Annotated in this window: 222 protein-coding genes, 1 tRNA gene and 4 pseudogenes; 83 read left to right on the top strand and 144 right to left on the bottom strand. The window is 57.1% G+C overall.

Translation table 11 applies throughout. The features are described from left to right. Window positions 1-23: 23 nt before the first annotated feature. Window positions 24-725, top strand: coding sequence for an SDR family NAD(P)-dependent oxidoreductase (locus tag AC2FFA_RS04015; protein WP_496850098.1), 702 nt, complete (start codon window positions 24-26; stop codon window positions 723-725). Between the two features lie 30 nt (window positions 726-755). Here AC2FFA_RS04015 and AC2FFA_RS04010 read toward each other — a convergent pair whose 3' ends face one another. The 10 genes from AC2FFA_RS04010 to yajC form a co-directional block, all read right to left on the bottom strand. Then, a complete protein-coding gene (locus tag AC2FFA_RS04010; protein WP_496850096.1) occupies window positions 756-1295 on the bottom strand; it encodes a DsbE family thiol:disulfide interchange protein in 540 nt (179 codons plus the stop codon). After that, on the bottom strand, window positions 1288-1446 hold the full coding sequence (gene ccmD / locus AC2FFA_RS04005) for a heme exporter protein CcmD (protein WP_205511904.1): 159 nt from the start codon (window positions 1444-1446) through the stop codon (window positions 1288-1290). The genes AC2FFA_RS04010 and ccmD overlap by 8 nt, the downstream gene beginning before the upstream one ends. Then, a complete protein-coding gene (locus AC2FFA_RS04000) occupies window positions 1443-2216 on the bottom strand; it encodes a heme ABC transporter permease (RefSeq protein ID WP_117868581.1) in 774 nt (257 codons plus the stop codon). The genes ccmD and AC2FFA_RS04000 overlap by 4 nt, the downstream gene beginning before the upstream one ends. Before the next feature lie 61 nt (window positions 2217-2277). Then, the gene (gene ccmB / locus AC2FFA_RS03995) at window positions 2278-2934 is read right to left on the bottom strand and encodes a heme exporter protein CcmB (RefSeq protein ID WP_496850093.1); all 657 of its coding nucleotides are present in this window, start codon (window positions 2932-2934) and stop codon (window positions 2278-2280) included. Further along, window positions 2931-3545 (bottom strand): heme ABC exporter ATP-binding protein CcmA, encoded by a 615-nt coding sequence (ccmA, locus tag AC2FFA_RS03990; RefSeq protein WP_496850091.1) that lies wholly within the window; start codon window positions 3543-3545, stop codon window positions 2931-2933. Before ccmA ends, ccmB begins: the two co-directional genes overlap by 4 nt. Window positions 3546-3688: 143 nt before the next feature. Further along, a complete protein-coding gene (locus tag AC2FFA_RS03985) occupies window positions 3689-4042 on the bottom strand; it encodes an Mth938-like domain-containing protein (RefSeq protein ID WP_496850089.1) in 354 nt (117 codons plus the stop codon). A 12-nt stretch (window positions 4043-4054) separates the two neighbouring features. Next, window positions 4055-4807, bottom strand: coding sequence for a sulfite exporter TauE/SafE family protein (locus tag AC2FFA_RS03980; protein ID WP_299894140.1), 753 nt, complete (start codon window positions 4805-4807; stop codon window positions 4055-4057). Continuing rightward, window positions 4800-5768, bottom strand: coding sequence for a protein translocase subunit SecF (secF, locus tag AC2FFA_RS03975; RefSeq protein ID WP_117868576.1), 969 nt, complete (start codon window positions 5766-5768; stop codon window positions 4800-4802). Before secF ends, AC2FFA_RS03980 begins: the two co-directional genes overlap by 8 nt. A gap of 1 nt (window position 5769) precedes the next feature. Then, window positions 5770-7431, bottom strand: a complete 1662-nt coding sequence (gene secD, locus AC2FFA_RS03970; protein WP_299894144.1) for a protein translocase subunit SecD — start codon at window positions 7429-7431, stop codon at window positions 5770-5772. Window positions 7432-7464: 33 nt separating this feature from the next. Continuing rightward, entirely contained in the window at window positions 7465-7752 is a 288-nt protein-coding gene (gene yajC, locus AC2FFA_RS03965; protein WP_117868574.1) for a preprotein translocase subunit YajC, read from the bottom strand. A 201-nt stretch (window positions 7753-7953) separates the two neighbouring features. On the opposite strand from yajC, the gene AC2FFA_RS03960 reads away from it, so the two are divergent. Together AC2FFA_RS03960 and serS are read left to right on the top strand one after the other, a co-directional pair. After that, window positions 7954-9618: a mechanosensitive ion channel family protein gene (locus AC2FFA_RS03960; RefSeq protein ID WP_496850085.1), complete on the top strand. Its 1665-nt coding sequence runs from the start codon at window positions 7954-7956 to the stop codon at window positions 9616-9618. A gap of 72 nt (window positions 9619-9690) precedes the next feature. Then, complete coding sequence (gene serS / locus AC2FFA_RS03955; protein ID WP_496850083.1) at window positions 9691-10983, top strand: serine--tRNA ligase; 1293 nt, start codon at window positions 9691-9693, stop codon at window positions 10981-10983. Window positions 10984-11040: 57 nt separating this feature from the next. Here the strand turns inward: serS and AC2FFA_RS03950 are convergent, their stop codons facing one another. Together AC2FFA_RS03950 and AC2FFA_RS03945 are read right to left on the bottom strand one after the other, a co-directional pair. Then, entirely contained in the window at window positions 11041-11661 is a 621-nt protein-coding gene (locus AC2FFA_RS03950; RefSeq protein WP_496850081.1) for a helix-hairpin-helix domain-containing protein, read from the bottom strand. A gap of 93 nt (window positions 11662-11754) precedes the next feature. Continuing rightward, on the bottom strand, window positions 11755-12738 hold the full coding sequence (locus AC2FFA_RS03945; RefSeq protein ID WP_117872665.1) for a fatty acid desaturase: 984 nt from the start codon (window positions 12736-12738) through the stop codon (window positions 11755-11757). Window positions 12739-13186: 448 nt separating this feature from the next. Here AC2FFA_RS03945 and AC2FFA_RS03940 point away from each other — a divergent pair, with 448 nt between their 5' ends. From AC2FFA_RS03940 to AC2FFA_RS03930, 3 genes are read left to right on the top strand one after another with little or no spacing between them, the layout of a single operon-like run. Next, window positions 13187-13579 (top strand): hypothetical protein, encoded by a 393-nt coding sequence (locus AC2FFA_RS03940; RefSeq protein WP_496850079.1) that lies wholly within the window; start codon window positions 13187-13189, stop codon window positions 13577-13579. Next, a complete protein-coding gene (locus AC2FFA_RS03935) occupies window positions 13576-14007 on the top strand; it encodes a hypothetical protein (protein WP_496850077.1) in 432 nt (143 codons plus the stop codon). The genes AC2FFA_RS03940 and AC2FFA_RS03935 overlap by 4 nt, the downstream gene beginning before the upstream one ends. Next, a complete protein-coding gene (locus AC2FFA_RS03930) occupies window positions 14000-14470 on the top strand; it encodes a hypothetical protein (protein WP_496671465.1) in 471 nt (156 codons plus the stop codon). The genes AC2FFA_RS03935 and AC2FFA_RS03930 overlap by 8 nt, the downstream gene beginning before the upstream one ends. A gap of 24 nt (window positions 14471-14494) precedes the next feature. Here the strand turns inward: AC2FFA_RS03930 and der are convergent, their stop codons facing one another. Genes der through AC2FFA_RS03915 form a run of 3 tightly spaced genes read right to left on the bottom strand, consistent with a single transcriptional unit; the run spans window position 14495 to window position 18048 of the window. Continuing rightward, window positions 14495-15958: a ribosome biogenesis GTPase Der gene (gene der / locus AC2FFA_RS03925; protein ID WP_496850075.1), complete on the bottom strand. Its 1464-nt coding sequence runs from the start codon at window positions 15956-15958 to the stop codon at window positions 14495-14497. A 49-nt stretch (window positions 15959-16007) separates the two neighbouring features. Next, the gene (locus AC2FFA_RS03920; protein ID WP_496850073.1) at window positions 16008-17330 is read right to left on the bottom strand and encodes a PQQ-like beta-propeller repeat protein; all 1323 of its coding nucleotides are present in this window, start codon (window positions 17328-17330) and stop codon (window positions 16008-16010) included. 46 nt (window positions 17331-17376) lie between these two features. Next, a complete protein-coding gene (locus AC2FFA_RS03915; RefSeq protein WP_299894231.1) occupies window positions 17377-18048 on the bottom strand; it encodes a hypothetical protein in 672 nt (223 codons plus the stop codon). Window positions 18049-18274: 226 nt separating this feature from the next. Here AC2FFA_RS03915 and AC2FFA_RS03910 point away from each other — a divergent pair, with 226 nt between their 5' ends. Then, window positions 18275-19501 carry an efflux RND transporter periplasmic adaptor subunit gene (locus AC2FFA_RS03910; protein ID WP_496850071.1) on the top strand — a complete coding sequence of 409 codons (1227 nt, stop codon included), beginning with the start codon at window positions 18275-18277 and terminating at the stop codon, window positions 19499-19501. Further along, entirely contained in the window at window positions 19498-23286 is a 3789-nt protein-coding gene (locus AC2FFA_RS03905) for an efflux RND transporter permease subunit (RefSeq protein WP_496850069.1), read from the top strand. Before AC2FFA_RS03910 ends, AC2FFA_RS03905 begins: the two co-directional genes overlap by 4 nt. A 44-nt stretch (window positions 23287-23330) precedes the next feature. Here AC2FFA_RS03905 and AC2FFA_RS03900 read toward each other — a convergent pair whose 3' ends face one another. From AC2FFA_RS03900 to AC2FFA_RS03890, 3 genes are all read right to left on the bottom strand, one after another. Continuing rightward, a complete protein-coding gene (locus AC2FFA_RS03900; protein WP_496681116.1) occupies window positions 23331-23717 on the bottom strand; it encodes a DUF2147 domain-containing protein in 387 nt (128 codons plus the stop codon). A gap of 68 nt (window positions 23718-23785) precedes the next feature. Next, window positions 23786-25591: an ABCB family ABC transporter ATP-binding protein/permease gene (locus tag AC2FFA_RS03895; RefSeq protein ID WP_496850374.1), complete on the bottom strand. Its 1806-nt coding sequence runs from the start codon at window positions 25589-25591 to the stop codon at window positions 23786-23788. Window positions 25592-25665: 74 nt separating this feature from the next. After that, a complete protein-coding gene (locus tag AC2FFA_RS03890; protein WP_496850067.1) occupies window positions 25666-27045 on the bottom strand; it encodes a LysM peptidoglycan-binding domain-containing protein in 1380 nt (459 codons plus the stop codon). A gap of 127 nt (window positions 27046-27172) precedes the next feature. Between AC2FFA_RS03890 and AC2FFA_RS03885 the strand changes: the two genes are divergently transcribed. After that, the gene (locus tag AC2FFA_RS03885) at window positions 27173-27724 is read left to right on the top strand and encodes an LOG family protein (protein ID WP_117868559.1); all 552 of its coding nucleotides are present in this window, start codon (window positions 27173-27175) and stop codon (window positions 27722-27724) included. Between the two features lie 43 nt (window positions 27725-27767). On the opposite strand, the gene AC2FFA_RS03880 is transcribed toward AC2FFA_RS03885, so the two are convergent. From AC2FFA_RS03880 to AC2FFA_RS03870, 3 genes are all read right to left on the bottom strand, one after another. Further along, entirely contained in the window at window positions 27768-28229 is a 462-nt protein-coding gene (locus AC2FFA_RS03880) for a baeRF12 domain-containing protein (protein ID WP_299894264.1), read from the bottom strand. Between the two features lie 219 nt (window positions 28230-28448). Further along, a complete protein-coding gene (locus AC2FFA_RS03875) occupies window positions 28449-29327 on the bottom strand; it encodes a metallophosphoesterase (protein ID WP_496850065.1) in 879 nt (292 codons plus the stop codon). 4 nt (window positions 29328-29331) lie between these two features. Further along, entirely contained in the window at window positions 29332-29931 is a 600-nt protein-coding gene (locus tag AC2FFA_RS03870) for a superoxide dismutase (RefSeq protein WP_496850063.1), read from the bottom strand. A gap of 100 nt (window positions 29932-30031) precedes the next feature. Here AC2FFA_RS03870 and AC2FFA_RS03865 point away from each other — a divergent pair, with 100 nt between their 5' ends. Beyond that, window positions 30032-30793: an FkbM family methyltransferase gene (locus AC2FFA_RS03865; protein WP_496850062.1), complete on the top strand. Its 762-nt coding sequence runs from the start codon at window positions 30032-30034 to the stop codon at window positions 30791-30793. A 63-nt stretch (window positions 30794-30856) separates the two neighbouring features. Beyond that, window positions 30857-31288, top strand: a complete 432-nt coding sequence (locus AC2FFA_RS03860) for a hypothetical protein (RefSeq protein WP_496850060.1) — start codon at window positions 30857-30859, stop codon at window positions 31286-31288. A gap of 39 nt (window positions 31289-31327) precedes the next feature. Here the strand turns inward: AC2FFA_RS03860 and AC2FFA_RS03855 are convergent, their stop codons facing one another. From AC2FFA_RS03855 to AC2FFA_RS03840, 4 genes are all read right to left on the bottom strand, one after another. Then, the gene (locus AC2FFA_RS03855; protein ID WP_117868553.1) at window positions 31328-31894 is read right to left on the bottom strand and encodes a sarcosine oxidase subunit gamma; all 567 of its coding nucleotides are present in this window, start codon (window positions 31892-31894) and stop codon (window positions 31328-31330) included. Continuing rightward, window positions 31887-34901 carry a sarcosine oxidase subunit alpha family protein gene (locus AC2FFA_RS03850; RefSeq protein WP_496850058.1) on the bottom strand — a complete coding sequence of 1005 codons (3015 nt, stop codon included), beginning with the start codon at window positions 34899-34901 and terminating at the stop codon, window positions 31887-31889. The genes AC2FFA_RS03855 and AC2FFA_RS03850 overlap by 8 nt, the downstream gene beginning before the upstream one ends. A gap of 67 nt (window positions 34902-34968) precedes the next feature. Continuing rightward, the gene (locus AC2FFA_RS03845) at window positions 34969-35298 is read right to left on the bottom strand and encodes a sarcosine oxidase subunit delta (RefSeq protein WP_117868552.1); all 330 of its coding nucleotides are present in this window, start codon (window positions 35296-35298) and stop codon (window positions 34969-34971) included. 75 nt (window positions 35299-35373) lie between these two features. After that, window positions 35374-36618: a sarcosine oxidase subunit beta family protein gene (locus AC2FFA_RS03840; protein ID WP_496850056.1), complete on the bottom strand. Its 1245-nt coding sequence runs from the start codon at window positions 36616-36618 to the stop codon at window positions 35374-35376. 176 nt (window positions 36619-36794) lie between these two features. Here AC2FFA_RS03840 and ccmI point away from each other — a divergent pair, with 176 nt between their 5' ends. From ccmI to AC2FFA_RS03825, 3 genes are read left to right on the top strand one after another with little or no spacing between them, the layout of a single operon-like run. Beyond that, the gene (ccmI, locus tag AC2FFA_RS03835) at window positions 36795-38015 is read left to right on the top strand and encodes a c-type cytochrome biogenesis protein CcmI (protein WP_496850054.1); all 1221 of its coding nucleotides are present in this window, start codon (window positions 36795-36797) and stop codon (window positions 38013-38015) included. Continuing rightward, the gene (gene ruvX / locus AC2FFA_RS03830) at window positions 38012-38476 is read left to right on the top strand and encodes a Holliday junction resolvase RuvX (RefSeq protein ID WP_117868550.1); all 465 of its coding nucleotides are present in this window, start codon (window positions 38012-38014) and stop codon (window positions 38474-38476) included. The genes ccmI and ruvX overlap by 4 nt, the downstream gene beginning before the upstream one ends. 17 nt (window positions 38477-38493) lie before the next feature. Then, window positions 38494-38727 (top strand): DUF1289 domain-containing protein, encoded by a 234-nt coding sequence (locus AC2FFA_RS03825; RefSeq protein ID WP_117868549.1) that lies wholly within the window; start codon window positions 38494-38496, stop codon window positions 38725-38727. A 640-nt stretch (window positions 38728-39367) separates the two neighbouring features. Here the strand turns inward: AC2FFA_RS03825 and AC2FFA_RS03820 are convergent. From AC2FFA_RS03820 to AC2FFA_RS03800, 5 genes are all read right to left on the bottom strand, one after another. Then, on the bottom strand, window positions 39368-40096 hold the full coding sequence (locus tag AC2FFA_RS03820; RefSeq protein ID WP_117868547.1) for a SpoIIAA family protein: 729 nt from the start codon (window positions 40094-40096) through the stop codon (window positions 39368-39370). Window positions 40097-40132: 36 nt separating this feature from the next. Beyond that, window positions 40133-40915, bottom strand: coding sequence for a hypothetical protein (locus AC2FFA_RS03815; protein WP_496850051.1), 783 nt, complete (start codon window positions 40913-40915; stop codon window positions 40133-40135). Further along, window positions 40912-41736: a sulfite exporter TauE/SafE family protein gene (locus tag AC2FFA_RS03810; RefSeq protein WP_299894303.1), complete on the bottom strand. Its 825-nt coding sequence runs from the start codon at window positions 41734-41736 to the stop codon at window positions 40912-40914. Before AC2FFA_RS03810 ends, AC2FFA_RS03815 begins: the two co-directional genes overlap by 4 nt. A gap of 15 nt (window positions 41737-41751) precedes the next feature. Next, on the bottom strand, window positions 41752-42747 hold the full coding sequence (dusA, locus tag AC2FFA_RS03805) for a tRNA dihydrouridine(20/20a) synthase DusA (RefSeq protein ID WP_496850049.1): 996 nt from the start codon (window positions 42745-42747) through the stop codon (window positions 41752-41754). Window positions 42748-42885: 138 nt separating this feature from the next. Next, window positions 42886-43488, bottom strand: a complete 603-nt coding sequence (locus AC2FFA_RS03800) for a TetR/AcrR family transcriptional regulator (protein WP_299635928.1) — start codon at window positions 43486-43488, stop codon at window positions 42886-42888. A 141-nt stretch (window positions 43489-43629) separates the two neighbouring features. Here AC2FFA_RS03800 and AC2FFA_RS03795 point away from each other — a divergent pair, with 141 nt between their 5' ends. The 7 genes from AC2FFA_RS03795 to AC2FFA_RS03765 all read left to right on the top strand — a co-directional run bounded on the left by AC2FFA_RS03795 (window position 43630) and on the right by AC2FFA_RS03765 (window position 52474). Further along, entirely contained in the window at window positions 43630-44094 is a 465-nt protein-coding gene (locus AC2FFA_RS03795) for a (2Fe-2S)-binding protein (RefSeq protein ID WP_117868543.1), read from the top strand. 3 nt (window positions 44095-44097) lie between these two features. Further along, complete coding sequence (locus AC2FFA_RS03790) at window positions 44098-46284, top strand: xanthine dehydrogenase family protein molybdopterin-binding subunit (protein WP_496850047.1); 2187 nt, start codon at window positions 44098-44100, stop codon at window positions 46282-46284. 133 nt (window positions 46285-46417) lie between these two features. Further along, on the top strand, window positions 46418-47737 hold the full coding sequence (locus tag AC2FFA_RS03785; RefSeq protein WP_496850045.1) for a glutamine synthetase family protein: 1320 nt from the start codon (window positions 46418-46420) through the stop codon (window positions 47735-47737). Window positions 47738-47795: 58 nt separating this feature from the next. After that, a complete protein-coding gene (locus tag AC2FFA_RS03780; protein ID WP_496850043.1) occupies window positions 47796-48476 on the top strand; it encodes a type 1 glutamine amidotransferase in 681 nt (226 codons plus the stop codon). Beyond that, window positions 48476-49834: a glutamine synthetase family protein gene (locus tag AC2FFA_RS03775; RefSeq protein WP_117868539.1), complete on the top strand. Its 1359-nt coding sequence runs from the start codon at window positions 48476-48478 to the stop codon at window positions 49832-49834. Before AC2FFA_RS03780 ends, AC2FFA_RS03775 begins: the two co-directional genes overlap by 1 nt. 8 nt (window positions 49835-49842) lie before the next feature. Then, entirely contained in the window at window positions 49843-51147 is a 1305-nt protein-coding gene (locus AC2FFA_RS03770; protein WP_496850041.1) for an NAD(P)/FAD-dependent oxidoreductase, read from the top strand. Between the two features lie 112 nt (window positions 51148-51259). After that, window positions 51260-52474 carry a DegT/DnrJ/EryC1/StrS family aminotransferase gene (locus tag AC2FFA_RS03765; RefSeq protein ID WP_496850039.1) on the top strand — a complete coding sequence of 405 codons (1215 nt, stop codon included), beginning with the start codon at window positions 51260-51262 and terminating at the stop codon, window positions 52472-52474. A gap of 64 nt (window positions 52475-52538) precedes the next feature. Here the strand turns inward: AC2FFA_RS03765 and phaR are convergent, their stop codons facing one another. The 3 genes from phaR to AC2FFA_RS03750 all read right to left on the bottom strand — a co-directional run bounded on the left by phaR (window position 52539) and on the right by AC2FFA_RS03750 (window position 55606). Next, window positions 52539-53090 (bottom strand): polyhydroxyalkanoate synthesis repressor PhaR, encoded by a 552-nt coding sequence (phaR, locus tag AC2FFA_RS03760; protein WP_117868533.1) that lies wholly within the window; start codon window positions 53088-53090, stop codon window positions 52539-52541. A gap of 135 nt (window positions 53091-53225) precedes the next feature. Continuing rightward, window positions 53226-53672 carry a phasin family protein gene (locus tag AC2FFA_RS03755; RefSeq protein ID WP_117868532.1) on the bottom strand — a complete coding sequence of 149 codons (447 nt, stop codon included), beginning with the start codon at window positions 53670-53672 and terminating at the stop codon, window positions 53226-53228. Window positions 53673-53803: 131 nt separating this feature from the next. Beyond that, window positions 53804-55606 (bottom strand): PHA/PHB synthase family protein, encoded by a 1803-nt coding sequence (locus AC2FFA_RS03750; protein ID WP_496850037.1) that lies wholly within the window; start codon window positions 55604-55606, stop codon window positions 53804-53806. Between the two features lie 110 nt (window positions 55607-55716). Here AC2FFA_RS03750 and phaZ point away from each other — a divergent pair, with 110 nt between their 5' ends. Further along, window positions 55717-56988 carry a polyhydroxyalkanoate depolymerase gene (phaZ, locus tag AC2FFA_RS03745; RefSeq protein WP_117868530.1) on the top strand — a complete coding sequence of 424 codons (1272 nt, stop codon included), beginning with the start codon at window positions 55717-55719 and terminating at the stop codon, window positions 56986-56988. Between the two features lie 5 nt (window positions 56989-56993). After that, on the top strand, window positions 56994-57581 hold the full coding sequence (locus AC2FFA_RS03740; protein ID WP_496850035.1) for a DUF6151 family protein: 588 nt from the start codon (window positions 56994-56996) through the stop codon (window positions 57579-57581). On the opposite strand, the gene AC2FFA_RS03735 is transcribed toward AC2FFA_RS03740, so the two are convergent. The 4 genes from AC2FFA_RS03735 to AC2FFA_RS03720 form a co-directional block, all read right to left on the bottom strand. Further along, the gene (locus tag AC2FFA_RS03735; protein ID WP_496850033.1) at window positions 57578-58288 is read right to left on the bottom strand and encodes an alpha/beta fold hydrolase; all 711 of its coding nucleotides are present in this window, start codon (window positions 58286-58288) and stop codon (window positions 57578-57580) included. The genes AC2FFA_RS03740 and AC2FFA_RS03735 overlap by 4 nt on opposite strands. An 85-nt stretch (window positions 58289-58373) precedes the next feature. Continuing rightward, window positions 58374-58988, bottom strand: coding sequence for a hypothetical protein (locus AC2FFA_RS03730; protein WP_117868528.1), 615 nt, complete (start codon window positions 58986-58988; stop codon window positions 58374-58376). A gap of 44 nt (window positions 58989-59032) precedes the next feature. Continuing rightward, entirely contained in the window at window positions 59033-60025 is a 993-nt protein-coding gene (locus tag AC2FFA_RS03725) for an alpha/beta hydrolase (protein ID WP_496850031.1), read from the bottom strand. Continuing rightward, entirely contained in the window at window positions 60025-60774 is a 750-nt protein-coding gene (locus tag AC2FFA_RS03720) for an alpha/beta fold hydrolase (RefSeq protein WP_117872660.1), read from the bottom strand. Before AC2FFA_RS03720 ends, AC2FFA_RS03725 begins: the two co-directional genes overlap by 1 nt. 194 nt (window positions 60775-60968) lie before the next feature. Here AC2FFA_RS03720 and thrS point away from each other — a divergent pair, with 194 nt between their 5' ends. The 5 genes from thrS (at window position 60969) to AC2FFA_RS03695 (ending at window position 65654) form a co-directional block, all read left to right on the top strand. After that, window positions 60969-62927: a threonine--tRNA ligase gene (gene thrS, locus AC2FFA_RS03715; RefSeq protein WP_496850029.1), complete on the top strand. Its 1959-nt coding sequence runs from the start codon at window positions 60969-60971 to the stop codon at window positions 62925-62927. Window positions 62928-63148: 221 nt separating this feature from the next. Continuing rightward, window positions 63149-63451, top strand: a complete 303-nt coding sequence (locus tag AC2FFA_RS03710) for a BufA1 family periplasmic bufferin-type metallophore (RefSeq protein ID WP_496850027.1) — start codon at window positions 63149-63151, stop codon at window positions 63449-63451. Window positions 63452-63523: 72 nt separating this feature from the next. Beyond that, window positions 63524-64381 carry an MNIO family bufferin maturase gene (bufB, locus tag AC2FFA_RS03705; RefSeq protein WP_496850025.1) on the top strand — a complete coding sequence of 286 codons (858 nt, stop codon included), beginning with the start codon at window positions 63524-63526 and terminating at the stop codon, window positions 64379-64381. Then, complete coding sequence (locus AC2FFA_RS03700; protein ID WP_496850023.1) at window positions 64378-65139, top strand: HvfC/BufC family peptide modification chaperone; 762 nt, start codon at window positions 64378-64380, stop codon at window positions 65137-65139. Before bufB ends, AC2FFA_RS03700 begins: the two co-directional genes overlap by 4 nt. Then, window positions 65136-65654 carry a DoxX family protein gene (locus AC2FFA_RS03695; RefSeq protein ID WP_299636866.1) on the top strand — a complete coding sequence of 173 codons (519 nt, stop codon included), beginning with the start codon at window positions 65136-65138 and terminating at the stop codon, window positions 65652-65654. Before AC2FFA_RS03700 ends, AC2FFA_RS03695 begins: the two co-directional genes overlap by 4 nt. Window position 65655: 1 nt before the next feature. Here the strand turns inward: AC2FFA_RS03695 and AC2FFA_RS03690 are convergent, their stop codons facing one another. Both AC2FFA_RS03690 and AC2FFA_RS03685 read right to left on the bottom strand, forming a co-directional pair. Continuing rightward, complete coding sequence (locus AC2FFA_RS03690) at window positions 65656-66024, bottom strand: hypothetical protein (RefSeq protein WP_117868521.1); 369 nt, start codon at window positions 66022-66024, stop codon at window positions 65656-65658. Between the two features lie 40 nt (window positions 66025-66064). Next, a complete protein-coding gene (locus AC2FFA_RS03685) occupies window positions 66065-66382 on the bottom strand; it encodes an ArsC/Spx/MgsR family protein (RefSeq protein WP_299894393.1) in 318 nt (105 codons plus the stop codon). A 215-nt stretch (window positions 66383-66597) separates the two neighbouring features. Here AC2FFA_RS03685 and AC2FFA_RS03680 point away from each other — a divergent pair, with 215 nt between their 5' ends. Further along, entirely contained in the window at window positions 66598-66804 is a 207-nt protein-coding gene (locus tag AC2FFA_RS03680; protein ID WP_010439113.1) for a cold-shock protein, read from the top strand. 454 nt (window positions 66805-67258) lie between these two features. Here the strand turns inward: AC2FFA_RS03680 and thyX are convergent, their stop codons facing one another. After that, window positions 67259-68167 carry an FAD-dependent thymidylate synthase gene (gene thyX, locus AC2FFA_RS03675; RefSeq protein ID WP_496850020.1) on the bottom strand — a complete coding sequence of 303 codons (909 nt, stop codon included), beginning with the start codon at window positions 68165-68167 and terminating at the stop codon, window positions 67259-67261. Between the two features lie 174 nt (window positions 68168-68341). Here thyX and AC2FFA_RS03670 point away from each other — a divergent pair, with 174 nt between their 5' ends. Together AC2FFA_RS03670 and AC2FFA_RS03665 are read left to right on the top strand one after the other, a co-directional pair. Then, window positions 68342-68770: a VOC family protein gene (locus AC2FFA_RS03670; protein WP_299894397.1), complete on the top strand. Its 429-nt coding sequence runs from the start codon at window positions 68342-68344 to the stop codon at window positions 68768-68770. Then, complete coding sequence (locus AC2FFA_RS03665) at window positions 68767-69468, top strand: DUF1194 domain-containing protein (RefSeq protein WP_299894399.1); 702 nt, start codon at window positions 68767-68769, stop codon at window positions 69466-69468. The genes AC2FFA_RS03670 and AC2FFA_RS03665 overlap by 4 nt, the downstream gene beginning before the upstream one ends. Window positions 69469-69585: 117 nt before the next feature. Here AC2FFA_RS03665 and AC2FFA_RS03660 read toward each other — a convergent pair whose 3' ends face one another. From AC2FFA_RS03660 to AC2FFA_RS03650, 3 genes are all read right to left on the bottom strand, one after another. Continuing rightward, a complete protein-coding gene (locus AC2FFA_RS03660; RefSeq protein WP_205511901.1) occupies window positions 69586-70083 on the bottom strand; it encodes a MarR family winged helix-turn-helix transcriptional regulator in 498 nt (165 codons plus the stop codon). A gap of 77 nt (window positions 70084-70160) precedes the next feature. Next, on the bottom strand, window positions 70161-70385 hold the full coding sequence (locus AC2FFA_RS03655) for a succinate dehydrogenase assembly factor 2 (RefSeq protein ID WP_117868517.1): 225 nt from the start codon (window positions 70383-70385) through the stop codon (window positions 70161-70163). A gap of 29 nt (window positions 70386-70414) precedes the next feature. Further along, window positions 70415-70807, bottom strand: a complete 393-nt coding sequence (locus AC2FFA_RS03650; protein ID WP_117872654.1) for a helix-turn-helix domain-containing protein — start codon at window positions 70805-70807, stop codon at window positions 70415-70417. A 92-nt stretch (window positions 70808-70899) separates the two neighbouring features. Between AC2FFA_RS03650 and AC2FFA_RS03645 the strand changes: the two genes are divergently transcribed. After that, window positions 70900-72102 (top strand): pyridoxal phosphate-dependent aminotransferase, encoded by a 1203-nt coding sequence (locus tag AC2FFA_RS03645; protein ID WP_496850018.1) that lies wholly within the window; start codon window positions 70900-70902, stop codon window positions 72100-72102. A 2-nt stretch (window positions 72103-72104) separates the two neighbouring features. Further along, on the top strand, window positions 72105-72506 hold the full coding sequence (locus AC2FFA_RS03640; RefSeq protein ID WP_496850016.1) for a hypothetical protein: 402 nt from the start codon (window positions 72105-72107) through the stop codon (window positions 72504-72506). On the opposite strand, the gene AC2FFA_RS03635 is transcribed toward AC2FFA_RS03640, so the two are convergent. The 5 genes from AC2FFA_RS03635 to AC2FFA_RS03615 all read right to left on the bottom strand — a co-directional run bounded on the left by AC2FFA_RS03635 (window position 72503) and on the right by AC2FFA_RS03615 (window position 79913). Next, window positions 72503-73873 carry an MATE family efflux transporter gene (locus tag AC2FFA_RS03635; RefSeq protein ID WP_496671654.1) on the bottom strand — a complete coding sequence of 457 codons (1371 nt, stop codon included), beginning with the start codon at window positions 73871-73873 and terminating at the stop codon, window positions 72503-72505. The genes AC2FFA_RS03640 and AC2FFA_RS03635 overlap by 4 nt on opposite strands. Before the next feature lie 107 nt (window positions 73874-73980). Next, on the bottom strand, window positions 73981-74904 hold the full coding sequence (gene ppk2, locus AC2FFA_RS03630) for a polyphosphate kinase 2 (protein WP_117868514.1): 924 nt from the start codon (window positions 74902-74904) through the stop codon (window positions 73981-73983). A gap of 356 nt (window positions 74905-75260) precedes the next feature. Further along, the gene (locus AC2FFA_RS03625; protein WP_496718660.1) at window positions 75261-75869 is read right to left on the bottom strand and encodes a carboxymuconolactone decarboxylase family protein; all 609 of its coding nucleotides are present in this window, start codon (window positions 75867-75869) and stop codon (window positions 75261-75263) included. 546 nt (window positions 75870-76415) lie between these two features. Beyond that, the gene (locus AC2FFA_RS03620) at window positions 76416-77387 is read right to left on the bottom strand and encodes a LysR family transcriptional regulator (protein ID WP_299636856.1); all 972 of its coding nucleotides are present in this window, start codon (window positions 77385-77387) and stop codon (window positions 76416-76418) included. Window positions 77388-77477: 90 nt separating this feature from the next. Continuing rightward, window positions 77478-79913, bottom strand: coding sequence for a GcvT family protein (locus AC2FFA_RS03615; protein ID WP_496850014.1), 2436 nt, complete (start codon window positions 79911-79913; stop codon window positions 77478-77480). Between the two features lie 181 nt (window positions 79914-80094). Between AC2FFA_RS03615 and AC2FFA_RS03610 the strand changes: the two genes are divergently transcribed. After that, window positions 80095-81615 (top strand): trimethylamine methyltransferase family protein, encoded by a 1521-nt coding sequence (locus AC2FFA_RS03610; protein WP_496850013.1) that lies wholly within the window; start codon window positions 80095-80097, stop codon window positions 81613-81615. A 73-nt stretch (window positions 81616-81688) separates the two neighbouring features. Next, window positions 81689-82657 (top strand): agmatinase, encoded by a 969-nt coding sequence (locus AC2FFA_RS03605; RefSeq protein WP_496850011.1) that lies wholly within the window; start codon window positions 81689-81691, stop codon window positions 82655-82657. Here AC2FFA_RS03605 and AC2FFA_RS03600 read toward each other — a convergent pair. The 4 genes from AC2FFA_RS03600 to AC2FFA_RS03585 form a co-directional block, all read right to left on the bottom strand. Next, window positions 82654-83634: an arginase family protein gene (locus AC2FFA_RS03600; protein WP_299894427.1), complete on the bottom strand. Its 981-nt coding sequence runs from the start codon at window positions 83632-83634 to the stop codon at window positions 82654-82656. The two genes, AC2FFA_RS03605 and AC2FFA_RS03600, sit on opposite strands and share 4 nt — an antisense overlap. Window positions 83635-83688: 54 nt before the next feature. Beyond that, window positions 83689-85278 (bottom strand): ABC transporter permease, encoded by a 1590-nt coding sequence (locus AC2FFA_RS03595; RefSeq protein WP_117868508.1) that lies wholly within the window; start codon window positions 85276-85278, stop codon window positions 83689-83691. Next, window positions 85271-86308 carry a quaternary amine ABC transporter ATP-binding protein gene (locus AC2FFA_RS03590; protein ID WP_171362600.1) on the bottom strand — a complete coding sequence of 346 codons (1038 nt, stop codon included), beginning with the start codon at window positions 86306-86308 and terminating at the stop codon, window positions 85271-85273. The genes AC2FFA_RS03595 and AC2FFA_RS03590 overlap by 8 nt, the downstream gene beginning before the upstream one ends. Window positions 86309-86386: 78 nt before the next feature. Then, on the bottom strand, window positions 86387-87337 hold the full coding sequence (locus AC2FFA_RS03585) for an ABC transporter substrate-binding protein (RefSeq protein WP_299636850.1): 951 nt from the start codon (window positions 87335-87337) through the stop codon (window positions 86387-86389). A 601-nt stretch (window positions 87338-87938) separates the two neighbouring features. Between AC2FFA_RS03585 and AC2FFA_RS03580 the strand changes: the two genes are divergently transcribed. From AC2FFA_RS03580 to AC2FFA_RS03570, 3 genes are all read left to right on the top strand, one after another. Then, window positions 87939-88607 carry a cupin domain-containing protein gene (locus AC2FFA_RS03580; protein ID WP_496850008.1) on the top strand — a complete coding sequence of 223 codons (669 nt, stop codon included), beginning with the start codon at window positions 87939-87941 and terminating at the stop codon, window positions 88605-88607. Window positions 88608-88700: 93 nt separating this feature from the next. Further along, window positions 88701-89777, top strand: a complete 1077-nt coding sequence (locus tag AC2FFA_RS03575) for a flavin monoamine oxidase family protein (RefSeq protein WP_496850006.1) — start codon at window positions 88701-88703, stop codon at window positions 89775-89777. Next, window positions 89768-90334 carry a TetR/AcrR family transcriptional regulator gene (locus tag AC2FFA_RS03570; RefSeq protein ID WP_496671586.1) on the top strand — a complete coding sequence of 189 codons (567 nt, stop codon included), beginning with the start codon at window positions 89768-89770 and terminating at the stop codon, window positions 90332-90334. Before AC2FFA_RS03575 ends, AC2FFA_RS03570 begins: the two co-directional genes overlap by 10 nt. A gap of 121 nt (window positions 90335-90455) precedes the next feature. Here AC2FFA_RS03570 and AC2FFA_RS03565 read toward each other — a convergent pair whose 3' ends face one another. From AC2FFA_RS03565 to AC2FFA_RS03520, 10 genes are all read right to left on the bottom strand, one after another. Further along, window positions 90456-91610 carry a Gfo/Idh/MocA family protein gene (locus AC2FFA_RS03565; protein ID WP_496850004.1) on the bottom strand — a complete coding sequence of 385 codons (1155 nt, stop codon included), beginning with the start codon at window positions 91608-91610 and terminating at the stop codon, window positions 90456-90458. Continuing rightward, a complete protein-coding gene (locus AC2FFA_RS03560; RefSeq protein ID WP_496850002.1) occupies window positions 91610-92665 on the bottom strand; it encodes a sugar phosphate isomerase/epimerase family protein in 1056 nt (351 codons plus the stop codon). Before AC2FFA_RS03560 ends, AC2FFA_RS03565 begins: the two co-directional genes overlap by 1 nt. 28 nt (window positions 92666-92693) lie before the next feature. Continuing rightward, window positions 92694-93722, bottom strand: a complete 1029-nt coding sequence (locus AC2FFA_RS03555) for a LacI family DNA-binding transcriptional regulator (RefSeq protein WP_299636844.1) — start codon at window positions 93720-93722, stop codon at window positions 92694-92696. Window positions 93723-93759: 37 nt separating this feature from the next. Then, window positions 93760-95382, bottom strand: coding sequence for a dihydroxyacetone kinase subunit DhaK (locus AC2FFA_RS03550; protein ID WP_496850000.1), 1623 nt, complete (start codon window positions 95380-95382; stop codon window positions 93760-93762). A gap of 11 nt (window positions 95383-95393) precedes the next feature. After that, window positions 95394-96386, bottom strand: coding sequence for an ABC transporter ATP-binding protein (locus AC2FFA_RS03545; protein WP_299636842.1), 993 nt, complete (start codon window positions 96384-96386; stop codon window positions 95394-95396). Further along, window positions 96379-97476 (bottom strand): ABC transporter ATP-binding protein, encoded by a 1098-nt coding sequence (locus AC2FFA_RS03540; protein WP_117868498.1) that lies wholly within the window; start codon window positions 97474-97476, stop codon window positions 96379-96381. Before AC2FFA_RS03540 ends, AC2FFA_RS03545 begins: the two co-directional genes overlap by 8 nt. 2 nt (window positions 97477-97478) lie before the next feature. Then, window positions 97479-97667: a hypothetical protein gene (locus AC2FFA_RS03535; RefSeq protein ID WP_299636841.1), complete on the bottom strand. Its 189-nt coding sequence runs from the start codon at window positions 97665-97667 to the stop codon at window positions 97479-97481. After that, on the bottom strand, window positions 97664-98602 hold the full coding sequence (locus AC2FFA_RS03530; protein ID WP_496849997.1) for a carbohydrate ABC transporter permease: 939 nt from the start codon (window positions 98600-98602) through the stop codon (window positions 97664-97666). The genes AC2FFA_RS03535 and AC2FFA_RS03530 overlap by 4 nt, the downstream gene beginning before the upstream one ends. Next, the gene (locus tag AC2FFA_RS03525; protein WP_117868495.1) at window positions 98599-99546 is read right to left on the bottom strand and encodes a carbohydrate ABC transporter permease; all 948 of its coding nucleotides are present in this window, start codon (window positions 99544-99546) and stop codon (window positions 98599-98601) included. The genes AC2FFA_RS03530 and AC2FFA_RS03525 overlap by 4 nt, the downstream gene beginning before the upstream one ends. Window positions 99547-99626: 80 nt before the next feature. Beyond that, complete coding sequence (locus AC2FFA_RS03520) at window positions 99627-100946, bottom strand: ABC transporter substrate-binding protein (RefSeq protein ID WP_496849996.1); 1320 nt, start codon at window positions 100944-100946, stop codon at window positions 99627-99629. Window positions 100947-101345: 399 nt separating this feature from the next. Between AC2FFA_RS03520 and AC2FFA_RS03515 the strand changes: the two genes are divergently transcribed. Then, a complete protein-coding gene (locus tag AC2FFA_RS03515) occupies window positions 101346-102128 on the top strand; it encodes an MOSC domain-containing protein (RefSeq protein WP_496849994.1) in 783 nt (260 codons plus the stop codon). Window positions 102129-102344: 216 nt separating this feature from the next. On the opposite strand, the pseudogene AC2FFA_RS03510 reads toward AC2FFA_RS03515, so the two are convergent. The 3 genes and pseudogenes from AC2FFA_RS03510 to AC2FFA_RS03500 form a co-directional block, all read right to left on the bottom strand. After that, window positions 102345-103051, bottom strand: a pseudogene (locus tag AC2FFA_RS03510) (IS6 family transposase). Window positions 103052-103123: 72 nt separating this feature from the next. Next, window positions 103124-103531, bottom strand: coding sequence for a universal stress protein (locus AC2FFA_RS03505; protein WP_117868493.1), 408 nt, complete (start codon window positions 103529-103531; stop codon window positions 103124-103126). A 57-nt stretch (window positions 103532-103588) separates the two neighbouring features. Further along, window positions 103589-104038, bottom strand: a complete 450-nt coding sequence (locus AC2FFA_RS03500) for a phasin family protein (protein ID WP_496849992.1) — start codon at window positions 104036-104038, stop codon at window positions 103589-103591. A 197-nt stretch (window positions 104039-104235) separates the two neighbouring features. Between AC2FFA_RS03500 and AC2FFA_RS03495 the strand changes: the two genes are divergently transcribed. After that, a complete protein-coding gene (locus AC2FFA_RS03495; protein WP_496849990.1) occupies window positions 104236-105393 on the top strand; it encodes a cation:proton antiporter in 1158 nt (385 codons plus the stop codon). Between the two features lie 15 nt (window positions 105394-105408). Here AC2FFA_RS03495 and AC2FFA_RS03490 read toward each other — a convergent pair whose 3' ends face one another. Next, on the bottom strand, window positions 105409-105816 hold the full coding sequence (locus AC2FFA_RS03490) for a c-type cytochrome (protein ID WP_299894463.1): 408 nt from the start codon (window positions 105814-105816) through the stop codon (window positions 105409-105411). 757 nt (window positions 105817-106573) lie between these two features. Here AC2FFA_RS03490 and AC2FFA_RS03485 point away from each other — a divergent pair. Both AC2FFA_RS03485 and AC2FFA_RS03480 read left to right on the top strand, forming a co-directional pair. Beyond that, complete coding sequence (locus AC2FFA_RS03485; RefSeq protein WP_496849988.1) at window positions 106574-107794, top strand: APC family permease; 1221 nt, start codon at window positions 106574-106576, stop codon at window positions 107792-107794. A gap of 43 nt (window positions 107795-107837) precedes the next feature. Beyond that, window positions 107838-109454, top strand: a complete 1617-nt coding sequence (locus AC2FFA_RS03480; RefSeq protein WP_299894468.1) for an MFS transporter — start codon at window positions 107838-107840, stop codon at window positions 109452-109454. Here the strand turns inward: AC2FFA_RS03480 and AC2FFA_RS03475 are convergent, their stop codons facing one another. The 9 genes and pseudogenes from AC2FFA_RS03475 to AC2FFA_RS03435 form a co-directional block, all read right to left on the bottom strand. Next, window positions 109455-111047, bottom strand: a complete 1593-nt coding sequence (locus AC2FFA_RS03475) for a trypsin-like peptidase domain-containing protein (protein ID WP_496849986.1) — start codon at window positions 111045-111047, stop codon at window positions 109455-109457. It abuts the gene before it with no gap. A gap of 290 nt (window positions 111048-111337) precedes the next feature. After that, the gene (locus AC2FFA_RS03470; protein ID WP_496849984.1) at window positions 111338-112183 is read right to left on the bottom strand and encodes a universal stress protein; all 846 of its coding nucleotides are present in this window, start codon (window positions 112181-112183) and stop codon (window positions 111338-111340) included. 88 nt (window positions 112184-112271) lie between these two features. After that, window positions 112272-112649, bottom strand: a complete 378-nt coding sequence (locus AC2FFA_RS03465; protein WP_496681225.1) for a SnoaL-like domain-containing protein — start codon at window positions 112647-112649, stop codon at window positions 112272-112274. Between the two features lie 801 nt (window positions 112650-113450). Continuing rightward, window positions 113451-113732 (bottom strand): hypothetical protein, encoded by a 282-nt coding sequence (locus AC2FFA_RS03460; RefSeq protein ID WP_496849983.1) that lies wholly within the window; start codon window positions 113730-113732, stop codon window positions 113451-113453. Window positions 113733-113790: 58 nt separating this feature from the next. Continuing rightward, a pseudogene (locus tag AC2FFA_RS03455) lies at window positions 113791-114496 on the bottom strand (IS6 family transposase). A gap of 122 nt (window positions 114497-114618) precedes the next feature. Continuing rightward, complete coding sequence (locus tag AC2FFA_RS03450) at window positions 114619-116358, bottom strand: adenylate/guanylate cyclase domain-containing protein (RefSeq protein WP_496849981.1); 1740 nt, start codon at window positions 116356-116358, stop codon at window positions 114619-114621. 287 nt (window positions 116359-116645) lie between these two features. After that, a complete protein-coding gene (locus AC2FFA_RS03445) occupies window positions 116646-118514 on the bottom strand; it encodes a DUF3604 domain-containing protein (protein WP_496849979.1) in 1869 nt (622 codons plus the stop codon). Between the two features lie 114 nt (window positions 118515-118628). Next, window positions 118629-119393 (bottom strand): hypothetical protein, encoded by a 765-nt coding sequence (locus AC2FFA_RS03440; protein ID WP_496849977.1) that lies wholly within the window; start codon window positions 119391-119393, stop codon window positions 118629-118631. Beyond that, the gene (locus tag AC2FFA_RS03435) at window positions 119390-120262 is read right to left on the bottom strand and encodes a hypothetical protein (RefSeq protein WP_496849975.1); all 873 of its coding nucleotides are present in this window, start codon (window positions 120260-120262) and stop codon (window positions 119390-119392) included. Before AC2FFA_RS03435 ends, AC2FFA_RS03440 begins: the two co-directional genes overlap by 4 nt. 370 nt (window positions 120263-120632) lie before the next feature. Here AC2FFA_RS03435 and AC2FFA_RS03430 point away from each other — a divergent pair, with 370 nt between their 5' ends. The 3 genes from AC2FFA_RS03430 (at window position 120633) to AC2FFA_RS03420 (ending at window position 123879) form a co-directional block, all read left to right on the top strand. Then, complete coding sequence (locus AC2FFA_RS03430) at window positions 120633-121469, top strand: amino acid ABC transporter substrate-binding protein (protein ID WP_496849973.1); 837 nt, start codon at window positions 120633-120635, stop codon at window positions 121467-121469. A gap of 189 nt (window positions 121470-121658) precedes the next feature. After that, complete coding sequence (locus AC2FFA_RS03425; protein ID WP_496849971.1) at window positions 121659-122987, top strand: DUF3300 domain-containing protein; 1329 nt, start codon at window positions 121659-121661, stop codon at window positions 122985-122987. A 37-nt stretch (window positions 122988-123024) separates the two neighbouring features. Continuing rightward, window positions 123025-123879, top strand: coding sequence for a DUF2950 family protein (locus AC2FFA_RS03420; protein ID WP_496673402.1), 855 nt, complete (start codon window positions 123025-123027; stop codon window positions 123877-123879). A gap of 176 nt (window positions 123880-124055) precedes the next feature. Here the strand turns inward: AC2FFA_RS03420 and AC2FFA_RS03415 are convergent. The 4 genes and pseudogenes from AC2FFA_RS03415 to AC2FFA_RS03400 all read right to left on the bottom strand — a co-directional run. After that, a pseudogene (locus AC2FFA_RS03415) lies at window positions 124056-124694 on the bottom strand (IS6 family transposase); the annotation flags it as partial. A gap of 357 nt (window positions 124695-125051) precedes the next feature. Next, window positions 125052-125230 (bottom strand): annotated as a pseudogene (locus AC2FFA_RS03410) (IS5/IS1182 family transposase); the annotation flags it as partial. Between the two features lie 131 nt (window positions 125231-125361). Further along, window positions 125362-125754: an ectoine synthase gene (locus AC2FFA_RS03405; protein WP_496849969.1), complete on the bottom strand. Its 393-nt coding sequence runs from the start codon at window positions 125752-125754 to the stop codon at window positions 125362-125364. 17 nt (window positions 125755-125771) lie between these two features. Beyond that, complete coding sequence (locus AC2FFA_RS03400; protein WP_496849968.1) at window positions 125772-126521, bottom strand: SDR family oxidoreductase; 750 nt, start codon at window positions 126519-126521, stop codon at window positions 125772-125774. 118 nt (window positions 126522-126639) lie between these two features. Here AC2FFA_RS03400 and AC2FFA_RS03395 point away from each other — a divergent pair, with 118 nt between their 5' ends. Then, entirely contained in the window at window positions 126640-127518 is an 879-nt protein-coding gene (locus tag AC2FFA_RS03395) for a LysR substrate-binding domain-containing protein (protein WP_496849966.1), read from the top strand. A gap of 49 nt (window positions 127519-127567) precedes the next feature. On the opposite strand, the gene AC2FFA_RS03390 is transcribed toward AC2FFA_RS03395, so the two are convergent. From AC2FFA_RS03390 to AC2FFA_RS03380, 3 genes are all read right to left on the bottom strand, one after another. Then, window positions 127568-127810 carry a hypothetical protein gene (locus AC2FFA_RS03390; protein WP_496849964.1) on the bottom strand — a complete coding sequence of 81 codons (243 nt, stop codon included), beginning with the start codon at window positions 127808-127810 and terminating at the stop codon, window positions 127568-127570. 270 nt (window positions 127811-128080) lie between these two features. Then, window positions 128081-129319, bottom strand: coding sequence for an L-rhamnose isomerase (locus AC2FFA_RS03385; protein WP_496849962.1), 1239 nt, complete (start codon window positions 129317-129319; stop codon window positions 128081-128083). A gap of 9 nt (window positions 129320-129328) precedes the next feature. Then, complete coding sequence (locus tag AC2FFA_RS03380) at window positions 129329-131431, bottom strand: bifunctional rhamnulose-1-phosphate aldolase/short-chain dehydrogenase (protein WP_496849960.1); 2103 nt, start codon at window positions 131429-131431, stop codon at window positions 129329-129331. Window positions 131432-131618: 187 nt separating this feature from the next. Between AC2FFA_RS03380 and AC2FFA_RS03375 the strand changes: the two genes are divergently transcribed. The 8 genes from AC2FFA_RS03375 to AC2FFA_RS03340 all read left to right on the top strand — a co-directional run bounded on the left by AC2FFA_RS03375 (window position 131619) and on the right by AC2FFA_RS03340 (window position 139921). Further along, window positions 131619-132419: a DeoR/GlpR family DNA-binding transcription regulator gene (locus tag AC2FFA_RS03375; protein WP_496849958.1), complete on the top strand. Its 801-nt coding sequence runs from the start codon at window positions 131619-131621 to the stop codon at window positions 132417-132419. 39 nt (window positions 132420-132458) lie between these two features. Further along, window positions 132459-133460, top strand: a complete 1002-nt coding sequence (gene rhaS, locus AC2FFA_RS03370; protein WP_496717847.1) for a rhamnose ABC transporter substrate-binding protein — start codon at window positions 132459-132461, stop codon at window positions 133458-133460. Between the two features lie 69 nt (window positions 133461-133529). Then, a complete protein-coding gene (locus tag AC2FFA_RS03365) occupies window positions 133530-135062 on the top strand; it encodes a sugar ABC transporter ATP-binding protein (RefSeq protein WP_496849957.1) in 1533 nt (510 codons plus the stop codon). A 10-nt stretch (window positions 135063-135072) separates the two neighbouring features. Then, window positions 135073-136056: an ABC transporter permease gene (locus AC2FFA_RS03360; protein ID WP_299895650.1), complete on the top strand. Its 984-nt coding sequence runs from the start codon at window positions 135073-135075 to the stop codon at window positions 136054-136056. Beyond that, window positions 136053-137039: an ABC transporter permease gene (locus AC2FFA_RS03355; RefSeq protein WP_496849956.1), complete on the top strand. Its 987-nt coding sequence runs from the start codon at window positions 136053-136055 to the stop codon at window positions 137037-137039. Before AC2FFA_RS03360 ends, AC2FFA_RS03355 begins: the two co-directional genes overlap by 4 nt. Continuing rightward, window positions 137039-137353 carry an L-rhamnose mutarotase gene (gene rhaM, locus AC2FFA_RS03350; protein WP_496849954.1) on the top strand — a complete coding sequence of 105 codons (315 nt, stop codon included), beginning with the start codon at window positions 137039-137041 and terminating at the stop codon, window positions 137351-137353. Before AC2FFA_RS03355 ends, rhaM begins: the two co-directional genes overlap by 1 nt. Continuing rightward, window positions 137350-138726: an FGGY-family carbohydrate kinase gene (locus AC2FFA_RS03345; RefSeq protein ID WP_496849952.1), complete on the top strand. Its 1377-nt coding sequence runs from the start codon at window positions 137350-137352 to the stop codon at window positions 138724-138726. The genes rhaM and AC2FFA_RS03345 overlap by 4 nt, the downstream gene beginning before the upstream one ends. A 634-nt stretch (window positions 138727-139360) precedes the next feature. After that, on the top strand, window positions 139361-139921 hold the full coding sequence (locus AC2FFA_RS03340; protein ID WP_496849951.1) for a hypothetical protein: 561 nt from the start codon (window positions 139361-139363) through the stop codon (window positions 139919-139921). A gap of 24 nt (window positions 139922-139945) precedes the next feature. On the opposite strand, the gene AC2FFA_RS03335 is transcribed toward AC2FFA_RS03340, so the two are convergent. Together AC2FFA_RS03335 and AC2FFA_RS03330 are read right to left on the bottom strand one after the other, a co-directional pair. Continuing rightward, window positions 139946-140968, bottom strand: a complete 1023-nt coding sequence (locus AC2FFA_RS03335) for a helix-turn-helix domain-containing protein (protein ID WP_496849949.1) — start codon at window positions 140966-140968, stop codon at window positions 139946-139948. Then, window positions 140965-141534: a Crp/Fnr family transcriptional regulator gene (locus AC2FFA_RS03330; RefSeq protein ID WP_496849948.1), complete on the bottom strand. Its 570-nt coding sequence runs from the start codon at window positions 141532-141534 to the stop codon at window positions 140965-140967. Before AC2FFA_RS03330 ends, AC2FFA_RS03335 begins: the two co-directional genes overlap by 4 nt. An 85-nt stretch (window positions 141535-141619) precedes the next feature. On the opposite strand from AC2FFA_RS03330, the gene AC2FFA_RS03325 reads away from it, so the two are divergent. Then, on the top strand, window positions 141620-142168 hold the full coding sequence (locus tag AC2FFA_RS03325; RefSeq protein WP_496849946.1) for a hypothetical protein: 549 nt from the start codon (window positions 141620-141622) through the stop codon (window positions 142166-142168). Between the two features lie 830 nt (window positions 142169-142998). Here AC2FFA_RS03325 and AC2FFA_RS03320 read toward each other — a convergent pair. Further along, window positions 142999-143922, bottom strand: coding sequence for a LysR substrate-binding domain-containing protein (locus AC2FFA_RS03320; protein WP_496849945.1), 924 nt, complete (start codon window positions 143920-143922; stop codon window positions 142999-143001). A gap of 110 nt (window positions 143923-144032) precedes the next feature. Between AC2FFA_RS03320 and AC2FFA_RS03315 the strand changes: the two genes are divergently transcribed. From AC2FFA_RS03315 to AC2FFA_RS03300, 4 genes are all read left to right on the top strand, one after another. After that, window positions 144033-144899 (top strand): pirin family protein, encoded by an 867-nt coding sequence (locus AC2FFA_RS03315; protein ID WP_496849943.1) that lies wholly within the window; start codon window positions 144033-144035, stop codon window positions 144897-144899. Window positions 144900-144939: 40 nt separating this feature from the next. Beyond that, window positions 144940-145554 (top strand): isochorismatase family protein, encoded by a 615-nt coding sequence (locus AC2FFA_RS03310; RefSeq protein WP_496849942.1) that lies wholly within the window; start codon window positions 144940-144942, stop codon window positions 145552-145554. A 291-nt stretch (window positions 145555-145845) separates the two neighbouring features. Continuing rightward, entirely contained in the window at window positions 145846-146592 is a 747-nt protein-coding gene (locus tag AC2FFA_RS03305) for a Rossmann-fold NAD(P)-binding domain-containing protein (RefSeq protein WP_496849940.1), read from the top strand. 65 nt (window positions 146593-146657) lie between these two features. Next, window positions 146658-147167 (top strand): anthrone oxygenase family protein, encoded by a 510-nt coding sequence (locus tag AC2FFA_RS03300; protein WP_496849938.1) that lies wholly within the window; start codon window positions 146658-146660, stop codon window positions 147165-147167. Between the two features lie 321 nt (window positions 147168-147488). Here the strand turns inward: AC2FFA_RS03300 and AC2FFA_RS03295 are convergent. Beyond that, window positions 147489-147578: transfer RNA gene (locus AC2FFA_RS03295), tRNA-Ser, on the bottom strand. 202 nt (window positions 147579-147780) lie between these two features. Here AC2FFA_RS03295 and AC2FFA_RS03290 point away from each other — a divergent pair. The 8 genes from AC2FFA_RS03290 (at window position 147781) to AC2FFA_RS03255 (ending at window position 155354) form a co-directional block, all read left to right on the top strand. Beyond that, window positions 147781-149079 (top strand): SPOR domain-containing protein, encoded by a 1299-nt coding sequence (locus AC2FFA_RS03290; RefSeq protein WP_496849936.1) that lies wholly within the window; start codon window positions 147781-147783, stop codon window positions 149077-149079. A gap of 16 nt (window positions 149080-149095) precedes the next feature. Then, window positions 149096-150262: a D-alanyl-D-alanine carboxypeptidase family protein gene (locus tag AC2FFA_RS03285; RefSeq protein ID WP_117868432.1), complete on the top strand. Its 1167-nt coding sequence runs from the start codon at window positions 149096-149098 to the stop codon at window positions 150260-150262. After that, window positions 150259-150885 (top strand): dTMP kinase, encoded by a 627-nt coding sequence (tmk, locus tag AC2FFA_RS03280; protein WP_496849935.1) that lies wholly within the window; start codon window positions 150259-150261, stop codon window positions 150883-150885. The genes AC2FFA_RS03285 and tmk overlap by 4 nt, the downstream gene beginning before the upstream one ends. A 3-nt stretch (window positions 150886-150888) precedes the next feature. Further along, window positions 150889-152010 carry a DNA polymerase III subunit delta' gene (locus AC2FFA_RS03275; RefSeq protein ID WP_496849933.1) on the top strand — a complete coding sequence of 374 codons (1122 nt, stop codon included), beginning with the start codon at window positions 150889-150891 and terminating at the stop codon, window positions 152008-152010. Continuing rightward, window positions 152007-152813, top strand: coding sequence for a TatD family hydrolase (locus tag AC2FFA_RS03270; RefSeq protein WP_496849931.1), 807 nt, complete (start codon window positions 152007-152009; stop codon window positions 152811-152813). The genes AC2FFA_RS03275 and AC2FFA_RS03270 overlap by 4 nt, the downstream gene beginning before the upstream one ends. Beyond that, on the top strand, window positions 152810-153607 hold the full coding sequence (locus tag AC2FFA_RS03265; RefSeq protein ID WP_496849929.1) for an MBL fold metallo-hydrolase: 798 nt from the start codon (window positions 152810-152812) through the stop codon (window positions 153605-153607). The genes AC2FFA_RS03270 and AC2FFA_RS03265 overlap by 4 nt, the downstream gene beginning before the upstream one ends. A gap of 54 nt (window positions 153608-153661) precedes the next feature. After that, window positions 153662-154594 (top strand): AEC family transporter, encoded by a 933-nt coding sequence (locus AC2FFA_RS03260; protein WP_496849927.1) that lies wholly within the window; start codon window positions 153662-153664, stop codon window positions 154592-154594. 61 nt (window positions 154595-154655) lie between these two features. Further along, the gene (locus tag AC2FFA_RS03255; RefSeq protein ID WP_496849925.1) at window positions 154656-155354 is read left to right on the top strand and encodes a CbiX/SirB N-terminal domain-containing protein; all 699 of its coding nucleotides are present in this window, start codon (window positions 154656-154658) and stop codon (window positions 155352-155354) included. Window positions 155355-155392: 38 nt separating this feature from the next. On the opposite strand, the gene AC2FFA_RS03250 is transcribed toward AC2FFA_RS03255, so the two are convergent. From AC2FFA_RS03250 to AC2FFA_RS03230, 5 genes are all read right to left on the bottom strand, one after another. Continuing rightward, the gene (locus AC2FFA_RS03250) at window positions 155393-156385 is read right to left on the bottom strand and encodes a GGDEF domain-containing protein (RefSeq protein ID WP_496719194.1); all 993 of its coding nucleotides are present in this window, start codon (window positions 156383-156385) and stop codon (window positions 155393-155395) included. Next, window positions 156382-156969 (bottom strand): heme NO-binding domain-containing protein, encoded by a 588-nt coding sequence (locus AC2FFA_RS03245; protein WP_496849922.1) that lies wholly within the window; start codon window positions 156967-156969, stop codon window positions 156382-156384. The genes AC2FFA_RS03250 and AC2FFA_RS03245 overlap by 4 nt, the downstream gene beginning before the upstream one ends. 118 nt (window positions 156970-157087) lie before the next feature. Then, a complete protein-coding gene (locus AC2FFA_RS03240; RefSeq protein WP_496849921.1) occupies window positions 157088-158647 on the bottom strand; it encodes a trimethylamine methyltransferase family protein in 1560 nt (519 codons plus the stop codon). Window positions 158648-158765: 118 nt separating this feature from the next. Next, entirely contained in the window at window positions 158766-159458 is a 693-nt protein-coding gene (locus AC2FFA_RS03235; protein WP_496849919.1) for an HAD family hydrolase, read from the bottom strand. 25 nt (window positions 159459-159483) lie between these two features. Next, window positions 159484-159768 (bottom strand): DUF3572 domain-containing protein, encoded by a 285-nt coding sequence (locus tag AC2FFA_RS03230; RefSeq protein WP_496849917.1) that lies wholly within the window; start codon window positions 159766-159768, stop codon window positions 159484-159486. An 88-nt stretch (window positions 159769-159856) separates the two neighbouring features. Here AC2FFA_RS03230 and AC2FFA_RS03225 point away from each other — a divergent pair, with 88 nt between their 5' ends. Then, the gene (locus AC2FFA_RS03225) at window positions 159857-161257 is read left to right on the top strand and encodes a diguanylate cyclase (protein WP_496849915.1); all 1401 of its coding nucleotides are present in this window, start codon (window positions 159857-159859) and stop codon (window positions 161255-161257) included. 5 nt (window positions 161258-161262) lie between these two features. Here the strand turns inward: AC2FFA_RS03225 and AC2FFA_RS03220 are convergent, their stop codons facing one another. Genes AC2FFA_RS03220 through AC2FFA_RS03205 form a run of 4 tightly spaced genes read right to left on the bottom strand, consistent with a single transcriptional unit; the run spans window position 161263 to window position 163170 of the window. Continuing rightward, window positions 161263-161736, bottom strand: coding sequence for a periplasmic heavy metal sensor (locus AC2FFA_RS03220; protein ID WP_496849913.1), 474 nt, complete (start codon window positions 161734-161736; stop codon window positions 161263-161265). Continuing rightward, entirely contained in the window at window positions 161733-162086 is a 354-nt protein-coding gene (locus AC2FFA_RS03215; RefSeq protein ID WP_496849911.1) for a hypothetical protein, read from the bottom strand. Before AC2FFA_RS03215 ends, AC2FFA_RS03220 begins: the two co-directional genes overlap by 4 nt. Then, a complete protein-coding gene (locus AC2FFA_RS03210) occupies window positions 162076-162693 on the bottom strand; it encodes an RNA polymerase sigma factor (RefSeq protein ID WP_117868418.1) in 618 nt (205 codons plus the stop codon). Before AC2FFA_RS03210 ends, AC2FFA_RS03215 begins: the two co-directional genes overlap by 11 nt. A gap of 6 nt (window positions 162694-162699) precedes the next feature. Then, window positions 162700-163170 (bottom strand): EF-hand domain-containing protein, encoded by a 471-nt coding sequence (locus AC2FFA_RS03205; protein WP_496849909.1) that lies wholly within the window; start codon window positions 163168-163170, stop codon window positions 162700-162702. A gap of 220 nt (window positions 163171-163390) precedes the next feature. Here AC2FFA_RS03205 and AC2FFA_RS03200 point away from each other — a divergent pair, with 220 nt between their 5' ends. Together AC2FFA_RS03200 and AC2FFA_RS03195 are read left to right on the top strand one after the other, a co-directional pair. Next, entirely contained in the window at window positions 163391-163789 is a 399-nt protein-coding gene (locus AC2FFA_RS03200) for a DUF983 domain-containing protein (protein ID WP_299894547.1), read from the top strand. Between the two features lie 25 nt (window positions 163790-163814). Then, complete coding sequence (locus AC2FFA_RS03195) at window positions 163815-164516, top strand: NUDIX hydrolase (protein WP_117872634.1); 702 nt, start codon at window positions 163815-163817, stop codon at window positions 164514-164516. A 10-nt stretch (window positions 164517-164526) separates the two neighbouring features. On the opposite strand, the gene AC2FFA_RS03190 is transcribed toward AC2FFA_RS03195, so the two are convergent. The 31 genes from AC2FFA_RS03190 to AC2FFA_RS03040 all read right to left on the bottom strand — a co-directional run bounded on the left by AC2FFA_RS03190 (window position 164527) and on the right by AC2FFA_RS03040 (window position 192946). Beyond that, window positions 164527-166194: a ribonuclease J gene (locus AC2FFA_RS03190; protein ID WP_496849906.1), complete on the bottom strand. Its 1668-nt coding sequence runs from the start codon at window positions 166192-166194 to the stop codon at window positions 164527-164529. Beyond that, on the bottom strand, window positions 166191-166970 hold the full coding sequence (locus tag AC2FFA_RS03185; RefSeq protein WP_117868414.1) for a type III pantothenate kinase: 780 nt from the start codon (window positions 166968-166970) through the stop codon (window positions 166191-166193). Before AC2FFA_RS03185 ends, AC2FFA_RS03190 begins: the two co-directional genes overlap by 4 nt. Window positions 166971-166981: 11 nt before the next feature. After that, entirely contained in the window at window positions 166982-167731 is a 750-nt protein-coding gene (locus tag AC2FFA_RS03180) for a biotin--[acetyl-CoA-carboxylase] ligase (RefSeq protein WP_496675353.1), read from the bottom strand. Window positions 167732-167785: 54 nt separating this feature from the next. Beyond that, window positions 167786-169228 (bottom strand): NADH-quinone oxidoreductase subunit NuoN, encoded by a 1443-nt coding sequence (gene nuoN / locus AC2FFA_RS03175; RefSeq protein WP_496849903.1) that lies wholly within the window; start codon window positions 169226-169228, stop codon window positions 167786-167788. Window positions 169229-169243: 15 nt separating this feature from the next. Continuing rightward, complete coding sequence (locus AC2FFA_RS03170; protein ID WP_496849901.1) at window positions 169244-170788, bottom strand: NADH-quinone oxidoreductase subunit M; 1545 nt, start codon at window positions 170786-170788, stop codon at window positions 169244-169246. Further along, complete coding sequence (gene nuoL, locus AC2FFA_RS03165; RefSeq protein WP_496849900.1) at window positions 170788-172941, bottom strand: NADH-quinone oxidoreductase subunit L; 2154 nt, start codon at window positions 172939-172941, stop codon at window positions 170788-170790. Before nuoL ends, AC2FFA_RS03170 begins: the two co-directional genes overlap by 1 nt. A gap of 6 nt (window positions 172942-172947) precedes the next feature. Beyond that, window positions 172948-173253 (bottom strand): NADH-quinone oxidoreductase subunit NuoK, encoded by a 306-nt coding sequence (nuoK, locus tag AC2FFA_RS03160; RefSeq protein ID WP_005984024.1) that lies wholly within the window; start codon window positions 173251-173253, stop codon window positions 172948-172950. 4 nt (window positions 173254-173257) lie between these two features. Next, the gene (locus AC2FFA_RS03155; RefSeq protein WP_496849898.1) at window positions 173258-173860 is read right to left on the bottom strand and encodes an NADH-quinone oxidoreductase subunit J; all 603 of its coding nucleotides are present in this window, start codon (window positions 173858-173860) and stop codon (window positions 173258-173260) included. Continuing rightward, window positions 173857-174267 carry a carboxymuconolactone decarboxylase family protein gene (locus tag AC2FFA_RS03150; protein WP_298846609.1) on the bottom strand — a complete coding sequence of 137 codons (411 nt, stop codon included), beginning with the start codon at window positions 174265-174267 and terminating at the stop codon, window positions 173857-173859. Before AC2FFA_RS03150 ends, AC2FFA_RS03155 begins: the two co-directional genes overlap by 4 nt. Beyond that, window positions 174264-174758 carry an NADH-quinone oxidoreductase subunit NuoI gene (gene nuoI / locus AC2FFA_RS03145; RefSeq protein ID WP_299638336.1) on the bottom strand — a complete coding sequence of 165 codons (495 nt, stop codon included), beginning with the start codon at window positions 174756-174758 and terminating at the stop codon, window positions 174264-174266. Before nuoI ends, AC2FFA_RS03150 begins: the two co-directional genes overlap by 4 nt. Window position 174759: 1 nt before the next feature. Further along, entirely contained in the window at window positions 174760-175797 is a 1038-nt protein-coding gene (gene nuoH / locus AC2FFA_RS03140) for an NADH-quinone oxidoreductase subunit NuoH (protein ID WP_117868407.1), read from the bottom strand. A 204-nt stretch (window positions 175798-176001) separates the two neighbouring features. Further along, a complete protein-coding gene (nuoG, locus tag AC2FFA_RS03135) occupies window positions 176002-178023 on the bottom strand; it encodes an NADH-quinone oxidoreductase subunit NuoG (RefSeq protein ID WP_496849895.1) in 2022 nt (673 codons plus the stop codon). 5 nt (window positions 178024-178028) lie between these two features. After that, window positions 178029-178433, bottom strand: a complete 405-nt coding sequence (locus AC2FFA_RS03130; protein ID WP_117868404.1) for a DUF5333 domain-containing protein — start codon at window positions 178431-178433, stop codon at window positions 178029-178031. A 98-nt stretch (window positions 178434-178531) separates the two neighbouring features. Further along, window positions 178532-178882, bottom strand: a complete 351-nt coding sequence (locus AC2FFA_RS03125) for a hypothetical protein (RefSeq protein WP_117868403.1) — start codon at window positions 178880-178882, stop codon at window positions 178532-178534. A gap of 37 nt (window positions 178883-178919) precedes the next feature. Continuing rightward, window positions 178920-179336 (bottom strand): MAPEG family protein, encoded by a 417-nt coding sequence (locus AC2FFA_RS03120; RefSeq protein ID WP_117868402.1) that lies wholly within the window; start codon window positions 179334-179336, stop codon window positions 178920-178922. Window positions 179337-179341: 5 nt separating this feature from the next. Beyond that, window positions 179342-180640, bottom strand: coding sequence for an NADH-quinone oxidoreductase subunit NuoF (gene nuoF, locus AC2FFA_RS03115; RefSeq protein ID WP_299894579.1), 1299 nt, complete (start codon window positions 180638-180640; stop codon window positions 179342-179344). A gap of 12 nt (window positions 180641-180652) precedes the next feature. Then, window positions 180653-180874 (bottom strand): DUF5337 domain-containing protein, encoded by a 222-nt coding sequence (locus AC2FFA_RS03110; RefSeq protein WP_117868400.1) that lies wholly within the window; start codon window positions 180872-180874, stop codon window positions 180653-180655. A 30-nt stretch (window positions 180875-180904) separates the two neighbouring features. After that, complete coding sequence (locus tag AC2FFA_RS03105; RefSeq protein WP_496849892.1) at window positions 180905-182044, bottom strand: NADH-quinone oxidoreductase subunit E; 1140 nt, start codon at window positions 182042-182044, stop codon at window positions 180905-180907. Then, window positions 182044-183267 (bottom strand): NADH-quinone oxidoreductase subunit D, encoded by a 1224-nt coding sequence (locus tag AC2FFA_RS03100; protein WP_496719205.1) that lies wholly within the window; start codon window positions 183265-183267, stop codon window positions 182044-182046. The genes AC2FFA_RS03105 and AC2FFA_RS03100 overlap by 1 nt, the downstream gene beginning before the upstream one ends. Next, window positions 183267-183389: a hypothetical protein gene (locus tag AC2FFA_RS03095; RefSeq protein ID WP_256367742.1), complete on the bottom strand. Its 123-nt coding sequence runs from the start codon at window positions 183387-183389 to the stop codon at window positions 183267-183269. Before AC2FFA_RS03095 ends, AC2FFA_RS03100 begins: the two co-directional genes overlap by 1 nt. A gap of 1 nt (window position 183390) precedes the next feature. Continuing rightward, a complete protein-coding gene (locus AC2FFA_RS03090; RefSeq protein WP_010442775.1) occupies window positions 183391-183564 on the bottom strand; it encodes a hypothetical protein in 174 nt (57 codons plus the stop codon). Further along, window positions 183564-184169 carry an NADH-quinone oxidoreductase subunit C gene (locus tag AC2FFA_RS03085; RefSeq protein ID WP_496849889.1) on the bottom strand — a complete coding sequence of 202 codons (606 nt, stop codon included), beginning with the start codon at window positions 184167-184169 and terminating at the stop codon, window positions 183564-183566. The genes AC2FFA_RS03090 and AC2FFA_RS03085 overlap by 1 nt, the downstream gene beginning before the upstream one ends. Before the next feature lie 11 nt (window positions 184170-184180). After that, window positions 184181-184714, bottom strand: coding sequence for a NuoB/complex I 20 kDa subunit family protein (locus tag AC2FFA_RS03080; protein WP_010442777.1), 534 nt, complete (start codon window positions 184712-184714; stop codon window positions 184181-184183). Next, a complete protein-coding gene (locus AC2FFA_RS03075; protein WP_050602775.1) occupies window positions 184705-185070 on the bottom strand; it encodes an NADH-quinone oxidoreductase subunit A in 366 nt (121 codons plus the stop codon). The genes AC2FFA_RS03080 and AC2FFA_RS03075 overlap by 10 nt, the downstream gene beginning before the upstream one ends. Before the next feature lie 194 nt (window positions 185071-185264). Further along, window positions 185265-186047, bottom strand: a complete 783-nt coding sequence (locus AC2FFA_RS03070; RefSeq protein WP_496849887.1) for a crotonase/enoyl-CoA hydratase family protein — start codon at window positions 186045-186047, stop codon at window positions 185265-185267. A 1-nt stretch (window position 186048) separates the two neighbouring features. Further along, window positions 186049-186900 carry a hydroxymethylglutaryl-CoA lyase gene (locus tag AC2FFA_RS03065; RefSeq protein WP_496849885.1) on the bottom strand — a complete coding sequence of 284 codons (852 nt, stop codon included), beginning with the start codon at window positions 186898-186900 and terminating at the stop codon, window positions 186049-186051. A gap of 78 nt (window positions 186901-186978) precedes the next feature. Then, window positions 186979-188913 carry an acetyl/propionyl/methylcrotonyl-CoA carboxylase subunit alpha gene (locus AC2FFA_RS03060; RefSeq protein WP_496849883.1) on the bottom strand — a complete coding sequence of 645 codons (1935 nt, stop codon included), beginning with the start codon at window positions 188911-188913 and terminating at the stop codon, window positions 186979-186981. Between the two features lie 5 nt (window positions 188914-188918). Next, a complete protein-coding gene (locus AC2FFA_RS03055) occupies window positions 188919-189344 on the bottom strand; it encodes an ASCH domain-containing protein (protein WP_496849881.1) in 426 nt (141 codons plus the stop codon). A gap of 1 nt (window position 189345) precedes the next feature. Then, entirely contained in the window at window positions 189346-190950 is a 1605-nt protein-coding gene (locus tag AC2FFA_RS03050; RefSeq protein WP_496681290.1) for a carboxyl transferase domain-containing protein, read from the bottom strand. Continuing rightward, entirely contained in the window at window positions 190947-191423 is a 477-nt protein-coding gene (locus AC2FFA_RS03045) for a hypothetical protein (RefSeq protein WP_496681293.1), read from the bottom strand. Before AC2FFA_RS03045 ends, AC2FFA_RS03050 begins: the two co-directional genes overlap by 4 nt. After that, window positions 191420-192946, bottom strand: coding sequence for an AMP-binding protein (locus tag AC2FFA_RS03040; RefSeq protein ID WP_496849879.1), 1527 nt, complete (start codon window positions 192944-192946; stop codon window positions 191420-191422). Before AC2FFA_RS03040 ends, AC2FFA_RS03045 begins: the two co-directional genes overlap by 4 nt. Before the next feature lie 136 nt (window positions 192947-193082). On the opposite strand from AC2FFA_RS03040, the gene AC2FFA_RS03035 reads away from it, so the two are divergent. Further along, a complete protein-coding gene (locus AC2FFA_RS03035) occupies window positions 193083-193685 on the top strand; it encodes an OmpW/AlkL family protein (RefSeq protein WP_496849877.1) in 603 nt (200 codons plus the stop codon). A 54-nt stretch (window positions 193686-193739) separates the two neighbouring features. Here the strand turns inward: AC2FFA_RS03035 and AC2FFA_RS03030 are convergent, their stop codons facing one another. From AC2FFA_RS03030 to AC2FFA_RS03020, 3 genes are all read right to left on the bottom strand, one after another. After that, a complete protein-coding gene (locus AC2FFA_RS03030) occupies window positions 193740-194903 on the bottom strand; it encodes an isovaleryl-CoA dehydrogenase (protein ID WP_117868389.1) in 1164 nt (387 codons plus the stop codon). Between the two features lie 163 nt (window positions 194904-195066). After that, complete coding sequence (locus AC2FFA_RS03025; RefSeq protein WP_496849875.1) at window positions 195067-196257, bottom strand: DegT/DnrJ/EryC1/StrS family aminotransferase; 1191 nt, start codon at window positions 196255-196257, stop codon at window positions 195067-195069. Between the two features lie 39 nt (window positions 196258-196296). Further along, window positions 196297-196968 carry an HAD-IA family hydrolase gene (locus tag AC2FFA_RS03020; RefSeq protein ID WP_496849873.1) on the bottom strand — a complete coding sequence of 224 codons (672 nt, stop codon included), beginning with the start codon at window positions 196966-196968 and terminating at the stop codon, window positions 196297-196299. A gap of 134 nt (window positions 196969-197102) precedes the next feature. Here AC2FFA_RS03020 and glmU point away from each other — a divergent pair, with 134 nt between their 5' ends. From glmU to AC2FFA_RS03000, 4 genes are read left to right on the top strand one after another with little or no spacing between them, the layout of a single operon-like run. Next, complete coding sequence (gene glmU / locus AC2FFA_RS03015) at window positions 197103-198455, top strand: bifunctional UDP-N-acetylglucosamine diphosphorylase/glucosamine-1-phosphate N-acetyltransferase GlmU (RefSeq protein WP_496849871.1); 1353 nt, start codon at window positions 197103-197105, stop codon at window positions 198453-198455. A gap of 3 nt (window positions 198456-198458) precedes the next feature. Further along, window positions 198459-200282 carry a glutamine--fructose-6-phosphate transaminase (isomerizing) gene (glmS, locus tag AC2FFA_RS03010; protein WP_496719219.1) on the top strand — a complete coding sequence of 608 codons (1824 nt, stop codon included), beginning with the start codon at window positions 198459-198461 and terminating at the stop codon, window positions 200280-200282. A 3-nt stretch (window positions 200283-200285) separates the two neighbouring features. Further along, window positions 200286-200828: a pyridoxamine 5'-phosphate oxidase family protein gene (locus AC2FFA_RS03005; protein WP_299894628.1), complete on the top strand. Its 543-nt coding sequence runs from the start codon at window positions 200286-200288 to the stop codon at window positions 200826-200828. A gap of 5 nt (window positions 200829-200833) precedes the next feature. After that, window positions 200834-201520, top strand: coding sequence for a DNA alkylation repair protein (locus tag AC2FFA_RS03000; RefSeq protein ID WP_496849868.1), 687 nt, complete (start codon window positions 200834-200836; stop codon window positions 201518-201520). Here the strand turns inward: AC2FFA_RS03000 and AC2FFA_RS02995 are convergent. Next, window positions 201508-201939: a hypothetical protein gene (locus tag AC2FFA_RS02995; protein ID WP_496849866.1), complete on the bottom strand. Its 432-nt coding sequence runs from the start codon at window positions 201937-201939 to the stop codon at window positions 201508-201510. The two genes, AC2FFA_RS03000 and AC2FFA_RS02995, sit on opposite strands and share 13 nt — an antisense overlap. A gap of 91 nt (window positions 201940-202030) precedes the next feature. On the opposite strand from AC2FFA_RS02995, the gene moaA reads away from it, so the two are divergent. Together moaA and AC2FFA_RS02985 are read left to right on the top strand one after the other, a co-directional pair. Then, entirely contained in the window at window positions 202031-203038 is a 1008-nt protein-coding gene (gene moaA / locus AC2FFA_RS02990) for a GTP 3',8-cyclase MoaA (protein WP_496850371.1), read from the top strand. Between the two features lies 1 nt (window position 203039). Beyond that, window positions 203040-204338 carry a 3-deoxy-D-manno-octulosonic acid transferase gene (locus tag AC2FFA_RS02985; protein WP_496849864.1) on the top strand — a complete coding sequence of 433 codons (1299 nt, stop codon included), beginning with the start codon at window positions 203040-203042 and terminating at the stop codon, window positions 204336-204338. 71 nt (window positions 204339-204409) lie between these two features. Here the strand turns inward: AC2FFA_RS02985 and AC2FFA_RS02980 are convergent, their stop codons facing one another. From AC2FFA_RS02980 to AC2FFA_RS02960, 5 genes are read right to left on the bottom strand one after another with little or no spacing between them, the layout of a single operon-like run. After that, window positions 204410-205573 carry a M20 aminoacylase family protein gene (locus AC2FFA_RS02980; RefSeq protein WP_299640081.1) on the bottom strand — a complete coding sequence of 388 codons (1164 nt, stop codon included), beginning with the start codon at window positions 205571-205573 and terminating at the stop codon, window positions 204410-204412. 17 nt (window positions 205574-205590) lie between these two features. Then, window positions 205591-206754 carry a M20 aminoacylase family protein gene (locus tag AC2FFA_RS02975; protein WP_496849861.1) on the bottom strand — a complete coding sequence of 388 codons (1164 nt, stop codon included), beginning with the start codon at window positions 206752-206754 and terminating at the stop codon, window positions 205591-205593. A 15-nt stretch (window positions 206755-206769) separates the two neighbouring features. Beyond that, window positions 206770-207936: a M20 aminoacylase family protein gene (locus AC2FFA_RS02970; protein ID WP_496849859.1), complete on the bottom strand. Its 1167-nt coding sequence runs from the start codon at window positions 207934-207936 to the stop codon at window positions 206770-206772. A 40-nt stretch (window positions 207937-207976) separates the two neighbouring features. Next, a complete protein-coding gene (gene argE, locus AC2FFA_RS02965; RefSeq protein WP_117868378.1) occupies window positions 207977-209146 on the bottom strand; it encodes an acetylornithine deacetylase in 1170 nt (389 codons plus the stop codon). Between the two features lie 5 nt (window positions 209147-209151). Further along, on the bottom strand, window positions 209152-210972 hold the full coding sequence (locus AC2FFA_RS02960; RefSeq protein WP_496849857.1) for an ABC transporter ATP-binding protein: 1821 nt from the start codon (window positions 210970-210972) through the stop codon (window positions 209152-209154). Between the two features lie 285 nt (window positions 210973-211257). Between AC2FFA_RS02960 and AC2FFA_RS02955 the strand changes: the two genes are divergently transcribed. The 3 genes from AC2FFA_RS02955 (at window position 211258) to AC2FFA_RS02945 (ending at window position 215039) form a co-directional block, all read left to right on the top strand. Further along, window positions 211258-212964 (top strand): peptide ABC transporter substrate-binding protein, encoded by a 1707-nt coding sequence (locus AC2FFA_RS02955; protein ID WP_496719227.1) that lies wholly within the window; start codon window positions 211258-211260, stop codon window positions 212962-212964. Window positions 212965-213058: 94 nt separating this feature from the next. After that, entirely contained in the window at window positions 213059-214066 is a 1008-nt protein-coding gene (locus AC2FFA_RS02950) for an ABC transporter permease (protein WP_117868375.1), read from the top strand. Next, a complete protein-coding gene (locus AC2FFA_RS02945) occupies window positions 214059-215039 on the top strand; it encodes an ABC transporter permease (protein WP_117868374.1) in 981 nt (326 codons plus the stop codon). The genes AC2FFA_RS02950 and AC2FFA_RS02945 overlap by 8 nt, the downstream gene beginning before the upstream one ends. Window positions 215040-215046: 7 nt before the next feature. On the opposite strand, the gene AC2FFA_RS02940 is transcribed toward AC2FFA_RS02945, so the two are convergent. From AC2FFA_RS02940 to AC2FFA_RS02915, 6 genes are all read right to left on the bottom strand, one after another. Further along, window positions 215047-216183 carry an MFS transporter gene (locus AC2FFA_RS02940; RefSeq protein ID WP_117868373.1) on the bottom strand — a complete coding sequence of 379 codons (1137 nt, stop codon included), beginning with the start codon at window positions 216181-216183 and terminating at the stop codon, window positions 215047-215049. Between the two features lie 68 nt (window positions 216184-216251). Continuing rightward, window positions 216252-217529 carry a DUF3422 family protein gene (locus AC2FFA_RS02935; RefSeq protein WP_299894655.1) on the bottom strand — a complete coding sequence of 426 codons (1278 nt, stop codon included), beginning with the start codon at window positions 217527-217529 and terminating at the stop codon, window positions 216252-216254. A 107-nt stretch (window positions 217530-217636) separates the two neighbouring features. Further along, window positions 217637-217993, bottom strand: a complete 357-nt coding sequence (locus tag AC2FFA_RS02930) for a VOC family protein (protein WP_496849853.1) — start codon at window positions 217991-217993, stop codon at window positions 217637-217639. 162 nt (window positions 217994-218155) lie between these two features. After that, complete coding sequence (locus AC2FFA_RS02925; RefSeq protein WP_496849851.1) at window positions 218156-219607, bottom strand: NAD(P)(+) transhydrogenase (Re/Si-specific) subunit beta; 1452 nt, start codon at window positions 219605-219607, stop codon at window positions 218156-218158. A gap of 13 nt (window positions 219608-219620) precedes the next feature. Further along, window positions 219621-221192: a Re/Si-specific NAD(P)(+) transhydrogenase subunit alpha gene (locus AC2FFA_RS02920; protein ID WP_496849849.1), complete on the bottom strand. Its 1572-nt coding sequence runs from the start codon at window positions 221190-221192 to the stop codon at window positions 219621-219623. Between the two features lie 129 nt (window positions 221193-221321). Further along, the gene (locus tag AC2FFA_RS02915) at window positions 221322-221771 is read right to left on the bottom strand and encodes a methyltransferase family protein (RefSeq protein ID WP_117868368.1); all 450 of its coding nucleotides are present in this window, start codon (window positions 221769-221771) and stop codon (window positions 221322-221324) included. A 174-nt stretch (window positions 221772-221945) separates the two neighbouring features. On the opposite strand from AC2FFA_RS02915, the gene kynU reads away from it, so the two are divergent. Beyond that, a complete protein-coding gene (gene kynU, locus AC2FFA_RS02910) occupies window positions 221946-223139 on the top strand; it encodes a kynureninase (protein ID WP_496849847.1) in 1194 nt (397 codons plus the stop codon). Here the strand turns inward: kynU and AC2FFA_RS02905 are convergent. After that, window positions 223132-223710 carry a TetR/AcrR family transcriptional regulator gene (locus AC2FFA_RS02905; protein WP_496849845.1) on the bottom strand — a complete coding sequence of 193 codons (579 nt, stop codon included), beginning with the start codon at window positions 223708-223710 and terminating at the stop codon, window positions 223132-223134. The two genes, kynU and AC2FFA_RS02905, sit on opposite strands and share 8 nt — an antisense overlap. Before the next feature lie 99 nt (window positions 223711-223809). Between AC2FFA_RS02905 and AC2FFA_RS02900 the strand changes: the two genes are divergently transcribed. Beyond that, the gene (locus tag AC2FFA_RS02900; RefSeq protein WP_496849843.1) at window positions 223810-224274 is read left to right on the top strand and encodes a (2Fe-2S)-binding protein; all 465 of its coding nucleotides are present in this window, start codon (window positions 223810-223812) and stop codon (window positions 224272-224274) included. 3 nt (window positions 224275-224277) lie between these two features. Continuing rightward, on the top strand, window positions 224278-226518 hold the full coding sequence (locus tag AC2FFA_RS02895; RefSeq protein ID WP_496849841.1) for a xanthine dehydrogenase family protein molybdopterin-binding subunit: 2241 nt from the start codon (window positions 224278-224280) through the stop codon (window positions 226516-226518). A 58-nt stretch (window positions 226519-226576) separates the two neighbouring features. Here the strand turns inward: AC2FFA_RS02895 and AC2FFA_RS02890 are convergent, their stop codons facing one another. Continuing rightward, window positions 226577-227386, bottom strand: a complete 810-nt coding sequence (locus AC2FFA_RS02890) for an autotransporter outer membrane beta-barrel domain-containing protein (protein ID WP_496849839.1) — start codon at window positions 227384-227386, stop codon at window positions 226577-226579. Beyond that, window positions 227383-227761, bottom strand: a 379-nt coding sequence (locus AC2FFA_RS02885; RefSeq protein WP_496849837.1) for a hypothetical protein, incomplete at its 5' end; no start/stop codon positions are given. The genes AC2FFA_RS02890 and AC2FFA_RS02885, both read right to left, overlap by 4 nt.

The raw sequence follows: 227761 nt of genomic DNA, 5'->3' as shown, positions 1-227761 counted from the left end.
CGCTTTGCCGGTCATCTGAGTTCATGGAAAAAGTTGCACTGATAACCGGTGGTGCCCGTGGGATCGGGCGGGCAATAGTCGAAGACCTGAGCCGAGATCACCATGTCGCCTTCACCTGGTTGGCCAGCCAGCCGGATTCTGAAGTGCTGAAAGACGACGTTCTGGCAATTCAATCGGACCTGACAGAAGACAACCAACCCACCCAGGTCGTCGAAAAGGTCATCGATCACTTCGGACGACTGGACGTGATCGTGAACAACGCCGGTCTTGTTCGCGCCACTCCGAAACAAGCGTTCAGGGTTGAAGACCATCACGCTATTCTTGACCTCAATCTGCTGGCCCCCGCCGCGTTGCTGGCTGCGGCATTGCCGTATTTGAACCGCGGCGCATCAATCGTCAGCATTTCGTCGATGAACGCGACACTGCCACCGCGCGACGCCGTGACCTATGGGGCAAGCAAAGCCGCTTTGAACCTCTGGACACGCGCAATGGCGAAAGAGCTTGGCCCGGAGGGCATCCGTGTCAACGCGGTTGCGCCGGGCGCCATCAACATCCCCGAAGCCCCCCGTCCAGACGATCTGACATCGCTTTTCGTCAAGGAAACGGCTCTGGGCCGGATCGGAAGACCCGAAGACATCGCCAGCGCCGTTCGGTTTCTGGCCTCGGACGCGGCGGGATTCGTAACCGGAGAGGTTCTGGGCGTGACCGGAGGGTATCGCCTGTAGACCCGCTTTCGCTTGGCTTTAGGATCTGCCTTAACCGCCCGCGGCTTTTTGCAACGCCGGTCGCAGAGTGTTTTCAATCACACGCTGCGTAATCGGGCCTGCAAAGCGCAAGATGATGGTGCCGTCACCATCGATTACATAGGTTTCGGGCACGCCATAGAGCCCCCAATCCAAGGCCATGCGGCCCTGCTCGTCACGGCCAATCGCTGCGTACGGGTCACCCAGCTCGGTCAAAAACGCTTCGGCGTTGCCCAGCTGGTCTTTGTAGTTGATGCCATAGACCGGGATACCTTCTGCGGCCAGGGCCTCCAGATTGGGATGCTCGGCACGGCATGGCGCGCACCAGCTGGCCCAGTAGTTGACCAGTTTGACTTCTCCATCCCGCAGCGTGGCATCGTCGAACAGCTTCTTTTCCGGGAAATCGCTCAGAACCACAGGCGGAGCCGGTTGGCCTTCGCGGGCAGAGGGTAACGCGTTGGGGTCTTCACGGAACATACCGATCCCGGCCAACACGGCGAAAGCGCCAAAAATCAAAGGCGGCGCGATCATCAGGGGCGATATCTTAGCCATTGCGCGAAATCCTTTGTTCGATTTTTTCCATTTCAGTGCGCATCTTGCGCCCTCGCTTCACACTGAACACGATCAATGCCACAAGCAGCACGACGGACACGGCATAAGACGACAGTACGGCGTCAGCATATTTTCCAAGATCGGGTATCATCCGCCCACCCTTTCCCGCGCCAGCAACGCTTTGATACGACGCGCGCGGATTTCAGTCCCGGTGCGGTACAATACCAGCGCAATGAACAGCAGAACAAATCCGATGATGCACAACAACAACGGATAGAAGTAGATGTTACTCACCTTCTCTTCGGTATCGGCACCCGTCACGGCAGCCGCGCGCATGACCGATGCGCCCTGATGCAGGCCCTGGTTCCAGAAGTTGACTGCATATCGGCTGAGCAGCGCAAACACGGACCCTACGAGACACAGAACCGAGGTCAGGTCGGCCGCAGTGTCCGGATCCTCGATGGCTTCCCACAAAGCGACATAGCCAAGATAGAACAGGAACAGGATCAGAAACGCGGTCAGGCGCGGATCCCAGGCCCACCAGGTGCCCCACATGGGCTGCCCCCAGATCGCCCCGGTCAACAACGCAATCAGGGTCATCACGATCCCGATCGGTGCAGCCGCCCGCGCCGCCAGCGCGCTGACATGGTGACGCCGCACCAGCCAGACCAGAGAAGTTGCCAGCATCATCAGCCAGCAATTGATCGCCATCAACGCCGCCGGTACGTGCAGATAGATGATCTTGACCGTCGACCCTTGCTTGTAGTCGTCCGGCGTGAAGAAGAACCCCCAGACCAGCCCAACGACGATGCAGATGATCGAGACGATCCAGAAGAACGGCAGGACACGTTCACTGGTCGCAAGAAACTTGCGCGGGTTGGCGTATTCCCAGAGGGCGTTGGCTTTGGCTGCGATTGTCATGGGCCCTATCTAGTCCGAGTTGGAGGTTTTCTCAATTGACATCAGTCAAAGCTAGGACGGTTCACCGCAGATTGATACGTAACACAGCAGCGCTGGCAAAAGGCAACAATGCGATCGTCGCGGCCGTGATCCCTGCCAACATCAACAACGGCGTCTGCACGTCCATCCCTGTAGCCCCACGCCGGGCGACCTCGGCCCCGAAAATCAGGGTGGGGACGTAGAGCGGCAAGACCAACAGTGACAACAGCAAACCGCCGCGCTTGAGGCCGACGGTCAGGGCTGCGCCGAATGTGCCGATCACGCTCATGGCCGGGGTTCCGATCAGCAGCGAGGTGACAAGCCATAAGAAGCCCGGCACAGGCAGGTTAAGCAAGACACCCAGAAAGGGCGCAGCCAGAACCAAAGGCAGGCCTGTGGTCAGCCAGTGGGCCAGCGCCTTGATGGTCACAACAGATTCCAGTGGCAGCGGTGCCGTGGCCAGCAGGTCCAGCGATCCGTCCTCCCAGTCCAGCGCCAGAAGACGGTCAAGAGACAACAGACACGCCAGCAACGCCCCCAGCCAGAGCACACCGGGCGAAATGGTGGACAGCAGCGAGGATTGTGGCCCCACTGCAAACGGCACCATTACGGTCACGATCAGGAAAAAGGCCAGACCCAACCCAAACCCGCCGCCCGCGCGGAAGGCCAGTTTCAGGTCGCGCAGCAAAAGGGCGATCACAGGAAGCCTCCGTCGAAATCGTCAATGGGTTTGGGTTTGGCCTTGTTCGGGCCGACGTCCAGAACCTCGCCATCCAGGCCAAGGTCAATATGGGTCGCGATCAGGGCTGACCCGCCCTGACCCAGATGCGCGCGGACTGCATCGGCGAACATTTGCACCGCATTTTTGTCCAGCGAAACGGTCGGCTCGTCCAGCATCCAGATCGGCCGCCCGGTGACCAGCATTCGTGCCAGTCCCAGCCGCCGTTTCTGACCTGCCGACAGGTTTCCTGCGTGACGGTCCGCCAACTCATTCAGCTGGAAAGCATCCAACGCGGTTTGAATACCGTTAGTGCCAAAGACAGCAGCCCAGAACGTCAGGTTTTCAGTCACCGTCAGCGTCGGTTTCAGCCCGTCTGAATGGGACGCATATGCGATCTGGTCATCTGCCCCCTGGATCTCACCGTCCAGCGGCGGCTGCAACCCGGCCAATGTGCGCAGAAGGGTCGTTTTGCCGATCCCGTTCGGGCCGCGCAGAATCAGGGCTTTGCCCGGAGGCAGCTGAAAGCTGAGATGCTCCAGGACGGGAATGCCACCACGGGTGATCGACAGGTCAGTTACAATCAGACTCATGACACCCGCTTATCGGAATGTCATCAGAGGCAAAAGGTGGGATTTGCCGCAGTTCGGTTGTGAGAGCCCTGTTGAGAGAGGACCGAGTGAGGGGCCAGCCCCTCATACACCCCGGGATATTTTCAGCCCGATGAAGGATCCCGTCAGACCGGGATCAGAGCAAGCGCTATTCGGCGACCTTCAGAGAGCAAGACATTGTAGGTGCGGCACGCAGCCGGTGAATTCATGACTTCGACGCCGACTCCGGCACTCTCCAGCCGGGTGCGCAAAGATTGGGGAATGAGGGCCATGTCTTTGCCTGTACCAATCAACAGGACGTCAATCTCGTCAGACAATTCCAGAAGTGGTTGCGCGTCTGCATACCCACCCCAGTTTGCAGGTCCTGCAGGGCCCGTCAGAACTGCGCCTTCAAACACATCACCGCCAATGCGGAAGAACCCCGGGCCGTAACCATCAACTGGTTTGGCATCTGTAAACGTAACCTGATTCAGGCGCATTTCTTCCCTCCTTCAATCCAGGATCGGCAAACCGGACACCACTGCGATCAGAATGACCGAGTAAGCCGCCGCGCGATAGATCCGTTCGAGTTTCGGATCGAACAGAGCCTTGCCGATCAGTGTTGTAGTCAGATAGGGCAAGCCCAGCAGCAGGACAATCCACAGGATCGACAGATCCGCTGCACCTCCGATCAGGATACTGAAGACGATGGCCACATCCAGCAACGCCAGAAAAATGATCGTGTTGGCGCGGATCTTGCGTACATCCGAAGAACTCGCAAGGTAGAATACAATGACAACCGGTCCGGTCAGACCCGTCATGCCGCCGACCACGCCCGCGCTTCCGCCAATAGCCAGTCGTCCGCCCGCCCTCAGTTGCCCCTGCCAGCGCCAGCCGGTGACGATCGCCAACAGGGTCACACCAGTGATGCCGCAGGCGATCCAACGCAACACGACGGTATCGACCTGCGCCATGATCCATAGGCCCAGTGGTACGGTCACAGCCGCCGCAATGCCCATCGTGCTGATTTCGGTCTTGTCGCATTCGCGCCACGCCTGCGGCGCCAACGCAAAGGTCGATACGATCCCGGTCGCCGCCATCAGAAAGACGACATCAGCAATCGGCAGAAATTGAGTGGCCACCGGCACAAAGATCATCGCGGTGCCAAAACCAGTGAAGCCGCGGACAAGTCCCGCGGCTCCGATGGTAAGTACCAACCAACCCAGCCCCGGCAGGGACAGGGCCTGTTGCAAAGCCTCAGGCATCGATATTTGCAAACTGGTTGCCCGCCGTGTTCGACGGCTTGGACCAGTCGCGCTTGACCCCCAGCCACAGCAGGATGGTCGAGGCCACGAAGACCGATGAATAGGTGCCCACTATCACGCCCCAAATCATCGCGAAAACGAAGCCGCGGATCACATCGCCGCCCAGAACATAAAGTGAGATCAACGCCAGCAACGTGGTGACCGAGGTCATGACGGTCCGGCTGAGGGTCTCGTTGATCGAAATGTTCAGCACCTCTTTGAGGTCTTTCTTTTTGTATTTCCGCAGGTTCTCACGCACCCGGTCGAAGACGACCACGGTATCGTTCAGCGAATAACCGACGATGGTCAGAAGGGCCGCGATAATAGCCAGATCAAAGCGGATTTGCAGTTCCGAGAATATACCGATGGTCAGGATCACATCGTGAACCAGTGCCGCCACAGCGCCCAGTGCGAACTGCCATTCGAACCGGAGCCAGATATAGACAAGCACCGCGCCGATCGCCAACACCACCGCGATAACGGCAGTTTGGATCAGCTCACCGGAGACTTTGGGGCCGACGGATTCCACTGACACGAACTGAATGTCGGGAACAACCAGCTGTAGCGCTTCTTCCACGGCGGTGATGGTCGCAGCTTCGACAGCCTCGGCATCTTCTTGCGCCTGAATGCGGATCATCGCAACGTTTTCGTCATCCGCAAAAGTCGGATCGAAAATCTCGGTAATGGTCACATCGCCCAGTTCCAGAGGAGCGATGGCGTCACGATAGGTGCCCACGTCGATCTCAACCGCGCTTTGCGTCCGGATTGTGGTGCCACCCCGGAAATCGATGCCGAAGTTCAGCCCCTGAAGCATGAAGGACGTGAACGCCACGATCATCATCAAGGCCGAGATGCCCAGCCAGACCTTCCAGCGGTTGAAGAAATCGAACGAGGTGTTCTGGGGTACGAGTTTCAGTCTCATTTCAAACCTCGATCATTTTCGGACGACGGCGTTCGAACCACATGACGACCATCAGGCGCGTCACGAAGATCGCGGTGAAGACCGAGGTCAGAATGCCAAGGCCCAGAGTAATTGCGAAGCCGCGCACAGGGCCACTGCCCATTGCAAACAGGATCACAGCAGTGATGAACGTCGTCACGTTCGCGTCCAGAATGGCCGACAACGCCTTTTCATAGCCTAGTTCAATGGCACGGGCCGGACCTTTGGCGGATTTCAGTTCCTCGCGAATACGTTCGAAGATCAGCACGTTGGCGTCCACCGCCATACCAACTGTCAACACGATCCCCGCGATACCCGGCAGGGTCAGGGTTGCTCCGATCATGGACAGCAGACCGAACAACAGGCCCACGTTGATGATCAGCGCGATGTTGGCGAAGATCCCGAACAGACCATAGCTGAGCGCCATGAATACCAGCACCGCGACAAAGGCCACGATGGTGGCGACTTTGCCCGCGTCGATACTGTCCTGCCCCAACTCGGGTCCGATGGTACGTTCTTCGAGGAATTCCAAACCTGCAGGCAGTGCGCCCGCTCGTAGCAGGACGGCCAGATTGGTGCTTTCCTCAACTGTAAAGTTGCCGGTGATGATGCCCGAACCGCCCGGAATATGGCTTTGGATCACGGGGGCCGATATCACCTCATCGTCCAGAACGATGGCAAAGGGGGCTCCGATATTGTCGCGGGTGTAATCCCCGAATTTGCGCGCACCAGACGTGTTGAACCGGAAGCTGACCGCAGGACGACCGTTTTGGTCGAACGCAGGCTGCGCATCGACCAGTTCCTCGCCGGTAACAACCGGCGCGGACTCAATGGTGTAGTAAACGCCGCTTTCGTCAATCGACGGCACGATTTCCTCACCGATGCTTGCGACGGCATCCGGGTCGGTGCCGCGCCCGGCAACCGGGTTAAAGGTCAGTTGCGCCGTGGTGCCGATGATCTCTTTCAACTCGCCCGCGCTGCCGATGCCGGGCACCTGAATCAGGATACGATCAGCACCCTGACGCTGAATGGTGGGCTCTCGGGTGCCCACTTCGTCGATCCGGCGGCGGATGATTTCCAACGACTGACGCACTGTGCGATCGTCTGAGGCCAGCTTTTCTGCTTCGGACAATTTAACCACAAGGGTGTCACCATCGGCATGTGCTTCGATATCCGTGGCCCCGACGCCGGTCAGCGTCTGCACCTGACGGGCAAGACCGCGCACGACCTCCAATGCCCGCGACATGCCCTCGGGTTGGCTGATGCGCACGCGAATCTCATCGGGGGCCGAGTCCTGACGTCGGATTGTTCCAACGGTTGAACGCTCATCGCGCAAGGCGTCACGGATTTCCGGCCACATCGCCTCCATCCGGGTCTCGTAGACGTCCTGCACCTGAACTTCGGCCAACAGATGTGCACCGCCCCGCAGGTCGAGACCCAGATTGACCAGTGATGAGGGCAACCAGTTCGGCCATTGCCCGGCTTCGGCCTGCATCTCAGGCGTATCCACGCCCAGTTCAATCGCGGCCTTGGCGTCGTTCGATTGTTCTACCCGCGAGTAAAACGCGTTTGGCAGGGCCATGAGCAGGCCAGTCACGCAGACCAGCCAGATCAGAACCCGCTTCCAGGTATCAATTTGCAGCATTACCCTGCCTTTTCAAGGAATTGTAAGTCGAGTTTACTTCGCGGGTTCGGTTTTATTCAGAACCTGAGCAATGGTTGACTTGACCACACGCACCTTAACACCTTCGGCGATCTCGACTTCGATCTCGTTGTCGCCTTCCTTGACCTTCGACACTTTTCCGATCAGCCCGCCCTGGGTGACAACTTGGTCCCCGCGACGCACGGCGTCGACCATGGCCTGGTGTTCCTTCATCTTCTTCTGCTGCGGACGGATCAGCAGGAAATACATGATCGCAAAGATCAGGATCAGCGGGAGAAACTGGGCGATTGCGCCACCTTCCATGGGATATTCCTTTGTTCAGATCTTGCGGCACCGTTCCGCAAATTTGGCCGGAACCTATGCTTTGAAATGCGTGTTTGCAAGCAAAGGTGGTCATGTGACCGGCCGCAACCTGACAAAGGTGCCTAAAGAACCGTTTGAACGTTGCAGATATGTCCTATGCAGATATCTCAATTTTGCTATAGTCAGGCGTCAGGGGGGACAATGAAAACTCGTTACAAGCCGTTCCAATCGTTGACGCTTTTGCTTTCCCTGCTGACTTTGTACTTGTGCCTGGCAGTGCCGCTAAAGGCCCAGGAAACACCTGCTGAAATCACCGAGCCCAATGCGGAAGAAACCGAAGGTTTCAAAGCACCCGTCATCGTCGACGGCGACATGTTGTTCTTCTTGCGCGGCTCCAGCGCCCTGCCCGCGCCGGAACGGGCCGAAAGCGTTCAGAACAAGATTGTTGAGGTGGCCGAAGCCTCGGAAAGCCCCACAGTCGACATCACCTTCGAAGAGACCGATCTGGGCATACGCATTCGCGCCGACGGTGAGATCGTATCCATCGTGACCGTTGCAGATGCCGAACTGGACCAGATGGAGCTGGACGTCCTCGGTTTTCTCCACGGTCAGGCCATCGAAGAGGCCATCCTTGCCTACCGTTCCAACCGTACAGAGCAGGCGCGGGTATCCGGTGCAATTGAAGCTGCGGGATGGACCATTGGCTTTGTCGTCTTCGTGCTTGTTATCCTATGGCTGCACCGTCGGATCAGGCGGCGCACTCTAAAGCTGGTAAAGCGTTATCTGCAGGATGTTGAAACAGCGACGGCCAAAAGCGTTCAGGCCGAAGCGATAGCCGCCCTGATCCGATACGGGCTTAACTTTGTCCTGTTGGTTATCTTCTTTCTTGGCTTCTACTACTACCTGTCCTTCGTCCTTCTGGCCTTTGCTGAAACACGGTATTTCGCGCAACTGCTGCTGACATATCTGACAGAGCCCGTATTGCTGATATTCAAGGGTATACTCAGCTATATCCCGAACCTGATTATGCTGAGCCTGATCGCATGGATCACGTTGTACATCATCAAGGGCATGCGCGTATTTTTCGACGCGGTCGAAGCCGGTTCGTTCGAAATGGACGATTTTGAAAAGCACTGGGTCAATCCGACGTTCAACATCGCGCGGGTTGTCGTCATTCTGATCGCGCTGGTCTTTGCCGTTCCCTACATCCCAGGCTCAGACTCAGCCGCCTTCCAGGGTCTGACAATTCTGGTCGGCGCCATGCTGTCGCTGGGTGCAAACTCGGTCGTATCCAACATGTTGGCTGGGCTGTTTGTGATCTATCGCCGTTCCACTTCAATAGGCGACCGCATTCAGATCGGTAAGCATATCGGCGACGTGGTTCAGATCAAACTCATGGAAACGCATCTGAAATCCATCAAGAACGAGCTGATTTCAATCCCGAACGCCCAATTGATGAATTCGGACGTCGTGAATTTCTCGAAGAAAACAGATGGCAGTGGTTTGCTGCTGCACACAACGGTTGGCATCGGATACGAGGAGTCGCCCGAAAAGGTCGAAGCAATGCTGATCGAGGCGGCCAACCGCACCAAGGGGATCAAGGCCAAGCCTGAACCTTTCGTGCTGTGGACAGCGCTGGCCGACTACGCCATCAACTATCAGATCAACGGCTTTACCACCCGCGGCAGCAGCATTCCGAAAATTCGCTCGGACCTGCATCGCAACATTGTCGCCGTATTCAACGAGAACAAAGTGCAGATCATGACGCCGTCTTACATGGCAGATCCACCGGAACCAAAAATCCCGGCAGAAGAATGGGACGGACATCTGGCGCATGAAATCCACGAAGAGGCTGATAAGTCGTAACCGGTGCTACACCCCGCCCGACAGATGGTGCATAAGCGGTTTCAGTGATTCACGCATTCAAGGATCTGAGACATGCACGACATCCGCGCCATTCGCGAAAACCCTGCCGCTTTCGACGCCGCTTTAGCGCGCCGTGGGGACGCGCTGGTGTCGTCAGATTTGCTAAGGCTGGACGAAAGTCGCCGCGCCAAGATTCTGGCCGCCGAAACGGCGCAAGCCGAACAGAACAAAGCGTCCAAGGAAGTCGGCGCTGCCAAAGGTCGCGGAGACGAGGCCGAGTTCCAGCGTCTGCGCGCGCTGGTCGCCGAGAAAAAAGCCGAGATCGCACGTATGCAGACCGAAGCCAAGGATCTGGACGCCCTACTGACAGATCAGTTGATCCGAATTGCAAACCTGCCCGCCGAAGACGTGCCGGATGGCACGGATGAAAACGACAATGTCGAGGTCAGCCGCTGGGGTACGCCGCGCGAACTGGATTTCGCGCCCAAAGAACACTTCGAGATCGAAGCCGTTCAAAAAGGCATGGATTTCGAAACTGCAGCCAAACTATCCGGCTCGCGATTTGTGCTGCTGTCCAGTGGCGTCGCCCGGATTCATCGCGCTTTGGCGCAGTTCATGCTGGATACCCATATCACCGAAAACGGGCTGACCGAAGTGAACGGCCCGGTTCTGGTTCTATCCGAGATGATGCAGGGCACCGGCCAATTGCCGAAATTTGGCGAAGACAGCTATCAGACCCGCGAAGGCTGGTGGCTGATCCCGACCTCCGAAGTGTCGCTGACCAATATCGTCAACGACACTTTGATCGAGGAAAGTTATCTGCCCCGCCGATACACCGCGCATTCCCTGTGCTTCCGGTCCGAGGCCGGATCCGCGGGCAAAGACACCCGCGGGATGCTGCGGCAGCACCAGTTCGAAAAGGTCGAGATGGTTTCGATCACGCATCCGGATAAATCGGACGAAGAACAAAAGCGCATGCTGCGCTGCGCCGAGGGCATTCTGGAAAAGCTGGGCATCCCCTACCGTACCGTCATCTTGTGTACCGGTGACATGGGCTTTGGCGCCCGCCGCACCTTTGATATCGAGGCATGGCTGCCCGGCCAGGACACCTATCGCGAGATCAGCTCGGTCTCGACCTGTGGTGACTTCCAGGCCCGCCGCATGAACGCAAGGTTCCGTCCCGAAGGTGGCGGCAAGCCGGAATACGTCCATACGCTGAACGGTTCGGGTTTGGCCGTTGGGCGTTGCCTGATCGCTGTGCTGGAAAACGGCCAGAACGCGGACGGTACCGTGACCCTGCCCGAAGTCCTAAGCCCCTATCTGGGCGGCAAACTGACCCTGCAACTGGACGGCACACTGGCCTGAAAAACGCAACCGGCACCACCAGGCGCCGGTTCACAATGCAAGAGGGGGCGAAGGAATTTATTTCTTCGCCTTTTTCTTTCCCTTCTTGCGATTTTTCTTCTTGTCACTTTTTTTCTCGCCCTTCTTGGCGTCTTTTTTCTTGTCGTCCTTCTTCGATTTTTTGTCCTTCTTGGACTTTGCCTTCACCTTATCCTTGGCCTTGGAAAACACTGCTTCCATTTCTTTGCGTTTCTTTGAAGCTTTTTCAGCTTTCGCCTTAGCCTTGGCCTTTTTCTTGGCTGCGGCTGCGGCTTTTTCAGCCGCCGCTTGTTCTTCTGCCGCCTTGCGTGCAGCTTCTTCAGCCCGTTTTTCGGCCGCTACAGCAGCCACTGTCTTGCGCGGGGCGGCTTTTCGCGTCGCCGGCTTCCGGGCGGCTGGTTTTGCAGCTGTTGGCTTCTGGGCCGCCGGCTTTCGTGCCGGTGCCTTGCGCGCCCCAGTCTTCCCCGCAGGGGGCGTTGCGGCTATTGCCGCTTTTGCGGCTTCGATCAATACGGCGGCTCGGCTCTCACCGACCCGAGGAACCTTGACCAGATCTGCGGGTGACGCCTTCGCTATCGCTTCTGCGGTCTTAAAGCCATTGGCAGCAAGGGCTTTTTCCAGCGCCTCTCCCACACCTTTAACGTCGGTCACTACAGTCATCCAAGGGTCCTTTCTCCATCGCCCTGCCTCATCGCATATACACTGGATATGCATATCCGCAAGTTCAGCGCTTGCCTTCTCAGATCCGATGGTTCAGCTATGCGCCAGCCCAGCGGTTTGGTCATTTTTCGGGAATGGCACGAGGCGTTTCCCATCCTCATCCCAAAGCTTGAGGTTCAAAGCCGCTACTGCCTCGGGGAATTTGATCCGACGAGGGGTGAATTCAGGCGGCAGGTTATAGTGGCAGGCCCGCAACCGATACGAGGGGATACGTGCATTGAAGTGGTGGATGTCATGTAGCGTGATGCAGGCTACGGCGGTATCGAACCACCATCCGAAATCCAGCGCGGAAGACCCATGTAGCGCCGCAGTCTGCGGGTTCAGGTCAGGACGGCGATCCCAATAGGTATCTTCAAAATTGTGTTGCAGATACACAAGAAACACACCCAGCATTCCGCCCAGGAAAGAAAACACCAACCAGACCCAAATACCGGTCATGCCCGCGATCAGATATAACAGGCCCAAAAACACAATGATCGAAGCATTGTGCAGCAAAACACCTTTGACACCGAAGCGCACAGTATTCTTGGGCCAGCGGTAGCGAATGAAGTATGTGAACAAGGCACCGACCGGAACCAGAATGAAAGGGTTGCGATACAGCCTGTAAAACAAACGTGTTTTCCAGTCCGCGTTATTCCATTCTCGCAACGTCATGGTGTGAATTTCGCCGGTCTCGCGATGCTCAAGGTTGCCGATGCCCGCATGGTGCAGATTGTGGTTCTGCTTCATCACCTCGAACGGCGCAAAGGTGAAGGGGGACAGACCATGCCCCGCCCATTCGTTTTGCATTCGCGTTTCAAACAGGGAGTGGTGCCCGCAATCATGTTGCAGCACATAAAGGCGTACTGCCGAAAAAGCGAAGACAACCCCGGCCGGGATCATGATGTACCAGCGATCCACGAATACGATCGCCAAAGCCAGCGATGCGAAATACGCCGCAAACGTGCCAAAATAGCTCAGTGCAGCCAATCTGTTGTCCTGAACTGCGTAGTGTCTTGTGTATTCCCTCAGATCCATCCAGTCGGCTCCCCACGATGGCCCTGTTATTGTCTGTTCAAAATCTAGGTGCGGCTTGACCGCGTACAATCCATGCATGTGCAGACAGATGCACACACCTGAATGCTAACGCGCAGAACACGGGCTGTCACGCCCCCAGAGCTAAAATGCTGAAAACTGGCGCAGTTACGCGCTTGCATGAGGATCACCGACACAGAAAATACGCGATCACTCATGAGAAGGACGCGCCTGTGAAACACAGTCTTACCGCGTCTCGAAGTGCTTCAGCATCATTCGCATAACCCACAGAGTTGACGCTAAGGAAACTTCCAATCAGAATATGAACCAGTATTTTACGGTCCATTGATTGACTATTTCGAGAATTATATTGCGATTTGCGCCATTGATTTGCGTCTCGCTTGCGGGGTGCTCGTATAACGCTTTCGGCACCTCATCCTCAGCGGCTATCATGACTGGCAATGCAGTTGTACACGAGTTGCGCGGTCGCGGACTACATGTCGCCACAGTGCAAGGCACCGCAATCTTCAGTTTCGGCATCTATCACGAGATTCTGGTGTTTGCCGGAAACTGCGAAGATGAACCGACAAAGCTGACAGGCCGTCAGGCGCTGATCAACAACCAAACTCTTGCGGCATCGGTGACAGACACGACAGGGCTGGAGATTGCCTTTGGCCGAAGATGGAGCGGTCTGACCCTCGGTCGCCATCAGGCCGCTGTTTTGGCGGATATCCAGAAAGACGCCGAGATCGCACGCAGTCTGTATCTGGATCTCGATGACCTGTCCTCGACCAGAGTTGACCAGCTTGATGAAACCTCATGTGAGAAGGAGACGCGAACGTGAAAGGACTATTACCAATATTAGGAGTATGCGGCCTGTGCGCCTGCGGCGACCAGCTCTATGTCGCACATGATACCGTCGTCGGCGTCAATGCCGCAGTCAGCGCCAATCGGCAGCAAGGCCAGGTTGTAATCGGCTTCGACCGCGATTTCGCCGCGCTTGTTCCGGTGATCGAACCCGCCGGGACCGACTCCGACGGCAACCCGCGAACCAAACGCGAAGCCATGTCGGTCTTCGGCTGCACCAGCATGACAACCAGCAGCATATTTCTGACTAGCTATTCTGACGTCATTTCAACTGGTGAAGCCGCTGAGAAATTGGCGAGAGCGCTAGGCACTCAAGGAAAACAAGAAAGTGCTGCAAAGGTTTTGTCCTGCGGCGAAAAGAAGAAAAACGGCAAACCTCCAAACGGAGACAATGGTAATGAATAAGATATCCAAACTGAAAACTGTCTTCTTCGGCCTTGGCTTCGGCGGTTTAGTCCTTGCGGGTTGCACAGAAGTTCAAGACCGCGCAGTGGTTTATGGCGAGCGTAGTGGCGTGAATATTGCTTTGCGCTCAGATCCTGCCAAAGCACTTCCTGTTGAGGTCAATGCGGGCGTGCAGCGCCGTGTCACGACGCTGGTACCTCCAAAAGCCCGAAACACCAGCGGCCGACCCACAGATGAGGCTGTGAACCTGATTTCAAACTTTGACCTTACCTATAATAATGCTGATGCGAGCAAAGGACTATTTGGTGGAAGCACGCGAATCTCATCGGTATTCACGACCGGGGCGGCGGCAACAGCTTTGGCTTCCACGATTGACCAACCCAGCGGCACACCGGACGGTCTTGCAGAAGCTGTTGAAGCAAGCCGGGCTTTCGTGAACCAAGATGTTTCGAACCAACCATAGAGAGCAAAAGCCAAGTGGCGCAGCTTACCCGCGCCCCTTGAGATGCTTGGCCAGCGCACCCGCGTTTTTCTTGCGCCGCCCTTTATATGGGTTTTTGTCCCCCTGCCCGCGCAGCGTCAGGCGGATCGGAGTGCCCGGCATGTCGAAATCCTGGCGCAGACCATTGACCAGATAGCGGGTATAGCTTTCAGGCATCTTGTCGGGATGCGAACACATCACCACAAACCCTGGCGGTCGGGTCTTGACCTGAGTCATATAGCGCAGTTTGATCCGTCGGCCCTGTGGGGCTGGCGGCGGATGTTGCTCCAGCATGGCCGTCAGCCAGCGGTTCAGTGCAGCGGTCGGCACCCGGCGATTCCAGACGTCATGGGCGCGCAGAATCGCGGCGCGTAAACGCTCCAATCCCCGACCCGTCTTGGCAGATACCGTGATCAGCGGCGCACCGCGCAGCTGTGGCAGCAGACGATCGAACGACTCTTTCAACTCGCGCAGCTTTTCCTGCTTGTTGTCTTCGATATCCCACTTGTTCACGGCGACAACAACAGCCCGGCCTTCGCGTTCGGCCAGATCGGCAATACGCAGGTCTTGTTGTTCAAATGGGATCGCGGCATCCAGCAACACAACGACGACCTCGGCAAATTTTACCGCGCGCAGACCGTCTGACACTGAAAGCTTTTCAAGCTTTTCCTGTACTTTTGCTTTCTTGCGCATCCCTGCGGTGTCAAAGATCCGCATCGGAGTGCTTTCGCCGTCCGGGTCGGCCCAGTCGATCCGCAAACTGATTGCGTCTCGCGTGATCCCAGCCTCTGGTCCCGTCAACAGACGGTCTTCGCCAATGATCTTGTTGATCAAGGTGGATTTGCCCGCGTTCGGACGCCCCACCACCGCAACCTGCAAGGGCTTGGCAGAGGTGATCAGCGGCGTATCGCCCTCACCGTCTTCGTCCAGCTCAATGTCCGTTTGCGGGGCTTCCTCGACCTCTTTTTCTTCTGCTGCATCAGCCAGAGGCATCAGCTGTGCATACAGGTCTGTCATCCCCTCACCGTGTTCGCCTGACAAGCGGACAGGTTCACCCAGACCCAGATTGTAAGCTTCCAGAACACCCGCATCCGCGGCATTGCCTTCGGCCTTGTTGGCCGCAAGGATCACGTGCTTGGACCGTTTGCGCAGGATTTCCGCGAACATCTCATCCGTAGGTGTCACACCCACGCGCGCGTCGATCATGAACAGGCAGACGTCAGCCATGTCCACAGCACGTTCCGTCAAGCGGCGCATCCGACCCTGAAGACTGTCATCAGTCGCATCCTCGAGACCCGCCGTATCAATCACGGTAAAGCGCAGATCACCCAGACGCCCTTCGCCTTCGCGCAGATCACGCGTCACGCCGGGCTGGTCGTCGACCAGGGCCAGACGTTTGCCCACAAGGCGGTTGAACAGGGTGGATTTGCCCACATTCGGGCGCCCCACGATGGCGAGGGTCAGCGACATGATACTCAACTTTCAAGACTCAAGATGCGCCCTTTAGCGCATCTTACCGTCAACGGAAAGCGTGTAGATCACCCTTGGAGGAAACGACATACAGCGTTTGCCCGGCGACAACCGGCGCCGTTGTTGCGCCTCCGGGGACTTCGACCTGGTGAACCAGTGCTCCGTTAACCGGATTGAAGAAGCGCAGATACCCGTCATTGGACGCAATCACAATACGGCCTCCGGCCAGGATCGGACCGTAATGTGCAAAGATCGGTCCGCGTCGGCCTCGCTTGTCCTTGACAAAACTTGGCAGATCCTGCGCCCACACGACCGAGCCATCCGCCGCGTTCAAGCGCACCAGCTGACTGCGATCACTGATCAGGAAAATGCTGTTGCCTGCGGGCCAGACAGTGTCAACCGCGCCCTCATCAGCGGTCCAGCGGCGTTCACCCGTGGCAGCGTCAAAGGCTACGGTCCGGCCAGAATGGTTGCCGATAAAAATTGTGTCTCCGACAACCATCGGACTGCCGGTCACGTCGACGATTTGCGCGGCTGCCCGTCCCCGCCGTCCTCCTGCGACCGAAGCATTCCAGCGACGGATTCCGCCACGGCGGAAGGTGGCCGCAACATCACCGGACCCAAATGCAAACACTGCCAGGTCCGAAGCGATCACCGGTGCCGGTGCGCCCAGAACGTTACCGACGCTGGGCGTGCTTTCGATTTGCCAGGCAATTTTGCCATCCTTGGCATTGATGGTCCAACCGGTTTCGTCACCCGCTACCAGGTACAACAGCCCGTTATTGACCATCGGAGCGCCGCTCCCGGTTGCATCCAGTCGCTTCTGCCAGCGCACTGCCCCCGTTTTTGCGTCCAGTGCGGTCAGTCGCCCAAACCCGGACGATACATAGAGAACACCGTCCGAATAGGCCATGCCCCCCCCTGTGGCGTCTGCATCGCCGTCGCTTGGCGGAATCAGGTCGGTATCCCAGGCCAACTGGCCCTGCGGTGTAACCGCTGACACGGTCGCCCCCGCATCCAGCGTATAGATCAACCCTCCCGCAACCACTGGTTCGGCGGTGATCCGTTGTTTGCGCGAGTCGCCCTGCCCGATGGAAGCGGACCAGATCCGCTGCGGCGTGGTACGCAGGGCCGCATTCGTGGTTCGGTAAGCAGCCGTCCCCGGGCTTTGCGGCCAGCTGGCGTTCGCCTTTTGAGACGGCAGGTTAATGGGCTGAGAGCCGCTCTTTTCCACCGTTTCCAGATCAGATGCCGGACGGATGTCTTCACGTTCTCCGGGCAAAATCGCTTCGGGAGGTTCACAGGCGGTCAATGCGGTCAAAGCCAGTGCCGCAACCGGCAATCCCGCGCGGAAAAAATGTCTTGTTACCATGGTGTTCCGAACTCGCCTGTCATTAAGTCTTTTTTGTCCCGCCTGGTCAGCCCCGTTGCGCCACAAGTGGCTCGGGTTCGCCGCCCAAAGCGACTATCAGCTGGGCCGCACGCTGTTGCAGATCGATACCAACCTCGGCGTCCTGACGCAGCGCTTGCAAGCGGTCCAGTGCTGCATCGACATTGCCCTCGGACACGTCAATCAAGGCCAGTTGCTCTTCGGCCAGCAGACGCAAGGGCGCACCGGGCGCAGCCAGCGCCTCAAACTGTTGCCGACGGTCGGCAGCAGGCAGGGTGTCGCTTTGCAATAACAGCGCCTTGAAGCTTGCGATCGCGCGATAAATCTCGGGCAGGTCCCCCTGCATGGCAACCGCGTTCAGGCTGTTGACCGCCTCGTCGCGCGATCCGGCCTCTACCTGCGACGCAGACAGCAGCATCTTCAATACTGCATCCCCGCCCGGCGACTTTGCCTCGATATCCCGCAACCCGGCCGCCCGAGCATCTGAATCGTTTTCCGACAATGCCGCCAGAATCGAGTCACCCAGATCCTGCGCCTGCGCCATGTCGCGGGACTTTCGGTACTCATTGAACGCCGCTCCGCCAACAATCAGCACGACGGCCGCCACACCAACCCAGCCCCAGCGGCGCAGCAGCAGATACATCCGGTCGCGGCGCACCTCTTCCGTGACCTCATCAATGAAACTGTCGGTGTCGCTCATTCCTGCCCCCTGGGCTGTGTGTCTCGCATAAGTGCGCCATGTCATACCCCGGCACCAACGCCAAGCCAAGGGTCCGATTTTGCACATTTTCACGGCTTGGCTTCACTCTTGCGAAAAAAACTAAACCGAACTATTCAGTTTAGTGTAGAAATTACACGGCCGACGCCCCATTTCATAGCGAGACAGGCCCGCTATTGTTGGCACCGAATTCTAGGAGAAATACTGTATGCGTTTGATTTCTTTCATCAACGCCCTTCTGGTTATTGTTGCGCTTTATTATCTTGTTTTTGAGCGTGACTCTTTGTTCGCCTTCGCCGGACGAGGAGACACAGAAGAAGCGGCGCAGACAGAAGCCGTTGAAACCGACGATACCGATTTTACTGCCGTTGGCGTAGTCGCCCTGCGTTCGCAGGCGCGCGAAATTGACAGCGCGGTCCTGCTGCGTGGACAAACCAAGGCGAACCGGCAGGTAGAAGTTCTGTCTGAAACCACGTCCACGGTCATCTCGGAGCCCAAGCGCAAAGGCACGTTTGTAGAGGCAGGGGATGTCCTATGTGAACTCGACCCCGGCACCCGCCCGGCACAACTGGCCGAAGCCCTGGCTGGCAAACTGGAAGCTGAAAGCCGCATCCCCGAGGCTGAAGCCCGTTTGTTAGAGGCGCACGCCCTTGTGGCCGAGGCCGAAATCAACCTGACTGCTTCGCGCAAGCTGGCGGAAACCGGGTTTGCTTCGGAAACCCGCCGGATTTCCAGCGAGGCTGCGATGAGCACGGCCAAGGCAGGTGTTAAATCGGCAGAAGCCGGACTGGAGGCCACACGGGCCGGAATCGAAGCCGCCGCAGCGGCTGTCGAAGCCGCGCAGCGAGAGGTTGGCCGCCTGACCATCAAAGCCCCATTCAAGGGTCTGCTGGAAAGCGACACCGCCGAATTGGGCAGCCTGATGCAGCCCGGGTCCCTGTGCGCGACTGTTATTCAGCTCGATCCGATCAAACTGGTCGGGTATGTTCCGGAAACCGAGGTCAACCGTGTTCAGGTGGGGTCCGAGGCGTCGGCGACACTGGTCACCGGTCGGCAGCTTGGCGGCCGCGTCACCTTTCTTAGCCGCTCGGCGGATGAGACAACACGCACCTTCGAAGTTGAAATCACGGTTCCGAACCCGGATCTGACCATTCGCGACGGTCAGACCGCGACCATTCGCATCGCGGCAGAGGGCACCAAGGCACACCTGCTGCCTCAATCCGCACTGACCCTGAGCAACGAAGGTCAATTGGGCGTCCGTACGGTCGGTGCCGGCAATGTCGTCGATTTCATGGCCGTGCGCATTCTGCGTGACACGGCAGAGGGCGTGTGGATCGACGGCCTTCCCGAAACGACGGATATTATTGTTGTCGGTCAGGAATTCGTTACACGCGGTGTAACCGTTGCGCCGACCTATCGGGAAGCATCCCAATGACCGGCGTTGTCGCATGGGCTGCTGATCGGGCCCGAATGGTATTGGCATTTATCGCCATCTCGCTCGTTATAGGCGGATTTGCCTATGTCTCGCTTCCAAAAGAAGGCGAGCCGGATATCGAAATCCCCGCTCTGTTTGTATCAGTGCAGTTTCCCGGAATTTCCGCGGAGGATTCTGAAAACCTGCTGATCAAGCCGATGGAGACCGAACTGGCAGATCTCGACGGGCTCAAGGAAATGACCTCGACCGCTGCCGAAAACTATGCAGGGGTCGCGCTGGAATTTGACTTCGGTTGGGATAAAACCGCGATCATGGCGGACGTGCGTGACGCGATGAACACAGCTCAGGCGGACTTCCCCGAAGGCGCAGAGCAATATTCCCTGACCGAGATCAACTTTTCCGAATTCCCGATCGTCATCGTGAACCTGACCGGTTCCGTTCCCGAACGCACGATGGCCCGTGTCGCCAAGGATCTGCAGGACGATCTTGAGGCTCTGGATTCCGTTCTCGAAGCCGGCATCGCAGGCAATCGCGACGAGATGCTCGAGGTTGTGATCGACCCGCTGCGGCTTGAGGCGTACAACGTGACAGCGGACGAACTGATCAACGTGGTGCGGAACAACAACCAGTTGATCGCGGCCGGTGAGGTTGAAACCGCACAGGGCACATTCTCGGTCAAGATTCCGTCGTCTTTCAAAACCGCACAGGATGTTTATGGCCTGCCGATCAAGGTCAATGGTGACCGGGTCGTTACATTGGGTGAGTTGGCGCAGATCAATTACACCTTTGAAGACCGTGAAGGCACGGCCCGTTTCAACGGTGAATCGACCGTTGCGCTGCAGGTGGTCAAACGCAAGGGATATAACCTGATCGACACCGTCGCGCAGGTGAAAGAGACTATAGCTAACGCAAAGACCAAATGGCCGCCCGAGCTTCAGGCGGCGGTTGACCTGGGTACATCGAACGACCAGAGCCGCATCGTCGGCTCGATGGTCAGCCAGCTTGAAGGCTCGGTTCTGACTGCAATCGCGCTGGTGATGATCGTGGTTCTTGCCTCGCTGGGCACGCGGGCCGCCCTGCTGGTCGGATTTGCGATCCCGACCTCGTTCCTGCTGTGTTTTGCGTTTCTCGCCGTCATGGGCGTCAGCATTTCCAACATCGTGATGTTCGGCCTCATCCTCGCTGTGGGGATGCTGGTGGATGGCGCCATCGTGGTTGTGGAATACGCCGACAAACGCATCAAGGAAGGCGTCGGCCCGATGCATGCCTATGTCGAGGCCGCCCAGCGCATGTTCTGGCCCATCGTGTCCTCGACCGCGACGACGCTGTGCGCGTTCCTGCCCATGTTGTTCTGGCCCGGTATTCCTGGCGAGTTCATGGGAATGCTGCCGGTCACGCTGATCTTCGTTCTGTCGGCTTCACTGATTGTGGCGCTGATCTATCTGCCTGTCATGGGCGGTGTTTCCGGTCGGCTAAGCCGCATCTTCGACCGGTCCTCGGTATGGTTGCGGGCCCGCACGCCATGGTGGGTACGGGTGTTGATGGTGCCGCCGTCGCTGTACATGATCTTTCTGGGCGCGATGCAGGTCCTTAACCCAAACTACCTGCTGCCCGGTGGCTCGATCGCCGGCGCACTGTTGTTCCTGTTCGGGGCGTTTGCCGGGTCCGTAACCCTGAGCGCGGCGAAAATTGAACGCGCCGAAGAGGACCATGTTCACACTGCGGACGAACACACTGCGTTTGGCCATGTGATCCGGTTCCTGGTCGGCAACCCGATCATGCCTATCGTCTCTCTGTTGGTTGTTTTCTCTGCGGTGTATTTCGTGACATTCGTCTGGTTCCCCCAGGAATCCCGAGGTGTTGAATTCTTCGTGGAAAGCGAACCTGAACAGGCCACCGCATATGTTCGTGCTCGCGGGAACCTGTCCTTGGCGGAAAAAGACGCGATGGTTCTTCAGGCCGAAGAGATCATCGGATCTCATCCTGCGGTCATAAATGTCTTTGCCTTTGCGGGCGAAGGCGGCCTGAACCAGAATAACGGTGGCGCTCAGGCTCCGGCCGACACAGTGGGCCGGGTTCAGTTCGAAATCATCCCGTGGGAGGATCGACCCAACATCTCGGAATCCGCCCTATGGGGCTTGTTCGAGCGGCACTTCGTTGCCCCCGAATATGATGGCGATTTCGTAATTGATGAGCTGAATGCCCAACTTGCGACGATACCCGGCATCATCGTTGAGATTTTGCCCTTGGAGCAAGGCCCTGCTTCGGCCAAGCCTGTGCATCTGCGCATCAAGGGTGACGGATGGGAAGACCTGACCGCGGCAGCGATCACCGCCCGCGAGGTCTTCGACACCACGCCGGGCCTGATCAAGACCGAAGACACCCTACCCCTGCCCGGTATCGACTGGCAAATCGACGTGGACGTCGCCAAGGCCGGTCGGTTCGGTGCTGATGTGGCTACTGTTGGTGCCATGGTTCAGTTGGTCACGCGCGGCATCCTTCTGGGCGAAATGCGCCCGGACAGCAATGATGAAGAAATCGAAATTCGCGTTCGTTTGCCGGAAGAAGACCGCGTTCTATCGACGCTGGATGCACTCAAGGTCCGCACGCCGGACGGTTTGGTGCCTTTGTCCAACTTCGTGACGCGTAAGCCCGTGGCCAAACTGGCCGAGATCAACCGCGTCGACCAGCAGCGATACTATGACGTCAAAGCGGATGTCGAACCGGGTCTGAGCAAGGTCGTGATCGAAGGCCCCGATGGGCACCCCGTAAGGCTGGCCGTCATGCGTGAAGTGGCGGAAGGCTACACAGCTACTGGCACTGTGTTGAACGCTGCGGGCGGAAAGTCGTACGAATTGGTGCAACTGACCGGCGCAGAAAGCGTCGATCAGCTGCGCAGCGCAATTGAAGACGGTGACGCTCAGTTCTCACTGATAAACCCGAACGAACGTATTGCGGTTCTTACGGAATGGCTGGACACCGGCCCGTTCGCCAGCGCGATCAGCTGGGAATGGACCGGTGATCAGGAAGAGCAGGAAGAATCCGGAGCTTTCCTGGTGAACGCGTTCATGGGTGCCCTGGGGCTGATGTTCGTGATCCTGCTGGCGCAGTTCAACTCGTTCTACAACTCGGTTCTGGTTCTGCTGGCGGTCATTCTGTCGACCACCGGGGTTTTGATCGGCATGATCGTGATGGAACAGCCCTTCTCGATCATCATGACCGGAACCGGCATCGTGGCGTTGGCTGGTATCGTGGTGAACAACAATATCGTTCTGATCGATACTTATCAGGAATACAGCAGCTATATGCCCCGGATCGAGGCGATCATCCGCACCGCGGAATCGCGTATCCGTCCGGTTTTGCTGACCACATTGACAACGATGGCCGGTCTGACGCCGATGATGTTCGGCTTGTCGCTGGACTTCATCAATGGCGGCTATTCGATCGATAGCCCCACCGCCCTATGGTGGAAGCAGCTGGCCACGGCGGTGGTCTTTGGTCTGGGTATTGCGACTGTTCTGACCCTGATTGTGACCCCGTCGCTTCTGGCTTTGCGGGTCTGGGTGACAACCTACGCTATCTGGCTCAGCCGTGTTCTAGCCCGCGTGACTGCAGGTCGATCCAGCCAGATCGCGCAGGACATGGCGATCGGACGCTCTGCCCGTCAGATGCAGGCCACTGAGATTGTCTGGGAGGATGAAACGCATTCAGGAAGGCCTGAGCAGGACAGCCGATCAAAACAATCTGATCATCCTTCTGGGTCGCCACTGAAAGCCGCTGAATAAGACGAGAAGGACCGGTATTACCGGTCCTTTTTCATTGGCCGTCATCACAATCGAGACCATGTCTGATGCGCGCAAATCTCGTGTTCGCATCCTTTGACCGACAACTTGTCCCCCTGCAACGTCATCTGTGGCACGGCATCCACGTCGATCAACGGGACCCAGAACTCGCCCCCACCGTATTTTCCACCGCCTTCACCGGTTACATCCCAGAACAGCTTTTTGCCAATATTCGGCGTCTGGACTTCCTTGCCAGACGCGTCATAGGCCGAAAGAATCTGACCACAGAACTTATCCCCACATGCCGTGATTTTGATGTGCGAGATCAGGTTTTTGCGGTCAGGCTCAGTCTTCCAGACACCTACGATGGGATCGGCGGCCAAAACGACTGGCAGACAGGTCGTAATCACAATAGCCGACAGTCGTGATTTCATTCGGTTCATCATGGCAGGCGCCCTCCTGGTTCGTTGCATCCTACCACGTTCTCACAATTTTTGGGTCCTCAGGCTGCTTCCCCATCTGATTGCTGCCGGTTCCACAGTTGTGCATACCGCCCGGACTGCGCCAGCAACTCGTCATGCGTGCCCTGTTCGATGATCTCGCCGGCTTCCAGAACCACGATCCGATCAGCTTCGGCAATGGTGCTGAGGCGATGGGCGATGGTGATAACCGTACGCCCCTCTCCTGCGCGCGCCAGCGCATCCTTGATGTCCTGCTCGGTATCCGTGTCCAGGGCCGAGGTCGCCTCGTCCAGCAACAGGATCGGCGGGTTCTTGAGCAAGGTCCGCGCGATGCCCACACGTTGTTTCTCACCGCCGGAGAGTTTGAGCCCCCGCTCACCCACCATAGTGTCATAGCCGTCGGGAAGCGAGGTGATGAAGTCGTGGATCTGTGCGGCTCGGGCTGCGTCCTCGACCTCTTCCGGGGTGGCTCCATCGCGGCCATAGGCAATGTTGTACCGGATGCTGTCGTTGAACAATACCGTGTCCTGCGGCACGACTCCGATGGCCGCGTGCAAGCTGGTCTGTGTCACATCCCGCACATCCTGCCCGTCGATCTTCAACGCCCCTTTGGTCACATCGTAGAACCGAAACAACAGCCGCCCGATGGTGGACTTGCCCGACCCCGTTGCCCCCACGATGGCTACGGTCTGACCCGCCGGGACGGTCAATGAAACACCCTTGAGGATCTCCCTCTCCGGATCGTAGCCGAAATGCACGTCGTCCAGCGTGACTTCGCCGCCATTTACCTTCAGATTGGGCGCACAGGGCTTGTCGGTAACTTCGGCAGGCTGTTCGAGCAGATCAAACATCTGCCCCATATCGACCAACGATTGCCGGATTTCCCGATAGACCGTCCCCAGAAAATTCAGGGGTACGGTGATCTGGATCATGTAGGCGTTGACCATGACAAAATCGCCTACGGTCAGGTTTCCGCTCTGAACACCGACGGCAGCCAGAACCATCACTCCGATCAGACCAAAGGTGATCAGGAAAGACTGGCCAAAGTTCAGAAACGCCAGTGAGTAAGCCGTTTTCAGTGCCGCCTCGGCATAGGCTTTCATTGACACATCATACCGTTTAGCTTCGCGGGCTTCGGCGTTGAAATACTTGACGGTTTCGAAATTCAGCAAGCTGTCGATAGCACGCTGATTGGCTTCGGTATCCTGATCGTTCATCTCGCGCCGAAGCTTCACCCGCCATTCTGTCACGGCAAAGGTGAACCAGATATACAGACCAATGGTGACGGCGACGACCACCAGATACCAGACATCGAACAGCCACATCAGGATGATCGCAACCAGCAGCAGCTCCAGGATCAGTGGCCCGATCGAGAACAGCAGAAAGCGCAACAGAAACTCGACCCCCTTGACGCCCCGTTCGATGATGCGGCTCAGACCTCCGGTACGGCGGGACACGTGGTAACGCATCGAGAGGTTGTGAATATGCTGAAAGGTCTCGAGCGCCAGCGCCCGCAAGGCCCTTTGCCCCACAGGGGCAAAGGCTGCGTCTCGCAGCTGTTGGAATCCCACAGTCAACATCCGGGCCACGCCGTAGGCGACCGTCAGTCCGACTGCGCCCAGCGCCACCGGTGGCACACCCTCACCTGCCAGCGCATCAACCGCACCCTTGTAGAGGATCGGCGTGTAGACCGCGATCAGCTTGGCCAGCACCAGCATGACCATGGCAATCACCACGCGGCGCTTTACCCATGGCTCATCCTGCGGCCAAAGATAGGGGGTCACTTTGCGGATCGTGCGCCAGCCCGAGCTTCGCTCGTCACTCCGCACCAAATCGTCAGAGGTCATAGCAGGTGTTCGTCTCATCACGTACCTTATCTGCGGTCAGAGATTTGCCCCCGGCCCTTTTGGGCCAGAGGCGATTATTGTTCAGGTATAGTGAAGATCTGCCCCGGATAAATCAGATCCGGATCACGGATCAGATCGCGATTGGCCTCGAACAGCCGCACATACAGGACGCCGTCGCCAAACCGGTCGCGCGAGATGGCCCACAGCGTGTCACCCTGTTGAACCGTGACGGAACGGATTACCGGTGCCCCCCCCTGCGCATTGGTCTGGTTGGCTGCTATTGCGGCATCCAGCACCTCGGCCGGTTCCCGTTTGAACGGAGTTTCAACCCGGCTGAGCACCGTCCCTTCCGTATTCACCGCATCCACGCGCAGGGTGTAGACACCCGGATCAATTCCCTCCAGATCGCTGCGCCAGGATCCATCCTCTTGCGGGTCGAGATCGGCGATCAGACGATTGTTCAGATAAAGTCGAACGGCTGCGCCGTCCTGCACACGTCCAGTCAACTGGACATTTCCGGTATCAGAATACCCGATTGTATCCAGTGCGATCTGATCGGGGGGCGTATCCCGCACCACAGGAGGCTGTACCAGTTCAACACCTTCTTCGCCCGACCGCAGCACCGCAATCTGCTGATCCGGTTCGGGTGCCTCTGCCGGCAAGTCGGCGGTTTGCGTTTCTTCGACTTCAGGCACCGTGGTTTCGGGATCAGCCGGTTCAGGTTCTGCCGTTTGAACCTTGCCGTCAGACTCAGTCTCAGCTTCAACATCGACAACCGCGGTACTGGTTTCCGCGGCATCTGCGGGCGCGCCCTGATCCGATGCCGAAGCTTCTTCAGTAACGGGTGCCTCTTCGACCGGTTGCGGCAAGGCCGCAATCAGGTAGTCGTCGGATCGCGTCGTCCGCGACCCATCCGAGCTTTGCAGGACCAGCCCCTGAGCCGCGTCGCTGAAAGGGATCGAAACGAATTCGGCAAACTGACCGCTGCTGTCTACGGTAAATGTGTGCAGGGGTTCTCCGTTCAGCAGCACCTCGATCCGGCTTCCGGGCTCTGCATCGCCGGACAACAGCGCCGTGCCATCCGCTTCAACAAATATCTGATCCAGCACCGGAGGGGCCGCTGGCTCGGGCGCGGTATCTTCCGACGTTGCAGCGGCAGTATCCGCGTCAGAGACGGCTTCGGCAGCTTCACTTGTGTCCTCGGCAGGCTCGGTCGTGGGCTCTTTGTCAGCGGGAGCCGCCTGTTCAGCCGCTTCCGGTTCCGAAACCTGCGCCTCCTGCTCTTCAGGTTCCGGGGCTACGGCGGATGCGGTTTCCTGCGGGGCGCTCGGCTCGGGCGCTTTGGTGAAGACGCCGGACAGATACAATCCACCCGCGCCCAATATCGCAACAAGACCCGCAATCACCCCCCAGATGAAATTGCCCGAGCTTCCGTTTCCCGATTTGGCGTCCATTATTTTCCTTTCACTCCGCCTGGCAAAAGCTTTGCGTTGAAAAGCTTTCCGGCGGACAGTTGAGCCAACCTATCAATCCCGCTATCACGGGTCAAAACCCCTGACACAACCCCGGAGCCCCCCTTTAATGTCTCAGAAATCAATCTGTGTGTATTGCGGGTCACGCAATGGAGCCAAGAAGGCTTATTCTGAAACTGCCCGACAGTTTGGCAGCCTACTGGCGCAGGAAGGCTGGCGACTGGTCTACGGAGCCGGAGATGTCGGTTTGATGGGTGAAGTGGCCCGTGCCGCACAGAATGCCGGAGGTGAAACCTTCGGCGTCATTCCGGTGCACCTGGCCAAACGTGAGGTCGGAAAAACGGATCTGACCCATTTCGTGATCACCGAGACAATGCACGAGCGCAAGAAGGTCATGATCATGAACGCTGATGCCGTCGTTGTTCTGCCCGGCGGTCCGGGGTCGCTGGACGAGCTGTTCGAGGCGCTGACCTGGCGCCAGCTTGGACTGCATGACAAACCCATCGTCGTGGTCAATGTGAATGGGTATTGGGACGCGTTGCACACATTGTTGGACCAGGTGATCGGGCAAGGCTTTGCCGACGCGTCTCTGGCGAATTTCATCACCTGGGTTGAAGACGCCGATACAGCCATGGTAGCCTTGCGGGACAAACTGACCTGACGATGGAAAACCGTGCGGGCGGTTGAACCGCCCGCCGTATTGATCAGGCCAGTCTGGCCTTGGGTTGCAGACTGTGGCGCACCACTTGCTCGACTTTGTGCAAAGGATGATTGGTCAGGGTCTTGTTGACCTCTGCCACGACCTTTCCAAGCACTTCGCTGTGCAACCGACGCCGCAACAGACCCAGAACCTGAGGGCTGGCCACCAGAACCAGCCGGTCATAGGCCCCTTTCAGCCCCTTGCGATTCAACAGATTCGCCAGATCCTGCACAAACAGAGATTTTGCGTGTGCCTTCCACGTGGGTTCTTCAACTGCCGATTTCTGATTTGGTCCGCCGTCGTTGCGACGACCTGCGCGGTCGGCCGGTTTCCCGGTCGGACCGTCTTGTTCTTCGACAGCAACGACGACAAGGTTGGGATCGTCGGCATCGGTGATATTCTCCATCACCAGCGCTTTCTCTCCATCTGCAACAATAACCCAAGTTCCCTGTGTAAGTGCGACCATTGCGATCTCCTGATTAGGTTGTGTTCTGGGTATCCCTCGACCTGCCGGACATGCGGGTTCGCTGGCGCACGCACAGTGCGCAGCCCGATCAATGATTGAAGTGATATGCGGTTCTCTCCCTCCGCCTTACAAAGATGTGCTTTGGAGAGCAGCAAACAAGATACCGTCATGCAAAAAGGGCGCGTATCGGCGGGTTTTCACCGTCCGGTCATCAACCCTTTAGGCGGACATCTCGACAACGGTGATTTCGGGCGTCACGCCCAGACGAACCGGCAGGATTGAACATCCGATACCGCCTGACACGACCAGATCACGCCCATCTTCGCGTACATGGCCATAGGCATACCGGTTGCCGAATTTCGACGGCACAACGGGCGACCAGCCGAACAGGCGCACCTGGCCACCATGTGTGTGCCCCGAAAGGGTCAAGGCCACCCGCTCGGGCACAGTGGGGAAAACATCGGGCTCATGCGCCATCATCACAACCGGAGCGTCATCGGTGATCTGCTCCAAAGTACCTGGCAGATCGTCCAATCCCTGTGGTTTGCCTTTGCGCCAGATCGCAAGCTGATCCTCAAGCCCGGCCAGCCAGATGCCCGGAGTTTCGAGCTTGATGGCAGTATTGGACAACACCGAAATGCCATTCTGTTCCAGGATTTCGGCGTAGTGATTGGGCCCGGATCCGCGCCGCTGTGCCGTCCTGTCATCCCACCAGTCGTGATTGCCCAGCACGGCAAAGACACCATTCTTCGCCTCAAGCCCGGCAAGCACGGGTGCCAGGTCCTGCATCTTCACCGCGTCCGAGACAGCTTTGTGGCTTGCAAAGAAATCACCCAGCAGAAGGATCACGTCCGGAGCCAGCGCATTGGTTCGGCGGACCACCTGCTTTACGCGGTTCAGGCCGACATAGGGTTCGCCGACATGCAAATCGGACAGTACGGCGATTCTGAGCGGCGGCGCCGTCCAGTCGTCCCGCTGAATGCGCCATTTGCGCACGCGCAACCGCACTGCGGGTTCAATGACGAACCCGTAGGCGGCCGTAACAAGGCCTGCCAGCGTCACCGCCAGCAGGCCCTTTATGAACCGGCGTCGGTTCAATTCATTACATCCGTGATGCGACGTTTTCCCAGTTCACCAGATTGTCGAGGAAGTTCGACAGGTAAGCCGGGCGCTTGTTGCGGAAATCGATGTAATAGCTGTGCTCCCAAACATCGCAACCCAGCAGCGCGGTCTGACCAAAACAAAGCGGGTTAACACCGTTCTCAGTTTTGGTTACGGCCAGCGAGCCATCTGCATTCTTGACCAGCCACGCCCATCCCGAACCGAACTGACCAGCACCAGCGGCGCTGAACTGCGATTTGAATTCGTCAACCGAACCAAAGCTTTCTGTCAGAGCTTTTTCCAGCTCACCGGGCATTGCGTTGCCGCCGGGCCCCATCATTTCCCAAAACTGGTTGTGGTTCCACAACTGGCCGATGTTGTTGAAGATGCCGTTCTGTGCGACAGCGTTCGCGTCGTAGGTGCCAACGATGATCTCTTCCAGCGACTTGCCGTCCCATTCGGTGCCGGCGATCAGCTTGTTGCCGTTGTCGACATAGGCCTTGTGGTGCAGGTCGTGGTGATATTCCAACGTTTCCGCGGACATACCCTTGGCTGCCAGCGCGTCATGTGCATAAGGAAGATCAGGAAGTTCAAAAGCCATGTCGGCCCCCTGTTTAAATGTAAGTTGCGGTTCCCAAGGTTAAATGCTTTGGCTGCCGCCGCAGGTCAAGGGGCGAGACAAGAAAACCCGGAGGCAGGCGATGCTGACACAGGTGCGCAAGATGTTCTATCGCGCCCGCGGATATTATGCGGGCAATCTGAACGGCGAGCCCTTTCGTCTGGACCCGTATCATTCGAAATTCTGGCGCAAAGCCACTGCGGGCGCTTGGGAACCTGAAACATTTGCAGTGCTTGACCGGTTCCTGTCCCCGCAAAGCGACTATCTGGATATCGGAGCGTGGATTGGCCCGACGGTGTTGTACGGTGCTCGCAGGGCACGGCATGTCTGGTGTTTTGAGCCTGACCCGACCGCGTTCCGGCACCTGGCATGGAACCTTGATATGAATGACGTTCAGAACGTCTCGGCATTCGGAGTCGCCCTGTCAGATCGGTTTGGTGTGGCACGCATGGCCTCTGTGCGCGGTGAGCCCGGAGATTCCACCAGCTCACTTCTGCACGACGGCGCACATGGATCGGATGCGCTGACGATCGCCTGGGATCAATTCGAAAAGACAAACGACCTGTCACGGGTTTCGCTGGTCAAAATGGACATCGAAGGGGCGGAATTTATTGTTGCACCCACTCTGTCCGCGTGGCTGAGGGAACGGCGGCCTGCCCTGCTTCTATCGCTTCACGCACCATTGCTGCCGGAAAACGAGAGGCACGAACGTGTCAGCGCTTTGATGGATGAACTGGGGTTTTACTCGGGGCTGTCGGACGACAAAGCGCACCCTCTCAAGGTTTCGGACTTGCTGACCAAAGACGGCCTGAACCGTTTTCACACCATTCTCATGCATGGGTAGAACGTCAGGCGACTTTTTCTTTGTTTACGCGAAGCCCTGCTTGCATTTCTGAGATGTATCACTTTGAGTGTGTACATCAAAAATCACGGCCAACCGGATAAAATGAAAAGACTTTTCCTGATTGTCACCGCCGCAGTGCTTGCACAAACCGCTACGGCAGAAACAGTTACCTATCATTGCAAGATGACCAAGCAAGACGCCCATGGCTGGATTGCGCCAGAGTATGCTTTCCGGATTGACCCCGCCACAGCTTCGGCGATGGCTGCAACGTCGTACCAAGATTGGGCCAAAGCAAAATTCAAAGACCGCGGTGCCAATGGGTATCGTGTTATCTGGAACCTCGATCAAAAAATGGTCGCCGGTGGCAATGCCCGTGTTCGATATCAAGCGAACCTGAAACCATCCGACAACACAGTCGCCGTTCGCATGGCATTTGTTCAGGGAAATTTTGCGAACAAGCCCTTTGGGGTCGGGACCTGCTCCACGGTAAAATGAGAAAATGCCCCGGTAGAACCGGGGCATTCTTCTTTTCTTTCAGTAGATCCCGACCTCACTGCCAGGTTGCGCCGCAACCTTGAGCAGTTTGAAGACGTAATCCGCAGCCGAGCGGAAGCAGACCACCCGGAAGGTCTGTTCATCGTCCATCCAGAAAGCACCTGCCACTTGCGCCAGACGTGAGCGGCGGATTTGGCCAGGCTGGAAAGCATCCGCCGACAGATCGACAGGTGCAACCTTACCCAGAACTTCGCGGGCGCTGGCACCAGAGATACAGAAGACGGCGCGGGCATCCGAGACGTTGACCGCCAAAGCGTGGGTGCCACTCAGGGCACCGACCATGTCGGCCAGTTTGGCGTCGACCTCTGCGTATGGCACCAGCACCAGCAACTCGTCCGTCGACATCCAAGCCACGCCGGTATCGCCCTTGACCAGCGCCTCGCGCTGACCGGGCACTTTCTGGCCGGTCGCATCCTTGACGGCCTTGGCCAGCACCTTGTCGGACAGGTCGCCGCGCAGCGTGATCATACCCTGAAGACCGCATTCCTCGATCTTGGCGATGCCGGAATAGCTTGCGTGGTTTAATGCGCTGATGGGTTCAGACATTCTGCTTCTCCCCGTCCTTGTCATAGAAGATCGGGTCCACGATCTTGGCTTTGTAGGTTTTTCCGTCGGTGCCCGGGAACTCGACGATCTCGCCCATGCAGTCGGGACCGTGTTTGATCAGCCCCATGGCGATACCCTTGTCGAGGTTGGCAGAGTAATATGTCGACGTCACACGGCCGATCATATTGCGCTGACCGTTGGCATTGACGCCCTCGCCCACCGCGTAAGCACCATCCGGCAGAATCGATCCATCCAAAGTCTCGAGACCGACCAGTTTCCAACGCTCGGGATCCGCCATGTGGCTGCGGGAATGGGCACGTTTGCCCAGATAGTCCTCTTTCTTTTTCGAAAGCGCCCAGTGCAGCCCCAAATCCTGCGGGATCACGGTGCCGTCGGTCTCGTCGCCGATCATGATAAAGCCCTTCTCGGCCCGCAGGATGTGCAGGCATTCGGTTCCGTACGGCATGACGCCGAATTCTTTACCTGCCTCCATCAGGGTATCCCAGAACGCCTGACCATGACTTGCGGGCACGGCGATTTCGTACGACAACTCGCCCGAGAACGAAATGCGGTAGGCCCGGCAAACGAAGTCTCCGATCTTGCCATCGCGCCATTCCATGAAGGGCAGCGCCTCTTTGCTGACATCCATGCCGCCCAGCTTCTCCAGCACCTTGCGGGCGTTGGGGCCAACCACGGCGACCTGCGCGTATTGCTCGGTCACGTTGGCAACATAGACTTTCCAGTCCCACCATTCCGTCTGAAGCCATTCTTCCATATGACCATGGATGCGCTCGGCTCCGCCGGTAGTCGTGTGGCACAGCCATGTGTCCTCGTCGATTCGGGCGACAACGCCGTCGTCGATCAGAAAGCCGTTTTCCGTACACATCAGACCGTAGCGACACTTGCCGACCTTCAGCGTGGACATCATGTTGGTGTACATCATGTCGAGGAACTTGCCGGCATCCGGGCCTTTGACGATCAGTTTGCCCAACGTCGAGGCATCCAGCAGGCCGAGGTTTTCGCGGGTGTTCTTGACCTCGCGATTGACCGCTTCGTGCACAGACTCACCGGGGCGGACATAGGCATAGGCACGGCGCCAATGGCCAACCGGCTCCCAGTCGGCGCCGTTCCTGTCGTGCCAGTTGTGCATCGGTGTCTGACGGATTGGCTGAAAGACCTCACCCCGTGCCTCACCGCCGATCGCACCCATCGATATAGGCGTATAGGGCGGGCGGAAGGTCGTTGTGCCAACCTTGGGGATTTCGGATTCCAGCGCATCAGCAAGGATTGCCAATCCGTTGATGTTGCTCAATTTACCCTGATCAGTTGCCATACCCAGCGTAGTGTAGCGCTTGGTGTGTTCGACGCTTTCATACCCTTCGCGCGCAGCCAGTTGGACGTCTGAAACTTTGACGTCGTTCTGGAAGTCCAGCCAGGACTTCATGCGCAATTGAACTTCTGCATTTGCCGGCATGAGCCAAACCGCTTCCATCGGCGCTTCGACGGTTGTCTCACCTGCGGGCGCCTTGGTGTTCTTGGGTTTGAAGCCAGCCGCCTTGGCAGCGGCCTTACCGGCGACATGCGCGTCTGTCAGTACATCTTGCAACGCCAGAGGACCGTTGGACGCGCCAGCAGCAACAACGAACCCCTTGCCGTCGGCCCCCAGCGGTGGACGCTCAGGATCTGGCCGGAAATGCGCGTTCGCGTCGTCCCAGATCAGCTTGCCTCCGCAATGGGACCACATGTGCACGACCGGAGACCAGCCACCAGACATGGCGACCGCATCCGCCTCAACCTCTTCACGCGCGCCGCCGACACCTTCCTGATTGCAGATGGCAACCTTTTTGACGCGCTTGCCGCCTTTGACTTTGGCAATGGCCTTGCCCGGATCGACGCGGATACCCAACTGGCGGGCTTCTTCCGCCAAAGGTCCAGCCGTTGCCCGTACGTCAACAATACGCAAAACATCCACACCTGCCTGTTTCAGGATAATCGCGGTGCGGTAAGCGTCATCATTGTTGGTGGCGACGATGACACGATCCCCCGGAGTCACCCCCCAGTTCACGACATAATCGCGCATGGCCGAAGCCAGCATCACACCCGGAACATCGTTGCCAGCAAAGGACAATGGTCTTTCAATTGCACCTGTTGCCGTCACAATTTGCTTGGCACGAATACGCCACAAGCGGTGGCGCGGGCCCTGCACGCCCGGCGTGTGGTCCGTCAGACGTTCGTATCCCAACACATAACCATGATCGTAAACACCCGCTCCCATGCAGCGTATGCGCATAATAACGTTGTCCATTGTTTCGAGTTCGGAAACCAATTGTTCCACGAACTTATCCACAGGCTCACCATTGACGGTGCCTCCGTCAACCGGGGCGCGACCGCCCCAATGCGCGGTCTGCTCGATCAGCAGAACCTTCGCACCGGATTGTGCCGCCGCCTTGGCCGCCTGCAAACCAGCCACACCACCACCAATCACCAAAACATCTGTAAAGGCGTAGAAGTGCTCATAAGTGTCGGCATCCCGGTTGTCCTTGTCGGGCGCCTTGCCCAATCCCGCCGACTGCCGGATGAAAGGTTCGTAGACGTGTTTCCAGAAGGGCTTGGGGTGGATGAAGGTCTTGTAGTAGAATCCGGCCGGCAGGAACCTGGCAAACGCCGTGTTAACCGCGCCGATATCATGTTCAAGGCTTGGCCAATGGTTCTGTGAAATTGCGGTCAAGCCGTTGAACAACTCGGTCGTCGTGGCGCGCTGGTTCGGCTCGAACCGGTTGCCCTGTCCCAGACCGACAAGGGCGTTCGGCTCTTCCGCGCCGCTGGCGACAACTCCGCGGGGGCGGTGGTACTTGAACGACCGGCCCATCATCATCTGATCGTTGGCCAGCAGCGCTGAGGCGAGCGTATCGCCTTCGTAGCCCTGCATAGAAGTGCCGTTAAAGGTAAATGTAACTTTCTTCGACCGGTCAATCAGCCGGCCTTGTTTTGCGAGACGGGTGCTCATGTCGCTGACCTTTCGCATGTGGAGGCGTCAAAGCCTCCGGCGGGAGTATTTTTGAAAAGATGAAGCATCAGGAGAACTCTCTCCACGTCCAGCCGGGCCGTTTAGCGGTGATGGCATCCTTGATGTCTTGCGGCGGCTCGGTGACCTGCGCGGAATAGGTGCCGAACACTTCGAGTGTCTGCGTGCAGCGAGCGGCGTGGAACCACTTGCCGCAGCCATTGGCGTGCCGCCAGCGTTCAAAGTGAACACCCTTCGGGTTTTCACGCATGAACAGGTAGTCGTGGAACTCGTCTTCGGACGAGCCCGGGCCGAAACGCTTCAGATGCGCCTCACCACCAGCGGCCAGTTCGGTTTCTTCGGCGTCTACGCCGCAATAGGGGCAATTCAGGATTAGCATGTTGTCATCCTTTTGGCGGTCGGTCGGCGCGGGGGCCGACCTGAATTCTGTTTTCTGGCACCTTGGGGACCCCCCTTAGTGTGCCACCCCGGCGGCGACGCTTTCGTCAATGAAGCGGCCCTCTTTGAAGCGGTCCAGCGAGAAGGCTTCGGTCAGCGGTGAATGTCCCGTGGCCATCAACTGCGCCATCCCCCAGCCCGATCCCGGAATTGCCTTGAAGCCACCGGTGCCCCAGCCGCCATTGATAAAGCAGCCCTGCAAAGACGTTTTCGACAGGATAGGCGAGCGGTCACCGGTCATGTCCACGATCCCGCCCCACTGACGCAGCATCTTCAGGCGCGAAATCATTGGGAAGGTTTCGACAAGCGCCCGCACCGTTTCCTCAATATGATGGAAAGACCCGCGCTGCGTGAAGTTGTTGAACCCGTCGGTTCCCCCGCCGATCACCATCTCGCCCTTGTCGGACTGAGACATGTAGCCGTGCACAGTGTTGGCCATCACAACCACATCCATGCAGGGTTTGATGGGCTCCGATACCAGCGCCTGCAACGCAACGGCTTCCAGCGGCAGACGGAAGCCCGCCATCTCGGCCAACTGACCCGAATGGCCCGCGACGACGATGCCCAGCTTGTCACAATCGATGGCACCCTTGGTGGTGTCGATCCCGACGACGCGACCTTTATCCGAGCGTATACCGGTGACTTCGCATTGCTGGATGATATCCATACCCATCGCCGAACAGGCACGCGCATAGCCCCACGCCACCGCATCATGGCGCGCAGTGCCCCCGCGTTCCTGCCAAAGGCCGCCCAGAACCGGATACCGGGGGCCGTCCAGGTTGATGATAGGCACCAGTTGCTTGACGCGTTCGGGACCGATCCATTCAGTCTTTACGCCTTGCAGGGCGTTGGCATGGGCCGTTCGCTGATAGCCGCGGATCTCGTGCTGGGTCTGCGCCAACATGATGACACCGCGCGGGCTGAACATGATGTTGTAGTTCAGCTCCTGGCTCAGGTCCTCGTAGAGGCTGCGCGCTTTCTCGTAGATTGCAGCAGACGGGTCTTGCAGGTAGTTCGAGCGGATGATCGTCGTGTTGCGGCCGGTGTTGCCACCGCCCAGCCAGCCTTTTTCGATAACCGCGACATTCTGAATACCGTAGTTCTTACCAAGGTAATACGCTGTCGCCAGACCATGACCGCCAGCACCAACGATGATGACGTCATAACGCTTCTTGGGTTCGGGTGAGCGCCAAGCGCGCTCCCATCCGGTGTGATAGCGCAGAGCTTCCCGCGCCACAGCAAAGGCTGAATAGTGTTTCATGTGCGAATCCATCCGGTTCGGTGATTGGGCGCAGATATGCCGTGTGAGTGCATTTTAGCCCTGCCGTGCAACGCCGCAATATAGCACTATTGCGACATGTCGCTCATTCGCGGCCATTTGTCCCTTTTGTCGGACGCTTCACAGGTCTAAGTCAGGGCAGCATCCTCGGAGGGACCATGACGTTCTGGGTTCTGATTTTTCTTGTCGCGCTGCTGATCGCAGCTTTTCTCAGCTTTACTCTGCTGCGCAAACGCCGTGGGGATGAACCCGCTGCGGCTTACGATCTGCGGGTTTATCGCGAACAGTTGGCCGGTGTGGACCGGGATCTGGCGCGCGGGGTCATTGGCAAGGCCGACGCTGAACGGGTCCGCACGGAAATTTCCCGCCGTATTCTGGCCGCAGACGATCAGATGAAAAAAGAGGGCGCCGGCGCCGGGCCTTCTCGTACCGTTTCAGCGTTGTCGATCTTGGCAATCTCGCTGCTTCTGATCGGTGGCGCATTGGCGATGTATCATCGCACCGGGGCCGTCGGATTACCCGATATGCCTCTGACCGCACGGCTTGAATTGGCCAAAGAAGTGCGCGTCAACCGGCCATCCCAAAGCGCCGCGGAAGAGCTGGCGACCCCGCCCCAACCTGCGCAGCTGGACGAAAGCTATGCGAACCTGCTGAAGCAGTTGCGTGAAACGGTTGCGAACCGGCCAGACGATTTGCAGGGTCAGATGCTGCTGGCGCAGCACGAGACGAATGCAGGCAACTTCAAGGATGGGTACACCGCGCAGCAAAGGGTGATCGAACTGTCCGGCGACACTGCCACGGCCGACACTTACGCGGATTTGGCTGAAATGATGATTCTGGCGGCGGGTGGTTACGTCTCACCCGAAGCGGAACAGGCCCTGATCGAAGCGCTGAACCGTGATCCTCGTCACGGCCCGGCACGCTATTATTGGGGGCAGATGCTGGCCCAGATCGGGCGGCCGGACCTCGCCTATCGTATGTGGGTTGAAACGTTGCAGGATGCCCCCGCAGGTGCACCATGGGCCGGAGCGATACGGGCTCAGATCGACGAACTGGCATTTCGGGCCGGTGTATTCAATGCACCGGATCTGAGCACGGCACCCGGCCCCAGTCAGGAAGACATGGCCGCCGCCGCAGAGCTGAGCCCCGAAGAACGGCAGCAGATGATTCAGGGTATGGTGGACCAGTTGTCTGATCGTCTGGCGACAGAAGGCGGGTCCCCCGAGGAATGGGCCCGTCTGATCGCTGCCTTGGGCGTTCTAGGCCAGGGCCAGCGTGCCATCGATATACGGGATGAGGCCATGGAAGTGTTTGCAGGCAACTCAGAGGCGTTGCAGATCATCGATGCGGCGGCCCTTCAAGCCGGGATCGCTCAATGATCCATGACGCTATCGAAGAATTTGCAGCAGCGCTGCAACCTATGAGTGCCCTTATGGGGCTGGACCTTGGGGAAAAGACAATCGGCGTCGCGGTGTCCGACCGGATGCGCGGCGTCGCCAGCCCGCTGGAAACGGTACGGCGCAAGAAATTCACGCTCGATTCCGCCCGCCTGATCGAAATTGTGACCGATCGCGAGATCGGGGGCATCTTGCTGGGGTTGCCCAAGAACATGGATGGCAGCGAAGGGCCAAGATGCCAGTCAACGCGGGCATTTGCCCGCAATTTGTCCCGCCTGACCGATTTGCCCATCGGATTTTGGGACGAACGGCTCAGCACAGTTGCGGCAGAAAAAGCACTGCTTGAGGCGGATACGACACGAAAACGTCGCGGACAGGTTATTGATCACGTTGCAGCCGGCTATATCTTGCAAGGGGCGCTGGACAGGCTGCGCTTTTTGTAACGGGTCGGAGACCAGTGATGACGAATATGGTTTGGAAAAGGAATGAGGTCGAAAGCCCTTGTGTCCAGATCTGTGTCGTTCACCCCACGGAACGTATCTGTACCGGCTGTTATCGCACGATTGATGAAATCACCCGCTGGTCCAAGATGGACAGCAGCGAACGCGCCGAAATCATGGAAAACCTGCCAACCAGAAAGCCGCGCCTCAGCAAACGCCGTGGCGGGCGTGCAGCGCGCATAAACGGCTCCTGAAGTCAGCCAGTCTGCTTTGGGGACGTATCCCTGTGGTCATTGGATTTGTCGTGGGCCGGCCTGTTCGTGTCTTGCCCGCGCAGCTCTGTCTCGAACAGAGCTACAATTTCGGATCTACTCGTTTTTGCAGTCTCGGATTCTTCTCGTGCACGTTGGACATGTTTCTTGCAGGTCTTGACCACCTCGAATGAAGGCGTCTTTCGTGCAGTAAATCTTTCCATCAACAACTTAAATGTCATCGCAAACTTCCCGCTTCCAATAACTGTGCCGCCGCGGGCCGAGGTCGAGCTCCAAGAGGGGCCAGCTCATGAACGCATCTGTTCAACGTGAGTGGAGGCCCGCAGCGACACGGCGTAGGTAAGGGCACTTCCGGTCAATATTAGGGGGAAAACACACGGTTTTTGGTCTGGTTTGACGTTAACGTCAGATATTCCACGAAAAAACCCACCAGTTCCCTTACGTCACAACTTTTGTCCGGAACGGTGTCAAGACCTGTGGAAAGCGTGGAACGGCGGAAAAAGCCAATCAGATTTGGTCTCCTCGCGCTCAACGGCGCTTTGCCCTGACCTGCGGACACAACACAGGGGCCGCCTGCTGGCAGTTGAATCAGTCAAAACACGTGAGGGTATATCGAAGTTCCTTATCCGGCGGCCAACCAGGTTTTGGCATTTTCGATATCCTCGGACGGAAAGAACTGAGTCCGTGTGCCCAACACATGACTGGCTACGCGTTGCGCCATGTGCTGCCAGCTTTTGTCCCCAACGATGGCTGCGCGGTCCAGTTGCCCGATATGTCGGCTGGCCAGACGAAAATGCGCTGCAAGAGCCGACAACCCCTGCCAGCCATCAAATTCCCTTAGGTCAATCAACAAGCGAAACCCGGATCGATCATGCAACAAAGCGTTCAGGTCGCGCTCTGCCTGCTTGTATTCCTCCGGGTCCAGCTTTCCCAAAAGGCTGATCTGCACGCATGGGCCCTCCAGATCCGTCACGTGAATGGATCCCAGCGACTCGCGCATCCAGCGGCGCGCGGCCTCAAGCTCGGCCAATTCGAATACCTGAACGGGACACGGCAGGATCGGGGCCGCCAGTCGGATGCTGGTTTGCACCCAGCCCTGATCGGCAACAACCGCAATCCGGTCGAACCCCCGCCAGTGACTGAGCCCCAGCTTGGTGTCAGACCATGCCGCACCCAAATCATACCCCTTGAACTCCGGCTGCACGATGGCCAAAAGCCGAACCGAGTCGTGTTCGGTCAGCGCTGCTTCGATCGCAGGAACCAAGACATCCGCGTAGTCGGCGCTGGTGACTTGCCCCGACAACTCGACTTCTATCAAAGCACCATCAGAATTCGTATGGACCGTAATCATCGGTCAAAACCTCCAAAGCCAAACAATGACAGGAGGTTAAGGGGATTCGATCCATTCGGCTACACCCCCGACACATTCCGGGCGGAAATAGGCGATCATCCGTCCATCCGGCCCTGCGTTTGCCGTGTCTGCCCAAGAGGCAACCCCGTGCAGACAGTGGCGGTGCAGCACGTAAGCCTCGCCCGGTTTGGCTGGCAATTCGATTCGCGGACAGGTTTCGAACACCTCGCGACGGGCGGATTGGTAGATATCCGTAATATCGACTTCATGCAGGCGCTCTTGTGGCTTCCCCGCAAGAGCGCGCCTGAACGCCGTACCCAGGATATGATGGCTGCCTTCCCACAACACCATGGGCGACGCATTCCGGCTGGCCTTGGTCAGCGGTATACCCAAAATCCAGGCATGCGGCTCATCCACGCGGCGGCGACGATCCGGCCCCATCGGGCGCAGGCCGTCCACATGGGCCGCGTCCCGGTTTTTGCGATACCGCGCGGCGGCCTCGTTTTCCCCCCGACGCGGACGTGGATATCCCGGATACATGACCGAGACTTGCCCCTTGTGAAGCGGCAATTCCCCAAAACGCTCTGCAATGAATGACATGGCGGTTCCGGCCAGAGGCCCCGATCGGCCTACCCTGCCCTGCGCGTCATTGGGCAACGCGTCGACACCAATGAACCACGTCCCTTCGCAGTCAAGCCAGTCAGCATGGGACGGATCCGTTATCGAGGCCCGTGCGGCGGGCAGCGCATGACCCACCCAAGCTGCAAGCACCCGATCATATGGAAATTTCACCCAGCCCTTGACGCGGAAGTCGGTCACAAACCTATTGCCTTGCGAAGCATATTGAGCGCCACCAGTGTAAGGAACACAGCGAATACGCGCTTCAAAGGTTTCGGGTCCATCGCATGGGCCAGCTTCACCCCCCAAGGCGCGGTGATCATCGTCATTGCCACGACAATACCGAAAGCCACAAGATTGACCGCCCCAATGGTCAGCGGTGGCCGATGTTCCGGTGCAATATCCAGGAACAAAAACCCGATGACCGAGGGCACGGCAATGATCACACCAAATCCGGCCGCGGTTGCCACGGCACGGTGGATCGGCGTGTTGTAAAGACTCATCAGCGGCACACCAAAACTACCACCGCCTATCCCCATCAGAACGGAAAGAAACCCGACCGCGGGAGACAGAATGGCCCGCGTTATTCCGCCGGGCATGACATCCCCTAGCCGCCAGTCCGAACGTCCCAGCCCAAGGTAAGCTCCGATCACCATTCCCAGTATGCCGAACAGCGCTTGCAAGGCCTCGGTGCGCAGAGCCGAAGCAACCAGAACCCCGATGATCGCCCCGACGACGATACCCGGCCCCCAACCGCGCAGGATATCCCAATCCACCGCACCCTTCTTATTGTGCGCAAGAACGGATCGGACCGATGTCACGATTATCGTTGCCAGCGACGTGGCCAGACACAGTTGCATCAACTGCGGACCGCCATATCCCAGAGTTTGAAACGCGTAGAAAAAGGCGGGCACCAAAACAATTCCACCGCCAACCCCCAGCAATCCGGCAAGTACGCCGGCCAGCGCTCCGATCACAAGCAAAAGGCCCAGCATCTGGGCCAGCAACATCGTCTCGGGCATCGTTCCCCCTGCCGCTTAAACTTCTGCCATGGGCACCACATGATCCAGCGCCCGCAGCATCACTTCGGGTCCGGCCCCATCCCGCACAGCCCCTTCCGACAAGGCGCGCCGCCATGCGCGGGCTCCGGGACGACCTGCGAAAAGGCCCAACATATGACGCGTGATCTGGTGCAAACGCCCGCCGCCCGCAAGATGCCGTTCCACATAAGGCACCATGTGTTGAACGATCGCGAACGGATCACGCGTTGTTCCGGTACCAAAGATGCGTAGGTCAGCATCCGACAGGACATCGCCCGGCTGATGGTACGCGGCTCGGCCGATCATCACCCCATCCAGACCGGCTTCCAGATGTGCGGCTGCCTCGTCCAGCGTGTTGATGCCGCCATTGATCGATATGTGAAGATCCGAAAACTCATCCTTCATCCGATGCACAAGGTCATAGTTCAAAGGTGGGATATCCCGGTTTTCCTTGGGGCTCAGCCCTTGCAGCCACGCCTTGCGGGCATGGATTGTCACCCTTTGGCAACCTGCCGCGCTGATGTGCTCAAGAAACGCGGGCAATACCTCTTCCGGCTCCTGGTCATCCACGCCGATGCGGCATTTAACGGTGACATCCACGTTCACCGCTTCGCGCATGGCAGTTACACAGTCGGCAACGCGGGCTGGGTCTTTCATCAAAACCGCACCGAAAGTGCCGGATTGAACCCGGTCCGACGGGCAGCCGCAGTTCAGATTGATCTCATCATACCCGGCCTCAGCCCCCAAACGCGCGGCCTGCGCCAATTCTTCCGGGTCAGAGCCGCCGAGTTGCAAAGCAACCGGGTGTTCTTCAGGAGAATGGTCCAACAGATGCACCGCCCCGCCACGCACGAGCGCCGGTGCCGTTACCATCTCGGTATACAGCAACGTTTCCGCGCTGAGCAGCCGATGAAAATAGCGACAGTGGCGATCTGTCCAATCCATCATCGGCGCCACGCTCACACGCGCTGCCTGTGTTGCCTTGCCTGTCACAGCAACGCCTCCATCCTGCTATGCTCCGAAATCCGATTGCCCGTCAGTGGTCTTGCCCATCCGAATCAAGTCAAAAAGCCCTAACACATTCCTCTGGCGGCGTCCCGACGGCGACCCTGAGGATTCAGCCGTTTCCGATCAGACACCATATCGGCTCATCACCATCTGGACACTGCTTTCGATCGTTTCCGTCATCTCGGGTTCGCTGAGCGCCCCGCCCGTAAACAGCAGCGGCCAGAAGGCGCGTGCCTTGATCAGGCCAATGAATTCGCGCCCGGCCCGTTCCGGGTCATCGATCCGAAGCTGCCCATCCTCTGCCGCATCCTTGAGCATGGCAATGAATGTCGCCGTCTTGTCCAGCTTGCCCTGAGCTTCCGCCGCAAGCGTCGGGTTGCGCAAAGTTTCGCTGATCACCATCCGGGCCATCGCGATAACATCGGGCCGCATCAGAATACGTCCCTCGGCCCAGGCCAGTTCGGTCAGTTGCGTACGAATGTCACGACCTTTTTCATACCGGATTTCCAGCACTTCAGCAAAGCGACTGGACAATTCGACCACGATGGAGCGGAACAGGTTCTCTTTACTTTCAAAGTACTTGTACAACGTACGCTTGGACACTTCGGCCCTTGCTGAAATGCGGTCCATACTGGCCGCGGCAAATCCCTTTTCCTGGAACTCGGCCACGGCAGCTTCGATGATCTGTGCGCGCTTGGACGCATTCTGTGCGCTGCATTCGTTCATGTCAGAGCTATAGACCTGTTGACGCGCCTTGGTCAAACACTAGGTAAACGCAGGAGTTTACAGAGGCAAAACAATATGCCATGAGTAAACCCGCGAGTTTACCAAGTGCGGAAACCAGCACCAACAGGAGACCCCCTCATCATGGCTCTTACATTGAACCTGAACGGCAAAACCCACGAGGTTGATGCCGAACCCGGAACGCCTCTTCTCTGGGTGATCCGAGACGAATTGAAACTGACCGGCACAAAATTCGGCTGCGGCGTTGCGTCCTGCGGGGCCTGCACGGTGCATCTGAACGGTGAACCCGTCCGTTCGTGCCAGACTTTCATTGAAGACGTCGAAGGTGCCGAAGTCACGACCATCGAAGCTGTCGGTGACGACAAGATCGGTGCTGCCATACAACAGGCCTGGGTCGAGCTGGATGTCGTCCAGTGCGGCTACTGCCAGTCGGGTCAGGTGATGTCGGCTGTCGGGCTGTTGTCCGAGAACCCGAAACCGTCGGCTCAGGAGATTGACGAGTACATGTCCGGCAATGCCTGCCGCTGCGCCACCTATCAACGCATCCGCGCCGGTATCCAGCGCGCGTCCGAAATTCTGGAGGCCTGATCCATGACCATCAACACCTCACGCCGTGGTTTTCTGAAAAGTGCCGCCGCTGCCGGTGCCGTCCTGCTGGTCGGCACCCGTCCAGACGGAGCACTGGCCGCGGCCTCGTCCGAGACCGCCCAGCTCAACCCGTTCGTGAAAATCGATGCGGATGGCACCGTGACCGCCATCGTCAAGCACTTTGAAAAAGGTCAGGGCCCAGCGACCGGCCTGCCGACGCTGATTGCCGAAGAAATCGGCCTGACCATGGACCAGATCGAATACGAGTTCGCCCCCTCGGATCCGAACGTCTACAACAATCTGCTGTTTGGTCCATTCCAAGGCACCGGCGGTTCGACCGCGATGGCGAATTCGTGGCTGCAATATCGTCAGGCCGGTGCTACTGCGCGCGAAATGCTGATCAACGCCGCTGCGCAGAGCTGGGGCGTGGATGCATCCGCCATCACCATCGAAGACGGCATCGTCAAGGCGGGCGACAAGTCGGCTCCGATCGCTGAGTTCGTGTCTGCTGCGTCGCAACTGGACGCTCCGGCAGAGCCGCGCCTGAAAGACCCGTCCGAATTCCGCCTGATCGGAAATGAAACGGTGCGCCGCAAGGATTCGGCAATCAAGGGCAACGGGCAGGCGATGTACGCGATGGACGTTCACCTGCCCAACCAGATGGTCGCCATGATCAAACGCCCGGAAGCGAAGGGCGGCATCGCCCTGGGTTTTGATGACAGCGCATCGAAAGAGGTCAAAGGGTATATCAATGCAGCCGTCCTGCCCAATCAGGCCGGTGTCGCGGTTTATGCCGAGAACACCTGGGCTGCGATTCAAGCACGCGATGCGCTTGAGGTCGAGTGGGACATGTCCGGCGCAGAAACCCGTGACTCGGACCAGATCAAGGCCGAGATCATGGCCGCGCTGGAGGCTGAGCCCACGTATAACGTGAACAAGGCAGATTTTGAAGCTGTGGCAGCCGCCATCGACGGTGCGGACAAGGTCGTTGAAAAAACGTTCTACTTCCCACTGCTGGCCCATGCTCCAATGGAGCCACTGAACTGCACGATCGAGCAAACAGCCGATGGTGACATCGTTCTGCATGACGGGGCGCAAATGCCGACAGGGCCACATATGGCCTACCAGCAGATCTTTGGCCTGCCCGCTGAGAAGATCCACATCAAGACCATGCTGGCGGGTGGCTCCTTTGGTCGCCGCGCAACTCCGGATGCGGATTATCAGGTCGAGGCAGCTCTGGCTTTTGTCGTCACTGACCGCTCGCGCCCGGTGAAACTGGTCTGGACGCGCGAAGACGATATCCGCAGCGGGTATTACCGCCCCGCCTTTGGCCACAAGGTCCGGGTTGGCCTGGATGCCGATGGCAAAATCGTCGGATGGCAGCATCAGGTAGCTGGCCAATCAATCATGAAAGGCACGGCCTTCGAGGCCTTCGCGGTGCATGACGGGGTCGACCACAGCTCTATCGAAGGTATCGCAGACAGCCCCTACCAGATTCCGGGAATGGCGCTGGGTTTAACAGATACGCCCAAGGCAACCTCGGTACTATGGTGGCGCTCTGTCGGACACACTCACACGGCCTATACGATGGAAACCATGATGGATCTCGTGGCCCAAGCGGCAAGGCGCGATCCGGTCGAGTTCCGCCTGGCCCATCTGTCCGGCGACGACAACCCGGACCAGCAGCGAAAGGCAGCTGTTTTAAAACTGGCGGCCGAAAAGGCAAACTGGGGCAATGCGCCAGAAGGTCGGTCACAGGGGATCGCTGTTCACAAGTCCTTTGGGTCTTACGCGGCTGAAGTGGTCGAAGTCTCGGGCAATCCGGAAAGTGGCATCAAGATTGAAAAGGTCACCTGTGCCGTGGATTGCGGCATTGCCGTGAACCCGGATGTTGTGCGCGCCCAGATGGAAGGCGGCATCGGCTATGGCATTGGCCACGTGATGCGTGACCAGATCACTCTGACCAGCGGTGCTGTGGATCAATACAACTTCCCGGATTACGAACCGCTGCGTATTGGGGATATTACCGCAATTGACGTACATATCGTGCCATCAGCCGAAGCGCCAACCGGCGTAGGAGAACCCGGCACGCCACCGTCAGCGCCTGCATTGGCCAATGCGATCAATGCCCTGTCAGGTGTGCATGTGGCGCAATTGCCCATGGAAGCGCATGGCGTAAGCTTCACCTAAAAGCACCTCCCCGCGCCGGTCAAAACCGGCGCGGGGAGTTCCATGAACACCAAAGCCAAAATTTGATCAAATTTGATGACAAAGCAGATCCATTGAAGTAAATCACTGGGGAGTTTCACCGACGGAGCCCCCAATGGACCTGAGCGCCCTGCACAATTTCCGCGTTGCCGCATGTGATCTGAATGGTCAGATGCGCGGCAAACGCGTGCCCCCCGTCTATGCGGACAAACTGGAGAAGGGAGCTGTACGAATGCCATTCTCGGCACTGAACGTTGATCTGTGGGGCGCAGACATCGACGGTAGCCCGCTGGTCTTTGAAACCGGCGACGCAGATGGAGTGCTGCGCCCGACCGAACGCGGCCCGGTCCCCGTGCCCTGGCTGGATACGGAAACGGCGCTGGTGCCAATGAGCCTGTATGATGATGACGGCGTACCGTTCCCGGGCGACCCGCGGCATGCTCTTTCCGCCATACTCGACCGCTATGCACAACGCGGCTGGTCCGTTGTTGCCGCGACGGAGTTGGAGTTCACACTGGTTGATGCGTCTGGCGCGCAACCGCAACCGCCAGTGAATCCGATCACCGGGCGGCGCCTTACCGATGAGGCGGTTCTGTCGGTTGCTGAAATGGACGCGTTCGAAGCGTTCTTCACCGAACTGTACGACGGCTGCGCCGAAATGGGCATCCCCGCGCAGACGGCCATCTCGGAAAGCGGCATCGGCCAGTTCGAGATCAACCTGAACCATCAGGACGCCATGCGCTGTGCCGATGATACGTGGCTTTTCAAGGCATTGACGCGTGGATTGGCGCGCAAGCACGGATTTGCGGCAACCTTCATGTCCAAGCCTTATACTGATGACGCCGGCAACGGAATGCATGTGCATTTCTCGGTAGTGGACCAGAACGGGCACAATGTGTTCGACAACAACGGGCCGGAAGGCACTGAGATTTTGCGGTCTGCCGTCGCTGGCTGTGTCGCGGCCATGCCGGGCAGTACGCTGATATTTGCGCCGCACGGGAATTCCTACACACGGCTCATACCAGGGGCACATGCGCCCACGGGGGCCTGCTGGGCCTATGAAAATCGAACCGCAGCTATTCGCATCCCGGGCGGCCCCCCGGCTGCACGGCGCATCGAACACCGCGTCGCCGGCGGGGACATAAACCCGTATCTGATGCTATCCGCGGTTCTGGGCGCCGCACTTGTTGGCATCGAAGACGGTTTGACCCCACCCGCCCCGATCACGGGGAACGCCTATGACATTGCAGACCTGCCTCAGCTGATGCCGGATTGGTCGAGTGCGATTGACAGGTTCGCCTCTGATCCATTGGTGCCGCGTCTGTTCCCCGCAGACCTGATCCGCTATCTGACCATGACCAAGCGGCAAGAGATCACCCGATTTGCGAGCATCCCACCCGAGGATCACTGGCTGAGCTATCTCGAGGCGGTTTGACCCCCTTGCCGCTTAACTCAGTCTCGGTTAGGATTAATTTGATCAAATTTGGTGACACATGAAAATCGGTATTCTACAAACCGGCCACACCCCCGAAGTGCTGCAGGATGAATTCGGGGATTATGACGAGCTTTTCCCCACGCTGTTGGCTGGCAATGGGTTCGAGTTCGTGACCTTTGCCGTCGTGGACGGCACCTTCCCGGATAGCGCAGATGATGCGGATGGATGGGTCATTACCGGGTCTCGTCACGGGGTTTACGAAGACCTGCCCTGGATTGCGCCGTTGGAAGCGTTGGTGCGCGAGATCCAACAAAGCGGAAAACCGCTGGTCGGCGTTTGCTTTGGCCATCAGATCATTGCTCAGGCACTGGGTGGCAAGGTCGAGAAGTTCGCTGGAGGTTGGGCTGTAGGTCGTACTGAATACGAGTATGACGGCAACAAATTATGGCTGAATGCCTGGCATCAGGATCAGGTTGTTGAATTGCCAAAAGAGGCGCGGGTTCTGGGCCGGAATGCCTTCTGCGAAAACGCGATGCTGGCTTATGGGGACACAATCTGGACGGTTCAGGCCCACCCGGAATTCACCAACGGTTTCGTGGCAGGCCTGATGCGGACACGGGGCAAGGGCGTCGTCCCGGAGGATCTGATGCGCGAAGCCGCAAATCGCGAAACCGAGCCGGACGACAACGCCAAAATCGCGCGCCACATGGCCGATTTTCTAAAGAAAGAGAGAGCCTGATGGCTGATTGGACTGATAAACTGCCGGAAGCCGCCAAGGCGTATTTCCATGGACAGAGACTGGACGAAGTTGAATGCATCATTTCAGACCTGCCGGGTATTGCGCGCGGCAAGGCGGTGCCTGCATCAAAATTCGCAAAGCAATCCTATTTCCACCTGCCCGACAGCATCTTCTACCAGACCATCACAGGGGGCTGGGGCGAAGCTGCCGGTGATGACGGGTTCATCGAAAAGGACATGATCCTGAAACCCGATTTCTCGACAACCACCGCCGCACCCTGGACCGGCGACTGGACGCTGCAGGTGATCCACGACGCCTACAACCGGGATGGTGAACCGATCCCATACAGCCCGCGCAACGTGCTGAAACGTGTTGTTCAGCTTTACCACGACAAAGGCTGGAAACCGGTTGTAGCGCCCGAGATGGAATTCTTTCTTGTTGCTCCTAATGTCGATCCGGCACAAGGGATCAAGCCAATGATTGGGCGCTCAGGTCGCCCCGCCGCCGCACGGCAAGCCTATTCCATGACGGCGGTGGACGAGTTCGGCCCGGTGATCGACGACATCTATGATTTCGCCGAACATCAGGGGTTCGAGATCGACGGCATCACGCAAGAAGGCGGTGCCGGGCAGTTGGAAATCAATCTGCGCCATGGCAACCCGGTAAAACTCGCTGACGAAGTCTTTTATTTCAAACGTCTGATCCGTGAGGCCGCGCTGCGGCACAATTGTTTCGCCACTTTCATGGCGAAACCGATCGAGGAAGAACCGGGTTCGGCCATGCACATCCATCACTCGATCATCGACATGGAAACCGGGCAGAACATCTTTTCCGGACCACAGGGTGGCGAGACCGACGCCTTTTATCACTTCATCGCCGGGTTGCAGAACCATCTGCCCGCCGGTCTGGCGGTGATGGCACCTTACGTTAACTCCTACCGGCGCTATGTGAAAGATCACGCGGCACCGATAAATCTGGAATGGGCACGGGACAACCGTACCACCGGCATCCGTGTGCCCCTGTCGGGCCCGGAAGCGCGCCGTGTTGAGAACCGCATCGCCGGGATGGACTGCAACCCGTATCTGGGCATCGCTCTGTCGCTGGCCTGCGGTTATCTGGGGTTAGTTCAGCAAGAGCGCCCGCGTCGTCAGTTCTATGGCGACGCTTATGAAGGCGAAGGAGATATCCCACAGGTCATGGGAGAAGCGCTGGATCTGTTTGACGAGGCCACTGCCCTGCACGAGGTTCTGGGCCCCGAATTCGCCCGCGTTTACGGCATCGTCAAACGGGCCGAATACGAAGAGTTCCTGCAGGTCATCTCTCCTTGGGAACGTGAACACCTGCTGATCAACGTCTGAGACCTTCCGTGAACCTGCTCTATTCCAATGACTGCAAGGGTGAGTACCCGGACAGCTGGTATGCTGCGACAGCAAATCCAATGAATCGCTTTCCTGCGTTGTCAGAAGACACCAAAGCGGATGTGTGTGTAGTCGGTGGCGGTTATACGGGGCTGTCCGCGGCTCTCCATCTGGCCGAAGCCGGGTTCGACGTCGTGCTGCTTGAAGCCCACCGTGTCGGCTTTGGCGCGTCAGGCCGAAACGGCGGCCAATTGGGCAGCGCGCAGCGGATGGATCAGGAAGACCTCGAACGTCTTGTTGGCGATGCTGACGCCGCCAAGCTGTGGGATTTGGCCGAAGACGCCAAGGATCTGGTCAAATCCCTGATCGCCAGACACCAGATCGCGTGTGACCTGAAACCCGGGGTCGCCGTCCTGGGCCTGAGCAGATCTGAGCAGAAAGAACTGCATGACCACGCTGGCCATCTTTCTGAGCGGTACGGATATGACCAGATCGAATTGTTGGACGAAAACGCAGGTCACGCGCTTTGCCCATCACCCGCTTACAAGGGCGGGTATCTGGACATGGGTGCGGCACATCTGCACCCTTTGAACTTTGCGTTGGGATTGGCGCAAGCCGCGGCCAAAGCGGGTGTTCGTATCTTTGAAAGCACCGAGGTTATGGGGATTGACGAAACCCAGCCTGCGGTGATCCGAACTGCACACGGCAATGTTCGGGCCGAGCACGTCATTCTGGCCTGCAACGGGTACCTGGGCAATCTTAATCGTTCCGTCGCCGCCAGGGTCATGCCCATCAATAATTTCATCGCGGCCACCGAACCCCTTGGAAAGGACGCCGCGAGGGTTTTGACCCGGGATGTGGCAGTCGCAGATACAAAATTCGTAGTGAACTACTTTCGTCTCAGTGCTGATGGTCGCCTCTTGTTCGGAGGCGGTGAAAGCTATGGCTACCGCTTTCCATCGGATGTCGCCGCCAAGGTCCGCAAACCCATGACCGAGATTTTCCCGCATCTGCAGGACGCGAAAATCGACTATGCGTGGGGTGGAACGCTGGCCATCACCATGCGGCGGATGCCGTATTTGGCCCGTGTCGCACCCAATATCCTTTCGGCTTCGGGATATTCCGGTCACGGTGTCGGCACTGCGACCCATGCCGGGCAACTCATGGCGATGGCCATTCAGGGTCAGGCCGAAGGGTTTGACACGATGGCACGGGTGCCCGCGCTGTCTTTCCCCGGCGGCCCTGCCCTGCGCAATCCGCTGCTTGTGCTGGCCATGACGTGGTTCGCGCTGCGCGACCGGCTTGGGATCTGATCCACCTAAATTGCGACAGATTGGTGAATTTTCGCCAACCGGCGATTGAGGGCTTGGATTGCCCCATGAATAGCTTTACCTTTCCCAAAGACAATATTCGGGAAATCCAAATATGATGCTTCCACCAAACGTTCATGCCGCCGAACCCATCCCCACAGCCGCAAAAGATGCCATTGACGACCTGATGCAGTCGGGCGATCTGTTCCGCTATACCGCACCGCAGGATGCCCCGGTGGCCTTGCTTGAGGCAGAGTTTGCGGAATTGTTGGGCACGAAATACGCCCTTGCGGTGTCGTCCTGCTCGGCCGCGCTGTTTCTGTCGCTCAAGGCGCTTGATCTGCCCCGCGATGCGCGTGTTCTGATCCCGGGCTTCACCTTCGCAGCCGTGCCGTCGTCAATTGTCCACGCCGATTGCATTCCCGTTCTGTGCGAAGTGGGCGAAAACTACCGCATCGACATTGCCGATTTCGAAGCCAAACTGGACAACGTTCAGGCGGTCATCATCAGCCACATGCGTGGACATACATCCGACATGGATGCGATCATGGCGTTGTGCGACGCTCGTAACATTCCGGTGATCGAGGATGCCGCGCATTCACTGGGCACCACTTGGCACGGCCGCAATATCGGAACAATCGGAAAGGTCGGGTGTTTCTCGTTCCAATCCTACAAGATGATCAATGCCGGCGAAGGTGGCATCCTGATCGCGAATGATGCAGATCTTGTCGCGCGGGCTGTCATCATGTCGGGAGCCTATGAACACAATTGGAAAAAACACAAAGTTCCGCAGGGCGACAACTCACCCGAACTGGGAGAGGCCTTTGCCCGCTGGCAGAACAAGCTGCCGCTGTACAACCTTCGCCTGAGCAACCTCAGCGCCGCCGTGATCCGTCCACAAATTCCGGAACTGGCGCGCCGCGTCCGCGATGGCCTGGCGAACCACGATTATGTGGCCGGTCGCCTGAACACCTCTCCCCATATCGAGGTTCCTGCCCCGCTGCCCCCCGAGCAGCGTGCGCCGGATTCGATCCAGTTCAATCTGGTCGGGATGCAGGAACATGAGATCCGCGCCTTTGCCGAAGCATCCGAGGCGCGCGGCGTCAAAGTTCAGGTGTTCGGCCTGAGTGAGGACAATGCCCGCGCCTTCTGGAACTGGCAGTTCCTTCCGGAAACTTTCGATCTGCCCAGGACACGCGAAATGCTGATGAAGGCGTGCGATGTTCGTCTGCCCGTGCGCCTGACGCGCGATGAGCTGGACGTGATTGCAGACATCCTGCTGGCATCGGTTGGCGAAGTGACCGGCCCGATGCCGGTTTATGGAACGTAAAACGACAGCACTTCAAACAAGAAAGGCCCGCATAGCGCGGGCCTTTTTCTTTGTTCGGAACAAATCAGTTCAGCTTGGACAGTTTTTGCTGCAATTCCGCCAGCTGTTTCTTGATGTCCTCCAGATCCTCTTTCGGTTCAGACTTTCCCTCGTCCTTGTCCGGACCGGACCATCCGCCTGACAGCCCACCGGTCATCGCCTTCAGGAAAGCCTGCTGCTGCGCCTGCAATGCATCAAAACCCGGCATCTGAGACATCGGGTTCATGGCACTCATGTTTTCCACCATCTTGCTCTGACTTTCCCGCAGCATCTCGAACGAGCTTTGCAGGAACTGAGGCATCATGCCCCCACCCGGAAGCATATAGCTACGGACCAGATCGTTCAGTACATTCACCGGCAGCACATTCTCACCGCGGCTTTCATGTTCGGCAATGATTTGCAGAAGATACTGGCGCGTCAGGTCATCGCCGGTTTTCAGATCAATGATCTGTACTTCGCGCCCGTCACGGATGAAACCCGCGATATCTTCGAGCGTCACGTAATCGCTGGTCTCGGTGTTATACAGCCGACGGCTGGCATAGCGCTTGATCAGCAGCGGTTTTTCTTGGTCCGACACCGGATTCCCTCCCCAAGGATGATGCGTTGCAGCACAGGTTATGCGAGTGCAGCACAAAAAGAAAGGGCAGGTCAATGGACCTGCCCAACGCGATTGCACCTAATGGGAGGGTTGGGTGCGTTTCGCGGACGTTTCTTACTTTGCAGTTGCAGCTTTTTTGGCTGCAGTGGTGACCTCGTTGGTCGCTTTTTTGACGGCGGCGGTTGTTTCTTCCGCAACGTCTTTGCCAGCAGCCATCAGCAGTTCAACCGTTTCGGTCTGAACTTTTTTCGCGATCTCAGCAAAAGCGGCCATGTTTTCAGCAGCAACTTCAGCCGACGCGCTTGCGAAGTCGGTTGCGGCTTTTGCATAATCAGCAGGCTCTGCCTTGGCTTTAGACATCTCGCTCAGCTTGGCCAGGGTGTCCTTGGTCCATTTGTTCGAGATCTCGGCCGATTTCTCAGCAGCTTCCAGAGCAACGCCCGACAGCTTCTCGTTCAGCGAAGCGGTCGACTTGAATGCGCCTTCCATTGCGGTGGTGTCCACCGGGAATGCACCCATCATGTCTTTCATGATCGCGGTAAAGTCTTGGGTCTTTGCCATTGTCCTAATCCTTTTAGCCGGTCCGGGCCCACCCCGGCTTTCATCAGCTTGAGGACAATATGATTGCTGCATCGCAGCATTGCAAGTTTTTTCTCGCTGCAATGCAGAATTTTTTAAGTTTCAAAATGAAATCAGCCGTTTGGCTTGGCAACAACATAGGTTCCAGGTGCGGGGGCAAGGCTGGGGTGCTTCGAATCGCCCGGTTCGCGTGCCGGAACCTGCTTTCCGGACCGCTTCTTCAACCAAGCGTTCCACATGGGCCACCAGGACCCCTCGTGAAAATCAGCTTCTTTCAGCCAGGTGCTAGCGTCCGGCTTCATATCCGGGTTGGTATAGTGGCCATACTTTTTCTTGCTGGGCGGGTTCACGATGCCCGCAATATGACCCGATTCTGAAACCACGAAGGTCTTGGACCGCGAGCCAATTTTCTGCACGCCGCGGTAACAGTCTTTCCATGCCGCGATGTGGTCGGTTTCGCAGGTGATGGCCATCAGAGGCACATCCACGTTTTCGAGTTTCAGCTTGTGCCCCATCAACTCAAAACCGTCGGTGGCGAATTCGTTGCGCTGGCAGAGACCTCGCAGATATTCCACGGCCATTTTTGCCGGCAGGTTAGCACCATCGCCGTTCCAGTAGAGCAAATCAAATGCCGGAGGCACCTCTCCCATCATGTAGCTGCGAATGGCTGGACCATAAACTAGGTCGCGTGATCGCAGGAACGACATGGTGCGCGCCATGATCCACGACCGCAGAACGCCTTCCTTGTTCACTTCTTCTTCGATTCCGTCGATGAAGTCGTTTTGCAGGAATGGCGTGAACTCACCCTGATCGGAAAAATCCGTCAGTGCCGTAAACAGAGTTGCCGACTTGACGGACTTGTCTCCGCGCTGCTTCAGCAAGGACAAAGTCAGGCTCAACGTTGTGCCTGCGATGCAATAGCCCACAGCGTTGACCTGTCTGACCTTGCAGATCTTCTTCGCCGTCTCGATTGCCGTCAGGAAACCGTCTTGGACATAATCCTCCATGCCGGTTTCGGCATAGCTTTCATCCGGGTTAACCCAGCTCACGACAAACAGTGTATAGCCCTGCTCAGTGATCCATTTGATCATGCTGTTCTGGGCTTTCAGATCCAGAATATAGAACTTGTTGATCCAGGGCGGGAAAAGAATGATGGGTGTTTCGTAAACCGTTTCGGTCACCGGCTTGTATTGAATCAGTTCCATCATCCGGTTGCGATACACGACCTCACCCGGCGTTGTCGCCAGGTTTCCGCCAACCTTGAACGCGCTTTCATCTGCCAGTTTCACGACCAACTCGCCGTCATTGGCCTCAAGGTCTGAAACCAGATTCTCCAACCCCTTGACCAGCGATTGACCTTCGGTCTCGACTGCTTTTTGCAGGGCATCCGGATTGGTCGCCAGAAAATTCGTCGGCGCCATCATGTCAATGATCTGTTGCGAGAAATACTGCAGGCGTCGTTTGTCTTTGGCATCCAGATCATCTACCGACGAAACTGCCTGAGCAATGGCTTCTGCATTTGTCTGATATTGCTGGCGGATCAGGCGGAAATACGGGTTTTTTTCCCAAAGGGGATTGGAAAACCGCTTGTCACCCGATTTGGCCAGTTCGTTTTCGTCTTCTGCTGAGGTTAGCGTTTTCTGCGCTTCGGCAAAGTTCAAAACCGACTTTCCCCAGAATTCTATTTGCTGCTCCAATAACTTGGCTGGGTTTTGCCATGCCTCGGCCCAATACGCCGTTGCTGCTCGTGCAAAAAGCTCTTGATTCGGGCCGTCCAGCGCAGGGGTGTGCGGCTTTTTTGACGCCATAATCTCGATCAGGCGCTTCGAGAGCTGCTCGACCTTTTCCATATTTTCTTTAATTCGTTCAATATGTTCTTCGGACACGTCTGGCATTTGGCCTTCGCTAGTTGTCATTTTAACAATTCCACCCTAACCTCGCTGCTATGCAGAATAACGTCGTGGGTGCTGGGGGCAAAGCGACGAATGGTCCGAACTCTCAGGCTGACACTCAGGAGGCCCCATTTATGCGCTATATGATGACCTACGACCTCATGGAGTCCATGCGTAACACCAACCAGTGGCTTGGTGCAACCGCAAGCGCGATGGCGTCCTACCCGCTGTTTTCCATGACACCCAACCCGGCGTTCAGCTGGATGGCCGCATGGGGCGAAGTGACCGAACGGACCTTCCAGAGAATGGTTGTCAAACCTGACTGGGGCATTCGAACCTTCACCTGCGAAGACGGCAAGGATCATCTGGTCGAGATCACGACTGTTCTGGAACGCCCCTTTGGCGATCTGGTTCATTTCCGTGTCAACGGCCGGGAAGAACAACCGCGCAAGGTCCTGCTGGTTGCGCCCATGTCCGGCCACTATGCCACGCTGCTGCGCTCGACCGTCAAAAGCCTGCTGGTCAATTGTGAGGTTTACATCACCGATTGGCATAACGCGCGCGATATTCCTGTGTCTGCAGGCAAGTTCGATGTCGAGGATTACACTCTTTACCTTGTGGATTTCATGAAGGAACTCGGGCCGGACACGCATGTCGTGGCGGTGTGTCAGCCCGCCCCGCTGACATTGGCGGCCACTGCCTATCTGGCCGAGGTGGAACCCAAGGCTCAACCCAGTACTCTGACACTGATTGGCGGGCCGGTGGACCCGGACGCAACTCCGACTGACGTTACCGACTTTGGACGACGTGTCACGATGGGTCAGCTGGAAGAGACCATGATTCAACGGGTCGGCTTCAAGTACAAAGGTGTCGGGCGTATGGTCTATCCCGGCCTGCTGCAACTGGCCTCGTTCATGTCGATGAACGCCGATCGCCACTCCAAGGCGTTTTCCGATCAGATTCAACGCGTTACCCGCAACGAAGCCTCGGATCTGGATGCGCACAACCGTTTCTATGATGAATACCTTGCGGTCATGGACATGACGGCCGAATTCTATCTGTCGACGGTCGAACGCGTCTTCAAGAACCGCGAGATTGCGCGCAACGAATTTGTTGTCGCTGGCCACAAGGTTGATATCGGCAAGATTACCGACGTTGCGGTGAAATCGGTCGAAGGTGCGAATGACGATATCTCGGCCCCCGGTCAATGCATTGCTGCACTGGACCTGTGCACCGGCTTGCCAGACAGCAAAAAAGCCAGCCACGTAGAGCCGGGCGCCGGCCATTATGGCATCTTCGCAGGCCGCAGCTGGCGCGACAACATCCGCCCGCTTGTGATTGATTTCATGAACGAAAACAGCCGCAAGAAACGCCGCCGCGCAGCGAATAGCAACAAGGTCGCCTGAAGAACATGGGCGGGCCGACACATGTTGGTCTCGCCTTTTCCTGCATTTGCGGCCAGTTGAAGGGTCATATCTCGGACCGGGGTGTTCGGCTTGGAACCCATGTCGAGTGTTTTTGTCATGACTGCCGCGCGGCGCAGCTGTTTTTCCGGCAGCCCGACCCGGCCCCCGGCCCGGTTGACATTTTCCAGATGGCACCGGATGAAATCGGTTTTACCGCTGGCGGTCAATTCCTTTCGGCCATGAAACTAAGCCCAAATGGTATGCTGAGATGGTACGCCAGCTGCTGCAACGCCCCGTTGGCGACGACGCCACAGACTGCACGTTTACCTTTTGCAGGATTAATTGTCCTCAGGATTACCGGTGATGTTTCCGCATTGGGGCCGGTCACGACCCGCGGGTTTGTCCCTCGATCCAATGGAAAACAAAAACACGAAAAGGTCAGGTTTGCGGCGTTTGGCCTTTTGCACCGCGCCTTGCGATCACGCCTGTCAGGACGGTGGAAGAATACGCCGTTTTTTAACCACGAGACCGGCGAACCTTCGGTGACACCGAATGTGATTTCAAAAGACGAACGCGCAGCGCTTTACCCTTAGTCAAACCGTTGCGGGATATTCAGCCAGGTTTCCAAGGCGTTATTCACGGCATCAGGTGCTTCAAGCGTTAGAAGATGCCCCGCATTTTCGACAACCTTCAACTCTGCCTCCGGTATCAGGTCAGACATGAACGAGTGGCGTTTGACAGGGGTAAGCGTGTCATGCACGCCGCACATGATCAAAGTGGGGGCTTTGATGCGGCGCAACGTTCCCTGTTGGTCGGGCCGGCGCTGCAAGGCACGCATTTGACGAACGAATGTCTCGGCGCCCAGATCATTCGCCATTGTCAAAAGATCATTCAGAATTGGGATTCGCTTTGGCCCCGGCGCCAATGTATCGGTGCCGACCAGATGGCGCATGATTTCTTCCAGCCGCCCACCCTGAGCGCCAATAATCAGGTCCTCACGACTGGCTGCGATATGAGGTGTATCCGCCTGAGCGTCTGTCGACATCAGGCACAGGCGCGACACCCGTTCCGGTGCCCGCCGGATCAACTCCAACGCCACAACACCGCCCATGCTCTGCCCGACCAGGGCAAACCTATGGGGAAGCTGATCCAACATCCCCGAGGCGATTTCTTCGATACGCTCACCTCCGGATATCGGCGCAACGGTGACCGGCCGTGCCCGTGACAGTACCTCGATTTGAGGCCGAAACAGGCGGGCATCACACATCAATCCAGGCAACAACACCAGCGGCTCGATCACGCGGGGGTCTCCATCTGCTCGGTTTTCCGAGTCCTTCCAGTTGTTCTCAGGATGAAAGTTTTGCCGCAACCGGGCAAGGAAAACTTCATGGGTAGGCGATTGCTCGAAATGCCGGAAAATCGGCGTAACGGGCTTGCCGGGCAGAAAGGTCTTCACCCGGCTCAGTGCCGGGCCTCAACAGACATCCACGCGGAGCAATGTAGCTGTCGATCCGACGATGCGGCCTGGGCCGCCACACAAGGTTGAACGCGCATAACTTGGGGAAGAACCAGATTTCGGAATACTCCAGATGATCGTGCATCCACCACGCCAGATCCCGCCAATCTCTGCCTTGCGCATATTGATCCGCGAACCACGGGATGACGATGGATGCCCCGGCGATCCGCGCATCCCCTTCCCCGTGATCCCAAATATGGCATTCCAACGGATTATCGTTTCGGGCGCAGTTCAGTTTGTTTTCATTGCCAAACCGGTTCAAGGACGGTGAGCGGTAGCCCGACCTGACGGCGACCCGGCCAAATGTCTCTTCCAAGGGGTCAAGAAGGGTTTCGCAAAACGCGCGACCTGTTTCGATCGCCAGATCCGGGTTGTCCGGAATATTCTGCTTTTGGTGGAAGTTGCCGATTTCCGAATACAGAAAATCACGCATGAAGAAGTGCCGGGACAAGCGGACGCGGCCCAGGGTCTCAAGGCTCCACATGCTGCCCGGCTTACGCATCTTGCATCCTTTTTTCCGATCAGGGTTTATTCCACCCCCAAGCCCTTGAGCCACTCCAGTATACCAGCAACGGCCGCGTCGGTTTGACCCGGCGACATCAACCGCCCCGCGATAACGTGTGAAGACGGATCGTCATCCGGCCCCATCGTAACCAGCTTGACCGTTGCCGGAGCGCCCCAGGCCTCAGCCACTTTGTGCGTCCGGTCCGGCCGCACAACCTGATCATCATCCGAAAACCAGAACAAAGCGGGTATCAGGGCCTCAGAGAAATCCAGCGCATAGACCGTATCCACCAGCACGGACATCGGCACGACGGCTTCCCACGGGTAGACCGACGTCCAGTACTTGTTCTTCTCTGGGTCCGGCCCTGACACATCGCGTTCTGGCCCCATGAGAACGGGCAACCAGATTCTTGCCCAAGGTAAGGAAGGCACCCACGCCGCGAAGGTATTCACACCAAAGTTCGGCGAGACAAAGACCATGCCAACCACATCCCGGCTGAGGTCAACATCCAACGCAGCGGCCGCCGCCAGTGTTCCTCCGGTCGAGGTGGAAATGACGATCACCTTCTCTCCGACCGCACGCGCCGCTGCCAGCCCTTCGGCCATGTCCTGCATCCAGCCCGAGGCAGTACCCTCGGCCATCGCCGGCCCATCCCGACCGTGAGCTTGCAAACGGGTGTAGACCAGGTTGGCCCCCAAAGCGTCAGCCACCAGATCAGGCACGGGGCGGATTTCCTCAGAACTTGCTGAAAAACCGTGGATGTACAGAACAGAATACGGCGTGCGCTGCTCCTTGAACCCGTCCTGCCAGACCACACGCTTTTCGACACCCGGAACGATATCATCATAGGCGGACTCGGTGCTTTCAAAATAAACCTGAACACCTTCACCAAATTTCCGGGACTCAAAAGTCGGGTGCAGGTTCACTTCCTCGCGCGGGCCGAACCAGTAGACCAGGCCGCCGAGAACAACCAGCGCCAGAAGAGCGCGCCCCAGAATCCAACCAAAGCGCCGCATCAGGTTTCTCCCAACACGTCAAGAACCGCGGTCTCGATCAGGCCCAGGCATTTCTCGTCCGAGAAGCGATGATCAGCCCCTTTGACCAACAACAGCCGCATGTCAGGACCCGCAGCATGTTCCAGCAGCCGCACGGCTGTTTCGGTCGAAACCGCCGTGTCTGCGGTGCCTTGCAGGAAACGAACCGGGAACGGCAGATCCAGAGCGCCCCGCAGAACCAAATTCTGACGTCCGTCTTCGATCATGCGCTTGGTGATGATATAGGGTTCCATATAGTCGGACGGCAACTCGACATGGCCGACAGTGTTCAACGCGGCTTTTTGTTCGTCGCTGAAAGACGCCCAGTAACCGTCTTCCGTGAAATCCGGTGCAGCAGCAATTGTGACCATGCCTGCAATTCGTTCGGGCATGGCCCTGGCCAGTAGCAATGCCTGCCACCCCCCCATCGACGAGCCAACAACAATCAATGGTCCGTCCGTCAATGCATTTACTGCGGCCAATGTGTCCTGATGCCAGTCACCAATAGAGCCATCCGTGAACGCACCCGAGCTTTCGCCGTGGCCGGAATAATCGAACCGCAAGAACGATTGCCCCCGCGCCTGCGCCCAAACTTCCAGATGCACGGCCTTGGTGCCTTCCATGTCCGATTTGAGCCCACCCAGAAAAACGATGGTCGGCCCTGACCCTTCGCTTTTGTGATAAGCCAGTGGCCGCCCCTGAGCCGTTTCCAGAAATTCCGTCGCTGCCATGAAATCCTCTTTCTCTTTGGGGAACATCATGCACGGCAGCTCGATGGTCGCAATTCCTGAATTCGATGTCTCGTTGCGTCAGCCAAAGCACCCTGCAGCACTTGACAGAAATTGCTGCACCTGCCACATCAGCCGAACACACATAACCCGCAACCGGGCGTTCAGTGGGCGCCAAACCGACGAGGAGAGCCGATATGGCCTTGGATTCTCAATCCGTCTCTCTCACCTTTCCCGATGGCAATGCACGTTCCTTCGACGCAGGCGTCACGCCCGCGCAGGTGGCTGCCGATATCTCAACCTCGCTGGCCAAAAAGGCCATCTCGGCCACCGTGGATGGCAAGCACTGGGACCTGCAATGGCCCATCGAATCCGACGCGCAGATCGCCATCCACACCATGAAGGATGAAGTTCAGGCCAATGAACTGATCCGCCACGATCTGGCCCATATCATGGCCCGCGCAGTTCAGGAAATCTGGCCCGCGACCAAGGTCACTATCGGCCCCGTTATCGAAAACGGCTGGTATTATGACTTCGACCGTGAAGAGCCGTTCACGCCGGAAGATCTCGGCCTCATCGAGAAAAAGATGAAAGAGATCATCAACAAGCGTGATCCCGTCACCACCGAGGTCTGGGACCGCGAGCGCGCGATCGAGTTCTACAAAGCCAATAACGAGCCCTACAAGGTCGAACTGATCGAAGCCATTCCCGGCGACGAGCCGCTGCGCATGTACTGGCACGGCCACTGGCAGGATCTGTGCCGTGGTCCGCACCTGCAACACACCGGCCAGGTTCCGGGGGATGCCTTCAAGCTGATGTCCATCGCCGGCGCCTATTGGCGTGGCGACAGCGACCGCGCGATGTTGCAGCGTATCTATGGCGTGGCCTTCACCGGTAAGGAAAAGCTGAAAGCGCACCTGCATATGCTGGAAGAGGCCGCCAAGCGCGACCATCGCAAGCTGGGCCGCGAAATGGACTTGTTCCACATGCAGGAAGAGGCGCCCGGCCAGATTTTCTGGCACCCCAACGGCTGGACGATCTACACTCAGTTGCAGGACTACATGCGCCGCCAGCAGCGCAACGGCGGCTATGTCGAAGTCAACACGCCACAGGTTGTGGACCGCAAACTGTGGGAAGCATCGGGCCATTGGGACAAGTATCAGGAGAACATGTTCATCGTCGAAGTGGACGAGGAGCACGCGCGCGAAAAGGCGATCAACGCGCTCAAGCCGATGAACTGCCCCTGCCATGTGCAGATCTTCAATCAGGGCCTGAAATCCTATCGCGACCTGCCGCTGCGTATGGCTGAGTTTGGCTCGTGCAACCGCTATGAGCCGTCAGGTGCGCTGCACGGTATCATGCGTGTGCGCGGCTTTACCCAGGACGATGGGCACATCTTCTGCACCGAAGACCAGATCGAGTCAGAAACCGCAGAATTCATCCGGTTCCTGTCCCGGATCTACAAGGATTTGGGATTCGAAAACTTCTCGGTCAAATTCTCGGATCGCCCCGAGAAACGATCGGGGTCGGATGAAGTCTGGGACAAGGCCGAAGCCGCGTTGCTCAGCGCTACACGTGCTGCCGGGATCGAGCCGGAGCTCAACCCCGGCGAAGGCGCCTTTTACGGCCCCAAGCTGGAGTTTGTTCTGACCGACGCGATCGGTCGCGATTGGCAATGCGGTACGCACCAGGTTGACTTCGTGCTGCCAGAGCGTCTGGACGCCACCTATATCGGCGCTGACGGCGGTAAACACCGTCCCGTTATGCTGCATCGCGCAACCTTGGGTTCGTTCGAACGTTTCATCGGTATCCTGATCGAAGAACACGCAGGCAAGCTGCCGTTTTGGCTTGCCCCGCGTCAGGTCGTGGTCGCGTCTATTACCTCTGAGGCGGATGACTATGTCGCCGAAGTGGTCGAAACCCTGTGCGCAGCTGGTGTTCGGGCCGAAGCCGACATTCGCAACGAAAAGATCAACTACAAGGTTCGTGAACACTCGGTCGGCAAGGTTCCGGTCATTCTGGCCGTCGGCCATCGCGAAGTCGACGACCGCACTGTCAGTGTCCGGCGTCTGGGTGAAAAACAGACGCAGGTACAACCGCTTGACGTTGTAACAAACGAGCTGTCGCAGGCAGCCACCGCACCGGATTTGCTGTAACAATCGGCAGGAAATCGCAAGAAATCTGGCCCCCGATTTGGGGCCAGATTGAAACATTTCCCCCTTTTTCAATCAAAAACAATGCGTTACGCTGCAAGAGGGCACACCGCCCCCTGACGTGCTTGTGAGACACGGGCTCGTGAATTCAACTCTGTCTACCAAGCCACTACCTTTGTCATTGTCACAAGCAGACATACCCTGTCATCAAGAGGATTACCGAGATGTCGAAAACAGCTAAGTCCCTGGTTATCGCAACCGCAGTCGCAGCCGCCGTATCGGGCGCCGCAACCACTGCATCCGCTCAGGCAAAAGAAAAATGCTATGGCGTATCGCTGGCCGGTCAGAACGACTGCGCCGCTGGCCCCGGCACCACCTGCGCGGGCACCTCGACCGTTGATTATCAGGGCAACGCATGGACCCTGGTCGATGCAGGCACCTGCGCGGATATCGAACTGCCCGCACAGGCCGACGGCGCACCGCGCAAAGGCTCGCTGGAAGCTCAGGATCGCGACCTGCCGGCATAAGAAGCGCCTGACGAATTCAGGGGGCGGGCACCATCGCCCGCCCCTTCCCTTTCGTGATCAAGGAACTGGCCCATGTTGGATGATGCCCACAGGTCGAACCGCCTGCCCGCAGCTCCGGGCGTAGGTTACAAGCCGCAACACTTCGCTCAGATACTTGAACACGCGCAGCCCGTCGCATGGCTGGAAATTCATGCGGAGAACTATATGGGCGATGGCGGGCGACCTCTGGCGCAGCTGCGCCATCTTTCCGAACAATTCCCGATCTCGGTCCATGGTGTTGGCCTGTCCATTGGCGGCGAAGGCGCACTGGACCCTGATCATCTGGCCCGGCTGAAACAACTGGTGGGTTGGCTGAACCCCGCCAGCTTTTCCGAACACCTGGCCTGGTCCACCCATGACACCCATTTCTACAACGACCTGCTGCCCTTGCCCTATACCGATGCAACTCTGACACGTGTTTGCGATCATATCGATCAGGTGCAGGATACTGTCGGGCGGCAGATGCTGTTGGAAAACCCCTCAAGCTATTTGGCTTTTGAAGAAAGCGTCTGGTCAGAGCCCGACTTTCTGCGCGAAATTGCACGTCGTACCGGATGTGGCTTGTTGCTGGATGTCAATAACGTCTTTGTCTCTGCCACCAATCTGGATTTCTCTCCTCAGGGTTACATCGATGCCTATCCACTGGAAAAAGTGGGGGAAATTCACCTTGGCGGTCATGACGAGGATGAAGACGATCACGGCCACCCGCTGCTGATCGACAGCCACGGGCGTGAAGTCGTCGATCCGGTCTGGGCGTTGTTGGATTATGTGCTGGAACGGACGGGGTCGAAGCCCGTCCTGGTCGAGTGGGACACCGACGTACCGGACTGGTCCGTTTTGCGAGAAGAGGCCGTTCGCGCGCAGACCGCCCTGGAACGGATCCCGGCATGAGCGTTTCGCAATCCGAATTTCGCGCAGCCATGATGGATGCGTCAGCCCCTGTCCCCGAAGGTTTGCTGGACGCCCAGGCGCAGCCAGCCGGTCGTCGGTTCAGCGTCTATCGCAACAATATCGCCGTGTCCTTGACCGAGGCGATGCATCAGGCGTTTCCAGTCATCACCAAGTTGCTGGGCTCTGGGAATATGGATGGGCTGGCCGGGATATTTCTGCGCCAGCACCCGCCATCTTCACCGCTGATGATGTTCTACGGTGAAGCCTTTCCCGAATTTCTGGCTGGAATGCAGCAGCTATCGCATCTTGGTTGCTTGCCGGATGTGGCGCGGATGGAACTTGCCTTGCGCAAGTCGTACCACGCCGCCGACAGCCAACCTGCCCCGGCAGAAGCTCTGGCCGTAGACCCCGAACAGGTCATGCGGGCCCGGTTGCGTTTTGCCCCTGCCATGCGGGTGATACGTTCAGACTGGCCTATTCACGCGATCTGGCGCTTCAACACCGACGCCGACGCACCGAAACCGGTTGCACGAGCGGAGGATGTGTTGATCACACGCCCGGAATTCGACCCGGTTGCCCAGCTGCTGCCCGCTGGCGGAGCAGACTGGATAACCCATATACAAGGTGGCGACATGATCGGCGAAGCGTTTGAGAAAACCGCGGCGACGCAACCTGAATTTGACCTTGGAACCACTCTGGCACTGCTTCTACAGGGCGGTGCACTAACTTCTGTGACTATCGAAAGGCTGGAGACATGACTGCCCTGATCTCACTTCACAACAACGTTCTGGGAAAGGTGGACCTTGCGTCTAACTGGCTTACACCCACGCTGGCGCGGCTGGTCTTTGTCGCTGTCCTTCTGGTCTATTATTGGAACTCGGCAATGCTGAAGATCGACGGTTCCATCTTTTCACCTTCGGCAGGTGCCTTCGGTCAGATTTTCCCCAAAGCAGCCGAAGCCGTCCTTTATGACGTATCCCAAATGACATTCTTCCAACGTATCGTCATTTTCTTTGGCACGGTTGCAGAATTCGTCCTTCCCGCGCTGCTGCTGGTCGGTCTGTTCACCCGCCTGGCCGCCTTGGGTATGATCGGTTTCATCTGGGTGCAGACCCTGGTCGATGTCACCGGCCATGGCGTGAAACTGGGCAGCCTGTTCGACGCGGCGCCATCCATAATGGATCAGCGTACGATGTGGACATTCCTGATGCTGGTGATCGTGATCAACGGTGCGGGCCCCATCTCACTTGATCGGATCCTGCGTCTGAAATGACCTAGAAATGCGCTTTGGGCTGGTCCGGTTTACCCGCTGCCAGCCCAAGCACCCCGGCAACCCCGGCAAATGCAATCGGGAACATGGTGAAGACACCAAATCCGAATGCATAATACATCGCTCCCGCTGAAATGAGCAGCAAGATTCCGGCAAAAAGAGCACGCGCAGGCGCCATCGCCCCCCCGACAATGGCCAACAAAGGCGCGATGATCGACACGGCCTGAATCAGATCAGGGTTGTCTGCCTGCCTCAGAACTCCTTCTATCTCGCCGACGTGATCGATCACGACCACCTTCGCATATCCGAAAAACCCGACGATCATACCGATCAATCCGGCGATAACGCCCAAAATCATGGCGGCATTACGCATTGAACATCCTCACTTTTACATGCAGGCACATAAGCATTCCTTAAGAAATACCAAGCTGCGTTCGTGTTTCGGCTGTCCAGCCCAGAAACAGATCTCCGTCTTTCTCGATCAACGGACGCTTCATCAGAGTGGGGTGCTCTTTCAACAGTTCCAAAGGTGTTTTCGCGCGTTGGTTGTCATCCAACCCACGCCATGTTGTGGACCTTGTGTTGAGCAAAGCGTCGCCGAAGGCGGCAAGCGCTTGCGACAGCACAGAGTCCGGCACGCCATCGCTGCGGGCATCTACAAACTCTGCATCTGGAAACGTTTTCAATGCCTTGCGACAGGTGTCACAAGTCTTCAGTCCATAAAGGCGCATGTTTTTTACTGTTCCTGCATTTGATTGCATTTTGGGCAAACTTGCCAGTTTCAGGCAGTTATTCTTGATTTTTTACATCACCATGCAATGTTGAAAAAGGCGAAACATGTGAATTGGACTGTTCAGAAATAGCGATCCAGTCGGGTTTACGATGTCGCTCACCACAGCCCCCACCAATTTGTGGGACAATGCGTAAGTAGAAGGAGACACGGGACATGCCTACCGGCACCGTGAAATGGTTCAATACCACCAAAGGATATGGTTTTATTGCCCCTGATGAAGGGGGCAAAGATGTGTTTGTGCATATCTCGGCCGTAGAACGGTCCGGCCTTACCGGACTCGCTGACAATCAGAAAGTCTCTTACGAGTTGGAGGACGGACGCGACGGTCGGCAAATGGCTTCTGATTTGAAGCCCTTGTAACGACATCCCCGCTGATTGCAGGGTGAATCAATTAAGGATGGCGGCCAATTTTCCGGCCGTCAGCCACCCCTCACCGGTCTCGTTCCATTGTTCTCACGCTGACTTCGCATCGGCGTGGCAGTATTGGTCTGTGTCCTTTTTCGCGGTGCTGGAAACCCCGTTCGCGTATGTCACGACCGCGGTCGAGCCCCCAAGCCGGATAGTCCAGACTTACGCAAACTGCCTGGGCCCGCGCACGCACGTTGCCACACCTTCCGCTCAGAATTGCCGTTCTAGTTTCTGAAGCAAACGTGCGACAGTCCTCACCAAATCCAAGCAATGAGCAGTCAGCCTGCACATGCAATGCAAGCCCGGGCACACGTGAAATATTCGCAAGCTTGAGTAAAAGAGCCATGGAACCAGTGTTCCGATCCCATGACAATCCGGATAAACTACCGCTGTGCGAATTCAAGTTCTATTTGCGAATGATCTCTTCGAACTCGCGCCATTCTCGAGCCGTCATACCCGAGCTTTCCTGTGTGACGTCATCGCCCGCCAGTATGCGCCGCAGGCTTTCGACCATCTGAGCGGACAGGTTGACGGCACCAAGGCGGTAGTCTTCGAAGGCCTTGTAGGCAAATGGTACCCAGTCGGCGACGATCTTGCACATCGCATCAGCGTAGACGCGGATTTCGAACTGAGCATGAGGGTCAGCGCGCAATCGCAGGAAGTGGAACAGGTTGTGAAGGTCGACCTTCCAGTACCACTGCGTATAGATGTTTGCGGGCAGGTTCATCCGCGCCAGTTCACGTGCCAGACCCTGCTGCCCGTCCTGACTGATCATCGCCTCGTAATTGTCGTAACACCGGGCACTGTCTGCCTTCAGGATGTCCAGGACACGTGCAGCCTCTTCCCCTTCCAGAGCCGAGCCACGGCCCTGATTGTTCACCTCTGATTGGGCGGCGACATGTTCGGGTGCGGGAATATAGAACTCACGATCCAGAATCGAATACCGCGCCGAATACTCATTTACATTGGCCGTGCGGTGCCGAATCCACTGCCGCGCCACGAAGACCGGCAGCTTCACATGCAGTTTGACCTCGCACATTTCGAAAGGGGTCGAATGCCAGTGCCGCATCAGATACCGGATCAGACCTTCGTCATTCTGAACTGATTTGGTTCCTTTGCCGTAAGACACACGTGCAGCCTGACAGATAGCGGCGTCATCGCCCATGTAGTCAATGACGCGAACAAAACCGTGATCCAGAACCTGATGCGCGGTATACAGGTGATCTTCCATTCCCGCTGAAACGACGCGACGAGTGGGATGCGATTGCGCACGTTGCGCTTCGATCTCGGCCTGTTGGTCAGCGGACAGCGGCATCAAATTTTCCTTTCTGGCAATGAGTCGCCCCCTACTATATCTCGCCAATCGCAACACCGGAACCGCGATATATGCCGCAACCCGCGCAATTTTCAATTCGCCAAACCCAGCGCTCTCGACACACTAGGTTGGCGCGCTAAGCTGTTTGCAAACTGAGTCGAAAAGGATGACCAAATGGCGCTGACATATCTTCACACCATGGTCCGCGTGAAGGATCTGGAAAAATCCATGGCGTTTTATGAACTTCTGGGCCTGAAGGAGACACGCCGCTATGACAGTGAAGCCGGGCGCTTTTCACTGGTTTTCATGGCCCCTCCGGGACAAGAAGACGCTCCGATTGAACTGACCTACAATTGGGACGGTGATGACGACCTGCCCAGCGACAGCCGCCACTTCGGCCACCTCGCTTACGGCGTCGACAACATCTACGAGGTTTGCCGGCACCTTCAGGACAATGGTGTTACGATCAATCGACCTCCGCGTGACGGTCGTATGGCCTTTGTACGATCGCCCGACAATATCTCGATCGAGCTTCTGCAAAACGGCGATGCTCTGGAGCCCAAGGAACCTTGGACTAGCATGGAAAGCATCGGCCACTGGTGATCCGGTGGGTCATAACACTTGGGTTGGCCGTCCTGGCCAGCCCGATCAAGGCTGAACAATGTCGTCTGGCCCTTGCACTGGCGATGGACATTTCGGTTTCGGTCGATGAGGCCGAGGACATGCTGCAACGGCAGGGACTGGCCGCCGCGCTGATCGCACCCGACGTGCAAGAGGCCTTTTTCTCTTCTCCCATGCCGGTTGCCTTAGCTGTTTACGAATGGAGCGGACGTTCCACGCAGCATGTCATTTTGAATTGGTTGCTGATCGAAGATATTTCTGACCTGCTTTTCGCATCCGGTCAGATAAGTGATTCAGTACGATCGGATACCGGATCCGCGACCGCCATGGGCTATGCCCTTGCCTTCGGGTCCACCTTGATGAATCAAGCACCCGAGTGCTTGTTTCAAACAATTGATCTGTCCGGGGATGGTTCAAACAACGATGGCTACGGGCCGCAGATAGCCTATCGGCACTTCCCCTTTCAGGACGTTGTGGTGAATGGCCTCGTGATCAACGCGGCTGATTTTGAAGGCGAACTCTATCTGATTCCCTTCTTTGAAAACAATGTCTTGCATGGTCCTGGCGCCTTTTTGGAAGTCGCTCAGGGGTTCGAGGATTTTGAACGGGCCATGCGAAAGAAGCTGAAACGGGAGTTGAGCGGTTTGCAGATTGGTGCGCTCGATGAAGACTCACAATAACTCCGCGTCTGTTTGCCGCTGTCACGGGTCCGTTCCCTGGACCGGCATTTGAGCAAGGCCGCCAAGCCTGTGCATCAGTGCAGGACGGTTTTGATTCCGTCCGATGCACAGCCCCGGTCAGTAGATGTATCTGATCTGGTCCGTCCAATACCGCTCCACGCGGCGCAGCGACGTGGTGATGTCTTCGATACCTTCCAACTCCAACACTCCTCTGCTTTGCAATCCTTCGGCGTGACGCGCAAACAGGTCGGATACTATGTTGCGGATTTCCCTGCCTGTTGGCGTCAGACGAACGCGAACAGAGCGGCGATCTATCTCGCATCTCTGGTGGTGCATATACCCCATCTCAACCAGTTTCTTGAGGTTGTAGCTGACATTGCTGCCCTGATAGTAGCCGCGGCTCTTCAGCTCACCCGCCGTCACTTCATGATCACCAATATTGAACAGCAGCAACGCCTGAACCGCGTTGATTTCCAGCACGCCAACGCGCTCGAATTCATCCTTGATGACGTCCAGCAGCAACCGGTGCAGCCGTTCCACCAGGGCCAGCGCCTCAAGATAGCTGGTCATGAACCCCTTGGCTCCCAGCCCAGAGACCTGCATTTCCATACTCATCCGACCCTCCGATTCAGTCGTGCTGTTTGAGGCACGATGACCTGAAAGTCCGAAAAATCGGTTAAGCTGGTATTTTCTTATTTCTGAAAGGTCTGCGCGATGCTTGAAACCAAACTGGCAAACTGCGCCGGTGGCCGCACCTGACCAGTGACCCATTGATAGAGGTCCTGATCGTTTTCGTGCAGCAGCGCATCAAAAACATCCAGCCCGGCCGCATCCATATCAGCCAGATTGCGATCTGCATAAGCGGACAGGATAATGTCCATTTCTTTAATCCCGCGCCGCATGGATCGCATTTTCATTCGCTTGATGCGTACGTCCCGGGGTTCACTCAATTCTTCTGCTCCAGCATCAGGCGCATTTTCTTTTCCAGCCGCGCCGCACGTTCGGCACAAACCCGCATCTCGCCCCGAATGGCGCGCAGTTCAGCCACGGCGGTTGACAGTTCCATACCGCCTTCGCCCTCTCCCACCGGGGCATCCATGCCTTCCCCCTCGCCGGTCAGCAGCCACATGATCGAGACGTTGACCAGACCCGCCATCATCGACAATCGGTTCGCGCGTGGCTCGGACAGATCGTTTTCCCAATCGGCAATCGTCGTCTTCTTGACACCAAGTCGACGCGCCAACTCGGCCTGGGTCATTCCGGCCGCTTCGCGAGCGCCTGCCAAACGGTCCCCGAATGTCGCAGAGTCCGGTCCATACCAGTCTTTTTCTTCATTCATTCGGGTCTCCAATTCACATTGTCCATACGGCTTGATCGTCATTCCGACGCACCCTATGACAGTCGGGTTGAACATACAAACCGAGGCCATCCATGAGTTTCCTGTCTGCGACACTGTCACGCGTCAAACCCTCGCCCACAATCGCTATGACAGCCAAGGCCGCCGAGTTGAAAGCCGACGGGCGCGACGTTATTGGCCTGAGCGCGGGTGAGCCGGATTTCGACACACCTCAGAACATCAAAGACGCTGCTGTTGCAGCGATTGCAGCGGGAAAAACCAAATATACTGCTCCAGACGGTATTCCTGAACTGAAGCAGGCGGTTTGCGCGAAGATGAAGCGCGATCACGGGCTTGAGTACACGCCCGCGCAGATCTCGGTTGGAACGGGCGGCAAGCAAACGCTGTACAACGCCTTGATGGCAACAATGAACGACGGTGACGAGGTTATTATCCCCGCGCCTTATTGGGTAAGCTACCCCGACATGGTTTTGCTGGCAGGAGGAACCCCGGTTGTTGTTGAAACGACGCTGGCCAACAACTTCAAACTGACGGCAGAACAACTGGAAGCCGCAATCACCCCTAGGACGAAATGGTTCATCTTCAACTCGCCTTCCAACCCGACAGGCGCAGGGTATAGCCGGGACGAGCTCAAGGCCCTCACCGATGTTCTGATGCGCCATCCGCATATCTGGATCATGTCGGACGACATGTACGAACACCTGGCCTATGACGGCTTTGAATTCTGCACGCCTGCCGAGGTCGAGCCCGGCCTGTATGACAGGACGCTCACCTGCAACGGTGTTTCGAAAGCCTATGCCATGACAGGCTGGCGCATCGGTTATGCGGCCGGTCCGGTCGAACTCATCTCTGCGATGCGCAAGATCCAGTCGCAATCCACCTCGAACCCCTGCTCGATCAGCCAGTGGGCGTCGGTGGAAGCGCTGAACGGAACACAGGATTTTCTGGCCCCGAACAATGAAACGTTCAAACGCCGCCGTGATCTGGTGGTGCGCATGTTGGACGAGATTGACGGAATAACCTGCCCGAAACCCGAGGGTGCGTTTTATGTCTACCCCTCAATCACTGGGCTGATTGGCAAAACAACACCCGCGGGAACCGTCATCGAAAACGATGAAGCCTTTGCCACTGCCCTGTTGGAAGAGGCGGATGTCGCCGTCGTGTTTGGCGCGGCCTTTGGCCTGTCACCCAACTTCCGGGTCAGCTATGCTACGTCCGATGCAGCCCTGACCGAAGCCTGCGGTCGTATACAGCGCTTTTGTGCATCTCTGAGGTGAACATGTCTGCAGACCTTCCCGAATACTACTTTCGCATCCGTGAGAACGGGGCCGTCGTGTTTCGGATCGATACAGAAAACCGCCAACGCCGGATTGAGATGGATCAGATAGCCGTCGTCAACATCCGCAACGGCGAGGTCAAGCCGCACGGGCAACGGGCTTTGTCCGAACGGGATCAGGCAGAGATCGCCCAATGGATGGAAGAGCGCCGGGTTGTACTGGCCCAGCGCGACATTGACGATATTCGCCGCGCTGTCGACTATCTGAATCTGACCACGCAATGGGCGCAGTCCAAGGCAAGCGATGAACAGCTTGCGGATGTGACCGACAGGTTGCTGATGGCGATGCACGATCTGCGCACGGTTCTGGTTCGGAAAAAGGCCGACCGCTTGAGCAAAGATTAAGCAGGCTCTGCCGGCGCCTGCATCTGCCGCACCGAATGCAACCAGAACCGGGCCATCAGCAGTACCGCCGCGAAGGCCAGACCAAGCACTAATCCCAGCCAGACACCGATGCCGTCCATCTGACGGACGAAGCCGAAATAATATGACGCTGGAATTCCCACGACCCAATAGCTGAGCGCCGCCATAACCATGGGAATCTTGGCATCCTGCAACCCGCGCAGCAGACCCAGCGCAATTACCTGAGCCCCATCGACCAGTTGAAACAGTGCAGCCATGGCCAGTAATCCGGTCCCGATAGCCAGAATTTGTCCGCGCTGCGGATCATCGGCCTCCATGAACAGAGAAATCAGCGGCTCGGCGTATGTCAGGAACAGGATGACGGTCACAACGGACATGACCAGCGACATGCCCGTCACGGCAATTGCACCTTTTTCCAGATGCGCCTTGTCCCGGCGGCCCAACGCGTTGCCGGCCCGGATGGTGGCCGCATTGGACAGCCCCAGATGTACCATGAAGGTGGCCGACGCCAGATTCAGGGCAATCCCGTGCGCGGCCAGAGGGACCTGACCCAGCCAGCCCATCATTACGGCTGATGTTGCAAACAGCGACACCTCGGCCAGGGTGGTCAGACCAATGGGCACGCCCAGTTTCCATACGCTGATGAACATTTCCCAATCCGGCCGCCAGAAGCGTTGGAACAGGCTGTGTTCCGGCAGGGTCCGGACCACATAGAAAACAACCGCGACCAGTGAAACGACCTGCGTCGCGATCGACGCGATCGCTGCGCCCATCACGCCCAGTTCCGGGGCGCCCCAGTTGCCAAAGATCAGCGCATAGTTGGTAAACCCGTTCACAACCGCCGCCGCAACTGTGATCCACAGAACAATCTGCGTTCGCTCCAGAGCCGCAAGGTAGGATTTCAGCACCATCACGATAAGCGCCGGAAACAAACCCCAACCGGCAATGCGCAGATATTCTGACGCGGTTTCAGCGATATGCGGCTCTTGCTTCATGGCGATCAGGATCGGATAGGACCACCACAACAAAGGCATTACCACCGCAGCGTACAGCAGCGACAACCACAGCCCCATACGGGTCGAGCGGCGAATGCTGGTTTCGTCCCCTTCCGCCGCCGCGGTGGCGACCATTGGCATAACAGCCCAACCGAACCCCGCGCCAAACAAAAACAAAACGAAATAATAGCTGCTGGCCAAGGTAACGGCTGCCAGCGCCTCGACCCCGTACCAGCCCAGCATGATAGTGTCGGTCAGGCCGATGGCAAACTGCGCCAGATGGCCACCGACCAACGGCAGGCCAAGCACGGCAATCGCCCGAAAGTGGGCCGGATAGGTCATCACTTTTGTCATTGCACCAGCCATATGCGCGGGCTTGGCGCGGGACAAGAGAAGATCACCAAAATTTCAATATGAGACTCCGGTGCCCACTCACACGGCAAGAGCAGGCACCGTGGCGGTTAACGGGCGTCCGGGTGCAATGCTGTACCCAAAATATGCTCGGACCGGTGGATGACGTGATGCGCCTGCCCCACGATCAACGGATCGGGTTCACCCACAGTGTCGTGATCCTTACCCGGGTAGTCCAGCGTCGACAGGAAATGCCGCATACAATTCAGGCGCGCGCGCTTCTTGTCATTCGACTTGATGATCGTCCACGGCGCATCAGCCGTATCGGTGTAAAAGAACATGGCCTCTTTCGCCTCGGTATAGTCATCCCACTTGCTGAGGCTCGCCTTGTCAATCGGCGACAGCTTCCACTGTTTCAGGGGATCAATCTCTCGACTTTTGAAGCGGCGCTGCTGTTCTTCCTGTGTGACCGAGAACCAGTATTTGTAGAGCTGGATGCCCGACCGCACCAGCATCCGTTCCAACTCCGGCGTCTGCCGCATGAACTCCAGATACTCGTTGGGAGAGCAAAAACCCATCACCCGCTCGACACCCGCGCGGTTGTACCAGGACCGGTCATAGAACACCATTTCACCAACTGTTGGCAGTTCCTGAACATAGCGCTGATAATACCATTGCCCCTTTTCTTCCCAAGTGGGTTTATTCAAGGCAACGACCCGAGCCTGACGCGGATTTAGATGCTCCATGAACCGTTTTATCGTACCGCCCTTGCCAGCAGCATCGCGCCCTTCGAACAGCAGAACGAAGCGCTGCCCGGTTTCCTGAGCCCACAGCTGAACCTTCAGCAACTCTGCCTGCAATTTGGCCTTCTGTTCTTCGTACACCGACCGCGCCATCTTGCGACCATAGGGGTACTTGCCGCTTTCAAACGCCTGCCGGATCTTTTCCGGGCTGGGTTCTGCGACCTCTGCAACCGGGGTCGGCCCAGTCTTGGTCTGAGTTGAATCTACTTTGACCCGAGCAATGGCATCCATGAAATCTTTCCTTTTCTGTTGTCCCGAAAGGGAGCTAGCAGAAAGGCCAAGGATGCGCTTTGATTGGGGTCAAATTGATGCCTCAAAAACCCATGAATTCCACACCGGATCAGAGGTTCCGATACGGACACCGTATTTCAAGCTGCGACGCCAGTCGATTTGTTTCCGGACCGGCGCAAGCCTGATGCGCCAAGGCAGTTGACGTTGCAAGGATTCGCCGAGTTTAGAGGTACCCGAGCGGACCTTGCCTGAATCCTCAATAACATATTTTCAAACCGGCCTCGGCCGACGTGGCCATGGCCAAAGCTGGCGCCCGTATAGCGCACCGGATCTGCCGATACCCCTTGCTTCAGGCTTTATCGATGCCCCCAATCGTCAGGGTTATCCGAGTTATTGGGCGACAAACCCAGCATGTCCCCCTCCGTTGAACATCCCAGCCCCAGAACTGTCCGGTTCGCATAGGAAAAGTAGGAACAGACCTGATTGATCTCAAGGATTTCTCCATCGTCCCACCCCGCGTCACGCAGAGCGGTCACATCCGCTTCGACCAGATCGCCCGGAGCCTCAGTCAACTTGCGTGCATAGGTCATCGCCGCCACTTGCGCTGCGTCCAACGGGGCGGCTGCCGGATCGCGCGCCTCAATCGCCGCCCGGATCGCATTTCCTCGCTCTTCATCGCCCAGCAAACGCTGCAAACCCGCGAAATGGTGTTCGACGCAATATCCACATCGGTTCAGAGAACTGACCCACACGCCCAGCATCTCGAGGAACCACTTTGGTATCTTGTTGCCCGAGTGATGCAGCACTGCCTTGTAGATCGCCATGTGGCCTTCCATCGAATGCGGCCGCAACGAATGCGCCATCATAATATTGTCCACATTGTTGTCCGGACCCATGACGCGGTCGTAGAGTTTCTTCAGCCTGCCTGTGGCTTGCTCGAATGGGATTGTTCTGATCCAGCTCATTTGGCTTCCTGTTGACGTGATTGCCTGATGTTCAGAGACTAGAAGCGCTTTGAGCCGGAGGCGAGACGAATTCGACAGTCTTTCGAAAAGAGCCCACCAACGGAGACTGCATTTCGAACGTCTGTCCGGTTTGCGAACCACCAACACTGCATACCCAATCAAAGCCGAGCAAGCATCAACACCGTTGAGACCATCGAGACATTGCTGAATAGTATCAATGCCAGAAGGTGCAAAACGCCTGCCACAGCGAATGCGGTCCGGTATTTCCGGATGCTTTCACGCAATAGATCAGGTTCAAGGCGGCCAACACTGCTGCCCCCGCAACCGCCATGATCAAACGGGCTGCGCAAGGCCATCAAACCAAACCCAAGGATACTCCGTGAGTGTGGTAGAACCTTGGGACTCAGGTCAACTCTCGTCCTGGCGATGCGTAAAGCAGGCAGAAGAAACCGGTGGAAGGATTACAAATCCCGCAGGCGGATATCGCAAGCGACTGTTTTCAAGTGTCCTCAGCCGCCATCTGTTTGGCGGCCAGGTCAAATCGGGTTACACACCCTCAATCTCCATGGTACGGAATTCATTTTTCAGCCAATTGTGCCGGGCACACATCGGTCTTGTGAAATGCTGACGTATCAATTTGCTCATGGCCTTCTGGATCAGCACCGATGTCGTTGCCGGGTATACTTCAGTTGTAAACAGCGACACTGTGCGAACGAAGTTGCTACCGGGAAATGGCATAGCCTTTACGCTGTTGTGAAACCTCTGCGTTCGGTGAAAACACGCGGCGGTCGTGATTGCCCACCCGCTGCCCTGCGCAACCAAGCCGATGATGGATTGATTACACTCCAGCTCAAACCGGTTGGGCAGGCTGTATTTGCTCCGGGCCAACTGCGTTTCGATCTGCTTGCCGATCACATAGTCACGCGAATACCTCAACAAAGGCAGGTTGGCATCTGGATTAAACAGCTCTTCAGGAGACCCTTCAAACTTGTTGGGAACCACGACGATGAAGGGGTCTCTCATCAAAGGGTATTCGATCAGCCCCTCAGTACGACCCAGTGGTCGAGTGGCGACGCCTACGTCAAGCTTATGTTCCTGAAGTTTGGCAAGAATTTCGTGGCTGGGGCGGGTGAAATGGCGGAAATTGCAACGCGGCAGAGCCTGCGCCAGAAAACGAACAAGATCGGGCGCGATCTGATTGTCAAAATCATCGATCAAAGCCAGTCGCAGGTCCGTCGCGTGCTGCCAGTTTCCCGTTCGAATTTCGGCCTCACCGCGCTTCAGCACAGTCAGACCCTCACGCACATAGCGAGCGAATACCTCGCCTGCCGGTGTCAGGCCCATGGGGCGGCGTCCGTGGTCAACCAATTCAATGCCCAACGCGCTTTCAAGGCTGCGCAGGTGGTTCGAAACTGTGCTGATCGACAAATCTGTTTCTGATGCGACTTGCTGAATCGATCCGGATTTGGCGATCAGCTGAAAAACTTCCAGCCATCGAAGACTCAGAGATTTGGACACGGCAACCGACCATTGTTTCGATTTGTTCGAAACTAGCGAAGCAAAGAATTGCCCCTTCGGCAATGGTGAAGTTGATAGAAAGGCTCGTTTCTAGGCTTTCATACGTGCAAAATCCGGATCGTATGGGCTTGGATTGATAACTGTCGCACCTATTCGTTTCCCGCAACTATCCAATTCCAATTCGCGGCCAACCTCCGCCAGGGACGGATGAACGAAGGCATGCGCCAGATTCATTTCCGTGCGATGCCCCCATTCGCCGGACGTGACAGTACCAACGACATTATCATCCTGCATCAGAGAAGCCCCAGGATGCGCCGGACCGAGAGTTGACTCAATACGTAGAGGGACCAGCTTGCGCCGTGGTCCTTCTGACTTTCGTTTCAACAAGGCATCACGCCCCACGAAAGCGCCCTTGTCCAACCGGACGAAGCGATCCAGACCGGTTTCAAAGGGATCAAATTCCGTGATTAGATCGGCTTTCCAATGCAAAAAACTCTTCTCCATGCGCATGGAGTCGACAGCCCTGGCACCAAACAGTTTCAGCCCGTGCGTTTCGCCCGCCTTGCGCAAGGCAAGATAGGCCGCATAGAGCGAGGCGTTGGGAACATGGATTTCGTAGGCCAGCTCGCCCGAGAAACTGAGGTTCATAACCGTTGCAGAAGCAATACCAACAAAGCACTCGCGCACACTGAGCCAAGGGAACGCATCTGCCGACCAATCTCCTCTGGCGCAGGCTGACAAGACAGAACGCGACTTCGGGCCGGCCAGAACCAGAATGGTCTGATCGTTCGTCAGGCTGCGCAACTGAACGTCTTCATTGCTGCGCAGATGTTGCCGCAACCAATCCATGTCGTGAAATTCGCTCGCTGCGGCAGAGCCATACCAAACGCGGGCCGGTCCCCGGTCGCTGGCGGGCAGATTGGCAATCGTCGCTTCTGCCTTGATCATACCGTGGTCGTTCAACAGGTATCCCAACCCGACACGCCCGTCACGCCGAGAGACAAATCCACAAAACAACCGGTCCAGGAATGCGTGCCTGTCGGATCCTGTGATCTCGATGCGGTTGAACCCGTTGACCTCTGCAAGCCCGACGCCGGTTCGAGTGCTTTCGACTTCGGCAGCTACCAAGTCGAAGGTTTCGTCAAAATCGAAACCAAGCTTCGGCGAAAATCCGGGATCGGGTTTGATAAAATCCACCCTCTCCCACCCGTTGACCACAGTGAACTCGGCTCCTTCGGATGCCAGAACAGGCGTCAGAGGGGTCGTCTTGGCGGGTCGGCCTGCAGGGCGATGTTCATGCGGAAAGTGGAACCTGAATTCGTTCTGATAATCTTCAATCGCCTTTATTGCCGTGAGTTCCACATTTGCATGTCCGGCGAACCTTCGGGGATCGAGGCACCACGTGTCATAACATGCCTCGCCATGCACGATCTGCTGTGCCAGCAACCATCCGTGACCGCCACCTTCACCCAGCCCGGCCCGCAGGCCAATGATACAAAACGCGTTGCGTTTTCCCGGGATCGGACCGACCAGAGGCGCCCCGTCAATTGTGTAGGTAATTGGCCCGTTGACCACGGTGTGAATACCAACCTCCATCAAGGCAGGCATGCGCGCGAAGGCCCCTTCCAGCACATCGGTCACACGGTCCAGATCATCCGGGCACAAAGCGTTCACGAAGTTCGGATCAATACCGTCCATACCCCAGGTCTTACATCCCTGCTCGTAGAATCCGAGTAGCAGCCCGTTCTTTTCCTGTCGGCAATAATAGTCGCTGATCGGGCAGCGCAGCAGCGGCATCCGATGACCGGCATCCCGGATAGCCTCGATTTCTTCGGTCAGGAAATACTGATGTTCCATGGACGACACAGGATGATGAACACCCATCATGGCGCCGACTTCGTTGACCCTGTAGCCGCAGGCGTTGACGACGACATCACAGTCGATATCCCCGTGCTCGGTATGCACGGTCCAGGTGTCATCGCTGTGCTGTGTCAGCGCGGTCACCGGCGTATTTCGATACACCTCGGCACCCGCCTTGCGTGCCCGGCGCGCAAGGGCCTGGCACAATTGCGCTGGATCGATGTCGCCGTCCAGCGGATCCCAAAGCCCGCCGATGAGATTATCGGTCGAAATCAACGGGTGTCGCCGGGCACATTCATCCGCGTCGATCACCTCGAAATGCACGTCCATCCCCCGCGCCATCGACGCGAAGTGACGATAGCCTTGCATCTGTCCTTCAGTATTCGCCAGACGTATCCCACCGTCGGCGTGGTGATAGTTGATAGGGTAATCCGGATCGTCGGCCAGTTCCTTGTACAGTTGAATCGAATGAGATTTCAGACCGACCATCGTCTGGTTCATGCCAAAATTTGTTACCTGCGCGGCCGAATGCCATGTCGTGCCCGAGGTCAGTTCATTCCGTTCGACCAAAACCACATCTGTCCACCCTTCCTGGGTCAGGTGGTAGAGCGTCGAACACCCGGCGATCCCGCCCCCTATCACAACGGCTCTGGTACGCGACTTCATGGCACTGCTCCTTCATTTTCGGCACCAGTCTTGCTGAATAACGGGATGGGCAGACAACAGGGCAATTGCGGGTGCCGGAAAATCGAAACCGCGTTTTCGGATTCTCAAAACGGCACTTCTTCTTTGATACCGGGACAAGTTGGGTCCTACGGTGCGAGAAAACGCAAGGTAACGTAAACGAATGCCATCGGAGAGCGTCAAAAGAAGCGGTCGAAAGGCACGGCACGCACAGCGTGCGGCCAAGCCCGTTTTTGATCCTTGCCCGCCCGGTCAGAAAGGCGGGACATTCAGGCCCTTAAGCATTTCGGAAATTGAGAAAATTTACGACACCGCGTTGCGTCTGCTGGAAGAGTTGGGGATGGGAGATGTTCCGGAAAGGCTGGCCATCGACCTCAGGGCAGCGGGGGCTCAGGACCGGGAACAGAACCGGCTGGTTTTTCCCCGTTCCATGGTCAAACAGGCCATCACCTCGGCCGCGAAGACGTTCACCTTCCACGGCCGGGATGAAAACCGGTCCATCGAGGTGGGTGGCGACCGCGTGTATTTTGGCACCGGCGGTGCTGCGGTTCAGACACTTGATATGAACAGTGGGCTTTATCGCCCGTCCACATTGGCCGATCTACATGACTTCACCCGGCTACAGGACACGCTGGCCAATGTCAGTTGGTTCACCCGGTGCTGCGTGGCGACCGACGTCCCCGATGTGTTCGATCTGGACGTCAACACCGTTTACGCTTTGGTACGCAACACAACCAAGCCAATGGCAACGTCTTTCACGTTGGCGGAACATGTCGGCCCGATCGTCGAGATGCTGGACATCGTCGCCGGAGGGGCTGGGGAATTCGCCAAACGCCCCTTCCTCAAAGCGCATATAAGTCCGATCATTTCACCAATGCGATACGGCGAGGATGCCGTGGATGTGGTTTATGAATGCATCGCCCATAACATACCGATGTCCTGCATCACGGCCGCGCAGGCGGGCGCAACTGCCCCGGCAACTCTGGCCGGATTTCTGGCGCAGTCACTGGCCGAAACGCTGGCCAGTCTCGTGATGGTCAACACGATCAAACCCGGCTTTCCAATGATCTTTTCCAACTGGCCCTTTATCGTGGATCTCAGGACCGGCTCTTTCGCAGGGGGCAGCGGAGAGACTGCGATCCTGAATGCGGCGTCAGCGCAAATCACGAACTGGCTGGGCTTGCCATCAGGTGTGGCCGCTTCGATGGCCGATGCCAAGGCCATCGACGCCCAACATGGCGCTGAAAAAGGCATCACATCGCTGGCGGCAGCGCTGGCAGGAGGCAATCTGATTTATGAAAGCTCGGGGATGACGGCATCTCTGCTCGGGGTCAGCTTCGAGGCCTTTGTTCTGGACAACGAAATGCACTCGCACACATATCGCGTCTTGCGCGGGATCGAGGTCACTGAAGCGAACCTTGGCTTTGACGCCATATGCCATTCGGTTCTGGGCGAGGGGCACTTTCTGGGCAGCGAGCAAACCTATGAAGCCATGGAACGAGATTACTTCTATCCGAAGCTCGCCGATCGTCAGGAGCCCCGCACGTGGCAAACAGACGGTGCACTGGATGCGTGGTCATCCGCGCGGCAAGTCGCTCAAGAGGTGTTAAGCACGCATCACCCTGAGTATCTCACCTCAGAGCAAGACGCCGAAATACGCCGACGTTTTCGTATCCTGCCCTGAATGATGGCGGGCATTCCCAGCACGATGCCGAACCGTTAGGGTCACTGAAGAAACTTACAAAGGATGGGGAATCATGGCCGATTCATTTTTTCAACCGGTATCAGCCATGGAACTCGCCCGATTTGCCGGCATCCCCGCGTTCATGCGCCTGCCTATTCTGCACATGGAACACGAACGGATCACGGACGTCGAACTGGGCATAGTAGGTATTCCCTGGGACGGCGGAACCACAAATCGGCCCGGCGCACGACATGGCCCACGGCAACTGAGGGACTATTCCACGATGATCAGGGCGATGAACCCGGTTACGGGTGTAGCACCATTTTCAATGGTGAACTGCGCGGATCTTGGAGACGTTGCCCCCAATCCTGTCGACATAGAAGACACGCTGGATCGGGTTACGCGTTTCTACACTGATCTTCGAACCCGCAACATCACACCATTGACGGCCGGAGGGGATCACCTGACCACCCTGCCTGTCCTGCGTGCCCTGGCCGCTTCTGGTCCGGTTGGCCTGATCCAGTTCGACAGTCACACGGACTTGTTCGACACCTATTTCGGAGGTCACAAGTTCACCCACGGCACCCCGTTCCGCCGCGCTGTCGAGGAAGGGTTGGTGGACCCCAAGCGTTTTGTACAAATCGGAATCCGTGGCACGGCCTACAACACTGAAGATATCGAATGGGGAGAGGCACAGGGCATCCGCATTATCCGTATCGAAGAACTGTTCGACCGGGGCATAGACGACGTCATGAACGAAGTGCGCGAGATCGTTGGCATGCAGTCGACCTACTGCACCTATGACATCGACTTTGTTGATCCAACTTACGCCCCCGGTACAGGAACACCTGAAATCGGCGGGCCCAACAGCTTTCAGGCCCAGCAGGTCATTCGCAAGATGTCCGGTCTGAACCTTGTCGGCGCCGATCTTGTCGAAGTGTCACCGCCATTCGACCCCGACGGTGGAACGGCGTGGCTTGGCATCTCGCTGATGTTCGAGTTGCTTTGCGTTCTGGCACAGGCGATCGACGCACGGCGCTAGACCCGCGCGACATTCTCGGCGATCATCGAAATCATCTCGAACATCACCGCTGCGGCTGTCAGCGCGGTGATGTTGTTGGGGCTGTCCTTGGTCGGCATCATGCAGACCACGTCGCCGCCGACGATGTTCAAACCGCGCGCCGCGCGCAGGATGCCGACCGCCTCATCGATGTCAAAGCCCTTCTCACCAGGTTCCAGATTAGACACGGCCGGCGCGACGGTTGGGTCAAGACAGTCCAGATCGAAGGTGATGTAAACCGGGCGGTCGCCCAAAACCTCTTTGGTCTGCGCTACGACGTCCTGTAATCCGCGCTGTCGGAACTCGCGCATGGTGACGATGTTGTAGCCGTAATCGTACGACGGCTGCAGCCAGTCCAGACTGCGCGGATGGCCGCGCAACCCTATCTGCATAGAACGGGTTGGATCCACCTGCCCCTGATCGGCCAGATAGGCCCCCCAGTGGGCCGCAGATTTCTTTGCCCCCAGAAAGTGATCAACCTTGGTGAAGACATCCGTATGCGCGTCCAGATGAAGAAAGCTGACCGGCTGTCCGCCAGCAAGTTTGCCGCCACCCAGGGCCTGCACAATTCCACCGGTGATGGAATGGTCGCCTCCGATGGAAACGGGGCGCGCTCCGGCGGTGTCTATGTTCTTGTAGAATTCAGTGATGCGTTCGATGCAATCTTCATTGTCGTTGGCCTTTGGAAACGGCACATCCCCAACATCGGCGATCCGCGCGCTCTGCCAGGGATCAATTTCAAAAACCGAATGCACCCTGCGTTGCACGGCCGAGACATGCCGCAACGCGCGAGGCCCCAAGTGCTGGTCCCTTTCGGTCGTGCCGTTGCCAGTTGAATGTGGCACACCTGCCAGCGCGATATCCTGCCCTTCTGGCCCGACATTGGGACAACGGAACAATGTAGGCACGCCCCACCAATACAGGTTGTCCATCATCGACTGTTCATACGGATCTGTCATGGTTTCCCCGGATCAAAGAAAAGCGCCCCCGATCGGAACCGGGGGCGTCTGCGTTCAGAGTTTTTCGTCTTCTCGCCGGAACGCTCCCTGCACGATCCGGTCCATAACCATGGCAAGGAACAGGATTGCAAAGCCACCCAGCAGGCCCGGCCCCTTGGCGGCGTATTGCAGCGCCTCAAGGATTTCCTTGCCCAGGCCGCCCCCGCCGATCAGCGAGATGATCACGACCATGGACAGGCACATCAGGATTGTCTGGTTTACACCCGTCATGATCGATGGCAGCGCCAGAGGGATTTCAACATCCTTCAACAGTTGCCATTTCGACGCGCCAAAGGCGACGGCAGCCTCTTTGATGCTTTCCGGAACCCCTTGCATGCCCAGCGCCGTCAGTCGGATGACCGGCGGCATACCGAAGATGATGGTGGCCAGAATTCCCGGCGGATTGCCGGTGCCAAAGAAGGCGATGATCGGGATAAGGTAAACAAAGGCGGGAAGCGTCTGCATCAAATCCAGAACCGGTTCCGCCGCGCGATATGCGCGCTGCGACTTGCCGAACCAGATACCCAGCGGAATGCCGAAAACCACGCAAAGTAGCACCGCCGCACCGACCAGAGCAACCGTTTCCATCGCCACGTCCCAATACCCCAGCAACGCGATATAGGCCAAGGAAGATGCGGTGAAGATGGCAACCCTTGGTCCCGCCGCACGCCAGGCTGTCACACAGATGACCAACATGACCACTGGCCAGGGTGACCCGATCAGTGCAATTGTCAGCGCATCAAGCACCGACCGGACACCCGCCACGATCCCGTCGAATACGTCGCCACCCGCTGCTGCTGCTGCATCAATCCTGGCTTCCATCCAGCTCGCCAGAGTCGAGAACAGTGTGCCGTTCCCTTCACCCAGTATGATCGCGGACACTTGCTGTTCGGGGAATGCGTCCAACAATGGAAGGGATGCGTTCACGGTGAACTTGTAAACAATCAAAGGTCCGATTGCAGCGACTAGGATCGCACCCATGACGATGTTACGGGTCGAACGCCCGCTTTCCGTGCTGTCCGGATCGATGCGCCAGTTAGAATACTGTTTTTCGTAAACGCGGTCGGCGTAGAACCCTTGAACCACCTTGAAGACCAGCAACATCAACAACCCGGTAATCAGGATGCCTGCCGCCTCGGACTGGGCGGCGGTAGCCCTCTCCAGACTTGTGGCCGCTGCTTTTTGTATGTTCTCGGCCAGTTTGGTGAAACGGTCGATATCGGCCTGTTCCGTGGCATCCGCTGCGCGCGCCAACAGCTCGGCCGCGCGTTCCTGCTGACGCGCGGCGCGCTCGGCGAAATCCGCGCCGGGATTGCCCCACGCGCCCCTGCCGATTTGGACCCACGCGATGATCTCAAGGATCAGAAAGGTCCAGAACATGCCCCAAACGGCGCGTGAAGCAGACCAGAATGGCCCCAGAACGGCGGCCCACTTATTGAACGTGTTGGGAATTGCGCTGGTCGCATCATGAATTTTGTGGAACACGTTGACGTAGTAGTCTCCGTTCGGACCAGCGAACTCCTTGATGGAAAGATCCAGGGCCTCACGATCGACCTCGATATCAGAGGCGGCCGTTACTTTCATCTCTGTTGCAGCATCAGTCATTTTTGCCCCCCTGGATACCACGCAACAAGCGTGGCTTGGTCACGACGCCCACATCAACGCCCGCATCCGTGATGACGACCGGCAAATCAGAATTCACGGCCAGGTCGATCAGTTGATCCAGATCCGCGCCCTCGTCCGCTCGGGGCGCACCGTCGAGTGGCCCTGAATAACTGTCCAACGGCTCCATGATGGAATGCGCTTTGACCAATTTGAGTTTTGAGATGCCCTGAACGAATTCCCGCACGTAATCGTCGGACGGGTTCATGACGATGTCTTCGGGTGTTCCGATCTGCACGATAACGCCGTCCTTCATAATCGCAATCCGGTGGCCAATTCGAATGGCTTCATCCAGATCGTGGGTGATGAACAATGTGGTCTTCTTCAACTGTGCCACAAGTGCTTTGAACTGGTCCTGCAATTGCAGACGGATCAGCGGATCAAGGGCAGAGAAAGGTTCATCCATCAAAAGGATTTCCGGGTCCGAAGCCAGCGCCCGCGCGATCCCCACGCGTTGCTGCATCCCGCCCGAAAGCTCCTTGGGTAGTCGATCCTCATAACCTGTCAGATTCACCAGGCTCAATGCGTGATCCGAGACAGCCCAGCGTTTGGACTTGGAAACCTTTCGGATCTCCAAAGGATAGGCCACGTTATCACGCACTGAACGATGCGGCATCAGCGCCATGTGCTGAAAGACCATACCAATTTGCTGGGCGCGAATGCGACGCAACTCAGATTCCGACAGCTTCGATACATCGTGACCCAGAATTTCGATCCGACCTGCCGTAGGTTCGATCAACCGGTTCACGTGTCGCACCAATGTGGACTTGCCCGAGCCGGACAGCCCCATGATACAGAAAATCTCACCCCTCGGCACTTCGAACGTGGCGCCCTGAACGCCGACAACACAGTTGAACCGCTCCAGAACTTCCGGCTTGCCTATGCCTTCGTTTCTGACCGCTTCCATTGCCTCTTCAGCACGCGAGCCAAAGATCTTCCAAACGTTTTCTAATTTTACGACAGGTTCGTCCATTTTTCCCCCACAGGGCGATGCCCTGCCCGACAGAAAAAGGCCGCCACGGTTTTGCGCGACGGCCCAATGAGTGGCGATTTAGTTGGTCAGCCAGCCGATGACGGTGTCCTCATTCGCAGCCACCCATTCCTTGGCGAACTCAGCGGCTTCGACGTTATCGACCGCCAGCGCCTTACCCATCGCGCTCAGATCGTCTCCTGTCATCTGGTAGTTGCTGAACAGGGCAGCCACTTCAGGATAGGTTTCTTCCAGTTCCTTGGCGTAGTGCAAATGAAGCGTTGCCCCGTTCCAGGCCGAGGACGCCTCGGACTTGGACAGCCAATCCGGATCATCCGTGGGCTGAACGATTGTCCAAGTGGCCGGATCGTGGGGCGGTTCTTCCAGAACCGTCAGGTCCTGTGTCACGAAGATATAGTGGGGGCTGTAACAAAACCCGATCCACGGGTCGCCCGCCTTTGTCGCGTTCGCCAAATTGGCATAGGCAATGGTTTCCTCGTATTCCGTCAGATCGAAGATCTGGTCATAGCCATAGGACTTGGCCCGGATCTTCTCGACAACGGTCGAAGCCCAACCCGGCGCACCGATCCATACCTCAGGTGTTCCGTTACCATCAGTATCAAAGATCGCAACCTTGTCGGGGTCGCTCAGGTCATCGATCGATTTGATGTCATATTGTTCCGCGATGTAGGTCGGCACGCACATACCCTGCTCGGCCTGAACCGGGTTTTGGTTCATGACAACGGTGCCGTTTTCCTTGACATAGGTATCATGCAGGTTCTGCTGGTTGGGCATCCACACTTCCGGGTGGACTTGCATTGAACCGCTGTCCATTGCTTCAAATACAATCGGGTTGGTGCCGTTTTGCAATTCCACGTCCAGGCCGAGGTTTTCTTCGATCACGACTTCAAGAATATGTGCCGTCGCGTTCACCGAAGCCCAGTTGGGCACACCGATTACAATATCCGCGGCCATGACCGGCCCGGCAATCGCAAAGGACGCGCCTCCTAGTAGCGTTGCTGTTTTTTTCATCTGATATCTCCGTGTTGAATAGTTTCCGCGCTTGTTTTTCTCGCCCATACGGGCAGTAATGCGCTCTGGTTCAGGTCTGGAAAGGCCGTGCCTTTCGGGTTTTTGGGGCCAGCAAAATAACAGGCTTACATGGCTCCAAAAGTGAAGCATGTGGATGCGTTGCCCTTCAAGAGATACGTTTTTTTACCTTTTGAATGCGGAATTATCGCAAGTTAGTTTCGACTTAATGCGATTCAGTGAGGTGCGTCCGACATCTCCGAAACCGGAAGTGCCCACAGGTATAATGAGCGCTAAAATCGCTCGGGCAGACAGCGCAACCAGTCTCAACACGGTCGGGCAGCTTGCCCTTTTGGTACGCAAAGCCCCCTTTCGGCAAACACTGATTGCGTCTGGCTCTTTGAGTTGCGCGCGCTCTTTCCGTAAAGGCGGCGTGGAACCTCCTCTCATTTTTTGCCCACCCACCCACTTCAACGAAGTCCTTCTGACCAGACTCAGTTCAACTCTCTGTGAAAAGTGGTGCCTAACCAAACTTTGAAGCTGGCTTTCATCTACCTACTAGTAGATAGTATTCATGTCGTAACCATCAAAGAGAACTGACCCAATGGAAATCAATTCGGACTTCTCTGACCGCGTCGTCGTTCACTCAGACCAGCTTGCGTGGCAGGCCTCTCCCATGAAGGGGGTGGATCGCAGGATGCTGGATCGGATCGGAGGCGAGGTCGCCCGGGCCACCACTATCGTGCGTTATGCACCAGGCAGTCATTTCTCTGCACACACCCATACTGGCGGTGAGGAATTCATTGTCCTTGACGGTGTATTTCAGGATGAACATGGCGATTATCCTGCGGGGACTTATGTCCGCAATCCGCCCACCACGCAACACACTCCGGGTTCGGAACCGGGCTGCACGATCTTCGTCAAGCTCTGGCAGTTCGACATGGACGATCGCAACCAGTTTCGCAAAAGCATGGTGGATGAGCTGGGCGCGCCCAGAGACGGTGTCGCCACCGCAGTTTTGCATATGGATGAGCGCGAGGTCGTGACCTACAGCCATCTTGACGCGGGTGCGTTCCTGAGATCGGACGCATCTGGCGGGATCGAGCTGCTGATCATCGACGGGTCAATCACCGAAGGCGGGGATGAACTGGTCAAAAACGATTGGCTGCGCCTGCCTGACGGTAAAAGCCTGACGGCAGTTGCGGGGCCGGACGGGGCCAGGATCTGGATGAAGACAGGCCACCTGCCTTTTGCGCGACCGCCGGCGGCGTAACCGATGGGTGAACTAACATCCCTGGCGCAACAACCCCGGTCGGGCCGGCCCCAAAAGCTGGACCTGCGCCCTTCAAGTGAGGGGTTCTGAACCATGCGCACGGATACGCTCATCATCGGCGGGGGCCTTTCAGGGCTCAGCCTTGCGACACAGCTTGTGGATCAAGGTCAGGAGGTGCTGGTCGTTGAGGCGCGCAACCGTCTGGGCGGGCGCATTCTGACTGAGGCTCGGGGCGACGGCCGTTTCGACATGGGTCCGGCCTGGTTCTGGCCCGGCCAGCCACGGGTTGCCGCGCTGATCGAACGACTGGGCCTGCACAGGTTTGACCAATTCAGTTCCGGCACGCTGAGTTTCGAAGATGAACAGGGCCGTGTTAAGCGCGGCCGCGGCTTTTCATCTATGGAAGGGTCCTATCGTCTGATGGGGGGGCTCGCTGCCTTGACAGACGCGCTTTCGGCACGGTTACCGGATGGGGTAATCCAACTGTCCACGCAGATCACCGCATTAGTGCAATCTGAAGGTGAGGTTCGGGTCACCACTCAATCGGGTCGGCATATTTCGGCGAGGCATGTAGTGCTTGCCATACCCCCACGTATCGCGGCTGAGTTGATCTTTGAGCCCGCCTTGCCCGATGGCACGTTATCAGCCATGCGGAAAATCGCGACTTGGATGGCAGGTCAGGCCAAGACGCTTGCGGTCTATGACACTCCGTTCTGGCGTGACGACGGACTGTCTGGCGATGCCATGAGCCGACGCGGTCCCATGGTGGAAATCCACGACGCGTCACCTGCCAGCGGTGGTCCCTTCGCGCTGTTCGGTTTCATCGGCATTCCCCCACATACTCGCCGGGATGAAGGGGTGTTGCGGCAGCAGGTTCTGGCGCAGTTGGGGCGATTGTTCGGGCACAAGGCAACCAGACCCAGCACGCTTTTCCTGAAAGACTGGGCGTTCGACCGCTTCACAGCGACCGATCTGGACCTTCAGCCGTTATATACCCATCCGCAATACGGCTTGTCGAAGGCCATGACGCGAATCTGGGAAGACAGGATCATTTTCAGTGGCACTGAAACAGCCGCACAATTTGGGGGATACCTTGAAGGTGCATTGGAAGCAGCAGAGACGACCGCGGCATTGTTGAGCGCAAAAAGGATGAACGCGGCATGGAAATAGACACAAAGACCGCTCTGCTGAATTCTGCCGAGTTTGCCGTGCGCAGCAGAGGCTTCGACGGGTTCAGCTATGCCGACCTCGCCGAAGAGGTGGGCATCCGCAAGGCATCGATTCACTATCACTTCCCAACCAAAGCCGCGCTGTCAGCAGCTTTGATGGACCGTTACCATACTGAGCTTACCGGGCGCTGCGCCGAGATTGAGGAAACTCATGACACGGCCGGCAAGCGAATGCGTGCGCTGATCGCGCTGTATCGCGCGGCTATGAACGACGGACAAACTCTGTGCTTGTGTGTCTCGCTGATCATCAGCCGGGAAAGCTTGTCTAAAGAAGCCACCGACAAGATTCGCGCGTTCCGGCGTATGATGACCCGGTGGATCGAGGAAGTGTTTGCACTTGGTAAAGCAGATCTTTCGATCGTGGGCGTTGGGGATCCGAAAGCAGAAGCACGCGCCACATTGGCCTTGCTGGAGGGCGCTCATCTGACTGCACGGGCCGAGAGTAGTGTACAAACCTTTGATGAAGCGGCGGAAATATTGAAGGCGCGGTGCTTGTGACACGGACCTTATCTTGCTCGTGCGGTTCGCCGGCACCAGTTGTTGAGGTGCCGCCCGCTCGCCCGCCTCACTTCGGGTTTTTCATACGGAACCGGCAACTCAACCCTAATAGCCGAATGCCTCACTCCAGCTTAACCCAAGCCGAATTTCTTGAAGAGCTTTGCACACATGCGGTCACGAATTTGACGCCTTCAAGCCCATCGTGAACCGCCGGATAAACGACGGATGCGTCAGGCGAACTCTGGTTTCTGAACGCCAGAATGGCTTCCGCTGCTTCACCATAGATATTCGCGAACCCTTCCAGGTAGCCCTCGGGGTGTCCCGGCGGCACCCTGCTGAGCCGATTGGCCGCGTCCCCTGCCCCGGCCCCATTTCGGGTGATCAGGCGCTTGGGCTCTCCGTAAGGAGTAAACCAAAGATAGTTCGGGTCTTCCTGAGCCCACTCGATGCCTCCCTTTTCACCGTACACACGCAATCGCAGCGCGTTTTCATTGCCGGGCGCGACCTGCGATGACCACAGCATGCCACGGGCTCCACCTTCGAACCTCAGCATTACATGCGCGTTGTCATCGACCTGACGACCCGGCACAAAAGCCTGCAAATCCGCCGCGAGGCTTTCTGCCTTAAGCCCGGTTACAAAGCAGGCAATGTTATACGCATGAGTTCCAATATCACCGGTTGATCCTCCGGCACCTGAGCGTTCCGGATCAGTCCTCCACTCAGCTTGCTTGAAATCCTGTGGCTCAGTCAGCCAGTCTTGCGGATATTCGACCTGAACCACGCGGATCTTGCCGATATCCCCGTTGGCAACCATCTCACGAGCTTGCCGAACCATGGGATAGCCCGTGTAGTTATGGGTAAGGATGAACAGCGCGTTTGAATTTTCGGCTGCTTTGACCAGCTTCTTTGCATCGCTCAGGGTTGATGTAAGCGGCTTATCGCAAATCACGTGGATACCGCGTTTCAGGAACTCACGTGCGGCGGCATAGTGAACGTGATTGGGCGTCACGATTGAAACCGCTTCGATCCCGGATTTCAAACGCGCTTCCCGCATCGCCATCTGCTTGAAGTCATCATAAACCCGTTCAAGGCCCAGCGCCTCGCCGCTTTCCCGGGATTTTTCCGGCGTCGAGGACAACGCGCCTGCAACCAGATCGAACTTGTCATCCAGCCGCGCGGCTATGCGGTGGACACCGCCGATGAAAGCATCGTTTCCGCCGCCGACCATACCAAGGCGAATGCGCCCCGCTCTTTCCTCACTGCGTCCTGTTACCATCAGCCTATCCCCAGCATTTTTCGATTGGCCGCTTCGTCGGTGCCGCCGCCGGCAAAGTCGTCAAAGGCCTTCTCGGTCACGCGAATAATGTGATCGGAAACGAACTGAGCACCTTCACGTGCGCCATCCTCGGGGTGTTTCAGGCAGCATTCCCATTCGACCACGGCCCAGCCGTCAAAATCATTTGCCGCCATTTTCGAAAAGACAGCGCTGAAATCCACCTGCCCGTCGCCAAGTGACCTGAACCGCCCGGCTCGGTCGACCCAGCCTTGATAGCCGGAATAGACGCCCTGCCTGCCGGTCGGATTGAACTCGGCATCCTTTACGTGGAACATCCGAATGCGGTCTTTGTAGATGTCGATATTGTCCAGATAATCGAGGCATTGCAGAACGTAATGTGACGGGTCGTACAGCATACAAGCCCGCGCATGATTGCCTGTGCGTTCAAGGAACATTTCGTATGTCACCCCGTCATGAAGATCCTCGCCGGGGTGGATTTCATAGCAGACATCAACGCCACAGTCTTCTGCATGGTCCAAGATCGGCACCCACCGGCGGGCAAGCTCATCAAATGCCGTTTCGATCAGCCCGGCGGGACGTTGGGGCCACGGATACACGTAAGGCCAGGCCAGCGCGCCAGAGAATGTTGCATGAGCAGAGATACCCAAATTCCGTGAAGCTGAAAGCGCCTTCTTGACCTGATCAACCGCCCATTCCTGTCGGGCTTTGGAATCTCCCCTGACGCTTTCGGTTGCGAAACCATCAAAGGCTGTATCATAGGCCGGGTGAACGGCGACAAGCTGGCCTTGCAGATGCGTTGACAATTCAGTGACTTCAACGCCGTTCTCTTGGGCCTTGCCTTTGAATTCATCGCAATAGCCTGTGCTTGTCGCGGCCGTTTCAAGGTCGAACAACCGCCCGTCCCAACTGGGCACCTGCACACCCTTGTATCCGCAATCCGCCGCCCATTTGGTAATGGCGTCCCATGAATTGAACGGCGCTTCGTCTCCGGCAAACTGTGCAAGAAACAAAGCTGGCCCTTTGATCGTCTTCATTTAGCTTCCTCCCCAAAAAACTGTGCCTCTATGGCGGCAAATTTTCCTTCAGATAGATGTCGATACGGATTCGTTCCTGAGATTTGTTGAAAGGAACTTTGTCCGAGGTCGCACGCAAAAGGCGAACAGCGGACCGGACAAGGTGCCCGGAGTCTTGCGAGATCAGCGCGTCAAATGTGCCACGGTTCAGCGCGTCTCGACTAAGTGGCGTGAGTTCGTGCGCGATAATGACCAGATCCTTGCTGATCCTGCTCTCTGACAGAAATTGAACCAGGCCCGCGTTGCCCGCAGCGGAAGAGTATATGCCGACCAGATCCGGGTAGGTTTCAAAAATCCCCGGCATCATCTTGTAGATCAGCTCTGGGTCATCCCGGCCTTCGACGGACGCCACGACTTCGATATGAGGAAACTCGTCCGCGACAACAAGATCGAAACCCTGACGCCGCTCCAGATGATCACGTGCCAAACGTGAGCCTGTCAGGACCAGAACCTTACCCGGACGATGCACAAAGCGCCCCATCAGCTGAGCTGCCGTTCGCCCTGCTGAAACGTTGTCGATTCCGACAAAATGATCTCTGTCTGAACTTGGCAAGTCCGACACCAACGCAACCACCGGAACGCCTTTGTCCCTGACCCTCTTCACAGCGTCGCGGACCGAAGGCGTTTCCGGCCCGAAAACGGCCACCCCGTCGACGTCCAGGCTGTCGACGCCATCCAGAATATTGACGATGTCCTGAGGCTCGAACGGAGCGACCTTTTTTATCGTGACCCGTGTTCGCTCGATGAACTGATCGCGCGATTGTTCAGCGATCTGATCGCATATCGCCTCGACAAATTCATTGCCGGCATCCGGCAGAATAAAAAGGAAATTGTAGACACGGTTTCGCGCGAGGTTGGCAGCAGCGGTATCGCGCACATAGCCCAGCTCATCGATTGCCTTTTGAACCTTCTGAACGGTCACGGCCCGCACGCCGGGGCGCCTGTTCAAGACCCGGTCAACAGTCGCCAAGCTGACACCTGCGACGCGCGCGATGTCATTAACGGTTGGTTTTTTCACCAATTCTAATTTTTGTTTTTGGTCTTCCACGTTTCTTTCAGCCCTCAATCTCCCGTGCCAAGCCCTCGAACAACAACGCAACAGCTTCTGCACCCGGGTCGTTATGTCCGATCAGGTTTTCTTCGGGAACATAGGCTGCGCGGCCTGCCTTGGCACGGTGAATATTTGCGGTTTTATCAGCACCCTCGCGTGCGGCCTTTGCGGCTTGAATCAGCCCGGAAGGCAGCGCCGCAAGCGCAGGTGCCAGAGCATCAATCATTGTCCGGTCACCAACTTTGGCACCACCCACCTGGCTGACCCGGTTCAGACCTTCAACCAAAGACTTTGCTATGGACGCGCCACTGGCACAGGCGTCGCCTGCCGCATTGAAGAAGATTGCAAGGATCACACCGGACGAGCCCCCCATGGTCTGGCTCAGTTCATTGCCCAGCGCGGGAAACAACTGCGTCAGGTCCGCAAGCGGCATCCGATCCAGGCTGCCTTGCAGAGATCTGGCCGCTGTCGCCAATGTACTGCCCGTATCTCCATCACCGGACTTGGCGTCCAACTCGTTCAGGTCTTTCTCGGCTCGGATCAGCAGTTCTGCCAAACGCGTGATTGTTTCCTTGGTCGCCGGATTGTTCGACGGAATCGGATCAATCGGGGTCAAACCATCAGGCAAAGGCGCGACTTGGACGGGCTTTATTGCTTTGACCCCTGGCCAAGCCACCAGTTCGACCGGCTCTTCCAGCGCTGACAAATCACCCGGATCAACCGGTAGGATCGACACAGAAAATCCGTGCATATCCAGCGAAGTCATCATCGGTGCCGGACCGACAATATGTCCCGCGATACCGGTTTCGGATAAGGCGTGCGTCAGAACAGACATCTCAAGAGGCGTCGTAGACCCCAAGTTGTTCACCAGCGCCACGCAGTCACCCTCCCCCACTCGCTGTTGCAGTTTTTCCACGACGGTGGACATTGCGGTCATGGCATTTGCAAACTCCACCTGCTCAACACCCGGCTCGCCATGAATACCCAACCCAAGCTCTGCTTTGCCGGGCGCAATCCTGTCTTCTTTCGGAGAGCCTGGAACGGTACATGTGTCCAGACTCATGCCGATACTGACCACTTTCTCGACAACGCTTTTTGCGGCCCTGGTTACAGAATCCAGATCAGCCCCGCGTTCTGCCAATGCGCCGGCAATTTTGTGCACGAAAAGGGTTCCCGCCACGCCGCGCGGTTGCGGCAGGTCAGGAAGGGCGATGTCATCATCGACCACCACCATTTCCACTTTGCGCCCTAGTGCGCGGGCGCGCTCGGCCGCCAGACCAAAATTCAGCCGGTCGCCAGTATAATTCTTGACAATCAGCAAACACCCCGCCTCTCCGGTCACGGCCAGAATGCCCGCCAGGACAGCTTCTACCGATGGGGACGCAAAAACCTCTCCGCATACGGCCGCAGTCAACATACCTGCGCCCACAAACCCTGCATGGGCAGGTTCGTGGCCAGACCCTCCGCCCGAAACAAGGGCGACTTTCGATTTGTCCCAATCCGATCTGTAGACAACCTTGATATGGGGGTAGCCATCCAACCTGGTCAGTGCCCCGCCGGATGATGCAAGAAGACCATCTATAGCCTCGGTTACGAGGGTTTCTTTTTTGTTGAGGAACTGGGCCATGCTTTTGCTCCTTAATTCACACGCGTTCCGGACGCGTCAAAATACAACGGGTTTTGAGGACGGATTTTGATAGTCTTACCTGCAGGGTAATCCTGATGGACATCGATCAACGTCACGACCGGATGGCCATTCAAGTCCAGATGCAACCGGGTCTGGTCGCCCAAGTGTTCCGCACGTATCACACGCGCCTCACTGCCTTCGCCTTCTACGATGTTTTCCGGGCGAAGACCGATCTGCGGGCCTTTGTGATCCCCACCGAACAACTCTGACGGCAGGATATTTATCCGTGGCAAACCCAACCGACTGGCAACATAGACACTGCACGGGTTTTCATAGATGTCCCTGGGCGTGCCGTACTGAACCAATTTGCCCTCTTCCAGCACTCCGATATGTGTGGCCATCGTCATGGCCTCAATCTGATCATGGGTCACATATAAAAGCGTGGACCCAAGGTCCGCCTGAATTCTCTTGAGTTCGACGCGTAAATCCGCCCGCAACTTTGCATCCAGGGAACTGAGGGGCTCGTCCATCAGGAAAATCTGGGGATCACGCACCAATGCTCGTCCAATCGAAACACGCTGCATCTCTCCGCCGGACAATTCAGTGGCTTTGTTGTCCAGCTTGTGCGGGATTTGCAGTATTTCCGCGACTTCGTTCACTTTCTGCGTGATCTCATCCTCAGGCGTCTTGAGGATCGGCGACCGAAGTGGGAACGACAGATTCTCGCGCACCGTCATATGCGGGTACAGCGAATATTGCTGGAAAACCATCGCCACATCGCGTTGGGCAGGCGTTTCCAGTCCAACGTCTCGCCCGGCAATGCGTACTGATCCCGTATCCATCTTCTCAAGGCCGGAAATCAGCCGAAGCGTCGTTGTTTTCCCCGCACCTGTCGGACCCAGGAGCACGACGAAAGCGCCATCGGGGATGGTCATCGAGATATCGTCGACAGCCTGAACAGTTCCGAATGCCTTCGAGATGTTCTCCAAAACGACTTCAGCCATCGGTCAGCACCTCATCGTTCAAGGCAGATCTCAGCGCCCGGCCCGTGGACCGCTCAAAAAGGGTCACAGTTGTCGAACGGAACTCCAATCCCACGGTTTCACCCGGCGCGACTGTTTCACCTGCGCCAATGCGGGCCTTCAATTCGCCGTTCGGGCTTTGCAATGTCACGATCTGGGTTGTTCCCAAGTATTCTGCCGCCAGGACCTTGGCCCGATAATCGCTGTCGTCGGACAACAAAACATGTTCCGGGCGGACTCCAAAGACCAGCTCCCCTTCCGCGCCCTCCATCAGTTTCGGGACCGCCTCGTCATGACCGTTCAGCCTGACCATTTCCGAACCGGGTGCCACTTTTCCCTGAAACGGCAGGAAGTTCATCGACGGGGATCCTATGAAATCCGCCACAAACATGGTCGCAGGTTTGTCGTAGATTTCTTGCGGCGTTCCGAATTGTTCAATCACCGCGTTGTTCATGACGACGATCTTGTCACCCATCTGCATGGCTTCAAGCTGATCGTGCGTAACGTAAACCGTTGTCGCTCCCATGCGATCGTGCAGCGCGCGCAATTCTTCAGCCATATGCTCACGAAACTCGGCGTCCAAAGCACCAAGAGGTTCGTCCATCATGAACGCCTTGGGCTCTCGTACGATCGCACGCCCAAGTGCCACGCGCTGCCTGTCGCCACCTGAAAGCCCACCCACCGGGTTATCGAGAATGTCAGTTATCCCCAGAATTCCGGCGACTTCTTCGACTTTGGCAGTAACAGCGGCACGTGACATGCCTTGTGATATAAGTGGATAGCTGATGTTCTTGCGAACGTTCATGTGCGGATACAGCGCGAACATCTGGAAAACGAATGCAATGTCACGCTGTGAGGGCGGCTTTTGGCTGATTTCCTCGCCATCGAGGTAGATTTCGCCGGATGTAGGAAGTTCCAGGCCCGCAATCATCCTGAGCGTTGTCGTCTTTCCACACCCCGACGGTCCAAGCAGCATGAAGAACTCACCGTCCTCAATCGTGAAAGAGCTTTCACGGACAGCCGTGAACTCGCCAAACATCTTCTTTACGTTTTTGACAATAATCTGGGCCATTTCTACTCCGGAAAATGGCTGACGATGATGAACATGACGGTTCCGATCAGCGTGACGATGAAGGAATAGGTGAACGCCCACAGGACAAAGGGCTGCATGAGCATGAAGACACCAACTGCAATCAGGATGGTCGCGACCATCTCCCACGGACCTCGGCGAAGTCGCATCAGTCCTGTCAGAAACTCGCTCATTTGCGTACAGCTCCGAATGTAATCCCGCGCAGCAGGTGTTTGCGCATCAGGATGGTGAAAATCATGACGGGTATCAGGAAGATCGTGGCACCAGCCGCGACCGCGGGCCAATCCAGGCCGCCAATACCGATGATGGTCGGGATGAAGGGGGGCGCTGTCTGCGCATTGGCCGATGTAAGCAGAACGGCGAAAGCATATTCATTCCATGCGAAAATCAGGCAGAAGATTGCTGTCGACGCGATACCCGTCGCGGCCTGCGGCAGCACCACTTTGTAGAACGCTTGAAAGCGTGTGTAGCCGTCGATCAGCGCTGCTTCTTCGTACTCTCTGGGGATTTCATCTATGAATCCCTTCAGCAACCACACCGCCAGTGAGATGTTCACACCTGTATAAAGCAGGATCATCCCCAGATGCGTGTCACTAAGTCCAAGATTCCGGAACATCAGGAAGATCGGAATAGCCACAGCAACTGGCGGCATCATCCGCGTACTGAGAATGAAGAACAGAAGATCATCCTTGAGCGGCACCTTGAACCGACTGAACGCATAGGCGGCCAAGGTGCCAAGAAAGATGCTCAGAAACGTGGACCCAAACCCGATTATCACCGAGTTCATGAAGCGTTCACCAAACTTGGAAGGCCCGACGATCACCATGTCATACTGGCGCACGATATCGTCCGCCCAGTTCTGCGGCGGGTTTGCCTCCAGAAAGTCCTGAGTTTGCCGCGTCCGCGTTGTGAACAGGTTGACGTATCCTTCCAGCGTCGGGCCGAATACGACCTTGGGCGGGTAGCTGATGGCATCTGCGGGCGACTTGAAACCGGTCAGCAAAATCCACACCAGCGGGATCATGGTAATCAGTGCATAAGTGATGACGAGAAAACCGGCGATCCACTTGGACCGGTTGGAAGGTTCAGTGACGGAAAAACTGCTCATCTCTGTTTCACCTTGTTCAGGGCCTTGACGTAGATCGACGCAAGGCCAAACACGGTGACGAAAAGGATGATCGCATAGGCCGAGGCATAACCTGTTCGCCACTTCTCAAACGCTTCCCGTTTGAGATTGATCGAAGTGAGTTCCGTAACAGACCCCGGCCCACCGCCGGTCAGTTGAACCACCAGGTCAAACATTTTGAAGTTCTCGATTCCCCGAAACAGCACCGCCAGCATCAGGAACGGCAGCACCATCGGGATCGTAATCGTAAAGAACTGCCGCAGCTTGCTGGCCCGGTCGATCTCGGCAGCCTCGTAAATATAGTCGGGAATGCTGCGCAGCCCGGCCAGGCAAATCAGCATCACAAACGGCGTCCACATCCATGTGTCGACGATCACGATGGCCCAGGGTGCCAACGTCACCGAACCCAGCATCTCAAAGCTCGACGGTTCCTTGCCGGTGAACCAGGACACGATGTAGTTGAACAGGCCGATTTGCGGCTGATACAGGAATTTCCAAAAGTTGCCGACGACAGCCGGGGACAGCATCATCGGCAACACGATGATCGTGGTCCACAGGTCGTTTCCCTTGAACTTCTTGTTGATCAACCATGCCAAGGTGAACCCGATCAGAACCTGGAAAAAGATCGTCCAGAACAGAAAATGCGCAGTTGCCTGCATATTCAGCCAGGTATCGGAATCCGTCAGGATACGCTCGTAGTTCCTGAACCCGACATCCTTGACCTCGCGCCCGATCCGGTTCGCCTTGTAGTTCGTAAAGCTAAGCTGGATCGTCCAGATCAACGGAAAGATGTTGATTGCAAGCAGCAGGAAGATCGTTGGTGAAATGAATATCCAGGCGATCGCTCGATCGGATAGCCCCCTGATTTTGCGCGCAACTCGCGTGGGCGTTGCCTGCGCAACGCGATCTATGGTCCTGTCAGACATTTCTTTGCCAGTTCTTGTCGGTTTCGGACGCACGGGTCATGGTGGAACGGGCCGAAACCCGCTCCTGCCCTGTTTCCGGATTAAAGCTTGCCTTCGTCTTCGAAGACTTCGGTCCAATCCTCGATCAAAAGATCAAGCGCTTCCTGCGCGGTGCCCTGGTCGGCGACCACGTAGTCATGTATGCGTTTCTGCATTGCCAACAGCAGTTCCGCATAGGCAGGCTCCTGCCAGAAGTCCTGCACGCCAGCCATGGCTTCCAGGAAGTCACCGGCGAAGGGCTGGCTGTCCACGAAACCGGGGTCTTCCAGAACCGAATTATGCGCTGAATAGCCGCCCAGCTCCCACCACTTGGCCTGAACTTCAGGTTGCGCGAACCACTTGATGTATTCAAGCGCGGCATCCTGTTTGTCAGAGTAACTGACAACAGAGATCCCCTGCCCGCCCAGCGTCGAACCTGCCTGATTTTGCGGCGGGTTCACAAAGAAGTCGATCTTGTCGCCACCGGTGTTCGGATCGGCATAAAGACCCGGGAAGAACGCAAACCAGTTCATGGCCATGGCGACCTGACCTGACTTAAAGGCGTCCAGGCTTTCACCCATGTAAGAGTTGGTATAACCCGGAGGTGTCGCCGTCTTGTAGAACTCTTTGTAGAATTCCAGAGCTTCGACAGCTTCAGGAGAGTTTACCGCACCTTCCATGTCATAGGAGCCTGGCGTGTTTTCATACTTGAATCCCCACGGGTAAAGAGCGCTCGTCACGCCCATCGTTATCCCTTCCGAGCCGCGCTCGGTAAAGATCGCAGCGCCGTACACGGTTTTTCCGTCGATCTCGCGCCCCTGGAAAAACTGCGCAATCTGCAACAGCTCGTTCTGGGATTCCGGTTCGCGCAAATCTTGACCGGTTGCCTCTTTGTAAGCGGCTTGGATATCGGGGTCTTCGAACCAGTCCTTGCGATAGAACCAACCGTTCGCATCACCCATGGCAGGCAGCGCATAGTAATTTGGCGTGCCCTTTGGCCACGTCGAATAAGCGTACACAGTTGCCGGCGCGAAATCATCCATACTGATACCTTCGGCATCGAAGAAGTCATTCAGCTTTACATAGTGACCGTTCTCAGCTCCGCCGCCGATCCATTGGCTGTCGCCGATCAGCAGGTCGCAAAGCTTCCCGCCGGAGTTCAGCTCATTCAGCATCCGGTCCGCAAAGTTCGGCCAGGGTACGAACTCGAAATTCATTGCATGGCCAGACTCGGCCTCGAATTCCTTGGAAAGCTCAACCAGCGCGTTGGCCGGGTCCCACGCCGCCCAACACAGTGTCAGGTCTTCAGCATTTGCCTTGGTAGAAAGAGTAGTAGCGGCAAGGACTATTGCGCTGGCAGACGCCAGTTTTGAGTAAGTCATCCATTCCTCCCTTTTTAACGCCGTCAATCGAGGATGTGCGAATCGCGGCATACTCCAAAGGCTATTTGAGGTACGCACCTCAAGTCTAGATAATTTTGAGGTTCGTACCTCAAACTGCCCTAAATCACTTTAATTAATCCTATTATTTATCTGTTTTTAAACACTTTATAAATAATCATTTCCCTTTGCTCACTTTCCGACAATCCACGGAAAAAACCGGTAGTCTAAAAGCAATTCTTTGAAACTGACCTGCTGGAAGCTTTGGGTCGCCAGATCTCACAGGCTCCGCAGTGCATAATTTCCGGCTTGCCGCTTCCGCCCGGGCGCCTGAAAATCGAGGGTCCAAAAGATGCAAAACAAGCCATATTCGACTGTTCACGACAGACCGGAAACCAACGCATGAACGGACTCACCATTGTCAGAATAAGTCGTTACCCCATCAAGGGTCTGAGTCCGGAGCCACTGAACACAGTACTTCTGAGCGCTGGCGAGGGTATTCCTGGTGACCGCCTTTTCGGCTTTGCTCGCTACAATTCCGGCTTTGACCCAACTGCCCCCAAGCCACTTCCCAAAGACCGCTTTGTTGTGTTGCTGAAAGAAGCCGGACTAGCCGGCCTCAAGTCACGTTTCGACGCCGCAACTCGGCAGTTGGAAATTGATGTGGACGGCAGCACCCACTACTTCAACATGAGTGAACCCCAGGGGGAGACAGACGCCGCCAGACTCCTTTACGATACGCTGGGCCTACAGGATCCTGAACCGCCAAGATTCGTGTCTTCGCACCCACATCGTTTCACTGATGTTTCAGTCGTTTCACCGAAGATGATGAATGCGATATCGGTTCTCAATTTAAGCTCTGTTGATGCGTTAAGCAAAAAGCTGGGCACGGACATCCACCCGGCCAGATTTCGGGCGAATATTGAAATTGATGGATTACCTCCGTTTTCTGAGCTGGACGCTGTCGGTTCCACCTTTGTTTTCGGCAATGTCAGGCTGCGAGTACTTTCGCGGACGAAGAGATGCGCCGCTACCGAAGTGAATCCTGAGACGGCCCAACGAGACTTGAAAATCCCGTTCATACTTCGAAAGCACCTGGGCCATATGGATATGGGTGTTTACGTTGAGGTGCTGGATGGCGGCACCCTTTCTGTGGGCCAAAATGGGAAACGCTTGCAGGAATGAGCGGCCCAGTTGATCAGACACTCACAAGGGACCAGGGCTTTAACAGTATTCACTGAGCGCGATCAGAATAATCTCTGCACGAGAATAGGCCGCGTAACCGGCTGGAATTACGTCATGAATCCGGATCGGGGGACGGAAGAAACGTGAGATGGGTATGAGTGACGGTGCTGTCAGACGAATTCGAACCAGTCTCTATTAGGCCAGTGACGCTGTCCTTTATCCAGCGCCAAGTTCGCGCCACTCGGCAAGAGCGGCGCTGCGTTTCAACTTGAAGGTGTCTCGGCTGATCAGCGATCATTCCTGGTTGAAGTGGTTGTTGACGGAGGAGTGGACGGAAGCGAATTTCTGTTAACTTCGCATGCGCTTGAACCGTTGCATCGCGCGTTCGCGTTGTCGAAACGGCAGGTGCGAGTTCTCGACGCGGTTGTTGAGCCACCTTCCCGTCTGTTGTGTTTCGAACGCGCCCAGCTCTCTGAGCGCGGCTCTGTATGAGGCGAAGCGATCCGTGACGACGTTTTCCGATTTACCATGTCGTTTCATCAATTTCTTGAGGAATTTCAGCGCTGCAGCTTTGTTTCGTCGTTTGGTGACTACGGCTTCCAGCACCTCACCTTCGTGATCAACAGCCCGCCAAAGATAATGCCGCTTACCATTTACCTTCACGAAAACCTCGTCAACGTGCCACTGCCATTTGGAGAACGAGCGCAGCTGCTGAACACGCTTCCGCCTTATCTCAGCAGAAACATCGGGCCAAACCTGTTCCACCAATATCGGACAGTTTCGTGGCTCACGTCGATGCCTCGCTCGTGCAACAGATCTTCGACATTCCGAAGCGAGAGCGGGAAACGGATGTACAGCATCACCGCAAGGCGGATGACCTCGGGACTGGTTTTGAAGTATTTGAAAGAGGCGGGTTTGGTCATCCCTAAACGCTACGCAACCGCCCTGCCCCGCTCAAGCAAAGTTCTTCTGACAAGACCATCGCTATCTTTGGATCACCGAATTACGTGAACCGAACAACTGGCATGATGCACGACCCTGTTCGCAGTGGAACCTAGAAAAATATCCTCGAATCCCGGCTTGTGCGAAGCCAAGACTATGCAATCAACGTCGATCTGATTTGCGAAGTCGACAATAGCCCTACCCGCATGCCCGGAGATGAGCTGTACCTTCGCGCCTGGAATTTCAGAGGCAGTCTGATGCAGGTTTTCCAATATCTCATGCCGCGTATGTGCAAGCACTTCGCTTGGAATCTGAGACCATACATATGCCGGAATGGGCTCTTGGACGTGTACAACGGTGAAAACAGCGTCCGTATCAGCCAATTGGCGCGCCGTCTCAAACGACGCTTGTGTGTCGTGTTCTTGGTCCAGAGCAACCGGGATCAGGATATTCTTGTACATTTGACCTCCTATCTACTGCTCCGATGACTTCAATTTGGTTACTCGGCAGCAGGAAACCTACACAGGCTCAGACTTTGAAGATTTCCCCGCGCTCTTTGTAGCGGCTACAACATCATCAACTGTTTTCTTAACAGCTTCAGCTTCGGTTTCAGCGACATAAGATGCACAACGGGACACGGTTTCGAACCACTCCTGCGCGTCAGCAACCAACCGCTCAGCCGAATGGCGCTGCCATTCCGCCATGCTCTGAAGGGCTTTCAATGGATCGGACGGGTTCGCGGAAGACACATTGCGTGCAGCTTTTAGAGCCGTCCGGACTGCCTCATGACGCCGTTCGAACCAATGCTGCGCAAAGGCCTCTGTTTCTTCGAGCAGTTTTTCTTGTGCGTTCCAAAATTGTTCGATCTGGGCACCGAAGGCCGGATTGCCGGACATGGGCGGCTGCATTTGCTTGAAAGCATCCAAAAGTGAGGTCGGGCTATTTGTGTTAGATTTCGTTGTCGGCATCGAAAGTTCTTCCTCATTTCCGAATGAGTCATTGTGCCAAGTGCGGCGCGCTTTCGCCTTAATACAGATCAATATCCCTTTTTAGGTATCTTTGGCCTAAGCTGCGACGGGACACTCGCATTCTCTCCGTCATCGATTCCTAGCAGGCAGGGTTGGGGTTAGAGTAGTCTAGACAAGAACTTAACGCTTGGTTTTCTATGCACATTGCCGGCTTTCTGATTACCCTTGGTGTCCTCTTCCTTGCCGGATTGGCGGCCGACCAACTTGGCCGGGCCACGCATCTTCCTCGTGTTACAACCTTACTCTTCCTCGGTCTGATCGCAGGGAACGCTGGAATGGGGTTAATCCCAATCGACTTTGCAATGTGGTTCGACGAGATATCCACTGTGGCCTTGACGATGGTCGCGTTCCTTCTTGGAGGATCTTTGACCCGCGAGAACCTGGTTCGGCATGGTCGAGCCATTCTGACGATTTCGATTTCAATCGTGGTTGCAACCCTTGTTATTGTGTCTGCTGGACTGGCCGCGATTGGCGTACCGTTCGGGTTGGCGTTGGTGCTGGCGGCAATTGCCACGGCTACAGCTCCGGCCGCTATGACAGACGTGATCAAACAATCCGGGGTGTCCAGCAGCTTCACTGAGACATTAAAAGGCGTAGTCGCAATAGATGACGCTTGGGGTCTGATCGTTTTCAGCATCGCCTTGGTTCTGGCCGGTCATTCGGACGGTTGGGCCACCGTCACGACCACAGCGATGTGGGACTTCGGAGGGGCGATACTGTTGGGTTTCGCACTAGGCACGCCATCCGCTTACCTGACCGGCCGCTTGAACCCGGGAGAGCCAATGCAGGCAGAAGCAGTGGGCATAGTCTTTCTTACAGCGGGCCTCGCGCTTTGGCTGGAGGTTTCATTCTTGGTAGCAGGCATGGTTGTGGGCGCAGTTATCGGGAATCTTGCCCGCCATCACAACCGTGCTTTTCATGAGATCGAGCACATTCAGTGGCCATTCATGATCCTGTTCTTCCTGTTGGCTGGCGCCACATTGGATATCGAAGCCTTCGGCTTGATGGGCTGGGCTGGTGCTCTTTTCCTGATCTTGCGCGCCGTTGCCCGCCTTGTCGGGGGTTATTGTGGAGCGAGACTGGGCGGCCTGCCTCGCCGTCAGACCCACTGGTACGGTCCCGCTTTGTTGCCACAAGCTGGTGTCGCTGTAGGAATGGCACTCGTTGCCGGAGAGCAATTTCCGAATTGGGCCGCGTCCATCATGGCCTTTACTCTAGCCAGCACTGTGGCCTTCGAAGTGTTGGGGCCGCCACTGACTCTCATGTCAATCAGACGCACGGCTGATACGGATTAGTAAATCGGCCTGTGACTAGTCAGTCTGGATCGATTCCAAAAAGGCGAGCAAATTCGCCAACGGCAGGCCTACCATTATCCGTTGCCCATTGGGCAAAGCCACCGCGATTTGTTGGTCTGTCTCAAACACCGCGCCAAAGATTGGCATTTCGCCACCATGGGCGAGCAATTGTGAACGACCATCAATCTGTTCAGCTATGCGATCTATTGGATACACACCGTCGTTTTGGCCCGCCAACTTGGTGAGGTCGGACGTTCGAATAGCCAGCATTTCCGCCATTGGCCCGTCTCCGGTCGCTTCGAAACCGTGACATTGCCAGCAATACGTCCGGTACAAATCACGTCCGTCATCGACGCTGACGTCCTGCGCCAGAACGGGTCCCGTGACGAACAGTGCAAGTAAAATCCCGCTAACAATCTGCATATGCTCCTCCAATTTACTGCCCCGGATGCAGATCATTTAAACCGCATCCTTAAGAAACTTCTTTGACCTTGCTCATGTTGCACGCTTCAGCACGAAGATTGGTTTTTCGGTCGAATGGCGCTTGAGCACGCGCCAAGTCCAATCCAGGCGGCCTCCAACTACGCCACTTCGTCATTGACCTCCCCCCCTTGCGACCTGGCGGCAGTCCTTCCAGCGCGTTCAAATGCCAACGAATTCGCCAGAGGTGATGCGACACGCGATGCTACCATCTGAGAGCATCCAGTCGAGCCCAAGGTTGGTAACAGGTTCCAGAGCATTCAGAATAGCATTCTACCCTAAATCTCAAACCGCCTCACATGTTTGCTTTGCCTTTAAGTCCGAAGGCAAACGACAGTTGGTTGGGATTCAGCCTCGCAGACCGGCGGCCGCGAGTTGATTGACATAGATCAAAGCACCAATAGGAATCACATAGTGAAATACGAATGTTTTAGCGTGTTCTACGTTCACCGGTCTGTCCCCAAGCAAACACAAAGGTGAACGGAATTCTTAAGGAGTGGAAGTTCCACCCACCGGGGGCTCGGCAGAAGTGGTGGCGAGCCCCCAGTTAGTTTATTGGAGCACAATGCGCCCAAACGTTGAGACACAAGGCGTTCGGTGGAGCTTTGACCATCGGATTGAGCCGCTCCGCCAATCGCGGACAAAACCGAGAAGGACGCCACCGACGACGTTCTGAATGGGCAGTTGGTGGAAATCGCTTATGAACTCTGTTGATCCAAACGAACAGAAACTCAGACGAGCCCTTACTACCCCGTTGCTCACACTTTATGGCCTTGGGGTAACGGTCGGAGCGGGCATTTACGTTTTAGTCGGCGCAACAGCAGACATTGCCGGACCGTTTGCGGCGTTTTCGTTCGTTGTAGCCGCGCTTGTCGTATCACTCACCGCGCTTTCGTATGCAGAACTCGCAACACAATTTCCTGTCAGCGCAGGTGAAGCCGCCTATGTTGAGGCGGGATTTCAGAAGAGATGGATGGCGGTTTTCGTCGGGCTCGCGGTCGCAGCTTCGGGGATTATCTCGGCCTCTGCTGTTGCAATTGGCGCAGCGTCATACCTGCACGCTTTAACCGGATTTGCGATCCCTGTTTTGACCATCAGCGTCGTTTTGATCATGGGTCTAATCGCGCTTTGGGGGATCACTGAGTCGGTCTTCGTTGCGGCTGTCATTACAATCATCGAGATCGCAGGCCTTCTCTTTGTGATTGGCTGGGGTATGTCGATTCAAGATCCGCAGGGATACGGGATCAGTTCAATGCTTCCCCCGCTTGAACTCGACGCGTGGAGAGGCATTTTCGCGGCATCACTCCTCGCCTTCTTTGCATTTGTTGGCTTCGAGGACATGGCCAATGTCGCGGAAGAGGTTAAAGACCCCGTGCGCACCATCCCAAAAGCGATTATGCTAACACTCGTTCTGGCAACCGTGTTGTATCTTGGAACCTCAATGACGGTTCTACTTGTTGTTCCGATCGATGTTCTTTCGACGTCCGCAGCACCCCTCGCGCTTGTGTTTTCAAACTCCCCCGAGGTGATTAAACAGGGCTTTTCCGCAGTCGCGATTTTGGCGACAGTCAATGGAGTACTTATCCAGATGATCATGGCCTCGCGGGTGATCTACGGACTAGCAGACCGTGACCATTTGCCGAAGGTTCTGGCGATAGTGCCTAAAGCAACGCAGACACCCGTTGTTGCTACTTTGTTGGTCGTGGCAATCATCGTTCTGCTGACCCAAACTGTGCCGATTGGGACTCTGGCAGAGCGCACATCCCAGATCGTTCTGGGCGTCTTTGTGCTCGTTAACATTTCGCTGATCCAGCTGAAGATGCAGCCGGACGAGGCCGCCAAGCATTTCCGCGTTCCTATTGTGGTACCGATCCTTGGGGTAATCACCAGTGCATTGCTTTTCGGATCTGGATTTCTCTAACTAGACAAAACAACCCAAAGGCCTCAACGAGCTGCCATGGCATATGACGACTGACCAAACTTCCATAGGATCAAAACTTTCGGCCTGGTGGCATAGAACGTTTGTGGATCTGGTTCAGCAGCTGCAATGGTCCTATCTGCCGCCATTGATGGTCTATTTTGCGGCCGGCGTGTCCGGGCTGACCTCAGTCGTTGGCGCTTTTTTCCTAAAAGACTATCTGGATTTATCCGCCTCTTTCGTTGCAGGACTCGCATTTTGGGCCGGTATCCCTTGGATACTCAAAATGCCGCTTGGCCATGTCGTGGACCTGTTCTGGCGCTGGAAGTCCCTGCTGATCGTGTTCGGCGCATCCCTGATTACGTTGTCTCTGCTCTTAATGTATGGGCTTGTGACCGCGCCTGCGCAAATGGCATCCACTATGCCACTGGAAGAGTGGTATGTCGTCGCGTTGCTGTTGGCGCCTTCGGGCTATGCCATTCAGGACGTAGTTGCTGACGCCATGACCGTTGAGGCGGTCCCAAAGGTTGACCAGCACGGCCTACCCTTTACGCCTGAAGAAGCCCGTGCACAGCACACAACAATGCAAACCTTGGGCAGAGTCTCGATCATTTCCGGGTTTGCGGCGGTTGCGGCTGTAAACATCTGGATATTCTCTGGAACCGAAGAACTGCAAAAACCCGAACGCCTTGCGCTTTATGGCCAAGTGTACCTGATAGCACTGGCCATACCCTTGTTGTCGGTCAGCGGAGTCGTTCTTCACAGCTTGATCCAGCGTCAACTTGCCAAGCGAGGTCACCCGCCCCACACACCGGATGAAGTCACGGAAGTCAAATGGTCCATATTGCTCGGCGGTCTCGCATTCGTTGTGCTTAGCATCGTGCTGGGGACCGCAGATTTCGAATTTGCGCAAGAGATTGTTTTTGCGGTTTCCCTGACTGTGATCCTGTACCTAATGTCGCGTCTACTGAAAGAGCTGGAACCAGCCCAAGCCAAAGCCTTGATCGGGACAGCGACAATCATTTTTGTATTCCGTGCCGTTCCTCTGCCGGGACCAGGCCTGACTTGGTTTGAAATCGATGAATTGGGGTTCGATGAACAGTTCCTGGCAATCCTGGCTTTGTTGACTTCGCTACTGGCGTTGCTGGGGTTGATTGTTCTCCGACCGTTTATGGCCAATCGTTCGATTGCGCATGTGGTCGTATTGCTGACAATCGCTGCGGGCGTTCTAGCCCTGCCCAACCTTGCCCTCTACTACGGCGTGCATGAATGGACAGCCGCGCGTACCGGCGGAGTTGTCGACGCAAGGTTCATTGCCATTCTTGATACAGCCGTTGAATCGCCGCTTGGGCAGATTGCCATGGTCCCCATGTTGGCTTGGATCGCCCGCAATGCACCCGTTCAGTTGAAAGCGACCTTTTTTGCGGTAATGGCATCGTTCACAAACATGGCATTGTCGGCCAGCAGCCTCAGCACCAAGTACCTCAACCAGACGTACGTAATCACGCGCGCTGTCACCAACCCTGAGACCGGTGAGGTCACGTCGACTGCAGACTACAGTCAGCTTGGGTACTTGCTGATCTCCGTGGCCCTAATCTCAGTGATCGTTCCACTGGCCACAGTGTTCTTTGTTCAATACTCACGCTTCCGAACGAGCGAATGATCACTGGCTTTCCACCTCTCCTAGCAGAGCTCTGAGATGTGAGACCGGGACGCCGATGTTTGAGCCTCCGAACTCGGGCAGGATCGCAGCATTGATGGCAACGACTTCACCCCGCCGATTCAATGCAGGCCCCCCGCTCCCACCGGTCGTGGTCTCGGCATCATAAACGATGGCGCTCCCACTTATCCGCGCAACAATCCCTTTGCTTGCCAACGGGTGTATCTTGCTTTGTGTAGAAAGCCGGGACGCAATCGACCAGAAGTTCAACGTTCCTTCTGCTTCCAATTCCTCTAAAAAGCCTGGCCCAGCCTGCGCGATCAAAGCTTTCAAACCCGTTGGATATCCCAACAGGTAAAGCTCTTCGCCGACGCGCGATGCGGCATCCGCCAACGGAATTCCGAGGCCCTGAACGCGGCTTGGCTCAACTGCCAAAATCGCCAAGTCTGCCACGTCACTGAACCTGACCAAACGCGCCTCTATTGGTTCGGTCTGATCAGGCAAATAGGCCAGCAGCCTCAACATTTCAGGCTCGAGACCAGCGTCGTTCAACGCCTTCTCTCGATCCCCTGAGGTCCAAGGCAACGCAACATGACGGTTGGTGACCATCAATGAGCCCCCTTCAATCAGAAACCCGGTTCCGGTGAACTGAAATTCCGCAGGTTCGCCGGTCCCGTCCGGTTCGATCCAAGGCTGGCCAAACGGGGTTTTTAGGTTTTCTTCCTTCGGCCCCAGCACGTGCCGCAAAATCTTCCCGCTTTCCACGTGGCGCAGCCCATAAGCCCCCTGAAGGAAAGCGACGGATCGAGTGGAGGCAGCGATCACCCGCGTGGGTGCCCCTGCCCGTTGCTCCAAGGTTCCAAGACGCTGCTCGGTCGACAAAACCTGGTTCTCAAAAGCGTCACGCAACGAAGCCAAGTCATCAGGCGTAAGTGCATCTTCTCTCGTCTGGGCGAGCATAAACGCGACCGCTTCGATCTTGCGGGACTCCTGTTCGATACTATCCGCCAAGCGCTGGTCGTTTTGATAAAGCAGGTACCCAAACCCCGCGATCACAAAAAGCGTGGCAAGAACTGTGATCCTGAACAGTACCGTGGTTTGAGACGCAAGACGCCGCCCGCTATCGCGCAGGGCACCAGACATCTTTTTAGCGAAAGGTCGACGGCTCGTTCGGGTGTAAGCATATGCGTCACTGAGGATATCTTCGACTGTGTGATGTGCGGGAAATGAGTGGTCGCACAATCTGTATCGAGACATTGGGCCCTTTTCGCCGAACTCGATCATGTCGCCATGCCACAGAGACGCCGATGAGGCATTTTGCCCGTTTACCCATACATTGCGCCCTGCTGACGCGGTTATCGTGTAACCTTCGTCAGCCCAATGTAGGGTGGCAATATCGTTATCATGGGGAGGCAGGTCATCCCTAGGTCGAAGGCTTAGCACCCTTCCATCGTCAACTGAAACAGTTAGGGTTTTATCGAAAAGCCAGTTCACGTTTCCGCGCGATGGACCTGTCAGGCTCTCCAGAAAGGCCCGTACCTCACCTTCACCACCATTCCCTGAGGGTGTCATGCCGCTCTCTTCTGGTTTTCGCATTGTGGTCCCCTATCCAAACGCGTGAGAGCATTCTACCACGCTGCTTCACCAAACCCATGGTCTGGCGAGAGCGTTAAAAAACATATATATACAATAACTTAAGAATTGATCTAGGATTTTACCAAAGAACACTATCAGTCCGCAGCTCGAAGAAGGCCGATCCATGATCGGCCCTTTGCTTTGGCATTTTCAAGCACCGTCTCGCGCCAACAGACCGTCTTTTTCGACGATACCTTGATCTTTCGGCTTGGATCGTGTGGCTCAGTCTTCGGCGTCGCCCGTTCACTTCATCAGTGTCCGAAAAGCACTGGCAACCTTGTCTGCTCCAACATTGCTTGCGTCGTTCCCCCAAATACCGACTGACGCAAATGGGAATGCCCGTAAGCGCCCATAATAACGAGGTCGGCCCCCAATTCTCGTGCGCGTTCCTGAATGCAATGTTCTATTGAATTCCCGTCGCACGGGAACTGCGACACGGTCACGGTGCAACCGTGATGGCTGAGCCATCCAGCTAGGTCAGTTCCGGGCACTTGACCTTCTACGTCATCAGGCGTCGGCAAATCAAAACACCCAATCACAACTTCGTTGGCCGCCAGAAGAATGGGTAAAGCTAAATGCGCAGCCCTAGACGCAGGCAGGCTATCATTCCATGCTAAAAAAATGCAGTCGCGTTGGGCAAACGGATCTCCATTGACCATCAGGGCGACCGGTGAATGAAACAATACTCCGTACGCGATCTTATGGAATAGATCGGGGTTCTTTCGCAATTCAGCGTCTAGAAAGGCGATATCTGAACTATTGGCTTCGCCTGCCACAAGATGCTGTAACTCTGTTCCAGATCCCATAAAGGCATTTACATTTGCAGATACGCCCTGCCCGACCAGAAGCGCTTCAACTTCTGTGGCGCGGGACTTCAAGGCGGCATTTTTTCCGTAAAGAACATCCAACCAGTTTGAAGGAAGACCCGCCTCAACGAACCTGTTTGATCCATACTTTAGGTAAGGCAGGTTGGGCAAGTCCGCGATCAACACGCAATTCAAGTGACTGTTCTGGTTACGGGCAGTTTCAGCGCATTCCAAAATCGACGCGTCGTCAGTATCAACTCCTACATAATAGGCCACTGTTCTGTGTTGCATTCCCGACCTCCTTCCGGGATTTCAGTTCGCCCAAGAGTCGCGCGCACGGATTTAACCAACGAAGAGACAATGTTGTTGCTCGCTCTTCTTATTTCGGCAGCATGAAGAACTCTTCCAGCACAATCTTGCCTTCCGCCACCGAATACACTGCGATCTCGCGCAGGGTCATACGCTCACCCGTAGCCTTCTGAATCACTTCAGCTCTGAAGCGGACTCCAAAGCGGTTGGGTGGGTGGACGTAGGGGCCATCCACTTCTAGTTCTTGGATTTCATGCGACGCCAACCAATCCTCTCTTTTTCCCTTGATGGCTTCTCGCCCCTTTGAAACGCGGAATTGTCGAACTGGAGGCACGACAGCCTCTATCGACTGTGCGTTTTCGGCATACATTTCATCAACACTTCCAAGGCCCCTGCGCTCACGCATGGCCTGAACGAAGGACCTACCGATTTCAATCAACTCTTCCATGAATCCCCCCATATTTACCATTGACTGTACCACTTCTTGCCCGCTCAAATCTTGACAAGGATCAATAAGCCTATTGATGGATTCTCGCTGGACTCTCAGCAACCGTTCGTTTCACGTGCATCAGAGACCGGTCGCCAGCCCGAACCGGGCATTCAAACTCATTCTTCGCGAGGTGCTTAAGCGCGCGTGACCTCCCACTGACCGCTTTTGCTGGAACCGAACGTTAGTTTTATCAGGACCGACGTCCGGGTTGCGGACTTTTCTGCCCTTCGCCTGTTCGGAATCAAGAACCGCAGGCAGCCCAAACCAGACATCCCACAGTAACACGCGGGACGGGAACTGCCGTTCTTTGCAGTCGCAAAGTCATTCATGGGAAACTCAAAGAACGCCATTCAGGTTCAGTATGACGATCTCGAAGATCCCGCGGCAGCACCTATGTCACCGAAGCGCCCTGTAGAACGGTCAGTCCACTGTAGCGTCTGTTCAGCGAGGAAAAATCGACGTCACCTCAGTTTTAATAACGCCTAACAAAGCCTTAGATAGTACAGGAGTAGACATCAACGTTTACGGATAAGCAGAGGGCGTTGCACCTCACAAACACACCTTAATCTGTATTTCAGGCAGTGCGAAAAGCGATCATGGTTAAGTCATCCAAACGTTCTTCATTCGTACTATAATCTTGAAAAGCGCTGTGAATAGCCGACAATAGATCTTCCGAACACGACCACTCTTCCTGTTCAAATACAGATACAATTCTCTGAAAACCAAGGCCTAAACGTTTTCCTCCACCTAATTGGTCAATCAACCCATCAGTTGAAACAAAAAACCTGTGATTTGATCTTTTTGAACTTCGTGCTCCAAGAATTTTGAACCAATAGGAGTGTCCACATACCCAATGCTCAGCTTATCACCTCGGATTCGGTCAATGCCGATCTTGGATTTGACCAAAAGAGACATACGCGCACCCGCAAACGTCGCCACCCCTTTTGCCGAATCGATCTGGCAAATCGCGGCGTCCATGCCGTCGTTGGAAGTCCCGTTTGCAGTATCCTGATTTAGAAGCGCACGCGTCAAATCGCTCAACTTGGGGTGCTGTCAGACTAATTCGAACTAGTCTCAGTTTGCCTCGGAAACCGCGAACCTATCCGGAACAAAGTTGACGCCACTCGCTAAGAGCGCGGCGCGGGTCAGCTTGAAGGTATCTCTGGTTGCGAGCGATCTTTCCTGGTTGAAGTGGTTGTTGACGGAGGAGTGGACGGAAGCGAATTTCTGTAAACTTCGCATGCGTCTGAACCGTTGCATAGCGCGTTCGCGTCGTCGGAAAGGAAGGTGGGAATTCTCAACGCGGTTGTTGAACCACCTGCCCGTCTGTTGTGTTTCGAGCGCGCCCAGCTCTCTTAGCGCGGCTCCGTATGAGGCGAAGCGATCCGTGACGACGTTTTCCGCATTACAGTGCCGCTTCAACAATTTCTTGAGGAATTTCAGCGCTGCAGCTTTGTTTCGTCGTTTGGTGACTACGGCTTCCAGCACCTCACCTTCGTGATCAACAGCCCGCCAAAGATAATGCCGCTTACCATTTACCTTCACGAAAACCTCGTCAACGTGCCACTGCCATTTGGAGAACGAGCGCAGCTGCTGAACACGCTTCCGCCTTATCTCAGCAGAAACATCGGGCCAAACCTGTTCCACCAATATCGGACAGTTTCGTGGCTCACGTCGATGCCTCGCTCGTGCAACAGATCTTCGACATTTCGAAGCGAGAGCGGGAAACGGATGTACAGCATCACCGCAAGGCGGATGACCTCGGGATTGGTTTTGAAGTATTTGAAAGAGGCGGGTCTGGTCATGGGCAAAAGCTACGCAACACCCCTACCCCGCTCAAGCAAAGTTCTTCTGACAAGACCCACACGCGGACAAAGCCGCCATCGGCAATGGTAAAGAAAACAAGACATAGCGAACTGGGAGTTGCTCAATCCGGTAAACCAGCCTGGCGAAGACCAGAAGCGAGGTGTTCCCAATCTGACGGATTGCGCCACATAGGCTGAAAACCGCCCGCCAAAGCCATTAGCGTGTTATTGGGTGCAGCCAATCCGCGACTAGTGAGTTCTTGGTGACGGTGACGAAAAAATGATTGCAAAGAGGACTCTGCTTCTTTTTGTCGACCTGAATGAGCATATGCGGCAGCTAGGAACGCGGAAGCCAAAGAGTTCAGACGCGCCTCACCAATCAGCTTGCCGACGGCGTCATTGTACCGGCCCAAAAAGAAATAGACCTGCCCAATAATCCAATCGAGGGACGGCGGGTGAAGAGGGTCAAGTCGCATTGCTTCAACAACAATGTCACGGGCCATTTCATGTTGCCCCAGTAGCAGAAACCCATATCCGCACCACGCCATCGATTCAGCTTCATTTTCAATTAACGACAACGTTTTTTGGAATTGCGTATCGGCCTGATCCCACAGGCCAGCGCATAAATACGCATACCCAAGTTGGTCCTGAATGTAGACGTCCTTGTTGTCCAAAGCGGCGCCTTTGCGTGCGATCTCCAATGCTTGAGACGGCGCATCGGCATCCGCAAGTCCGAGCCATAGATCGACGACATATGTATCGGCCAAGTACATATAGATCCGAGCGTAGTTGGGGTCGATGGCCAAGGCTTTTTCAAAATAGCCCTTGGCCGTGGCATTGTCAGCAGCATTCAGCCCGTCTCTAAGTGCTTTTCCTCGCAACAAAAGTTCGTACGCCTTCATCTTCTCTGTTGGCTTGTTAACAACATTTTCGGCCACGTCGCTTTGAACGCGTCCGGGAAGAACCGCGACAATGCTCTGCGTCACTTCATCCTGAACGGCAAAGATGTCTTCAAGCTCGCGGTCATAGCGTTCCGCCCAGATATGTTTTCCGGTTGCCGCAGCGATGAGTTGAGCAGAAATTCGAACTCTGTTCCCGACTTTCCGAACACTACCTTCGACGAGGTATTGCACACCAAGTTTTGCCGCGATTTCACCTATCGCCAGGTCTGGATCCCGGAACTGAAAGGATGAATTGCGCGCGACGACGAACAAGGTCCGAAAGCGGGACAATCCAGTAATGATGTCTTCAGAAATCCCATCGCTGAAAAACTGTTGCTCGGCATTGCCGCTCACGTTTGTAAATGGCAATACCGCGACAGAAGGCTTATCCCGCCCGGGTAGTTTGGGCTCGGATTTTACAAAAGCTTCCTGAGCCAAGTGGTATGTTTTGACAGGTTTTGTTATGTTTTTGAGGTGCTGCTCACCGCCATCTTCAAAGATTTCTTCAATCAGGTTTCCCAAGCTTTCATAAACAATAGACGAAATGCAAACGCCGCCCACTTTTGCTGCGGCCTCAAGGCGCGAAGCCAAATTGACGCCGTGCCCATAGACATCACCGTTATCGACAATGACGTCGCCCAGATGTACTCCGATGCGCAGTTTTATCGTCGAGTTCTGGACCGCCAGTTCCTTCTGAATGTCAATGGCACACCGAACTGCATCCACAACGGAGGGAAACTCAACGAGTGTACCATCCCCAATTAGTTTGATTACTCGTCCATTGTGTTGCTTGACTTTCGGATCAAAAGTACATTCGCGGTGGATTTTGAGCTGCATCAATGTTGCGTCTTCGTCTTCATCCATCATCGAAGAGTATGAAACAACGTCAGCGGCGAGTATGGCGGCGAGTTTGCGTTCCAAGTATGACACCTCTGAATAGGAGGTCATATTCAACTTTGGGAAAGATCATCACAACACATTTCTGGGAATGCCGTAAAAATGCACATTTCCGCGGACTTTTGTGGCGTTGCCCATGACCCTTTAGGCTCGCAGCCGCCATCGGAGCATCCGCAGCATCTTGCAACTAGGCCCGGACCGCCTCGATGAGGACGGCCCAAAGCGGCCATTTGCATCAGCCGCATCGAAGGTCTGGTTCGAGCCCAAAGCCGACCAAGTAAAATCTGGTTTCAGCCTTATTACAATCGTCCCTAAGGTGTGTGCCAGATTGGCGATGTGTATGCCCTTTCTTGTATCGACCGCGGGGCTTCGTCAGGGATCTCCGATCCGAACACAATTGCATCGTATGTTGTCCAACGTGGCGTTGGTATTGCCAACACTCTGGCATAGTAGAAAGAGCTTTGTTCCGGATCGTAATCCGGGTCTTCCCAATACCCTGCTAGAATTGCCTGACCAATATCGTTTGTCCAAGTAGCACTCTCAACGTCAACCGTATCGCCAACCGGCCCGCCACACTTCGCGTTCACTAGTTCTCGCTCGCCGCAAGATATATCGTAAACACGTTCCGAAGTTGTCCCGTCACTATTTAACCACCCTTTGACGATTTGAATGCGGTCTAGGTTGGCTCCATCGGGGTCACGCAGCGCACGGACGAGGAACCGTGGAGAACGGCCGTCATTGTCTGCTTGCAAATCTGCCCCCATCGGAACGCCTCTTTCATATCCATACGCGGCAAAATCTGCACGTGGCAGGTCCGTTTCTTCAAAATCGTATCCGGCAAAAACGCGAACGCGCATGCGCGGACCTGTGGTTGCGTAGACTTCTTTCCGAGCAAGAGCGTCCCAAATGGCCTCGCGTGTGTTTTCTCTTGCCCAAACTGCCGCCATTCCCGACGCCGAAGTTTGCCATGCATATTGGGCAACCTTCTCGTCCCCACCGATGCCGCCCACGACTTCTTCGAATCGGATCGGGTCCGCAGTGGGTTCAACGGCAGCCACTTTTCCGAAGAAATTGTCCTCGCCAACAGTAGAAAGCGACGTGTGCGCATCTGTCGAGCCGATTACGCCGAACTTAAATGGGTTTGTTCCCGTTTCCGCCTCGTATCCCAGTCCTCTGCGCAAGGCGGCGCGCGCATATTCTCGTGGGAGCATTTCAGGTGTCTTGGGCTCAGGCCCAAGCTGCCCTTTGTCCCATGTCTCGAAGTCAGCAAATTCGTCATCTGGCGATAGCATCGGGTGTGTTTCGCCGTCACCTTTCATTTGCGTGATCTCATAGATAGGCTCCCACTTGGCACGCTGATCAAAGTACTCAACATCGAACGGTTCCCCCGACAAACGGGCTTCATCGAACATCAATCCGTTCGACAAGTTACCATTGTGCGGGATGGCTAGTAGCTTTTGGCCGGTTGTCTTTTCGGCTTGTTCCATCCACACCCAAAGGTCTTCGGGATTAAAGCTATCAAAATTTGAGAACGGGATGATTTTGTCGGCGCCCTCTTTCCCGCCATTGAATATTACGTTCCGATGCAGATTGTTTCTCTGTGGATTTGACGTCCATTCAAACCCGATTAACGCGGAAAACAACCCCGGTTGATTGTGTGTTTCAGCCGCAGCTGTGACACTGCTCCAGGCGGTCTCATAAATTTCCTGATAGTCCGCCAAAGGGTCTGTACCAGACGATTTGGCGGCACTCCAAATCGACCATGCACCAGCGGGATCACCAGCCTCAACGGCAGCATTAAGTTGTTGCCCAAATTCAGTCGTGAGAAGCGTGGCGTCTTTCGCTGCCAACAGCGGCGCGAGACCCAAGTTCTCAGCATGATCGGCAACCACCAAAAAGTCCAATGGTCTGCGCAGCCTAGCTTCGACACCGGTGCTGGATATCACCACCTCGCCCTTGGCAAAGCGGTACGCTTCATCAGGGCCTAGCACATTGCCGATCATACCGGCATCTGCAGAGTAGGACGTATGCAAATGAGTGTCGCCAAAAAAGACCTGATTGGGGAAGCTCTGCCGTGGATAAGGTGAATACTGCCTGTCGCCGGGTTGAGTGCTCGGTATGTCCTCGGCATGCGCGCAAAAAGCAAGCAAAATGGTGAGAACAGATGCAAAACGGAACATTTTCAACCTCATCTATTGCACGCTGGATACTACGTTACATGCATATTTCTACGACTCGCTCTTTTTCTTCGAAATGTTTTAGTTCTATCTGCCGCACTAAGCCGTTGGCTAGGTTCAGCGGGGCGGAGGTGGAAGCACTTTCTTCGACTGGAGCACCTGAAGGATGTCAATAATCGCCTCAGTACTCGTTTCGATTGAACCTCGGAAGAACAGTCCTACACCACCTTCCCCTAACTCCAGTGTGCCACCGGCGTCGTAAGCTGGCGAGAGAGAGACAAGTTCGGGAGGAAGTTCTGGGCATACCGGGTTTCTTCTTAGTATTGCGTTCGCGGTCTCGAAGAATACCTGCCGAACCTTTTCGACATTGCCCTTTGCATCGGACGTATCGGTGAGTTGATCTGGAGCAAGTCTCAGGTCACTCAGGCGGAAATAAAGGCAGTCATCTCTGAATTCTGCCGAAGCGGAAGCACCCATCGTTAAACCACCAGCGAAGAGTTTCTTACCGCGTATAGATTTTCCGCCGTTACGGCTTTCGCATCGGAAGAGCTTTGCTTCGATCCTCCCGCTTAGCGAAAGCACTGTATCGTCGGTACGAACTGTTGCTTCGGTCACACCGATCAGTGCGTTGCAGACGTCTACAATCGGGGCTCCTTTGAGTTCCTCCACAAGTATTTCTTGTGCCCGGCGTAGGTCGACGACACTTTCGATCGAGATCCTTGTCGCGTTCACATCTTTTAGTCGCAACGCCAAATCCGCCGGGAACTCACGATCTCCTAGATTGACGTCCCCGGTTGCTATGAAGCTAACCTCTTCAGCCAGCAGCGCAGTTCCGAGAAACCCGGCAGTAATAAGTATCAGAAGAAAGATCCGCTGCATCATCCTTCCCCCCCAACAATACCGCGAGATTGCATAACCGCCAGGAGCTCCATCATCGTCACCGCACTGGTGTCGATTGAGCCGCTCAACGCAAAACCGATACCACCGTCACCAATCTCACGGGTACCGCCAGACTCGAAAACCGGTTTCAGAGAAGAAAGCTCCGAGGGCAATTTCGGACAAATCTCATTCTCTTCGGTGAACTCCTTTCCCTTGGTGAGAACGACCTCTTCGACGCGTTCTGTGAGGCCAATGAGATTAAACAACCCTCCGACAAACCCCGTGGGTTGAAGCACGACATCAGCAAGATCAAAGTGGACGCATTGCCCTCGAACATTGGCGCGTGCCGCTGCGGCGACTCCGATAGTCGTCGAGATAAGACGTGCTCCACGCCCGTTGCCACCCTCGGATTCCTTGTCCCGACAACGATAAAGCTCGACGTCCACTGAGCCTACGAGCTCGATGAGATCACCTTTGGCGCTGGTGTCGTCGAGTTTAACGTCAACATTCAGAGAGCAACTTTGTTCTAAGGTGCCCGACAGGAGCGCGGGCGCTTGGACTTGGAACTCTCGCAGATCCAGGAGACCGCGGAAACCCAGGCGCGTCGACGTCACGCTGCTGATGCCGGCGTTAAGCGTGTAAGGTACGCTTTTTTCTCGTGTGGCGATCTTGTCGGAGATGCTAAATTGAACTTCGCCAGCGTAGTCGTTTGGCGACGCACTCTGTGCAGTGGGTCGAGCATTCAATTCGGACTTCAATAGTTCTGGGTCTGTGGTTGCGCAGGAGGCGAAGAGAAACAAGCACACAAAGGCAAAAGGCGCGGCATTGCGCGTTCCAAATTCGGCCAAACTCCATTGTAGATCAGTACCCATTATACTTCGCCTAACTTAGCCGTCGAATACAAACCCTAACGTACTGTGTCACGGCGATGGTCAATAGTTTACACCACTAAAAGAAACTGTTGCGGTTTTGTGTTGTCGCAACGACCTGTAGTTGAAACAGGATCTTTGAAGATTTCGCACATGTGCCCGGTACGCAAGAACCCGCGCCCGCATCAAGCCCCAAGTAGGTGCCGTTGTATTCCGTTAGCTGTCGCGACTGCGAGGATTTGCTTTCCTGCTGTTGCCGGGCCAGCCCTTGTTACCAGCAAACCAACTCCTAAGCGACAGAATGTGTTTTACTCTCGACACAGGGTGTTTTTCACCTCCACAAGGGTGTTACGCTACCAAATAAGGAAAAACCATGCGCTTGCTTTCTATACTTATTGTGACGGTATTATTCACAACCGGCGCGGTTGCCCAGACAATCGACAGGATAACAAAGAACAACGAAATCCGATTTGGTTTTCGAACGGATGCTGCTCCGTTGTCTTACATTAACAACCAAGGTCGCCCGTTTGGCCTCTCACCGCTGATTTGCGATCAAGTAGCGAAGGCTATTGCGAAGAAACTGGAATTGAAGGATCTAAATGTTCAGTTCATTCCAGTCGACGCGAAAGATCGTTTCGACAAAGTTGCTTCAGGAGAGGTGGATATGCTCTGCGGGGCAGCAACGATAACACTTTCCCGACGCGAAATTGTAGATTTCTCAATACCAATTTATGTCGATGGCACGTCCGTATTGTTACCAATCGAGGCCGCGGGCACCATGGGTGCCCTCGCGGGAAAGAAGATTGGCATGAGAAGCAACACGACAACAGAGGCATCTGTTCAGAATTCATTTAAATCCGCTGGTATCGACGCAGCTATGGTTCGTTTCGCTTCACATCCAGACGGTATCAAAGCTCTTCGAGACGGCGAAATCGACGCGTATTTTGCAGATCAGTCGATTTTGCTGGTTAACTATATTTCTGCGGGGCTGAAGGGTAAATTCAAACTATCCCAGGAAATATTGACGATAGAAAAGCAAGGATTGGCCATTGCGAGGGGCGACGATGACTTTCGACTCTTTGTCGATAGTGTTCTGTCAGAAATGTATGCTCAGGGCACAATGGAAGAGTTTTTTCGTCTCGCTTTGCCGGGGGTGGAGCCGAGCGAAGCACTAAAAGCTCTGTATGTTATCGCCCCCATTAATCCCTGAGTCTTGCCGCGCAAATCAGTATTGTTGGGAGTTAATCGCCCTGCGCCATAGAAGCTGGCTTGTAGGCAAATTGACGGCTCAAGCCAGATTGGCCAATGACCGTGTTTTACTAAATGATCCTGCATTTGGCATGCCAGTTGCCAGAATCACGCTCTTAGGCGATCCTTCGATAAATTGAAGGATCGCAATATGTTTAGATATATAATTTTTGCTCTCAGTTTAAGCGCATCTAACGCCCTGTTTGCACAAGAGGCGTCCGATACTGTTGCAACGGAAGATACGTCTGAGACTTCATCCGGCCTTCTATCTGATGCTGAATTGCAAACTTTGGTAGCCCCGGTGGCTCTTTTCCCCGACACTCTACTCATACAGATACTTGTTGCGGCCACTCAGCCACTGCAGATTGTTAAAGCAGAACGGTATTTGTTAGATAACGCCGACCGCGACCCCGTAGAGCTCGAGCCGGAAATCGAAGCTATGGGCTGGGATCCATCTGTAAGTGTATTAGCCACGGCGTTCCCAGCAGTCGTTGGTCAAATGGCCACCCACATCGATTGGACTGAGACAGTCGGCACCGCCATGCTCGCCCAATCCGATGATATGCTGGATGCAGTACAGGTAATGCGGGATCAGGCAATTGATAGTGGAGCCCTTGTTTCAGGGCCAGAGCAAACTGTCGAGGTGTCTGATGATGACGCAGTTGTAATTACTCCGACACAAACCGAAACAGTGTACGTCCCGCAGTATAATCCCGAGACTGTCTATACGGGCCCGTCGACCGGGGACGTAGTGGGCGCGGCGTTGCTGACATTTGGCACCGTGGCGCTGATCGACGAGATTTTCGACGATGACGACGACTGGTATGGCTACTGGGGGTGCCGGAATTGCGGCGGATGGGGCGGTGGCCCGATATACAGAAACCCAGATATCGACATAGACGTCGACGGCAACGTCAAAATTGGCAATGACATCGATCTTGGCGACCGTACAAACATCGGATGGAACCCCGATCCTGACCGAAAAAAGGAAGCCCAGGACAAGATCTCTGATCGCAAAAGGCCGGGAGGTGGTCGCGGCGACCTGCCTGTCAACCGCCCCGAGGGTCGCACGGACGAACTCCGCGCAAAACTGAGCCGTGAGTCCGGTGCTGCCGACATCAGCAGGGGAGGCGCGGCAGCAGTTGCAGCCGGTGCAGGGGCGGGGGCTATCGCGAGCGGTGCTCTGGCCAATCGAGGTAGTGGGAGCAAGCCCTTGCCGCAGGTGAATCGCGGTAACGTTGATCTGGACAAGGCTGCTGCCAAGCAGCAGGCCATCGACCGGACGAAACGGCCGGATGCGGCGAAGAAGTCTGTCAAAAAGAAACCGCAAACAGCCAAGAAACCTCAAGTAAAAAAGGCCACGGCTCAGCACAAGCCAGCAGCGTCCAAAGGTAAGGCTATGAAGAAAAAATCTTCAGGCGGCAAAGCTCACAAGGCGTCCAAACGGGGACATGCTGCTAAAGGCAAGGGGAGGCGGTAATATGCGTAAATCGGTTTATTCTTTTTTAGTGCTAGCTGTGACTACTGGACCTGCGTTTTCCGACGGTGCCCTGTTCGAAACTCCGCAAACCGCACTGGACGCTTTTGTAGAAGCGTTAACGGCCGATGATCAGAACAAGCTGCTCGAGATTTTCGGACCAGAGGCAGAAGATCTAATCGGAACAGGTGATCCGGTGGAAGATCAGCAAAGAAGGCAGGAGGTGCTTGGCATGTATGCTGAAGGATACCGCTTTCAGCCCGAGGATGATGGGGTTTTTCTTCTGCTTGGCGAAGATAGTTGGCCCTTTCCGATCCCAATTCTACAAGCTGAAAATGGTTGGAAGTTTGATTTGGAAGCCGGGGTAGAGGAGCTTTCGGCTCGTGAAATCGGACTGAATGAATTGGAAGTAATCGAAACGCTTGAGGCCTATGTAGATCTTCAGGCGGCGTTTCGTCTTGTGGATCACAATGGCGATGGCGTCATGGAATTTGCCCGAACCATCATATCGGATCCCGGCGCACGAAACGGCCTCTTCTGGCCAGAAGAAGACAGTTTTGTCGGCGCAGCCCTTGCCCGCGCCGCCGCCTCGGGCTGGAGCGACGGTGCGGTTGATTTCGAACCCGAACCTTTCCTCGGTTACTACTTTGCAATTTTGCAGGGGCAAGGGCCAAATGCTCCGGGTGGTGCCTATTCCTATTTTGTCGGCGATCGGTTCGTCGCAGGTCACGCCTTGCTTGCGGTGCCTGCGGACTACGGAGTAACGGGTATCCATTCTTTTCTCGTGGGTGAAAACGGCACCGTGTTCGAGGCAGACTTTGGCCCGGATACGCTTGAAATAACTGCTGAGATATCGACCTACGATCCCGGCCCAAATTGGTCACCAGCCGAGTAAACTTAGATTGGCGGTGACGCACTGTTGCCGGGCTTTGGTTTGACCGCTTTTTTGGGTGGTGTCAGACGAATTCGAACCAGTCTCAGTTTGCCGCCAAACGCGTCAACTTACCCGGAACAAAGCTGGCGCCACTCGGCGAGGGCAGCGCTTCGGTTAAGCTTAAAATTGTCTCGTTAGTAAAGGTGGCGTTCCTGATTGAAGTGGTTATGGACCGAAGAATGGAAAGCGGCGAACTTTTGCAAACATCGCATCTGTCGGAAACGGAGCATTGCTCGTTCCCTTCGTCGAAATGGCAGGTGTGAATTTTCCGCTCGGTTGTTCACCCAGCGTCCCGTTTCCTGCCTTCGCGCGTTGCCAATAACTTTCAAAGCGGCGCCATAAGACCGAAGTTTGTCCGTCACGATCACTTCGGGCCGGCCATACCTCTTCATTGATTTTCTGAGGAATTTCAGCGCAGCTTTGCGATCTCGTCGCTTCGTAACGTAGCTTTCCAGTACTTCGCCTTCGTGGTCCACAGCCCGCCAAAGGTAGTGTGTCTCGCCATTGATCTTCACGAAAACCTCGTCGAGGTGCCACTGCCAATTCGAGTAAGAACGCATCCGGCTCACCCTGTTTTTGCGGATCTCAGATGCGAACATTGGACCAAATCTGTTCCACCAGAACCGAACCGTTTCGTGGCTGACGTCGATCCCGCGTTCGTGCAGCAGATCTTCTACGTTCCGCAGCGATAGCGGGAACCGGACATACAGCATCACCGCCAGGCGGATGATCTCAGGGCTGGTCTTGAAGTAGCGAAATGGATTGGGATTTGCCATCCCACGCAGCTATGGAACCGCCTTGATCGCCTCAAGCCGATTTCCTCTGGCAATGCCACTCTGAATGTACGGTTTGCTCCGTCTCTGCTTGAAAACGCATGCGCCAACTCGCGGGAATTGCGGTACAATTCCTGATCAGAAAATACAACTGAAGTGAGACGGGTATGAGTGGCGGGGAGACAGGGATTCGAACCCTGGGAACGCTCTCACGTTCAACGGTTTTCAAGACCGACAGGGGCCTATTGAGCCCTTGTTTTCATTGGGTTTTTTCTGGCTGATTTGGCCGTTTGCAACCTATTCCGCACAAACTGCCTATCCAAGCGTTACACGGCGGCGTTACACATAATAATCCAAACCCGAGAGGAAGAAAGTGAGAGATCGTCCGCGACCGTCGCTGACCGTGTGCAACTTGCTGTTCAAGCCGCCTTTGGTTGGCCCGATAGCCTGTGTCCGTGTCTCTCCTTTGAAAGGCTCGCCGCTGATCGGTATGCTTTCAGATGGGTGCTGTCGATCATGATGGCGTCGCCGATGGCACCGACCGACCAATGTCCGCTCAGTTCGTGTGACCCGTCACCCGATAAATAGAATCAGATGACGGCAGAGAGCCCATTTTACCCGATGCTGCACACGACATGAATGGCCGCTTTGCGCAAAGACATCGCCGCGCTCATAAAGATGTAATTGGTGCATAGCTTCCATCTTCGCGGTGAACTTCGCGCCCGCTGAGCGGTGGATTGAATACGCAGACAAGCCTCAAGTCGGCGCCTGTGGCTCGCACCAAGTGCCGGTCATGTTTATCCAATGCATAGAGGGTAAATGGTTCAAGGAAATGCCAGGTTTCATCGTCAGACGTCCGGATCTGACCCTTGCCCTCGATACAATAACACGCCTCTAAATGATGGGTGTATTCAAGCTCAAGCACTGCACCCTTTTTGATGATTGTATCAGTGAGCGAAAACCCCATTCCATCAGAGGCAAGCAATAACCTTCTGCTGTTCCAACCCGGACCAGAAATGTCCCTATCTGTATCAAGGATATCTTTGAGTGCCGTAACAATCATCTTTCACCACCTCTTTGCTATCGGACCGCGCGGTTCATCCCGCCGTCGGACAGTATACTCTGGCCGTTGATATACCGAGCTCCCTCGCTGGCGAGAAACACGCAAGCCTGACCAATTTCCTCAAATGTCGCGGGTCGTTGCGCCGGGATGGAGCGACGCGCCTCTTCCGACAGGTTGACGTTTTCGCAGAAACCGGGGAGCAGATTGTTCATGCGAATGTTGTGCCGTGCATAACGATCTCCGTAAAGCTTTGAGAAACTGTGCAAGGCACCGCGCAGCGTACTCATAGGATAGGACGCACGTGGCTCGATTGTGTTCATGGACGAGATATTTACGAAAGCACCCCCGCCTTGTTCGATCAGGATTGGTGTGACGATACGGGCGATCTTGACGACGTTCAGCACATACATGTCCAGACTTTCGTGCCACAATTCGTCGCTGAGTTCCAAAAGCGGCCCGTCAAAGTCAGGATCGAAGCCGACTGTCTTGATGGCCTCAGGTACCGTTCCGCCGTGACCCATGTTGCTGACGATTGCGTCAATCCGCCCATACTTGCTCATGGTGTCGTCGATCATCGCTTGTAAATCATCGACATCTAAAACAGAACCGCGGCGGCCAATGCCCCCAAGCTCCTCTGCCAGTTCGACCGAGCGATTGGATGGGGACATCAGCGAGACCTTGTAGCCTGCCTTGGCCATTTCAACGGCGCAGCCCCGGCCAATGCCTTGTCCTGTACCAGTCATTAGCGCGACTTTGGCTTCGGGCATGGTGTTTCCTTTCTTTAGGCATAAAGTGTGTGATTTTTTTTGAGTTGAAGGCAGTGTAACTCCCCAGAATTGGACGTACCTATCGAGTTTAAAGAACATTGCTGTTAGATTTTCTCACATGACAGAAAACCTCAGACACCTTCGTGCCCTTCAGGCTTTTGACGAAACCGCAACCCATTCCAGCCTGACCAAGGCAGCGGATGTTCTGAATGTCACCCACGGGGCGATCAGTCGGCAAATCAAAGTGCTGGAGCTGCATCTCGGCGTAGCGCTCTTTCATCGCCGCCCCAATGGCGTTGAACTGACCAAGGCCGGGGAACGTCTGTATCAATCAACACGTGGGGCATTTTCTGCATTGCAGCTGGGCGTATCGGAGGTGAAGCGATTACATCACCGCCAGTCGATTACAGTGTCCTTGTCCACATCGCTGGCGCTCAAATGGCTTGTTCCGTTACTAAGCTCGTTTCAGCAAGAACATCCGGGTATCGCATTATTGCTGGACACAAATGATGCCTTTGTGGATTTCGATACGTCCGAGGTTGATGTCGCCCTGCGGTTTGGGGAGCCTGGTTGGGACGGGCTGTATCATGAGCAAATAAGGCTAGAGGAATTGATTGTCGTGGCCGCGCCGTCCCTTGTCGGGCAAACACGGCTACCAATGCGCGCCGAGGACGTGGCTGATCTCCCACTATTGCACGATGCATTCAACGTCGGATGGGAAAACTGGGCTGCTCAAGTCGGTCTGAACGCTGATAGGATCAATTCTCAGAGCATCAAGTACGTCGACAGCGCTGTTCTGTTGGAGGCCGCGATTGACGGGCAAGGTGTGGCGTTGGCAAGACATCTCTTGGCAGCAAGAGACTTGGAGCTTGGTCGGCTGATCCGTCTCGACGAAAGCCGTGTTCCATTGGTACGTGGGCTCTACTTCGTCTGCCGCCCCGGCGATCAGGAGCGGGTCACGGTGAGAATTTTCAGGAAATGGCTCATGTCGATTTGAGCTTTGTGCCTTAATCGAAGGCCCGCGACAACTGTCATTAGTCCAAGTATTACAGAAGTCGGCTTTGTCCCGCATTGCGGTCGCTCGCGACATTCGGGCGAACGTCCGAACTGAGCCCAAACCGGTCATCGGAAATTTGTGCTGCGCGCGCACGCAGAGCAAATTCTGCCGCGCTCGCATCGTCGTTGTCCCAGCGAGGCGGCGAGAATTCCGGCCATTCGAACGTCGCATGGCGGATGTCCTTAACAGACTTCTCACCCTGGCTTTGCTTGGTTCCGGGTTTATGTCTCATCTCCACTCCGTGGCGGTTACGATGCGCCAAGAACCCTCCCTTATCAAATCAGCCTCAACAGTCCCACTGGTACTGACGTAAGGCACTCTGACATTTTTTATTGCGAGCGCACGCAGCAAAAGTTTTGCCACAGATGTTTGGAAGCTTTTCTGCTTCGCAGGAAGATAACCAGCCGTTCGTCGTGCGTCGCTTCACATTGCGTTCCGAATCCAAATGCTTCTCGATCAGGTAGGTCCCGTAACATCGAGCCGGTGATCCTTGCAAAGGACCTCAACCGCGGCGTGCTACTTTGGTTTGGTATCTGTCGAGTTCTTTGATCAACGCCTGGCCGTTTGGAACATTCTCACGAGCCGAGAACTCATTCCAAATCTCGCCGAACGGCATGTCCTTGTACTCTTCGGTGACCGCAAAACGTTTCGAAAAGTCGAGGTCGTTCTCGGCAGTCTTCAATTCTTCCAATGGAAGCAACAAAGCACGAAGCAAAGCTTTTTGCATATTGCGTGTGCCAATGACCCATGCTGCTGTCCGACTGATCGTCGCGTCAAAGAAGTCCAACCCGATGTGTGTTCTGCCAAGCAGATCGGCACTAACCAGTTCCTGTGCCATTTGCAGGATATCGTCATTCAGAAGGATAACGTGATCGCTGTCCCACCTCATGGGGCGTGAAACATGCAAGAGGATTTCGTCCAGCGATAAGGCAACCGCGCTCAGCTTGTCGGCGATGTTCTCGGTCGGGTGGAAATGCCCCATGTCGAGGCACAGAAGCGTGCCATTGCGGATCGCATAGCCCATATAGAATTCGTGGCTGCCCACGGTGCAGGCTTCGACACCGATCCCAAAAAGCTTGCTTTCGACGGCATCCAGCATCTGTGCTTTGTCCTGATGCGGTGCCAGCATGGCATCAAGCGAAGCTTCCAATCGAGCGCGGGCCGACATGCGGTCGACCGGCATGTCTTTGTAACCGTCCGGCACCCAAATGTTGTTCACACAAGGCGAGCTCAGAGTTGCGCCCATTTGTGTGGCGATGTCGCGCGAACGGCGGCCATGCTCAATCCAGAAATCGCGAATACCCTTGTCCGGATGGCTGAGTGTCAGATTATCGTCTGCCTTGGCATGGGCAAAGAAAGTCGGGTTAAAGTCCAGCCCAATGCCCTGATCCTTGGCCCAATCGACCCACGGCGCGAAGTGTCTGAATTCGATCTCGTCGCGGTCGGGGGTTTCATCCGTGTCCAGATACATCGCATGGAGGTTCAAACGATGTTTGCCAGGGATCATCGAATAGGCAAACTCCAGATCGGAGCGCAGTTCATCTGGCGTGCGGGCGCGGCCCGGGTGGTTGCCGGTTGCCTGAATGCCGCCTCCTGATGAGCCGGATTTCTGTTCAAACCCGACCACATCATCGCCTTGCCAGCAATGCATCGAGATCGGGATGGTTTTCAGGCGTTCCAGTGCTGCTTCGGTATCGACGCCCCAATCGGCAAAGGCGGCTTGTGCGGTCTCGTAGCTCATTTTCGCCTCCTAGCGCGTGAAGGCCTGGACGTTGCCGGCGTCCACATTGATGATGTTTCCCGTGGACTTGGCTGAGGTGTCGGCGGCGAAGAAATAGCAGGCCTCCGCGATGTCTTCGGGCAGGACCGAGCGCTTCAGCATGGAGCGCTGGCGATACATCTCTTCCAGCCCATCCTTGTCAGTGCCATAGGTGTCTGCGCGTTGCTCCAACCAATCGCCTTCCCAGATTTTCGATCCGCGCAGCACCGCGTCCGGATTCACGACATTGACGCGAATACCGGCCTCCGCCCCTTCCAGAGCGAGGCAGCGGGCAAGGTGAATTTCCGAGGCCTTGGCGGTGCAATAGGCGGCAGCGTTGGGTGACGCAGCGAGGCCGTTCTTGGAGGCCACGAAGACCACAGAGCCGCCCATATCCTGCACCCGCATGATCTTGAAGGCTTCGCGGCTCACCAGGAAATAGCCCGTGGACAGGATGTCCATGTTCTTGTTCCAAAGAACCAGGGAGGTTTCTTCGATGGGTGCAGAGGAAGCGATACCGGCGTTCGAGACCAGAATATCGATCCCGCCAAATTCAACCGATGCCTCGACAAAGGCTGCCGCGACGGCGTCTTCGCTGGTGACGTTCATGGTGACGCAGTGGACGACATCTTTGCTGTACCGGTTGGCGAGGTTGTTTTGAGTTGAAGCCAAACCCTCTTCGTTGATGTCTGCGAGGACAACGCAAGCACCTTCTTGCAGATACCGTTCCGCAGTCGCCGCACCAATGCCGCCAGCGCCACCGGTGACTAGGGCCACCCGCCCGGCAAGCGACTTGGGTTTCGGCATGCGCTGTAGCTTGGCTTCTTCAAGGAGCCAGTATTCGATGTCGAAGGCTTCCTGTTCCGGCAGGCCATGATATTCACTGACTGCCGAAGCGCCGCGCATCACGTTGATCGCGTTGACGTAGAATTCGCCTGAGATGCGGGCCGTTGCCTTGTCCTTGGCAAAGGTGATCATGCCAACGCCAGGCACGAGATAGACAACCGCGTTCGGGTCGCGAAGCACCGGGCTGTCGTCATGTTTGCAGCGGTCGTAGTAGGCGGCATAGTCGTTGCGGTAGGCCTCGATCTGAGCCGGCATCCCTTGCAGAACATCGTCGATATTTCCCGCTTCGGGGTCGAAGGGCACAACCAGCGGGCGGATTTTCGTGCGCAAGAAATGGTCTGGGCAGGATGTGCCGAGGGCTGCCAGCGGTTCCATGTCCTTGGCATTGACGAATTCCAGCACTGCGTCGCTGTCGTTAAAGTGACCAACCATGTGCTGATTACCCGACACGAAGCCGCGGATCGCGGGCATCAGCCGCGCGGCAATGGCGGCCCGTTCGTTGGGTGGCAGACTGTCATGGATCGCGCCACCGAAGGGTGCCACATCCTTGCTGCGCTCGCCCAGCCATTTGGTTGCGACGTTGATCACATCAATCGTCTGGTCGTAGCAGTCCTTGGCCGTGTCGGCCCAGGTGAACAACCCATGGCTTTCCAGCACGACGCCGTCGGCATCCGGGTTTTCAAGACAGAACTTTTCCAGCCACAATCCCAACTCGTAGCCCGGCTTCTTCCAAGGCAGCCAGCCGATGCGGTCTCCGAAAATCTCTTGAGTCAGTTCTTTCGAATTCTTCGACGCGGCAATGGCGATGATGGCGTCAGCGTGGACATGATCGACGTGCTTACGAGGGACATAGGCATGCAAAGGCGTGTCAATCGAAGCGGCGCGCGGGTTCAGTTTGAAGGTGCAATGGGGCAGATAGCCGACCATTTCGTCTTCAAATTCAACACCACGATAAAGCGGCTTCAGAGCACGCAACTTATCCATGTAAAGCGTCGCAAACCCGTCCATCTTCATAGATCCGATGTCGCCGCCCGAGCCCTTGACCCACAGCACCTCGACCTCGTCGCCGGTGAGAGGGTCGGTCTCCACCACCTTGGCAGACGTATTTCCGCCGCCATAGTTGGTGACCCGCTTGTCGGAACCAAGAGTGTTCGAGCGATAGAGCAGAAGCTCCGATTCGCTTTTCCCTTCTGCGTCCGCATCACTCCAACGGCTTTCCAAAAGCTGGCTTTCCAATGATTTCAACATGTTTCCTCCCGGTTGGCGCGATGCGTCCATAATCCTGACTTGCTGTAAGGTTGAGCCGTGTGGCCCATTTTGTCAATCAATTTCGGTCATTTTCGATCATGCTGCGCCGCAGAATGACGGATAATGATTGTTTTTGATTGACAGATTATGCGAATCTCGACACCGTAAGGCACTAAGGGAGGCTGGAATGCACGAAAAAGAACGCCATACGATTATCCTATCCGCGGTCGAAGAACGTCCCGTGGCAACAGTTGTCGAACTATGCAATCTCACCGGTGCCTCCGAAGCCACCATCCGTCGCGACATCGCAACGCTGGACCAGGAAGGCCAGTTGCGGCGCGTGCGGGGCGGGGCCGAGGCATTGAGCCCGCCGCAGTTCGTGGGCCTGGCTGGGCGCCCCTTCTCCGTCAACGAAACCATGAGGATCGCGGAAAAGCAGGCCATCGCGGCGGCGGCTGTCGATCTTTGCGAGGATGGTGACGCGATCATTATCAACGGTGGCACGACGACGTTTCAAATGGTTCACCCATTGGCCAGTCGGCGGATGCAGGTCTTCACCAACTCGTTCCCGATTGCCGAACATCTGCTGAAGCATTCGAAGAACACGATTATGCTCTCGGGCGGCACGATCTACCGCGAACAGAACATCATCCTTTCGCCCTTCGACAATGACGTCACACGCAACTTCTGTGCGACGCGCATGTTCATGGGTGCCCAGGGGCTTGGGCCACTAGGCTTGATGGAGGCAGACCCGCTGTTGATCCAGGCCGAACAAAAACTGATCGGTCAGGCCGACGAGCTTGTCGTTCTGGCCGATAGCTCGAAATTCGAGCATCGCTCAAGCCTTGTTCTTTGCCCTTTGAACCGGATCACAACTGTCATCACCGATGACCAGATTTCTGACAAAGCGGCCGCCATGCTGGAGGCCGCAGAAGTGACGCTGATCGTTACCCAATCCGGGGGCGCTCAGAGAAACGTGGCCTCGTAGGGGGGCTTTTACCGCGAACGTACTTTAGGGAGGATTCCAATGAAACGTCGCACTTTTACCACTCTCACAACGAGCCTCACGTTGGCTGCCAGCCTGTTTGGCTCAACCGCCATGGCACAGGACAACATGCGCATCGCGCTTGTCGTGAAGGCCCTTGGCATCGGTTTCTTTGAGGCCGCTGCAGAAGGCGCCGAAGAGGCCGCCAAAGAACTGGGTGGTGTCGAGATCATCTACACCGGCCCCACTGACACCACCGCCGAAGGCCAGATCGAGGTGATCAATTCGTTGATTGCGCAGGGCGTGGATGCCATTGCCGTGTCGGCCAACGATACCGACGCGCTGGTGCCGACGCTGAAGAAAGCGATGCAGCGTGGCATCACGGTAATTAGCTGGGACTCGGGCGTGGCGGAAGAAGGCCGCGCGGTGCACTTGAACCCGTCTTCTAACGCGCTGATCGGTAACATGATCATCAAACTAGCCGCAGATCATCTGCCAGATGGCGGTGACGTTGCCGTTCTTTCAGCCACCACGACCTCGACCAACCAGAACGTCTGGATCGAAGAAATGAACAACGTGATGGGCAACTATCCTGGCATCAACGTTGTGGCGACGGTCTATGGCGACGACTTGGCCGACAAATCCTATCGTGAGGCCACGGGCCTGATGCAATCCTATCCCGATTTGGATGCCATCATCGCGCCGACCTCGGTTGGCATCGTTGCGGCGGCTCAGGCCGTGGTTGATGCTGGCAAAGTGGGTGAGGTCAACGTGACCGGTCTTGGTTTGCCGTCGGAGATGGCCGGTGCCATCGAGAACGGCGCGTCGAAGTCCTTCGCGATCTGGAACCCGATTGATCTGGGGTACTCGGCCACGATGATTGCGCACGCCTTGGCTTCGGGCAGCGCGACTGCCGAACCGGGTGCCGAGATCTCGATTGGCCGCGTTGGTACGATCACGTTGGACGAGACGAATTCCGCCGCAATGGCGGACCCGTTCATCTATGACGCTTCGAACATCGATCAGTTCAAGTCGATCTTCTAAGCACACCATTTCCTGCGCGGCCATAATTGCCGCGCAGGACATTTTCATTCCCGATAGCCGAGGCCTTCGATGCTGAAACAAGCCGAAATAGCGATGACGTCCGGCAACACGGTCGAGGAAGTCGCTGTACTGGCCCTGAACGGGATCACAAAGACCTTTCCGGGCGTCAAAGCTCTTTCAGAGGTTTCGCTTCGCCTCGTTTCCGGCAAAGTCACGGCCTTGGTTGGAGAGAACGGAGCGGGCAAGTCCACGGTCGTCAAAATTCTGACCGGCATCTATCAGCCCGATGACGGCTCGATCCTTGTAGACGGAAAGCCGACCGCCTTTCCCGTACCGCAGGCCGCGTCCGACAATGGAGTCACGGCCATTCACCAAGAAACGGTGCTGTTTGACGAACTGTCCGTAGCCGAAAACATCTTCCTGGGCCACGCCCCGCGCGGGGCCTTCGGGTTGATCGACCGGAAAAAGATGGCCGAGAAGGCACGCGAAATCCTGAGCGGTATCGGTGCGAACATCGATCCCGAACACAAGCTCAAGGACCTTGGCATCGCCAACAAGCACCTTGTGGCAGTCGCCCGAGCTCTGTCTATCGATGCGCGCGTGGTCATCATGGACGAGCCGACCGCAGCCCTTTCACACAAAGAGATTGAAGAACTATATGAGCTGGTCGAGGCCCTGAAGGCCCAGGGCAAGGCGATCCTCTTCATCAGCCACAAGTTCGATGAGATTTTTCGAATTGCAGACAACTACACAGTTTTTCGCGATGGCCAGTTGATCGGAGACGGTGCCATCGCGGATGTCAGTGAACCTGAACTTGTCAAGATGATGGTGGGCCGGGATGTCAGTCAGATCTTTCCTGAGCGGGAGTCCAACCCGGGTGACTCCGTCCTCAAGGTTGCTGGATATTCCCACCCGACAGAGTACGAAGACATCGACTTCACCCTGCGGAGGGGCGAAATTCTCGGTTTCTACGGCCTTGTCGGCGCGGGTCGGTCAGAGTTCATGCAGGCTCTCTTCGGGATCACGCGCCCCTCGGCCGGAACTGTCGAGATCGACGGAAATCGCGTGCAGATTAAATCCCCCGCCGATGCAGTCGACAGCGGCATCGTCTATGTGCCCGAGGATCGCGGCAAGCAAGGCGCCATCCTTGATCTGCCCATCTTCCAGAATGTCACACTCCCGTCGCTGGGACGCATCTCCAACAAAGGCTTTCTGAAGCTGGCCGAGGAATTCAAGCTGGCTCGCGAATACACTGAACGGCTGGACCTGCGCGCGGCGTCGCTGGACACCCATGTGGGCAATCTTTCGGGCGGTAACCAACAGAAGGTCGTGATCGCCAAGTGGCTTGCGACCCAGCCCAAGGTCATCATCCTGGATGAACCCACGAAGGGCGTCGACATCGGATCAAAAGCCGCCGTGCATGAATTCATGGCCGAACTCGCAGCTCAGGGCTTGGCGGTGATCATGGTCAGCTCGGAAATCCCCGAGGTTCTGGGCATGTCCGACCGCGTCATCGTCATGCGCGAAGGCCGGATGGTCGCGGAGCTGGCAAATGGCGGTCTGCAACCCGAAACGCTTGTCCGCCACGCCGCCGGTATTTGAGGGAACGCCCATGCTGAAACGCCTTTTGACATCACGTGAAGCCCTTCTTGTCGGCGCGATCATCCTTTTGTTGGTGCTGATTTCGTCCCGCTTCCCCGCCTTCGTGGCACCCGGCAACCTTGCCAACGTATTCAACGATACTTCGCCGCTGATACTCTTGGCCATCGGCCAGATGATCGTCATCCTGACCAAATGCATCGACCTCAGTGTCGCCGCCAATCTGGCGCTGACGGGCATGGTCGTCTCGATGGTGAATGTCGCCGCACCCGGCTTGCCGATTGTCGTGATCCTTGTGATCGCCGTGGGACTTGGCACCCTGATGGGCATGTTCAACGGTATTCTCGTGTGGAAGCTCGCCATCCCGCCCATCGTCGTGACGCTAGGCACCATGACCATTTTCCGGGGCATAATCTTCGTGATCTCGGACGGAAAGTGGGTCAACAGCCACGAAATGAGCCCGGCATTCAAAGCTTTCCCGCGCACGGAAATCCTTGGCCTGCCGGTTTTGGGCTGGATCGCGATTGTCGCCGTCATTGCCTTCACAATCGTTATGACTCGCACCTCTCTGGGTCGCGCATTTTATGCAGCGGGCGGCAACCCGCACGCGGCGACCTATGCAGGGATCAACGTAGGCAAGACCCAATTCTGGGCCTTCACGATCTCGGGCGCTCTGGCCGGGTTGACGGGTTACCTGTGGGTTTCGCGGTTCGCCGTATCCTACGTTGATATCGCCGGAGGCTTTGAGCTTGACGTAGTGGCGGCCTGCGTGATTGGTGGCGTCTCGATCATGGGTGGCATCGGCACCGTCGCGGGTGCACTGCTTGGCGCGCTGTTCCTTGGCATCATCAAGAACGCCCTGCCGGTCGTCGACATCTCGCCCTTCTGGCAGCTCGCTATCTCGGGCGGCGCGATCATCATCGCCGTGGCCTTAAACGCCCAGGCCAACCGCGAAAAGGGCCGTATCATCCTTAAACGCGCGGAGCACACGACATGAGTACTACCGACCGTTTCGTTCCCGACCGCCTACAGTCGCCGCTGGAACAGAGGTTGAAAAGCTGGGAGACGCTACTCTTACTGGTTGCTATCGGCATCTTTGTCGCCAACAGTTTCACCTCGCCCTATTTCCTCAACGCCTGGAACCTAAGCGACGCCACCTTCAACTTCACCGAAAAAGCGATGATCGCCTTTGCGATGGCCCTTTTGATTATCTCGGGCGAGATTGACTTGTCGGTTGCCTCGATCATTGCGCTGGCCTCTACCGCCATGGGGGCCGCCGTTCAATTGGGGGTTGGCACGCCTGGGCTTGTGCTGATCGGGCTTGGCGTGGGCCTCATTTGCGGGGCCTTCAACGGCGTGCTTGTGACACGCCTCGGCCTGCCTTCGATCGTTGTCACCATCGGCACCATGAGCCTCTTTCGCGGCATCAGCTTTATAGTCCTTGGGGACCAAGCCTACAAAGGTTATCCAGCTGAGTTTTCCTGGTTCGGCCAAGGCTATGTCTGGTGGGTGATCTCATTCGAGTTCGTGCTCTTTGCGATCATAGCGTTGATCTATGCGATCCTCTTACACAAGACGAATTTCGGTCGAGCGGTCTACGCAATTGGGAACAATGCAACCGGTGCGATGTTTTCGGGCATCCGTGTTCAGCGCGTGAAGTTCATCCTGTTTCTTTTGACTGGCCTGATGTCGGGAGTCGCCGCGATCTGTCTGACGTCTCGGCTTGGCTCGACGCGTCCGTCGATTGCCACAGGATGGGAGCTGGAGATCGTCACGATGGTGGTTCTTGGTGGCGTCAGCATTCTCGGTGGCTCAGGCACCATCATCGGCGTTGTCATCGCGGCCTTCGTGATGGGTCTCGTGACCTTCGGGCTGGGACTTTTGAACGTGCCGGGCATCGTGATGTCCATCGTCATCGGGGCGCTCTTGATCGGCGTCATCGCCCTGCCGCGTCTCTGGTCCATGTGGCGGACGCGGTGATGGAGAAGTTGGCCTTCAAGATGAAGCTTAATCCTGGCTGTCGCGCGGAATACATCAGGCGCCACGACGAGATATGGCCGGAACTGTACGGCCTGTTGAAGGACGCGGGCGTCAGCGACTATTCGATCCATCTCGACCCTGACACGAACATCCTTTTCGGCGTGCTGTGGCGCAAGGTCGGGCACACCATGGACGATTTGCCGCGCGATCCCGTGATGAAAAAGTGGTGGGCGCATATGGCGGACATCATGGAGACGCATCCAGACAACGAGCCGGTCGTCACGCCGCTTGAAACTGTCTTCCATATGCCATGACAGACCACGTCGCGGTTATAGACATCGGCAAAACCAACGCAAAACTTGTGCTGGTCGACCGCGAAACGCTGGCTGAAGTCGCTGTCATTACACGCCCCAATACCGTCCTGCCTGGCCCGCCCTGGCCGCATTTCGATGTGGAGGGGCATTGGGCGTTTCTGCTGGAGGGGCTGCGCGACTTTCACGCCGCGCATGGCATCGACGCTATTTCCGTTACAACCCACGGCGCTTGTGCTGCCCTTCTCGATAGCAACGGAAACTTGGCCGCTCCGATCCTGGATTACGAGTTTTCCGGTCCGGATGAACTGGCGGGCGACTACGACGCCATTCGCCCGCCCTTTGCGGATACCGGGTCTCCTAAACTGGCGGGCGGTCTGAACATTGGCGCGCAATTGTACTGGCAGTTTCAAATGGACCCGGAGTTGAAGGACCGGACACACCAGATCGTCACCTACCCGCAATTCTGGGGCGCTCGGCTGACCGGTGTAAAGGCTACAGATGCAACCTCGCTTGGATGCCACACCGATCTTTGGAACCCGGCCGAGGGTGCATTCTCGTCGTTGGTCGCGGCGCTCGGTATCACCGAAAAGATGGCCCCTGTGCGTAAGCCTTCCGATCTCCTCGGGCCAATCCTGCCGCATATTGTCGATGTAACGGGCTTGCCGCCCGCAACCCCGGTCTATTGCGGCATCCACGATTCCAACGCGTCGCTTCTGCCATATATCCTGGCTGAAACGCCTCCTTACAGCGTTGTGTCGACTGGAACCTGGGTGGTAGCGATGTCCATTGGCGGGAAAAATGCCACGCTCGATCCAGATCTCGACACCCTGATCAATGTGACGGCCCTCGGACGTCCAGCGCCTTCAGCGCGTTTCATGGGGGGACGGGAGCATGATGTTGCAACCGGAGGAGACTCCCCCAGCCCAACTCCACAGGATCTGGAACATATCGTTTCTAACCAGATTATGCTGATGCCTGCCGTTGTGCCGGAAACCGGGCCCTTCAAGGGTCAAAACGCTCGATGGATTGGCGCCGAGCCTGAAATTGGAACTGGCAAGCGCGGTGCGGCAGTGGCACTTTATCTGGCGCTTGTGACCGCTGAATGCCTGTCCAGCATTGGGCACGAAGGAAGTATCATCGTCGAAGGCCCTTTCGCGGGAAATCAAACTTATCTTGACATACTTAGAATTGTGACGGGTTCGGATGTGCGTCGATCACTCGGTTCCACGGGGACAAGTGCCGGTGCCGCTCTCCTTGTAGATGGTGCAACCACCCCACCACTGGCCGAAGTCAACCCGATGTCGATCAGCGACAAGAATTCTGCGGAACTCCTCGGTTACGCCGCCCAATGGCTTCATATCGTGAAAGCGTGAAAACACCGCCTTTGATGATGAAGGTCCGCAATATTGAAACGCGCCTCATCAGCACAACAGTCTTGCTGCGCTTGCGAACAATTGCTGCACGAGCAGTGGCTGCAAAGTCTGCTCCTCGTTTATTCGCCCCGGCTGCGGCGAAATGGTGGAGTGAATTTCGCCCTGCAGACTGGTTATCAATGACCGCTCTGACGACACATGCTGCTTCACAGCAAGAACTATGCCGCGCCAGCGAGCAGTTTCTGCGTCAGCAATAGCGACATGCGCACAAGTCCGCTTCGTCCGCAGAGCAGTCGTTTACACCGATTGCAGCGAACGGCTGCTTCGAGCCCAACCCGGTCATTGTGGCTTTACGCTGCGAGCGCGCGCAGCGCGGAAAATGTGGCAAGAGCGAAAAACCCCTTGCCGCTGCGCAGCGGAAGAAACGGCCGTTCGGACAGGATCCAGCGAAGCTTACGAGGTTAAGACCCAGTTCTGGAACGAAGCAGAAGTCCGCATTCCAGTTTCCTCGTCTTGAATCGCGATTTCGAACGTTCTGAATCATGTCTTCGGGCGAACCCCCTGCCAAAACCGGTGCTGATGAGCATCATGGCCGCAACTGTGGCTCATGCGAAACTCATCAAAGGATACGACAATGTTGAACCAAATATCTCTTAAGCTGCGCTTAGCAGTTGTTCTTACGGGCGCCCTTGCAAGTGCCGCGCTGGCCGATGCCGCGCCCAATACAGATGCCATCGCCACGCGACACCAAGTGTCCACCAGCGCCGGACATGACATCCCCGTTGGTGCTTTCGGCTTTCTGTTGGTCGAACGGCCACGCGAAGTGAACCTTCTTGCGCTACGTGGCATCGCAGGCAGCGGGAAAGCAATCCTGCGCACGGATCAGCCAGGGCTTTGCCTGAACATCCCCGTCCGGTTTGTCGCAGGCGATCTCGATGGCCAGTCAATAAGTGGTCATCTGGTCGATCCAATCCATTTTGTCATCAAAAGCAGGCAGGTTGCCAGATCAATAGCAAAAGGCCGGGATGTTGTGAGCGACATGTACAGTGTCAGCGACCAGATCGGCTCTGATGCGGACATTGTGCTGCAATCGGGACTGGACGCCGGGTTTGGCTTTGTCATCAATCCGGGCCGCAATATCCTTGGAGATATTTTTGGGGTACAGGCAAAGCAGGTTTCCTGCCAGAGTATTTAGCCAGGCGAAGAGGGCGCAGGCGGATTATCCGTCCGCGCCCTTGCTCCTGAATTGCGAGGGCGTCAGCCCTGTCACGCGTCGAAACTCAGTGTTGAAGCTCGACTTTGACAGGAAACCGGCCTCGAACATGACCTCCGTTACCGGTAGATCGGTTTCCAACAGGGCGTCTTGCGCATAGGCGACACGGTAGCCATTGATGAAACGCGAAAAGTTCTGTTCGGTGACGCGGTTTATCGCACCAGACAGATCACGGGCCGGGACCGAGAGGCGTTTTGCGAGCCGCGACAGTGTGAGGTTGCTGTCGCGAAATAGCTGTTTATCGTTCATGATCTCATTGAGGGTCCGCATCAACGCTTGATCCGCGTCAGACGGTGCCGCGCGGTCGGGGGTATCTTGGTGTGAGACGCGTAAGATCAGCGGCACGCCGATCAATGCCACGACAAAGACGAACCCCGCAAACAGACCCGAAACCCCGGTCAGAGGCGTTACAAGTTGCGGATCACTTGCCACCAAACTGATTGCAAAGACCAAGCCATCAGCGACAATCATCAGACCGACTAGCACAATCGTTGCGTATATCGCCGTGCGCCACAGGCCCGTTGTATGAGGCGGCACCGAAAGGAAATCATCTGGTCCGTAGCTTAGCAATCCTGTCAGGCGCACGATGTAGATGCAGTTGACGGCGAGGATGAACACATCAGCAGAAATCGGTAGGGGTGCAGCCACTCCAGCCATGGCGACAGCGATAAGCCCTCCATTGCGTGCCAACATACCGTTCCAACGCGGGCCGTTATCCAAAGTCAGCGCGGCAAATCCCAGATAGGCTGAAGGCGCCGACAGAATAGCGACATATGGCTGAACGCGGGCCGGCCAGAGCCAGTCTAAAGAGACCCGCATCCCCAGCAAAACAGTGACAAAAACCAGACACAGCAGAAAGGCACAGAGGAATACTCTGGAATGGACAGGAACGCGCGTGTTCCATGCAAGCACATAGGCCGCAATGGTCATAAGAACACTCACCAGCCAGGTTATCGGAAATGTACTCATCGGTGCCGCTCTTGGCCGCGCAACCGGCTCAGTGTGACAGGCGATATGCCGAGAAATGACGCGATCAGAGAATGCGCAAAAATTTGTTCATAGCCGGGGAACTTTTCCCGAAACCAGACCAGACGATCAGACCCGCCGAGTGCTGCAAGGCACCACTCCCGATCAACCTTCTGGCCTAGCTCATTACGCAGAACACCGTTGGCCCAGTTGCGGACAGGTTCCGAGGCAAGCATCAGGTCTGAAAGCCTAGCCCTGTCCATCAGCGCAATCGTAGCATCGGTTATCGCTTCAACTTCGACAAGCGACACACGATCCCGCGTGCGCGCAATATTTGGCGTCAGGACACTGGGGCCAACATAAAGCCCTACACAAACCTCAAGACCATCAGAGTCATAGATACGGCTGGCAAAACAGCCCTCAAGCACGATGAACTCATTGGTTTCGAGTTCTTCCTGCCGAATGATTTGCCTCCCCTTTTCTATGCGTCTGGTCGACCATTCTGAAGCGAACTGCTCACTGCTAACCCGTTCCGACAGGTCAGGTGACTGCAAAAGAAAGGTCCGCAAGTCCATTCTCAGAAACCCTTATCAAATGATAATGCGCATCGCGTCGTCCGGGATCATGTGTTGCACATCATAAGGAGTTTGGAAAATGACGACAGGAATTTGGGCGCGATACTACGGTTTGGCGACATTTGGTTTTGGGGCAGCAGGGGTGACAATTTACCTGCTTATGATCAACATAACGCTCGCCCATCTCGAAGCGGTTTCGACTTTGACACCCTTTGATATGCGCCCTTTAGGCTACGGCCCGCAGGAAGCTGCCGTGCTCCTTGAGGTGTTAGGTGAGGAAGGCCGTGTGTATTATCTGACCCGACAAGTCCCACTGGATACGGTCTATCCAGCCCTGCTCGCACTGACTTTGATCTTTGCAATTTACTGGTTCAGGCGGGATCTGCCCGAATGCAAACTGGCCCGGGTTGGCGTGTGGGCTTCGGTAGGCGCTGCCATTCTTGACTACGTTGAAAATCTTGGTGTCGCAGCTATGATCCTGAGTTGGCCAAATTTGCCCGATCATCTGATCCATGCGACCAGCGCGGCAACTGTTGCGAAGTCCGGCACGACCACTGTCGCCGTCTTGCTCGTCCTACTAGCGGGAGCCAACTGGGTTGCGCGGACAGGAGGGAGACTTCAATACTAATTTTGCGAATTCCGGCTTTAGGTAGAATGCGGCAGTGACCGCTCTATCCTGCATCCTGCCCCGCTAACCACTCCAAAATCACGCTGGCCGTCTCCTCCGGTATTTCCTGTTGAATTCAGTGACCGCAATCAAAGCTAGCAACATCCACAACGGACACAAATTCAGCGAGTTTTTCGGGCTTCGGGATCATGTCCTGCTCGCCGTCAATCATCAGCGTGGGCTTTTAGATAATTGGATCCAGGTCCGCCAGTAAATCCCGATTGCTAACCATATTCCTGTGCCAGTTGATACTATACCCGCGCGTGCCATATCTTTGTGTCGACTGGATTTCGATGCAGGATTTCTCATAACCTTGAAGCCATGACGCGATGTCGGCACCAGAGAAGCTTTGAAGCGTCCGCATCTTATCCGTTCATGAGCGGTGCGGCGCACGGCGCTGTCTCCGGAACAGGCCACTCGTGGTTTGCGCGGCGGAACAAAAAAGTATTCCAACCCTGCCATTGCTAATTCGTGCTGCGCGCGCACGCAGAGTGAAAATTGCTGCATGCTATGGCTCGGCAATTCCTTTTGTTGAAGGAAGGCGCCATTGTCATTGCGGCGATGTCACATTCGCAAGGCGCTGCGCACGAAGCCAAATCTGTAGCAGAACTTTTGGTAGCCAGCTGACCGACCTGTGCGCAATAGACTGTGATTTGCTGTTGAGTTTTGCGAAGCCGGTGCGGAGAGGCGGCCTGCTGTCATTGAATTGACGTGCAGCACAGCCGGACATTCGTTACGGTCTCAGATCAGTCTTGAGTTGGTCTCATACGCAGTTGATCGTCACAGCCTCTCTATCCACTTGCGAAGTCCTCATCGCCAGCCAAAACAGCTGGCATTTCTTGCTTCAAGCAATCAAGGAACGCTTCAAACGCCGGCAGCAATCCCTGGCGCGATGGCATCAAAAGGCTGATCTGCGGCAAGCCCGCTGTCCAAGCCGTCAAGACGCGCACGAGCGATCCGGCTTCCACCTCCGCTCGACAAACGTAGGCTGGCAGGGCGACAAGCCCCAGGGACAAAGCTGCGGCGTTTTTGAGCGTCGACATATCATCGCTCGCAAAACGCACTTGGCAGGGGACCGATGCGATTTGCCCATCACTACTCGTGAGCAACCATTGATGCGTTGCTCCGGGGCGGCCCAGAACCAGAGCCGGGCGATTGGCCAGCGCGACCGGATCTTCAGTGTGATCCAAAGTGTCATGATACTCAGGCGAGCAGAACAGGTGCCATTCCAAACGCGCCAGTCGCATCTGGATCAGGCTGGAGTCCGGCAGCGTGTCCATATGCCCCCGGATTGCGACGTCGATCCCGCCCTTGATCAAATCCTCCATCTGATTTGACGCCCGCTGCACCACCGTCACGCCCGGATTGTCCTGCAAGAACCGAGGCAAGATCTGATCAAGCCCAAACTGCGCCATGCCTACGGAACAGGACACCGTGACGGTGCCTTCGATGGTGTTGGTTTTGCGCCGAACAGCGGTTTCGGCGTTCTCGAACCGCGCCAAGGCGTCTTGGGCGTGGCGATAGAATTCCTCGCCAACCTCTGTTGTCGTGACGATGCGCGATGTGCGCTGCAACAGGCGCGCGCAAAGGTCATCCTCAAGTTGACGCACACGGCGGCTGAGACGCGACTTCGGGACGTTCAGCGACCGCGCCGCGGCGGAAAAACCGCCCTTTTCAACAACCTGAACGAAATAGAAAGCGTCGTTGAGATCCATCCTGAGCCCTCTCATTGTCCCATCTATAGAACGATATGTTCTAATATTGGCCAATTTTCGTTCAATTGTCTTGCTCATATTATCAATGCGACACAACGCGAGAGACTGACATGGACACGCAACACATTGACAAGCTCGCAGGCGTCCCCTGCGAAACCCATGCGCAGAGTGACGGTCGTACACTCACTATCGATGACGGCTTTCAGGCCCAAAGCTATCAGCACGCAGACTTCCGGGGACTGATGGACCCGCTGATTATGGTGGATCACTTCGTCATGACGCAGCCCACCTTCGGGACACATGCCCATGCCGGACTGTCCGCCGTGACGGTCATGTTCGAGGACAGCATAGGCGCGTTTCACAATCGGGACTCTCTTGGCAATGACCTCGATCTGGCGCCAGGTGATCTCTATTGGTTTAAGGCCGCGTGTGGGGCCATCCATAATGAAGCGACCCGCCCCGGTGCGCGGACACATGCCTTGCAGGTATTCGTGAACTTGCCGCAGAGCAACCGGCATGACGCCCCGGCGGCGTTTCATGTAACGGCTGCGGATATTCCAAAGCTGACGGGTGATCACGCCACCGCGCGGCTTGTTCTGGGGGAAACAGACGGTATCGCAGGTGCGAAAGCGCCGGATATCCCGCTGACGCTGCTTGATATCGACATAAAGGCCGGTGGGCAGTTTACGCATACGGGCGACAAGGACCACCACGTTTGGATCCTCGCCATCAAGGGCACCTCTTACGTGACGTGGAACGCAGGGTCTGCCGATCTGCAACCCGGTAAAGCCATCGCATTCACCGATGCCACGGACATCTCATTTTCCTCAGAAGACGGGGCGCATGTCGTCCTTTTCCGGGGCCAACCCCTTCGCCAAGCCTTTGTCCAAAGAGGCCCGTATGCCATGGGCAATGCGGCAGAGCTTGACGCAGTCGAGGCGGCCTATCGTTCCGGTCGCCTCGGATCCATTGAGTGAAATCAACTCAACTGAGGACCTATCCAGAAGGGAGAAGACCATGACCCATTCGCACAATCCAGAACCGCTTACCCGTGACAATGCCGCTGTTGTATTTGTCGACAATCAGGTCGGCCTGATGACGGGAATCCGCGACTATTCGATCGCCGATCTGAAACACAACATCGTTGGGCTGGCCAAGGCTGCAACGGCGCTCGGCCTACCGATTGTCACAACCACTACTTCGTCACAGACACTCTGGGGGCCTGCCATTCCGGAGCTGCAGGAGGCATTGCCCGATCAGACCTTCATCGACCGGACAACGGTCAATGCGTGGGATGACCCACGGGTCGACGAGGCCATTCGCGCGACGGGTCGAAGCAAGCTGATCTTTGCGGGCCTCTCCCTCGAAGTCTGCGCCGCGTTTCCTGCGATGCGGGCCGTGCGCGAGGGATTCGAAGCCTATGTCGCCGTGGATGCCAGCGGGACTTTCAACATGACAAAACGCGAAACCGCACTTGTTCGTCTGACCCAAGCCGGCGTGGTTGTCGCGGATGGTGCCAGCCTGATGATCGAGATCCTCGCGGACAATGCGAGCAATCAGGCCGGTGACGTCTATGGCGCGTTGGGCATGGACTGGTCGATCCTCGTCGGCCAAGTCCGTGAGAGTGCGTAGCGATGCACCGTTCTTCACACGCCCCAGCAGCCGGTACCCGCGTCACGGCATTCAAATTCAATTCTACCTCATCTACTTCTCATCGCTATTCCGCCTGATCGCGATAGGATGGGCGGCGACCCTCCTTCTTTAAGGGCCGCGGCCACCACAACAATACTCGTTGAAACTCAAAAACAAGGTGGGCCTGCGGCTCACCACAGGAGGAAACTATGTCAAATCAACCTATCCTCGTCATTGGTGCCACTGGTAAAACCGGATCGCGCGTCGCAGCAAAAACTTGAAGCCAAAGGCGTGTCCGTCAGACTCGGCGCGCGGCGCTCTGAGACCCCTTTTGATTGGGAAGACCAAAGCACCTGGGCACCGATCCTGACCGGTGTCACCAAAGCCTATGTCACCTATTTCCCTGACCTGGCCTTCCCCGGCGCCATCGAAAAGTTGGAGGCTTTTGCAAAGGTCGCTTTGGACACCGGCTTGCAGCACATCGTGCTCTTGTCCGGCCGGGGCGAGCACTTCGCGAGCATGGGAGAAGAGGTGATCCGCAACTCCGGCATCGGGTTTACCATCGTGCGCTCGGCGTGGTTTGCGCAGAACTTCTCCGAAGGCTACCTCCGCGACCCGATCCTTGGCGGGGTTCTTCCCATGCCCGGCGGCGATATCGCGGAGCCGATCATCGACATCGATGATATCGCTGATGTGGTCGTTGCGGCACTGACCGAAGACGGACACTTGGGCGAACGGTACGAGGTGACCGGCCCGCGCCTGATGAGCTTTGCCGAGATGGCCCAGGTTTTGACCACCACCTTGGATCGCCCGATCCAGCACATCCCAATCAGCTTTGAGGACTTCCACACAAATGTCGCCGCCTCTGGCGACACCTTCGTGGCAGGCGTTTTCACCGCAATCGCCCGGGAAACCCTAGATGGGCGAAACGCCAATACGGCCGATGGGGTCGAGCGCGCCATGGGCCGCAAGCCACGGGACTTCGCGGAGTTTGCACAAACCGCAATGATCGCCGGGGCCTGGCAGAATGCGGCCTAAGCCAACCTCGCAATCGGGCGGGTGACAAACATCACCTGCCCAAGTTCCCAAAACGAGTAAGTGACTTGACCACCGTCTTCGTGCTTCTGATCCAATGCGCCATTCTCGCCTATGCCTTTCTCGGCGGCGTCTTTCTCGCGTTTTCCGACTTCATCATGCGTGCCCCTGGAATGACCAGCGGCCATGGCGGCGTTGAGACAATGCAGGTGATCAACCGAAAATTCTTTCACTGGGTCTTCATGACGCTGTTTCTTGGAATGCCAGTAGTGTCATTGGTCGTTGCAGGTTACGGAGCTATTGCTCTGAGCGGCCCTGCCGGAACGCTGATCATGCTTGCCGGTTTGTGCTATCTGGATGGCTGTTTCGGCGTCACTGTCTTTTTCAACGTCCCGATGGACGAGGCCCTTGCGGGCATGGAAATGTCTTCGGACACCACCCGCGATTACTGGTTGCAGGTCTATGTCCCGCGATGGACCTTCTGCAACTCTGTGCGTACAATCGCACCCGCTATTTCTGCTGTGTTACTTCTCTTTGGGCTCCTTTGGATGACGCAAGGCCAAACGCAAGCTGCTTGACGTTTTTTGGTGTCTGGACGCTGATTGGCTCTGGATTGCTGTCTTGGACAGATCCTGACGTTACGAATTGCATCAAGCCATCGTTGGTGTCCAAAACACCAACGACGGTTTGTCCGCGCTTCGTTTGGTCGGCCCATCGGCTGCGAAAGTACGGTCCCGTTCCAGACGATTCCTGATCGCTGAATGATCGCTCCGACGACGCTGACCGGCTCCAATCTGGGGAAGGCTGCGGAATAGGATGCAAAGTATCGGTTTGTTACACGACCGCGTTACACGCACGGCCCGGAAAATCGGGTGGCATTCCTGTAAGCTGTTGATAAGTGGCGGGGAGAGTGGGATTCGAACCCACGGAACGCTCTCACGTTCAACGGTTTTCAAGACCGCCGCATTCGACCACTCTGCCACCTCCCCGTCGACAGCAGGGTCTAAGGCGAAGTTCGACCAGAGGCAAGCCGAAATCGGGAAATCTTGCCGAAGCCTGTGCAGCGGTCTTTCCATGACACTTCAGCCACGTTATGATCCGTTCGAAAGACCGTAACAGGCTGGCATACAGAACCGGCAGACCGGCAGCGGGGTTCGGAAAACGAAACCCCTTCAGGCAAGGGATAAGCAGATGAAGCGAGCGATCGAGACACGCCCGGGGCCGAAACGGCTGGCGTATCTGGCGTTGACTTTGACGATACTGGCCGGATGCGAAGAGGCTTTTTCAACTTCTGAATCGGCTGAGAAACCGGAAGAAAATTCGGGGAAAACAGAACTCCTGCCCGACGTGACCACCAGCTCTAAGCGTGATGTCGAAGCCCCTGAGGTTTTTCAGACAACCGAAGCAGGGCTTTGGGATGGCCGCCCGTCCCTTGGCGGGGTTTGGGTTGCTCACCCGGACGTTTCACAACCTGAGCGTGTCGTGATCAGAAACACCTCTAACAACAAATCCGTGACTGGCGCCCTGTTCCGGCGCGAGCGCGATCTGCCCGGACCCGCGCTTCAGGTCTCGTCCGCTGCTGCGAAAGAGCTCGGAATGCTTGCGGGCGCGCCGACAAAAGTCAGCGTCGTCGCACTGCGCCGGGAAAAGCTGGAAGAACCATCGCCGGAGGATGCGCCGGAGGCAGAAGAATCGGCAGCGGAAACCACCGCCGCGGCTGCTGATGGAGCTTCCGACACTCAAGCTTCTACAGACCCGGAAAAACCGGCCAAACGAAAATGGTGGCAAAAGAAGGAACCTGCCGTTGCTGCGGCTGGTACGGCTGCGGTTGCAGCGGGGACTGAAAGTGCATCGGATGAAACGGCTGAAAACGCCGAGACCGCAAGCGAAGACGCCGAGACGCCCACTTCTACGGACGATCAGGTCGACACACCTGCCGAAAAACCAGCCAAGCGGAAATGGTGGCAGAAGAAAGCCCCCGCAGCTGCTGCCGCGGGAACTGCCGTGGCTGCGGCAGATACGGCGACTGACAGCGCAGACGTAGCCGCCGAAGCCGCCGAAGCCGTGGTGTCACCCTCTTTGTCGGATGCACCGGTCACGCCCCCAGCTGAGCCACCTGCCAAACGGAAATGGTGGCAAAAGAAAGACCCCGCCGCGATCACCGAAACCCCACTGGATCCGGTAGAGGGGGCCGCAGCCGCAATTGATGCGTCAGAAGCCACTCCTGTCGCAGCCGCCACAACGTCGGCGACACCTCTGAGCAAACCGTTTGTTCAGATCGGAACCTTCAGCGTCGAGGCGAACGCCAAGTCAGCCGCCCAAAAAGTGCGTCGGAACGGCATGCCCACAGTTGTACGGGAATTGAAAACAGCAAATAGTACTGTTTGGCGAGTGTTGGTTGGCCCCGCCGCAACCCGGGCCGAGCGAAAAGCCTTTCAAAAGGACGTGAAAGACCTTGGCTTCAAAGACGCGTTCACGGTAACCGACTAATTCAGGGAGGCGTAACATGCTATCCTCAATGCGAACATCCGTTCTGGCTTTCGGGTTTGCCGTTCTGGCGATACCTGCCCAGGCTTTTGATACATCTGCCCGTGCGGCATATGTGATCGACCAAACCACCGGTACCGTACTGCTGTCGAAAGAGGCCGACCAGCCGTTGCCGCCCGCGTCGATGTCCAAACTCATGACGCTTTACGTTGCGTTCGAAGCGTTGCGGGACGGGCGCTTGACGCTGGACGAAACTCTGCCCGTTTCAGAACACGCGATGAGCTATGGCGGATCGACCATGTTCCTGAACACGCAAGATCGCGTTCGTGTCGAGGATCTGCTGCGCGGCATTATTGTTTTGTCGGGCAATGATGCCTGCGTCGTCATCGCCGAAGCGCTCAGCCCGGATGGCACCGAGGCGGGGTTTGCGCGATACATGACCCAGCGGGCCAAGCAAATGGGCATGAACAATTCGAACTTCGCAAATTCAAACGGTTGGCCCGCCGCCGGGCATATGATGTCGGTTCATGATCTGGCCGTTCTTGCGGATCGTCTGATCTCCGACTTTCCAGAATACTACCCTCTATTCGCCGAAGAGGTTTTCGAGTTCGATGGCCGCGCACCGTCCAATGCCCGTAACCGCAACCCATTGCTGCGACTTGATATCGGTGCGGATGGTCTGAAAACCGGCCACACGCAAGAAGCGGGCTATGGCCTTGTCGGGTCCGCCAAACAAGGTGACAGGCGGGTGATCTTTGTGCTGACGGGTCTCGACAGCACCGGCCAGCGGGCAGAGGAGGCTGAAGCCGTGGTTAACTGGTCGTTTCGAAATTTTGTCGAGAGGACAGTTGCCAACGCGGAAACGCCGATAGCCGAAGCCAAACTATGGATGGGCGAGAAAAAGACCGTGGGGCTTGTCCCCGATGGTGATCTGAACGTGCTGTTCCCGGTTCTGGGCACACAGAATGTCGAGGCCGAAGTGGTCTATGAGGGCCCGATCAATGCGCCCGTCAAGAAAGGCCAGCAACTCGCCGAACTGGTGATCAAACCCGAAGGGCTGCCGGAAATTCGGCGACCGCTGGTGGCAGCTGAAGATGTTGCGATCGGCGGTTTTTTGGTACGTATGCTGACTGTTGGCAGTATCGTATTGAAAGACGTGATCAACAACCCGCTGGAGTCGATGTGACGAAAGCGGGGTTATTTCTGACCTTCGAAGGCATTGACGGTTCAGGCAAGTCAACCCAGGCGCGGATGCTGGCGGAACATCTGCGTGCGCAGGGTCACGAGGTGGTACTGACGCGCGAACCCGGCGGCTCTGCGGGGGCCGAGGAAATTCGCAGCCTGGTTTTGGAGGGCGACCCGGATCGCTGGTCGGCCGAAACCGAGATTCTGCTGTTCACCGCGGCCCGTCGCGACCATCTGGAGCGTACCATCGAACCCGCGCTGGCAGCAGGGAAGGTCGTGATCTGCGACCGCTTTGCAGACAGCACACGTATGTACCAGGGCTTGTCCCGGGGCGACCTGCGAAATCTCGTGGATCAATTGCACAGCCTGATGATCGGGCGCGAACCGGATATGACGCTGCTGATCGACATGGACCCTGAAACAGGCCTGGCACGCGCCAAGGGGCGACAAGGCACCGAAGAACGTTTCGAGGACTTTGGCCCGGAATTGCAAAAGAAGATGCGCGCCGGCTTTCTGGCGCTGGCCGATGAATTCCCGGACAGGTTTCACATCGTGGATGGCAACAGGGGCATGGACAGCGTGGCGCTGGATGTGACAGAAATCGTCCAGGCAGTACTGCGGTAGACGATGAGCGACGATATCCCTTCTCCGGATCAGGTGCCGGGCGCACCACATCCGCGCGAAACCGTTCGGCTTTTTGGCCAGGACGCGGCTGAACAGGCATTTCTGACCGCCTACACTTCGGACCGTCTGCATCACGGTTGGCTGCTGACAGGGCCACGCGGTGTCGGCAAGGCGACACTGGCTTGGCGAATTGCGCGGTTCCTGCTTGCTACACCTCCGGCAGAGGATGACGGGTTGTTCGGCGCGCCGCCTCCGCCCGAGACGCTCGACATCGATCCTGACCACCCGGTAGCCCATCGCATTCAGGCCGGGGCAGAGCCGGGTTTGGCGGCGATAGCCAGATCGCTGAACGATCAGGGACGGCTGCGCAGTGAGATCGTCGTGGATGACATCCGCAAGCTCGGGAAGTTTTTTGGCCTGTCCTCTGCTGACGGCGGCCGCCGCGTCGTGATCGTGGATTCAGCAGACGAAATGAACGTCAGCGCTGCCAACGCGTTGCTGAAAATGCTGGAAGAGCCGCCTGCGCGCACCACCCTTTTGTTGGTGTCACACCAACCCTCGCGCCTGTTGCCAACCATCCGTTCGCGCTGTCGCACGCTGCGCCTCGGCCCGCTGAACGCGCAAGACATGCAAGCCGCCCTTTCACAAACGGAAACCGAAATTCCCGCTCCGACTGAACACCTTGCTGCGCTTGCTGCGGGTTCAGTCGGAGACGCCGTGCGTTTGATCAATCTGGGTGGTCTGGACATCTATGCCGAACTGATCGCCATACTGGGCACCCTGCCCCGCATGGACCGCCAGCGCGCGCTGGCTTTGGCCGAAGCGGCGGCGCAGCGCGGCGCGGCAGACCGGTTTGAACTTTTGCTGACATTGATCGACGTTGCTCTGTCACGGCTGGCCCTGACCGGGGCAACAGGCACACCACCAGTTCCTGAAGCCGCCCCCAACGAGAGTGAAACACTGGCGCGTCTGTCAGCATCGCCGGATCAAGCCCGTCGCTGGGCCGAGGTCGCCGCGACGATCACAGCCCGGGCGCGACATGGTCAGGCTGTCAACCTTGACCCTGCCGCTCTGGTCCTAGATACGGTGTTCAAGATACAGGAAACCGCCGGTCAGAACAGATGAGCGACACCCCCCAGATTACTGACAGCCATTGCCATCTGGACTTCCCGGATTTCGACGGCCAGTTGGACGACATCATCACGCGCGCTGCCCAGGCTGGCGTGACCCGCATGGTGACGATTTGCACCAAGCTGCGCAACGAACCCGCTGTCCGTGCGATTGCCGAAGCCCACGCGCCGGTCTTCTATGCCGCCGGCACACACCCGATGAGCGTCGCGGACGAGCCATTGGTCTCGGTCGAAGATCTGGTCGCCCTGGCACAGCATCCGAAATTAGTCGGTATCGGTGAAACCGGCTTGGACTATCACTATACCGCCGATAGCGCGGAAGTTCAGAAACAGTCCTTGCGCATCCATATCGAAGCAGCCCAGCGCACCGGGTTACCTCTGATCATTCACGCCCGTGCAGCTGATGAAGATATGGCCAGCATTCTGGCCGAAGAATATCGCAACGCGCCGTATTCCTGCGTGATGCACTGCTTCTCATCCTCAGCTGAACTGGCCAAGGCCGCCTTGGATTTAGGTTTTTACCTGTCCATGTCCGGCATAGCCGCCTTCCCCAAGAGCCAGGAATTACGGGACATTTTCGCAAGCGCCCCGGTGGATCGCGTTTTGGTGGAAACCGACGCCCCCTATCTGGCTCCACCGCCGTACCGTGGCAAGCGCAACGAACCGGCCTATACCGCGCACACAGCGCGTAAGGGGGCCGAAGTCTTTGGCATGGACTATGCCGCTTTTGCTGACCAGACGCAGGCAAACTTCGACCGGCTGTTCACCAAAGCAGCATTGTACAAGGCCGCTGCATGACTGGATTGCGATTTACAATTTTGGGTTGCGGATCCTCTGGCGGCGTGCCGCGATTGGGCGGTCAGTGGGGTGATTGTGACCCTGCGAACCCCAAGAATGTCCGGCGCCGCTGTTCGATGCTGGTCGAACGCGACGGGCCAGATGGCACGACTTCGGTTCTGATCGACACCACGCCTGATATGCGCAGCCAGTTGCTTGAAACAGGTACAGGGCGATTGGACGGGGTCGTCTATACGCATTCCCACGCAGACCATGTGCATGGAATCGATGATTTGCGCATGATCGTGTTCAACATGAAAACCCGTGTTCCTGTGTGGGCGGATGGCGACACCCAGAACGCTTTGTTGGGGCGGTTTGGATATGCGTTCATTCAGCCGGAAGACTCCCCCTATCCTCCGATCCTCGAGCTTAAGTCTATCGACGGTCCATTTGAAATCGACGGTCCCGGTGGCCCGATTCCGTTTCGCCCTTTCAAGGTGAATCACGGTTCGATCGATTCCCTTGGATTCCGCATTGGGCAACTCGCCTATCTGCCGGATGTTGCCGAGATTTACGACGACGCCTGGCCCGAAATGAAAGGTCTGGACTGCCTTGTCATTGACGCCCTGCGCCGCTCACCTCATCCGACGCATGCGCATCTGGAAAAGACGCTCGGGTGGATCGAAAAGTTGCAACCGAAGCGCGCGGTATTGACCAACATGCATATCGACCTCGACTATGCGACCGTCGACGCCGAAACCCCCGATCACATCACCCCCGCCTTCGACGGTATGGTGATCCATCAGTCGCAGTAGGCCGCTGCCCGCCCCCCGCATGATATCGCTGCAGGCCCGTCGCACGGGGGTCATATGCTGCAAAGCCTGATCGATGTCATTCTTCCGGTTTTCCTTGTAATCGGAGCCGGGTATACTGCAACCCGCACAGGATACTTCAAAGAAACGCATGTCGATGGGCTGATGAAGTTCACCCAAGGCTTTGCGATTCCATGCCTTTTGTTCCTGGCCATCGCGCATCTGGACCTCAGCGCCAGTTTCGATCCCCGGCTTTTGGCCAGCTTCTATTCCGCCGCTGCTTTATGTTTCACCGCAGGTCTGTTCGGCGCGCGCATAATTTTCGGTCGCGATTGGGAAGATTGCGTCGCCATAGGGTTTTGTTGCCTGTTCTCGAACTCTGTCCTCTTGGGCTTGCCGATTACCGAACGCGCATATGGGCCCGAGAACCTGACTGGCAACTATGCGATCATCGCCTTCCATTCTCCGTTTTGTTACGGCGTTGGGATCACGGTGATGGAGGTCGCGCGAAATCGCGGTCATGGAGGCATGCGTATGGCACGGTCTGTATTGTCTGCAATGTTCAAGAACGCACTGATCCTTGGTATCGCCCTTGGGTTTCTGGTCAACCTGTCTGGCCTGGCGATCCCTGCCGTGGTCGACGAAGCACTGGGGTTGATCACACGCGCTGCCCTGCCCGGGGCGTTGTTTGCCTTGGGCGGTGTGCTGGTCAAATACAAGCCTGAAGGCGACCTGCGCACCATCGCATTTGTTTGCTGTATCTCGTTGATGCTGCACCCCAGTCTGGTGTGGATGTTCGGCAAATCCGTGGGCCTGCCGCAGGACCTGTTTCGGTCGGGCGTTTTGAATGCCGCCATGGCTCCGGGTTTCAACGCCTATATCTTCGCCAATATGTACGGTCGCGCAAAACGGGTAGCAGCGTCCGCCGTACTTATTAGTACAGCCTCGTCTATTCTGACTGTCTGGCTATGGCTGACACTTCTGGGCTAACTGTGGTGTTGACTTCAGGTCGACGTGAAACACCTATCGCACAACGCAGCAGGAGATCCGAATGTCACATGCTATTATCGTCGCTCATGGCCAACCATCAGACCCGGAACCGGCCGAAGCTGCACTTGCGACATTCGCCGCAAAGGTCAACGCGCTGACAGAGAAAGTGGTTGTCCATTCGGCCACTCTGGCTGCACCGGGCGCGTTGGAGGCGAAGCTGGACCGCGTGCCAGAGAACCCGGTCATCTACCCACTTTTCATGGCAAAAGGGTGGTTTGTCACCAGCGCTTTACCCAAACGGCTTGGGGATCATCCGACGCAGGTTTTAGACCCGCTGGGAATCGACCCAGAACTGCCGGCCCTGACCGCAGAGGCCCTGCGAACGGAATTGTCTGACAAACACTGGGCCGCTCAGTCCACAGATCTGGTCATTGCGGCGCATGGTTCCGGTCGCAGTCGGAACCCATCGACCGTAGCGTTGCAGTTTGCAGAACAGCTTAGAGGTTTGGTTGCTTTCAAATCTGTTTGCGTCGGTTTCGTCGAAGAGCCACCATTCATTTCTGACGCGGCAAACGGTACCGGAGATCAGGCGCTGTGCCTTCCGTTCTTTGCCTGTACCGGAGGACATGTTCAGGAAGATGTACCGCAAGAGCTGGATCGTGCAGGGTTCTCTGGCGTCGTACTGCCTGTGGTGGGAGAGTTGCCTCCGATCCGGACCCAGATCGCAAAAAAGCTGACAGAGGCATTCGAATCTGCCTGAAGCCCCGATACGATCCCCATCCTGTTCTCTGGGCGAATTCAGGTTTGCGCCTTGCTCAACGTTGAATACAGGCGATGGCAAGACCGGCCATCGCGTTTGGCCTGATAAAGGGCCAAGTCCGCTGCGTGAAGAATGTCGGCGGCGTTGGGGCTTTTGAATTGCGTGGACAAGGCAGTGCCAATACTGACCGAGATGGTACAGAGCTGATTCTGGAACAACATCGGTTCGTTCAACCTTGAAATCAGACGCCCTGCAATGGAGAACAGGGTATCTTCGCGTGTCAGGTCTTTAAAAACAATTACAAACTCATCCCCGCCAACCCGGGCAACAGTATCATTGTTTCGTGTCTCCTCCTGCATGATGCGGGCGGCCTCCTTTAAGACGAAGTCACCAGCCGCATGACCCAGCTTGTCATTCACGGCTTTGAAAAAGTCCAAATCCAGATGCATTAGCGCGAAGGTGGAATTTCCCGAAACCAAATGCTCGAGCAAGTGGTCCATTGCTCTGCGGTTCTTCAATCCGGTCAAAGTGTCGGTATAGGCCTGCTCTTCGGCTGCCAGCATCGCCCCCTGTAGCCGAAGGTTGAGAGAGCGGGATGCCTCCATCGCGGCGGACTTGGCTTCGACCAGATACAACAGCTCAATCGCGAGATCCGTGCCCGAGAAATCTGCACTTGTCAGCGCATAGTCCCGCACCGCATCCAATATTGAAATACCAAATGACAGATTGATGACCGCGCCGCCGGAATGCGGCAAAGGAGCGACCAACCCTTTGAGGGTTGTGCGGGGTTCATCATGAAACCTCAGGTGCAACTTCGCCCCCGCCATTGACATCAAGGCGGGGGCGGTTGTGATCGTTCTGGGACGGATCAGTTCAAACACATCCAGAAAACCCTGCCCCACCAGCGGCAATTCAGGTCGCAACTTTTGCAAGGTCGGACCCGCTTGCTGAATATGCCCGTTTTGGTCCACCAACAGGAACATCGGGCAAAGCGTTTCCAGAAGACCAGCCAGTTCTTGGGTATCTGTCATCCGTTCCGAGCCCCCAGATCAAAATGCCGCCCCTCAGCAAAAGCGCTTTCAACCAACATGATGGAAATGACGTCACTACCTTGCTGCTGCCCCTCGTGTGACAGCATCACCAGCGCACCATAGTCATCCGCCATTGCGCGCAGGACCCCAACCATGACATTGGAATACCCCGGCATGCCCCGGAAGCAACTCAGCTGATATTCCGTGGCTGACAGCTCTCTCAATTCCACGGCTGGCAGGGTCAAATCAGACACGGCCAGCCGCACACGATCCGCCAGATCGTCGAGCGAATGAAGAAATTCCACGTAGCTGACGCCGCCAAACCTGAGAAGACGTCGCAATCCTTCCATATTCGGGTGCGACACGAGATACGTCCCCAGGTCCTCAAAAACTTCGGCTTGCGGCCGATCAAGGTCGGCACTCAGCGCCTCCATTACCTGGGACGTCATGTCATCGTCATAGACGAGCATGGCTTCAAACTCGACAAACCCCAGCCTTGCAGCTTCGGTCACGCGCAACCAGCAGGATCGCCCGTAGGTCGCACAGACAAAGGACTGTATCGCCCGATTGATCAGACCATGCATGAGATGCCCCAGATTGGTGTTCTTTGCACTGTGGCCCGAAAAACCTTAACAAATAGCCAAAATCCACCCTGAGTTGTAGCGAATGCAACCGAGTATCAGTTCGATATCACCTGTCCGGTCAGAAATCAGTGGGCGCGCCGCCTTCCGATTTGCGACGTTCGACAAATGCGGCCAGTTCCTCGCGAATACCTTCATCCATCGGGGGGGGCTCAAAGCTTGAGATGATCTCCTTGAACATGTGATGCGCGCGTTCTGCCGTCCAGATACCGCCAGCGGCCTCCCATCCTTCATAGTTTTTCCAGTCACTCAGGAAGGGTTGATAGAACGCCGTGGTATAGCGATCCTGGGTATGCTGAATACCAAAGAAATGACCGTCATTACCGACCGACCTGATCGCATCCAGTGCAATCTCGTCCGGCCCTGTGGCGGTCAACTCGGGGTTCATATAGCGTTGAATTTGCTGTAGGATTTCGCAGTCCATGATGAACTTTTCCGGGCTGGCGATCAGACCGCCCTCAAGCCAACCGGCTGCGTGGTAAACCATATTGGTGCCCGATTGCACGGCTGCCCAAAGAGAATTCGAAGTCTCCCACACCGACTGCCCGTCCGGCACATTTGCCGCGCAAACACCCGAAGACCGCATGGGCAAACCATAGAACCGCGCCATCTGGCCGGTCATCTGGGTCGAACGCATGTATTCCGGCGTTCCAAAGGCGGGCGCACCGGATTTCATATCCACGTTCGACGTGAAGGTACCGATCACACAAGGGATACCTGGGCGCACATATTGGAACAGCGCAATAGCACATAGCGCCTCGGCCAGGGACTGCGCCACTGCGCCTGCCATAGTTACGGGTGCCATGGCCCCGGCCAGCGTAAAGGGTGTGACTACAATCGCTTGTCCCCGCCGCGCCAGGCGCAAGCATCCGTCTATCATCGGGTGATCGTGTTTCAGCGGCGAGGTTGAGTTGATATTGGTGTACATGCGCGGCGCGGCTTCGAACTCTTCGTGGCTCAAGCCGCCTGCAATGCGCACCATTTCCATGACATCTTCGACACGTTCCTTGCCCAGCGAATAGGCGTGCATCGCCTTGTCAGTCAGGGTCAGCTTGTCGTACAGCACGTCCAGATGGCGGACGCTGGCGTGGATATCGACCGGCTCGACCGGGTATCCGCCGGCGAAATGGATACAGTTGAAGTACTGGGTCAGCTTCAGAAGATTCCGGCACATCTCGCGATTGCCCGGCACTTTTTTCCCGATCTCCATGTCCCAGTAGTTCGGCGGGGAAGAGACGTTGCCGAACAGGATGTTCTTCCCGCCAATTTCGATCTTGCGATCCAGATTGCGAGGGGTGATTGAAAACTGGCTGGGAGCCTTGGCAAGCATCTCCATGACAAAGTCGCGGCCCATACGGACATTGTCGCCGTCGATGGTGCAACCGGCTTCGCGCAGGATGCCTATTGCCTCTTCGTTGTAAAACTCGATCCCGATCTCTTCGAGGATGCGCATCGCCCCTTCATGGATCGCTTCGATTCCGGCCTGATCCAAAGGTTCTGTGGGTCGATCGATATTGACCGGCGGGTCCCAGGGCATCTGGTCAATCGCTGCACTGCCCCTGCGCGCAGCCGCCCCTGCACGCCCTCCTCCGCGGCGCTTGCGTGTCTTGGTCTCGGCCATCGGTGCCTCCTGTTCTTGCTTTCGTCAAGCAAGCCCCGAAGAGACGCCTATGGCCGCTCCGTCTGCGACAGAATATGTCGGTTTTTCATTCCGTTTTGCCGAATCCCGGATTTGAAAATCAAATTTTGGCCAACCATTTGGGAATATGTCCGATATCCGGCAAAATCACATCCGCCATCGGTGCCAATGCATCGGCCTCGGCCAAACCGGTCAAAACACCGATCGTGGTCATCCCCGCCGCACGCCCGGCCTGCAAGTCATGAAGGCTGTCGCCGACCATCGCGATACGAGATGGCTCGACCCCGATATGCGCGGCAAACGCCAGCAACTGGCCCGGTCCCGGCTTGAACCCGTGACCACTATCATACCCGGCGACGAAATCGAAATGCCCCCTTATCCCGACAGATTCGAGATGCTGCAAAGCGGGATGTTCACTGTCGTTCGTCGCAACGCCTAGCTTTATTCCGGCATTTTGCAGACCTTCCAGGAAAGGAACCAATGGAACGGCGGGCACCTGCGGGGCCGAGGCGGCCTCGGAGTTCATCAAATCGATGATCTCCTGCAAGGTCACGCCATCGACATGGGCAATCAGAACCCCTGCGATTTCTTCGACCGTAGCAGCGATGACAATGCTGTCTTCGGTATATTTCTCTTGAGCGAAATCATATCCTATGACACGGCCAAGATCGGTCGCGCGATCTTCGTCCCCGTTGGACAGGCGTAACAGCATGGAGCGTCCGAACCCTCCCCACGTATTTGCAAAGTCAAACAGCGTGCCATCTTTGTCAAAGATGATCGCATCTATCGGCATCCGGTGCTCCTGCGGAAAAATATGGTTATGTCCAGTGTACCTCAGCGCCGCCGGACAATACCGCCCTTGCCTGGGCGGGAAGATCATAGGCGAGTGAATTGGCGTCACAAAACGCCATGACCCACGAATCGTCAAGCACCAGAAAATCAAGAACCGACGCCAGAAACTCTGGATCGCTTGCCCGATCGCGTGCATCCTCGATCGATGCACCTGTGGAGCCCAGAAAAACAGGCCAAAGCTCGTCATTGCTGACCAGCCAGGCCAGGGCAGTCAACGCAAGAGTTTCGGCGGAATCGGAGGATATCGGCATAAACTTGGGTCAGATTCGGTCTTGGAAAGGGTTTGTTAACCAGACTCATAAACACTTTGTTCACGCATGCAATCAACGGTGAACAACTATGTCTGTGCAGGGAACCATCCTTGTCCTCGACGGGGTATCAACCAATCGCATTATGCTGAAGGTACAGCTGACAGCGGCCTGGTATCACGTAGTGCAGGGTGAAAAGCTTGAAGGGTTGCCCGCACTCGTGCGCCGTACGCAACCTGATCTGGTTCTGACGGCCCAGACGTTGCCGGACGGAACGGCTGCGGATGTGAAGAGGGCGATTGTGAAGGAGCCCGGCCTTGATGACGTCCCGGTCGTGGCGCTTGCCGCGCAAAATGACCGGGACGCCCGTTTGCGGGCACTGAAGGATGGGCTGGACGATGTGTTGACACACCCGTTCAAAGACACCTTGCTGTTGGCGCGCATTCGCAGCCTATTGCGTGCACGTGCAGTCACCAAGGACCTGCAGGCCAGCAACGGATCGCAACCAATTGGCTTCGCAGAACCAGCCCCAACGATCATCAGACCGTCCAAAGCGGCGCGGGTTGATATTCTGACCCACACGGCCCGAACCGGCGCGCTTTGGCAAAAGGCCCTGGATGATCAACGTCAATTTGATCTGAACTGGCATCTTCAGTCAAACCTGCGTGGTGTATTGTCCGGGTCTGTTCCTGATGCGATCGTGGTTGAGCTGGGGTCGAACCCGTCCGGCCTGAATATCCTTGCCGACCTGAGATCACGTGCTGTTACTCGGCATACAGTGTTGATCGGGGTGCTGAAAGACGAAGACGCCGGACAGGCTTCGGAAGCTCTGGACCGAGGGGCCGATGCCGTCTGTCTCGGCGGGTTCTGCGCGCAGGAGATTCTGCTGCGGCTGGAAAACCAGATTGCCCGCAAAGCGCGGCTGGATCAAATGCGGGTCTCTCTCAAAAGAGGCATCGCGGAATCCTGGATCGACCCGTTGACCGGGTTGCACAATCGCCGCTACGCCATGCGAGCACTGGATCAGATCGCGCGCCAATCCGCCAGAACGGGGCGCAGCTTTGCGATCATGCTGGCCGATCTGGATCACTTCAAGGCAATCAATGATGGACATGGCCATGCAAGCGGCGATTACGTTTTGACGCAAGCGGCGGAACGTATGCAAAATGCCTTGGGATCCCGCAGCTTTGTCGCTCGTATCGGGGGTGAAGAGTTCATGATCGGTGTGCCGGATGTGTCGCTCAAACAGGCGTTGAACCTGGCCGAAACCGTTTGTGACAGCATCTGCCAGGCCCCGTTCCTGTTGCCCAATCAGGGGGCACAAGTTGAAGTAACGGTCAGTATCGGGTTGAAGTTGTCTCAGCCCGGTTTCACCCGGCAAGACTGTGCTGCCGAGAACGTGGAAAACCTGATAAAGTCCGCAGACAAAGCACTTTATGCCGCGAAGAAAGCAGGACGTAATCAGGTGAGTATCAGGCAAAGCGCCGCCTGATCTGTTCAATCTCTTTTCTTGTGCCCGTGCGGCCCCCGTCGGACAACCTCCTGCAATCGGTCCGCATAGGCCTGCCGTTCATCGTCACTCATGGCCATCACGCGCGCCAGCCATTGCGCTTGCAGGGCTTGTTGCAAATTGGCGGTGGCCTGCGCTTGCTGTTTCAACAGAACCTGGACTGTGACCGGGTCAAAGGGCTTTGCGCGCAACGCCTGACTCAGCACTTCAAAATCCTGAGTGCGACCCTTGGACCCTGTTTTGTACAAGCCCGACAATTCGGCTCGCATCGCCTTTCGATCGTCCTTGGGCAGGGCGCGGTACAAAGCCGGACCAAAGCCAGGCGGCGCTTTGGCATGGTCCCCGCCCTTGAGGCGCAGCACTGTTCCAACAGCGACACCCGCAATCAGCAGGTTCAGCGCCAGTGACACGACTAGGAAGACAGGCATCCACCTGCGTTTGGGCTTGGGATCAGCATTCATTCCGTGCTCTCCAGAAAACTCGAGTCAAATCCAAGGTCCGCCACCAGGAAGGGCGTCTCTTCCGACGTCAGCAGATTGGCCGGATCAGGCAGAAAGGTTGGCGCGGAAAACCCGATCCAGACACCCGCAGCACTTGCGGCGACAAGCCCGCCAAGGCCCTGCCATCCTCCTACATTGCTTATCAACCTGTTCCATATCGAAGGTTTCGGGCGCAGCGCAGGCGCAAGGCGACTGAGGCGAACAGTTTCGGCATCTGTCTGAATTCGCACAGCAAGATCGTCCGGAAGTGCCGGTTGCTGCCGCTGTGCCTGTGCAAACAAATGATCCAGTTGCAGGTCTTCATCCGCCATTTTCATACCCCAGTTCTTCTCGTCGTCCGGCCAAAATTGCGGTCAGGCTTCGCTTGCCTCTTGCGGTCAGGCTTTCAACTGCTTCTACCGAAATGCCCATGATCCCGGCAATTTCGGGGTTGGGCAGCTCTTCAATATGGCGCAGCACGACCGCTTGTCGCTGCCGTTCGGGCAACTCGGCCAAAGCCGACTGCAAGGCATCCTTGCGCGCCTCATCCTGCATACGTTCAACCACGCTGGCTTTGCCGTCTTCAGGTTCGGGAACGTCCGACAACCTGTCGGGTGTCTTCTTGCGCCTTATGTCCACACACAGGTTCAACGTCACCCGATACAGCCAGGTCGAAACCTTGGCCTGACCCGACACCCAATCCGGCGCCATCTGCCATAATCGCATCATCGCATCCTGCGTCACGTCTTCCGCCTCGGCCCGATTACCCAACATGCGCAATGCAACCGAGTAACAGCGTGGCCCCAAACGATCGGTCAGGATCCGCGCAGCCCCCGCCTCGCCGTCGGCAAATTGCCTCAGCAACGCATCGTCGCTGAGTGTGCTCGCGGCGCAATCCGCACCGCGAGCGTCTTGTTGGTGGGAGGTCAGGTCCTCCATCCTGCATCAGTTATCGCTTGCGTTCGACTTGTGATGCTTTTTCTTTTGGTGCCGTCCCATCCGGTCTTTGGCATCGGCAAACTCCTGTTCCGAGATTCCGCCACTGTTGTCCGCATCCATCCGATCAAACATCTTGTCAGCCCGGCGCGGTTTCGGCAACTCATCCTGACTCAGGAAGCCATCTTTGTTCGCGTCGTTGTTTTCAAACATCCTGACAACCCGATCGCTTGCTTTCTTTTGGGCAGCGGCCTGCATTTCTTCCTGGCTCAGCTGTCCATCACCATTGGTGTCTGCCTCGGTGAAACGCGATGCGCGATGCGCCTCCATCTCCTGTTGCGTTACTTGGCCATCGCCATTGGCGTCCAGTTCCTGAAAGGATACCGGCTCACGGCCACCCGGGCCAGCGGCCAGAACAGAAGTACCGGTAATCGCAACCGCCGACATAACAATGGCCGAGATGAATGTAACGTTTTTCATTTCCGTTTCCTTTTGTTGACGCGACCCGAGTGCCGCCGCTCATACCCATTCAAACGGGCTGTGCCGGGATTTCCGTCGCTGAACACGGTATGTTTTTTTGAAAGGTCCGGAATCACCCCGAGCCGACGTGCCGGGCAGGCGTTGCAAAGCGACGCACCCCCCTTTTAAATCCGCACGATCAGGCCCATTATCCGGCAAAGATTATTGCGCGAGTTATATTATGACGGATCAGACGATCGAGACGACCACCGAAGATGAGCGTGAAACATGGCCCGCCCTGATCAAAGGGTTTCGCTGCAAATGCCCCAACTGTGGGGAAGGAAAGCTGTTGCACAGCTATCTCAAGGTCAATGATTCCTGCTCGAACTGCGGGCAGGAACTGTTTCATCATCGCGCTGATGACGGGCCTGCCTACCTGACAATCCTGCTGGTGGGCCATTTGCTGGCGCCGGCTCTGCACGTGTCCTATGTTCATTGGCGGCCCGATCCGTGGACAATGGCCATTGGCTTCTCCATCGCTTGCGTTGCCCTGTCCCTGTTCCTGTTGCCGCGCTTGAAAGGTGCCGTGGTGGCGTATCAGTGGGCGCGTCGCATGCATGGCTTTGAAAAATCCGCGTAAACCGAACCAGTTGATCAGTTTGGACATGACACCTGACAAATCCGCCATCCGGGACGCAGCGACTGTTATCGTACTGCGGGACAGATGGGAAAACCCAACGATCCTTATGGGTCAGCGTGGATCCAAGGCGGCCTTCATGCCGAACAAGTTCGTATTTCCCGGTGGCGCGGTTGATCCGGCTGACGCGGATGTTCCCTTGGCAACGGACTTGCCGGATTTGTGTTTTGAACGTTTGGGCGAACAGGCTAAGCCGCAGGTTCAACACGCCCTCGCCGCTGCCGCCATACGCGAGCTTTGGGAAGAAACTGGCCTTGTTCTGGGCCAGCCGGGTGCCTGGCCCGGGCATGTTACTGCCGATTGGCAGAGCTTTGCCGCGTTGGGTTACCTGCCAACTGCGGCGGCACTTCAGTTCGTCTTTCGCGCGGTAACTCCACCGGGTCGTCCCCGCCGGTTCGATGCGCGGTTCTTTCTGGTCGACGCCGAAGCTCTGCAAGGTGATGTGGATGATTTCAGTCACGCCTCGGATGAACTGTCACACCTGCAATGGGTGCCACTGGATCGGGCACGGGATCTGGATCTGCCGTTTATCACCGAGGTTGTTCTGGCGGAAATCGCGGCCCGGGTTACGTCCCCCGAGCCGCCATCGTCGGTTCCATTCTACAAAAACAACGAAGAAGCCAACCTGTTCCTACGTCTCAGGGGCTATCCGATGCCAACTCACGACTGACGGATCGGTTTCACCGCATCCGGCTGATCACCACCGTCACTTCGGGCTTTTTGCCAATCTCGGCTTTGGCTGTCTGCCGCACGATGCGGCGCATTTCGTCTTCCAGCTTGTCGTCGTCGCGTAGGGTCTTGGCAGCGGCCCGCATCAGGAACTGGTTCAGGTCTTCTTCCAACACTTCGACCAAAGCAGCGCGCGAGGTTCCGGTTTCGGGCAGGCCCATGGTATCGCACCATGGCTCACCCAGCGGTTCGTCTTCTTCGTCCAGAACAACCGTCACCGCAATATGGCCGTTCAGAGCCATACGGATGCGATCCCGCACCACACCATCAAGGGCACCGATTTTCACTGTACCGTCCAGATAGGTACGACCGGTTTCGACATAGTCGACGACCACCGGTTCATTTCCGCTGAGGTCCAGCATGGTGCCATTCACTGCCAGCACTCCGGTTCTACCGGCCTGCTCTGCCAGCTTGACGTGCTCGCGCAAATGGCGGTGCTCACCATGCATCGGGATAACAATTTGCGGGTCGGTCAGTGCGTGCACTTTCTCAAGATCTGGCCGGTTGGCATGGCCTGAGACATGATAGAGGCCTGAACTGTCGTCGACGACATCCACGCCCTTCTCGCTGAGCTGGTTCATGATGAAGATCACGCCCCGCTCGTTCCCGGGAATGGTCTTCGAGGAAAACAGGAACAGATCGCCCTCGGCCAGTTCCAGACCACGGTACTTGCCACGGGCCAGTTGGGCGCTTGCGGCCCGTCGTTCCCCCTGGCTGCCGGTCACGATCAGCATCAGGTTCTGACGCGGAAGATCCAGAGCTTCCTCGGCGCTGATCACCTTTGGGAAATCCGCAAGAATACCCGTTTCGGTCGCGGCTTCGATCATCCGGCGCATTGCGCGACCCAACAGAACGACTGAACGCCCGGCCTGTGCACCCGCTTCGGCCAGCGTTTTGACCCGCGCGACGTTTGAGGCAAAGGTGGTTGCCACGACCATGCCTTCCGCGCCTTCAACCAGCTTGACGATCTCAGGGCCAACTTCGGATTCTGAACGTCCCGGATGGGTCGAAAACACATTCGTACTGTCACAGACCAGCGCCTTTACGCCGGGCTTGGCGACCTCGGCCCACAGGTCAGGATCAAAAGCCTCGCCCACCACTGGGGCCGCATCGAGCTTGAAGTCGCCCGAATGCACAACACGCCCCGCGGGTGTATCGATGACCAATGCGGCACTTTCGGGAATCGAGTGCGAAACCGGAAGGAAGCCAACCGTGAACGGCCCGACGGAAACCTGTTCAGGCCAGGCGGGAACGGTCGTCACCGCCTCGGTCGGGTGCGCGTTTTCTTCCATCTTGCGTCGCGCAATATTGGCCGTGAAGGCCCGCGCATAGACCGGTGCACCCAAGGCTTCATAACAATGGGCCACGGCGCCGACATGGTCTTCATGGGCGTGCGTGATGAAAACACCGTCCAACCGGTCGGCACGCTCTTTCAGCCATGAGATATCGGCATAGATAAGGTCAACGCCCGGCGTTGTATCCATATCAGGAAAAGTCACCCCCAGATCCACAAGGATCAGGCGCTCCTTCCCCGGTTCACCATAGCCATAAACATAGGCGTTCATGCCAATTTCGCCTGCGCCACCCAGCGGCAGGTAGATCAATCTTTCACTGCTCATATGGAGCCATTATCCTTGTTGTAGCGATGGATCACGGTCAGCCCGTGCATCGTCAGATCATCTTCGATTGCGTCGAACCCCACGTCGGCCTGATCGAACAAGGGGGCCAGCCCTCCGGTTCCAACGACTTTCATCGGCATTCCGTACTCATCCTTGATCCGGGCGATCAGCCCCTCGATCAGACCAGAATATCCCCAATACACGCCCGACTGGATACAACCAACCGTATTCGTTCCGATCACCTTGTCCGGTCGGGTGATATCGATATGCGGCAGTGCTGCCGCGCCCTGGTGCAAGGCCTCAAGGCTCAGGTTTACACCTGGGGCGATTATACCACCCACATAGGCACCATCGGCAGCGACGACGTCGAAATTCGTTGCAGTACCGAAATCCACGACAACTACATTGCCGCCATGACGATCAAAAGCGCCAACAGCATTGGCCAGTCGATCCGGACCGGGCACTGTCCCTTCATCCACACGAGGCGGAACAGGCAACAGGCAATCGGGTTTACCCACGACCAATGGTCGGCAGCCAAAAAAACGATCGGCGAAGATGCGCAGGTTGAACACCACACGCGGCACGGTCGAGGCGATGATCACGTCGGTGATGTCCGCTTCGATCCCGTAATGCTTCACCAGCGTCGAGTACCAGGTGAAATACGCGTCTGCAGTACGCGCGTGGTGGGTCGAGGTGCGCAGGGTGCACAGGAATTCCTCACCGTCCCAGATCGAGAAAACGGTATTGGTATTGCCGCAATCGATGGCCAGAAGCATCTGCGCCCCTCTCAGAAAAAGACATCCGCCGCAGGAATGCTCACGCGGCCCTTGGCGGTGTTTAAGACAAGGTTACCGCTTGCGTCCACCGTTTCGAAGGTCCCAACAGTTTCTGACGTTCCGGTACGAGCGGTGATAACCTCGCCCAAACGGGCCGCCCGGGACAGCCAGGCAGTGCGGATCGGCTCGAACCCGTAGGTAACGAATTGGGTTTCGTAGTTGGCGTAGGCCGCGGCCAGTTCAGTCAAAAAGTCCTCGGGCGAGACATGCGCACCGGTTTCCGACAACAGTGAAACGGGGCGGAGCGCACCGGGTTCCACAGCGTCGGGGTCGGGGGCAGTTGCCAGATTCACGCCGATGCCGATGGACAAATGCGCTACACCACGCCCCTGCCCCGTGCTTTCCAGCAGAATACCGGCGAGCTTGCCACCATTGAGCAGGACATCATTGGGCCATTTCAGAGACAGACCTGCTGCCCGCCTTGTAACAGCCACGCAAGCGTCAAACAGGGCTAGCGCAGCCACGAAACTGCGCAAGGCCGCCTGATCCGGCGCGCCCTGAGGGCGCATCAGCAAGGTCGCTGCCAGATTGCCCATCGGGTTGGCCCAGCTTCGTCCGCGCCGCCCACGCGCTGCCGTCTGATGATGCGCCATGATCCAGACGGGGCCACGGGCATTCGGAGCAATCCGCGCCGCTTCATTCAGCGTACTGTCGACTTCCTGCACTTCGTGCAGGCCATAACCTTGGGGCCACTTGGTCATATCAAAAAGGCTCGGTCGCGCGACCGAGCCCCTCTTTCCGGTTGTGCAAAACGTTCAGTTGACAAGCGTGGCCGCCGCGGCTGCTGCCGCGCCCTCGACGCCGAACTGATAGAAGATACCGATCAGCATCAGGGCTGCAGACCCCATCAATGCCACCCACAGAACAGGGGTCGACCGGGTTTCGATTGGCTCTTCGTTCTCGGCCCCGAAATACATGTAGAACACGATCCGCAGGTAATAGAAGGCACCGATAACCGAAGCGATGGCTGAGACGATCACAAGCCCGATTAAACCAGCACTGACACCGGCCTGCCAGACACCGAACTTCGCGAAGAAACCAAGCATCGGAGGCACACCTGCGAGGCTGAACATCAGGATCAGAACAGCCAGTGCCTTGCCCGGATCACGTTTTGAATACTGGCGCAGCGCGTCGATATCGGTGATGGGTTTGCCGTCACGTTCCATCATCAGAATGAAGGCGAAGGTGCCGATATTCATGGTCACGTAGATGGCAAGATACATCAGCATCGCCTTGATACCCAGCTCGGTACCGGCGGCCAGACCAATCAGCGCATAGCCCATATGGGCGATGGACGAAAACGCCATCAGACGCTTGATATCGCGCTGTCCAATAGCTGCCACGGCACCCAGCAACATCGACAGGACAGATAGCAGGACAATCACTTGCTGCCAGTCTTTGACAATGCCGCCGAACGCGTCATGCAACAGGCGCGCGAACAACGCCATCGCCGCAACCTTGGGCGCCGTGGCAAAGAAGGCCGTGATCGGCGTAGGCGAACCTTCATAAACGTCCGGTGTCCACATATGAAACGGAACGGCCGAGACCTTGAAGGCCAGACCCGAGATCAGGAAGATCAGGCCAAACAGCAGACCAAGCGAAACATCGCCATGGTGAACTGTCTGGATGATGCCCGAGAACAACGTAGTACCGGTGAAGCCATAGACCAGCGACGCACCATAGAGCAGCAGACCCGAGCTCAGCGCCCCCAGCACGAAATACTTCAGACCTGCCTCGGTCGATTTCGCACTGTCACGACGCAGTGCCGCCACGACATAGAGAGACAGCGATTGCAGCTCGAGGCCCATATACAAGGACATCAGATCGCTTGCGCTGACCATCATCATCATACCCACGGCGGCCAATGCCACCAGCAACGGGTATTCAAATCGCAGCAGATCACGGCGTGCCATGTATTCCTGGCTCATGACCAGAACGGCACCCGCCGACAGCAGGATGGCCACCTTGGCAAAACGGGCAAAGCCGTCATCGACGAACATGCCGTTGAAGGCGACGTTTGTACCCTCACCCTGAGTTGCAATCCAGATTGCCAGAAGGGCCATTAGACCTGCCGTGGTCCAGACAAGCAGAGGCGCCAACCCGTCCTTTGTCGTGTAGACAGCCCCCAACAGTGCCGCCATCGCATAAAGCGCCAGAACGATTTCCGGCAGAATAATTGTCAGATCAGCCTGGATCATTTCTCCAAAGCTCCCTTAATGCGAAGCGGCTGTCTGGGTCGCAGCCTCGGCCGCGGCCAGAGCCGTGTCATAGTTCGAAATCAGCGCCGCTGTGGAGTGCCCGATCACATCGGTCACCAGCGACGGGTAGACACCCAGCAGGATGGTCATCACGATCAGCGGGGCGAAGATCAGCCGCTCGCGCGCGCTCATGTCAGTCATCGCCTTCAGGCTTTCCTTGATCAGATCGCCAAAGACCACGCGACGGTACAGCCACAGTGCATACCCGGCCGAGAAGATCACACCGGTCGCGGCCACTGCCGCTACCCAGGTGTTGACCTGGAATGCGCCCATCAGGGTCAGGAACTCGCCGATGAACCCGGATGTACCCGGCAGTCCCACATTGGCCATGGTGAACAGCATGAAGACCAGCGCGTATGCGGGCATCCGGATGACCAGACCGCCATAAGCCTCGATGTCGCGGGTGTGCATCCGGTCATAGATCACGCCGACACACAGGAAGAGCGCGGCCGAAATGAACCCGTGACTGAGCATCTGAAAGATCGCGCCATCGATTCCCTGCTGGTTCGCCGCGAAAATACCCATGGTCACAAAGCCCATATGCGCGACCGAGGAATACGCGATCAGCTTTTTCATATCCTCCTGCACCAACGCCACAAGCGAGGTATAGACCACGGCAATCGCTGACATCCACAGCACCAGATCGGTCATCACTGCCGAACCCACCGGGAACATCGGCAGGCTGAACCGCAGGAAACCATAGCCGCCCATTTTCAAAAGGATCGCGGCCAGTACGACCGATCCCGCCGTGGGCGCCTGAACGTGGGCATCCGGTAGCCAGGTGTGCACCGGCCACATCGGCATTTTCACCGCGAAGGACGCAAAGAAGGCCAGGAACATCAGGGTCTGCATGCCGCCCACCACATAGACGCCCAGTACGCTGAAACTCTCGGACGAGAACTGATGAACCATCAGCGCCTCAATATCCGTGGTGCCAGCATCGGCATACATCGCGACCATGGCCACCAGCATCAGAACCGAGCCAAGGAAGGTGTAAAGGAAGAATTTGAAGCTGGCGTAGATCCGGTCCTTGCCACCCCAGATACCGATGATCAGGAACATTGGAATAAGACCTGCTTCGAAGAACAGGTAGAACAGCACCAGATCAAGCGCCATGAAGACGCCCAGCATCAGTGTTTCCAGCAGCAGGAAGGCGACCATGTATTCCTTGACGCGATCCGTGACATTCCAGCTGGCCAGAATGGTCAGCGGCATGATGAAGGTCGTCAGCAGAACGAACAGGACACTGATGCCATCAACACCCATCTTGTATTTGAGGCCCATCAGCCACTCACCCTCTTCCACCATCTGGAAGCCGGGATTCGACGAGTCAAAGCCGGTATAGATGCCGATGGAAACCAGGAAGGTCACCGTGGTCGCCAGCAAAGCAATCCACTTGGCGTTCCGCTGTGCGGCCGCATCGTCACCCTGCAGGAACAAGGCCAGAATGCCTGCTGCAATGGCGGGGATAAACGTGACGATCGAAAGGATATAGTCCATTACTGGGCCCCTCCGCCGATCGTCATCCAAGTCACAAGGGCCGCTATGCCCAACACCATCCAGAAGGCATAGGTAAAGATGTACCCGGTCTGCGCCTTGCCGGCGAGGCGGGTGAAGAAGGGAACAACGCCCATAGCTACTCCGTTCAGGAAGCCATCGATTGTGTTGCCGTCACCGCGTTTCCACAGGAAGCGGCCAAGCGCCAAAGTGGGTTTGACGAAGACAGCGTCATAGATTTCGTCGAAATACCACTTGTTCAGCAGGAACAGGTAAAGCGGACGCTGGTTTGCAGCCAGACGCGCCGGCAGCGATGTGTTCACGATGTAGAACCAGTAGGCCACGACAAAGCCCAGCAACATGGCGACAAACGGTGATACCTTGACCCATTTCGGAGCTGCGTGCGCTTCGTCCAGAACATGGTTGTCCGGCGCCATATAAAGCGCACCCTCACCCGGTTTGCCCGCAAACACATAGTGGTGGTCACCGCCATGCGCGTCTTTCTCACCATGTTCTGCATTGTCGGTATGGCCGTCGTCTGCGTGGCTTTCATCGGCATGGCTATCTTCATCGTGTGAAGCATCCGCCGCAGCATGATCACCGGCCTCGACATGTTCTGACGCTTCTGCCACCGGAATACCGTAGAACTTGCCGACCTTGTCCGCATGGCCGAAGAAATTGCCGTACCAGATCATCCCGGCAAACACCGCACCCAGTGACAACACGCCCAAAGGCACCAGCATGGTCATCGGGCTTTCATGTGCGTGGTCGTGGGTGTGCTTGTCCCCACGCGGTTTGCCGTAGAAGGTCAGGAAGATCAGACGCCAGCTGTAGAACGAGGTGAACATCGCCGCGATCACCAGCATCCAGAAGGCATAGCCAGTGCCGCCAGCATACGCGCTTTCGATAATCGCGTCTTTCGACAGGAACCCGGCAAAACCGATCGTGGTAAGCGGAATGCCGACACCCGTGATGGCCAACGTACCGATCATCATCGCCCAGAACGTGTACGGGATTTTCTTCCGCAACCCGCCATACTCGGTCATTTCCTGCTCGTGATGCATGGCGTGGATCACCGACCCCGCGCCGAGGAACAACAGCGCTTTGAAGAAAGCATGGGTCAGCAGGTGGAACATCGCGGCTGAATACATGCCGACACCGGCGGCAACGAACATGTACCCCAGCTGAGAACAGGTCGAATAGGCGATGACGCGTTTGATATCGGTCTGAACCAGACCCACGGTTGCCGCAAAGAACGCTGTCGAGGCCCCAAGGAAGGTGATGAACCCGGTCGCGCCCGGTGCGAACTCCATCAGCGGCGACATGCGGCAGACGAGGAACACGCCAGCAGTTACCATGGTGGCGGCGTGGATCAGGGCCGACACAGGCGTCGGGCCTTCCATCGCATCCGGCAACCAGGTGTGCAGGATCAGCTGCGCCGACTTACCCATCGCACCGATGAACAGCAGGACGCAGATCACTTCGATGGCGGTCCATTCGCCCCACAGGAAGTGCAGTTTTTCCTCTGCTAGCGCGGGGGCTGACGCAAAGATATCCGAGAAATTGATGCTGTCGGTCAAGAAGAACAGCGCAAAAATGCCCAGAGCGAAGCCAAAGTCACCCACTCGGTTCACGATGAACGCTTTCATCGCCGCCGCATTGGCCGACGGTTTGCGGTAATAGAAGCCGATCAACAAGTAGGACGCGACGCCCACGCCTTCCCAGCCAAAGAACATCTGAACAAGGTTGTCCGCTGTCACCAGCATCAGCATCGCAAAGGTAAAGAAGGACAGATAAGCAAAAAAGCGCGGCTTATAGCTCTCGCCCTCGCGCCATTGCGGGTCGTGATCCATGTAGCCGAAGGAATACAGGTGCACGAGCGCCGAAACGGTCGTCACCACGATCAGCATGATCGCGGTCAGCCGGTCCAGTCGCACGGCCCAGCTTGTCGACAGCGAGCCGCTCTCGATCCAGCGCATGACCTCGATCTGTTGAGTGTGGCCGTCGAAAGTAAAGAACACGATCCATGACAGCAGACAGGCCAGAAACAGAAGGCCGGTGGCTGTCCACATGGCGGCTTTCTCACCGATGAAGCGCCAGCCAAAGCCGCAGATCAATGCGCCCACGAGCGGGGCAAAGAGGATGGTGGTTTCCATGTTCTCTTACCCCTTCATCATATTGACGTCTTCAACCGCGATGGTGCCACGGTTGCGGAAGAAGCAGACCAGAATGGCCAGACCAATCGCTGCCTCGGCCGCCGCAACGGTCAGCACGAACAGGGTGAATACCTGCCCGACCAGATCACCGAGGAAGCTGGAAAACGCCACGAGGTTGATATTCACCGCCAGCAGCATCAGTTCGATGCTCATCAGCAGGATGATGACGTTCTTGCGGTTCAGGAAGAGACCGAAGATGCCGATGACGAACAGCGTCGCCGCGACCGTAAGATAGTGTTCAAGTCCGATCATGGTCTCAAAGTCCCTGCCCCGGTTTCACGTCTTTCAGCTCCATCGCCTTGGCCGGGTCGCGCATCATCTGGCCGATGATGTCTTGACGCTTGATGTCCCTGCGGTGGCGCAGTGTCAAAACAATCGCGCCGATCATAGCCACCAGCAGGATCAGGCCCGCCAATTGGAACAGAAGGAAGTATTGATCATAAAGGATGACGCCAAGCGCCTCGGTATTGTGGCGATCCACTGGCACCGGCTGGGCCAGATTGGCCGCCGCGCCCTGCGCGCTGTCCCATGCCCCAAAGGCCATGACGAACTGCATAAGGATAACCAGACCAATCAGCAAGGCCAGCGGCATATAGCGCGCCATCTCGGCCTTCAGCTCGGCAAAGTCCACGTCCAGCATCATCACCACGAAGAGGAACAGAACCGCGACCGCGCCGACATAGACGATGATCAGCAGCATCGCCACGAACTCGGCCCCCAGCAGCACAAACAACCCTGCCGAAGACAGGAATGACAGGATCAGCCACAGCACCGAGTGCACCGGCTGTCGGCTGATCACCGTGAACAGCCCGCCAGTGATGGCGCTGATGGCAAACAGATAGAAGGCAAAGACGGTCATTGATCCTCATCCTCGTTGTCACCCATGACCTCTTGCGCCAGATCCAGCGCGCGAGTCATGGCCGGGATGCCGGCAAAGACCGACATCTGACCGATCGTTTCCACGATCTCTTGTTTCTTGGCACCGGCTTCCAGCGCGTGGCGCACGGTCTGGCGCACCGCCGCATCCGCCTGCGCGCCCTGACAGGTCAGCCCGGCCAGCGTCAGCAACAGGCGGGTCTTGGCGTCCAACCCGTCTTTGTTGACGGTGTTGCCGAACATCATCTCCATGACCTCTTTGGGCATGGTGGGCCACAGCGCCTCGAACCCTTTGGGCGAGAAATTCTCCATCGCCGGGTTCATCGCCTTGGCCATGTCCTGAGCCTGCTTCATCATCAGCTCGAACGGGTTTGTCGGGCTGTCAGTCATCTGTACGGCGCGTCCAATTCCAGATTGCGGGCAATCTCGGCTTCCCAGCGTTCACCATTATCCAGCAGCTTTTCCTTGTCATAGAACAGCTCTTCGCGGGTTTCGGTGGCGAATTCGAAGTTCGGGCCTTCGACGATGGCATCGACCGGGCAGGCCTCCTGGCAGAAACCGCAATAGATGCATTTGGTCATGTCGATGTCATAGCGCGTGGTGCGGCGGCTGCCGTCTTCGCGCGGTTCGGCATCGATGGTTATCGCTTGGGCCGGACAAATCGCCTCGCAGAGTTTGCAAGCAATGCAGCGTTCCTCGCCATTCGGATAGCGACGCAGAGCATGCTCGCCGCGAAAACGCGGGGACAGAGGTCCCTTTTCATGTGGGTAATTGATGGTGGCCTTGGGGGCGAAGAAATACTTCAGCCCCAGTTTGAAGCCGACCCAGAAGTCTTGCAGCAAAAAGTACTTGGCGGCGCGGGTGTAGTCGATTTGGGTCATATCAGCCTCCTACGCTCCAACGGGCAAACGCGCCCCAGAACCAGTCGAATTTCGCCGCGAAGGCCACGAACACCACCCAGACCAGCGAGAATGGCAGGAAGACTTTCCAGCCCAGTCGCATCAACTGGTCATAGCGATAGCGGGGTGTGATCGCCTTGACCATTGCGAAGATGAAGAAGAAGAACGCCATCTTGGCAACCATCCACAGCACGCCATCAGGCAAGCCCGGGATCGGCGACAGCCAGCCGCCGAAGAACAGCAGCGAGGTCAGCGCGCACATCAGGAAGATTGCGATGTATTCCCCGGCCATGAACAGCAGGAAAGGCGTGGCCGAGTATTCGACCTGGTAACCGGCGACCAGTTCCGATTCCGCCTCGGGCAGGTCAAACGGGGGTCGGTTGGTTTCGGCCAGGGCCGAAATGAAGAACAGAAAGACCATCGGGAAATGCGGCAGCCAATACCAGCTGAAGAACCCGAACGAGCCATCTTGTGCACGTACAATGTCACCGAAATTCATAGACCCGGTTGAGATGATCACGCCGATGATGATCAGGCCGATCGAAACCTCGTAGGAAATCATCTGCGCAGCCGAGCGCAGCGACCCGAGGAACGGGTACTTTGAGTTCGACGCCCAACCGCCCATGATCACGCCATAAACCTCGAGCGAAGACACGGCAAAGACATAGAGTATGGCAACGTTGATATCCGACAGAACCCAGCCATCGTTGAACGGGATCACCGCCCAGGCGATCATCGCCAGAACGAAGGATGTCAGCGGCGCGAGGATAAAGACAGTCCGGTCGGCGCCCGCGGGGATCACGACCTCTTTTACCACGTATTTCAGGGCATCCGCCACCGATTGCAGCAGGCCGTAGACGCCAACTACGTTGGGGCCGCGGCGCATCTGGACAGCGGCCCAGATCTTGCGGTCTCCGTAAACAAGGAACAACAGTGAAATCATCACAAAGGCCACAACGGCAAGCACTTGCGCCAGAATGATGATGGCTATTCCGCCTGGGGTGTTAAAGAATTCAGCCATTGGTCCTCACACCGTGGGTATTCCGTTTTCCGCGTGTGATGCAAAGGCCAGATGCCTGCGCATTTTGCGGCTGGGTCGGCGCGTTGGTGTAAACAGCATCTGCCGTCTTTGCGCCACCCTTAATCTTCAAATTCACACGCAATTCGGGCGCGGCCATCTGCCACCCGGCTGCCACATCTGGTTGCGATATGAAACAGGAGTGGTTCATTCAGCCGCAATCTTCTCTGACTTACGGGCCTGTGCCTGCGCCGAAAGTTCGGCCATCAACTGCGAAGCACGCGCGATTGGGTTGGTCAGATAGAAATCCCTGACCGTATTGCGGAAACTTGCCTTACCCAGAGGTCCGGCGTCCAGTGCCTGAACCTCATTCTGCGCCACTTCATCAATCCGGGCGAGATGCGGAACCGCCTCGATCAGCGCAGTGCGCAGTTGCGCCAGCGAATCGAAGGGCAGTGTTGCACTCAATTCGGCAGACAGGGCACGCAGGATGGCCCAGTTCTCCTTGGCGTCGCCCGGCGCGAACCCCGCGCGCATTGCCAGCTGCGGGCGACCCTCGGTATTCACGAACAGACCGTTTTCCTCGGTATAGGCTGCGCCCGGCAGGATCACATCGGCTCGGTGTGCGCCCCGGTCTCCATGACTGCCCTGATAGATAACAAAGGCACCTTCGCCAATTTCGACTTCGTCTGCACCAAGGTTGTAGATCACATCAGCGGCGCTGACGGCGTCCATGCCACCCTCGTTGGTGGCATCCACATCCATCCCCCCCACGCGCGACGCAGCAGTGTGCAGAACGATCAGACCACTTTCAGTACTGGTAGCAATGGTTTGCGCGGCAGCCAGAACAGCAGCGCCGTCAGCCTCTTGCAAGGCGCCCTGCCCGACGATGATCAAAGATGCCTTGCCTTTGATCACGTCATCACCGCCCATGTCGACGACCTTTTGCAGCGCGGCACGGTCATCACCCATATGATGATAATCGTAGGTCAAATCTGCCGCCGGACCGACCAGAGCAACCTCGGCACCATGTGCCCAGGCCTTGCGAATGCGGGCGTTGAGAACCGGCGCTTCGTCGCGCGGGTTGGTCCCGATCAGCAGGATGCGCTCGGCGCTGTCGATATCTTCGATCGCTGCGGTCCCGGCATAAGCACCACGATTGCCCGCAGGCAGCTTGGCGCCATCGGTACGGCACTCAACAACACCGCCCTGCCCTTCGATCAGCTGTTTTAGCGCAAATACCGCCTCGACGGGAGCCAGATCGCCCACGATACCGGCAGGCTTCTCGGCGCCTTTCAGCGCCTCTGCGGCTTTGGTCAGTGCCTCGGGCCAGGTGGCCCGGCGCAGTTTGCCGTTTTCACGCACATAAGGTCTATCCAGACGCTGGCGGCGCAACCCATCCCAGACAAAACGAGTTTTATCGCTGATCCATTCCTCGTTCACGCCATCATGGTTACGCGGCAGGAACCGCATCACTTCGCGCCCCTTCGTATCCACGCGGATGTTCGAACCAAGCGCATCCATCACATCAATGCTTTCGGTTTTGGTCAGTTCCCACGGACGCGCGGTAAAGGCGTAGGGCTTGGAGGTCAGCGCCCCAACCGGGCACAGATCGATGATGTTGCCCTGCAAATTCGAATCCAGCGTCTGGTTCAGATACGAGGTGATCTCGGCATCCTCGCCGCGCCCGGTCTGACCCATCTGAGTTATCCCGGCAACTTCGGTGGTGAAGCGCACGCAGCGGGTGCAGCTGATGCAGCGGGTCATTGCGGTGCCCACAAGCGGTCCCAGATCCAGATCATCGACCGCCCGCTTTGCTTCCTTGAAACGGGATCCGGACATGCCATACGCCATCGCCTGATCCTGAAGGTCGCATTCACCACCCTGATCGCAGATCGGGCAATCCAGCGGATGGTTGATCAGCAGGAACTCCATCACGCCTTCGCGGGCCTTTTTGACCATGGGTGAGTTCGTCTTGACCACCGGGGGTTGGCCCTCGGGCCCCGGACGCAGGTCACGCACCTGCATTGCGCAGGAGGCCGCAGGTTTCGGCGGGCCACCCACAACCTCGACCAGGCACATCCGGCAATTGCCGGCAATCGACAGGCGCTCGTGGTAACAGAAGCGCGGCACTTCGACCCCGGCTTGTTCACAAGCCTGGATCAGGGTCATCGCGCCATCGACTTCGATTTCCTGTCCGTCGATATTGATCTTGCGGAGGTCAGACATGGCTCTCAATTCGCCCTCAAATAAACGCCAATAGCGCTGTTTCTTTGGATTTCTTTCTGCCCCAGAGTGCAGAACGTGTTGGGGTTGTCATAGGTCACGCCATTCGAAGCCAGATACGCCTCGCCCTTGGCGCGCATCCGGTCTTTCTCTGAATCCGAGTCGACATATGAGCGGATTTCACTGTCCGAGTACCCCAGTTTGTTCGCTTTGGACCGCAGCCCCCACATAACACTGATCGCTTTCAATCGCCGCCCGCTGATCGACGGACAGAATTCGGAGATCTCATTTGCGATGGCGATGTAATAGAGTTCGTCGTCGATCTCTTTGACATCCCTCAAGGGCGGCTTTGCTTCTGCAACAGCCGGAAACGTGATCACGGCGGCCAAGGCGAGTGTTTTTGCAAAAGACATTGTTCTTCCTTTCGTTTTGGATGTTCCAAAACGAAAGGGTCCGGTCTTGCTAGGCAATAACGGCCTGCAATCCACGTCGTGATATGCAAAAACGCGTGTCATGGCCGTTGGCATTTTCCTGCAAACGTCAATTGATCATCACTGATGCGCAGGTTTTGCGGCTCGGTATCCGGCCCCACTTTCCAATCAATCCGGGAAGATCCAAAATTCTGCACACAGAACTTGGTTCCTTCATGGCGCCCGGCTTCACGCGCGCCGTCCAAGGACGCGGACGCGCCCTTCACCACAACAGTAAAGTCCGTGGGCGATGCTTTCTTGTCGACCGGCTTCGCCTTGGCCTTGAACGACTTTCCGTCGAACAGAAGACGATCTTCCGACGGCTTGATGATGCCGCAGGCGGACACGCTTGCCAGTACCAGCAGGACTACAAGGGTTTTTCGGGCCGTCATACTATCCCTCTTAGTGTTCTCATCTGCCGGGTCGCCATCAGAACGCCGCCACCAATGCCATAAGCCCAATCACAAACATGCAGGCCCAGCCCAATACATACAGCACGGACCGCAGGCCACTGTTTGGCTTACCTATGCCTTTGAAGTGCACCACCAGCATCACCAAACGCGCGACCAAAGCGACAGACGCCAGAAGATTGACCCAGAACGGGCTGGCGCCCAGTAAAACCGCCGCGGTCACAACGGCCACAAACGCCGGAAGCGTTTCCGTTCCGTTCAGATAGGCCCGGTTCAGACGATAGGCCTGGTCAGAATAATCCTGCTCTGGAGTCGCCCCCGGCGCGAGGCCCTTGCCCTGCTTGGCCAGCGCTGAAAACGGGGCCAGGAACAGAACCACCAGTGTGAAAAGCACAACCGATGAAATCGCGTGGCTGTATTCTGCAAACATGTCCATCCCGTTCACTCCGCCGCCATCGCACCCATACGGCCCGATTTCTGTGCCTTGATGCGGCCTTCGATTTCTTCCCGGAAATTGCGGATCAGGCCCTGGATCGGCCAGGCTGCCGCATCGCCGAGCGCGCAGATCGTGTGACCCTCGACCTGCTTTGTCACGTCAAACAGCATGTCGATCTCTTCCAGTTCAGCTTCGCCGCGCACCAGACGGTCCATGACCCGCATCATCCAACCGGTGCCTTCGCGACATGGGGTGCACTGACCACAGCTTTCATGCTTATAGAATTTCGACAGGCGCCAGATCGCCTTGATGATGTCGGTGGACTTGTCCATCACGATCACCGCTGCCGTTCCAAGCCCTGAGCCCAGATCGTTGCGCAGATAATCGAAATCCATGATCGCGTCGCGCATGTTCTCACCGCGCACACACGGAACCGAGGATCCACCGGGGATCACGGCCAGCAGATTGTCCCAGCCGCCGCGAATGCCGCCGCAATGGGTCTCGATCAGCTCCTCGAAGGAAATCGACATTGCCTCTTCCACGACGCAGGGGTTGTTCACATGGCCTGAGATCGCAAACAGCTTGGTGCCCGCGTTGTTTTGGCGACCGAAGCCAGCGAACCAGTCGGCCCCCCGGCGCAGGATGGTCGGCACGACCGCAATCGATTCCACATTGTTCACAGTTGTCGGGCAACCATACAGGCCAGCGCCTGCTGGAAACGGAGGCTTCATCCGCGGCATGCCCTTCTTGCCCTCAAGGCTTTCAATAAGGGCGGTTTCCTCGCCGCAGATATAGGCACCAGCGCCGTGATGCAGGAAGATATCAAAATCCCAACCTGAACCGGCGGCGTTCTTGCCCAGCAAGCCGGCATCATAAGCCTCATCAATCGCCGCCTGCAGCGCCTCACGCTCGCGGATATATTCGCCACGCAGGTAGATGTAACAGGTGTGGGCGTTCATCGCGAAAGACGCGATCAGGCAACCTTCGATCAGCGTATGCGGATCGTGGCGCATGATCTCTCGGTCTTTGCAGGTTCCGGGTTCGGATTCGTCCGCGTTGACCACCAGATAGGACGGGCGCCCGTCACTTTCCTTTGGCATGAATGACCATTTCAGACCGGTTGGAAAGCCCGCGCCGCCGCGACCACGCAGGCCCGAGTCTTTCATCGTCTGGATGATCCAGTCGCGCCCCTTATCAATCAGGCCAGCAGTGCCGTCCCAATGCCCGCGGGCCTGCGCACCTTTCAGCGTGCGCTCATGCATCCCGTAGATGTTGGTAAAGATCCGGTCCTGATCCTTCAGCATCGCGTGTTACCTTCAGCTGTCCTGACGCATGCGCCAGAGTTGAAAAATGTTGATCCCCGCATAGATGAACCCCGCCAGAGCAGCGAGATCAAACAGCAGAGCGTGCCGGGTCGTCAAACCCAGCTCGGGGCCAATGAACAGGTTCATTGCAAGCCAGATCAGCATGGTCACAGCGATGACCATCCCGATATGTCGGCCCTTGCGGGCTATGGCCTTTTCCTTGTCCTTGTCCATTTTCCCCTGATACCCCGGACGGGCATCCGTCTAGTTTTTGTACGTGCCCTCAGATTTGGCACGTTTGGCAAATTCGGTCTCTTCACCCGCTGCAAGCTTGGCCGCCTGTTCAATCCAATCATCGCGCTCGATCCGGCCCTTGAATTTCAAACGCGCATCGACCCAGGCCACCTGTTCCGGCGTCCAGGCAGCGATCTGGTCGTAGTGATAGAAACCCAGCTCGTTCAGTATCTGCTCCAGCTTGGGACCGACGCCTTTCAACAGCTTCAGGTCATCTGCCTTGCCGTCGCGTGCAGCGGTCAGGGTCTCTGGCTGATCCTCTTTGACGTCCGCGAGTTTGGCTTCGACGTCCTTCGCAACAGGTTTGGCTTTCGCCTCAGCCGCTTGTTTCACAGCCGGCTTCGGCGCCTCGGGCGATTTCGGAGGTTTCGCAGCAGCCGACGCACCCGCCTGCTTGCCATCCTTACCAAGCCACGGTGTCAGGATCGGAACTTCGGTCCCGTCGATACGCTTGACCGTGTCCCCCAGCTCTGTCGCCAGTTCAACGCTTGCGTTGTATTTCGGCTTGCCGGCTTCATATTCGGACAGGCTGGAAAGCCCTTTCAACGGCTCGGCCGCGTAACGCCCGTTCTGAGGACCGGGCGTCGGCACCTTGCCCGCCACCAGATCGTCGATGATCCTGCCAAAGCTCTCGGCCGTCAGATCCTCGTAGTAATCCTTGCCGATTTGCGCCATCGGCGCGTTGGTGCACGAGCCGAGGCATTCCACCTCTTCCCAGCTCAGCTTGCCATCGGCAGAAAGTGCATGTGCCTTCGCCGCAATCTTTTCCTTACAGACCGCGATCAGATCTTCGGCCCCGCAGATCATGCAGGAAGTCGTGCCGCAGACCTGAATATGCGCCACCGAGCCAACCGGTTGAAGCTGGAACATGAAGTAGAACGAGGCAACCTCAAGCACACGGATATAGGCCATGCCCAGCATATCTGCGACGGATTCAATCGCCGGACGGCTCAACCAGCCCTCTTGTTCTTGCGCGCGCCACAGCAGCGGGATGACCGCGCTGGCCTGACGCCCCTCGGGGTATTTGGTGATCTGCGCTTCGGCCCATTGCTGGTTGGCAGCGGTGAAGGCAAAGCTTACGGGTTGTTCGGGATGAAGACGGCGGAGCATTAGCGGTCAATCTCTCCAAATACGACATCCATGGTGCCGATGATGGCGGCGACGTCGGCCAGCTGGTGGCCCTTGGCGACGTAATCCATGGCTTGCAGGTGCAGGAAACCCGGTGCGCGCAGCTTGGCGCGGTAGGGTTTGTTGGTGCCGTCGGCGACCAGATAGACGCCGAACTCGCCCTTGGGGGCTTCGACAGCGGCGTAAACTTCACCTGCGGGGACGTGGAAGCCTTCGGTGTACAGCTTGAAGTGATGGATCAGGCTTTCCATCGAGGTCTTCATGTCCGACCGTTTCGGCGGGGTGATCTTGCCTCGGGCCAGAACGTCACCGGGGCAGTCGCGGATTTTGACGATGGCCTGCTGGATGATCAGCAGTGATTGGCGCATCTCTTCCATGCGCACCAGATAGCGATCATAGCAGTCGCCGTTCTTGCCGACGGGAATCTGGAACTCGAACTCGTCATAGCATTCATAGGGCTGCGCGCGGCGCAAATCCCATGCCAGACCGGATCCGCGCACCATCACGCCCGAGAAGCCGTATTTCTGGATGTCATCTTCGGTCACGACGCCAATATCGGCGTTGCGCTGTTTGAAGATGCGGTTTTCGGTCAGCAGACCGTCAATGTCGTCCAGAACGGTGGGGAATTCGTGGCTCCATGCCTCGATATCGTCCAGCAGTTCCGGCGGCAGATCCTGATGAACACCACCGGGGCGGAAATAGGCCGCGTGCAGGCGGGCGCCACAGGCACGCTCATAGAACACCATCAGCTTTTCACGCTCTTCAAAACCCCAGAGCGGCGGGGTCAATGCGCCCACGTCCATAGCCTGCGTGGTCACGTTCAGCAGGTGGTTCAGGATGCGTCCGATTTCGGAATACAGAACCCGGATCAGCGAGCCCCGGCGCGGCACCTCGACCCCGGTCAGCTTTTCGATGGCCAGGCACCAGGCATGTTCCTGGTTCATCGGCGCCACATAATCCAACCGGTCGAAATACGGCAGGTTCTGAAGATAGGTCCGGCTTTCCATCAGCTTTTCGGTGCCACGGTGCAGCAGGCCGATATGCGGATCGCAGCGTTCGACGATCTCACCGTCCAGTTCCAGCACAAGACGCAGAACCCCGTGCGCCGCAGGGTGTTGCGGGCCGAAGTTAATGTTGAAATTGCGGATCTTCTGTTCTCCGCTCAGCGCGTCCGTGCTGCCGTCATCGTATCTTGAGCCGTCCATCAACGCCCTCGTTTCTTTTTCGCATCGGCCCGAACCCGAACCTTTTCCGCCTCGGCGGCCTTGGCTGCGGCCCCCGCCAGCAGAACCCCCAACGCGCCCAGAATGATCAACTCACCCATCATCTCAGCGGCGCTCCAACTCTTGCAGTTTCAGCCCGACCCACCACAGCAAGGCTATCGTGCCAAAGGGAACCAGACACAGCAGGCACCAGTATTTGTTGATCCCGAAGAACGGCAAAATCTTCACCATCGGAATGATGGTCAGCGCAGACAGGATCAGCCACCAGATGCCACCCATTATTCGGTCTCCTGTTTCTCATCCCCCGGCAGAATGTAGTTCGCACCCTCCCACGGGGACATGAAATCAAACTGTCGGTATTCCTGCACCAGGCTGACCGGCTCGTAGACCACGCGCTTTTGCGCCTCATCATAGCGCACTTCGGTATAGCCGGTGGTCGGGAAATCCTTGCGCAGTGGGTAACCACGGAACCCATAGTCGGTCAGGATGCGCCGCAGGTCCGGATGGCCCGAGAACAAGATGCCGAACATGTCGAACACCTCACGCTCGAACCAATTGGCCGAGGGGTGCACGTCAACGATCGACGGCACCATGTCGTCTTCACGGATCGAGACCCGCAGCCGGATGCGCTGGTTCTGGTACATCGACAGGAAGTGATACACCACGTCGAACCGCTTGGCCCGTTCGGGGTAATCCACGCCGGTGATATCCACCAGCGTCGAGAATTGGCAGTTCTGGTCGGATTTCAGGAATTCGACGAATTCCACGAGATTCGACGGTGCCACGTCCACGTTCAGTTCGCCGTGGGTTACGTCCCATGACAGAACACAATCAGACCGTTTCAGCTCCAACTGTGTGCCGAGTTCCTTGAGTGCTTCGCTCATCAGCTCTCTCCTCAGCGGACAATTGTGCCGGTACGGCGGATTTTGCGCTGCAGCTGCATCAGGCCATACAACAACGCCTCAGCCGTCGGGGGGCAGCCGGGCACGTAGATGTCCACAGGAACAACCCGGTCACATCCACGCACGACGGAATAAGAATAGTGGTAATACCCACCGCCATTCGCGCAGGAGCCCATCGAGATCACATAGCGTGGCTCAGGCATCTGGTCATAGACCTTGCGCAAAGCCGGGGCCATCTTGTTGGTCAGTGTTCCTGCCACGATCATCACATCCGACTGGCGCGGAGACGCCCGAGGCGCGATACCAAACCGTTCTGCATCATAACGTGGCATAGAGGTATGCATCATCTCAACCGCGCAGCAGGCCAGACCAAAGGTCATCCAATGCAGCGAGCCAGTGCGCGCCCAGTTGATGATGTCTTCGGTCGAGGTCAGCAGAAAACCTTTGTCCTGCAACTCGGCGTTCAGGGCCTGGGTGGCGACTTCCTTGTCGACACCGGCAGTGTTGGCACCTGTCATCACTCCCATTCCAGCGCCCCCTTCTTCCATTCATAGGCAAAGCCGATGGTCAGAACGCCCAGGAACACCATCATGGACCAGAACCCGACATCGCTGATGTCCTTGAAGCCCACGGCCCAGGGAAACAGGAAAGCAATTTCCAGATCGAAGATGATGAACAGAATCGAGACCAGATAGAATCGGACGTCGAATTTCATCCGCGCGTCGTCGAAGGCATTGAAACCACATTCATATGCGCTGACCTTTTCGGGGTCGGGATTGCGGACGGCCAGTACGACGGCGGCCAGGATCAAGACGATCCCAAGGCCCACGGCAACGGCCAGAAACACCAGAATCGGGAGGTACTCCCGCAGCAGGTCTTCCACGAATAGCTCCTTTCCTGCGCACGCATCTTGTCGGGTGCGCCGTCAATTGGCATGTTGACTGGACATTCTCTATCCCTGCGGGGTCAGAGGGTCAACCGAACACAGCCCCCTTCGCAATCAAACCTGCGCTTGACAGCGCGGCATAGAATCGCAGTACCAGCGTTTGGCTTTGGCTTGGCGGAAACTGGTAAAACCTACTTATTCCATGCAGGTTTTCGTTTTTCAAAAAACGCCGCGATCCCTTCGCGTGCCTCTTGTGTTTCCCACCGTTCGACCAGCTCGCCTATGGTCTGATCGATCACGGCATCGTCGATGCGCGGACCCAGAGAGCGTACCAGCGCCTTGGCAGAGGCAACCGCCCCGGGCGCGCAAGACAAATAGGGGCGAATTTCGTCTTCAACCGCGTCCGAAAGCCGATCTGCCGAAACGGTTTTCGCCAGCAGGCCCAGATCAACGGACTCGGAAGCATCGAACAAACGAGCTGACATGAACACCCAGCGCGCGCGGGCTTCGCCCATGCGGGCGACGACATAGGGGCCAATTGTTGCGGGGATCAGCCCCAGGCGCGTTTCGGTCAACCCCATTGTCAGAATGTCGACCCCAATCGCGACATCGCACACGGCTGCCATTCCCACACCACCACCGAAGGCATTGCCCTGCAACGCCCCGATCAAAGGCTTTGGCATTGTGTTCAGAGCCTGCAACATCTCGGCCAGCTTGCGCGCCTCGACAAAACGCGTCTTTTTGTCGGCCGCCATCTGGTCCTGCATCCATCCCAGATCACCGCCGGCGCAGAACGTCTTTCCCGCCGCTGCCAGAACGACCACTCGGACAGTGTCATCCTGACCCAGTTGTGATGCAGCCTCGGTCAATTCAGTGATCATTTGCCCCGACATGGCGTTGTGTTTTTCCGGCCGGTTCAGAGTGAGCGTGGCGACACCACGCACATCTGTCGAGATCGTGATCGTTTCAAACATGTCAGCCCCTCAAAGCCCTGGCCATCTGCGCCGCCTCTTCAATCACGTCGATATCCAGACCGGTTTCGTATCCCAGGCGATGCAAGTGCGCCACAACAGCCTCGGTGGCTACGTTTCCTGCGGCACCCGGGGCGTAGGGGCAACCGCCCAACCCGCCCACGGCTGCGTCAAACACCCGCACACCAAGCGCCAATGCAGCGTCGATATTATCGATCGCACGCCCATTGGTGTCATGAAAATGCCCCGCCAGTCGCGTCACCGGAACCCTCTCGCGAACCGCCAGAAGCATATGCGCGACCTTATCCGGCGTCCCCTGTCCAATCGTGTCGCCCAGTGAAACCTCATAACAGCCCAGCGCAAAAAGCCGATCAGCGACCTCGGCCACTTTTTCGGGCGGAGTCGGACCGTCGTATGGGCAATCCGTCACGCATGAGACATAACCGCGAACAGGCAGGTCGACATGGCGCGCCGCCTCCAGAATCGGCGTAAACCGCTCAATCGACTCGGCGATAGAGGCATTGATATTGGCTTTCGAGAATCCTTCGGAGGCCGAGGCAAACACGGCGATCTCGTCCGCCTTGGCCGCCAGCGCATCGCCATATCCATGCATGTTCGGCGTCAGCGCGGCATAGCGCACCCCATCCACTCGGGTGATTCCGCCCAGAACCTGAGCCGATCCCGCCATCTGCGGCACCCATTTCGGAGAGACAAAGCTTGCGACCTCGATCCTGCGGAAACCCGCACGGCTGAGGCAATCGACCAAGGCGATCTTGTCTGACACCGGTATCTCGCGCTTTTCGTTCTGCAGCCCGTCGCGCGGCCCGACCTCGTAGATTTCGACCAGGTCACCCATGTCGCCCCTCCTTCTGGATTGTTGTCGCTTCAAACAAAGATCGTCTGACCTTTGCACGCCGCGTTGCGCGGGTACAGGTCAAGCTTCTTCCTCCAACCTCACCAAGGCAGCCCCGGCTTCGACCTGCGAACCGTCCTCGACCAGCACCTCGGCAACAACCCCGTCCCGCGCCGCAAGCAGAGAATGCTCCATCTTCATCGCTTCCAAAATGGCCAGACGATCACCTTCCTGTACGGTTTGTCCCGCTGTGGCAAAGACGGCTTTGACCAGACCGGGCATAGGAGCCTCGATCACATTGGTGTCGCCTGTGGTGCTGACATCCCGGTCCAGCGGATCGATGATGTCGAAGCTCTGACCGTAGTTGGTGAAAACCGTCAGTGTCCCATTGTTTGCAGCAACGCGAGGCATTTGCCTACCGTTCAACGCCCATCGCCCGGCGGCACGTTCCGCAACAACGCGATCCTCGCCAATCTGCCAAATCTGGCGATCCGGCCCGTCGACCTGCACGTCCAACTTCAGCACTTCATCGTTACTGGACAGTTGCACAGCGCGATGCAGCGGCGCCCAGAGAGAAAACCCGGTTTCCGGGTCGACATCCACAAGATCCAGTGCAGTCATCGCAGCTGCGACTGCCGTTGCAACCGATGGCTCAGGTTCCTGTACCAACGCTTCGATATCTCGACCGATAAGCCCCGTATCGACATCGCCCGAGGCAAATCCTTCGTGACGCGTCAACGCGCCCAGAAAAGCCAGATTTGTGACAGTACCTGCAACTTCAGTCTGTTGCAGCACCCGGTTCAACGTCTCAAGCGCGACGGCGCGTGTCGATCCATGCACCACTACTTTGGCGATCATCGGGTCATACCACGGGCTGATCGTGTCCCCGGCGCGAACGCCGCTATCGGCGCGACAATTGGCAGGGAAAACCAGATGAGTCAGCGTTCCCGTCGCTGGCAGGAACCCTTTCGGAACGTCCTCGGCATAAAGCCGGGCCTCAAATGCATGGCCGGAGATCGCCAGATCATCCTGTTTTTTGGGAAGGTTTTCGCCTGAGGCTACGCGCAACTGCCATTCGACCAGATCAATGCCTGTGATGGCCTCTGTTACCGGGTGTTCCACCTGCAGGCGCGTGTTCATCTCCATGAACCAGAACCTGTCGGGGCGCAGCCCGTCAGAGGCATCAACGATGAACTCGACCGTGCCAGCGCCTTTATAGCCGATCGCCTCGGCGGCACGAACGCCCGCCTGCCCCATGGCCTCACGCATTTCGAATGTCATACCCGGGGCCGGGGCTTCTTCGATCACCTTCTGGTGGCGGCGTTGCAACGAGCAGTCGCGTTCAAACAGATGTACCGCATGCGTACCATCGCCAAAGACCTGAACCTCGATATGACGGGGCTTGGCCACGAATTTCTCCACCAACACGGCATCATTGCCGAAGGCGGTCCGGGCCTCACCCCGCGCGCTGTCCAGCGCGGCCGCGAAGTCCTCCGGTTTCTCGACCAGCCGCATCCCCTTGCCGCCGCCGCCTGCGACGGCCTTGATCAGAACCGGATAGCCTATCGTGTCCGCCGCACCTGCCAGATGTTCGGGGTCTTGATTGTCCCCGTGATAGCCTGGCACGACTGGCACGCCGGCCTGCTCCATCAACACCTTGGCCGCGTCCTTGAGGCCCATCTTGCGGATCGCATCCGCCGAGGGGCCGATAAAGGTCAGACCCGCAGCCTGAACCGCATCCACGAAACCGGGGTTTTCTGAAAGAAACCCATAGCCCGGATGGATCGCCTGTGCGCCGGTATCCAGCGCCGCCCGTATGATCACATCGCCCTTCAAATAGCTATCTGCCGGGGCGGGACCGCCAATATGAACCGCCTCGTCCGCCATCTGAACATGTTTAGCCGCCGCGTCCGCATCGGAATAGACAGCAACGCAGGACACGCCCAACTTCTGAGCCGTCTCCATCACCCGGCAGGCGATCTCACCCCGGTTGGCAATCAGGATTTTACTGAACATGTCTTTCACCCTTCCACTGCCAGATCTTCGACGAGACGGAACCGTTCGCACACGAGTTTCATCTCGGGATCAAAGCCGCCGTTTCGTTGGAAATAACGGCGATGATCTTCCCGCCATCCTTCAAGCGTTTCATTCTCACCTTCAGCCAAAGCGAATTCCTCGGTCACATCACAATAACGCTGGATCGAGACATCGACGGTTTCAATGACCAAAGCCGGTGTGTCATCCCAGTTCAGCGCAATATCGCGTCGACCGAGCTTCGGCATTTCTGGACTGCCGTCTGGATAGTTGCAGAGCGCGTCGCAGGTCGCTGTTTTACGGCCAGAACGGACCAAAGCCAGAAGCTCTGCACTCAGCAAGAGGTTGTCGCCGAATTTGAAGGTTTGCGCACCGGGATAGCGGGCCATGATGTCTTTCAAAATCTCGCTCATCTTACATCCTGAACACGCCGAAACGTGTCTCCTCGATCGGGGCATTCAGAGCGGCGCTCAGCGACAGCGCCAGCACATCGCGGCTTTTACGCGGGTCGATGATGCCGTCATCCCACAGACGGGCCGAGGCATAGAGTGGATGCGACTGTTCCTCGAACATATCCAGCGTCGGGCGTTTGAATTCGGCCTCTTCTTCTGCGGACCACGTGCCACCCTGCCGTTCTATCCCGTCGCGCTTGACGGTGGCCAGAACGCCAGCCGCCTGCTCACCACCCATCACCGAAATCCGCGAATTCGGCCAGGTCCACAGGAAGCGCGGCTGATAGGCGCGACCCGCCATGCCATAGTTCCCGGCCCCGAACGAGCCACCGACCAGCATCGTGATCTTGGGCACCGAAGTGGTCGCCACCGCCGTCACCATCTTGGCCCCATGCCGCGCGATCCCCTCGTTTTCGTATTTCCTGCCCACCATGAACCCGGTGATGTTTTGCAGGAACACAAGCGGGATTTTACGTTGCGAACACAGCTCGACAAAATGCGCGCCCTTCTGCGCGGCCTCAGAGAACAGCACACCGTTGTTGGCGATGATGCCGACCGGGCAACCTTTGACATGAGCGAAACCGGTCACCAGTGTCTCGCCAAACCGGGGTTTGAACTCATCGAACCGAGAGCCATCGACCAGACGCGCGATCACCTCGCGGATGTCATAAGGGGTCCGCAGGTCGGCAGGAACAACACCCAGAATCTCGTCGGGATCATAGGCCGGGTCCTCGGGGCTGGCCCAATCCACCGTCTGCGGTTTGCGCAGGTTCAGCGACCCGACCGCGCGACGCGCCAAGGCCAGCGCGTGGGCGTCGTCCTCAGCCAGATAGTCGGCCACGCCGGACAAGCGCGTGTGCACGTCGCCGCCGCCCAGATCTTCGGCGCTGACGACCTCACCGGTCGCAGCCTTGACCAGAGGCGGTCCGGCCAGAAAGATCGTACCCTGCTCTTTCACGATGATCGTCACATCCGACATCGCCGGAACATAGGCCCCGCCCGCCGTGCAGGAGCCCATCACGACAGCGATCTGAGGGATCCCCTTCGCGCTCATCCGAGCCTGATTGTAGAAGATGCGACCAAAGTGATCGCGGTCGGGGAAGACCTCATCCTGATTGGGTAAGTTCGCGCCACCGCTGTCCACCAGATAGATGCACGGCAGATGGTTTTCCTCGGCAATCTCCTGCGCGCGCAGGTGTTTCTTGACCGTCATCGGATAGTAAGTGCCGCCCTTCACGGTGGCGTCGTTGCAGACCACCATGACCTCGCGCCCCTGCACCCGGCCAATCCCCGCGATCACCCCGGCGCAGGGCGCGGCATCTCCATACATCCCGTGCGCCGCCGTCGCCCCGATTTCAAGGAACGGAGACCCCGGGTCCAGCAAGTTCGCCACCCGCCGACGGGGGAGCATCTTGCCCCGCGATTCATGCCGCACGCGGGATTTCTCGCCACCGCCCATGCGGGCCGCTTCGGCAGCCGCAGAGATTTGCGCCAGCGCATCCAGATGGGCCGCGCGGTTTGCCTTGAAGCCCTCAGAGGCGGGCATGGCTTTGGATGTGAGTTTCATTCTGCTTCCAGTCCTCCAGGCGCAACTGACAATCGTTCAAGATCTCTGGCTGCGCTCCATCGCACGATGATGTTAAAAGTCTCGCACATAAATTCTGTCATTTGGGAACAGTCTGGATCGAATTCATCATTTCTGAATTCCTCTAAACGCCGCGGGTAAGACCATTTCCTGAAGCCACTCAAACCTATTACTTGATCAGGCAAGCCCTCCGCTATTGCTTCAGTTTTGGATAGAAGATGAGCGTTTAACTTCTCCATACAGGCGCGCCGTTCCTCGGGCGGATGTCCAAGTTCGCAATAGTCATATGCTGAAGACATACATCGAGTATCCATTTCGTTCGCTATGACCGTGCTGGATAGCGCCGTGCATTTGTCAAACCAAGTTGGGACATCCAGTGTTTCTGTCGTTCCCTGAGCAACAAGCCCGCCGGCGGCACAAAAAGTCAAAACACAAAGTGTCAGCAGTCGTTTCATTCATGAATCTCCCCCGCCGCCCGCGCCTTCAACTCCTTGCGGATCACCTTCCCCGTCACCGTCATCGGCAGCTCCTCCAGAAATGCCACCTCGCGGGGGTATGAATACTGCGCCAGACGGTCCTTGACCCACTCCTGCAACTCGGACTCCAAAACTTCGCCCCCCGGTTTCAGCACCACATAGGCCTTCACGATCTCGGTCCGCAAAGGATCAGGCTTTCCGACCACACCCACCGTTGCCACCGCCGGGTGGGTCAGCAGGCAGTCCTCAATCTCGGCCGGGCCGATCCGGTAGCCAGCGGACGTAATCACGTCGTCATCACGACCGACAAAGCGCAGATAGTCGCCTTCCCAAACGCCACGGTCTCCGGTGATCAACCAGTCGCCCCGGAATTTCTCAGCCGTCGCCTGGGGCCGGTTCCAGTATTCCAGCAGCATGGAGGCCGAGCCGCGTCGGATGGCCACGTCACCCTCTTCACAGGTCGGGTTGCCGTTGTCGTCGATCACTGCAACCTCATGCCCCGGCACCGGTTTCCCAATGCATCCGGGTTGAACGGGGAAATCCTCGGCGCAGGAGGATACGACCATGTTGCATTCGGTCTGACCGTAGAATTCGTTGATCGTCAGACCAAACGCACATTGGCCCCAGGCCAGCATCTCGGCCCCCAGCGGCTCGCCGCCGGACGCCACCGAGCGCAGCCCCGGGATCGCCTGATCCGAAGCCTTGAGCATCCGCAGCGCTGTTGGTGGGAAGAAGACATTCCGCACCCCGCCCCGCGCAATAATCTCGGTGCAGGCTTCGGGGGTGAATTTCTCAAGACGTGCCGCGACAACCGGGATGCCCAGCGCAAGGCCCGGCATCAGCACATCGAACAACCCACCGATCCACGCCCAATCCGCCGGGGTCCATAGGCAATCCCCCTCGCGCAGGTGATTGTGGCTGATCGAGACGCCCGGCAGATGCCCGGTCAGAACCCGGTGCCCATGCAGCGCGCCCTTCGGGCTGCCCGTGGTGCCTGAGGTATAGATCAATACAGCCGGATCTTCAGGCCCGGTCGCCGCAAACGGCACAGCCGGACCCGCCTCGCCAATTTCGGATGCAATCAGAGGTTCGGCCAGATCGCCCAGCAGATCCGCCCCTTCGGCATCGGTCAGCACGATCTGAACGCCTGCATCGCCAGCCCGCGACCGCAGTGCATCCTGCTTGAACAACTTGAACAAGGGCACCGAAATCGCGCCGATCTTCCAGATCGCCAAATGAGCTGCCGCGCACCAGGAAGACTGGCTCAGCAGCACTCCGACCCGATCACCGGGCCGGGCGCGGGCCAGCAGGGCGCGGGCGATCCCATCAGCCATCTGTGCCAGTTGCCCATAGGTTATCAGCCGCCGCTCCGATCCGGTCAGATCGATAAGCGCCACCTGATCGGCCGGATGGTTCAGACATTGCTGCGCCATGTTCAGCCGGTCCGGTATGTCCCAGCCTCCTTCTGAGCGCAAACCCGGTATGCGTTCAGCGTGCAGCATCGCGAATTCCCCTTGTTTTCCTGATGCTTCGCGACGTGATCTTGGGCGGACGCATCACGCAAACTTGATGCAGATCAGAGTCGTCGGACACCGCGTTTGCGAAACGAAGAGCATCAACATAACCAAAGGCAAGAATATGACAAAGAAACTCGCCGCTTTGACACTGTCTACTGCACTGGTCGCCCTGGCGGCTCCGGCTTTGGCCCAGTCGCAAGGGGACTGGACGCTGGGTATCGGTGTTGGCTATCTGGACCCGAAATCCGACAACGGCACGTTGGCTGGTGCGGCAGCGACGATCGACGCGGACACCCGCCCGATTTTCACCGCAGAGTACTTTATTCGCGACAACCTGGGTATCGAGCTTCTGGCAGCGACCCCGTTCAAACACACCGTGGCCCTTGGCGGTATGGACGCAGCCACGGTCAAGCAGTTGCCGCCCACCCTGTCGCTGAACTATCACTTCGCGACCAACAGCGCCTGGAAACCCTATGTCGGTGCCGGCCTCAACTATACGATCTTCTTCGACGAGCAATCGCCCCTGGGTAACATCAAGGTCGATGACTCCTTCGGCGTCTCGTTGCAGGCCGGTCTGGATTACATGGTCACCGACAACGGGGCGATCCGCCTGAACGTGCGCTGGTTCGACATTGACTCGGACGTCTCGCTCAACGGCGCTCCCATCGGCACCGCGGAAATCGATCCCTGGCTGGTCGGTGTTTCCTACGTCCATCGGTTCTGATCCCGTCTCCAAAACGCCCTGCGGTTTCCTCATCCGCAGGGCGATTTTTTGCTCTCAGAGCATTTCATTCATCATTTCGCGGCCGATCAGCATCCGGCGAATCTCGCTGGTGCCTGCGCCGATTTCCATGAGCTTGGCATCCCGGAAAATCCGGCTGACCGGCGCATCCGACAGGAAACCCGCCCCGCCCAGCGCCTGAACCGCCTGATGGGCCTGAACCATCGCCTGTTCCGACGCGTAAAGGCAGCACGCCGCCGCATCCTGCCGGGTCACATCGCCCCGATCACAGGCTTTGGCCACCTCGTAGACATAGGCCCGCGCCGAATTCATCGCGGTGTACATGTCGGCAATCTTGCCCTGCATCAACTGAAAGCTGCCGATGGGTCTGCCGAACTGCTTGCGCTCAGCCACATAGGGCATCACTTCGTCCAGGCAAGCGGCCATGATGCCGGTCCCGATGCCGGCCAGCACGACCCGTTCATAATCCAGCCCCGACATAAGCACGGCCACACCCTTGCCCTCTTCGCCCAACACGTTCTCGAACGGGACCTCTACGTCTTCAAAGATAAGCTCAGCCGTGTTCGATCCGCGCATACCCAGCTTGTCGAAATGGGGCGAGGTCGAAAAACCCTTCATCTCTTTTTCGATCAGAAATGCCGTGATGCCCTTCGATCCGGCATCGGGATTCGTCTTGGCATAAACCACCAGAGTATCCGCGTCCGGTCCATTGGTGATCCAGTATTTATTGCCATTCAAGCGGTAATGGTCGTTACGCTTTTCAGCGCGCAGCTTCATCGACACCACATCCGACCCGGCCGAGGGCTCTGACATTGCCAGCGCCCCTACATGCTCACCGGAAATCAAGCGTGGCAGGTATTTCTGCTTCTGCTCGTCGGTGCCGTTCAGCTTGATCTGGTTCACGCACAGGTTGGAATGAGCCCCGTATGACAAGGAAACCGAGGCCGATGCACGCGCAACCTCTTCCACGGCAATCGTATGCGCCAGATAAGACATGCCTGCACCGCCATACTCTTCAGGCACGGTGACACCCAACAGACCAAGCTCTCCCATCTCTTTCCACAGCTCGTTCGGAAAGGCATTCGTGGCGTCGATCTCAACCGCCATCGGCTTGACACGCTCCTGCGCCCAGCGATGCACCATCTCGCGTAGGGCATTCACATCCTCACCCAGATCGAACTTCATCGTGGCCATGAACATCTGCGTCTTCCCTCCGCTTTAATGAACAAGTGTTCAATAAATCTCTAGCAGCGAATCTGTTCCCGGTCAATCTTTGTGACAGCTCGTCTGAAATGGAAAACGCCGCCCGAAACAGGCGGCGTTTCAAAAGATCGAGCGTGCGCCGCAGGCGCACTCCACTTGGTCAAGACTGATAAACCGCACTCACTTCAGCCCGGATGATCCGGGCGATCAAACGACAATCCTCCAGGGAAAACGTCAAAGGCACGCGCATATCCATCACGCCGGCCAGAACGCGGTCACTTTCAGGCATCCGCTGGCTTTCAAAATATCGCCAACTGTCATAGCGCGACGTGAAACCTGTCGGCTCAGCACCTCCGAACCACTTCAGCTCAACCCCACGAGCCGCGCAACGGCTGATGACTTCAGCTATCCGTTCAGGCGACCAATCCAGCAACAGAAACTGGATCGAAGACCCAACATAGGTTTCCGCCTCGGACCGCTCGACAATCGTCAGGCCCGGAGTGCCGCGCAACCCGGTTTCGATCTCGCGATAGCGCTCGTTCCACCGGCCCACCTGCCGGTCCAGATCCCGCAATTGCGGGCGCAGGATCGCCGCGCGCAAATTGTCCATCCGGCCCGAGACATTGGGTGTGGTGTACTTGATCCGTTCGAACACTTCTGGCCCCGGGGCGGCCAAGTGGCGTTCATACAGCATGTATGACCCCGACAACATCGTGGCCTTGGCCGCCAGTTCCTCGTCATCGGTGACCAGCAAGCCCCCTTCGCCCGAATTGACATGCTTGTAGGTCTGACAGGAATAACACCCGATTGCACCCTGCCGCCCCGACAACTGACCGCGCCAGGCTGCACCCATCGTGTGTGCGCAATCCTCGATCACGATCACGCCGGCTGCGTCACACATCTGCATTAGCCGGTCCATATCACACAGATGTCCGCGCATATGGCTGAGCATCAGAACACGAGCCTGATCCAGCTTGACCTCAAGATCATCCAAATCAATTGTCAGGCCGTCCGTCACACCGACAAAGATTGCCCGCCCTCCGACCGAGGCAATCGACCCCGGCACCGGCGCCAGTGTAAACGCATTCGTCAGAACCGAATCTCCGGGTTGCACGCCAACCGCGCGCAAGGCTGTGGCCAGAGCGTAACCGCCAGACGAAACCGCCAGGCAGTATTTGGCCCCCATCTGGGCGGCAAATTCCTGCTCCAGCAAGGCCGTTTCCCCCAACTCTCCGGGGGCGACATTGTAACGATGCAGACGCCCATGGCGCAGAACGGCCAGAGCCGCGTCGATTGCATCTTCCGGAAGGGGTTCCTGCTGCGTAAAGCTGCCAGAGAATACGTCGGTCATGGTCTTGTTCTGAGGCTCCTAAAGGGTCCGGTCAAGGTTTCAGGCTGCCGCACCGATCAGATCGGGCACGAGGCCGGGCAAATCATCAAAATGATGCAGCAGTGCTTCGGGTTCCAAAGCCGCCATGTCATCCCCCGATGGGCCGAAGGTAACCAACACCGAAGGAACGCCTGCCGCTTTTGCGGTATTGCGGTCAGTATCCGAATCTCCGACCAGCACGCACCAGTTCGGATCGCCCCCGGCACGGCGCGCAGCTTCCCGCAGCGGGGCCGGGTCCGGTTTGCGGACCGGCAGCGTATCGGCCCCGACCAAAGAAGCAAAACGGTCCCGCACCCCCATGCGTGTCAGCAACAATTCGGCCAGATGTTCCGGTTTGTTTGTGCAAATGCCAACACCGTAACCTGCGTTGCTCAGCAACTCGACCGCCTGTAGTGCGCCGGGATAGAAACTGGTGTGGGTGTCGATGTTCCGAGCATAAGCTTCAAGCAGAACCGGATAGTAGGCCTGGACTGTATCCTCGTCATAGGCCCCGACACGTTTCAACCCGTGGGTCAACATCATGCGTCCACCTCGCAGCGCTATACCTGAATCTGCGCCATGGACCAGTACATCTCCGTGCCCCATCGCGCGGAAACAATGGTTCGCAGCAGTCAGCAAATCGCCGGATGTATCCGCCAAAGTACCATCCAGATCGAAGATGACGGTGCGCATTTAGCCCCCTTGCTCGGCAGGTTTTCGCCGTGTCCTGTTTCAATCGGCAATCTTGTTTGATTGCCGAACGGCTTGCGCCTTTGACCTCAGCGGATAAAACGGACCGCAACAAAACACAAAGAGAAAACGATTTCATGAGCAATGCCCTTGTCATCCTTGCCGCCGGAAAAGGCACCAGGATGAATTCGGATCTTCCCAAAGTCCTGCATCCCATCGCTCAGGTTCCGATGCTGATCCATGCGATGCGCGCCGGATCCGTCCTGTCGCCCGAACGTACTGTGATCGTTACCGGCCACGGGTCCGAAGCTGTGGCCAAGGCTGCAATGACCGAGGATGAAGATGTGCGAATCGCCGTTCAGGAAGACCAGTTGGGAACGGCCCATGCGGTCGCCCAGGCCCGGAACGCATTGAGCGGATTCGATGGCGATGTGGTTGTTCTTTACGGCGACACCCCGTTCTTGCAACCCGACACGCTGGAAAGGATGATCGATGCACGGTCCGGGAATGACTTGGTCATTCTTGGCTTTGAGGCGGTCGACCCTGCCCGTTATGGCCGGTTGGTCATGAATGGCGATGTGCTGGAACGCATTGTCGAGTTTAAAGATGCGTCAGATGAAGAACGATCCATAACTTTCTGCAATTCAGGGCTTTTGGCCTGCAATGTGCAGCTGCTGTTTTCGTTGATCGATGAGGTCGGAAACGACAACGCTTCGGGCGAGTACTATCTGACTGACGTGGTTGAAATTGCGCGCAGCCGTGGACTGAACGTGACCGCTGTCGCTTGCGATGAGGCACAGACACTGGGCGTGAACTCTCGCGCTGATCTGGCCGCCGCAGATGCCGTGTTTCAGGCGCGCGCCCGAGCTGAGCTTCTTGACCTGGGCGTCACATTGATGGCCCCAGAGACGGTGTACCTGGCTGCGGATACGGTGGTCGGGCGCGATACGGTGATCGAACCGAATGTGGTGTTCGGACCGGGCGTCACTGTTGAAAGCGGCGCGACGATCCGGGCCTTTTCGCATCTTGAGGGCTGCCATGTCAGCCGGGGCGCTGTCGTCGGCCCCTACGCTCGCCTGCGCCCCGGCGCCGAACTCGCTGAAAACACTCGGGTCGGCAATTTTGTCGAGATCAAGAATGCCGAAATCGCCGAAGGCGCGAAGGTCAATCACCTCAGCTATATCGGTGACGCGTCCGTTGGCGCTGCGACCAACATCGGCGCGGGGACGATCACCTGTAACTATGACGGCGTGATGAAGCATAAAACCACGATTGGTGAGAACGTCTTTATCGGCTCGAACACCATGCTGGTTGCCCCGGTTACTGTAGGAGATGGGGCGATTACCGCGACGGGCACTGTCGTGACCAAGGATGTGGACCCCGAGGCATTGGCCGTGGCCCGCGCCAAGCAGGAAAACAAGCCCGGATATGCGCGTAAATTGTTTGATATGTTGAAGGCGAAAAAGGCTCGCCACGATAAAAAGGCCTGAGAAATGTGTGGAATAGTAGGTGTTTTGGGGCAGCACGAGGCCGCCCCCATTCTAGTAGAAGCCCTGAAACGGCTGGAATATCGCGGCTATGACAGCGCCGGGATTGCAACCGTCAACGACGGCGCATTGGGCCGGCGGCGCGCGGTTGGCAAGCTGGTCAACCTCAGCGACCTTCTGGTGCATGATCCTCTTCCCGGAAAATCCGGCATTGGCCACACCCGCTGGGCCACACATGGTGCCCCGTCAGTCAACAATGCACATCCGCACAAGGCGGGCCCGGTGGCCGTCGTTCATAACGGCATCGTCGAAAACTATCGCGACCTGAGGGCCGAACTGGCCGAACATGGTATTGATTTCCAAACCGAAACCGACACGGAAACGGTTGCTCTTATGACTGAACACCACCTGAACTTGGGCCTGTCCCCGGTTGAGGCCGCCTTCAAGACAATCGACCAGTTGGAAGGCGCATTTGCACTGGCCTTTCTGTTCGACGGTGAGGACGACCTGATCGTGGCGGCCCGCAAGGGATCACCACTGGCCATCGGCCATGGGGATGGTGAGATGTATGTGGGGTCTGATGCCATTGCTCTGGCCCCGCTGACCAATCAGATCACATATCTGGAAGAAGGCGACCGCGCGGTTCTGACCAGGACGTCACTTGAAATCCGCAACGAGGCCGGTGAGCTGGCAAACCGGGAAAAGCGCAAGATCAAGCTGGATCATGCGCGCGCGGACAAGGGCGAACACAAGCACTTCATGGCCAAGGAAATCGCTGAACAGCCCATCGTTGTGGCGGAAGCAATCCGGTCCTACCTGCCCACGGGCGGCGACCGCGTGGTGCTGCCGGACACGGATCTGGATTTCAGCAAGCTGGATCGCCTGACCATGGTGGCCTGTGGCACCGCGTTTTACGCCTGCCTGACCGCGAAGTACTGGTTCGAACAACTGGCCAAAATGCCCGTAGAGGTCGATATTGCCAGCGAGTTCCGCTATCGCGAACCTCCGATCACGGACCGGACGCTGGCCCTGTTCGTCAGCCAGTCGGGTGAAACCGCCGACACCCTGGCCGCGTTGCGCTATTGCGAGGGCAAGGCCGACAAGATCGTTTCGGTCGTCAACGTCCCCGAAAGCTCGATCGCTCGGGAAAGCGATATCGCCTTGCCGATCCATGCCGGTGTCGAGATCGGCGTCGCCTCGACCAAGGCCTTCACCTGCCAGTTGAGCGTGCTGCTGATGCTGGCGCTCAAGGCCGCCGCAGACCGGGGCACGCTGACGGATGAGGAAATCGCCGATCATGCCGCTGCGCTGCGTGGGTTGCCGACTGTACTGAACGCGGCACTCGATCAGAACCGGGCAATCCGCAAGGCCGCCCAACGCCTGTCCGAGGCGCGCGACGTCCTGTTTCTGGGCCGTGGCCTGATGTATCCGCTGGCAATGGAAGGCGCGCTGAAGCTCAAGGAAATCAGCTATATCCACGCCGAAGGATACGCGTCGGGAGAGTTGAAACACGGCCCTATCGCCCTGATCGACAAGCATATGCCCGTGGTTGTCATGGCTCCACGTGATACGGTTTTCGACAAGACCGTCTCGAACATGCAGGAAGTGATGGCACGGAAAGGTAAAGTGATCCTTGTCTCTGATGATGATGGCATTGACGAAGCCGGCGACGGTGTTTGGAGCACCATCCGCATGCCACATGTTCACACCAGCCTTGCACCGATCCTCTACTCGGTGCCCGCACAATTGCTGGCCTATCACACGGCTGTTGCCAAGGGCACGGATGTGGATCAACCGCGCAATCTGGCGAAGTCGGTAACGGTGGAGTGATTTATGGCCAAGCAGTTCCCGCAGCTTGATGATGCGCATCAAAAGTTCATTGAAGAACAGCATATGTTCTTCGTCGGCACCGCCGGGGCCGAAGGTCGGGTCAATATTTCCCCAAAAGGAATGGACTCGCTGCGTGTACTGGGACCAAACCGCATTGTCTGGATGAACCTCACTGGCAGTGGCAACGAAACTGCGGGGCATCTTTTGCAGGTCAACCGGATGACGCTGATGTGGTGTTCTTTCACAACGCGGCCGATGATTCTTCGCACGTATGGCACAGCGCGTTGCCTGCATGTTGGCAACGAAGGTTGGGACGACCTTGCCGGTCTCTTCCCAAGTCACCGCAGTGCACGGCAAATCTATGACCAGTCGATCGAGATGGTACAAACCTCCTGCGGCTATGCCGTGCCTTTCATGGAATTCCAATCCGACCGCGACACGATGCAGAAATGGGTGGATGGAAAATCAGATGAGGAAATCCGTTCCTATTGGATGGAAAGGAACGGCCAGACGATTGATGGGAAACCAACAGGCGTTCCATTGTGATCCCCATGCTGACCGGATATCTCGATCAGATCAAAGCGTATGGTGACCCCGAACGGGCGAGCCAGATGGCTAGTTATCACAAGGCGGATCGCATCTATCTGGGCGTCGCAAACCCGGTTCTCAACGACCTGACCAAGGCGTGGCGGCAAGAACTGGATGTGCCGGCGCGGATCGCATTGGCGGACGCGTTGTGGCAAACAAACATCCACGAAGGGCGTCTTGCTGCATCCAAGCTTTTGACACAGGCACGCATCCGACCTGACGCGACGGTTTGGGACTTGCTTCAAAGCTGGCTGCCGGATTTCGATGCATGGGCCGTCGCGGATCACGCGTGCATGGCGATGCAAAAGCGGCTTTCAGCAGATCCTGACCGACTGGATCAGGTTGAACATTGGACCCGGTCCGATCACATGTGGACCCGACGCGCGGCCCTGGTTGCAACCCTGCCCTGGACCAAACAGAACCACCCCAAGCCCGACGACCTGCACCGCCGTGATCGCATCCTTGGCTGGGCTGCCGGATATGTTCCGGACCGCAACTGGTTCATTCAGAAATCCATCGCCTGGTGGCTGCGAGAGTTATCCAAACACGACCCAAAGCGTGTCATCACCTTTCTGAGCCAACACGGCGATACCATGAAACCCTTTGCCCGCCGTGAAGCAGGTAAATACCTGAAAAATCAATCTGCGTAGACTTCGACCTCAACGAGTTCGTCGAAAGGCACCAACAACGCCCTCATAGCGTCCAGAGACAAGCGGCTGCCGCTACTGTCCGGGCCTGAGACCGGGACCAAAGTGATGTAGGCCTGCGCCCCTGTTCGTGGCACCACTACGCGCGCCGTAACTTCGGTGTCCACCAGCGGTGTCTGCATCCAGCGCCCCGGAGTGGTCGGATCCCCAAGCCCGGCTATGGTGGTTGTCGCCCCGACCCAGTTTGGCCGCGCGGAAACCGGTTCGGGTTGCAGCACCTCTTCAGCAACTGCGGTACCAACTTCAGCGTCGGGTGCCGTCTGGGCAGGCGTGTCGCCACCGCCTAAAACTCGGTCAGTCATTGACCGCACGGCGTCGCATCCAGCCATGACCACAAATAGTAAAACAAGTGTTTTCTTCATGGCTGACACCTACAGCCCTGCGCCCATCTGTTCCAGCGCAAAGCACAGTTCGCCCTTGTCGCGGGCATGTTACGGCTTTACCTATTACATCATGACAGCTCCGCTCATCGACCCGTTTGCCCGCGCCATTACGTATCTCCGCGTCTCCGTCACGGACCGCTGCGACTTCCGCTGCGTGTATTGCATGTCCGAAAACATGACCTTTCTGCCCAAGAAAGACCTGCTGACACTGGAAGAACTAGACCGGATGTGCTCGACCTTCGTCAGGATGGGTGTCGAAAAGCTGCGCATCACGGGTGGTGAGCCGTTGGTGCGTCGGAATATCATGACGTTCTTCAACTCGATGACACGCCACCTGGACAGCGGTGCATTGAAAGAACTGACGCTGACAACAAATGGATCGCAACTGCACCGCTTCGCCGAAGGCCTGTATGCCGCTGGCGTACGGCGGGTGAATGTCTCTCTGGATACATTGGACGATGACAAGTTTGCCAAGGTCACGCGCTGGGGTCGCCTGAAACAGGTATTGGACGGAATTGACGCCGCGCAAAAGGCTGGCCTGCGGATCAAGATCAACGCGGTCGCGCTGAAAGGGTTCAATGAACCCGAACTTCCGAAAATCACGGACTGGTGTGCCGAGCGGGACATGGATCTGACCTGGATCGAAGTCATGCCTATGGGCGATATCGGCAACGAAGACCGCCTGGATCAGTACTGGTCGCTCAAAGACGTGCGGAAAGAATACGAAAACCACTATTCGGTCACCGATCTGGCCGAACGCACCGGTGGCCCGGCCCGTTACGTGCGGCTCGAGGAAACCGGCCAGAAAATCGGCTTTATCACGCCGCTGTCGCACAATTTCTGTGAAAGCTGCAACAGGGTCCGCCTGACCTGCACGGGCGAACTTTACATGTGCCTGGGTCAGGAAGATATGTTTGACCTGCGCGGAGCCCTGCGCGATCATCCTGATACCGAACAGCCACTTGAAGACGCGATCCGATCTGCCATCAATCTCAAGCCCAAGGGGCATGACTTCGACTATTCGCGCCAAGCCGTCGATGGCAGGATGAGCCGTCACATGAGTCACACAGGCGGCTGATATGCCGGATCACAACGGCCGCCCCACGGCGTTGTATCATGTGTACTGCACCCTCACGTCTCTTGCAGCACCTCTGATATGGCGAATTGTTCGGAATAAGTTGCGGGCAGCAAACGTACCTCTTGAGCGGCAACAAGAACGACTTGGACATGCCAGCCTGCCTAGGCCAAATGGGCGTTTGATCTGGTTCCACGCCGCCAGCGTTGGCGAAAGCCTTTCGGTCCTCAGCCTGATCAGACGGCTGGCTGACCGCCTGCCCGAAACCGAATTTCTAATCACCTCCGGCACCCCGACCTCAGCGGCCCTTATCGAAAAACGCCTGCCGCCCCGCACACGGCATCAATACCCGCCGCTTGACACGGCAGGTCCGGTCCGGCGCTTTCTGAACCATTGGCAACCAGAGGGCGGGGTTTTTGTCGAAAGTGAAATCTGGCCACGGTTGATTGTTGAAAGTGCCAAACGCGGTATTCCGCTCGCCCTTATAAATGCACGACTATCGGACAAGTCCGTCGCTGGTTGGAAAAAACGCCCCGGAACAGCGCGGTTCGTCTTGAACAAATTCAACCTGTTCCTGACGCAGAACGACAAAACCGCAGCCAACCTGACGTCGATGGGCGCCCCTGCCGATCGCGTCCGGCCCGGCACCAATCTCAAAGCCATGTCCGATCCCCTTCCCGTGGACCACAACACGCTGGATGACATACGTTCTAAAGTCTATGGCAGACCGGTGTGGATCGCCAGCTCGACCCACGCAGGCGAAGAGGAAAGCGTTCTGGCCGCGCATAAATCACTTCTGGAACGCTGGCCCGATCTGCTGCTGCTGCTGATCCCGCGCCACCCAGAGCGCCGCGGCGATATCGCCAAACTACTGGAAGCCTCCGATCTCAACGCCGCGTTCCGATCCGAAAATTCCCCGATCAAAGCCGAGACCCAGGTATATGTCGCGGATACACTGGGTGAGACCGGCACATGGTACGCGCTGTGTCCCATCGTGTTCCTGGGTGGCTCCCTGAAAGACATCGGCGGTCACAACCCATTCGAACCGGCACAGGCCGGAGCCGCCGTGATTACCGGCCCCGGATACTTCAATTTTGCAGAAACTTTCGCGCCATTGATCAAAACCGGTGGCGCCATGGAGGTTCGAACCGAAAAGGATCTCTCCGCGGCGGTCGAGCATTGGCTTTCAGACGGTCAGGCCCTGAAAAAGGCCCGCAGCGCCGCCCAAACCTGCGTCAAGACCCAAAGCAAAGCGCTGGACTCTGTTGTTGACACGCTATCCTGTTCGCTCGACCTGACGTGACCGGGCGGGATCCCTCTTCATCTGGCCAAAAGTATCCCGGGGGTGTGGGGGCAGAGCCCCCACTCGTCCGATCAGGCCGCCGGCATACGCTGCTCAACGATCTCTGCCCACCAGCTGCACCCGGCGGGAATCGCCTCATCGTTGAAGTTGTACTCCGGGTGGTGAACCATGGCCGTATCGCCGTTACCCATTAAAATATAGGCCCCGGGACGTTCCTCCAGCATGAAGGCAAAGTCCTCGCCTCCCATGACCAAAGGCGCATCGTCACAATCGCCGGATACCGACCGGGCAACAGCTGCGGCGAACTCTGTCTGTTCTTCACTGTTCACCATCACCGGGTACCCGCGGATGTAGGTCACGTTTGCGGTGCCTCCGAACGTGGCCGCGATTCCATTGCAGATCTCATTGATCCGCTTTTCGGCCAGATCCCGCATATCCTTGCTCATGGTGCGCACGGTGCCTTTGATCTGAACAGTCTGCGGGATCACATTGAACGCTTTCGACGAGGTCTCGAACGACGTCACCGACACCACGACCTGATCGATCGGATCGGCATTGCGCGAGGAAATGGTCTGAAGCGCCAAAACCGCCTGCGCAGCCAGTACCGTGGTGTCTACTGTTTCATGCGGCTTGGCAGCATGACCACCTCGCCCTTCAAAAGTGATGTCAAACTGATCGGTTGCGGCAAAGAAGGAACCGGGACGGATTGCGAACTTACCTACAGGTTGACCCGGCCAGTTGTGCATGCCGTAGACTTCCTGAATATTCCAGCGGTCCATCATGCCATCTTCACACATTTCACGACCACCGCCGCCGCCCTCTTCGGCAGGTTGGAAGATGACAACAACCGTCCCATCGAAATTTCGGGTTTCCGACAGGTATTTCGCAGCACCCAAAAGCATCGCCGTGTGGCCATCATGGCCGCAGGCATGCATCGCGCCCGGTGTTTTCGAGGCATAGTCCAATCCCGTCGCCTCATGGATAGGCAGCGCATCCATATCTGCCCGCAGACCGATCACCTTGCCCCTGCTGTCCGACTTGCCCTTGATCACGCCAACAACGCCGGTTCGCCCGATGCCGGTGACGACCTCGTCGCAACCAAACTCCTTCAACTTCTCGGCCACCATTGCGCTGGTACGGTGCGTTTCGAACAGGATTTCCGGGTTTTCGTGCAGATCCCGTCGCCACGCGGTGATTTCATCCTGCAATTCGGCAAAGCGGTTTTTGACTGGCATATCTTCTCTCTCCTAATTCAAGCCGCCGGCATCCGGCGCTCGACCATTTCTGCAAACCACGAGCATCCGATCGGGATGATCTCGTCGTTGAAGTTGTATTCGGGGTGGTGCAACCCGGCGCTGTCACCGTTGCCCAGAACGATAAAGGCTCCGGGCCGTTCCTCCAGCATGAACGAGAAATCCTCACCCCCCATCACCATCGGTGCCTCGATGCAGCTGCCCCCGACCGAGACCGCGGCTTCTGCCGCATATCTCGTTTGAGTTTCGGCGTTGATCGTCACCGGCACGCCACGCGTGTAATTGACGTTCACGGAACCACCGAATGTTCCTGCAATCCCTTCGGCGACCTCTTTGAGGCGCTGTTCGATCAGATCACGCATCTCGTTGGAATGGGTCCGCACGGTACCGCGTATCTGCGCCGATTGCGGGATCACGTTGAACGCTTTCGAGGACGTCTCGACCGAGGTCACGGACAACACGGCTTGCAGGATCGGGTCCGCATTGCGCGACACGATCGTCTGCAACGCGACAATCAGTTGCGACAGCATCACGGTTGTATCGACCGTCTCATGGGGTTTTGCCGCGTGGCCTCCGCGCCCTTCAAGATGGATGTCAAACTCGTCCGCCGCCGCCAGCAACGGGCCTGAGCGGATTGCGAATTGCCCGGTCGCCACGCCCGGCACATTGTGCATCGCGTAAACTTCCTGAATGCCAAACCGGTCCATCAGACCGTCCTTGCACATGGCCTCTGCGCCATTCCCGCCCTCTTCGGCGGGCTGAAAGATCACGATTGCGGTGCCATCGAAATTGCGCGTCTCAGACAGGTACTTTGCCACTCCCAAGACCATGGCAGTATGCCCGTCATGCCCGCAGGCATGCATCGCATCTGGTGTCTTCGAGGCATAGTCCAGCCCGGTCTGTTCCTGCATCGGCAGGGCATCCATATCGGCCCGCAAACCAATCACGCGGCCCTGTGTGTCGCTCTTGCCGCGAATGACCCCGACCACACCAGTGCGACCGATGCCTGTAACGACCTCATCACAGCCGAATTCCTTCAGCTTTTCCGCCACCAGCGCGCTGGTGCGGTGCGTGTCGTACAGAATTTCCGGGTGTTGGTGAATGTCACGCCGCCAACCTGTGATCTCTTCGTGCATCTCTGCAAGGCGGTTTTTGATCGGCATGGCATTCTCCCTGATTTACGCGATCGGCAATCGTCGTTCCACAATCTCGGCAAACCAACTGCAGCCGGCGGGAATCGCGTCGTCGTCAAAGTTGTATTCCGGGTGATGACACATGGCCGTGTCCCCGTTCCCGATAAAGATGTAAGCTCCTGGCCGTTCTTCAAGCATGTAGGCGAAATCTTCCGAGGGCATGATCGGATCAGTGTTGTCATTGACCTTGCCCGCGACGGCCTCGGCTGCCTCGGCAGCGTATGTTGTCTCTGTCTCGGAATTTACCGTCACAGGATACCCCGGCGTCCAGACAACTTCCGCTTTCGCTCCAAAGGCCGAAGCCGTATCCTCGGCGATCCTGCGCACGCGCTCTTCTGCTATCGTGCGGTATTCTGGGTCGAGTGTCCGGACGGTCCCCTGCAAACGGACGGTGTGCGCGATCACGTTCGACGCGACACTGTCCGTTTCGAACGTGCCCACGGTCAGGACGACGCGTTTGATCGGATCGACGGTGCGCGCCACAACCGATTGCAACGACACGACAATATGCGAGGCCACCAAAGTCGTGTCTACCGCGTCATGCGGTGCGGCGGCGTGTCCGCCCTTGCCGGTGATCGTGATTTCGAACTCATCAGATGAGGCCAACAATGCGCTGGGTCGGATCGCGAACTCGCCCACTGGCAACCCCGGCATATTGTGCATGCCATAGACCTCATCAATGCCCCAGCGTTCCATCAGGCCGTCCCGACACATGGCCAGACCGCCTGCACCGCCTTCTTCTGCGGGCTGAAAAATCAGAACAACAGTGCCATCGAAGTTTCGGGTTTCAGCCAGGTACTGGGCGGCCCCAAGCAGCATCGAGGTATGCCCGTCATGCCCGCAGGCGTGCATCTTGCCCGAAACGGTAGAAGCATAGTCCAGCCCAGTCGCCTCTTCGATCGGCAGTGCGTCCATATCTGCGCGCAGTCCGATTACGCGCCCGGTCGTGTCCTGCCGCCCGCGGATAACGGCCACGACACCGGTCTTGCCAATTCCCGGAGTGATCTCATCAACACCAAACTCCTTGAGGCGCTCGACGACAAAAGCAGCGGTTTCGTGCACGTCATACATCAATTCAGGATGCGCATGCAGGTGGCGGCGCCACGCGGCAATATCGCCGTGCATTTCTGCAAGTCTGTTTTTGACAGGCATCTCAAGACCTTCCTCTGAACAATTGATGCTATGTTGAATCTTACGCCGCGCCGAGCTTTTCAACCAGTCGTTGCATAAACTTGTGCCCCGCATCGAACTGCGCGATCGATATGAACTCGTTCGGCTGATGAGCCTGTGCAATATCACCAGGACCGCAAATCACGGCTGAATACCCTGCCTCCTGAAACTGCCCCGCCTCTGTCCCGTAGCTGACAACGTGGCTTGCGTTATCCCCGGTCAGCGTACGCACTAAAGCTTCCGCTTCTCCGTCCCGTTCAGGCACCAGTCCCGGAATTGAAAAATGTTCCTTCAGTTCGATGCGTGTTTCAGGGTGGACAGCCTGCATCCGTGCCTCGGCCGCGCGGACCTGCTGAAAATACGCGTCCTGCCATTGCGCCTTTGACTCATCTGGCACGGTGCGGAAATCCATCATGAACCGACAGTCTTTGGCAGTGATGTTGTGGGCTGTCCCGCCTTCTATCATTCCGACATGACAGGTTGTCCACGGCGGGTCAAATACGACCGCGATTTCGCTCGGCTCAGCGGCCATGCTTTCGGCATTTCTGTGATTTGCCCAGTCGATCAGAGGTGCCGCCGCCATGATCGCATTCACGCCGGTATGCATGATCGAACTGTGCACTTCGAACCCCACGATGTGAGTATCAAAGCCGAACCCGCCCTTGTGCCCCGTCACAGCCTGCATCATTGACGGCTCACCCACGATCACTGCTGATCCCTTGGGCAAGACCTGTTGCATTGCCTCAATCATGGGCGGCGCACCGGTGCATCCGACCTCTTCGTCAAAGCTGAGCGCAAGTTGCAGCGGCCGCTTTATTTCAGCGTAATGCGCCTCGACCAGAGCCCAGATCGCCAGAGCGTCAAAACCCTTCATGTCGCAGGTGCCGCGACCGAAATACTTGCCGTCCTTCTCGGTCACCGTGAACGGATCGGAATCCCAAGGCTGCCCTTCGATCGGCACGACATCCGTATGCCCGGACAGAACCAGCGCACCCTCTTCCATCGGACCCACATGCGCAAAAATTGCAGCCTTGTGCGGTTGATCCGGGTCCGGCCACCGATGGGGTGCGATTCCATGACCTTGCAGATATTCCTCAACCCAATCCACCAGCGGCAGATTGGTGTCACGGCTTACGGTCGGAAATGAGATCAGCTTTGTCATGATCTCAAGCGGCGTCAAGCGTTTCGCCATTGGGGTCAATACCCGCTGTCGGTGGTCAGAATGAAGTGCCCGGCCTCAACCTCTCGATATTGCGAAGGTTCCGGCGCGTAGTCAGTGGGATGAATCGGAGATGGGATCGGTTTGAAATTCAGATCCTTTTCCGATTTCCGCTTGTTCGGGTCCGCAATCGGAACCGCCTTCATCAGCGCCTGTGTATAGGGATGCTGCGGGTTCTCGAATACCCGCGCCCGTGGCCCAAGTTCGACAATTCGACCCAGATACATAACCCCGACATAATGGCTGACCCTTTCAACCACGGCCATATCGTGACTGATGAACAGATAAGACAGGCCCAGTTCGGACTGCAATTCCATCATCAGGTTCAAAACCTGCGCCTGCACCGACACGTCGAGGGCCGAAACCGCCTCATCCGCGATGATAAGCTTGGGGTTCAGGGCCAGAGCCCGCGCGATGGCAATCCGCTGCCGCTGACCGCCCGACATTTCATGCGGGAACCGACGCATGAAGCTGCGCGGCAGTTGCACCTTGTCGAACAGTTGCGCCACGCGGTCCTGCAGTTCCGATCCCGATGCCACGCCATAGTTGCGCATCGGCTCGGCCACCTGATCGACCAGCTGCATCTGCGGGTTCAGCGAGGCGAACGGATCCTGAAAGATCATCTGCATGTCCAGCCGCGCCTTGCGCAAGCCAGACGGATCAAGCTTCATGATATCAACACCGTCCATATCAATCTCGCCCGCCAGAGGCTCGACCAGTCGCAGGATCGAGCGCCCCGCCGAAGACTTGCCGCACCCGGATTCGCCGACAAGACTGAGCGTTTGACCTTTGTTCAGTGTGAACGAGACATCCTCGACCGCATGAACGTTCGAGATCGTGCGCCGCAAAAGCCCGCCCTTGACCGGGAACCGGGTCGTCAGGTTCTTGACGGTCAGAAGAACCTCGTCTGTGCCCGGGATCGGTGCAATATTCTGCCCTTCGACCCCCAGCAGTTTCATCGGCTCGGGCGCAAATTTACCCTGCATCTCGCCCAGTTTCGGCACCGCGGCCAGCAAGGCTTTAGTATAGTCGTGCTGCGGGTTTTCAAAGATTTCTTTGACGGTGCCTTCTTCGACCTTGTTGCCGCGGTACATGACGACGACACGGTCGGCCATCTGGGCAACCACAGCCATATCGTGGGTGATGAACATCACAGCCGTGCCTGTTTCCCGCTTGAGGCGGTCCATCAGCGCGAGAATTTCGGCCTGAATGGTCACGTCAAGCGCTGTGGTGGGTTCGTCGGCGATCAGCAGGCGCGGCTCACAGGCCATAGCCATCGCAATGACAACGCGTTGACGCATCCCGCCCGACAGCTCGTGCGGATACTGTTTCAGGCGGCGCTCAGGCTCAGGTATGCGAACCTGGCGCAACAATTCAAGCGCCCGCGCTTCTGCCTGTGACTTCGACATTTCCTTGTGGATACGCAGTCCTTCGGTCAACTGGCGACCAACGGTGAAAACGGGGTTCAGGGCGGTCATCGGCTCCTGAAAGATCATCCCGATTTCATTGCCGCGAATCTGTTTCATCAGATCCTGATCGACCTTGGCCAGGTCCACTTCATCGCCATCGCGACGATCAAACAGCAGCTCTCCGCCCGCGATTTTGCCGCCACCGAACTCGACCAGCCGCATCAAAGACAATGACGAAACCGACTTTCCCGAGCCTGATTCGCCAACGATACAAACGGTTTCGCCTGGTTTGACCTCGAACGAGACGTCCTCAACGCCGACAACAGGACCGTCCTTCGTCTGAAACTCCACCCGTAGTTTTCTGATTTGAGCAATAGGCTGATCCAGCACGTGCGCGCTCCCTTGACGACGTTATTCTTGTTCTGAATGCCGAACGCTACGGCGGGCCACCGGGAAAAGTCAAACCCATTACACATTTTCGCGACGGCACCACTTGCATTTTTCTCAAGTTCTGTTTCGATACCCAACGTAACCGGCTTGGGGCGGCGGTGCCAACGGAAACCGTTAGCGCTATTATCTTTGATAGTCAAAGCCTTAACCCAAGACGGCAACGCCAAACCCGCAGGCCTTGCGGAGATAATCGAGACACGAACGTGTCCAATTCGGGAGTGACTTATGAAAATCAAAACCCTTTTGCTTGGTGCGATCGCAAGCACGGCAATGGCCCCCGCGGCCTTTGCCGAGCGCGGTTCGGACGGCAATGTCAGCATCATCTATTGGCAGGCTCCGTCGATCCTGAACCCGTTCCTGTCCGGCGGCACGAAAGACGTGGAATCAGCTTCGCTGGTGATCGAGCCTCTGGCCCGCTACGATCAGGACGGCAACATGGTGCCGTATCTGGCGTCCGAGATTCCGACCGTGGAAAATGGCGGTGTCAGCGAAGATCTGACGTCGATCACATGGAAAATCACGCCGGGAATCAAGTGGTCGGACGGCTCTCCGTTCACCGCCGCTGACGTGAAGTTCACCGCCGATTACTGTATGCACCCGGAAGGTGGCTGCGCGCAGGTGACAAAGTTCGAAGGCGTCACCTCGGTCGAAGCTGTTGATGACCTGACCGTCAAAGTTACCTTCGACAAGCCAACACCGTTCCCCTATGGTCCGTTTGTCGGCGGCGAAAGCCCGATCATTCAGGCCGCACAGTTCGCCGATTGCCTTGGTGCGAAAGCGCCTGAATGCACCGACCAGAACTTCAACCCCATCGGAACCGGCCCATTTGTCGTCACCGAGTTCAAACCGAACGACGTGATTACATTCAAGGCAAATGACAATTATCGTGACCCGGCCAAACCGGCCTTTGCGACTGTGACCTTCAAGGGCGGCGGTGACGCAACTGCTGCTGGTCGTGCCGTCATGGAAACCGGTGAATTTGACTATGCCTGGAACCTTCAGTTGGCGCCTGAAGTGATCGCACAGATGCAGGAAGGTGGCAAAGGTACGCCGGTTGCAGGCTTCGGCCCGCTGGTCGAGCGTATCATGATGAACCAGACCAACCCGTCGCCCGACCTGCCGGAAGGCGAGCGTTCGACCGCAAAGCACCCGCACCCCTTCCTGAAGGATCCGGCCGTTTACAAAGCCATGTCCATGGCCATCGACCGTCCGCTGCTGGTGGAGATCGGCTATGGTCAGGCTGGTAAAGTGACCTGCAACTGGGTTCCGGCGCCTGCCGCGTTCAACTCGACCTCGATGACCTGCGACACGCAGGATATCGAAGGCGCGAAAAAGCTGTTGGATGATGCGGGTATCGTGGATACCGATGGCGACGGCGTTCGCGAAAAAGACGGTGTTCCTTTGAAAATCGTCTACCAGACCTCGACCAACGCTGTCCGTCAGGACTTCCAGGCGCTGATCAAGGAGTGGTGGAGCCAGATCGGTATCGAATCCGAACTGCGCAACATCAACGCGTCGGTCTTCTTCGGTGGTGACCCGGGCTCGCCTGACACCTTCCAGAAGTTCTATGCTGACGTTGAGATGTACGCCAACACCTTCAACGGCACCGACCCGCAGTCCTATCTGGGCAACGGCCTGTGCGATAAGGCACCTCGCCCCGAGACCCAGTGGCAGGGTGAAAACATCAGCCGCTTCTGCAACGAAGAGTTCGACAAGCTGCACGGTCAGCTGGCTGAAACTGCGGGTCTTGAGCAACGTGCCGAGATCGCGAAAAAGCTGAACGACATCATGGTTGAAAACGGTGGCATGATCCCGCTGGTTCACCGTGGTCGTCTGTCGGCGCACGCAAACACCCTGGGTGGCGTTGTCCTGAACGTTTGGGACAGCGAGCTGTGGAACATTGCGGACTGGTACCGCAAGACCGGTTCCTAAGCCCTGACCTTGCAAAACCGCGCCCCGATCGTTATCGGGGCGCGGTCATTTGCATACCACCCCAACAAGAAGACGCATATAAAGGCGCCTCTTAATGCTTAATTTTACAATCAGACGACTGGTGCTGGCGGTTCCAACACTGCTGTTCATCAGCCTCGTCATCTTCCTGCTCCTCGAACTCGCACCCGGCGATCCGATGGCGCAGGTTCCGCTCACCGTTCCCCCCGAAGTCAAAGAAAAGATGCGCGAGGCGCTTGGCCTCGGCCAGCCGATGCATATCCGGTTCTGGAAGTGGATCGTGCAGTTCTTCTGGATCGAACCGCAGGTTCTAATCGACTCGATGTTCGGTACAACTTTTTCCGAAGGCGACCTGCGCGTGATATCCTGGCAGACCCGTTCGCCTGTCATGGACATCGTCGTTCAGCGGATTCCCCAGACCCTGTGGGTTGTCGGCACCGCCTACGTGGTCGCCATCCTGATCGCCCTGCCTATCGGGATCTATTCGGCTTATCGTCAGTATTCCTGGTTTGACCAGATGGGTACTTTCGTGTCGATGGTCGGTTTTTCTGTCCCGCCCTTCTTTTCGGGTGTGCTGGTGATCGTAATCTTCTCGGTCCAACTGGGCTGGTTCCCGTCGATCTATGACACCACGCTTGTGGTCAACAGTTGGGACAGCTTCATGCTGCAGCTGAAACAGATGATCATGCCCGTCATGGTTCTGGCCCTGCAAATCACGGCGCAGCTCAGCCGGTTCATGCGCGCCTCGATGCTGGACAATCTCAATCAGGATTACGTCCGAACCGCCCGCGCCAAAGGCCTGAGCGAATACACGGTGGTCATGGTCCATGTGCTGCGGAACTCGATGATCCCCGTGGTGACGGTTATTGCGCTGGGTATCCCGGCTATCTTCGGTGGCGCCATCATCACCGAACAGGTGTTCAAGGTGAATGGTATCGGTCAGTTGCTGATCGGGGCAATTCAGGCAAACGACCTGCCCATGGTGCAAACCCTGACCTTCATCTTTGCCGTGTTGATCGTCCTGTTCAACCTGATCGCGGACGTTCTCTATGGCATTCTGGACCCGAGGATTCGCTATGACTGATCATGATCGTACCGATACGCTGGTCCCGGACGAAGGGCTTGCTCCTGCCTCGACCGCACTGCCGACTGCTGACGTGATGGAAGAACTTGCCACCCCACCCCGCAGCCAATGGCGCGATGTGTGGGATCAGTTCAAGACACACAAAGGCGCAATGATCGGGGCGATCCTGTTCATCTTCATCGTGGCGGGCGTGTATCTGGGGCCATATCTCTGGAGCATTGATCCGACGCAGATCGATATCCGAGCCCGAAATCAGGGACCCAGCTGGGGGCATCCTTTCGGCACGGACCAACTGGGCCGGGATATTCTGGCCCGCATGATGTCGGGGGGGCAAACTTCGGTATCCGTGGGCATCACAGCGATGTTGCTGGCGCTGTTTCTGGGATCGTTCATCGGCGTTCTGGCGGGGTTCTTCAGACGGCTGGATGGCCCGCTCATGCGCCTGACCGATCTGTTTCTGGCCCTGCCCCTGCTGCCTTTGCTGCTGGTCATGATGCTGCTCTTCCGCGAGCCCCTGTCGGCCGCGTTCGGGCTGGAGCGTGGGATCTTCATCCTGATCGTCTGTGCCATCGGCATCACTTCGTGGATGCCTACAGCACGGATCGTACGCGGTGACGTGTTGGCCATCAAAGAGCGCGAATTTGTTCTGGCTGCCCGGTCCATCGGCACCAGCAATTCGCAGATCATAGCGCGGCATATCCTGCCGAACGTGTTGTCTCCGATCATGGTATCGGCGACGCTGGGGATTGCCACGGCCATCATCACCGAAAGCGCGTTGTCGTTCCTGGGCTTGGGCTTCCCACCTGACTTCCCGACATGGGGCCGCCTGCTGTTTGACGGTGTCGATTATCTGCAGCAATACCCCGAGCGCGTGTTCTGGCCCGGTCTGGCGATCTCGCTTACCGTTCTCAGCGTCAACTATCTGGGTGACGGTCTGCGCGACGCGCTGGATCCGCGCATCCGCGGTCGTTGAACTAAACCTAGCCGGCGCGCTTCAGTGCGCCGGCCAACAGTACGATCAGAACGGCCAATGGCAGCAGTACGGCAAAAGCCAAACGCAGGCCGAACAATTCCGCCAGAAGACCGATCAACGGCGGCCCGATCAACAGCCCCCCATACCCCAAAGTCGCAACGCTTGCGATGGCTTGCCCCGGCGGCACATTCGGATCGCTGGCCGCCCGGCTGAATGCCAGCGGCATGATCACGGCATAGCCTATTCCCATCAAGGCAAACCCGGCCAACGCAGTCAAAGGCGTCGCCGCAGAAACCACCGAGAAAACCCCGAACGCGGCGCAAATACCGCCGAAACGGGCCGTAACGACCGGGCCGAACCGCGTGATAACAACGGCACCTGCAAGTCGAAACGCCACCATGGTCACTGAAAACACCGCATAGCCCAAGGCGGCGACACTTTCAGATGCCGCCGTGATGTCACGCAGATAAATCGCGCTCCAATCCGCGACGGCCCCTTCCCCCAAGGCACCGCACAGGGCCGCAAAGCCGACCAGTATCAACGTGCCGGACGGCAACGCAAAGACCGAGCTTTGGGGGCCATCGGATCGTCTCGACGTCCAGCTTACCGTTGATGAGGCAAGTGCCAGACCAACAACCACACCACCAGCAAAGAGGAAATGCTCAAGAACTGTTAGCCCCATCTGAACCGCAACATATCCGCTGAGTGCGCCAAGACCGGCCCCAAGGCTCCACATTGCGTGGAAAGAGGACATTACAGGTTTGTCGTACGCCTGCTCAACCTCAGCGGCCCACGCATTCATCGCAACATCCATGGACCCGTGGAAGGCGCCAAAGATAAACAGGAACACCGCCAGCCCCCAGAACCCATCAGCCAGGGCAAGCAAGATCAGCGACACTGTGTACAGAACCGCAATGATCCGGGTGATTGCGACAGCGCCGAAACGATCCGTCAGTCGCCCGGTTATCGGAAACGAGCAGACGGCCCCCGCCGCCATGAACAACAGACCGTATCCCAGTGCCTCATGAGACAGTTCCAACCTGTCTCGCACGGCGGGAATGCGTGACGCCCAGATCCCGAACAGGGCACCATTCAGAATGAACATGGCGGCGACAGCACGCCATGCGGCAACTACGCTTATCATATGACTCCCTCGCTCTGCGTTCCAAGTGCCCGCTTTCTACAGGCCAGATGAAACTTGGCAATTGCGGCTTAACCGAGCCGTTTGCGAATACGTCGGACCGCGTACCACACCCCGGCGACAACAGGGATCGTAACCGCCGCTGTCAGCATGCCTTTGCTGATGCCAGAGGCCGTCAACGGATACAAAAGGTAGCTGACCAGCGAAACCGCATAATAGCTGATGGCAACGACAGAAAGCCCCTCTACCGTGTGCTGCAAACGAAGTGCCAGATCGGCGCGACGGTCCATGCTTTCCAGCAACGCCTGGTTTTGCGCGCTGCGTTCAACATCCACCCTAGTCCGCAGCAGTTCACCAGCACGGATGGCCCGGTCCGACAAGGCCTGAAGGCGGCGTTCCGTAGATTTCACGGTGCGAATTGCGGGGTCATAGCGACGCATCATAAAATCGGCAAAATTCTGACCACCCTCGAAACGCTGTTCTCGCAACACTTCGATCCGCTGGTTGACGATAGCCTCATAAGCGCCCGTGGCGCCGAACCGGAAGGAGCACCGGGCCGACAAAGTTTCGAGTTCAATCGACGTTGACAGCAAATCCTGCAAAAGCACGTCAGGCTGAGCCGAGTTGTCGGTCATCTGCCCCATCAACCGGGTGAGTTGCCCGTCCAGTTCCCCGATACGCGGCATCAGCTGCTTGACGCGCGCAAAACCCAGCATCGACATCGCCTTATACGTTTCGATTTCGCATAGTCGCTGAATAATTCGCCCCGTCCGGCGCCGTCCGGTGCCCTCGGCCACGAATAAAGCAAAACGCATATGTCCTGCCGGATCGATACGAAAGTCACTGGCGCAAATGGCGGCATCGTCCAATACTCTGGCCACGGCCAGGCTTTCCGGCTCGAACCAATCCAGCAGTTTTGACTTCACCACATCGTCACTTTCGCGTTTAACGACGCGCACCATCGCTGACGTTACCCTTTGCCCCGGGCTGGCCATCAGCCAATCAGGCGGAAAGACTTCAAAGTCGGCCGGGTTGAAGGCGCGATCACTCACGTTCTGAGCGATCGCGGTGTAGGTCACGAATTCGGTATGCTGCTCCCACTTCAACCAGTGGCGACCAATCTGACCCGCGTAATGTGTTGCATCAGGTTGAGGATGCTGCGCGCCGTGGCGGTCCAGCAGGTCGATCAAGTGAGCCAAATCCTCACGACGATCACGAGCGACCGCAGCCTCTGGTTTCTTGATCGCCAGAAAGACCACCGTACAGGGCATTGACGCGACCGGGAACGGTCGAGCATGCAGTTCATTGGCCAGCGCATAGCGAAGGGGATGGTCATCTATCGGTGTCATTCAGGGCTCCGCCTCGTCACGCGCACTATACGACACATAAACGATACATCAATTATCTTTTTATTTCATATACTTACAAGGATACAATAGTATACAACACTGCTATCTCATTGATTTGGCTGCCACAGCTCGATGGGGTTGCCTTCGGGATCATGAATGCGGGCAAATTTTCCAACCTCGCTGTCCCAGTCCGGATCGGCTTCCACTGTAATTCCAGCTTGCTCAAGCTGCGCCGTCATCGCGGCCAGATCATCAATACGGAAATTGATCATCCACTGCTGATCGGCCCGACCGAAGTACTCGGTGTCCTCGGCGAATGGCGCAAAGACCGTATAGCCTTCACGCTGCTTCCAGGGCACGGGGTCATAGTAATTGACGCCCAGGTGCTTCTCATACCAGGCGCTCAACGCCTTTGGATCGCGGGCGCGAAAGAACACACCGCCAATGCCGTTCACCTTCTCCATCTTCGACCTCCTGCAATCCTCGGCTCCACCCCAGACTACCACACTCCGCCTGCTTCATCTGGCTGGAAATATCCCGGGGGTTTTGGGGGCAACGCCCCCATGCACACTCAAAAAGAAAAGGGCGCCCTAAGGCGCCCTTTGCACTCTGATCAAACCTGGCGATCATTCGATCATGGGCAGCAGCTTGTCCAAGCTGGCTTTTGCGTCGCCGTAGAACATGCGGGTGTTCTCCTTGAAGAACAGCGGGTTTTCGATGCCCGAGTACCCGGTGCCCTGACCTCGCTTTGACACGAACACTTGCTTGGCCTTCCAGCATTCCAGCACCGGCATGCCGGCGATGGGGCTGTTGGGGTCTTCCTGCGCCGCAGGGTTCACGATGTCGTTTGAGCCGATGACGATGGCCACATCGGTGTCCGGAAAGTCATCGTTGATCTCATCCATTTCCAGAACGATGTCATACGGCACCTTCGCCTCGGCCAGCAATACGTTCATGTGGCCCGGCAGACGTCCCGCAACGGGGTGGATGGCAAAGCGTACGTTCTTGCCTTGCGCCCGCAGCTTGCGCACCAGTTCGGAAACCGACTGCTGCGCCTGTGCCACGGCCATGCCGTAACCGGGGATGATCACCACGCTGTCGGCATCGTTCAAGGCCGCAGCCACACCGTCGGCCTCGATGGCGATCTGCTCGCCTTCAACGGCCATCTGCTCACCCTGCGGGCCGCCAAAGCCACCCAGGATCACGCTGACAAAGTGACGGTTCATCGCCTTGCACATGATGTAGGACAGAATCGCACCGGACGAGCCCACCAGCGCACCCACCACGATCAGCAGGTCATTGCCGAGGCTGAAGCCAATCGCCGCAGCCGCCCAGCCCGAATAGCTGTTCAGCATCGACACAACCACCGGCATGTCGGCCCCGCCGATGCCCATGATCAGGTGATAGCCGATGAACAAAGCCGCCAGCGTCATCAGGATCAGCGGGAACAGGCCCCCTGTCGATGTGTACCAGATCAGGCAGATCAGCGAGAGACCTGCCGCCGTCGCATTCAGCGCATGGCCACCGGGCAGCTTGGTCGCTGCCGAGGTCACTTTACCTGCAAGCTTGCCATAAGCGACGACCGAACCGGTAAAGGTGATCGCACCGATAAAGATGCCCAGGAACAGTTCCACATGCAGGATTGCCAGCTCAGCCGGGGTTTTCTTGGCGATCAGTTTGGCAAAAGCGCCCAGATCGGACAGGTCCGCCTGGCTTGCACTGTCAGCAATGGCCATGACCTGCGCCACGTTGCCAATCTCGAAATGGGCGTTGAAGCCAACGAACACGGCCGCAAGACCGACCAGCGAGTGCATCGCAGCCACCAGTTGCGGCATCTCGGTCATCTGGACGCGCTGCGCCACATATTGACCGATCAGGCCACCGCCGATGATCAGCAGGATGGACAGCAGCCACAGACCCGAGCCCGGACCCACCAGGGTAGCAAACACCGCCAGCGCCATACCGACGATACCGTACCAAACCGCGCGCTTGGCGCTTTCCTGGTTCGAAAGGCCGCCGAGCGACAGGATGAAAAGGACAGCCGCAACAACATAAGCGGCAGAAGTGAAGCCAATCATATGCCCGACCTCCTTAAGATTTCTGGAACATGGCGAGCATGCGCCGGGTGACAAGGAAGCCGCCGAAGATGTTGATCCCGGCCATGAACACGGACAGTGCCGCCAGCAGAATAACCAGGAACGACCCCGACCCAATCTGCATCAAGGCCCCAACGATGATGATCGACGAGATCGCGTTGGTGATCGCCATCAGCGGTGTGTGCAGGCTGTGCGCAACGCCCCAGATCACCTGGAAGCCTACAAAGATGGCCAGCACAAAGACGATGAAGTGCTGCATGAAGCTCGCCGGAGCGATCAGCCCCACCAGCAGCATCAGCGCGCCGCCAATCCCCAGCAGGGTGAACTGCTGTTTGGTCTGCGCTTTGAAGGCCGCAACCTCCTGCGCCTTTTTCTCTTCCGGGGTCAGTTCCTTGACCTCGGGTTTCTTCTGCGCCGCGATTGCCTGCACCTTGGGTGGTGGTGGCGGGAAAGTGATCTCACCTTCATGCGTCACGGTCGAGCCGCGGATCACGTCATCTTCCATGTCGTGATTGATCTGACCGTCCTTATTGGGCGTCAGGTCCGTCATCATGTGACGGATGTTGGTGGCATATAGCGAGGAGGACTGCGCCGCCATCCGGCTGGGGAAGTCGGTGTAACCGATGATGGTCACGCCATTGGGGGTTACGACCTTTTCGTCAGGCACCGTGCCTTCGACGTTTCCGCCACGCTCAGCCGCAAGATCAACAATGACCGAGCCCGGCTTCATTGCCTTGACCATATCTTCCAGCCACAGCTTTGGTGCCGGGCGGTTGGGGATCAGGGCCGTCGTGATGACAATGTCTATTTCCGGGGCCAGTTCGCGGAACTTGGCCAGCTGCGCATTGCGGAACTCTTCTGACTGAACCGAAGCATAGCCACCCGTGGCTGCACCATCCTGCTGGTCTTCTTCGAAGTCCAGATAGACGAATTCCGCCCCCATCGATTCGACCTGTTCGGCCACTTCAGGGCGCACATCGAACGCGTAAGTAATCGCGCCCAGCGAGGTCGAGGTCCCGATCGCGGCCAGCCCTGCAACACCGGCGCCAACGATCAGCACCTTGGCAGGCGGCACCTTACCGGCCGCCGTCACCTGACCGGTGAAGAAACGGCCAAAGTTGTTGCCAGCTTCGATAACCGCGCGGTAACCCGCGATGTTCGCCATCGAAGACAGCGCATCCATTTTCTGCGCCCGCGAAATTCGCGGCACCATCTCCATCGCGATAACATTCGCGCCCTTGGATTTGGCCAGCTCCATCCCCTCTTCGTTGCCCGCAGGATTGAAGAAGGAAATCAGCGTCTTGCCCTTGGTCAGACGTTTCAGCTCGGTCTCGGTCGGGATCCGAACCTTGGCGATGATATCTGCGGTTTTCCACAGCGACGCTGCGGTCTTGACCACCTCTACGCCCGCAGCCTCATACGCCGCGTCCGAAAAACCGGCGGCAACACCCGCTCCTTTTTCGATCAGGCACTCATAGCCCAATTTTTGCAGTTGCACGGCCGAGTCCGGTGTCATCGCGACCCGGTTCTCGCCGTCCAGTATTTCCTTTGGCGTGCCTATCTTCACTGGCAGTCCCCCTAATTCTTACTCTGTCTGAGCGGGTGATCGGTATTCTTTGTTAAGCAAAGATGTATCCTGCGCAACATTATTTCGCAAGCGCAGCATTTCTGACGTGATGTCATTGCAGAATTCACCCTAGATCCAGCGCCGTGTCTTGCGTTCATAACGCGCGAAGTCGGCGCGAAAGGTTCGACGTAGGCGATCTTCTTCCGGCAGGATGAACCGACGCTCCAACACCCAGACGAAGACTGGTACAAGAACCAGGGACAATACGGCGTCAAAACGAAGAATAAGACCTGCAAGGATCAGAACATCGCCTGCATAGATCGGGTTCCGACTGCGCTTGTAGATACCTGATTGCACCATAGACGACGGTGTTTCATGCGGAACGACAGTTGTCTTGTGGCGGCGGAATTCGACCACTGCCAAGACAGCCATCAGGAGGCCACCTCCGATCAGCACCCCGCTCAGAAGGTCCGTCAAACCGCCCTCAAGCGACAGGCCGAGTTTCAGATACTTGGCCTGCAACCAGGCAAGCCCAGCAAAAGCAATCAGCCAAACCGGCGGCACATCTATCCAGCGCATGCAGAGCCCTCATTGAGTGACGACAAGATCGAGCACATGTCGCATCTGAGCGATGTCCTACCGCTTTTGGGTCAAAATGGCAAAAGACCAGTATGTCGCATCGCATGGACTCACATTTGAGGATCGACTACCTCAAAAGCAATCACCGACGTTCACACAAGTTAGCGAGCCCTCATGACTGATTTTGCAGCAACCAAAGCCATGTTCGACCTGCCCGAGGGTGTCATCTATCTGGATGGCAACTCTCTGGGCCCTCTGCCGAAATCGGCAGGCGCGCGAGTACAAAGGATGCTGACCGAAGAATGGGGCCAAATGCTGATCACCGGATGGAACAAGGCAGGTTGGATGGGCTTGCCCACCGGGCTTGGCGACCGGATTGGTCGTCTGATCGGAGCAGAGCCCGGCAGCGTGGTGACCGGGGACACTTTGTCGATCAAGGTCTATCAGGCCCTGGCTTCGGCCCTTGAACTGAATCCGGATCGCAAAGTGGTTCTGTCGGATAACGGGAACTTTCCGTCGGACCTGTACATGGCGGATGGCCTGTTGCGGTCACTCGGCGACGACTACGAATTGCGGATTGTCGATCCCGAATCCGTAGCCGACGCGATCACCGAAGAGGTCGCCGTTCTTATGTTGACCGAGGTGGATTACCGCTCGGGCCGCATGCACGACATGAAGGCGCTGACCGAACTGGCACATGCCAACGGTGTAGTGACAGTCTGGGATCTGGCCCATTCCGCAGGGGCCATTCCCGTGGACCTTTCAGGGTGCAACGTCGATTTAGCGGTTGGGTGTACTTACAAGTACCTCAACGGAGGACCCGGCGCACCGGCCTTCATCTATATCGCACCCAGATTGGCAGACAACACACGCCCTGCCCTGTCCGGTTGGCTGGGGCACGAAGCGCCCTTTGCCTTCGATCTCGATTACCGCCCCGGCAACGGCATTGAGCGGATGCGGGTGGGAACGCCACCCATCATCCAGATGACGGCATTGTCGGCCGCCATGGACATCTGGGATATGGCGGACATGACCGACGTTCGCGCCAAATCGGTTGAACTGACCGAGCTTTTCATAGAACGCGTCGAGGCAACCTGCCCGGATCTGCAACTGGCCAGCCCACGCAATCCAGAGCTGCGTGGCAGCCAGATCTCGTTCCGTTTCAAGGAAGGGTATGCCGCCATGCAGGCCCTGATCGCCCGCGGCGTGATCGGAGATTTTCGTGCACCCGACATAATGCGGTTCGGCTTTACACCTTTGTATATCGACGAAGGCGATGTCGAACGCGCCGTCGAGATTATCGCCGATATTATGCAGAACCGCCTGTGGGACACGCCCGAATACAAGATCCGTCAGCGCGTTACCTGACTTCGAGCCCGGCGCCAAAAAGGGCCGCGACCTGCGCGACCTGCTGCTCATAGACCTCGGCACCGGCACCGATCAGCTTTAACCCCTTGAGTGTGGCGGTGATCGTCCGTCCGGTCTCCGCCGCATCAGCCAGCAGGCGCACCCGGCCCGATTGTTCCTGACGCGTTAGCCAGTCCGCATAGATACCTGCCAATTTGGCCTCACCCACTGCGATGATTTCGGAAGACAGGGACTTGGTGTTGTCCAGCATCTCAAGCCCGTGGGGTGAGGCCAGAATTTTTGCCATCCCTTCGGTCTGCGCCTGAACTGCACGGGTCAAAACCTCGGGCACCGACCCCTGCGTCGCCAGCGCTTCGGCCACCGCGACGCTCTTTTCGGCATAGTACAACTCAGTCAGCTTGCTGACGATCGCCTCTTTATTCTTGTAATGCAGATACACCGCCGGCCGAGACATCCCCGCGCCGCGCGCGATGTCGTCCATTGAGGTCTTTCGGTATCCGTAAGTGGAAAAGGCCTGAAACGCCGAATTCAGGATCGCCTGTTGCCGTGAGCCGTCACTGTTATCTTTCATGCCTGAAGATCTGACATTTTTTGCTCAATTTGTCAATTGACACCCTGACACTTTTGTACAATTATGTCAGCAACCAGCCACAGCAACACGAGGTGCGCCATGGCGACGACCCTGAAGATCAACGGAAAGCAACATCAGGTGGATCTGCCTGATGACGTCCCACTTCTTTGGGTTCTGCGGGATGAGGTCGGCCTGACCGGTACCAAGTTCGGCTGCGGCGTGGCCGCATGCGGGGCTTGCACCGTGCAAATCGATGGCGAGGCCGTGCGCTCGTGCCAGGTGGCGCTGTCGGATGTCTGGGGTGACGTGACCACGATCGAAGGGCTCGGCTCACCGGACGCGCTGGCCACGATCCAACAGGTCTGGATCGAACATCAGGTCGCGCAGTGCGGATACTGCCAGTCGGGCCAGATCATGCAGGCCGCTACATTGCTGGCGGAAAACCCGGACCCCTCTGACGCAGACATCGACGAAGCGATGCAGGGCAACCTGTGCCGCTGCGGCACCTATCCCCTTATCCGCGCAGCGATCCATGACGCGGCATCCAAGCTGAAGGAGGCGTAAGCAATGGCTTCCGTTGGAAAAATCCTCCGCCGTACGTTCCTGATCGGCTCTGCCGCGATAGTTGGCGGCGTGGCCTTTGGCACCTATTACATTACCCGCCCCGCGGCCAACCCCTTGAAACCCGGCGAGGGCGAGGCGGCACTGAACCCGTTTGTGTTGATTGACCAGAACGGCGTCACCTTGTTCGCGCCCCGCGCGGAAATGGGTCAGGGCGTCCGAACCACATGGGCCGCGCTGATCGCCGAAGAACTGGATGTCGATCTGGATCAGATCACCGTTCTGCACGGTCCCGCTGCGGCGGCCTATTACAACTCGGCCCTTGTGGGCGAAGGGTTGCCAAACAAAGGGTACGATATCTCGAATTTCCAGCACAATCTGGGCGAGGCACTGGGCGTTCTGGGCAAAACGCTCAGCCTGCAAGTCACGGGTGGCTCGACCTCGATGAAAGATGGGTTTGACCGGATGCGGCAAGCCGGTGCTTCGGCTCGTGAAACACTGAAACGTGCTGCCGCAGACCGGTTGGGTGTCGACCCCTCCGATCTGAAAACGGCGTCAGGCCATGTCATTGCCCCCAACGGCGACAAGATTGCCTATTCAATGCTTGCCGAGGATGCCGCCGGGCTGGAGCCCGTTGAGATGCCGTTGCGAGACCCGTCTGAATGGCGTTATCTGGGCCAAAGCCAACCGCGTCTCGACATGGTGGGCAAGGCGACGGGCACCGCTGAATTCGGCGTCGATGTTCGCCTGCCCGGCATGAAATTCGCCAGCGTCCGAATGAATCCCAAACTGGGCGGTGCAATGAATGGTTTTGACGACAGCGCCGCAAGATCCATGCCCGGGGTTGAGAAGGTTGTCGATCTGGGCACAGGCGTGGCCGTGATCGCAAGCAACACATGGTTGGCCAATCAGGCGGTTGAGGCCATTGACGTTGATTGGGGCGACGCGCCCTATCCGCCGGAAACCGAGGGCATCTTTGCCAGGATCGCCGAGGCGTTTGACGACGCACCGAACTCGACCATGCGCGACGACGGCGATGTCAGCGCAAGCCCGGAAAACGCGACGGAAATCACCGCCGAATATCGCGTGCCCTATCTGGCCCATGCAACGATGGAGCCGATGAACGCCACCGCGCTGTTTACCGGCGACGCTTTGGAACTGTGGTGCGGAAACCAGGCCCCGACCCTGATCCAGTTCCGCGTTGCCAACACCGCCGGTCTGGATACCGAAGCCGTCCAAATCCACACCACCTATCTGGGTGGCGGGTTCGGTCGCCGCGGAGAACTGGATTTTGGCGAAATCGCCACCAAGGTTGCCATGGCCATGCCCGGCACGCCGGTTCAGACAACCTGGAGCCGCGAAGAAGACATGCGTCACGACTATTTCCGCCCCGGCGCCATCGCCCGGATGCGCGGCGCGGTTCAGGACGGCACGGCCGTTCTCATAGACGGGAAGGTCGCTGCGCAATCTCCGACCCAACAGGCGGTCGAGCGCTACACAGGGTTCCCCGGCGGCGGCCCCGACAAAGTGCTGGTCGAAGGTTTCTTCAACCAGCCCTACGCAGTACCGAATTACCGCATGAGCGGTCACATTGCTGATCTGGCTGTCCCCGTGGGCTTCTGGCGCTCGGTCGGCAACAGCCATAACGGCTTTTTTCATGAGACATTCATGGATGAGATGGCTCACGCCGCAGGCCGCGATCCGCTGGAGTTCCGGCTGGATCTGATGAAGAACGAACACGCGCCGTCGGCGGGATGTTTGGAAGCCGTGAAGGAGATGTCAGGCTGGGCCGGCCAGACGACCGAAGGCGTCGGCCGCGGCGTGGCCTTCACATATAGCTTCGGCACCCCGGTGGCTCAGGTCATCGAAGTGGTCGACGAAGACGGCACCATCCGCATCAGCAAGGCCTGGATTGCCTGCGACATGGGGCTGGCGCTGGACCCGGAAAACGTCAAGGCACAGATGTTCGGCGGTATGATGTACGGCCTGTCTGCCGCATGTTTCGGCGAGATCACCTTTGCGGAAGGCGAAGTCGAGCAATTCAACTTCCCTGACTATGACGCGATGCGAATGCACACTGCCCCGCAGGTCGAGGTGCGCGTACTGGAAACCAATCGGCATATGGGCGGCGCGGGCGAACCCGGAACACCGCCTTCGATGCCGGCGCTCGGCAATGCGCTTTTCGACCTGACGGGCAAGCGCGCACGCTCGCTTCCGCTGATCAATCAGTTCAACCTGCTGGTCTGATCGTTTTGGCGCCGCCTCTTGACTTGAGCCGGCGCCCCCCTTTTTCGCCCCTTGAGGTTCAGAAGCTGACAGAAAGAAAAACGGACGCTTCGGTCGTATCCAAATCATCTTCGAACAAACTCAGATATCCCAGTGTCGCCTCGACATAAACGGCCTCACTCGCGCGCCCGCGCACCCCTAAACGCGTGGCCCAAGTCAAGTCGGTCTGGGATCCAGCGCCTAATCCAACATTGTCCCGGTCGAACCAGTATGTCGCGCTCAGCGTCGCAAAAGGAGACACGATCGATCGCGAAGTGACAAATGGCCTGATGATTTCCAACTCAGGGGTTAAGGCGCTGTAAGTCGCTGAAGCAACTTCGCCAAATATGTTGACCGGAACACCTGCCACAGTGCCGCTCAGATCATAGTCTTCTGCGCTGTAGTTATAATAGTCAAAGGCAATCGACGGACGTAACAGGAAATTCCCGGCCTCGTACTGACCGATCGCCTCCAGATTGGCTCGCCACCGGGTCCGGTCGAAATCGCCACTTAAGCCCAGCACGTTCACATCCGTCGAAAACTCGCCGACGGTCGCCAGTCCATTCAGCACCCATCTCTCTGACATGCGCCAGGCAAAATAGGGGCCCGCAGCAAGCCCTTTAGTGTCTTGTCTGAATTGACCCTGAAACCCTTCGACATCAAGGTTTTCATATTCAACCTGAAATCCAACGACCAAGTCCGGCCTGACAAGCCTGTCAAACCCTGCCGCAAAATAGTTGTCATTTATGTCGACTTCTCCGACCCCGCGCGTGTCTTCGATTTCGGTATAAGTGAAATCTGTCCATACATTCCATGTGGACGGCAGCGCGAGATCTCGGCCTTCGGTCAAAGGAGGGCCCACAATAGGAGCAGTAACAGAGGGATCACATAATGCCGCGTCAAGTTTACCCGGCGCTGCGTCAACACACTCAACACCGACAGCGTATACCCCGTCAGCAGCACTTTGTGGTCGAGTACGAGGTACAGCGGCCGCAGTTCCACCTCCAGCAAAACCACCACCAGAGCCACCGGAACCGCCACCGGAGCCACCAGAACCACCTCCGCCACCGGAGCCACCTGAACTGCCACCGCCGCCAAAGCCGCCGCCGGAGCCACCGGAACCGCCACCGCCGCCAAAGCCGCCGCCAGAGCCACCTGAGCCGCCTCCACCGCCAAAGCCGCCGCCAGAGCCACCTGAACCGCCTCCACCGCCAAAGCCGCCGCC

It is taken from the genome of Ruegeria sp. YTSB088, assembly GCF_059609825.1.
The sequence above is the reverse complement of the archived record's forward strand: the minus strand, read 5'-3'. Positions and strand labels throughout refer to the sequence as shown.

Bases quoted from the DNA above. Each gene is read 5' to 3' on its own strand.
- AC2FFA_RS04015 (WP_496850098.1), top strand. From the start codon at position 24: ATGGAAAAAGTTGCACTGATAACCGGTGGTGCCCGTGGGATCGGGCGG.
- AC2FFA_RS04010 (WP_496850096.1), bottom strand. From the start codon at position 1,295: ATGGCTAAGATATCGCCCCTGATGATCGCGCCGCCTTTGATTTTTGGC.
- ccmD (WP_205511904.1), bottom strand. From the start codon at position 1,446: ATGATACCCGATCTTGGAAAATATGCTGACGCCGTACTGTCGTCTTAT.
- AC2FFA_RS04000 (WP_117868581.1), bottom strand. From the start codon at position 2,216: ATGACAATCGCAGCCAAAGCCAACGCCCTCTGGGAATACGCCAACCCG.
- ccmA (WP_496850091.1), bottom strand. From the start codon at position 3,545: ATGAGTCTGATTGTAACTGACCTGTCGATCACCCGTGGTGGCATTCCC.
- AC2FFA_RS03985 (WP_496850089.1), bottom strand. From the start codon at position 4,042: ATGCGCCTGAATCAGGTTACGTTTACAGATGCCAAACCAGTTGATGGT.
- AC2FFA_RS03980 (WP_299894140.1), bottom strand. From the start codon at position 4,807: ATGCCTGAGGCTTTGCAACAGGCCCTGTCCCTGCCGGGGCTGGGTTGG.
- secF (WP_117868576.1), bottom strand. From the start codon at position 5,768: ATGAGACTGAAACTCGTACCCCAGAACACCTCGTTCGATTTCTTCAAC.
- secD (WP_299894144.1), bottom strand. From the start codon at position 7,431: ATGCTGCAAATTGATACCTGGAAGCGGGTTCTGATCTGGCTGGTCTGC.
- yajC (WP_117868574.1), bottom strand. From the start codon at position 7,752: ATGGAAGGTGGCGCAATCGCCCAGTTTCTCCCGCTGATCCTGATCTTT.
- AC2FFA_RS03960 (WP_496850085.1), top strand. From the start codon at position 7,954: ATGAAAACTCGTTACAAGCCGTTCCAATCGTTGACGCTTTTGCTTTCC.
- serS (WP_496850083.1), top strand. From the start codon at position 9,691: ATGCACGACATCCGCGCCATTCGCGAAAACCCTGCCGCTTTCGACGCC.
- AC2FFA_RS03950 (WP_496850081.1), bottom strand. From the start codon at position 11,661: ATGACTGTAGTGACCGACGTTAAAGGTGTGGGAGAGGCGCTGGAAAAA.
- AC2FFA_RS03945 (WP_117872665.1), bottom strand. From the start codon at position 12,738: ATGGATCTGAGGGAATACACAAGACACTACGCAGTTCAGGACAACAGA.
- AC2FFA_RS03940 (WP_496850079.1), top strand. From the start codon at position 13,187: ATGACTGGCAATGCAGTTGTACACGAGTTGCGCGGTCGCGGACTACAT.
- AC2FFA_RS03930 (WP_496671465.1), top strand. From the start codon at position 14,000: ATGAATAAGATATCCAAACTGAAAACTGTCTTCTTCGGCCTTGGCTTC.
- der (WP_496850075.1), bottom strand. From the start codon at position 15,958: ATGTCGCTGACCCTCGCCATCGTGGGGCGCCCGAATGTGGGCAAATCC.
- AC2FFA_RS03920 (WP_496850073.1), bottom strand. From the start codon at position 17,330: ATGGTAACAAGACATTTTTTCCGCGCGGGATTGCCGGTTGCGGCACTG.
- AC2FFA_RS03915 (WP_299894231.1), bottom strand. From the start codon at position 18,048: ATGAGCGACACCGACAGTTTCATTGATGAGGTCACGGAAGAGGTGCGC.
- AC2FFA_RS03910 (WP_496850071.1), top strand. From the start codon at position 18,275: ATGCGTTTGATTTCTTTCATCAACGCCCTTCTGGTTATTGTTGCGCTT.
- AC2FFA_RS03905 (WP_496850069.1), top strand. From the start codon at position 19,498: ATGACCGGCGTTGTCGCATGGGCTGCTGATCGGGCCCGAATGGTATTG.
- AC2FFA_RS03900 (WP_496681116.1), bottom strand. From the start codon at position 23,717: ATGAAATCACGACTGTCGGCTATTGTGATTACGACCTGTCTGCCAGTC.
- AC2FFA_RS03895 (WP_496850374.1), bottom strand. From the start codon at position 25,591: ATGACCTCTGACGATTTGGTGCGGAGTGACGAGCGAAGCTCGGGCTGG.
- AC2FFA_RS03890 (WP_496850067.1), bottom strand. From the start codon at position 27,045: ATGGACGCCAAATCGGGAAACGGAAGCTCGGGCAATTTCATCTGGGGG.
- AC2FFA_RS03885 (WP_117868559.1), top strand. From the start codon at position 27,173: ATGTCTCAGAAATCAATCTGTGTGTATTGCGGGTCACGCAATGGAGCC.
- AC2FFA_RS03880 (WP_299894264.1), bottom strand. From the start codon at position 28,229: ATGGTCGCACTTACACAGGGAACTTGGGTTATTGTTGCAGATGGAGAG.
- AC2FFA_RS03870 (WP_496850063.1), bottom strand. From the start codon at position 29,931: ATGGCTTTTGAACTTCCTGATCTTCCTTATGCACATGACGCGCTGGCA.
- AC2FFA_RS03865 (WP_496850062.1), top strand. From the start codon at position 30,032: ATGCTGACACAGGTGCGCAAGATGTTCTATCGCGCCCGCGGATATTAT.
- AC2FFA_RS03855 (WP_117868553.1), bottom strand. From the start codon at position 31,894: ATGTCTGAACCCATCAGCGCATTAAACCACGCAAGCTATTCCGGCATC.
- AC2FFA_RS03850 (WP_496850058.1), bottom strand. From the start codon at position 34,901: ATGAGCACCCGTCTCGCAAAACAAGGCCGGCTGATTGACCGGTCGAAG.
- AC2FFA_RS03845 (WP_117868552.1), bottom strand. From the start codon at position 35,298: ATGCTAATCCTGAATTGCCCCTATTGCGGCGTAGACGCCGAAGAAACC.
- AC2FFA_RS03840 (WP_496850056.1), bottom strand. From the start codon at position 36,618: ATGAAACACTATTCAGCCTTTGCTGTGGCGCGGGAAGCTCTGCGCTAT.
- ccmI (WP_496850054.1), top strand. From the start codon at position 36,795: ATGACGTTCTGGGTTCTGATTTTTCTTGTCGCGCTGCTGATCGCAGCT.
- ruvX (WP_117868550.1), top strand. From the start codon at position 38,012: ATGATCCATGACGCTATCGAAGAATTTGCAGCAGCGCTGCAACCTATG.
- AC2FFA_RS03825 (WP_117868549.1), top strand. From the start codon at position 38,494: ATGACGAATATGGTTTGGAAAAGGAATGAGGTCGAAAGCCCTTGTGTC.
- AC2FFA_RS03820 (WP_117868547.1), bottom strand. From the start codon at position 40,096: ATGATTACGGTCCATACGAATTCTGATGGTGCTTTGATAGAAGTCGAG.
- AC2FFA_RS03810 (WP_299894303.1), bottom strand. From the start codon at position 41,736: ATGCCCGAGACGATGTTGCTGGCCCAGATGCTGGGCCTTTTGCTTGTG.
- AC2FFA_RS03800 (WP_299635928.1), bottom strand. From the start codon at position 43,488: ATGAACGAATGCAGCGCACAGAATGCGTCCAAGCGCGCACAGATCATC.
- AC2FFA_RS03795 (WP_117868543.1), top strand. From the start codon at position 43,630: ATGGCTCTTACATTGAACCTGAACGGCAAAACCCACGAGGTTGATGCC.
- AC2FFA_RS03790 (WP_496850047.1), top strand. From the start codon at position 44,098: ATGACCATCAACACCTCACGCCGTGGTTTTCTGAAAAGTGCCGCCGCT.
- AC2FFA_RS03785 (WP_496850045.1), top strand. From the start codon at position 46,418: ATGGACCTGAGCGCCCTGCACAATTTCCGCGTTGCCGCATGTGATCTG.
- AC2FFA_RS03780 (WP_496850043.1), top strand. From the start codon at position 47,796: ATGAAAATCGGTATTCTACAAACCGGCCACACCCCCGAAGTGCTGCAG.
- AC2FFA_RS03775 (WP_117868539.1), top strand. From the start codon at position 48,476: ATGGCTGATTGGACTGATAAACTGCCGGAAGCCGCCAAGGCGTATTTC.
- AC2FFA_RS03765 (WP_496850039.1), top strand. From the start codon at position 51,260: ATGATGCTTCCACCAAACGTTCATGCCGCCGAACCCATCCCCACAGCC.
- AC2FFA_RS03755 (WP_117868532.1), bottom strand. From the start codon at position 53,672: ATGGCAAAGACCCAAGACTTTACCGCGATCATGAAAGACATGATGGGT.
- AC2FFA_RS03750 (WP_496850037.1), bottom strand. From the start codon at position 55,606: ATGACAACTAGCGAAGGCCAAATGCCAGACGTGTCCGAAGAACATATT.
- phaZ (WP_117868530.1), top strand. From the start codon at position 55,717: ATGCGCTATATGATGACCTACGACCTCATGGAGTCCATGCGTAACACC.
- AC2FFA_RS03740 (WP_496850035.1), top strand. From the start codon at position 56,994: ATGGGCGGGCCGACACATGTTGGTCTCGCCTTTTCCTGCATTTGCGGC.
- AC2FFA_RS03730 (WP_117868528.1), bottom strand. From the start codon at position 58,988: ATGTGGAGCCTTGAGACCCTGGGCCGCGTCCGCTTGTCCCGGCACTTC.
- AC2FFA_RS03725 (WP_496850031.1), bottom strand. From the start codon at position 60,025: ATGCGGCGCTTTGGTTGGATTCTGGGGCGCGCTCTTCTGGCGCTGGTT.
- AC2FFA_RS03720 (WP_117872660.1), bottom strand. From the start codon at position 60,774: ATGGCAGCGACGGAATTTCTGGAAACGGCTCAGGGGCGGCCACTGGCT.
- thrS (WP_496850029.1), top strand. From the start codon at position 60,969: ATGGCCTTGGATTCTCAATCCGTCTCTCTCACCTTTCCCGATGGCAAT.
- AC2FFA_RS03710 (WP_496850027.1), top strand. From the start codon at position 63,149: ATGTCGAAAACAGCTAAGTCCCTGGTTATCGCAACCGCAGTCGCAGCC.
- bufB (WP_496850025.1), top strand. From the start codon at position 63,524: ATGTTGGATGATGCCCACAGGTCGAACCGCCTGCCCGCAGCTCCGGGC.
- AC2FFA_RS03700 (WP_496850023.1), top strand. From the start codon at position 64,378: ATGAGCGTTTCGCAATCCGAATTTCGCGCAGCCATGATGGATGCGTCA.
- AC2FFA_RS03695 (WP_299636866.1), top strand. From the start codon at position 65,136: ATGACTGCCCTGATCTCACTTCACAACAACGTTCTGGGAAAGGTGGAC.
- AC2FFA_RS03690 (WP_117868521.1), bottom strand. From the start codon at position 66,024: ATGCGTAATGCCGCCATGATTTTGGGCGTTATCGCCGGATTGATCGGT.
- AC2FFA_RS03685 (WP_299894393.1), bottom strand. From the start codon at position 66,382: ATGCGCCTTTATGGACTGAAGACTTGTGACACCTGTCGCAAGGCATTG.
- AC2FFA_RS03680 (WP_010439113.1), top strand. From the start codon at position 66,598: ATGCCTACCGGCACCGTGAAATGGTTCAATACCACCAAAGGATATGGT.
- thyX (WP_496850020.1), bottom strand. From the start codon at position 68,167: ATGCCGCTGTCCGCTGACCAACAGGCCGAGATCGAAGCGCAACGTGCG.
- AC2FFA_RS03670 (WP_299894397.1), top strand. From the start codon at position 68,342: ATGGCGCTGACATATCTTCACACCATGGTCCGCGTGAAGGATCTGGAA.
- AC2FFA_RS03660 (WP_205511901.1), bottom strand. From the start codon at position 70,083: ATGAGTATGGAAATGCAGGTCTCTGGGCTGGGAGCCAAGGGGTTCATG.
- AC2FFA_RS03655 (WP_117868517.1), bottom strand. From the start codon at position 70,385: ATGAAAATGCGATCCATGCGGCGCGGGATTAAAGAAATGGACATTATC.
- AC2FFA_RS03650 (WP_117872654.1), bottom strand. From the start codon at position 70,807: ATGAATGAAGAAAAAGACTGGTATGGACCGGACTCTGCGACATTCGGG.
- AC2FFA_RS03645 (WP_496850018.1), top strand. From the start codon at position 70,900: ATGAGTTTCCTGTCTGCGACACTGTCACGCGTCAAACCCTCGCCCACA.
- AC2FFA_RS03640 (WP_496850016.1), top strand. From the start codon at position 72,105: ATGTCTGCAGACCTTCCCGAATACTACTTTCGCATCCGTGAGAACGGG.
- AC2FFA_RS03635 (WP_496671654.1), bottom strand. From the start codon at position 73,873: ATGACAAAAGTGATGACCTATCCGGCCCACTTTCGGGCGATTGCCGTG.
- ppk2 (WP_117868514.1), bottom strand. From the start codon at position 74,904: ATGGATGCCATTGCTCGGGTCAAAGTAGATTCAACTCAGACCAAGACT.
- AC2FFA_RS03625 (WP_496718660.1), bottom strand. From the start codon at position 75,869: ATGAGCTGGATCAGAACAATCCCATTCGAGCAAGCCACAGGCAGGCTG.
- AC2FFA_RS03615 (WP_496850014.1), bottom strand. From the start codon at position 79,913: ATGAAGTCGCGTACCAGAGCCGTTGTGATAGGGGGCGGGATCGCCGGG.
- AC2FFA_RS03610 (WP_496850013.1), top strand. From the start codon at position 80,095: ATGCCATCGGAGAGCGTCAAAAGAAGCGGTCGAAAGGCACGGCACGCA.
- AC2FFA_RS03605 (WP_496850011.1), top strand. From the start codon at position 81,689: ATGGCCGATTCATTTTTTCAACCGGTATCAGCCATGGAACTCGCCCGA.
- AC2FFA_RS03600 (WP_299894427.1), bottom strand. From the start codon at position 83,634: ATGACAGATCCGTATGAACAGTCGATGATGGACAACCTGTATTGGTGG.
- AC2FFA_RS03595 (WP_117868508.1), bottom strand. From the start codon at position 85,278: ATGACTGATGCTGCAACAGAGATGAAAGTAACGGCCGCCTCTGATATC.
- AC2FFA_RS03590 (WP_171362600.1), bottom strand. From the start codon at position 86,308: ATGGACGAACCTGTCGTAAAATTAGAAAACGTTTGGAAGATCTTTGGC.
- AC2FFA_RS03585 (WP_299636850.1), bottom strand. From the start codon at position 87,337: ATGAAAAAAACAGCAACGCTACTAGGAGGCGCGTCCTTTGCGATTGCC.
- AC2FFA_RS03580 (WP_496850008.1), top strand. From the start codon at position 87,939: ATGGAAATCAATTCGGACTTCTCTGACCGCGTCGTCGTTCACTCAGAC.
- AC2FFA_RS03575 (WP_496850006.1), top strand. From the start codon at position 88,701: ATGCGCACGGATACGCTCATCATCGGCGGGGGCCTTTCAGGGCTCAGC.
- AC2FFA_RS03570 (WP_496671586.1), top strand. From the start codon at position 89,768: ATGGAAATAGACACAAAGACCGCTCTGCTGAATTCTGCCGAGTTTGCC.
- AC2FFA_RS03565 (WP_496850004.1), bottom strand. From the start codon at position 91,610: ATGGTAACAGGACGCAGTGAGGAAAGAGCGGGGCGCATTCGCCTTGGT.
- AC2FFA_RS03560 (WP_496850002.1), bottom strand. From the start codon at position 92,665: ATGAAGACGATCAAAGGGCCAGCTTTGTTTCTTGCACAGTTTGCCGGA.
- AC2FFA_RS03550 (WP_496850000.1), bottom strand. From the start codon at position 95,382: ATGGCCCAGTTCCTCAACAAAAAAGAAACCCTCGTAACCGAGGCTATA.
- AC2FFA_RS03545 (WP_299636842.1), bottom strand. From the start codon at position 96,386: ATGGCTGAAGTCGTTTTGGAGAACATCTCGAAGGCATTCGGAACTGTT.
- AC2FFA_RS03540 (WP_117868498.1), bottom strand. From the start codon at position 97,476: ATGGCCCAGATTATTGTCAAAAACGTAAAGAAGATGTTTGGCGAGTTC.
- AC2FFA_RS03535 (WP_299636841.1), bottom strand. From the start codon at position 97,667: ATGAGCGAGTTTCTGACAGGACTGATGCGACTTCGCCGAGGTCCGTGG.
- AC2FFA_RS03530 (WP_496849997.1), bottom strand. From the start codon at position 98,602: ATGAGCAGTTTTTCCGTCACTGAACCTTCCAACCGGTCCAAGTGGATC.
- AC2FFA_RS03525 (WP_117868495.1), bottom strand. From the start codon at position 99,546: ATGTCTGACAGGACCATAGATCGCGTTGCGCAGGCAACGCCCACGCGA.
- AC2FFA_RS03520 (WP_496849996.1), bottom strand. From the start codon at position 100,946: ATGACTTACTCAAAACTGGCGTCTGCCAGCGCAATAGTCCTTGCCGCT.
- AC2FFA_RS03515 (WP_496849994.1), top strand. From the start codon at position 101,346: ATGAACGGACTCACCATTGTCAGAATAAGTCGTTACCCCATCAAGGGT.
- AC2FFA_RS03505 (WP_117868493.1), bottom strand. From the start codon at position 103,531: ATGTACAAGAATATCCTGATCCCGGTTGCTCTGGACCAAGAACACGAC.
- AC2FFA_RS03500 (WP_496849992.1), bottom strand. From the start codon at position 104,038: ATGCCGACAACGAAATCTAACACAAATAGCCCGACCTCACTTTTGGAT.
- AC2FFA_RS03495 (WP_496849990.1), top strand. From the start codon at position 104,236: ATGCACATTGCCGGCTTTCTGATTACCCTTGGTGTCCTCTTCCTTGCC.
- AC2FFA_RS03490 (WP_299894463.1), bottom strand. From the start codon at position 105,816: ATGCAGATTGTTAGCGGGATTTTACTTGCACTGTTCGTCACGGGACCC.
- AC2FFA_RS03485 (WP_496849988.1), top strand. From the start codon at position 106,574: ATGAACTCTGTTGATCCAAACGAACAGAAACTCAGACGAGCCCTTACT.
- AC2FFA_RS03480 (WP_299894468.1), top strand. From the start codon at position 107,838: ATGACGACTGACCAAACTTCCATAGGATCAAAACTTTCGGCCTGGTGG.
- AC2FFA_RS03475 (WP_496849986.1), bottom strand. From the start codon at position 111,047: ATGCGAAAACCAGAAGAGAGCGGCATGACACCCTCAGGGAATGGTGGT.
- AC2FFA_RS03470 (WP_496849984.1), bottom strand. From the start codon at position 112,183: ATGCAACACAGAACAGTGGCCTATTATGTAGGAGTTGATACTGACGAC.
- AC2FFA_RS03465 (WP_496681225.1), bottom strand. From the start codon at position 112,649: ATGGAAGAGTTGATTGAAATCGGTAGGTCCTTCGTTCAGGCCATGCGT.
- AC2FFA_RS03445 (WP_496849979.1), bottom strand. From the start codon at position 118,514: ATGTTCCGTTTTGCATCTGTTCTCACCATTTTGCTTGCTTTTTGCGCG.
- AC2FFA_RS03440 (WP_496849977.1), bottom strand. From the start codon at position 119,393: ATGATGCAGCGGATCTTTCTTCTGATACTTATTACTGCCGGGTTTCTC.
- AC2FFA_RS03435 (WP_496849975.1), bottom strand. From the start codon at position 120,262: ATGGGTACTGATCTACAATGGAGTTTGGCCGAATTTGGAACGCGCAAT.
- AC2FFA_RS03430 (WP_496849973.1), top strand. From the start codon at position 120,633: ATGCGCTTGCTTTCTATACTTATTGTGACGGTATTATTCACAACCGGC.
- AC2FFA_RS03425 (WP_496849971.1), top strand. From the start codon at position 121,659: ATGTTTAGATATATAATTTTTGCTCTCAGTTTAAGCGCATCTAACGCC.
- AC2FFA_RS03405 (WP_496849969.1), bottom strand. From the start codon at position 125,754: ATGATTGTTACGGCACTCAAAGATATCCTTGATACAGATAGGGACATT.
- AC2FFA_RS03400 (WP_496849968.1), bottom strand. From the start codon at position 126,521: ATGCCCGAAGCCAAAGTCGCGCTAATGACTGGTACAGGACAAGGCATT.
- AC2FFA_RS03395 (WP_496849966.1), top strand. From the start codon at position 126,640: ATGACAGAAAACCTCAGACACCTTCGTGCCCTTCAGGCTTTTGACGAA.
- AC2FFA_RS03390 (WP_496849964.1), bottom strand. From the start codon at position 127,810: ATGAGACATAAACCCGGAACCAAGCAAAGCCAGGGTGAGAAGTCTGTT.
- AC2FFA_RS03385 (WP_496849962.1), bottom strand. From the start codon at position 129,319: ATGAGCTACGAGACCGCACAAGCCGCCTTTGCCGATTGGGGCGTCGAT.
- AC2FFA_RS03380 (WP_496849960.1), bottom strand. From the start codon at position 131,431: ATGTTGAAATCATTGGAAAGCCAGCTTTTGGAAAGCCGTTGGAGTGAT.
- AC2FFA_RS03375 (WP_496849958.1), top strand. From the start codon at position 131,619: ATGCACGAAAAAGAACGCCATACGATTATCCTATCCGCGGTCGAAGAA.
- rhaS (WP_496717847.1), top strand. From the start codon at position 132,459: ATGAAACGTCGCACTTTTACCACTCTCACAACGAGCCTCACGTTGGCT.
- AC2FFA_RS03365 (WP_496849957.1), top strand. From the start codon at position 133,530: ATGCTGAAACAAGCCGAAATAGCGATGACGTCCGGCAACACGGTCGAG.
- AC2FFA_RS03360 (WP_299895650.1), top strand. From the start codon at position 135,073: ATGCTGAAACGCCTTTTGACATCACGTGAAGCCCTTCTTGTCGGCGCG.
- AC2FFA_RS03355 (WP_496849956.1), top strand. From the start codon at position 136,053: ATGAGTACTACCGACCGTTTCGTTCCCGACCGCCTACAGTCGCCGCTG.
- rhaM (WP_496849954.1), top strand. From the start codon at position 137,039: ATGGAGAAGTTGGCCTTCAAGATGAAGCTTAATCCTGGCTGTCGCGCG.
- AC2FFA_RS03345 (WP_496849952.1), top strand. From the start codon at position 137,350: ATGACAGACCACGTCGCGGTTATAGACATCGGCAAAACCAACGCAAAA.
- AC2FFA_RS03340 (WP_496849951.1), top strand. From the start codon at position 139,361: ATGTTGAACCAAATATCTCTTAAGCTGCGCTTAGCAGTTGTTCTTACG.
- AC2FFA_RS03335 (WP_496849949.1), bottom strand. From the start codon at position 140,968: ATGAGTACATTTCCGATAACCTGGCTGGTGAGTGTTCTTATGACCATT.
- AC2FFA_RS03325 (WP_496849946.1), top strand. From the start codon at position 141,620: ATGACGACAGGAATTTGGGCGCGATACTACGGTTTGGCGACATTTGGT.
- AC2FFA_RS03320 (WP_496849945.1), bottom strand. From the start codon at position 143,922: ATGGATCTCAACGACGCTTTCTATTTCGTTCAGGTTGTTGAAAAGGGC.
- AC2FFA_RS03315 (WP_496849943.1), top strand. From the start codon at position 144,033: ATGGACACGCAACACATTGACAAGCTCGCAGGCGTCCCCTGCGAAACC.
- AC2FFA_RS03310 (WP_496849942.1), top strand. From the start codon at position 144,940: ATGACCCATTCGCACAATCCAGAACCGCTTACCCGTGACAATGCCGCT.
- AC2FFA_RS03290 (WP_496849936.1), top strand. From the start codon at position 147,781: ATGAAGCGAGCGATCGAGACACGCCCGGGGCCGAAACGGCTGGCGTAT.
- AC2FFA_RS03285 (WP_117868432.1), top strand. From the start codon at position 149,096: ATGCTATCCTCAATGCGAACATCCGTTCTGGCTTTCGGGTTTGCCGTT.
- AC2FFA_RS03275 (WP_496849933.1), top strand. From the start codon at position 150,889: ATGAGCGACGATATCCCTTCTCCGGATCAGGTGCCGGGCGCACCACAT.
- AC2FFA_RS03270 (WP_496849931.1), top strand. From the start codon at position 152,007: ATGAGCGACACCCCCCAGATTACTGACAGCCATTGCCATCTGGACTTC.
- AC2FFA_RS03265 (WP_496849929.1), top strand. From the start codon at position 152,810: ATGACTGGATTGCGATTTACAATTTTGGGTTGCGGATCCTCTGGCGGC.
- AC2FFA_RS03260 (WP_496849927.1), top strand. From the start codon at position 153,662: ATGCTGCAAAGCCTGATCGATGTCATTCTTCCGGTTTTCCTTGTAATC.
- AC2FFA_RS03255 (WP_496849925.1), top strand. From the start codon at position 154,656: ATGTCACATGCTATTATCGTCGCTCATGGCCAACCATCAGACCCGGAA.
- AC2FFA_RS03250 (WP_496719194.1), bottom strand. From the start codon at position 156,385: ATGACAGATACCCAAGAACTGGCTGGTCTTCTGGAAACGCTTTGCCCG.
- AC2FFA_RS03245 (WP_496849922.1), bottom strand. From the start codon at position 156,969: ATGCATGGTCTGATCAATCGGGCGATACAGTCCTTTGTCTGTGCGACC.
- AC2FFA_RS03240 (WP_496849921.1), bottom strand. From the start codon at position 158,647: ATGGCCGAGACCAAGACACGCAAGCGCCGCGGAGGAGGGCGTGCAGGG.
- AC2FFA_RS03235 (WP_496849919.1), bottom strand. From the start codon at position 159,458: ATGCCGATAGATGCGATCATCTTTGACAAAGATGGCACGCTGTTTGAC.
- AC2FFA_RS03230 (WP_496849917.1), bottom strand. From the start codon at position 159,768: ATGCCGATATCCTCCGATTCCGCCGAAACTCTTGCGTTGACTGCCCTG.
- AC2FFA_RS03225 (WP_496849915.1), top strand. From the start codon at position 159,857: ATGTCTGTGCAGGGAACCATCCTTGTCCTCGACGGGGTATCAACCAAT.
- AC2FFA_RS03220 (WP_496849913.1), bottom strand. From the start codon at position 161,736: ATGAATGCTGATCCCAAGCCCAAACGCAGGTGGATGCCTGTCTTCCTA.
- AC2FFA_RS03215 (WP_496849911.1), bottom strand. From the start codon at position 162,086: ATGGCGGATGAAGACCTGCAACTGGATCATTTGTTTGCACAGGCACAG.
- AC2FFA_RS03210 (WP_117868418.1), bottom strand. From the start codon at position 162,693: ATGGAGGACCTGACCTCCCACCAACAAGACGCTCGCGGTGCGGATTGC.
- AC2FFA_RS03205 (WP_496849909.1), bottom strand. From the start codon at position 163,170: ATGAAAAACGTTACATTCATCTCGGCCATTGTTATGTCGGCGGTTGCG.
- AC2FFA_RS03200 (WP_299894547.1), top strand. From the start codon at position 163,391: ATGACGGATCAGACGATCGAGACGACCACCGAAGATGAGCGTGAAACA.
- AC2FFA_RS03195 (WP_117872634.1), top strand. From the start codon at position 163,815: ATGACACCTGACAAATCCGCCATCCGGGACGCAGCGACTGTTATCGTA.
- AC2FFA_RS03190 (WP_496849906.1), bottom strand. From the start codon at position 166,194: ATGAGCAGTGAAAGATTGATCTACCTGCCGCTGGGTGGCGCAGGCGAA.
- AC2FFA_RS03185 (WP_117868414.1), bottom strand. From the start codon at position 166,970: ATGCTTCTGGCCATCGATTGCGGCAATACCAATACCGTTTTCTCGATC.
- AC2FFA_RS03180 (WP_496675353.1), bottom strand. From the start codon at position 167,731: ATGACCAAGTGGCCCCAAGGTTATGGCCTGCACGAAGTGCAGGAAGTC.
- nuoN (WP_496849903.1), bottom strand. From the start codon at position 169,228: ATGATCCAGGCTGATCTGACAATTATTCTGCCGGAAATCGTTCTGGCG.
- AC2FFA_RS03170 (WP_496849901.1), bottom strand. From the start codon at position 170,788: ATGGACTATATCCTTTCGATCGTCACGTTTATCCCCGCCATTGCAGCA.
- nuoL (WP_496849900.1), bottom strand. From the start codon at position 172,941: ATGGAAACCACCATCCTCTTTGCCCCGCTCGTGGGCGCATTGATCTGC.
- nuoK (WP_005984024.1), bottom strand. From the start codon at position 173,253: ATGATCGGACTTGAACACTATCTTACGGTCGCGGCGACGCTGTTCGTC.
- AC2FFA_RS03155 (WP_496849898.1), bottom strand. From the start codon at position 173,860: ATGACCGTCTTTGCCTTCTATCTGTTTGCCATCAGCGCCATCACTGGC.
- AC2FFA_RS03150 (WP_298846609.1), bottom strand. From the start codon at position 174,267: ATGACTGACAGCCCGACAAACCCGTTCGAGCTGATGATGAAGCAGGCT.
- nuoI (WP_299638336.1), bottom strand. From the start codon at position 174,758: ATGACCCAAATCGACTACACCCGCGCCGCCAAGTACTTTTTGCTGCAA.
- nuoH (WP_117868407.1), bottom strand. From the start codon at position 175,797: ATGGCTGAATTCTTTAACACCCCAGGCGGAATAGCCATCATCATTCTG.
- nuoG (WP_496849895.1), bottom strand. From the start codon at position 178,023: ATGTCTGACCTCCGCAAGATCAATATCGACGGACAGGAAATCGAAGTC.
- AC2FFA_RS03130 (WP_117868404.1), bottom strand. From the start codon at position 178,433: ATGTCTTTTGCAAAAACACTCGCCTTGGCCGCCGTGATCACGTTTCCG.
- AC2FFA_RS03125 (WP_117868403.1), bottom strand. From the start codon at position 178,882: ATGACGGCCCGAAAAACCCTTGTAGTCCTGCTGGTACTGGCAAGCGTG.
- AC2FFA_RS03120 (WP_117868402.1), bottom strand. From the start codon at position 179,336: ATGGACATGTTTGCAGAATACAGCCACGCGATTTCATCGGTTGTGCTT.
- nuoF (WP_299894579.1), bottom strand. From the start codon at position 180,640: ATGCTGAAGGATCAGGACCGGATCTTTACCAACATCTACGGGATGCAT.
- AC2FFA_RS03110 (WP_117868400.1), bottom strand. From the start codon at position 180,874: ATGGACAAGGACAAGGAAAAGGCCATAGCCCGCAAGGGCCGACATATC.
- AC2FFA_RS03105 (WP_496849892.1), bottom strand. From the start codon at position 182,044: ATGCTCCGCCGTCTTCATCCCGAACAACCCGTAAGCTTTGCCTTCACC.
- AC2FFA_RS03100 (WP_496719205.1), bottom strand. From the start codon at position 183,267: ATGGACGGCTCAAGATACGATGACGGCAGCACGGACGCGCTGAGCGGA.
- AC2FFA_RS03095 (WP_256367742.1), bottom strand. From the start codon at position 183,389: ATGATGGGTGAGTTGATCATTCTGGGCGCGTTGGGGGTTCTGCTGGCG.
- AC2FFA_RS03090 (WP_010442775.1), bottom strand. From the start codon at position 183,564: ATGGGTGGCATCTGGTGGCTGATCCTGTCTGCGCTGACCATCATTCCG.
- AC2FFA_RS03085 (WP_496849889.1), bottom strand. From the start codon at position 184,169: ATGAGCGAAGCACTCAAGGAACTCGGCACACAGTTGGAGCTGAAACGG.
- AC2FFA_RS03080 (WP_010442777.1), bottom strand. From the start codon at position 184,714: ATGGGAGTGATGACAGGTGCCAACACTGCCGGTGTCGACAAGGAAGTC.
- AC2FFA_RS03070 (WP_496849887.1), bottom strand. From the start codon at position 186,047: ATGTTTGAAACGATCACGATCTCGACAGATGTGCGTGGTGTCGCCACG.
- AC2FFA_RS03065 (WP_496849885.1), bottom strand. From the start codon at position 186,900: ATGGGTGACCTGGTCGAAATCTACGAGGTCGGGCCGCGCGACGGGCTG.
- AC2FFA_RS03060 (WP_496849883.1), bottom strand. From the start codon at position 188,913: ATGTTCAGTAAAATCCTGATTGCCAACCGGGGTGAGATCGCCTGCCGG.
- AC2FFA_RS03055 (WP_496849881.1), bottom strand. From the start codon at position 189,344: ATGAGCGAGATTTTGAAAGACATCATGGCCCGCTATCCCGGTGCGCAA.
- AC2FFA_RS03050 (WP_496681290.1), bottom strand. From the start codon at position 190,950: ATGAAACTCACATCCAAAGCCATGCCCGCCTCTGAGGGCTTCAAGGCA.
- AC2FFA_RS03045 (WP_496681293.1), bottom strand. From the start codon at position 191,423: ATGAAACGACTGCTGACACTTTGTGTTTTGACTTTTTGTGCCGCCGGC.
- AC2FFA_RS03040 (WP_496849879.1), bottom strand. From the start codon at position 192,946: ATGCTGCACGCTGAACGCATACCGGGTTTGCGCTCAGAAGGAGGCTGG.
- AC2FFA_RS03035 (WP_496849877.1), top strand. From the start codon at position 193,083: ATGACAAAGAAACTCGCCGCTTTGACACTGTCTACTGCACTGGTCGCC.
- AC2FFA_RS03030 (WP_117868389.1), bottom strand. From the start codon at position 194,903: ATGTTCATGGCCACGATGAAGTTCGATCTGGGTGAGGATGTGAATGCC.
- AC2FFA_RS03025 (WP_496849875.1), bottom strand. From the start codon at position 196,257: ATGACCGACGTATTCTCTGGCAGCTTTACGCAGCAGGAACCCCTTCCG.
- AC2FFA_RS03020 (WP_496849873.1), bottom strand. From the start codon at position 196,968: ATGCGCACCGTCATCTTCGATCTGGATGGTACTTTGGCGGATACATCC.
- glmU (WP_496849871.1), top strand. From the start codon at position 197,103: ATGAGCAATGCCCTTGTCATCCTTGCCGCCGGAAAAGGCACCAGGATG.
- glmS (WP_496719219.1), top strand. From the start codon at position 198,459: ATGTGTGGAATAGTAGGTGTTTTGGGGCAGCACGAGGCCGCCCCCATT.
- AC2FFA_RS03005 (WP_299894628.1), top strand. From the start codon at position 200,286: ATGGCCAAGCAGTTCCCGCAGCTTGATGATGCGCATCAAAAGTTCATT.
- AC2FFA_RS03000 (WP_496849868.1), top strand. From the start codon at position 200,834: ATGCTGACCGGATATCTCGATCAGATCAAAGCGTATGGTGACCCCGAA.
- AC2FFA_RS02995 (WP_496849866.1), bottom strand. From the start codon at position 201,939: ATGAAGAAAACACTTGTTTTACTATTTGTGGTCATGGCTGGATGCGAC.
- moaA (WP_496850371.1), top strand. From the start codon at position 202,031: ATGACAGCTCCGCTCATCGACCCGTTTGCCCGCGCCATTACGTATCTC.
- AC2FFA_RS02985 (WP_496849864.1), top strand. From the start codon at position 203,040: ATGCCGGATCACAACGGCCGCCCCACGGCGTTGTATCATGTGTACTGC.
- AC2FFA_RS02980 (WP_299640081.1), bottom strand. From the start codon at position 205,573: ATGCCAGTCAAAAACCGCTTTGCCGAATTGCAGGATGAAATCACCGCG.
- AC2FFA_RS02975 (WP_496849861.1), bottom strand. From the start codon at position 206,754: ATGCCGATCAAAAACCGCCTTGCAGAGATGCACGAAGAGATCACAGGT.
- AC2FFA_RS02970 (WP_496849859.1), bottom strand. From the start codon at position 207,936: ATGCCTGTCAAAAACAGACTTGCAGAAATGCACGGCGATATTGCCGCG.
- argE (WP_117868378.1), bottom strand. From the start codon at position 209,146: ATGGCGAAACGCTTGACGCCGCTTGAGATCATGACAAAGCTGATCTCA.
- AC2FFA_RS02955 (WP_496719227.1), top strand. From the start codon at position 211,258: ATGAAAATCAAAACCCTTTTGCTTGGTGCGATCGCAAGCACGGCAATG.
- AC2FFA_RS02950 (WP_117868375.1), top strand. From the start codon at position 213,059: ATGCTTAATTTTACAATCAGACGACTGGTGCTGGCGGTTCCAACACTG.
- AC2FFA_RS02945 (WP_117868374.1), top strand. From the start codon at position 214,059: ATGACTGATCATGATCGTACCGATACGCTGGTCCCGGACGAAGGGCTT.
- AC2FFA_RS02940 (WP_117868373.1), bottom strand. From the start codon at position 216,183: ATGATAAGCGTAGTTGCCGCATGGCGTGCTGTCGCCGCCATGTTCATT.
- AC2FFA_RS02935 (WP_299894655.1), bottom strand. From the start codon at position 217,529: ATGACACCGATAGATGACCATCCCCTTCGCTATGCGCTGGCCAATGAA.
- AC2FFA_RS02930 (WP_496849853.1), bottom strand. From the start codon at position 217,993: ATGGAGAAGGTGAACGGCATTGGCGGTGTGTTCTTTCGCGCCCGCGAT.
- AC2FFA_RS02925 (WP_496849851.1), bottom strand. From the start codon at position 219,607: ATGATTGGCTTCACTTCTGCCGCTTATGTTGTTGCGGCTGTCCTTTTC.
- AC2FFA_RS02915 (WP_117868368.1), bottom strand. From the start codon at position 221,771: ATGCGCTGGATAGATGTGCCGCCGGTTTGGCTGATTGCTTTTGCTGGG.
- kynU (WP_496849847.1), top strand. From the start codon at position 221,946: ATGACTGATTTTGCAGCAACCAAAGCCATGTTCGACCTGCCCGAGGGT.
- AC2FFA_RS02905 (WP_496849845.1), bottom strand. From the start codon at position 223,710: ATGAAAGATAACAGTGACGGCTCACGGCAACAGGCGATCCTGAATTCG.
- AC2FFA_RS02900 (WP_496849843.1), top strand. From the start codon at position 223,810: ATGGCGACGACCCTGAAGATCAACGGAAAGCAACATCAGGTGGATCTG.
- AC2FFA_RS02895 (WP_496849841.1), top strand. From the start codon at position 224,278: ATGGCTTCCGTTGGAAAAATCCTCCGCCGTACGTTCCTGATCGGCTCT.